Annotated in this window: 202 protein-coding genes and 2 pseudogenes (2 of these 204 running past the window's edge); 89 read left to right on the top strand and 115 right to left on the bottom strand. The window is 33.8% G+C overall.

Translation table 11 applies throughout. The features are described 5' to 3' along the window. From J7574_RS15450 to J7574_RS15435, 4 genes are all read left to right on the top strand, one after another. Window positions 1–940: the 3' portion of a glycosyltransferase family 4 protein gene (locus J7574_RS15450; protein WP_290970304.1), read on the top strand. Its footprint begins 347 nt before the window's first position; the window shows 940 of its 1,287 coding nt (coding positions 348–1,287); its start codon lies off the left edge, out of view; it ends in the stop codon at window positions 938–940. Between the two features lie 36 nt (window positions 941–976). Then, window positions 977–2,446, top strand: coding sequence for an oligosaccharide flippase family protein (locus J7574_RS15445; RefSeq protein ID WP_290970302.1), 1,470 nt, complete (start codon window positions 977–979; stop codon window positions 2,444–2,446). Window positions 2,447–2,542: 96 nt separating this feature from the next. Then, the gene (locus J7574_RS15440) at window positions 2,543–4,159 is read left to right on the top strand and encodes a mechanosensitive ion channel family protein (protein ID WP_290970299.1); all 1,617 of its coding nucleotides are present in this window, start codon (window positions 2,543–2,545) and stop codon (window positions 4,157–4,159) included. Window positions 4,160–4,424: 265 nt separating this feature from the next. Then, a complete protein-coding gene (locus tag J7574_RS15435) occupies window positions 4,425–4,724 on the top strand; it encodes a hypothetical protein (protein WP_290970296.1) in 300 nt (99 codons plus the stop codon). Window positions 4,725–4,806: 82 nt separating this feature from the next. Here J7574_RS15435 and uvrA read toward each other — a convergent pair whose 3' ends face one another. Continuing rightward, window positions 4,807–7,602, bottom strand: coding sequence for an excinuclease ABC subunit UvrA (uvrA, locus tag J7574_RS15430; RefSeq protein WP_290970293.1), 2,796 nt, complete (start codon window positions 7,600–7,602; stop codon window positions 4,807–4,809). 527 nt (window positions 7,603–8,129) lie between these two features. On the opposite strand from uvrA, the gene J7574_RS15425 reads away from it, so the two are divergent. The 3 genes from J7574_RS15425 to J7574_RS15415 all read left to right on the top strand — a co-directional run bounded on the left by J7574_RS15425 (window position 8,130) and on the right by J7574_RS15415 (window position 10,517). Beyond that, the gene (locus J7574_RS15425; protein WP_111378620.1) at window positions 8,130–8,714 is read left to right on the top strand and encodes a sigma-70 family RNA polymerase sigma factor; all 585 of its coding nucleotides are present in this window, start codon (window positions 8,130–8,132) and stop codon (window positions 8,712–8,714) included. 50 nt (window positions 8,715–8,764) lie between these two features. Beyond that, complete coding sequence (locus J7574_RS15420) at window positions 8,765–8,908, top strand: hypothetical protein (RefSeq protein WP_290970286.1); 144 nt, start codon at window positions 8,765–8,767, stop codon at window positions 8,906–8,908. 544 nt (window positions 8,909–9,452) lie between these two features. Then, window positions 9,453–10,517 (top strand): tetratricopeptide repeat protein, encoded by a 1,065-nt coding sequence (locus J7574_RS15415; protein ID WP_290970284.1) that lies wholly within the window; start codon window positions 9,453–9,455, stop codon window positions 10,515–10,517. A gap of 126 nt (window positions 10,518–10,643) precedes the next feature. On the opposite strand, the gene nth is transcribed toward J7574_RS15415, so the two are convergent. Continuing rightward, a complete protein-coding gene (gene nth / locus J7574_RS15410; RefSeq protein WP_290970281.1) occupies window positions 10,644–11,306 on the bottom strand; it encodes an endonuclease III in 663 nt (220 codons plus the stop codon). A gap of 299 nt (window positions 11,307–11,605) precedes the next feature. Here nth and bcp point away from each other — a divergent pair, with 299 nt between their 5' ends. Beyond that, window positions 11,606–12,058 carry a thioredoxin-dependent thiol peroxidase gene (bcp, locus tag J7574_RS15405; protein ID WP_290970278.1) on the top strand — a complete coding sequence of 151 codons (453 nt, stop codon included), beginning with the start codon at window positions 11,606–11,608 and terminating at the stop codon, window positions 12,056–12,058. Between the two features lie 285 nt (window positions 12,059–12,343). On the opposite strand, the gene J7574_RS15400 is transcribed toward bcp, so the two are convergent. Then, on the bottom strand, window positions 12,344–13,804 hold the full coding sequence (locus tag J7574_RS15400; RefSeq protein ID WP_290970275.1) for a TonB-dependent receptor: 1,461 nt from the start codon (window positions 13,802–13,804) through the stop codon (window positions 12,344–12,346). A gap of 90 nt (window positions 13,805–13,894) precedes the next feature. Here J7574_RS15400 and J7574_RS15395 point away from each other — a divergent pair, with 90 nt between their 5' ends. The 3 genes from J7574_RS15395 to J7574_RS15385 are packed head-to-tail and all read left to right on the top strand — an operon-like array spanning window position 13,895 to window position 15,644. After that, on the top strand, window positions 13,895–14,659 hold the full coding sequence (locus tag J7574_RS15395) for an MBL fold metallo-hydrolase (protein ID WP_290970272.1): 765 nt from the start codon (window positions 13,895–13,897) through the stop codon (window positions 14,657–14,659). 11 nt (window positions 14,660–14,670) lie between these two features. Then, window positions 14,671–15,174, top strand: a complete 504-nt coding sequence (locus J7574_RS15390; RefSeq protein WP_290970269.1) for a hypothetical protein — start codon at window positions 14,671–14,673, stop codon at window positions 15,172–15,174. Between the two features lie 44 nt (window positions 15,175–15,218). Beyond that, window positions 15,219–15,644 (top strand): hypothetical protein, encoded by a 426-nt coding sequence (locus J7574_RS15385; protein WP_290970267.1) that lies wholly within the window; start codon window positions 15,219–15,221, stop codon window positions 15,642–15,644. A gap of 126 nt (window positions 15,645–15,770) precedes the next feature. Here the strand turns inward: J7574_RS15385 and J7574_RS15380 are convergent, their stop codons facing one another. From J7574_RS15380 to J7574_RS15360, 5 genes are all read right to left on the bottom strand, one after another. Continuing rightward, window positions 15,771–16,340, bottom strand: a complete 570-nt coding sequence (locus J7574_RS15380; RefSeq protein ID WP_290970264.1) for a cysteine hydrolase family protein — start codon at window positions 16,338–16,340, stop codon at window positions 15,771–15,773. Window positions 16,341–16,379: 39 nt separating this feature from the next. After that, entirely contained in the window at window positions 16,380–17,024 is a 645-nt protein-coding gene (locus tag J7574_RS15375; protein WP_290970261.1) for an alpha/beta fold hydrolase, read from the bottom strand. 88 nt (window positions 17,025–17,112) lie between these two features. Further along, the gene (locus tag J7574_RS15370; protein ID WP_207296994.1) at window positions 17,113–17,439 is read right to left on the bottom strand and encodes a hypothetical protein; all 327 of its coding nucleotides are present in this window, start codon (window positions 17,437–17,439) and stop codon (window positions 17,113–17,115) included. A gap of 5 nt (window positions 17,440–17,444) precedes the next feature. Beyond that, complete coding sequence (locus tag J7574_RS15365) at window positions 17,445–18,695, bottom strand: dihydroorotase family protein (RefSeq protein ID WP_290970256.1); 1,251 nt, start codon at window positions 18,693–18,695, stop codon at window positions 17,445–17,447. A gap of 157 nt (window positions 18,696–18,852) precedes the next feature. Beyond that, window positions 18,853–20,781, bottom strand: a complete 1,929-nt coding sequence (locus J7574_RS15360) for a BatA and WFA domain-containing protein (RefSeq protein WP_290970254.1) — start codon at window positions 20,779–20,781, stop codon at window positions 18,853–18,855. Window positions 20,782–21,056: 275 nt separating this feature from the next. Between J7574_RS15360 and J7574_RS15355 the strand changes: the two genes are divergently transcribed. Further along, window positions 21,057–22,169: a lactonase family protein gene (locus J7574_RS15355; protein WP_290970252.1), complete on the top strand. Its 1,113-nt coding sequence runs from the start codon at window positions 21,057–21,059 to the stop codon at window positions 22,167–22,169. A gap of 122 nt (window positions 22,170–22,291) precedes the next feature. On the opposite strand, the gene J7574_RS15350 is transcribed toward J7574_RS15355, so the two are convergent. The 4 genes and pseudogenes from J7574_RS15350 to J7574_RS15335 all read right to left on the bottom strand — a co-directional run. Beyond that, the gene (locus J7574_RS15350) at window positions 22,292–23,638 is read right to left on the bottom strand and encodes a DEAD/DEAH box helicase (protein ID WP_290970250.1); all 1,347 of its coding nucleotides are present in this window, start codon (window positions 23,636–23,638) and stop codon (window positions 22,292–22,294) included. A 102-nt stretch (window positions 23,639–23,740) separates the two neighbouring features. Further along, window positions 23,741–24,505, bottom strand: a complete 765-nt coding sequence (locus J7574_RS15345; RefSeq protein WP_290970249.1) for a TIGR02757 family protein — start codon at window positions 24,503–24,505, stop codon at window positions 23,741–23,743. A 110-nt stretch (window positions 24,506–24,615) separates the two neighbouring features. Next, window positions 24,616–25,071: pseudogene (locus J7574_RS15340) on the bottom strand (ABC transporter ATP-binding protein); the annotation flags it as partial. A 225-nt stretch (window positions 25,072–25,296) separates the two neighbouring features. Beyond that, window positions 25,297–25,503: pseudogene (locus J7574_RS15335) on the bottom strand (ATP-binding cassette domain-containing protein); the annotation flags it as partial. 259 nt (window positions 25,504–25,762) lie between these two features. Here J7574_RS15335 and J7574_RS15330 point away from each other — a divergent pair. Continuing rightward, the gene (locus tag J7574_RS15330) at window positions 25,763–26,047 is read left to right on the top strand and encodes a hypothetical protein (RefSeq protein WP_290970248.1); all 285 of its coding nucleotides are present in this window, start codon (window positions 25,763–25,765) and stop codon (window positions 26,045–26,047) included. Between the two features lie 26 nt (window positions 26,048–26,073). Here J7574_RS15330 and J7574_RS15325 read toward each other — a convergent pair whose 3' ends face one another. The 6 genes from J7574_RS15325 to J7574_RS15300 form a co-directional block, all read right to left on the bottom strand. Beyond that, on the bottom strand, window positions 26,074–26,376 hold the full coding sequence (locus J7574_RS15325) for a DUF6787 family protein (protein WP_290970246.1): 303 nt from the start codon (window positions 26,374–26,376) through the stop codon (window positions 26,074–26,076). A 30-nt stretch (window positions 26,377–26,406) separates the two neighbouring features. Then, window positions 26,407–26,841, bottom strand: a complete 435-nt coding sequence (locus J7574_RS15320; protein WP_290970242.1) for a DUF6146 family protein — start codon at window positions 26,839–26,841, stop codon at window positions 26,407–26,409. A 192-nt stretch (window positions 26,842–27,033) separates the two neighbouring features. After that, on the bottom strand, window positions 27,034–27,597 hold the full coding sequence (locus J7574_RS15315; RefSeq protein WP_290970240.1) for a DUF937 domain-containing protein: 564 nt from the start codon (window positions 27,595–27,597) through the stop codon (window positions 27,034–27,036). A gap of 103 nt (window positions 27,598–27,700) precedes the next feature. Next, the gene (locus J7574_RS15310) at window positions 27,701–28,651 is read right to left on the bottom strand and encodes a D-2-hydroxyacid dehydrogenase (RefSeq protein ID WP_260669435.1); all 951 of its coding nucleotides are present in this window, start codon (window positions 28,649–28,651) and stop codon (window positions 27,701–27,703) included. Window positions 28,652–28,756: 105 nt separating this feature from the next. Then, on the bottom strand, window positions 28,757–29,827 hold the full coding sequence (gene serC / locus J7574_RS15305) for a 3-phosphoserine/phosphohydroxythreonine transaminase (protein WP_290970233.1): 1,071 nt from the start codon (window positions 29,825–29,827) through the stop codon (window positions 28,757–28,759). A gap of 93 nt (window positions 29,828–29,920) precedes the next feature. After that, a complete protein-coding gene (locus J7574_RS15300) occupies window positions 29,921–30,994 on the bottom strand; it encodes an acyl-CoA reductase (protein ID WP_290970230.1) in 1,074 nt (357 codons plus the stop codon). 202 nt (window positions 30,995–31,196) lie between these two features. Here J7574_RS15300 and J7574_RS15295 point away from each other — a divergent pair, with 202 nt between their 5' ends. Together J7574_RS15295 and J7574_RS15290 are read left to right on the top strand one after the other, a co-directional pair. Continuing rightward, a complete protein-coding gene (locus J7574_RS15295) occupies window positions 31,197–31,547 on the top strand; it encodes a 4Fe-4S dicluster domain-containing protein (protein WP_008462559.1) in 351 nt (116 codons plus the stop codon). 167 nt (window positions 31,548–31,714) lie between these two features. Then, a complete protein-coding gene (locus J7574_RS15290) occupies window positions 31,715–32,878 on the top strand; it encodes a hypothetical protein (RefSeq protein ID WP_290970224.1) in 1,164 nt (387 codons plus the stop codon). 102 nt (window positions 32,879–32,980) lie between these two features. Here J7574_RS15290 and J7574_RS15285 read toward each other — a convergent pair whose 3' ends face one another. Continuing rightward, a complete protein-coding gene (locus tag J7574_RS15285) occupies window positions 32,981–35,647 on the bottom strand; it encodes a TonB-dependent receptor (RefSeq protein WP_290970222.1) in 2,667 nt (888 codons plus the stop codon). A gap of 287 nt (window positions 35,648–35,934) precedes the next feature. Between J7574_RS15285 and ychF the strand changes: the two genes are divergently transcribed. The 9 genes from ychF (at window position 35,935) to J7574_RS15240 (ending at window position 48,009) form a co-directional block, all read left to right on the top strand. Beyond that, a complete protein-coding gene (gene ychF / locus J7574_RS15280; protein ID WP_290970220.1) occupies window positions 35,935–37,029 on the top strand; it encodes a redox-regulated ATPase YchF in 1,095 nt (364 codons plus the stop codon). A gap of 312 nt (window positions 37,030–37,341) precedes the next feature. Continuing rightward, complete coding sequence (locus J7574_RS15275) at window positions 37,342–38,019, top strand: TIGR02117 family protein (RefSeq protein ID WP_290970219.1); 678 nt, start codon at window positions 37,342–37,344, stop codon at window positions 38,017–38,019. Between the two features lie 346 nt (window positions 38,020–38,365). Further along, window positions 38,366–39,280 carry a YihY/virulence factor BrkB family protein gene (locus J7574_RS15270; protein WP_290970217.1) on the top strand — a complete coding sequence of 305 codons (915 nt, stop codon included), beginning with the start codon at window positions 38,366–38,368 and terminating at the stop codon, window positions 39,278–39,280. A gap of 105 nt (window positions 39,281–39,385) precedes the next feature. Further along, window positions 39,386–39,910, top strand: a complete 525-nt coding sequence (locus J7574_RS15265; RefSeq protein ID WP_290970216.1) for an NADPH-dependent FMN reductase — start codon at window positions 39,386–39,388, stop codon at window positions 39,908–39,910. Window positions 39,911–39,914: 4 nt separating this feature from the next. Then, entirely contained in the window at window positions 39,915–40,892 is a 978-nt protein-coding gene (locus J7574_RS15260) for a transglutaminase domain-containing protein (protein ID WP_290970214.1), read from the top strand. Between the two features lie 76 nt (window positions 40,893–40,968). Beyond that, window positions 40,969–42,144 carry a nicotinate phosphoribosyltransferase gene (gene pncB / locus J7574_RS15255; RefSeq protein WP_290970211.1) on the top strand — a complete coding sequence of 392 codons (1,176 nt, stop codon included), beginning with the start codon at window positions 40,969–40,971 and terminating at the stop codon, window positions 42,142–42,144. 163 nt (window positions 42,145–42,307) lie between these two features. Further along, complete coding sequence (locus J7574_RS15250; RefSeq protein ID WP_290970208.1) at window positions 42,308–44,176, top strand: DNA topoisomerase IV subunit B; 1,869 nt, start codon at window positions 42,308–42,310, stop codon at window positions 44,174–44,176. Between the two features lie 22 nt (window positions 44,177–44,198). Then, complete coding sequence (locus J7574_RS15245; protein ID WP_290970205.1) at window positions 44,199–45,266, top strand: PDDEXK nuclease domain-containing protein; 1,068 nt, start codon at window positions 44,199–44,201, stop codon at window positions 45,264–45,266. Between the two features lie 22 nt (window positions 45,267–45,288). Then, window positions 45,289–48,009 (top strand): DNA gyrase/topoisomerase IV subunit A, encoded by a 2,721-nt coding sequence (locus J7574_RS15240; protein ID WP_290970202.1) that lies wholly within the window; start codon window positions 45,289–45,291, stop codon window positions 48,007–48,009. 63 nt (window positions 48,010–48,072) lie between these two features. On the opposite strand, the gene J7574_RS15235 is transcribed toward J7574_RS15240, so the two are convergent. The 11 genes from J7574_RS15235 to murQ all read right to left on the bottom strand — a co-directional run bounded on the left by J7574_RS15235 (window position 48,073) and on the right by murQ (window position 57,936). Continuing rightward, window positions 48,073–49,857, bottom strand: coding sequence for a cytochrome c peroxidase (locus J7574_RS15235; protein ID WP_290970199.1), 1,785 nt, complete (start codon window positions 49,855–49,857; stop codon window positions 48,073–48,075). 70 nt (window positions 49,858–49,927) lie between these two features. Further along, the gene (locus J7574_RS15230) at window positions 49,928–51,406 is read right to left on the bottom strand and encodes a hypothetical protein (protein ID WP_290970196.1); all 1,479 of its coding nucleotides are present in this window, start codon (window positions 51,404–51,406) and stop codon (window positions 49,928–49,930) included. Between the two features lie 158 nt (window positions 51,407–51,564). Continuing rightward, entirely contained in the window at window positions 51,565–52,197 is a 633-nt protein-coding gene (locus J7574_RS15225; protein ID WP_290970193.1) for a PolC-type DNA polymerase III, read from the bottom strand. Next, a complete protein-coding gene (locus J7574_RS15220; protein WP_290970190.1) occupies window positions 52,197–54,119 on the bottom strand; it encodes a DUF294 nucleotidyltransferase-like domain-containing protein in 1,923 nt (640 codons plus the stop codon). The genes J7574_RS15225 and J7574_RS15220 overlap by 1 nt, the downstream gene beginning before the upstream one ends. 230 nt (window positions 54,120–54,349) lie before the next feature. After that, complete coding sequence (locus J7574_RS15215) at window positions 54,350–54,721, bottom strand: DNA topoisomerase IV (protein WP_290970186.1); 372 nt, start codon at window positions 54,719–54,721, stop codon at window positions 54,350–54,352. A gap of 282 nt (window positions 54,722–55,003) precedes the next feature. Next, the gene (locus J7574_RS15210) at window positions 55,004–55,579 is read right to left on the bottom strand and encodes a DUF1572 family protein (RefSeq protein ID WP_290970183.1); all 576 of its coding nucleotides are present in this window, start codon (window positions 55,577–55,579) and stop codon (window positions 55,004–55,006) included. Between the two features lie 130 nt (window positions 55,580–55,709). Then, window positions 55,710–56,282 carry a pentapeptide repeat-containing protein gene (locus J7574_RS15205; protein ID WP_250835504.1) on the bottom strand — a complete coding sequence of 191 codons (573 nt, stop codon included), beginning with the start codon at window positions 56,280–56,282 and terminating at the stop codon, window positions 55,710–55,712. After that, a complete protein-coding gene (locus J7574_RS15200) occupies window positions 56,270–56,584 on the bottom strand; it encodes a type II toxin-antitoxin system RelE/ParE family toxin (protein ID WP_290970174.1) in 315 nt (104 codons plus the stop codon). Before J7574_RS15200 ends, J7574_RS15205 begins: the two co-directional genes overlap by 13 nt. Beyond that, window positions 56,569–56,799 carry a hypothetical protein gene (locus J7574_RS15195; RefSeq protein WP_290970171.1) on the bottom strand — a complete coding sequence of 77 codons (231 nt, stop codon included), beginning with the start codon at window positions 56,797–56,799 and terminating at the stop codon, window positions 56,569–56,571. Before J7574_RS15195 ends, J7574_RS15200 begins: the two co-directional genes overlap by 16 nt. A gap of 27 nt (window positions 56,800–56,826) precedes the next feature. After that, window positions 56,827–57,048: a DUF6095 family protein gene (locus J7574_RS15190; protein WP_290971155.1), complete on the bottom strand. Its 222-nt coding sequence runs from the start codon at window positions 57,046–57,048 to the stop codon at window positions 56,827–56,829. Between the two features lie 75 nt (window positions 57,049–57,123). Then, on the bottom strand, window positions 57,124–57,936 hold the full coding sequence (gene murQ, locus J7574_RS15185; RefSeq protein WP_290970168.1) for an N-acetylmuramic acid 6-phosphate etherase: 813 nt from the start codon (window positions 57,934–57,936) through the stop codon (window positions 57,124–57,126). 168 nt (window positions 57,937–58,104) lie between these two features. On the opposite strand from murQ, the gene J7574_RS15180 reads away from it, so the two are divergent. The 3 genes from J7574_RS15180 to J7574_RS15170 all read left to right on the top strand — a co-directional run bounded on the left by J7574_RS15180 (window position 58,105) and on the right by J7574_RS15170 (window position 62,992). Next, window positions 58,105–59,244, top strand: a complete 1,140-nt coding sequence (locus J7574_RS15180) for an AraC family transcriptional regulator (RefSeq protein ID WP_290970165.1) — start codon at window positions 58,105–58,107, stop codon at window positions 59,242–59,244. Window positions 59,245–59,410: 166 nt separating this feature from the next. After that, the gene (locus J7574_RS15175; RefSeq protein WP_290970162.1) at window positions 59,411–60,460 is read left to right on the top strand and encodes an AraC family transcriptional regulator; all 1,050 of its coding nucleotides are present in this window, start codon (window positions 59,411–59,413) and stop codon (window positions 60,458–60,460) included. A gap of 153 nt (window positions 60,461–60,613) precedes the next feature. After that, entirely contained in the window at window positions 60,614–62,992 is a 2,379-nt protein-coding gene (locus J7574_RS15170) for a TonB-dependent receptor (protein ID WP_290970160.1), read from the top strand. A gap of 72 nt (window positions 62,993–63,064) precedes the next feature. On the opposite strand, the gene J7574_RS15165 is transcribed toward J7574_RS15170, so the two are convergent. Together J7574_RS15165 and J7574_RS15160 are read right to left on the bottom strand one after the other, a co-directional pair. Further along, window positions 63,065–63,733, bottom strand: coding sequence for a ZIP family metal transporter (locus tag J7574_RS15165; protein WP_290970158.1), 669 nt, complete (start codon window positions 63,731–63,733; stop codon window positions 63,065–63,067). Window positions 63,734–63,823: 90 nt separating this feature from the next. Then, a complete protein-coding gene (locus J7574_RS15160) occupies window positions 63,824–64,588 on the bottom strand; it encodes a bifunctional 2-polyprenyl-6-hydroxyphenol methylase/3-demethylubiquinol 3-O-methyltransferase UbiG (RefSeq protein WP_290970155.1) in 765 nt (254 codons plus the stop codon). 136 nt (window positions 64,589–64,724) lie between these two features. Here J7574_RS15160 and J7574_RS15155 point away from each other — a divergent pair, with 136 nt between their 5' ends. The 3 genes from J7574_RS15155 (at window position 64,725) to J7574_RS15145 (ending at window position 67,167) form a co-directional block, all read left to right on the top strand. Next, the gene (locus tag J7574_RS15155) at window positions 64,725–65,882 is read left to right on the top strand and encodes a THUMP domain-containing protein (protein WP_290970152.1); all 1,158 of its coding nucleotides are present in this window, start codon (window positions 64,725–64,727) and stop codon (window positions 65,880–65,882) included. Window positions 65,883–66,223: 341 nt separating this feature from the next. Beyond that, a complete protein-coding gene (locus J7574_RS15150) occupies window positions 66,224–66,460 on the top strand; it encodes a hypothetical protein (protein WP_290970149.1) in 237 nt (78 codons plus the stop codon). Between the two features lie 14 nt (window positions 66,461–66,474). Then, entirely contained in the window at window positions 66,475–67,167 is a 693-nt protein-coding gene (locus tag J7574_RS15145; protein ID WP_290970147.1) for an aspartate/glutamate racemase family protein, read from the top strand. Between the two features lie 52 nt (window positions 67,168–67,219). Here the strand turns inward: J7574_RS15145 and J7574_RS15140 are convergent, their stop codons facing one another. From J7574_RS15140 to rlmD, 4 genes are read right to left on the bottom strand one after another with little or no spacing between them, the layout of a single operon-like run. Then, a complete protein-coding gene (locus J7574_RS15140; protein WP_290970144.1) occupies window positions 67,220–68,158 on the bottom strand; it encodes a hypothetical protein in 939 nt (312 codons plus the stop codon). Between the two features lie 12 nt (window positions 68,159–68,170). Continuing rightward, window positions 68,171–69,004 (bottom strand): DUF6048 family protein, encoded by an 834-nt coding sequence (locus J7574_RS15135; RefSeq protein WP_290970142.1) that lies wholly within the window; start codon window positions 69,002–69,004, stop codon window positions 68,171–68,173. Further along, entirely contained in the window at window positions 68,976–69,512 is a 537-nt protein-coding gene (locus tag J7574_RS15130; RefSeq protein WP_290970139.1) for a DUF6452 family protein, read from the bottom strand. The genes J7574_RS15135 and J7574_RS15130 overlap by 29 nt, the downstream gene beginning before the upstream one ends. 7 nt (window positions 69,513–69,519) lie before the next feature. Then, window positions 69,520–70,932: a 23S rRNA (uracil(1939)-C(5))-methyltransferase RlmD gene (gene rlmD / locus J7574_RS15125; protein ID WP_290970137.1), complete on the bottom strand. Its 1,413-nt coding sequence runs from the start codon at window positions 70,930–70,932 to the stop codon at window positions 69,520–69,522. A 154-nt stretch (window positions 70,933–71,086) separates the two neighbouring features. On the opposite strand from rlmD, the gene J7574_RS15120 reads away from it, so the two are divergent. Next, a complete protein-coding gene (locus J7574_RS15120) occupies window positions 71,087–72,136 on the top strand; it encodes a sensor histidine kinase KdpD (RefSeq protein WP_290970134.1) in 1,050 nt (349 codons plus the stop codon). Window positions 72,137–72,181: 45 nt separating this feature from the next. Here the strand turns inward: J7574_RS15120 and J7574_RS15115 are convergent, their stop codons facing one another. From J7574_RS15115 to J7574_RS15100, 4 genes are all read right to left on the bottom strand, one after another. Beyond that, window positions 72,182–72,580 (bottom strand): hypothetical protein, encoded by a 399-nt coding sequence (locus J7574_RS15115; RefSeq protein ID WP_290970131.1) that lies wholly within the window; start codon window positions 72,578–72,580, stop codon window positions 72,182–72,184. A gap of 156 nt (window positions 72,581–72,736) precedes the next feature. Further along, a complete protein-coding gene (locus J7574_RS15110) occupies window positions 72,737–73,723 on the bottom strand; it encodes an aldo/keto reductase (RefSeq protein WP_290970125.1) in 987 nt (328 codons plus the stop codon). 89 nt (window positions 73,724–73,812) lie between these two features. Then, window positions 73,813–74,700 carry a cysteine synthase CysM gene (gene cysM / locus J7574_RS15105; RefSeq protein WP_290970123.1) on the bottom strand — a complete coding sequence of 296 codons (888 nt, stop codon included), beginning with the start codon at window positions 74,698–74,700 and terminating at the stop codon, window positions 73,813–73,815. A gap of 1 nt (window position 74,701) precedes the next feature. Further along, window positions 74,702–75,493 (bottom strand): serine O-acetyltransferase, encoded by a 792-nt coding sequence (locus J7574_RS15100; protein WP_290971152.1) that lies wholly within the window; start codon window positions 75,491–75,493, stop codon window positions 74,702–74,704. 190 nt (window positions 75,494–75,683) lie between these two features. On the opposite strand from J7574_RS15100, the gene J7574_RS15095 reads away from it, so the two are divergent. Then, complete coding sequence (locus J7574_RS15095; protein WP_290970121.1) at window positions 75,684–76,385, top strand: DUF1003 domain-containing protein; 702 nt, start codon at window positions 75,684–75,686, stop codon at window positions 76,383–76,385. Window positions 76,386–76,501: 116 nt separating this feature from the next. Here J7574_RS15095 and J7574_RS15090 read toward each other — a convergent pair whose 3' ends face one another. After that, on the bottom strand, window positions 76,502–76,768 hold the full coding sequence (locus J7574_RS15090) for a DUF2752 domain-containing protein (protein ID WP_290971149.1): 267 nt from the start codon (window positions 76,766–76,768) through the stop codon (window positions 76,502–76,504). 126 nt (window positions 76,769–76,894) lie between these two features. Between J7574_RS15090 and J7574_RS15085 the strand changes: the two genes are divergently transcribed. Together J7574_RS15085 and J7574_RS15080 are read left to right on the top strand one after the other, a co-directional pair. Then, window positions 76,895–77,068, top strand: coding sequence for a hypothetical protein (locus J7574_RS15085; protein ID WP_290970118.1), 174 nt, complete (start codon window positions 76,895–76,897; stop codon window positions 77,066–77,068). 1 nt (window position 77,069) lies between these two features. Further along, window positions 77,070–77,621 (top strand): Smr/MutS family protein, encoded by a 552-nt coding sequence (locus J7574_RS15080; protein WP_290970114.1) that lies wholly within the window; start codon window positions 77,070–77,072, stop codon window positions 77,619–77,621. A 150-nt stretch (window positions 77,622–77,771) separates the two neighbouring features. On the opposite strand, the gene J7574_RS15075 is transcribed toward J7574_RS15080, so the two are convergent. After that, complete coding sequence (locus J7574_RS15075; protein WP_290970112.1) at window positions 77,772–78,770, bottom strand: hypothetical protein; 999 nt, start codon at window positions 78,768–78,770, stop codon at window positions 77,772–77,774. Window positions 78,771–78,857: 87 nt separating this feature from the next. Between J7574_RS15075 and J7574_RS15070 the strand changes: the two genes are divergently transcribed. After that, complete coding sequence (locus J7574_RS15070; RefSeq protein WP_290970108.1) at window positions 78,858–79,982, top strand: cysteine desulfurase family protein; 1,125 nt, start codon at window positions 78,858–78,860, stop codon at window positions 79,980–79,982. A 64-nt stretch (window positions 79,983–80,046) separates the two neighbouring features. Here J7574_RS15070 and J7574_RS15065 read toward each other — a convergent pair whose 3' ends face one another. Beyond that, the gene (locus tag J7574_RS15065) at window positions 80,047–80,616 is read right to left on the bottom strand and encodes an L-threonylcarbamoyladenylate synthase (RefSeq protein WP_290970105.1); all 570 of its coding nucleotides are present in this window, start codon (window positions 80,614–80,616) and stop codon (window positions 80,047–80,049) included. A gap of 154 nt (window positions 80,617–80,770) precedes the next feature. On the opposite strand from J7574_RS15065, the gene J7574_RS15060 reads away from it, so the two are divergent. Continuing rightward, window positions 80,771–81,982, top strand: a complete 1,212-nt coding sequence (locus tag J7574_RS15060) for a glycosyltransferase (protein WP_290970102.1) — start codon at window positions 80,771–80,773, stop codon at window positions 81,980–81,982. A 6-nt stretch (window positions 81,983–81,988) separates the two neighbouring features. Here the strand turns inward: J7574_RS15060 and J7574_RS15055 are convergent, their stop codons facing one another. Then, window positions 81,989–82,942, bottom strand: coding sequence for a hypothetical protein (locus J7574_RS15055; RefSeq protein ID WP_290970099.1), 954 nt, complete (start codon window positions 82,940–82,942; stop codon window positions 81,989–81,991). A 168-nt stretch (window positions 82,943–83,110) separates the two neighbouring features. Here J7574_RS15055 and J7574_RS15050 point away from each other — a divergent pair, with 168 nt between their 5' ends. Further along, on the top strand, window positions 83,111–83,983 hold the full coding sequence (locus J7574_RS15050; RefSeq protein WP_290970096.1) for a hypothetical protein: 873 nt from the start codon (window positions 83,111–83,113) through the stop codon (window positions 83,981–83,983). Between the two features lie 2 nt (window positions 83,984–83,985). Here the strand turns inward: J7574_RS15050 and J7574_RS15045 are convergent, their stop codons facing one another. Further along, window positions 83,986–85,056 carry a glycosyltransferase family 1 protein gene (locus J7574_RS15045; RefSeq protein WP_290970093.1) on the bottom strand — a complete coding sequence of 357 codons (1,071 nt, stop codon included), beginning with the start codon at window positions 85,054–85,056 and terminating at the stop codon, window positions 83,986–83,988. Window positions 85,057–85,710: 654 nt separating this feature from the next. On the opposite strand from J7574_RS15045, the gene J7574_RS15040 reads away from it, so the two are divergent. Beyond that, window positions 85,711–86,478 carry a Kdo domain containing protein gene (locus tag J7574_RS15040; protein ID WP_290970090.1) on the top strand — a complete coding sequence of 256 codons (768 nt, stop codon included), beginning with the start codon at window positions 85,711–85,713 and terminating at the stop codon, window positions 86,476–86,478. A gap of 35 nt (window positions 86,479–86,513) precedes the next feature. Here J7574_RS15040 and J7574_RS15035 read toward each other — a convergent pair whose 3' ends face one another. Further along, window positions 86,514–87,581: a glycosyltransferase family 9 protein gene (locus J7574_RS15035; protein WP_290970088.1), complete on the bottom strand. Its 1,068-nt coding sequence runs from the start codon at window positions 87,579–87,581 to the stop codon at window positions 86,514–86,516. A gap of 61 nt (window positions 87,582–87,642) precedes the next feature. Then, entirely contained in the window at window positions 87,643–88,392 is a 750-nt protein-coding gene (locus tag J7574_RS15030) for a glycosyltransferase (protein ID WP_290970084.1), read from the bottom strand. A 61-nt stretch (window positions 88,393–88,453) separates the two neighbouring features. On the opposite strand from J7574_RS15030, the gene J7574_RS15025 reads away from it, so the two are divergent. Further along, a complete protein-coding gene (locus tag J7574_RS15025; protein ID WP_290970081.1) occupies window positions 88,454–89,179 on the top strand; it encodes a polysaccharide deacetylase family protein in 726 nt (241 codons plus the stop codon). Here J7574_RS15025 and J7574_RS15020 read toward each other — a convergent pair. Both J7574_RS15020 and J7574_RS15015 read right to left on the bottom strand, forming a co-directional pair. Continuing rightward, window positions 89,171–89,920, bottom strand: coding sequence for a glycosyltransferase family 2 protein (locus tag J7574_RS15020; protein WP_290970078.1), 750 nt, complete (start codon window positions 89,918–89,920; stop codon window positions 89,171–89,173). The genes J7574_RS15025 and J7574_RS15020 overlap by 9 nt on opposite strands. A gap of 164 nt (window positions 89,921–90,084) precedes the next feature. Then, a complete protein-coding gene (locus J7574_RS15015) occupies window positions 90,085–90,900 on the bottom strand; it encodes a 2,3,4,5-tetrahydropyridine-2,6-dicarboxylate N-succinyltransferase (RefSeq protein ID WP_290970076.1) in 816 nt (271 codons plus the stop codon). A 258-nt stretch (window positions 90,901–91,158) separates the two neighbouring features. Between J7574_RS15015 and J7574_RS15010 the strand changes: the two genes are divergently transcribed. The 5 genes from J7574_RS15010 to J7574_RS14990 all read left to right on the top strand — a co-directional run bounded on the left by J7574_RS15010 (window position 91,159) and on the right by J7574_RS14990 (window position 94,509). Continuing rightward, entirely contained in the window at window positions 91,159–91,791 is a 633-nt protein-coding gene (locus tag J7574_RS15010; RefSeq protein WP_008462642.1) for a PAS domain-containing protein, read from the top strand. Window positions 91,792–91,927: 136 nt separating this feature from the next. Beyond that, a complete protein-coding gene (locus tag J7574_RS15005) occupies window positions 91,928–92,161 on the top strand; it encodes a hypothetical protein (protein ID WP_290970070.1) in 234 nt (77 codons plus the stop codon). Then, on the top strand, window positions 92,151–92,432 hold the full coding sequence (locus J7574_RS15000; protein ID WP_290970066.1) for a type II toxin-antitoxin system RelE/ParE family toxin: 282 nt from the start codon (window positions 92,151–92,153) through the stop codon (window positions 92,430–92,432). The genes J7574_RS15005 and J7574_RS15000 overlap by 11 nt, the downstream gene beginning before the upstream one ends. 43 nt (window positions 92,433–92,475) lie before the next feature. Further along, entirely contained in the window at window positions 92,476–92,889 is a 414-nt protein-coding gene (gene ruvX / locus J7574_RS14995) for a Holliday junction resolvase RuvX (RefSeq protein WP_290970064.1), read from the top strand. 126 nt (window positions 92,890–93,015) lie between these two features. Beyond that, window positions 93,016–94,509 (top strand): malate:quinone oxidoreductase, encoded by a 1,494-nt coding sequence (locus J7574_RS14990; protein WP_290970061.1) that lies wholly within the window; start codon window positions 93,016–93,018, stop codon window positions 94,507–94,509. Window positions 94,510–94,543: 34 nt separating this feature from the next. Here J7574_RS14990 and J7574_RS14985 read toward each other — a convergent pair whose 3' ends face one another. Further along, on the bottom strand, window positions 94,544–96,766 hold the full coding sequence (locus J7574_RS14985; RefSeq protein ID WP_290970058.1) for an FUSC family membrane protein: 2,223 nt from the start codon (window positions 96,764–96,766) through the stop codon (window positions 94,544–94,546). Window positions 96,767–96,966: 200 nt separating this feature from the next. On the opposite strand from J7574_RS14985, the gene def reads away from it, so the two are divergent. The 3 genes from def to mazG all read left to right on the top strand — a co-directional run bounded on the left by def (window position 96,967) and on the right by mazG (window position 98,973). Beyond that, the gene (gene def / locus J7574_RS14980) at window positions 96,967–97,557 is read left to right on the top strand and encodes a peptide deformylase (RefSeq protein ID WP_008462650.1); all 591 of its coding nucleotides are present in this window, start codon (window positions 96,967–96,969) and stop codon (window positions 97,555–97,557) included. Between the two features lie 60 nt (window positions 97,558–97,617). Continuing rightward, window positions 97,618–98,103, top strand: coding sequence for a DUF5606 domain-containing protein (locus J7574_RS14975; RefSeq protein ID WP_290970055.1), 486 nt, complete (start codon window positions 97,618–97,620; stop codon window positions 98,101–98,103). A gap of 99 nt (window positions 98,104–98,202) precedes the next feature. After that, complete coding sequence (gene mazG / locus J7574_RS14970; RefSeq protein ID WP_290970053.1) at window positions 98,203–98,973, top strand: nucleoside triphosphate pyrophosphohydrolase; 771 nt, start codon at window positions 98,203–98,205, stop codon at window positions 98,971–98,973. On the opposite strand, the gene J7574_RS14965 is transcribed toward mazG, so the two are convergent. Beyond that, window positions 98,970–99,653 carry a Crp/Fnr family transcriptional regulator gene (locus tag J7574_RS14965; RefSeq protein WP_290970051.1) on the bottom strand — a complete coding sequence of 228 codons (684 nt, stop codon included), beginning with the start codon at window positions 99,651–99,653 and terminating at the stop codon, window positions 98,970–98,972. The genes mazG and J7574_RS14965 overlap by 4 nt on opposite strands. A gap of 202 nt (window positions 99,654–99,855) precedes the next feature. Between J7574_RS14965 and J7574_RS14960 the strand changes: the two genes are divergently transcribed. From J7574_RS14960 to J7574_RS14925, 8 genes are all read left to right on the top strand, one after another. Continuing rightward, window positions 99,856–102,249 (top strand): heavy metal translocating P-type ATPase metal-binding domain-containing protein, encoded by a 2,394-nt coding sequence (locus tag J7574_RS14960; protein WP_290970049.1) that lies wholly within the window; start codon window positions 99,856–99,858, stop codon window positions 102,247–102,249. Window positions 102,250–102,358: 109 nt separating this feature from the next. Continuing rightward, window positions 102,359–102,550: a cbb3-type cytochrome oxidase assembly protein CcoS gene (ccoS, locus tag J7574_RS14955; RefSeq protein ID WP_008462657.1), complete on the top strand. Its 192-nt coding sequence runs from the start codon at window positions 102,359–102,361 to the stop codon at window positions 102,548–102,550. A gap of 2 nt (window positions 102,551–102,552) precedes the next feature. Beyond that, window positions 102,553–104,739: a cytochrome-c oxidase, cbb3-type subunit I gene (gene ccoN, locus J7574_RS14950; protein WP_290970046.1), complete on the top strand. Its 2,187-nt coding sequence runs from the start codon at window positions 102,553–102,555 to the stop codon at window positions 104,737–104,739. A gap of 7 nt (window positions 104,740–104,746) precedes the next feature. Next, window positions 104,747–104,941: a CcoQ/FixQ family Cbb3-type cytochrome c oxidase assembly chaperone gene (locus J7574_RS14945; RefSeq protein ID WP_290970044.1), complete on the top strand. Its 195-nt coding sequence runs from the start codon at window positions 104,747–104,749 to the stop codon at window positions 104,939–104,941. Window positions 104,942–104,943: 2 nt separating this feature from the next. After that, complete coding sequence (locus J7574_RS14940) at window positions 104,944–105,882, top strand: cbb3-type cytochrome c oxidase N-terminal domain-containing protein (protein WP_290970042.1); 939 nt, start codon at window positions 104,944–104,946, stop codon at window positions 105,880–105,882. A gap of 10 nt (window positions 105,883–105,892) precedes the next feature. After that, complete coding sequence (ccoG, locus tag J7574_RS14935; protein ID WP_290970040.1) at window positions 105,893–107,311, top strand: cytochrome c oxidase accessory protein CcoG; 1,419 nt, start codon at window positions 105,893–105,895, stop codon at window positions 107,309–107,311. A 12-nt stretch (window positions 107,312–107,323) separates the two neighbouring features. Beyond that, a complete protein-coding gene (locus J7574_RS14930) occupies window positions 107,324–107,773 on the top strand; it encodes a FixH family protein (protein WP_290970038.1) in 450 nt (149 codons plus the stop codon). Window positions 107,774–107,780: 7 nt separating this feature from the next. Next, window positions 107,781–108,482, top strand: coding sequence for a sulfite exporter TauE/SafE family protein (locus J7574_RS14925; protein ID WP_290970035.1), 702 nt, complete (start codon window positions 107,781–107,783; stop codon window positions 108,480–108,482). Between the two features lie 20 nt (window positions 108,483–108,502). Here the strand turns inward: J7574_RS14925 and hemN are convergent, their stop codons facing one another. The 5 genes from hemN to J7574_RS14900 all read right to left on the bottom strand — a co-directional run bounded on the left by hemN (window position 108,503) and on the right by J7574_RS14900 (window position 113,185). Next, window positions 108,503–109,867, bottom strand: coding sequence for an oxygen-independent coproporphyrinogen III oxidase (gene hemN / locus J7574_RS14920; protein WP_290970033.1), 1,365 nt, complete (start codon window positions 109,865–109,867; stop codon window positions 108,503–108,505). Between the two features lie 119 nt (window positions 109,868–109,986). Further along, on the bottom strand, window positions 109,987–110,463 hold the full coding sequence (locus tag J7574_RS14915; RefSeq protein ID WP_290970031.1) for a hypothetical protein: 477 nt from the start codon (window positions 110,461–110,463) through the stop codon (window positions 109,987–109,989). A gap of 104 nt (window positions 110,464–110,567) precedes the next feature. Continuing rightward, a complete protein-coding gene (locus J7574_RS14910; protein WP_290970029.1) occupies window positions 110,568–110,915 on the bottom strand; it encodes a hypothetical protein in 348 nt (115 codons plus the stop codon). Between the two features lie 96 nt (window positions 110,916–111,011). After that, a complete protein-coding gene (locus J7574_RS14905) occupies window positions 111,012–111,434 on the bottom strand; it encodes a DoxX family protein (RefSeq protein WP_290970027.1) in 423 nt (140 codons plus the stop codon). Window positions 111,435–111,556: 122 nt separating this feature from the next. Beyond that, entirely contained in the window at window positions 111,557–113,185 is a 1,629-nt protein-coding gene (locus J7574_RS14900) for an acyl-CoA carboxylase subunit beta (protein WP_290970025.1), read from the bottom strand. Window positions 113,186–113,348: 163 nt separating this feature from the next. Between J7574_RS14900 and J7574_RS14895 the strand changes: the two genes are divergently transcribed. From J7574_RS14895 to J7574_RS14885, 3 genes are all read left to right on the top strand, one after another. Further along, entirely contained in the window at window positions 113,349–113,939 is a 591-nt protein-coding gene (locus J7574_RS14895) for a TetR/AcrR family transcriptional regulator (protein ID WP_290970023.1), read from the top strand. A gap of 69 nt (window positions 113,940–114,008) precedes the next feature. Then, window positions 114,009–114,467, top strand: a complete 459-nt coding sequence (locus tag J7574_RS14890; protein ID WP_290970021.1) for a hypothetical protein — start codon at window positions 114,009–114,011, stop codon at window positions 114,465–114,467. Between the two features lie 2 nt (window positions 114,468–114,469). After that, window positions 114,470–114,778 carry a DUF3817 domain-containing protein gene (locus J7574_RS14885; RefSeq protein WP_290970019.1) on the top strand — a complete coding sequence of 103 codons (309 nt, stop codon included), beginning with the start codon at window positions 114,470–114,472 and terminating at the stop codon, window positions 114,776–114,778. Between the two features lie 145 nt (window positions 114,779–114,923). On the opposite strand, the gene msrB is transcribed toward J7574_RS14885, so the two are convergent. Together msrB and prfB are read right to left on the bottom strand one after the other, a co-directional pair. Continuing rightward, window positions 114,924–115,370: a peptide-methionine (R)-S-oxide reductase MsrB gene (msrB, locus tag J7574_RS14880; protein WP_290970016.1), complete on the bottom strand. Its 447-nt coding sequence runs from the start codon at window positions 115,368–115,370 to the stop codon at window positions 114,924–114,926. 92 nt (window positions 115,371–115,462) lie between these two features. Next, a protein-coding gene (gene prfB, locus J7574_RS14875) for a peptide chain release factor 2 (protein ID WP_290970013.1) occupies window positions 115,463–116,561 on the bottom strand; the annotation gives its coding sequence in 2 pieces (ribosomal slippage) (window positions 115,463–116,497 and window positions 116,499–116,561; 1,098 coding nt in all). Between the two features lie 151 nt (window positions 116,562–116,712). On the opposite strand from prfB, the gene J7574_RS14870 reads away from it, so the two are divergent. Continuing rightward, window positions 116,713–117,732 (top strand): low specificity L-threonine aldolase, encoded by a 1,020-nt coding sequence (locus tag J7574_RS14870; protein ID WP_290970010.1) that lies wholly within the window; start codon window positions 116,713–116,715, stop codon window positions 117,730–117,732. A gap of 81 nt (window positions 117,733–117,813) precedes the next feature. Here J7574_RS14870 and J7574_RS14865 read toward each other — a convergent pair whose 3' ends face one another. Further along, the gene (locus J7574_RS14865; protein ID WP_290970008.1) at window positions 117,814–118,134 is read right to left on the bottom strand and encodes a YbaB/EbfC family nucleoid-associated protein; all 321 of its coding nucleotides are present in this window, start codon (window positions 118,132–118,134) and stop codon (window positions 117,814–117,816) included. A 69-nt stretch (window positions 118,135–118,203) separates the two neighbouring features. Here J7574_RS14865 and J7574_RS14860 point away from each other — a divergent pair, with 69 nt between their 5' ends. The 3 genes from J7574_RS14860 to J7574_RS14850 all read left to right on the top strand — a co-directional run bounded on the left by J7574_RS14860 (window position 118,204) and on the right by J7574_RS14850 (window position 122,691). Next, window positions 118,204–120,342: a S9 family peptidase gene (locus tag J7574_RS14860; protein ID WP_290970005.1), complete on the top strand. Its 2,139-nt coding sequence runs from the start codon at window positions 118,204–118,206 to the stop codon at window positions 120,340–120,342. A gap of 71 nt (window positions 120,343–120,413) precedes the next feature. Further along, window positions 120,414–121,454, top strand: a complete 1,041-nt coding sequence (locus tag J7574_RS14855) for a PLP-dependent cysteine synthase family protein (protein ID WP_008462690.1) — start codon at window positions 120,414–120,416, stop codon at window positions 121,452–121,454. Window positions 121,455–121,803: 349 nt separating this feature from the next. Beyond that, the gene (locus J7574_RS14850) at window positions 121,804–122,691 is read left to right on the top strand and encodes a LamG domain-containing protein (RefSeq protein ID WP_290970001.1); all 888 of its coding nucleotides are present in this window, start codon (window positions 121,804–121,806) and stop codon (window positions 122,689–122,691) included. A 101-nt stretch (window positions 122,692–122,792) separates the two neighbouring features. Here the strand turns inward: J7574_RS14850 and J7574_RS14845 are convergent, their stop codons facing one another. Further along, window positions 122,793–123,812, bottom strand: a complete 1,020-nt coding sequence (locus tag J7574_RS14845; RefSeq protein ID WP_290969999.1) for a DUF481 domain-containing protein — start codon at window positions 123,810–123,812, stop codon at window positions 122,793–122,795. Between the two features lie 355 nt (window positions 123,813–124,167). On the opposite strand from J7574_RS14845, the gene J7574_RS14840 reads away from it, so the two are divergent. Beyond that, window positions 124,168–125,061: a LamG domain-containing protein gene (locus J7574_RS14840; RefSeq protein WP_290969997.1), complete on the top strand. Its 894-nt coding sequence runs from the start codon at window positions 124,168–124,170 to the stop codon at window positions 125,059–125,061. Window positions 125,062–125,268: 207 nt separating this feature from the next. Here the strand turns inward: J7574_RS14840 and J7574_RS14835 are convergent, their stop codons facing one another. The 13 genes from J7574_RS14835 to gcvT all read right to left on the bottom strand — a co-directional run bounded on the left by J7574_RS14835 (window position 125,269) and on the right by gcvT (window position 156,391). Beyond that, on the bottom strand, window positions 125,269–125,655 hold the full coding sequence (locus tag J7574_RS14835) for a hypothetical protein (RefSeq protein ID WP_290969995.1): 387 nt from the start codon (window positions 125,653–125,655) through the stop codon (window positions 125,269–125,271). 1 nt (window position 125,656) lies between these two features. After that, window positions 125,657–131,971, bottom strand: coding sequence for a fibronectin type III domain-containing protein (locus J7574_RS14830; protein ID WP_290969992.1), 6,315 nt, complete (start codon window positions 131,969–131,971; stop codon window positions 125,657–125,659). Window positions 131,972–132,013: 42 nt separating this feature from the next. After that, complete coding sequence (locus J7574_RS14825; protein ID WP_290969989.1) at window positions 132,014–134,458, bottom strand: hypothetical protein; 2,445 nt, start codon at window positions 134,456–134,458, stop codon at window positions 132,014–132,016. Between the two features lie 92 nt (window positions 134,459–134,550). Further along, window positions 134,551–140,907 carry a T9SS type A sorting domain-containing protein gene (locus tag J7574_RS14820; protein ID WP_290969986.1) on the bottom strand — a complete coding sequence of 2,119 codons (6,357 nt, stop codon included), beginning with the start codon at window positions 140,905–140,907 and terminating at the stop codon, window positions 134,551–134,553. Then, window positions 140,904–142,154 (bottom strand): hypothetical protein, encoded by a 1,251-nt coding sequence (locus tag J7574_RS14815; protein WP_290969985.1) that lies wholly within the window; start codon window positions 142,152–142,154, stop codon window positions 140,904–140,906. Before J7574_RS14815 ends, J7574_RS14820 begins: the two co-directional genes overlap by 4 nt. Window position 142,155: 1 nt before the next feature. Beyond that, the gene (locus J7574_RS14810) at window positions 142,156–143,322 is read right to left on the bottom strand and encodes a hypothetical protein (protein WP_290969982.1); all 1,167 of its coding nucleotides are present in this window, start codon (window positions 143,320–143,322) and stop codon (window positions 142,156–142,158) included. A gap of 4 nt (window positions 143,323–143,326) precedes the next feature. After that, window positions 143,327–144,625, bottom strand: coding sequence for a SprB repeat-containing protein (locus J7574_RS14805; protein WP_290969980.1), 1,299 nt, complete (start codon window positions 144,623–144,625; stop codon window positions 143,327–143,329). Between the two features lie 4 nt (window positions 144,626–144,629). Continuing rightward, window positions 144,630–146,705, bottom strand: a complete 2,076-nt coding sequence (locus J7574_RS14800; RefSeq protein ID WP_290969977.1) for a hypothetical protein — start codon at window positions 146,703–146,705, stop codon at window positions 144,630–144,632. A 2-nt stretch (window positions 146,706–146,707) separates the two neighbouring features. Further along, window positions 146,708–151,411, bottom strand: coding sequence for a hypothetical protein (locus tag J7574_RS14795; RefSeq protein WP_290969974.1), 4,704 nt, complete (start codon window positions 151,409–151,411; stop codon window positions 146,708–146,710). Between the two features lie 281 nt (window positions 151,412–151,692). Further along, window positions 151,693–151,899 carry a hypothetical protein gene (locus J7574_RS14790; protein WP_290969971.1) on the bottom strand — a complete coding sequence of 69 codons (207 nt, stop codon included), beginning with the start codon at window positions 151,897–151,899 and terminating at the stop codon, window positions 151,693–151,695. Between the two features lie 280 nt (window positions 151,900–152,179). After that, window positions 152,180–152,893: a YebC/PmpR family DNA-binding transcriptional regulator gene (locus J7574_RS14785; RefSeq protein WP_012024626.1), complete on the bottom strand. Its 714-nt coding sequence runs from the start codon at window positions 152,891–152,893 to the stop codon at window positions 152,180–152,182. A gap of 181 nt (window positions 152,894–153,074) precedes the next feature. Next, on the bottom strand, window positions 153,075–155,111 hold the full coding sequence (locus tag J7574_RS14780) for a S41 family peptidase (RefSeq protein ID WP_290969952.1): 2,037 nt from the start codon (window positions 155,109–155,111) through the stop codon (window positions 153,075–153,077). Between the two features lie 197 nt (window positions 155,112–155,308). Continuing rightward, complete coding sequence (gene gcvT / locus J7574_RS14775) at window positions 155,309–156,391, bottom strand: glycine cleavage system aminomethyltransferase GcvT (protein ID WP_290969949.1); 1,083 nt, start codon at window positions 156,389–156,391, stop codon at window positions 155,309–155,311. A 332-nt stretch (window positions 156,392–156,723) separates the two neighbouring features. Here gcvT and J7574_RS14770 point away from each other — a divergent pair, with 332 nt between their 5' ends. The 3 genes from J7574_RS14770 to J7574_RS14760 all read left to right on the top strand — a co-directional run bounded on the left by J7574_RS14770 (window position 156,724) and on the right by J7574_RS14760 (window position 158,922). Beyond that, window positions 156,724–157,572: an NAD(P)H-hydrate dehydratase gene (locus J7574_RS14770; protein ID WP_290969947.1), complete on the top strand. Its 849-nt coding sequence runs from the start codon at window positions 156,724–156,726 to the stop codon at window positions 157,570–157,572. 194 nt (window positions 157,573–157,766) lie between these two features. Continuing rightward, a complete protein-coding gene (locus tag J7574_RS14765; RefSeq protein ID WP_290969944.1) occupies window positions 157,767–158,549 on the top strand; it encodes a HipA family kinase in 783 nt (260 codons plus the stop codon). Next, window positions 158,539–158,922, top strand: a complete 384-nt coding sequence (locus J7574_RS14760; RefSeq protein WP_290969941.1) for a DUF3037 domain-containing protein — start codon at window positions 158,539–158,541, stop codon at window positions 158,920–158,922. Before J7574_RS14765 ends, J7574_RS14760 begins: the two co-directional genes overlap by 11 nt. A gap of 238 nt (window positions 158,923–159,160) precedes the next feature. On the opposite strand, the gene J7574_RS14755 is transcribed toward J7574_RS14760, so the two are convergent. Next, window positions 159,161–160,276: a pectate lyase gene (locus J7574_RS14755; RefSeq protein ID WP_290969938.1), complete on the bottom strand. Its 1,116-nt coding sequence runs from the start codon at window positions 160,274–160,276 to the stop codon at window positions 159,161–159,163. Window positions 160,277–160,521: 245 nt separating this feature from the next. Between J7574_RS14755 and J7574_RS14750 the strand changes: the two genes are divergently transcribed. Beyond that, entirely contained in the window at window positions 160,522–161,097 is a 576-nt protein-coding gene (locus J7574_RS14750) for a Crp/Fnr family transcriptional regulator (protein ID WP_290969936.1), read from the top strand. Window positions 161,098–161,332: 235 nt separating this feature from the next. Here J7574_RS14750 and J7574_RS14745 read toward each other — a convergent pair whose 3' ends face one another. After that, window positions 161,333–161,881, bottom strand: coding sequence for a HutD family protein (locus tag J7574_RS14745; protein WP_290969933.1), 549 nt, complete (start codon window positions 161,879–161,881; stop codon window positions 161,333–161,335). A gap of 195 nt (window positions 161,882–162,076) precedes the next feature. After that, a complete protein-coding gene (locus tag J7574_RS14740; RefSeq protein ID WP_290969930.1) occupies window positions 162,077–162,583 on the bottom strand; it encodes a GNAT family N-acetyltransferase in 507 nt (168 codons plus the stop codon). Between the two features lie 266 nt (window positions 162,584–162,849). Here J7574_RS14740 and J7574_RS14735 point away from each other — a divergent pair, with 266 nt between their 5' ends. Both J7574_RS14735 and J7574_RS14730 read left to right on the top strand, forming a co-directional pair. Next, the gene (locus J7574_RS14735) at window positions 162,850–163,620 is read left to right on the top strand and encodes a hypothetical protein (RefSeq protein ID WP_290969928.1); all 771 of its coding nucleotides are present in this window, start codon (window positions 162,850–162,852) and stop codon (window positions 163,618–163,620) included. 226 nt (window positions 163,621–163,846) lie between these two features. Further along, entirely contained in the window at window positions 163,847–164,239 is a 393-nt protein-coding gene (locus tag J7574_RS14730; RefSeq protein ID WP_290969926.1) for a helix-turn-helix transcriptional regulator, read from the top strand. Between the two features lie 70 nt (window positions 164,240–164,309). Here J7574_RS14730 and J7574_RS14725 read toward each other — a convergent pair whose 3' ends face one another. The 5 genes from J7574_RS14725 to thrA all read right to left on the bottom strand — a co-directional run bounded on the left by J7574_RS14725 (window position 164,310) and on the right by thrA (window position 172,179). Next, the gene (locus J7574_RS14725) at window positions 164,310–165,896 is read right to left on the bottom strand and encodes a hypothetical protein (protein WP_290969923.1); all 1,587 of its coding nucleotides are present in this window, start codon (window positions 165,894–165,896) and stop codon (window positions 164,310–164,312) included. Between the two features lie 44 nt (window positions 165,897–165,940). Beyond that, window positions 165,941–166,999, bottom strand: a complete 1,059-nt coding sequence (locus J7574_RS14720; RefSeq protein WP_290969920.1) for a serine protease — start codon at window positions 166,997–166,999, stop codon at window positions 165,941–165,943. A 249-nt stretch (window positions 167,000–167,248) separates the two neighbouring features. Next, the gene (gene thrC / locus J7574_RS14715) at window positions 167,249–168,538 is read right to left on the bottom strand and encodes a threonine synthase (protein WP_290969917.1); all 1,290 of its coding nucleotides are present in this window, start codon (window positions 168,536–168,538) and stop codon (window positions 167,249–167,251) included. A 107-nt stretch (window positions 168,539–168,645) separates the two neighbouring features. Next, complete coding sequence (locus J7574_RS14710) at window positions 168,646–169,566, bottom strand: homoserine kinase (protein WP_290969914.1); 921 nt, start codon at window positions 169,564–169,566, stop codon at window positions 168,646–168,648. A 165-nt stretch (window positions 169,567–169,731) separates the two neighbouring features. After that, a complete protein-coding gene (thrA, locus tag J7574_RS14705) occupies window positions 169,732–172,179 on the bottom strand; it encodes a bifunctional aspartate kinase/homoserine dehydrogenase I (protein WP_290969911.1) in 2,448 nt (815 codons plus the stop codon). Window positions 172,180–172,747: 568 nt separating this feature from the next. On the opposite strand from thrA, the gene hutH reads away from it, so the two are divergent. The 5 genes from hutH (at window position 172,748) to J7574_RS14680 (ending at window position 178,882) form a co-directional block, all read left to right on the top strand. Further along, window positions 172,748–174,262, top strand: coding sequence for a histidine ammonia-lyase (hutH, locus tag J7574_RS14700; protein WP_290969909.1), 1,515 nt, complete (start codon window positions 172,748–172,750; stop codon window positions 174,260–174,262). Between the two features lie 49 nt (window positions 174,263–174,311). After that, entirely contained in the window at window positions 174,312–174,956 is a 645-nt protein-coding gene (locus J7574_RS14695) for a DUF47 domain-containing protein (RefSeq protein WP_290969906.1), read from the top strand. Between the two features lie 25 nt (window positions 174,957–174,981). Further along, window positions 174,982–176,313, top strand: a complete 1,332-nt coding sequence (locus J7574_RS14690) for an inorganic phosphate transporter (RefSeq protein WP_290969903.1) — start codon at window positions 174,982–174,984, stop codon at window positions 176,311–176,313. 175 nt (window positions 176,314–176,488) lie between these two features. After that, entirely contained in the window at window positions 176,489–177,484 is a 996-nt protein-coding gene (locus J7574_RS14685; protein WP_290969900.1) for a WG repeat-containing protein, read from the top strand. A gap of 39 nt (window positions 177,485–177,523) precedes the next feature. Further along, window positions 177,524–178,882 carry an SMI1/KNR4 family protein gene (locus tag J7574_RS14680; protein ID WP_290969897.1) on the top strand — a complete coding sequence of 453 codons (1,359 nt, stop codon included), beginning with the start codon at window positions 177,524–177,526 and terminating at the stop codon, window positions 178,880–178,882. Here J7574_RS14680 and J7574_RS14675 read toward each other — a convergent pair. From J7574_RS14675 to J7574_RS14665, 3 genes are all read right to left on the bottom strand, one after another. Further along, entirely contained in the window at window positions 178,879–179,397 is a 519-nt protein-coding gene (locus J7574_RS14675) for a DUF421 domain-containing protein (RefSeq protein ID WP_290969894.1), read from the bottom strand. The genes J7574_RS14680 and J7574_RS14675 overlap by 4 nt on opposite strands. Before the next feature lie 101 nt (window positions 179,398–179,498). Continuing rightward, window positions 179,499–180,866: a 30S ribosomal protein S6--L-glutamate ligase gene (gene rimK / locus J7574_RS14670; RefSeq protein ID WP_290969891.1), complete on the bottom strand. Its 1,368-nt coding sequence runs from the start codon at window positions 180,864–180,866 to the stop codon at window positions 179,499–179,501. Window positions 180,867–181,006: 140 nt separating this feature from the next. Then, window positions 181,007–183,553 (bottom strand): ATP-dependent Clp protease ATP-binding subunit, encoded by a 2,547-nt coding sequence (locus tag J7574_RS14665; RefSeq protein WP_111378475.1) that lies wholly within the window; start codon window positions 183,551–183,553, stop codon window positions 181,007–181,009. A 257-nt stretch (window positions 183,554–183,810) separates the two neighbouring features. On the opposite strand from J7574_RS14665, the gene gyrA reads away from it, so the two are divergent. Both gyrA and J7574_RS14655 read left to right on the top strand, forming a co-directional pair. Then, on the top strand, window positions 183,811–186,450 hold the full coding sequence (gene gyrA, locus J7574_RS14660) for a DNA gyrase subunit A (RefSeq protein WP_290969884.1): 2,640 nt from the start codon (window positions 183,811–183,813) through the stop codon (window positions 186,448–186,450). 36 nt (window positions 186,451–186,486) lie between these two features. Beyond that, window positions 186,487–187,755 (top strand): tetratricopeptide repeat protein, encoded by a 1,269-nt coding sequence (locus J7574_RS14655; RefSeq protein WP_290969881.1) that lies wholly within the window; start codon window positions 186,487–186,489, stop codon window positions 187,753–187,755. Between the two features lie 63 nt (window positions 187,756–187,818). Here the strand turns inward: J7574_RS14655 and J7574_RS14650 are convergent, their stop codons facing one another. The 4 genes from J7574_RS14650 to J7574_RS14635 form a co-directional block, all read right to left on the bottom strand. Further along, window positions 187,819–188,235 (bottom strand): OsmC family protein, encoded by a 417-nt coding sequence (locus tag J7574_RS14650; protein ID WP_290969878.1) that lies wholly within the window; start codon window positions 188,233–188,235, stop codon window positions 187,819–187,821. A gap of 264 nt (window positions 188,236–188,499) precedes the next feature. Then, window positions 188,500–190,479, bottom strand: coding sequence for a DUF349 domain-containing protein (locus J7574_RS14645; RefSeq protein WP_290969875.1), 1,980 nt, complete (start codon window positions 190,477–190,479; stop codon window positions 188,500–188,502). A gap of 252 nt (window positions 190,480–190,731) precedes the next feature. Beyond that, a complete protein-coding gene (locus J7574_RS14640; RefSeq protein WP_290969872.1) occupies window positions 190,732–191,484 on the bottom strand; it encodes a lipid A phosphoethanolamine transferase in 753 nt (250 codons plus the stop codon). Window positions 191,485–191,682: 198 nt separating this feature from the next. Then, window positions 191,683–192,306 (bottom strand): isochorismatase family protein, encoded by a 624-nt coding sequence (locus J7574_RS14635; RefSeq protein WP_290969869.1) that lies wholly within the window; start codon window positions 192,304–192,306, stop codon window positions 191,683–191,685. A 196-nt stretch (window positions 192,307–192,502) separates the two neighbouring features. On the opposite strand from J7574_RS14635, the gene J7574_RS14630 reads away from it, so the two are divergent. Then, entirely contained in the window at window positions 192,503–192,916 is a 414-nt protein-coding gene (locus tag J7574_RS14630) for a helix-turn-helix domain-containing protein (RefSeq protein WP_290969867.1), read from the top strand. A 30-nt stretch (window positions 192,917–192,946) separates the two neighbouring features. Here J7574_RS14630 and J7574_RS14625 read toward each other — a convergent pair whose 3' ends face one another. The 4 genes from J7574_RS14625 to J7574_RS14610 all read right to left on the bottom strand — a co-directional run bounded on the left by J7574_RS14625 (window position 192,947) and on the right by J7574_RS14610 (window position 198,404). Continuing rightward, on the bottom strand, window positions 192,947–193,699 hold the full coding sequence (locus J7574_RS14625; protein ID WP_248726289.1) for a shikimate dehydrogenase: 753 nt from the start codon (window positions 193,697–193,699) through the stop codon (window positions 192,947–192,949). Between the two features lie 2 nt (window positions 193,700–193,701). Beyond that, the gene (locus J7574_RS14620; protein WP_290969861.1) at window positions 193,702–195,096 is read right to left on the bottom strand and encodes a tetratricopeptide repeat protein; all 1,395 of its coding nucleotides are present in this window, start codon (window positions 195,094–195,096) and stop codon (window positions 193,702–193,704) included. Window positions 195,097–195,371: 275 nt separating this feature from the next. Next, a complete protein-coding gene (locus tag J7574_RS14615) occupies window positions 195,372–196,565 on the bottom strand; it encodes an aspartate aminotransferase family protein (RefSeq protein ID WP_290969858.1) in 1,194 nt (397 codons plus the stop codon). Between the two features lie 132 nt (window positions 196,566–196,697). Continuing rightward, window positions 196,698–198,404 (bottom strand): OstA-like protein, encoded by a 1,707-nt coding sequence (locus J7574_RS14610; protein WP_290969854.1) that lies wholly within the window; start codon window positions 198,402–198,404, stop codon window positions 196,698–196,700. Window positions 198,405–198,690: 286 nt separating this feature from the next. Here J7574_RS14610 and J7574_RS14605 point away from each other — a divergent pair, with 286 nt between their 5' ends. Next, entirely contained in the window at window positions 198,691–200,562 is a 1,872-nt protein-coding gene (locus J7574_RS14605) for an alpha-amylase family glycosyl hydrolase (protein WP_290969852.1), read from the top strand. 152 nt (window positions 200,563–200,714) lie between these two features. Here J7574_RS14605 and J7574_RS14600 read toward each other — a convergent pair whose 3' ends face one another. From J7574_RS14600 to rsfS, 8 genes are all read right to left on the bottom strand, one after another. Further along, window positions 200,715–201,773 (bottom strand): glycosidase, encoded by a 1,059-nt coding sequence (locus J7574_RS14600; RefSeq protein ID WP_290969850.1) that lies wholly within the window; start codon window positions 201,771–201,773, stop codon window positions 200,715–200,717. A gap of 65 nt (window positions 201,774–201,838) precedes the next feature. After that, window positions 201,839–202,618 (bottom strand): superoxide dismutase, encoded by a 780-nt coding sequence (locus J7574_RS14595; RefSeq protein ID WP_290969848.1) that lies wholly within the window; start codon window positions 202,616–202,618, stop codon window positions 201,839–201,841. Window positions 202,619–202,625: 7 nt separating this feature from the next. Beyond that, window positions 202,626–202,895 carry an acyl-CoA-binding protein gene (locus tag J7574_RS14590; protein WP_290969846.1) on the bottom strand — a complete coding sequence of 90 codons (270 nt, stop codon included), beginning with the start codon at window positions 202,893–202,895 and terminating at the stop codon, window positions 202,626–202,628. Beyond that, window positions 202,896–203,549 carry a phosphatidylserine decarboxylase family protein gene (locus J7574_RS14585; protein WP_290969844.1) on the bottom strand — a complete coding sequence of 218 codons (654 nt, stop codon included), beginning with the start codon at window positions 203,547–203,549 and terminating at the stop codon, window positions 202,896–202,898. Continuing rightward, complete coding sequence (locus J7574_RS14580) at window positions 203,539–204,429, bottom strand: phosphatidate cytidylyltransferase (protein WP_290969841.1); 891 nt, start codon at window positions 204,427–204,429, stop codon at window positions 203,539–203,541. Before J7574_RS14580 ends, J7574_RS14585 begins: the two co-directional genes overlap by 11 nt. A 1-nt stretch (window position 204,430) precedes the next feature. Continuing rightward, on the bottom strand, window positions 204,431–205,036 hold the full coding sequence (locus J7574_RS14575; RefSeq protein ID WP_290969837.1) for a lactate utilization protein B/C: 606 nt from the start codon (window positions 205,034–205,036) through the stop codon (window positions 204,431–204,433). 116 nt (window positions 205,037–205,152) lie between these two features. After that, the gene (gene ftsH / locus J7574_RS14570; RefSeq protein WP_290969835.1) at window positions 205,153–207,078 is read right to left on the bottom strand and encodes an ATP-dependent zinc metalloprotease FtsH; all 1,926 of its coding nucleotides are present in this window, start codon (window positions 207,076–207,078) and stop codon (window positions 205,153–205,155) included. Between the two features lie 15 nt (window positions 207,079–207,093). Continuing rightward, window positions 207,094–207,465, bottom strand: a complete 372-nt coding sequence (rsfS, locus tag J7574_RS14565) for a ribosome silencing factor (RefSeq protein WP_290969833.1) — start codon at window positions 207,463–207,465, stop codon at window positions 207,094–207,096. Between the two features lie 92 nt (window positions 207,466–207,557). Here rsfS and J7574_RS14560 point away from each other — a divergent pair, with 92 nt between their 5' ends. Next, window positions 207,558–208,286, top strand: a complete 729-nt coding sequence (locus J7574_RS14560) for a biotin--[acetyl-CoA-carboxylase] ligase (protein WP_290969830.1) — start codon at window positions 207,558–207,560, stop codon at window positions 208,284–208,286. Between the two features lie 187 nt (window positions 208,287–208,473). Here J7574_RS14560 and J7574_RS14555 read toward each other — a convergent pair whose 3' ends face one another. Both J7574_RS14555 and pyrE read right to left on the bottom strand, forming a co-directional pair. Continuing rightward, entirely contained in the window at window positions 208,474–208,866 is a 393-nt protein-coding gene (locus tag J7574_RS14555) for an SRPBCC family protein (protein ID WP_290969827.1), read from the bottom strand. A gap of 186 nt (window positions 208,867–209,052) precedes the next feature. Then, on the bottom strand, window positions 209,053–209,700 hold the full coding sequence (gene pyrE, locus J7574_RS14550) for an orotate phosphoribosyltransferase (RefSeq protein ID WP_290969824.1): 648 nt from the start codon (window positions 209,698–209,700) through the stop codon (window positions 209,053–209,055). Window positions 209,701–209,707: 7 nt separating this feature from the next. Between pyrE and J7574_RS14545 the strand changes: the two genes are divergently transcribed. Continuing rightward, window positions 209,708–210,358, top strand: a complete 651-nt coding sequence (locus J7574_RS14545; RefSeq protein ID WP_290969821.1) for an NUDIX domain-containing protein — start codon at window positions 209,708–209,710, stop codon at window positions 210,356–210,358. Window positions 210,359–210,604: 246 nt separating this feature from the next. On the opposite strand, the gene J7574_RS14540 is transcribed toward J7574_RS14545, so the two are convergent. Both J7574_RS14540 and J7574_RS14535 read right to left on the bottom strand, forming a co-directional pair. Beyond that, entirely contained in the window at window positions 210,605–210,835 is a 231-nt protein-coding gene (locus tag J7574_RS14540; RefSeq protein ID WP_290969817.1) for a DUF4287 domain-containing protein, read from the bottom strand. Window positions 210,836–211,366: 531 nt separating this feature from the next. Continuing rightward, a complete protein-coding gene (locus tag J7574_RS14535; protein ID WP_290969814.1) occupies window positions 211,367–211,861 on the bottom strand; it encodes a hypothetical protein in 495 nt (164 codons plus the stop codon). Window positions 211,862–212,248: 387 nt separating this feature from the next. Here J7574_RS14535 and J7574_RS14530 point away from each other — a divergent pair, with 387 nt between their 5' ends. The 4 genes from J7574_RS14530 (at window position 212,249) to J7574_RS14515 (ending at window position 215,172) form a co-directional block, all read left to right on the top strand. Continuing rightward, window positions 212,249–213,652, top strand: coding sequence for a hypothetical protein (locus J7574_RS14530; RefSeq protein ID WP_290969811.1), 1,404 nt, complete (start codon window positions 212,249–212,251; stop codon window positions 213,650–213,652). An 18-nt stretch (window positions 213,653–213,670) separates the two neighbouring features. Further along, window positions 213,671–214,069: a hypothetical protein gene (locus J7574_RS14525; RefSeq protein WP_290969808.1), complete on the top strand. Its 399-nt coding sequence runs from the start codon at window positions 213,671–213,673 to the stop codon at window positions 214,067–214,069. Window positions 214,070–214,326: 257 nt separating this feature from the next. Beyond that, the gene (locus J7574_RS14520; RefSeq protein ID WP_290969805.1) at window positions 214,327–214,749 is read left to right on the top strand and encodes a hypothetical protein; all 423 of its coding nucleotides are present in this window, start codon (window positions 214,327–214,329) and stop codon (window positions 214,747–214,749) included. A gap of 24 nt (window positions 214,750–214,773) precedes the next feature. Then, window positions 214,774–215,172: a hypothetical protein gene (locus J7574_RS14515; protein ID WP_290969802.1), complete on the top strand. Its 399-nt coding sequence runs from the start codon at window positions 214,774–214,776 to the stop codon at window positions 215,170–215,172. Between the two features lie 247 nt (window positions 215,173–215,419). Here the strand turns inward: J7574_RS14515 and J7574_RS14510 are convergent, their stop codons facing one another. Beyond that, window positions 215,420–217,147 (bottom strand): M14 family metallopeptidase, encoded by a 1,728-nt coding sequence (locus J7574_RS14510; RefSeq protein WP_290969798.1) that lies wholly within the window; start codon window positions 217,145–217,147, stop codon window positions 215,420–215,422. A gap of 307 nt (window positions 217,148–217,454) precedes the next feature. On the opposite strand from J7574_RS14510, the gene J7574_RS14505 reads away from it, so the two are divergent. Then, complete coding sequence (locus J7574_RS14505) at window positions 217,455–218,816, top strand: DEAD/DEAH box helicase (protein WP_290969795.1); 1,362 nt, start codon at window positions 217,455–217,457, stop codon at window positions 218,814–218,816. A gap of 247 nt (window positions 218,817–219,063) precedes the next feature. Then, window positions 219,064–219,507, top strand: a complete 444-nt coding sequence (locus J7574_RS14500; RefSeq protein ID WP_198856177.1) for a hypothetical protein — start codon at window positions 219,064–219,066, stop codon at window positions 219,505–219,507. 325 nt (window positions 219,508–219,832) lie between these two features. On the opposite strand, the gene J7574_RS14495 is transcribed toward J7574_RS14500, so the two are convergent. The 4 genes from J7574_RS14495 to J7574_RS14480 all read right to left on the bottom strand — a co-directional run bounded on the left by J7574_RS14495 (window position 219,833) and on the right by J7574_RS14480 (window position 222,673). Next, window positions 219,833–220,411 carry an alkylphosphonate utilization protein gene (locus J7574_RS14495; protein WP_290969792.1) on the bottom strand — a complete coding sequence of 193 codons (579 nt, stop codon included), beginning with the start codon at window positions 220,409–220,411 and terminating at the stop codon, window positions 219,833–219,835. A 96-nt stretch (window positions 220,412–220,507) separates the two neighbouring features. Next, the gene (locus tag J7574_RS14490) at window positions 220,508–221,080 is read right to left on the bottom strand and encodes a hypothetical protein (protein WP_290969789.1); all 573 of its coding nucleotides are present in this window, start codon (window positions 221,078–221,080) and stop codon (window positions 220,508–220,510) included. Window positions 221,081–221,112: 32 nt separating this feature from the next. Further along, window positions 221,113–221,571: a pantetheine-phosphate adenylyltransferase gene (coaD, locus tag J7574_RS14485; RefSeq protein WP_008462795.1), complete on the bottom strand. Its 459-nt coding sequence runs from the start codon at window positions 221,569–221,571 to the stop codon at window positions 221,113–221,115. 130 nt (window positions 221,572–221,701) lie between these two features. Continuing rightward, window positions 221,702–222,673: a D-alanine--D-alanine ligase gene (locus tag J7574_RS14480; protein WP_290969781.1), complete on the bottom strand. Its 972-nt coding sequence runs from the start codon at window positions 222,671–222,673 to the stop codon at window positions 221,702–221,704. A gap of 488 nt (window positions 222,674–223,161) precedes the next feature. On the opposite strand from J7574_RS14480, the gene J7574_RS14475 reads away from it, so the two are divergent. Both J7574_RS14475 and J7574_RS14470 read left to right on the top strand, forming a co-directional pair. Beyond that, entirely contained in the window at window positions 223,162–223,782 is a 621-nt protein-coding gene (locus J7574_RS14475) for a PASTA domain-containing protein (RefSeq protein ID WP_290969778.1), read from the top strand. Then, on the top strand, window positions 223,772–224,815 hold the full coding sequence (locus J7574_RS14470; protein ID WP_290969775.1) for an RluA family pseudouridine synthase: 1,044 nt from the start codon (window positions 223,772–223,774) through the stop codon (window positions 224,813–224,815). Before J7574_RS14475 ends, J7574_RS14470 begins: the two co-directional genes overlap by 11 nt. 235 nt (window positions 224,816–225,050) lie before the next feature. Here the strand turns inward: J7574_RS14470 and J7574_RS14465 are convergent, their stop codons facing one another. The 6 genes from J7574_RS14465 to J7574_RS14440 form a co-directional block, all read right to left on the bottom strand. Beyond that, window positions 225,051–225,668 (bottom strand): hypothetical protein, encoded by a 618-nt coding sequence (locus J7574_RS14465; RefSeq protein WP_290969772.1) that lies wholly within the window; start codon window positions 225,666–225,668, stop codon window positions 225,051–225,053. A 151-nt stretch (window positions 225,669–225,819) separates the two neighbouring features. Beyond that, window positions 225,820–227,061 (bottom strand): ATP-binding cassette domain-containing protein, encoded by a 1,242-nt coding sequence (locus tag J7574_RS14460; RefSeq protein ID WP_290969769.1) that lies wholly within the window; start codon window positions 227,059–227,061, stop codon window positions 225,820–225,822. A 16-nt stretch (window positions 227,062–227,077) separates the two neighbouring features. Continuing rightward, window positions 227,078–227,926: a sulfurtransferase gene (locus J7574_RS14455; RefSeq protein WP_290969766.1), complete on the bottom strand. Its 849-nt coding sequence runs from the start codon at window positions 227,924–227,926 to the stop codon at window positions 227,078–227,080. A 2-nt stretch (window positions 227,927–227,928) separates the two neighbouring features. Then, complete coding sequence (locus tag J7574_RS14450; RefSeq protein ID WP_290969764.1) at window positions 227,929–228,783, bottom strand: ThuA domain-containing protein; 855 nt, start codon at window positions 228,781–228,783, stop codon at window positions 227,929–227,931. A 14-nt stretch (window positions 228,784–228,797) separates the two neighbouring features. After that, window positions 228,798–229,187 (bottom strand): DUF1398 family protein, encoded by a 390-nt coding sequence (locus tag J7574_RS14445; protein WP_290969761.1) that lies wholly within the window; start codon window positions 229,185–229,187, stop codon window positions 228,798–228,800. Window positions 229,188–229,383: 196 nt separating this feature from the next. Then, a complete protein-coding gene (locus tag J7574_RS14440) occupies window positions 229,384–230,373 on the bottom strand; it encodes an alpha/beta hydrolase (protein WP_290969759.1) in 990 nt (329 codons plus the stop codon). Between the two features lie 282 nt (window positions 230,374–230,655). Here J7574_RS14440 and J7574_RS14435 point away from each other — a divergent pair, with 282 nt between their 5' ends. Next, a protein-coding gene (locus tag J7574_RS14435; protein ID WP_290969756.1) for a hypothetical protein crosses the window boundary here: on the top strand, window positions 230,656–230,686 show its beginning. The gene runs 662 nt beyond the window's last position; only the first 31 of its 693 coding nucleotides appear in the window; the start codon lies at window positions 230,656–230,658; its stop codon lies off the right edge, out of view.

The following is a 230,686-nucleotide window of genomic DNA, read 5'->3' as shown; positions in this document are numbered from 1 at the left end:
AGATGCGCGTGTTTTTTGGGTAAAACCATCTGTTTCTTATTTAGAAAAATACATTCAGGAAAATAATATCGATACGATTGTAACTTCTGGACCACCGCACAGTTTGCACTTAATTGGTTTAGAATTGCAGCAGAAACTAAAAGTAAAGTGGTTTGCCGATTTCCGTGATCCTTGGACGACAATCGGATATCATAAAGCGCTACGTTTGTCTTCTTATGCAGAAAAAAAACATAAGAATTTAGAATATAAAGTGCTTAATTCTGCAGATGAAATTATTGTAACCAGCAAAACTACTAAAGCCGAATTTGAAGCAATTACCAACAAACCGATTACGGTAATTACTAACGGTTACGATGTAGAAACGGTTGAAAAGCAAACTTTAGACCCCAAATTTACTTTAGCCCATATTGGTTCATTTTTATCAGACAGAAATCCGCCGTTTTTATGGCAAGTTTTGGTTGAATTGTTGCAAGAAGTGCCAGAATTTAAATCTCATCTAGAAATTAAATTGATTGGAGCAGTAAGTCAGGAAGTTTTAGATGCTATAAAAGAACATCAATTAAATGATTATTTGAATTTAGTGGGTTATGTTTCTCATAAAGAAGCAGTGGCACATCAGAGAAAATCTCAAGTTTTACTTTTAATAGAAATTAATTCTGAAGACACAAAGAGCATTATTCCTGGTAAATTGTTCGAATATATGGTTTCAAACCGTCCGATAATTGCGATTGGACCTCAAGGTTCTGACTTTGCCGATATTGTGACGCAGACCAATACAGGAGTATTTTTTGATTATTCTGAAAAAGCGAAATTAAAAAGTGTAATTTTGGACTTTTTTAATCAGTTTTTGGAAGGGAAACTGCAATCGCACGGAATTGGTTTACAGCAATATTCAAGAAAAAACCTAACCAAACAATTGGCACAGCTGATTAAAGGATAATCATTTAAAAATTAAAATAGAATCTAAACTCAAGAAATGGGTATTGTCTTAAATCAGTCTTTTAAAAACACTATAATTACATACATTGGTTTTGGTATCGGAGCCATTAATACACTTTATTTATATCCAATCTTTCTTGGAGCAACTTTTTATGGGTTGACCAATTACATAACTTCCAGTGCAAATGTAATAATGCCATTGTTTGCTATTGGAATGCAAAATACATTAGTAAAATTCTATTCCCAATATAAAACCGACGAAGAAAAATCTAGGTTTTTATCTTTTACGGTTTTGTTTCCCATTCTATTGATAATTCCTCTTTTGTTAATTGGACTTTGTTTTTATGATGAGATTTTGTTCTTTTTATCTAAAAAGAATGCAATTGTAAAAAGTTATGTATGGTTAATACCATTTATAGCTTTAACGATGGCTTATTTCGAGATTTTTTATGCTTGGGCACGTGTTCATATGCATTCTGTTTTCGGCAATTTTATTAAAGAAATTGGTCTAAGATTGTTTTCGCTATTTTTATTAATTGCTGTTTATTTTAATGTGCTTACTGTTGAAGGATTTGTGTATGCAACTGCAGGGCTATATTTTTTGGCATTTTTGGTAACCATGTTTTATGCATTTAGTGTTCAAAAGCCTACATTTCAGTTTAAAAAACCTGAAAACACAAAAGACATATTAGTATATACATTTTATATTATTTTGTCAGGAAGTGTAGCTAATTTGCTTTTAGACGGAGATAAAATGATATTGAATCAATATATGATTATTGATAACATCGCATTTTATTCGGTTGCAACTTATATCGCCTTAGTAATTTCGGTTCCGAGTCGTGCAATGCATCAAATTGTGTATCCGATTACGGCCAAATTAATGCATGAAAATAAGCATGACGAGTTAAATCAATTGTATAAAAAGACTTCTATTAATCTGCAAGTAGTAGGCGGATTTGTAATGCTTTGTATTTTTGTTAATATTAATCAGCTGTACGAATTGGTTCCTAAAGAATACAGTGGCGGAATTGCTGTAGTATTTATGATTGGTCTTTCTAAATATTTTGATTTGATTTTAGGAAATAACAATGCCATTATTTTCAATACAAAATATTATAAAATGGTTTTATATTTAGGGTTAATGCTAGTTGTTTTAACGGTAATTCTAAATATGATTTTTATTCCAAAGTTTGGAATTTTCGGTTCTGCATTTGCTACATTATTGTCTATTACTTTATATAGTTTGGCCAAGCTTCAGTTTGTGGTAAAAAAACTTCATCTCTATCCATTTACCAAGCAGACTGTTCATTCTATAATTTTAACTTTCGCTCTATTTTTGGTGTTTTACTTCTGGGAATTTCCATTTTTCCAATTAATAAGCATTACTCTAAAATCGATTTTGGTTACTATTTCATACGTTTATTTAAATTACAAGTTTAAAATATCTCCAGATATCAATAATGTTATTGATTCTGTTTTCAAGAAATTAGGTTTTAAAATTTGATCTGATTTTTCTGTAAAAAAGAAAGTAATTTAAAAATTGTAGCTTTTTTGTTTTTATATTTGTTAGAAAGGATAACTAATTTATTTCTAATAGAATATGAGAATAAAAGTACTTAGGTTATTAGCTTTCTTTTTTGTTTTGTTTTCTTTTTCAGTATTTGCCCAGACTCATAATCTGAAAAAATCTGAAAAAGAGATTTCAACAGTAAAACTAAAGGGTTATCCTGTAAAACCTTTCAAAGACACACTGTTTTTTGTCTACAATCATGTTGGTTCTTTTTCTGCAAAAGAAAGAGCAGATTACATCACCAATAAAATTAAAAGGCTTTATAATGAATCTTTTTTCGAAAAAGATTCTATTAAAGTTGTTCCTTCAGATGTTTCTGCAGATATTGTTTACCAAAGCGATTTGGTTATCATGTCTGTTTTTGATGCTGATGCAAAAGCCGAAAACAGTACAATTACCGAGATCGCCAATCGAAATCTAGCTAAGATTAAAAGCGCGATAATCTATCAGAATGAAAATTATTCGCAATTACCCAAACGAATAGGCTATACGACTCTATTAGTCCTTATAATTGGTCTGATTCTTTTTGTAGTTGGTAAGCTTTTTAATTTAATCAGAAAGTATATTCTTAAGAACAAAGCCAGATACTTCAAAGGAGTAAATTACAATACCATCAAAATACTATCTCCCGAAAAACAGCTCGTCTTGTTTCTTCGCTTTTTTGGTTTCATAAAAATAGTGACGCTTATTTTAATCGTTTATTTATCGCTTCCTGTTTTATTTAGCATATTTCCGGCTACAAAGGATTATACCACAATGCTGTTAAGATGGATATTGACTCCAGCAAAATCAGCTCTAATGGGATTTGTTGGTTTTCTGCCAAGCCTGTTTACCATTATTGTTATTGTAATTATTTTTAAATATTCGATCAAAGTAATTAAGTTTTTCTTTGATGAAATAAAATCGGAAAACATTAAAATTGACGGATTTTATAGCGATTGGGCATTGCCTACATTCAACGTTATAAGACTTTTAATGTATGCCTTTATGCTGGTTATCATTTTTCCGTATCTGCCGGGTTCAGATTCGCCGATTTTTAAAGGTGTTTCCGTGTTTGTGGGTGTTTTATTTTCGCTAGGTTCTTCCAATGCTATTGCAAATATGGTGGCGGGTTTGGTGATTACCTATATGCGTCCGTTTAAAATTGGCGATTTTATAAAAATTGGCGATGTAAGCGGAGAAGTAATCGAAAAAACAGCATTGGTTACCCGAATTAGAACGCCAAAATTTGAAGATATTACGATTCCAAATGCGACAGTCTTGTCGAGCACTTCAACCAATTATTCGGCAAATACTAAACAGTCTACTTCAGGATTGCTCATTCATACTACAGTTTCGATTGGTTACGATGTGCCTTGGAAAGACATTCACGCAGCCTTGATTAATGCAGCCTTGAAAACTGAAATGACAGAAAAAGAACCCGCGCCATTTGTGCTGCAAACAAGTTTAGATGATTTTTATGTTTCGTACCAAATAAACGTTTACACCAAAGAACCTACCAAACAGCCAAGGATTTATTCGTCACTGCATCAAAATATTCAAGATTCTTTTAATGAAGCCGGAATAGAAATTATGTCTCCGCACTACAGCGCATTAAGAGACGGAAATGCGACCGCAATTCCGCCAGAATACCTCAAAAAAGAATAGCTGCAATATAATTTTAACCGTTTTAAAAATGTTAGCTAATTGCAAACTAAGTATTAAAATAAGAATTTTAACACATGAATATTTTGTAATTAATCGAATTAAAATTAACTTTAACATGAAAACTTATCAGCAGTTTATTGAAAACGCAGTTTTTTTTCTAACAAAAACAATAGATGTAGGTATTTTTTTATTTTTTATAGTTTTATATTTTTGTACGAAATTATAAATGAAAGTGTAATTAGAATTAATTTGTAGAGTAACAATTATGAAAGACAATCATCTGAGCCATGAACAAAGCATGCAGGTATTTTCTAATATGATCTCAAACAAAGTTCATAAAGGATTTACGCTGGAAGAGAGAAATGATAAGTTGCTTTTTGCAGTTTTATCTAAAGGAGGAAAAGTGGTTAACCACAGTTTAAATTTCATGATTTTTTGTTTAACTCTAGGGTTATGGTCATTTGCTTGGCTGTATCTTACCTTTGAGGCTTCAAAGCAGAAAAAGATTTTAGTAGCTATTGACGAAGACGGTGTTCCTTTTGAGGAAAGATGTCTAGTAGCTTAACATTAAAAAGAGAAATAAATAAAGCCATAAATACAAACTAATCAATTGTATTTATGGCTTTGTTATTTAAAAACAAGTAAGATTACAATTTATCTTTCAAATACACTCCTGTTACAGATTCTTTTACTTTTACAATGTCTTCAGGAGTTCCAGAAGCTAATAAATGTCCTCCATTTTCTCCGCCTTCAGGACCTAAATCAAGGATCCAGTCAGCGCATTTTATAAGGTCAAGATTATGTTCGATCACAATTATCGAATGTCCTTTTTCTATTAATGCATCAAAAGAAGCTAAAAGTTTTTTAATATCATGAAAATGAAGACCAGTTGTAGGTTCGTCGAAAACAAATAGCGCTTTGTCTTTTGTAGCACCCTTTACCAGAAAAGAAGCTAATTTAATACGCTGAGCTTCTCCGCCAGAAAGAGTAGAAGACGATTGTCCTAATTGCACATATCCTAAACCAACATCTTGTAAAGGCTGCAATTTCTGAGTGATTTTAGACTGTTTATTTTTTTCGAAAAAAGCAATCGCATCATCAATGGTCATAGTCAGAATGTCATTGATATTTTGATTGTCAAAAGTGACTTCTAAAATTTCTTTTTTAAAGCGTTTTCCGCCGCAAGTCTCGCAAGGTAAAGAAACATCAGCCATAAAGACCATTTCGACATTTATCGAGCCTTCTCCTTTGCAAGTTTCGCATCGACCTCCGTCAACATTAAAAGAGAAATGTTTGGCCTGATAACCTCTTATTTTGGATAGTTTTTCTTTGGCGTACAAATCACGAATATCATCATATGCTTTGATGTAGGTAACAGGATTCGATCTCGAGCTTCTTCCAATCGGATTTTGGTCTACGTATTCAATATGTTTAATCTGCGAAAATGATCCGGAAATTTCAGTAAACTGTCCTGCTTTTTCCGCCGCGCTTTCTAGTTTTTTCTGAACAGCCGGAAACAAAATCTTCTTAATCAAAGTACTTTTTCCGCTTCCAGAAACGCCCGTTACCACTGTTAAAACATCTAAAGGGAAAGTAACATTGATATTTTTTAAGTTGTTCTCGCGTGCGCCAATAATGTCAATATGATTTTTAAATTTTCGTCTTCTCTTTGGAACAGAAATTTCTAAATCACCATTTAAATATTTTGCCGTTAAAGAATCTGATTTTAGAATTTCATCATAAGTTCCCTGTGCAACTAGTTTACCTCCAAAAGTTCCAGCTTCGGGACCAATGTCGATAATCATATCTGCTGCTTTCATAATGTCTTCATCATGCTCCACGACAATTACCGTGTTGCCCAAATCACGAAGAGAAAGCAGCACTTTGATTAGTCTTTCAGAATCTTTCGGATGCAGACCAATACTTGGCTCGTCCAAAATATACATCGATCCTACCAAACTGCTTCCTAAAGAAGTTGCCAAGTTAATACGTTGTGATTCTCCTCCAGAAAGAGTAGCAGAATTTCTGTTTAAAGTAAGATAGTCCAAACCAACTTCGCTTAAGAAAGATAAACGATTGTTGATTTCAATCATTAAGCGTTTCGCAATCTGCTGTTCGTATTGGTTTAATTCAATGTTTTTAAAGAAAGTAACCAAATGCTTAATTGGCAAATCAACAAGATCGGAAACTGTTTTTCCGTTGATTTTTACGTAAGAAGCTTCTTCACGCAAGCGTTTGCCTTTACAAGCATGACATTTTGTTTTGCCACGGTATCGAGAAAGCATTACACGGTTTTGAATCTTATAATTCTTTTCTTCTAATTCTCTAAAAAAATCATTCAGCCCTTGAAAATACTGATTTCCAGTCCAAATCAGGTCTTTTTGTTCTTCAGTTAATTGAAAATAAGGTTTATGAATTGGGAAATCAAATTTGTAAGCATGTTTTACCAATTCGTCTTTGTACCAGCTCATGCTGTCGCCGCGCCACGGGTAAATAGCACTTTCATAAACTGATAATGACGTATTGGGCACAACCAAATCGGCATCAATGCCAATTATATTTCCGTAGCCTTCACAAACAGGACAAGCGCCATACGGATTATTAAAGCTAAATAAATGCACATTTGGCTCTAGAAAAGTTATGCCATCAAGCTCAAAATTATTAGAATAAGAAAACCTCTTCTCGGCATTTAATTCTTGCAGATAGCAAATTCCTTTTCCTTCAAAAAAAGCAGTTTGTACAGCATCTGCCAAACGATTGTAAAATTCTTCTTCCTCTTTTACAACGATACGATCTATGATGAGCAAAATATCTTTGTTGTCAAATTGATGTAAATCTGAAGCAGAAAATTCGTCTAAACGAACCATTTCATTATCAACCAAAATACGTGCAAAACCTTGCTGCAGAAGCACTTTTAGTTTGTCTTCAAGTAGTCGCCCTTCTTCCAAATGTATTGGAGCCAGAAGCAGCCATCTGCTTTCAAGAGGAAGACTCTTTACGTCAGAAATAACATCTGTAACGGTATTTTTTTTCACTTCCTGTCCAGAAATAGGAGAGTAGGTGCGCCCGATTCTGGCATAGAGCAGCTTCATATAATCATAAATCTCTGTCGAAGTTCCGACAGTCGAACGGGCATTGGTTGTATTTACTTTTTGCTCAATAGCAATGGCAGGTGCAATACCTTTAATATATTCTACCTTAGGTTTGTCTAAACGGCCCAAAAACTGACGTGCATAAGAAGATAAGCTTTCTACATAACGTCTTTGTCCTTCGGCATATAAAGTATCAAAAGCTAAACTCGATTTTCCTGATCCTGAAAGACCTGTAATAACAACCAGTTTATTTCTCGGAATAACCACATCTACATTTTTCAAGTTATGTACCTGTGCTCCTTTTATTATAATATTTGATTTTGGATCTATTTTAGAAAGGTCAATTTGCATAAAAAAGTCAATTTTTACAAAAGTAATCAATTTTGAATTGGATTTAGTTAAGGAAATAGTTCCAAATTTTAACTATTTTACTCCTGAAAATTGCTTTTTTGGACTTCATTTCAAGCTCCAAATCTCTATTTTTAAGATTAAAAATGACGTGAAAGATATTGGCTCACGAAAAAATATTGAATTATGACGGTTTTATTTCAGGAAAAATTGTAATTTAAAATCAGATTTCAGATCAAAGTTAAACAGTATCTTGTTAATTGTAAGGTATTTATGTTTAAATTTTAACATATTTAAGAGGGAGTGATTTTACGGAATTTTAGCTCTTTGTACGTAAATTTTATGTTTATTGTACATTAATAAAAGTTTTATTAGTAATAATTAATGATTTTATTTGCTTTTTAAAACTAAAATTTGTTAAATTTGGTCACAATATTAACATAACCCATAAAAAAGAAACGCCTATATAAAAAAACTACTTTTTAGAAAATACTCCAAATTTTAAAAATAAAACTAAAAAAGTAGTTATTATGGCTGATCTGCATACTCCAGACGCTCTATTAGTAAAAAATTATGTTGACGGTAGTGAAGCTGCACTTGCAACATTAATAAAAAGGCACGAGTCTAAGATATATGGATTTATATATTCTAAGATCGCTGATAGAGATATTTCAAATGATATTTTTCAAGACACATTTATTAAAGTAATTAAAACTTTAAAAAGCAATTCTTATAACGAAGAAGGTAAATTTTTGCCTTGGGTAATGCGTATTTCTCATAACTTAATTGTAGATCATTTTCGCAAGACAAAGAAAATGCCGATGTACAGAGAAACAGAAGAGTTTTCTATTTTCTCTATCATGTCAGACGATGCGTTGACAATTGAAGGCAAAATGATTGTAGATCAAGTAGAACTCGATTTAAAAAAGTTAATAGAAGAGCTTCCAGAAGATCAAAAAGAAGTATTGGTAATGCGTATGTATCAAGATATGAGTTTCAAAGAAATCTCAGAAGTTACAGGCGTTAGTATCAATACAGCATTAGGAAGAATGCGTTATGCGCTAATGAATTTGAGAAAAATAATAGATAAACATCAAATTATTTTAACCAACTAATACTATTTTGGTAATAAGCCCGTTATATTAGTATAAAACATTCTGATAGTATGGGGAAAATTTACTCAAAAAAAGCATTAGCTTCTAAAAATCTTAAACCTAAAAAAGAAGTTGTTTCTTTTTTATTGAATTATTCAAAAGCCTTGACAGTAGTTAAGATTGACGATAAAAGTTTTGAGATTATAGCTAACTAAACAGCCCACTGCTCCTGTCGGATGTTTATTGAAACAAACCAAATGGTCGTTTTGGTTTAAGAGCTCACTGTTTGTATATTTTTATATATAGATAGTGAGCTTTTTTTTGCTTATATTTTTTAGAAAGAAAAACTATAAGGTTTTTACAGCATTTTTTCCTTCTTTTGTTAAAATTTAATATTTTGACGGATAATTGTATGTTTGTTTGGTTTTTAATTCTATTTTAGTTAAAAAACTATTTTTAATATGTTAAAAATGCTTTTGTGAAGTGTTATTCGTATGAAATAGTAGTCAGAGTTGAGAATTATAAAATAATATATTAAGAATTAAATGTTTAACCCCAAAACAGATTGTTTATGAAGAAAAACTACCCTGCTTTATTTTGTTAAGTTTGATGCCCATTTGATTTTTGAGAAACTATTTGGACCAGCAATAGTTGATCATAGAAATGGTAATAAAGAAAATTTTAAACCAGTTTAATTATCTTTTTACTGTACTCAAAGCAAACTAAGAAATCATTTAATCACCAAAACTTAACCGCAAAATGAAAGAGAATATTAAAGTGTTGGCATGCTTATTATTGGTAAGCATTGGCGCATTTGCCCAAAAAGAAAAAATTAAGGAAGCGCAGTCTTTATTTGATAAAGGAAACAGCCAGGAAGCTTTGGCAATTTTAACTAAAACAGAATACCTAATTCTAAATGCGTCTGATGAAGACAAGTCAGATTACTACTTCTTAAAAGGAAACGTTTTAAAAGACTTGGCTGTCAAAAACATAGATGCGGCCAATAATTTTACATTGGCGTCTCAAGCTTATCAAGATGTCTTTTTATACGAAAACGAATCGGGAAAATTTAAGTGGACAGTTAAAGCGAATATGGCTTTAAAAGACATGAAAGCCAGTCTTGTAAATGGTGCAATGACCGATTTTAAAGCCGGTAATTATAAAGAAAGTGCCGAAAAAAGTTATAAAGTATATCTGTTTGACAAAAAAGATACCTTAAACTTATTCAATGCTGCGGCATCATCTATAAATGCCAAAGATTACAATTCTGCCGTAACCTACTACGAGCTTTTGAAAAAGATTAACTATTCAGGAAAAGGGGTTTTGTATTATGCTACAAATAAGAAAACCAAAGAAGAAGATGTTTTTATTTCTCCAAAAGCAAGAGAATCGGCTATACAGCAAGGTTTTTACGAAAAGCCAAGAACAGAATCTGTGCCTTCAAAAAAGATAGATGTAAACAGCAATTTGGCGTATGCTTATCTTGAAAAAAAGGATTATGCAAAAGCAGAATCTGTTTATAATTATGTTTTAGAATTAGATCCGAATTATGTGGATGCTTATATTAATTTGGCTTATTTGAAATTGCAAATGAAGAAAGACTTAGCCGAAGAAATAGCATCATTAGGAACTAGTGCTGCCGAGATGCAGAAGTATGATAAACTTAATGCCAGAAAAGATGATATAGTAAGAAGCGCGATTCCGTATTTGAAAAAAGTGCTTACTATTGAACCGAAAAATCCAGATGCAACCAAAACATTATTAGGTGTTTATAGATCGCTTGACATGACGGCAGAGTATAATGCCTTAAAAGCAGGAATGTAAATGAATTAGACAATTAGATAATTAGACAATTAGATAATTAGAAAATTAGAAAATTTCTAGATTTTAAACACATTATCTAATTTTCTAATTGGCACATAAAGCACAAAGATTTTTGATCTTTGTGCTTTATTTTTTTACCAACGATTTTTCCATCTCTTCAATAAGTGATTTTTTACCAATCGTTCGTGTGATAATATCTTTTTCGAGACTCCATCCTCTAGCAGGCGAATATTCTCGACCATACCAAATAATTTGTAAGTGCAAATCGTTCCATAATTCTCTTGGGAATAATCTTTTAGCATCTTTTTCAGTCTGCGCCACATTTTTTCCGTTAGATAAATTCCATCTGTGCATCAGGCGGTGAATATGCGTGTCTACAGGAAAGGCAGGAACACCAAAAGCCTGTGACATTACCACACTTGCTGTTTTGTGCCCAACAGCAGGCAAAGCTTCAAGTGCTTCAAAACTTTGCGGAACTTCTCCGTTATGTTTTTCGATTAAAATTTCAGATAAACCGTGAATTCCTTTCGATTTCATTGGAGACAAACCGCACGGACGTATAATTTCCTTAATTTCTTCTATCGACATTTTAACCATATCGTAAGGGTTGTCAGCCTTTGCAAATAAAAGCGGGGTAATCTGGTTCACACGAACATCGGTGCATTGTGCAGACAATAAAACAGCAATTAGAAGCGTATAAGGGTCTTTATGATCTAAGGGAACAGGTATAGTAGGGTAAAGTTCTTTTAAGGTGTCGATAACAAATTGTACGCGAGCTTCTTTATTCATTTTCGTAGTTTTAAAGCTGTAAAAATAGTATAAATTTAATGATGCGCCTAATCCAGCTTTCCGTTTCAACTCCTCATTATGCTAGTTACATTTTTAAGTATTTAAAAGAGCTTCCTTCGGTCGCTTTTTAAATACAAAAAATGTTAACTATCATAATTCCGGGGTTTTCACTGCAATCTGGGGCGAAAAGAAGTTATGGGATTTAAGTTATGAATTATGAGTTATGAGTTATCTTTGTTGAGATCAATAATCGAAAGTAATAATCTAAAATCTAAAATCAACAATTTAAAATAAAAGATATGACAACATTAAAAGCAGGAGATAAAGCGCCAAATTTTTCAGGAATAGACCAAGACGGAAAAACACATAAACTGGCAGATTACGCTGGAAAAAAAATAGTGGTTTTCTTTTATCCAAAGGCAAGCACGCCAGGTTGTACAGCCGAAGCTTGTGATCTTAGAGATAATTTTCACCGTTTTCAAGCCAATAATTATGAGCTTCTTGGAGTAAGTGCCGACAGTCAAAAAGCGCAAGTAAAATTTAAAGAAAAATACGAATTGCCTTTTCCTTTATTGGCAGATGAAGACAAATCGGTGATCACTGCGTTTGGAGTTTGGGGACCAAAGAAATTCATGGGTAGAGAATACGATGGAATTCACAGAACTACTTTTGTTATCGACGAAAAAGGAATTATAGAAGAAGTAATCGAAAACGTAAAAACTAAAGAGCACGCTTCGCAGATATTGAAATAGTTTTTTTTGCTTTTTTGTTTCATGTTTCATGTTTCATGTTGTTTTACTTGATGTTTAGTTTTACCGCAAAGCACGCTAGGATTTTGTTCTTGTTTGTGCTGAAACGCGCAAAGTTCGCAAAGCTTTGCGAACTTTGCATTTTTTAAAGTTTGGCTCAAAAAAAAAACTTAGCGTGCTTTGCGTTAAAAAATATCCGCTCCAACAATAACTTGAAACCTGAAACGTGAAACTTGAAACAAGAAAAAACCTGAAACAAAAAAAAGTCCCTTTTTCTGGGACTTTTTATTATTTATTTTGTTCTAATTCTGTCTGTGGATGATATCCAAAGAGATGATGTTCTTTTATGATTTCTGCAATACCAGACGGAAGCATTGGTTCCCATCCTTTTTGGCCTTGGTTGATCATTTTTAAGACTTCTCTAGAGAAAACATCCAGGATTTTCGGATCATAGTCTTCAATATCAACCACTTTTCCATTGAATTTGAAGAATTTGTATAATTCTTTCATTCTCGGGTGAACTTTCAAGTTGTTAGAATTCATTAACGAACCATCATCGTCAAGCATTGGGTACAAGAAAACTTTCATATCTCGGTAGAATAATTTTCCGAAAGCTTCCAAAATTCCTCCGCTTAAGTGGCGATAGTATTTCTCGTCAAAAATATCAACTAGGTTATTTACACCCATTGCCAATCCCATACGAGCTTTGGTATAATTAGCAAAGTATTCTACGACTTTATAATATTCTTGGAAGTTAGAAATCATAACTGTTTGGCCAAGAGAACCAAGCAATTCGGCTCTGTCCATAAAGTCACGTTCGTCAATTTCACCATCTGAACGTAAATTCGAAAGCGTGATTTCAAAAATAACAAGCGTATTGTCTTTTTCAACTTTATTTTCTTTGAGAAACATTTCTAATGACTTCTCATACATATCCATATTTACCTTAGTAACAGGACGGAAGCTTCCTCTTAAAGCTAGAAGATTCTTTTTGTATAAAATAGCGGCTGGAAGAATGTTTTTTCCTTCAGGGTTAAACATTACCGCATCTGTCATTCCGTTTTTAACCAATTGCAAACTCATCAAACGATTGTCTACATCAGCAAAACGTGGTCCAGAAAAGTTAATGGTGTCGATCTCTAATTGATCTTTGTCTAAGTGATCGTATAAATAACGAAGTAATCGTTTTGGGTCGTTGTATTTGTAAAAAGCACCGTAAATTAAGTTAACTCCTAAAATACCAAGTGTTTCTTGTTGTAATCTTGCATCGGTTTCTTTAAAACGAATGTGTAAGATAATTTCGTTGTAAGCTTCGTCTGGTTCAATTTGGTAACGAATTCCAACCCAACCGTGACCTTTAAATTGTTTGGCAAAATCTATTGTAGCAACCGTATTGGCGTAACTGAAAAAAAGTTTTGTAGGGTGTTTTTCACGGCTTAAACGCTCTTCGATGATTTGCCCTTCATGAGTAAGCATTTTTTTTAGTCGCTCTTCGGTAACATATCTTCCGTCAGTTTCGGTTCCATAAATGGCATCACTAAAATCTTTATCATAGGCAGACATCGCTTTTGCAATAGTTCCCGACGAACCTCCCGATCTGAAAAAGTGTCTAACTGTCTCTTGTCCAGCGCCAATCTCAGCAAATGTCCCGTAAATATTTTCGTTTAAATTAATGCGTAAAGCTTTGTCTTTTATAGAAGGAATCTGTTCGATGACCTTGTCACCTTTGAGTTTTATTTCTGTACCCATTTTGTTTTAAATAGATTTGTTACAAAGTTAGTAAATTAGGCTTCTAATGAAAGAGAAATAATCCTATTTTTGTAAAAAAATTAAGTTCAATTGAAGGTTTATTTTTTAGGTACAGGTACTTCTCAGGGCATTCCAATTATCGGAATCGATCATCCAGTTTGCAAAAGCACTGATGCTAAGGATAAAAGACTTCGTGTGTCCATTTGGATAACATGGGAGGAGCATTCTTATGTAGTAGATTGTGGTCCCGATTTCAGACAGCAAATGCTTTCTTGCGGATGCCGAAAACTGGATGCCATTCTCTTTACGCACGAACATGCAGATCATACCGCTGGATTAGACGATATACGTCCGTTTAATTTTAGACAGGGCGAAATTCCGATTTACGGGCATAAACGTGTTTTGGACAATTTAAGACGCCGTTTTGACTATGTTTTTGAAACAGTAAATAAATATCCAGGCGCTCCAAGCGTAAAAACAATTGAAGTGCAAAACAATGCGCCTTTTGCCGTAGGAGATAAAATGGCAATTCCAATAAATGTTATGCATGGCGACCTTCAGGTTTTTGGATATCGAATTGATGATTTTGCCTATTTAACCGATGTGAAAACAATCGAACAAGTTGAAGTTGAAAAACTGAAAGGATTAAAAGTTTTGGTTGTAAATGCTTTGCGCGTTGAACCTCATAATACACACTTTAATCTGCAAGAAGCACTCGATTTTATTAATCTAGTTAAACCAGAAAAAGCGTATTTAACGCACATTAGTCATGTTTTAGGTTTTCACGAAGAAGTGCAGAAAACACTTCCTGAAAATGTTTTCTTGGCTTACGACAATTTAGAAATTACAATTTAATTATACCCACAATGAAAAAATCATTAATGCTTTATCTTTTTATTCTTGCCATTTTGATGAATGTCTTTACTTATGCGTTTTACAGCGGCGAAGTAAAATTTGCAGAACAGAGATATGAAAAAACAACTAAGAAGTTAAGAGACAGCATAAACATCGTGAAAACTAAATTAGCTGATGCTGATTATTTTTCTTTAGAACATAACGAAAATGCTCAGAATTACTTTGATAACAGTGCTTCTGGAGGAAAAGTGATTTTGTATGAAAAACTGATTCCAGTTGTAACAGAAAAGTTATTAGATTTCAATTCTAATCCAAAAGGGAATCCTTATACAGGACAGGATATGATTGACGGAAAGAAATTCATCATCAACAAAGTGAAAATTTTAAACCATAGATGGATCATTGCAGATTATAGTAATGGAGAATTGTGGGGAGAAGTCTTGTTAAAATATTTTGTAGATAACGACGATAATATTACATTTGAAGTAAATCAAACTTGGTTATATCAAAAATAGGATTTTATAATCCTATTTTTTTTTGACTTTAAATAAATAGGATTATGAAAAAGATGTTTTTGTTTTTGATTATGGCAAGTGCCATTTCTTGTGCTAAGAAAGTTTCGCAGGAAAATGTAAACACAACTCCAAAAGAGCCGAAAAAAGAAACCATTGTAGGCGGCGATTCTGATTCTCACGGATGTAAAGCTTCGGCTGGCTATACTTGGTCAACGCTTAAAAAAGAATGCGTACGAATTTTTGAAGGAACAAAACTATCGCATTCCGACGATGGAAAAAAGTATACAACTGTATCTTACGTAATTTTTGACGGAAATAAAGCAGAGCTTTTCTTAGATACCCAAAAAGAATCCATTATTTTAGAAAGAAAATCTGAAGATGAACCTTGGGTTAACGGCGATTGGCAGTTAATTCCATGGAGAGGATATGTACTTAAGAAAGGAAAAGATATTCTTTATACGGGACAGTAATTTTTAATGTTCAGTGTTCAGAATATTAGTGCTCAGTTTGGGCTGTAAATGATAAACGTGAAACTTTGATAAAGCTCTAAGTTTGCATACAAAACTGAATACTAAAATTCTAAATACTGAATACTACTAAATAATCTCTTTAATAAACGCAGTATTTACTACTTGAGCAAACTCTTCGTTTAAACTTGCTAGAGCAGTTTGATGTATGATTTCGGCTGAGAAATCTTCTCCGTTTAGACCTTTTTTGTTGAAAGTTGCCGTTGCATCAGAAACAAGGTAAACATTGTAACCAAAATTTCCAGCCATTCTCGTTGTAGTAGAAACACAGTGATCTGTAGTTAAACCTACAATTACAAGATTGGCGATCTTAGCATTGTCAATTAACTCTTTCAAGTTCGTTCCAATAAAAGCGCTGTTGACATTCTTTTTGATAATGATTTCGCTTTCAAGAGGTTTTATAACATCCTGAAATTCATTTCCCGGATTTGTTTCGCTTAAAATCGAATTTGGATTTGAAGAACAATGCTGTATATGAAAAATAGGCAGTTTTTTAGCTCTCCAGATTTCTAAAAGTTCGCCTGCTTTTTGTTCGGCGTCAATATTATTTCGATCTCCGCCCCAGTAAGCAACGTCATGAAAACCTTTTTGGATATCAATTAAAATTAATGCTGGGTTATCAAGTTTTGAAATACTCATTTTATTACAAAGGATTTAGTTAAAAACTGCGACTGAATACTAGCCAATCAGCCAATTCTTAAAATCAAAGAAATTCTGAGGTGTAACTCCATGTCCAACAGGATATTCTTTGTAAACCGCAGGGATGTTTAATTTTTCTAAAATTGCTGGAGTCTTTCTTGCCCATTCAATTGGAATTACTTGATCTACAGTTCCGTGGGAAGCGAATATTTTAAGGTTTTTGAAATCGTTATTTTCAAATCCTTCTTTGATAATTTCTTCGTTGAAATAACCGCTCATGGCAACTACTCGCTGAATTTTTTCTGGATAAGAAAGTGCTGTTGCGTAGCTTAAAATCGATCCTTGACTGAATCCGATTAAAGTGACATTATTAGCATCGATAGGATAATTTGCTACTAATTCATCAATAAAAGAAGCGATTTTGTCTCTTGACGTTTTAGCTTGCTCGTTATCTGAAAATTTATTTTGATCGGCATCAAAGTTGATGGCGTACCAAGCGTAAGCACCATATTGCAAATCGTAAGGTGCTCTTGCAGAAATGATATAATAGTTGTCTGGAAGTTCAGAAGCAAAAGAGAATAAATCGGCTTCGTTGCTGCCGTATCCGTGCAATAAAAGCAATAACGGATTTTTATCTAAAATTACTTTTGGTTCTCTTATTTTATATTCTAAAGATAGATTCATTTTAATTGTTGATTGTGAGTTTTTTTTTAGTTTCACGTTTCAAGTTCCAAGTTTGGAATTTGGAATTTAAAAATTGAGATTTAAGAGATTAACCAATCTTTTTAAACCATTTTTGAAACAATTCCCCAACCAAAGGAATTGGTCTCATTTGTCCTTGAATGGCATTAAAAATACCAAAAGTCCATAGAATTGAAATACAAATCCACATTGGGAAGGTGATGAAAAAACTATCGAAATTACTGATGATGGCTCCAAAGGAGATAAAAGTTAAAGACAAACCTAAGGCTTGACGGATATGAAAAGAAGCAAAACTGTTTTTATTTTCAGAGTTCATGCTCATGGCGATCAAAACACCAATGATTAAAATGTAACTTGTAATTGCAATTGATTTTCCTTCTTCGACTGAATTGTTCATTTGTATTATTTTGTAACTAGTTGATTTTGATTTAGAATTCCATACACAGAACCTTTAATTTCAGTTCCTAAGAAAGCAGAATTTTTAGATTTTGAAAGAATGTTTTCTTTTGTAAAAGTTGATTTTCCTTCAGTTGTAAACAAAGTGATATTTGCTTTGGCTCCTTCTTGAATTGTATTGTTTTCTAAGCCGAATATAGTTCTTGCGGCCGTTAATTTTGCTACAATAGTTTCCACAGGTAAAACCGTTAATAAAGCTCCAAAAGCACTTTCTAAACCGATAGTTCCATTTTTAGCCGTATCAAATTCCATTTTTTTGAATTCAATATCAATCGGGTTGTGATCTGAAGTAATCAAGTCGATAGTTCCATCAGCGATTCCGTTTAATAAAGCTTGTCTATCAACTTCTGTTCTTAATGGCGGCGTCACTTTAAAACGAGTGTCAAAGCCATCAAGTTTTTCATCGGTTAAAACCAAATGATGTACAGATGCACTACAAGTTAACTTTAGTCCTTTTGCTTTCGCTTCTCTAATTAATTCAACCGATTTTGCCGTAGAAATAGTCGGAATGTGAAGTTTTCCGCCTGTATATTCTAGTAAAAACAAGTTTCTTGAAATTTGAAGTTCTTCGGCTAGATTTGGGATTCCTTTTAAACCTAACCTTGTAGAAACAATTCCTTCGTTTGCAACGCCATTTCCTTTAATGTTCGGGTCTTGTGAATAAGCAATTACCAATCCGTCGAAATCTTGTACATATTGTAAAGCGATTTTCAAGATATTAGCATTGTCGATGCTTTTGTTGTAATCTCCAAAAGCAATGGCTCCAGCATTTTTCATATCAAAAAGTTCGGCCATATCTTTTCCTTCGCTCGCTTTTGTTAAAGCGCCGATTGGGAAAATTTCTGTGGCAAAGCCATTTGCTTTATTTTTTACAAAATTAACCTGAGACTGATTGTCAATAATTGGCAACGAATTGGGTTGTAAAGCAATTGCTGTAAATCCGCTTTTTGCTGCAACATTCAAACCGTTTGCTATCGTTTCTCTATCTTCGTAACCAGGCTCTCCAAGAGAAACGCTGCTGTCAAACCATCCTTGAGAAACATGAAGATCATCAAATCGTACCACTTCTGCATCGTCGTTTGGAAGAGAGACCCCAATTTTTTCTATTACACCATCTGCAATTAAAAGATCAACGGTCTGATTGTGAAACGGACTTTTTGAGTCGATAATTTTGGCGCTTTTGATGATTAGTTTCATATTTAAGATATTTATTTTATCAAACATTAAATGTTTTTTATTTTCTACCATTAAGAAATTAAGTTCATAAAGCGAGGAACTTAATTCTCTGGACATTTAAAATAAGATCATAAAGAAAAAAACTTAATAATCTTAATGCCTTAACGGTGAAAAAAAATCATTTTACAAATTTTATAATCGCCATTTCTAATACTAAAAATAACAGTGCAAAGATAACAAACCATTTCCAAATTTGGCTGTCGGTTCGTTCTGTTTGTAAGGTATTAAAAATGGTCGAAATGGTGTCGGCAGTTTTGAAATCAGAAACTACATTGGTATTTACCTGACTCAAGTCGCTTTCGGTTCTTTTGTAATTAAAACTGATATTTTCAACCCATTCTTTTTTGTCAAAAATGCTGTAATTTCCAGCAGTTTCAGGGAAATCGTTGAAGGTTAATTTGACTTTATTATTTAAAATCTGCTGAATCGGAATAAAAGAATCGTCTGTTCCTTTTACTTCCAAAATTGCATCTTTAGTCAATAAAACATCCGCAAAATAAGGCTGATTGTTTCCAATTGTTAGCGCATTTACACCCGTTTTTTGATTGTTTTGAGCAATTTTATAAAACAACGGAACAATCAAAGGTGATTGCTGGAAGTTGGAATTGGCACTATTAATTGGAGCTGTAAAAACTGTTATTCCTGAAATTGGATTTTGGACAGAAGTTACAAAAGCAATCTGATCTTCAAAAGAAAGTACAGCCGGATACGGACTCGAAACGGCAAAAGAACTGTTTACTTTCGGATATTGGAAATTCGTGATTTTGTTTTCAAAAACTCCTGAAAACAAAGGATGGTCGAAATTAATTTTAGTGATTAATTTACTGTTGGTTTCTAAATTCCCGAATTGGATTTTCCCAAAATTGCCCAATAAAGCATTTAAACTTGAAAGAGATGTTTTCTCAGAAGGAATAACAACTAAATTTCCTCCTTTGGCAACAAAAGCTTTTAAGGTAGTCTGTAAGGCTTGTGGAATATCAGTTAATTCGTTTAGAATAATCGTATTTTGTTTTTCTAAACTGTTGTAATCTAGAGCACTAATCGAATAGTTGTTGTAATTGAATTCGCCAGAAGTATAAATTCTGGATAAGAAATTGCTTTTTTCAGGTTCGCCAATGCTGATAACGTTTGTTTTTTTGTTTTTAGAAATGCTAAAAAACAATTTGTTGTCATAAGTCAAACCGTTATCTTCAATGGCCACATAACCATGAAAAGCTTCTTTCGGAATCGTGAAGTTGATTTTCTTTTTCTTCGAATCAAAATTGACGATTGTTTTGGCAATCAGTTTGTTTTGATTGTAAAGTGCCGTTGAAACTGGTTTGAAATCTTCGCCATAAGCCGATAAATTAATACCGATTTCGTAGAAGTTTTCTAAAGTCTGATTGATATAAACGCTGTCAATCGAAACATTGTTTTTTTGTTCTGCTTCTGGAACTATGAAGTATGGTTTTTCTTCAAAATCTAGAGTTTTAACGGCAGATTCTTTTAAACCAACGGCATCTGTAATAATGACAATATCTTTTTTGTGAGCCGATTTGTGAGCTTTAATTTTGGCTGTAATGGCAGAAAGATCAAAAGAAGAGGGACTATATTTTAAGTTTTGTAAGGCGCTTTTAGACGATTTAATATCAGTATTCCAAAAATTTTCAGTGTTCGTCAAAAGTGAAAATGGAGTGTTTTCTGGAGTGTTTTCAAGCAATTCTTGCACGGCTCTTTTTAATAATTCGCCCTTTTTACCTTTTGCCTGCATACTAAATGAATTGTCCAGCACAATATACATTTCGTTTGATGCGTTTTTGCTATCAGCAGCTTCAAAAAAAGGTTGTGCAAACGCGATAATAGCGCAAGTGAGCAATAGCAAACGTGTAGCCAATAAAAGACGTTTTTTGATTTTAGAACTCTTACGAGTCTGGATAGCAAGTTCTTTTAAGAATCGAACATTGGTGAAATAAGAAGTTTTAAATCGTCTTAATTGAAATAAGTGAACCAAAATTGGAACGATCAATAAAAACAGAAAATATAGAATTTCGGGATGTTTAAAGTGCATTCTGGCTTCGATTTACTTCACTACGTTTTGTTTTTCGCGAAGATGCAGGTCAAAAATACGAATTAAAAATATATTAAACCATATAAGTTCATTTTATGGAAAGTCAAAAGTCAAAAGTCGAAAGTCGAAAGTGAGAATTTTGGAATTTGGAATTTTAGATTTGGAGTTTGAAACTTAAATGGTGAAAAAGAATGTAACTTTTGTAATTTCTTGTAACAAAGCGACTGTTACAAATTAATATATTGCTTATTTTAGCTAATTCTAAAAAACAAATTATGAGGAAAATATATCTAGTCTTGTTTTCAGCTTTATCGGTAACAGCTGTAAAAGCACAGAATAAATTCAATTTATTAGTTGGAACTTACACCAATACTTGCCAAAGCAATGGTATTTATGTGTATGAATTTGATGCTTCTACAGGCGATTATAAACTAAAGAATTCTTCTGAGAGTATTGTAAGTCCAAGTTACCTATCTGTTTCTGCAGATAATAAGTTTATTTATGCGGTAAACGAAAACGGAACACAAAGTACTGTAAGTTCTTTTTCATACGATTCACAATCGGGAAAAATCAATCTTTTGAATAAAAATGATGCTTTAGGAGCAGATCCGTGCCATTTAATCAATGATGACAAAAATGTAATTGCAGCCAATTATTCTGGTGGAAGCATCGCGGTTTTTAAGAAAAATCCTGATGGAAGTATTACAGAAGTGCAACAGTTGATTCAACACGAAGGGAAAGGGCCAAATGCGGCGCGTCAGGAAAAAGCGCATGTGCATATGGTTGTTTTTTCTCCAGATAAAAAGTTTGTGCTTTCGAATGATTTAGGTTTAGATAAAGTGTTTATTTATAAATACAATCCAACATCTAAAAATGAAATTCTGACTTTAAAAGGAAGTGTTGATGTAAAACCAGGAAGCGGACCAAGACATTTAACTTTTAGCAAAGACGGAAAATTTGTGTATTTGGTGCAAGAATTAGACGGAACTTTAACGACTTTGAGCTGGGATAAAACAGGAAGTTTAAAAGTAGTAGCAGAAACAAGTATTCTTGCGAAAGATTTCAAAGGAGGAACAGGAGCAGCAGCAATCAAACTTTCGCCTGACGGAAACTTTTTATACCTTACCGATCGTGTAGATGCCAATGCCATTTCAGTATATAAAATCCTTAAAACCGGAGCTTTGGAACTAGTGGAACAGCAAAGCACATTAGGAAAAGGCCCAAGAGATTTTGCTATTGACCCAACAGGAAACTACGTTTTAGTAGGCCATCAATATACTAACGATATAGTTATTTTTAAAAGAGATACCGCAACAGGAAAATTAACAGATACAGGAAGAAGAATACAGTTGTGTTCGCCAGTGGGGTTGGTTTTTACGAAAATTTAATTTTTTAGAGATACAAAGTAACAAAGTGACAAAGGCTCAAAGTGACAGTTTAGAACTGTGCTTTGAGCCTTTTTTATACTTTGTCACTTTGTCGCTTTGAACCTTTGTGACTTACAAAATAGTTATTTTTTCTTCTTCTTCTCATTTCTCGTCTTCAACATATTTCTGTTGACAGAACCATGAGTTTTCTTTTTTGTTTTTGATGGGCCACCAAGATTGACTTTTTGGTTCTTTTTTGATTTTTCGTGAAAAGCGCCATCACCTTCTAGTTTTGGTTTTTTCAGTAAAAACTTTCTTGGCAACTTGTCTTTTTCAGCTTCGATTAGCTTTTCAGAGATTTCAACTTCTTCAGGGAAATCAGCAATTTCAAGCTCTTGGTCCATTAAAAGTTCGGTTGCAATTTTGAATTCTTCTTCTCTTGGAGTCACAAAACTAATTGCGGTTCCTGTTGCATCGGCACGACCAGTACGACCAATTCTGTGCATGTACAATTCTGGTTCTTCTGGAAGTTCGAAGTTGATTACATGAGTAATATTCGAAATATCCAAACCTCTCGCCATAACGTCGGTTGTGATTAAACCGCGAAGATTTCCTTCTTGGAATTCAGCCATTGTACTCAAACGGTAATTCTGAGATTTGTTCGAGTGAATTACACCAAATTGTCCATCAAAAAGCTCATCGATGCGATTGAAAAGCATATCTGAAATCTTTTTGTTGTTTACGAAAACCAAAATACGACTCATGGTTTCGTCGTTTTCGAGTAAATGCTTTAAAAGGTTTACCTTGGTATTAAAATTCGGAACGTTATAAGTAAGCTGTGTAATTTTTTCTAATGGAGTTCCTGATGGAGCTAATGTAATTTCTTCTGGAAAATCGAAATAATCATTTAATAAATCGTCAACTTCATCTGTCATCGTTGCAGAGAACAAAATGTTTTGACGTTTGGTTTTCATCATGGCAAAAAGAGAAGTCAGCTGCGGTCTGAAACCTAAATTCAGCATTTCGTCAAACTCGTCGATTACTAGTTTTTGAGTTTCGTCAAAACGAACAACTGCATCAAGCGCTAAATCCATTGTACGACCTGGAGTTCCAACTAAAATGTCGACACCTTCGTAAACGGCTTTCTTTTGAGTATTGATGTTTACACCTCCGTAAATCCCAAGCGTTTTAACCGACATATATTTCGTCAGCTTTTCTACTTCTTCCACAACCTGAACCACTAATTCACGAGTTGGAACCAGGATTACAATTTTTGGCGTATTGGTATGAGTAAATTTATAAAGCTTTAAAAGAGGCAGTAAGTAAGCAAATGTTTTACCGGTTCCGGTTTGTGCAATTCCCATCATATCACGTCCAGACATGATTACAGAAAAAGATTTTTCTTGAATAGGAGTAGGCGTAACAAATCCTAATTCGTCAACTGCTTTTTGTAATGATTTTGGAAGATTAAATTTTTCGAAAGTGCTCATTTGCTTTAAATTTTGTGCAAATGTACGTTAAATTCATGGTTTGTTTATCAAATTCTTAAAATCATCTGATAATTTATTAATCTAACTATTTAATTTTCAATATTAAAACCCTTCAAAAACACCCAATCCGAACAAAGCAAAATCATATTTTACAGGATCTTGAGCATCCATTTTTCTTAATTTGGTGTCTAATTCCAGTAAAGCTTTGGCATCATTTTGCTTTCGCGAAAGAATTCCGAGTTTGCGCGCTACATTTCCAGAATGAACGTCTAGCGGACAAGATAAAACAGAAGGAGAAATGCTTTTCCAGATTCCTAAATCTACTCCTTTTGCATCTTCGCGCACCATCCAACGTAGGTACATGTTGATTCTTTTTGCTGCGGAATTGTTTAACGGATCTGAAATATGTTTCTGTGTTCTCGCTAAATGATCTGTTTCAAAGAATATCTTTTTGAATTCGCTAATGCTTTTTTGTAAACTGTCTTTTTCTTGATTTTTAGCAAAAACAGCTTCCAGTCCGTTGTGGTTTTTATAAATGTTATTCAAGCCTTTTATGAAACCAGCAAAATCATGTCCGTTGAAAGTTCTGTGCACAAAAGTTTCCAGTCTTGCCAAATCTTCATCTGAATGTGACATCACGAAATCGTAAGGCGTGTTGCCCATTAATTCCATCATTTTATGCGAATTTTTGATAATCATTTTACGGTTTCCCCAAGCAATAGATGCGCTTAAGAAACCTGCGATTTCGATATCTTCTTTTTGGGTAAAGAGATGCGGAATCTGCACAGGGTCACTTTCTATAAAATCCTGGTTGTTATATTGAATGACTTTTTCGTCTAGAAATTCTTTGAGTTCTTTTTGGTTCATTTGAAATGAAATCTTCTTATGTATTGGAGTGCCCTAGCCCTGATGGGAGGGAAAATCCTTTTATGCCGGGGTTCGGCATAAAAGATTGGAAGGACAGCAGGAAATAGCTCCTAATAATCCGAATTACTAATCTGTCCGTCGACCATCACTAATTTTCTATCGGCCATGTTGGCCAATTCTTCGTTGTGTGTTACAATGACAAAAGTTTGTCCGAACTCGTCTCGAAGCTGGAAAAATAATTGATGCAGGTTTTCGGCAGAATGTGTGTCTAAGTTTCCAGAAGGTTCGTCGGCAAAAATGACATCTGGTTTATTGATTAAAGCTCTCGCAACTGCCACACGCTGCTGTTCTCCGCCCGAAAGTTCGCTTGGTTTATGATTAATTCTGTGCGAAAGGCCGAGATAACTTAAAAGTTTTTTGGCTTCTTCTTCGGTTTCAGCTGTTTTTTTACCTGCGATATGGGCTGGGATACAAACGTTTTCTAGCGCTGTAAACTCAGGCAAAAGCTGATGAAACTGAAAAATGAATCCTAAGTTTAAATTCCTAAAATCGGATAAAACTTTGTCTTGTTTGCTTTTCCTTTTGAAATAGCGGTTGTAGTAAAAAAGTAATAGAATAGTAGGTGTAAGTATTACTGCCCAAGTGCCATAACCAAAAATATCGTTTTCTATTTTACTTCTAAAAAATAACACAAAAACAGCCAATAAAACGAAATAAAGCGCTCCTAGCCAAGTAATGATTTTGAATGCTTTTTCTTGGTTGGAGTTGTCGTTTTTGATGTTTTGCAACTCCAAAACGTTCTTTCCATTAATAGTTAAAGACGAATCTGGATTGTGATCGGGTTTGTCTAAAGTTCCTAAAATTTGAAGTAAAGTTGTTTTTCCAGCGCCCGAAGCGCCAACGATAGAAACAATTTCTCCTTTTTTAATATGTAAATCGACTCCCTTTAAAACTTCAAGTTTGTCGTAGAATTTATGTATGTTTTTTGCGTGTATCATGTAATGAAACTGTTTTTACAAAGAAACGAAGATTATAATCAATATCAAATTACAAAACTCAATATCAATATCAAAAGTCAATTGTGAAATTCCAAAATAGAAATTCCAAATTCCAAAAAAAGTGGAGCGATTTTTAAAATCTAAAATCTAAAATCGGTACGTAAATTGATATGGGAATCATGGAAATTAAATTTAGAAAAGAAATAATGGAGTTTCAGGAATAATTTTTAATTTCGATTAACTTAAAAATGAATGTGTTATGCAAGATTTAGAAATTGTAGAAGATAATAGAATGTCAAAACTGCTTATTGGGTTGGTTTTGGACGGAATTGGTATGATTTCGTTTTCGATTCCGTTTTTAGGTGAGTTTTCAGATGTAGTTTGGGCACCTATTGCTGCTATAATTATGGCCAGAATGTATAAGGGAAGAGTAGGGAAGGTTGCAGGTGTTTTAACTTTTCTAGAAGAAATATTGCCTTTTACAGATGTGATTCCGTCTTTTACTTTGACTTGGATTTATACTTATTTTTTTCAGAAAAAGTAAAAAGAGCTGTAAAATATAGAAGCAAATTAGTTCTTAAATAAAAAACCAAGTCCCATATTTTTAAGCATTTTCTTTTCGAAGTTCCAAAAGAATTTAAACTGTCCAAAAACAGTTCCGATAGCAACCAATAATACTTGATAGATAGGGAAGATAATGATAAGGCGTATGAGCGTAAACCAGCCTCCAAAATCTTCTTTTGTAATTCCTAGCCAAACGCAAAAAGGTTTAGACAGCCACGCAGATGCCGATCCAGTAATGGCAAAAACGATAATGATAATTATGGCTTGTAAATTGGAGTTGATTCCCCAACGTTTTTTTAATCTGTCCATGCTATTTGTAATGATTACAAATATAGCATATTATCTTGACGGAACATAACCCCAAAGCTTTTGTTTGTAAGTATTTTGAAAATAAATCATGTAATTGTAAATTAAGTAATTTACTTCGTAGCCGTAATGAATATCTGGGCGGTAGTCAATAGACATTTCGTACAAATTCGGATTGTAGCGTTGCGGCTGTAAGACACGATTATTCCATTCGGTTACATACAGATTGTTTTTGTTTTCAAGATATTGCAAAGAGTGATAGTTTCGCGGATAGGCGCGAGAGGCAAGCCAGTTTGAAAATCCGTTATCGATAATAATGACTTCGTATTCTAAAGAATCATTTGCAATTCTGACAGTATCACTTCCTTTTTTGTTTGTAGCAACATCAGTGCTCGCAATATTCTTAGAAGCTGTAGAACACGCAATAATGGTAAATAAAACAATTAATATGGAAATGCCTTTTTTCATGTCTTAAATTTACGAATATTTGATGAAAAGAGGATGGGGTTTAACATCCTTCTAAGATTCTAAGCTTCTGAGATGCTAAGTTTCTAAGGTTTTGAATTTCTTGTATAAAAAAAAGTGGTTTGCATAGCAAACCACTTTAGAATATGTGTATAAAAAAACTTAGCATCTCAGAAGCTTAGTATCTTAGTATCTTTATTTGCTCCCAAACAACTTCCCGATGAATCCTGCGATTCCTCCTTTGCTTTTTGTAACTACTAGTACGTCTGCAACGTCAACTTTTCCGTCGTTGTTTTGGTCTAGGCCAAATTGCATTCCGTATTTAGAAATGGTATCCATTATTCCAGAAGCTTGTCCGCTGTTTCCTGAGATTGAATTTATAATGTCTGAGATTTGAAAACTGCTGTCGTTTGGATCTTTTGCTTTATTCACTAAAGAACCTAAAATCTGAGGAATCAAGTTGGAAGCAACTCCGCTTGAATCTGCACTGCTCAATCCGAATTTCTCTCCAAGACTTCCCGTTAATTGCTGTTGAATTTGCTGTACAACAGGATTTGAGCTATCGATAGGAGTGGTGCCATTAAATAATCCGGCAATTTGATCGGTTCCGCCTTCAGAAACAATCTTTTTTAATCCCTCAAAAATAGAATTGCTTGTTTCGCTTATTACGGCTTCATTATGTTCGTTTGGGACAGCGCTATTGTTTACCACAGCATCGCCTCCGTATTGCTGTACTAATTGGGTTAATTGTTCAAACATGATATTTAGGGTTTAAAATTACACGTCAAAATTAATAAAAAAGAAAGGGATTTACTACAAATAAGTAGTAAATCCCTTTAAAGATAATCTATTTTTTAATTACTTAGCTTAACAAAGTAATAATTTGTGATGCTAATTCAGTACCAATTCTGTCTTGTGCTTCTCCTGTAGCAGCTCCGATATGTGGAGTTAAAGAGATTTTTGAGTGCATTAAGATTGCCATTTCTGGTTTTGGCTCGCTTTCAAAAACGTCTAAACCAGCAAAAGCAACTTTTCCTGAATCCAAAGCTTTTACTAACGCTACTTCATCAATAACGCCACCACGCGCACAGTTTACGATTCCAACTCCGTCTTTCATGATTTCAAGTTCTTTTTCTCCAATAATGTAACCATCTTGAGCAGGAACGTGTAATGTGATGAAATCAGCTTCTTTAAATAAAGATTCTAAAGATTGAGAAACGATTGTAGTTGTGATTGACTGTCCGTCGAAAAATTCAACTTTTACATCAACTTGAGGGATAAAGCTATCAGCAGCGATAACTTTCATTCCAAGACCAAGAGCCATTTTTGCAGTAGCTTGTCCGATACGACCAATACCAACAATACCTAAAGTTTTTCCTCTTAATTCAGTTCCGTTAGCGTAAGCTTTTTTCAAACCGTCAAAGTTTGAATCTCCTTCAAGAGGCATATTTCTGTTAGAGTCATGTAAAAAACGTACACCAGAGAATAAGTGTCCGAATACTAATTCAGCAACAGATTCTGAAGATGAAGCTGGAGTATTAATTACATGAATCCCTTTGCTTTTTGCGTAATCTACATCAATATTATCCATACCAACACCACCACGACCGATGATTTTGATTCCAGGACAAGCATCGATAATATCTTTACGAACTTTAGTTGCACTACGAACTAAAATTACGTCAATATTGTTGTCATTTATATAGTTAGCTACTTGTTCTTGAGCTACTTTTGTCGTGATAACTTCAAAACCACCTTTTTCTAAGGCTAGAATTCCGCTTTTAGAAATTCCGTCATTTGCTAATACTTTCATTGTATTTATTTTGTTTTATTTGGTTAATCGTTAAATCGTTTATTTATTTAATCGATCACCAACTATTTGATTTTTCTTTTTTTGTAAACTGTGAGAGGCTGAAAACTAAACTTTAGTTTCTAATGCTTTCATTACATCAACTAAAACCTGAACGCTTTCAATTGGCATAGCGTTGTAGATAGAAGCTCTGTAGCCACCAACAGAACGGTGTCCTGGCAATCCAGAAATGTTTGCAGCTTTCCATAAAGCGTCAAAAGTTTCTGTGTGCTCTGGGTTGTTCAATAAGAAAGTAACGTTCATATTAGAACGATCTTCTACTTTTGCAGCACCTTTGAACAATGGGTTTCTGTCGATTTCTGCGTAAAGTAATTCTGCTTTAGCATTGTTTAATTTTTCAACAGCAGCGATTCCGCCTTTTTCTTTAATCCATTGTAAAGTTAGAAGAGAAACATAAACAGCAAATACAGGTGGAGTATTGTACATACTTTCTCCTTTAATGTGTTTAGCGTAATCTAGCATGCTAGGAATAGTTCTTCCGTTTTTGCCTAAGATTTCTTCTTTTACCACTACTAAAGTAGTTCCAGCAGGTCCCATATTTTTTTGAGCTCCAGCATAGATTAAGTCAAATTTAGAGAAATCTAATTGACGTGAAAAAATATCAGAACTCATATCGCATACAACAGGAACATTTGTTGATGGGAATTCTTTCATTTGCGTTCCAAAGATGGTATTGTTACTTGTGCAGTGGAAATAATCAGCATCAGCTGGAATTTCGTAACCTTTTGGAACATAAGTATAATTGTCTTCTTTTGAAGAAGCTACGACAACAGTTTCACCGAAAAGTTTAGCCTCTTTAATCGCCGCAGTTGCCCACGTTCCCGAGTCTAAATAAGCTGCTTTTCCGTTTTCTTTCATTAAGTTGTAAGGAGCCATTAAGAATGCTGTACTGGCACCACCTTGTAAAAATAAAGCCTGATAACCTTTTCCTTGAAGACCTAATAATTCTAAAGCAAGGGAACGAGCTTCCTCCATAACTGCAACGAAATCTTTGCTTCGGTGCGAGATTTCAAGGATAGATAACCCTGAATCATTAAAATTTAAAATTGCTTTAGATGCCTTCTCAAAAACTTCCTGAGGTAAAATACTTGGTCCTGCGCTGTAGTTGTGTTTTTTCATGGTTGTTGTTAATAGTCGAAAATTTTAAAGATGCAAATTTCGGTAATCAGAGCCGAAAAAGCGTTAAAATATTCGAAATAATTAAACAATTTATTACTTTGTTGTTAACAAAAACGTTATAGTATCGACATTATCTGCGTAATCCCACAATTGAGGTTTTTGGGTTTCTCCAAACGCTGTACTATTTGTGGTTAAATTACTGCTAACAATGCACTGAATTTGATCTGTGTCTTCCTGAAGGCGTTTTTTAAGGTCTTCAAGGTTTTCGTAGTATTCATAAAAGACGCTCGAAATAGGTGAAGCGTAACTTGAATCTTCTTTTAAAGTCAAGAATCCGTTGTCTAATAATTTGAAATTACTCATTAAAAATACCGCTTTATTATAGTCATAATTATTAGCGTATTTTTCATAATGAATAACATCTTGGTATTTGAAGATAGCTTGAAAAAATGCCTCAAAAGAGTAGTCTTTCGGAATGAAAAGTTTAGAAACATTTCGGCATCCTAAACCAAAATATCTAAAAATATCTTCGCCAAGTGCCTCTAGTTCTTCACTGGTTTCTTTTCCGGTTAAAATCGCAGCCGAATTTCTGTTTTTACGAATAATAGAAGGCTTGTCTTTAAAATAATATTCAAAATAACGAGAAGTATTATTGCTTCCTGTTGCGATTACAGCATCGAAGTTTTCTAGTTTTCCTTCCACGAAAGTGATGCTTTCTTTCAAATTTTCATCAACAGCAATTAAATATTTAGCCAAAAACGGCAATAAATGCTGATCGTTTGAAGAAGTTTTTATTAAAGCTTTATTTCCTGTAATGATTACAGATAAAAAATCATGGAAACCGACTAATGGAATATTTCCAGCTAGAATTAAAGCGACAGTTTTTCCATTTTCGTCATCCTGAGCGAAGTCGAAGGAATAAGCCGAAAGCCATTTGTCTATATTTTCTGCCGTTAGCGCTTCGGCCCATGACTGTATGGAGAAATATACCTGTTCAGGAGTATACCATCCGTTATGAGATTGCGAAAGGCGAATTAGATTTTCGAAATCATCAAAAAAGATGTCATTATATAAAACGTCAGATTTTTGCGCAGAAGCGCTTTCAGAAAACTGACTTAAAAATTTTCCTAATTCAACAAAAACACTTTTTTTTGTTTCTAATGTCATAATGTTTGCTTATGAATTGTTTTGATTGTAATTTTGCACAAAAATAAGCATAATTAAGTCGAAAGACAAAAGTCGAAAGTCGAAAGTCGAAAGTCCAAAGCCGAAAAAGACTTTAATACTTTTGTTTTAATACTTTCAAATTTTATGACTTTAGACTTTATGACTTTAGACTTTATGACTTTTAACTTTAAGACTAAAAAAGATGGCAATAATTATAACTGACGAATGCATCAATTGCGGGGCTTGCGAACCAGAGTGCCCAAATACAGCAATATATGAAGGAGCAGATGATTGGAGATATAAAGACGGAACAAGTCTTTCTGGAAAAATTGTATTACCTGACGGAACTGAAGTTGACGCCGATGATGCGCAGACTCCAATCTCTGATGAAATCTACTATATAGTTCCAGGAAAATGTACAGAATGTAAAGGTTTTCATGATGAGCCGCAGTGTGCTGCTGTTTGTCCTGTTGACTGTTGTGTACCAGATGATAATCACGTTGAAGACGAAGAAACTTTATTGCAGAGACAAGCATTTTTGCATGCTGAATAATTTTTCTATCTGTTTAAAATATAATCCTGAGCCTTTTGGTTCAGGATTTTTTTTGCTTTGTTTTCAGGTATTTGCAAAGGGTACTTTATTGATAGCTAATGTTTTATTTTTAGCTGTTGCTTTATTGTTAAAAAAATAATACTTTAGTTGAAAAAATAACAATGCCTATGAAGAGATTGCTACTTTTATTTGTTGTTTTACTCAACTATGTAAGCGTTTTTGCACAAAGCGAAGAGTATTCTATTATTGTTAGGGATATAGAAACCTTAGAGCCAATACAAAACGCTACGGTTAAAATAATGAAAACCCAGCAGATTTTACTGAGCAATGAAGAAGGGAAAGTCACTTTTATGCTGACTGGGGGATCTAATGTGCAGGTTTCTGAAACTAATTATGAAGATGTGACTGTACGCTGGACTTCTTTAAATGGAGATCAAAAATTTGTTATTTATTTAAAGAGTAAAAACAATAAATTAGATGAAGTAGTTTTATCTAAGGAATCTCCCGAAAAAATACTGCAGAAATTAGTTAACAATTCTACTAAGAAGATTAGTGTTTCCCATAGACAGAAAGTATATGTGAGAGAGTTTTTTATGCTCGACAATCAGTATACGTATTATAATGATGGGTTGGTAAATTTTCAATTTGATAAAAATAATAATGCAACCACTTTATTAGTTGAGCAAAATCGCTCTTACGGATTATTAGAAGCAGATGTAAGCGCCGATTTAAAGGGCTATAATCTGAATAATATAATGGAGAATTACTCGAATTTTAAATATTTTGATCCATTATTAGATTCGAAGTCAAAAAAATCATATGATTTTACAATAAAAGGACATTCGAAAAACAAAGATTACTACATAATGACAGTTGTTCCGTTGGATAAAGCCAAAGAAGCAATTGATAATTTCGAAATCATTTATGATCCTTTGAAAAAGATTATTGTAGAATTTACGATTTCAACTACGCCTGCAACTCTTGATAAAGTGGAAGAAAAAACAAAAGAAGGCGAAAAAAACTTAACAAAATCTTTTGTAAAAGTAAATTACAGATGGGATGGAACCGATTATTATGTGTTGAGTTCTAATGAGGAAATTGGTTATGATGTGGTTTTAAAAGACAAAACCAAAAATGTTCAAGTAAGAAACAGTTTCGTTACAACGGGTTTCAACAAACAAAATTTCACGTATAATGAAAGTGATGTTTTCAAGGAAAAATCTCTGTTTAATAAGAAAAATAAAATCTTGACCAATTATTGGGATGTTTCAGGGTTTACAGCAACAGATGAGGAAAAAGCCATCATCACATCTTTAGAGTTTAAATTGTAATTAAATAAATAGAAGAAAAAATCCTGAGCATTATACTCAGGATTTTTTTGTTCTTATAATGTTTATCAGGCTGAGCGGAGTCGAAGCTCCTTATGATCATAATTAAAAATTAAATCCAAGTCTGGCATAGTAGTAAGCACCGCTAAATCCCATTTGTACGGCATCCCAATAACCTCCAGCTTCTGTGTTTCCTTGCTCATCTTGTTTTGTTGGATAGATATTAAACAAGTTGTTGCTTCCAATAGTCAGTTTTAAGCTTTTAGTAAATTGGTATCCAAGAGTTAAATCGGTTACCACTTTCGGATTGTAAACGTCATCTTCATCGGCATAATCAACCAAAACAACTCTACTGAAACGAGTAAAAGCTAATCCTGCATCAAACTTGTTCTTATTATAATTTAGGTTTAAACCAAATTTATTGTCTGGTGCAGAAGCTAATAAAAAGGCTTTTTCACGTTTTCCGAAGAAAGTAGCTTCATCTAGGTTGCCGTTTTTGACTTTGTTAATTTTCATGTCATTAACATTTCCAACCAAAGTTGCGCTAAGATGGCCAAAATCGAATCCTTTTTTCCAAGAGAGAACCACGTCAAGACCATGTGTGCTGGTATCAACGCCATTGGCAAAAAATTGTGCTTCAGAAACGCCAAGATTTAAAGAGCTTGCGTCAAAATATCCAGTAAGTACAATACGATCTTTTACTTGAATGTAATAACCGTCAATTGTCGCAGTAAAATCTCCATAAGTTGCAGTAAAACCTAGAGACGCATTTACTGCTTTTTCTTCATTTAATTTACTGATTCCAAAAGCTCTGGTAACTTCGCTGTCGTTTGGTGCCAGTAAAACTTCGGTTGCACCGCTTGCGTTAAAATTGGTAAAACGTAAATTGTAATAAATTTGAGCCAATGATGGAGCGCGGAAACCTGTACTTACCGAACCTCTCAAATTAAAGTGGTTGCCAAGTTTCAATCTTGAGGCTAATTTTCCATTTAAAGTGCTTCCAAAATCACTGTAATTTTCAAAACGCAAAGCTCCGCTAACCAACCAGGCTTTTGTAACGTCCAATTCCCCATCGGCATATAAAGAGAAGTTTGTGCGGCTTTTGTTTACTTCATTTGCTGGACTATAGCCAGGAAAACCTTGCGAACCTCCTGGTCTTGGTATTGTTGGTGAAGAGTTCGGATCTGTTGGGTCGTAATCTGGATTAGGAATTGTTGGCGGACTTTGAGTACTTGGATCCGTTATAGGTTTTCCGTTGGTATCGTAAGTAGCATAAGAGCCTTCTTCTCCTGCAAAAATCTCAAATTTTTCTACTCTAAATTCAGTTCCAAAAGCAATATTAAAACCTTCTAAAACACTATCATAGTTTTTAGAAATATCAAAATTAGTAGTGTTTTGAAGCAAACTATGTCCTCCAGCATCAAATTCATGAGGAGATTTTTCTTCCAATGATGCGTTAATTGTTCCTTTAATATCATATTGGAATTTATTTTTCCCAAAAGTGTTGCTTAAATCAAATTTCCATCCTCCAGAAGATTCTGTTTTGATTCCGGCAGCAATTGAGTTATCATTAATTTTTGAAGTAATTCTTGGCGTATAACCACCCGGATAAACCGATTCTACCACTCTTTCACCATCATTTCTAGTAAAGGCGTAAGCATCAGTGTCTCTAAAATTGCTTCCTCCAAAAGCATAAAACTCTGTTTTGTCTGCAATTGGAACAGAGAAATTAGCAAACAAATTGACACCATGCATGCTCGCATCTCCAAAACCTTTTCTGAAATCATAAGCGGGTCTAAGCGTTTTATTTTTGTTTAAAAACTCACCTGTAAAGTTTGCATAACCGCCTTTAGTTCCTAATGCTACTCCATAATTAGCCGCAACTCTTACAGAACCACCGTCAAAATCCTGATCTTTTCCGTACGAATTTCCGTTTCCATGTTGATCTAATCGGTATCCTTTTGTGTTTGGTGTTCCTGGAAGAAATTCGCCTTGTGCATGAGTATTAAAAACACCATAAGTTACAGAACCTGTTAATTCATCTACGTTGTCGTTTGTTATGATATTGATAACTCCAGCAATGGCATCAGAACCATATTGTGCCGAAGCACCGTCGCGCAAAATCTCAATTCTTTTAATAGAAGCGGCTGGAATTGCATTCAAATCTGTTCCTGTATTCCCGCGCCCTCTTGTTCCAAATAAGTTAATTAGAGAAGATTGATGCCTTCTTTTTCCGTTAATCAAAACTAAGGTTTGGTCTGGTCCCATACCTCTCAAAGAAGCTGGATCTACGTGATCGGCACCATCCGAACCTGATTGTTTATTGGCATTAAAAGATGGTGCAACATATTGGAGTAGCTGATTGATTTCGATTTTACCGCTTTGTGTTGTCACGTCTTTTACACTAATAACGTCAATAGGAACGGCAGAATTTACAACGGTTCTTTTAGTGCTTCTAGATCCTGTAACCACAACATCATTTAAAACTTGTCCTTCGCTTTCGCCTAAGGTAATGTCTAATTTATTGCTAGAAACTGGTTTTTCTACTGTTGAAAATCCAACGTAACTAAAGATTAAAGTTGCGCCTTCTTTTACCTTTATTTTGTAGCTGCCTTCAAAATCTGTAGAAACGCCATTTGAAGTGCCTTTTTCTAAAATATTTACACCAGGAAGCGGTGCGCCAGATTTGTCTTTTACAATACCCGAGACCTCTTTCTGTGCAAAGAGAAACGCTGAATTCAGCAGAAATAGTAATAATGCAATCTTTTTCATAATGAGTGGTTTTTTTGGTTTGTTTTTGTTGACTAGTTTTATAAAAGTAATGTTTTTTAACAAAAAATTAATAAAATGTTTAAAAATTTCATTGGATATGTCTAAAATTATATTATTGAACATTTTTACTTCGCGCAAGAGCTATTAAATCTTATATTTGCAAAATTTTAAAGCCAAAAAATAGCATTTTGGCAGAAATCAAGAAAAACACGTAAATCATAAGGCATTAAATAACAGGGTTTAATGTTGAAGGCCTTAAGAGGTCAATAATAAATAGAAACAAACAGATGAAAGCAGGAATTGTAGGATTACCAAATGTTGGAAAATCAACATTATTTAATTGTTTATCTAATGCAAAAGCGCAAAGTGCCAACTTTCCTTTTTGTACAATCGAACCTAATATTGGTGTTGTAAACGTTCCAGATCCAAGAATCAACAAATTGGAAGAATTGGTAAAACCAGAGCGCGTTCAAATGGCAACTGTTGACATCGTAGATATTGCAGGTTTAGTAAAAGGAGCAAGTAAAGGTGAAGGTCTTGGAAACCAGTTTTTAGGAAACATTAGAGAGTGTAATGCTATCATTCACGTTTTGCGTTGTTTTGATAATGACAATATTGTACACGTTGACGGAAACGTAAACCCAATTCGTGATAAAGAAACCATCGATATCGAATTGCAGTTAAAAGATTTGGAAACAATCGAAAAACGTTTAGAAAAAGTAAAACGTGCTGCAAAAACAGGAAACAAAGAAGCTCAAACAGAAGAAGCTTTACTAAATAGAATTAGAGAAGCATTATTGCAAGCAAAATCGGCTAGAACTATCGTTCCTCAAAATAATGATGAAGAAGTTTTAATGGAAAGCTTCCAATTAATTACTGCAAAACCAGTTTTATACGTTTGTAACGTTGACGAGAGTTCAGCAGTAAATGGAAACAAATACGTAGACCAAGTTCGTGAATTAGTAAAAGACGAAGATGCTGAAGTTATTGTACTTTCAGTAGGAGCTGAGGCAGATATTACAGAATTGGAAAGCTACGAAGAGCGTCAGGTTTTCTTAGAAGATATGGGATTAGAAGAGCCAGGAGCATCAGTTTTAATTCGTGCAGCTTACAAATTATTAAAACAACAAACTTACTTTACAGCTGGTGTAAAAGAAGTTCGTGCTTGGACAATCAATATCGGAGCAACTGCACCACAAGCAGCTGGAGTTATCCATACAGACTTCGAAAAAGGGTTTATCCGTGCTGAGGTAATTTCTTATGACGATTACGTTCACTATGGTTCTGAAGCGAAAGCAAAAGAGGCAGGGAAATTCAGAGTTGAAGGAAAAGAATATATCGTAAAAGATGGTGATGTAATGCACTTCCGTTTTAACGTTTAATCTTTTTCTTGAGACAATAGAGTAAAGAAAAAAGATAATAGACTAAACTGCTGGAGGAATTCAGCAGTTTTTTTATTCATAAAATTGAAGATTGTAATTGTCAGGCTGAGCGAAGTCGAAGCCCCGCAAAGATTGGCTTCTCTTTGTATAGTTCCTTACTTGTCCTTCGACTTCGCTCAGGAAGACAAAAATGAGAAATTAGCTCAATCTGCAAAATCTGCGTGAAACAAATTTTCATCCTAGAAATTTTTTGGCTTAAAAATTGGTTACAGAAAAAATAACCAATTACTAATCTAAAATCAACCAATCAAAATGCTAAAAAAGGCTATCAAATTTTTGGGCTGGACACTTTTCGGAATCTTTGCTTTTCTGGCGCTTTACATTTCATCTGTTTTAATTATTTCCAAAATTACAGTCAATTCAGATATAGCAAAAGTCGAAGAACAAGACGCTATTCCAATTTATATTCTCTCAAACGGAGTTCACACTGATATTGTAGTTCCTGTTAGAAACGAAATCAAAGATTGGCGAAATGAAATTCAATTCAATCAAACCCAATCAAAAGATTCTTTAATGAATTACATTGCTTTTGGCTGGGGCGACAAAGGTTTTTATTTGGAGACGCCGGAATGGGCAGATTTAAAAGCAAGTACTGCTTTCAAGGCAGCTTTCGGAATCAGTTCTTCTGCTGTTCATGCTACATTTTTCAAACAATTACGAGAAGGAGAAGATTGTAAACGCATTTTGATTTCAAAAGAAAATTATCAAAAACTAGTAACGTATATTTCTGAGAGTTTCAGTAATCCGCTTCACCCACAATGGATTGAAGGCCATAGCTACGGGAAAAAAGATGCTTTTTATGAAGCCAAAGGAAGTTATAGCCTTTTCTACACTTGCAATACTTGGGCAAATAATGCTTTAAAAGCTGCCAACCAAAAAGCAAGTTTATGGACGGTTTATGATAAAGGGATTTTCTGCCATTATAAATAGGTAATGCATACAGGTGTAGTCCCTACGGGACAACTTTGAATTGTTATTTTCTATGGCTACCGATATTGAACTCCTAGCGGAGTATTGAATAAAAATCTCAATGAGATTCAATGTCGATAATTATTTTCTACCGATATTGAACTCCTAGCGGAGTATTGAATAAAAATCTCGATAGAGATTTAATATTGGTAGAAAAAAAATATAGACATTAAGTAATGTCCCGTAGGGACTATATTAATAGAATGGTAAAACGCAACATGGAAAAAATATAAGATTCCATGAAAATCCAAGAAGCAGTGAATTTTTATTAATGCTTAAATTTGAGTGAATATCAAAAAATCAGCAAATGAAAAAACACAATATATTTTCAAAAACTTGGTATTTATTAAAAACGACATTTTTAGAATTCAATGATGATAATGCTATAAAGCTTAGTGCGGCATTATCTTACTATACCATTTTTGCGTTGCCTCCTTTATTGATTATTATAATTACCATTTGTGGCTTCTTTTTTGGGGAAGAGGCAGTCACAGGTCAGTTATACGGTCAAATAAATAGGTTGGTTGGAAATAATGCTGCGGTGCAAATTCAGGAGGCAATCAAAAATGTTCAATTATCAGACAGCAGTGTATTTGTAACCGTTTTTGGGGTTGTAATGTTGCTGATTGGGGCTTCGGGAGTTTTTGCAGAAATTCAAAGTTCTATAAACTACATTTGGGGACTTCGGGCAAAACCCAATAAAGGCCTTCGAAAATTTATCCAAAACAGGATCATGTCTTTTTCTATGATCGTTTCTGTTGGGTTTTTAATGTTGGTCAGCTTAATGGTCAATGCTACTTTAGACGTATTAAATGCCCGCTTAAAATTGTACTTTCCAGACACTACCGTTTACTTTTTTTACATTGTAAACTTGCTGATTGTTTTTGCCAGCATTACATTGCTTTTCGCAATTATATTCCGAACTTTACCTGACGGAATTATTAGATGGAAAGATGCTTTTATAGGAGCTTCCTGCACCGCAATTCTATTTATGATAGGTAAATTTGCGATTGGGGTTTACTTAGGAAATTCGACAGTTGCCAGTGTTTATGGCGCAGCAGGTTCTATTATTATAATTTTGGTTTGGGTCTATTACTCGGCTATTATATTATATTTTGGGGCAGAATTTACTAAAGTTTATGCTAAAGCTTTTGGAGGAAGTATTTCGCCAAATGATTATTCTGTAGAAATTCAAAAAGAGATTTTTGAAATAGAATCTTAGAACAAAATAAACCAAATTAAAGCTGTCTTTTTTTAATTAAATAAAAACAGATTGTAATTTTATGGCTTAATTTTTGAAAGCATCAAACTTATAAATAGCACCAATATGAAAATAATCGCCTTTGGAGGAAGTAACAGTAAGCATTCAATCAACAAACGTTTAGCTACTTACGCATCTAGTTTATTCGAAAATGCCGATGTTGAGGTCTTAGATCTTAATGATTTTGCCATGCCGGTTTTTAGCGTCGATTTGGAGAAGGAAATTGGTCAGCACGAAGTGGCTCAAGCCTTTTTGAATAAATTGAAAGAGGCCGATATCTTAGTAGTTTCAATGGCAGAAAATAACGGAAATTATTCTGTTGCTTTCAAGAATGTTTTCGATTGGAGTTCTCGTATTGAAAAAGATGTTTTTCAGCACAAACCAATGTTATTATTGGCAACTTCACCAGGAGGAAGAGGCGGAGCATCAGTTTTAGGCATTGCTCAAAATCTTTTTCCTCGTTATGGAGCCGATATTAAAGGATCTTTTTCGCTTCCTGCTTTCAATTCAAACTTTGACTTGCAAGTAAACAAAATTTCAAATCCAGAATTAGACCAACAGTTAAAAGATATTATCAAATCAAGTTTTTAAATACATGCCACTAAAAAAGATAGCTTTTCTATTTCTTTTTTTGAACACTTTTTTTCTGAATTTTGCCTTTGCCCAGAAGATAAATGAAGTTGATAAAATTGTCGCAAAATATCCGAAAAGCTTTAATACCACCGAACAATTGGCCGAAAGAATCGAAAGAGATTTTGATTCTGATGCGGAGCGAGCACGAGCTATTTACAGCTGGATTGCTTTTAATATAAAATACGATTACAATGCATTTTTGAATCCACCGAAAGTGCAAGGATTCAGCTATTCTTCTGAAGCCGAAAAACATCGAAAAATAAAACAGCTAAATGATAATCTTATTCAAAAAGCTTTTAATTCGCAAAAAGCAGTTTGTGAAGGTTTTACGGCTTTGTACCAACATTTGTCAGAATTGGTTGGCTTAAAATGCGAAATTATTCGTGGCGACTCAAAAACAAATTTAAGAGATATTGGCCGAAAAACGACTTACTCCAATCACGCTTGGAACATTGTTTTGGTTGATAAAAGATGGCGCCTGGTAGACGTGACTTGGGGACAAGGATATTATGATACCAGAAAAGGCCGAATGGTCAACGATTTTAACCCTGTTTATTTTGATACAGATCCTGAGTATTTCTTTGCCAAACATTATCCAGATTCAGGAACTTTTCTTGGAAACAGAATTAGTAAAAGCGACTTCTTAAACGGACCTTTGATTTATAATAAGACTATCGAAAACGATTATAAAATAAAAACTCCAGATTCGGGAATAATTGAAGCGAAAAATGGAGATAAAATCACGGTTGAGATTAAAAATGTGTCTAAATCGAATCAGGTTTTTTACCTCAATAAAAGAAATCAGCCCGTTAAAATTCTTAATCCGAAAGAGAAGCGAGGAGGTTTAGAATTTCAGATTCTTGTTGATAAGAATATTGGAGATTATGTTACTATTTTTATAGATACAGAAAGTATTGTTTCTTTTAAAATTGTTTCGTAGTAGAATAAGAAAATCTACATTTTTGTCTTTTGCGAAATTGCCGTATCTTAGCAGGAAATGAAAGAAATTGAATGCTATGGAAACAACTTTTTTGAAATCAATTTTAGATAATGATTTCTACAAATTTACAATGCAGCATGCTGTAATAAAGCTTTTTCCAAAAGCAAAAGTCCGCTACGGATTTATAAATCGCGGAAAACATATTTTTCCCGATGGTTTTGCAGACTTATTTCGCCATTCGGTAGATGCAATGGCAGATCTTCGCTTAACAAAAGAAGAAAAAAATTATCTAGCGCATTATTGTCCTTATCTCGATCCAACTTATTTAGATTTTTTGCAAGGATATAGTTTTGATCCGTCTGAAGTGCAAATAAGTCAGGAAGGTTCAGAAATTTCGGTTACAGTCGAAGGGTTTTGGTACAGAACTATTTTGTGGGAAGTGCCGTTAATGTCTTTAATCTCAGAATTGTTTTATAAAGCCAGCCATTTAATTCGATTGAATGATGAAGCCATCAAAAAACTGACTCAGGAAAAAATTGAGAACTATAATAAACTAGGAGTTTCGGTTTTAGAATTTGGCACTAGACGTCGCCATTCTTATGACGTGCATGATTTGGTAAATAAAACCTTAAGCACTTATGGCGGACAGAGTTTTATTGGAACGAGCAATGTGCATTTTGCAATGGTCAATAATAAGCGTCCGTTAGGAACCCATGCACACGAATGGTTTATGTTTCATGCCGCGCAATATGGTTTTAAAATGGCTAATTCGATAAGTCTTGAACATTGGACGCAAGTTTACAGTGGAGATCTTGGAATTGCTTTAACGGATACTTACACAACCGATATATTTTTCAATCAATTTGATAAAAAATATTCAAAACTTTTTGATGGCGTTCGACATGATAGCGGTGATCCGATAGAATTTGCTCAAAAAGTAATTTCACATTACATCAAAATGGGAATTGATCCGAAATCTAAAGCCATTGTTTTTTCTGATTCCTTAAATTTCGAAAAGGTAAAAAGAATTGCCGATTTCTGTAATGACAAAATAAAAATGTCTTTTGGAATTGGAACCAATTTCACAAATGATGTCGGACTCCCGGCAATGAATATGGTTATAAAACTAACAGATACGAAACCCGATAATATACATTGGCAAGGAGTTGTGAAATTGTCTGACGAAAAAAACAAAAATACGGGAACTCCCGAAATGATTGCCTTGGCAAAAGAAGTGCTGGGAATCAAATAGTATTTTTTTGCTGAAAAAGCAGTTTTCCCATAATTTTAGTGTCCGTTTTATTTTAAAATCAATTTAAATAGATTTTTCACTGTTATTATTCATAACAAAAAAGAAATACGCTTTTATTTTTTCCCGATAAATGGTACATTAGCAAAAAATCCTAAATTCATTTATGCTAGAGCAAAATCAATACAACGAAGATAATATTCGTTCACTCGATTGGAAGGAACATATTCGTATGCGTCCGGGTATGTACATCGGGAAATTAGGGGACGGATCATCACCGGATGATGGTATTTATATTCTTTTAAAAGAGGTTTTAGACAACTGTATCGATGAGTTCGTTATGGGTGCCGGAAAAACTATCGAGGTAAGCATTAAAGACAAAACAGTTTCTGTTCGTGATTACGGACGTGGAATTCCGTTGGGTAAAGTGGTCGATGTAGTTTCGAAAATGAATACCGGAGGAAAGTACGATTCTAAAGCTTTCCAAAAATCGGTTGGATTGAACGGTGTCGGAACAAAAGCAGTAAATGCTTTATCTAATTATTTCCGTGTAGAATCAGTTCGTGATGACAAGCAAAAGGCTGCAGAATTTTCTGCTGGAAACCTGGTTCACGAAGAAGATGTTATCGATACAACAAAACGTAAAGGGACAAAAGTAATTTTTACGCCAGACGAAACGATCTTCAAAAACTATAAATTCCGTTTAGAATATGTAATTAAAATGGTCAAAAACTATTGTTATTTGAACAATGGTTTGACGATTATTTTCAACGGAGAAAAATACTATTCAGAAAATGGACTTCGTGATTTATTGGAAGAAACCATCAATGAAGAAGATTTAGAATATCCAATTATTCACTTAAAAGAGCATGATATCGAAGTTGCGCTTACGCATAGTAAAACGCAATATAGCGAAGAATATCACTCTTTCGTAAACGGTCAGAATACAACACAAGGAGGAACACACTTAGCGGCTTACCGTGAGGCGGTTGTAAAAACCATTCGTGAATTTTACAATAAAAATTTCGAAGCTTCAGACGTTCGTAAATCGATTGTAAGTGCGATTAGCATTAAAGTAATGGAACCTGTCTTTGAGTCTCAGACCAAAACCAAATTAGGTTCTACAGATATGGGTTCTGATGATGGAACTCCAGCTGTTTCTGTTCGTACTTTCGTTAATGATTTCATCAAAACGAAATTGGATAATTACTTGCATAAAAATCCAACAACTGCTGAGGCTTTATTGCGTAAAATTCTTCAAGCAGAACGTGAGCGTAAAGAATTATCTGGAATTAGAAAACTAGCAACAGATCGTGCAAAAAAAGCGAATCTTCACAATAAAAAATTAAGAGATTGCCGTGCGCACCTCCCAGATACTAAAAACCCAAGAAACTTAGAAAGTACGCTTTTTATTACCGAGGGAGATTCGGCTTCTGGATCAATCACGAAGTCGCGTGACGTTAACACACAAGCAGTTTTCAGTTTACGTGGTAAGCCTTTGAATTCATACGGAATGTCTAAAAAAATCGTGTATGAAAACGAAGAATTCAACTTGCTTCAAGCAGCATTGGATATCGAAGACGGATTAGAAAAACTGCGTTACAACAACATCGTAATCGCAACCGATGCCGATGTCGACGGAATGCACATTCGTTTGCTTTTAATTACGTTCTTTTTGCAGTTTTTCCCAGAATTAATCAAAGAAGGACATTTGTATATTTTGCAAACACCGCTTTTCAGGGTTCGTAACAAGAAAGAAACGATTTATTGTTACTCTGAAGAAGAAAGAAAAGACGCGATCGAAAAATTAAAACCAAAACCAGAAATCACTCGATTTAAAGGTTTAGGAGAGATTTCGCCAGATGAATTTAAAAATTTTATTGGAGACACGATCCGCCTTGATCCTGTTATGATGGATAAACATACTTCGATCGAGCAGTTGTTATCTTTCTATATGGGAAAAAACACGCCAGACCGTCAAGATTTTATTATCAAGAATTTGAAGGTTGAAATTGATGAGCTTGAGGAAGCTTAATAAGTTTTAAATAAAAAATATAGTGCCAGACGGTCTTCAAAATAAAGTCATTTTCCAGCAAGTTGCCGAGTTATTGCAAAATGCCCGACAACAAGTTTTGCGTACCATAAATTCAACAATGACAATTACTTATTTTGAAATTGGAAGAATAATCGTTGAGGAAGAACAAAATGGAAAAGATAGAGCAGAATATGGTAAAAGACTTTTAAAAGATCTTTCTCAACAATTGACAAAGGAGTTTGGAAAAGGCTTTTCCATCAGGAATTTAGAATTTATAAGAAAGTTTTATTTGACTTATTCAAATTCCGAGTCACTGACTCGTATTTTGGAGATTCAAAAAACGCAATCAGTGACTGCGGAATTCAAAGCTGAAAAAACGAAATCATTGATTTCGTTTTTCAAGTTAACTTGGACACATTATATTTTCTTAATGCGAATTGATGATGAAAAAGAAAGGCGTTTTTATGAAATAGAATCTGAGAAAAATAATTGGAGTGTACGTGAATTAAAACGCCAATACGACACAGCACTTTACACAAGATTAGCTTTTAGCCGAGATAAAGAAGGAGTTCTTGAACTTTCACAAAGAGGACAAATTATTGAAAAGCCAAAAGACATCATTAAAGATCCTTATATACTTGAATTTTTAGGATTACCCGAATTGAATCAATATTCGGAATCGCAATTAGAAGAAGAAATTATTAATAAACTTGAACATTTCTTATTAGAATTAGGGCATGGTTTTACTTTTGTTGGCAGACAGCAAAGAATCACTTTTGATGATAAACATTTTAGAATTGATTTAGTTTTTTACAACAGGATATTAAAATCTTTTGTCCTTATTGATTTAAAAATTGGAGAATTAAAGCATCAAGACCTAGGTCAAATGCAAATGTATGTCAACTATTATGACAGAGAAATGCGCTTGGAAGATGAAAACAAAACTATTGGAATTGTTCTTTGCCAAAACAAAAGCGAAGCTGTAGTTAAATATACTTTGCCTGAAAACAATGAACAGATTTTTGCTAGTAAATACAAAACCGTTTTACCAAGTGTTGAAGTTTTAAAAGAACTTCTTGAAAACAAATAAAATTATAATTAGATATAATTAAATGAAAGACGAAGAAGACGACAACTTGATTCCAAGCGACGACGAGAATAATCAGAATGAAAACCAGATTGATGACAATCAAAATGGAGATGACGATGAGATTATCGATGTAGATGCTAAGCATTTTGAAGGTGCGCATTTTTACGAAAATCAGGAAGAAGAAGGAGAAGACGTTATTACGAAAGTAACCGGAATGTACAAAGATTGGTTCTTGGATTACGCTTCGTACGTAATTCTGGAGCGTGCGGTTCCTGCTATCGAAGACGGATTCAAGCCTGTTCAGCGTCGTATTATGCACTCGTTAAAAGAGCTGGATGATGGTCGTTATAATAAAGTTGCCAATGTAGTAGGACACACTATGCAGTATCACCCACACGGAGATGCGAGTATTGGTGATGCAATGGTGCAAATTGGCCAAAAAGATTTATTGATTGACTGCCAAGGAAACTGGGGAAATATCTTAACTGGTGACGGTGCAGCTGCTCCCCGTTATATCGAGGCACGTTTATCTAAATTTGCTTTGGAGGTTTTGTATTCTCCAAAAATTACAGAATGGGGATTATCATATGATGGTAGAAAAGCCGAACCGATCAATCTTCCTGTAAAATTCCCATTGCTTTTAGCACAGGGAGCAGAAGGTATTGCGGTAGGTTTGTCCACTAAAGTTTTGCCTCATAACTTCAATGAATTAATCGATGCTTCGATTAAAATTCTGAAAGGAAAACCATTTACGCTTTATCCTGATTTTGTTACGCAAGGTATTGCCGATGTATCGAACTATAATGATGGAATGCGTGGCGGACGTGTGCGTGTACGTGCTAAAATTTCGCAGTTAGACAAAAATACATTGGTGATTACTCAGATTCCGTTTTCTACCAATACTTCGAGTTTGATTGATAGTATTTTGAAAGCCAATGAAAAAGGTAAAATCAAAATCAAGAAGATTGAAGACAATACTGCAGCTGATGTTGAGATTTTAATTCACCTTTTTCCAGGAGTTTCGCCAGATAAAACAATTGATGCTTTATTTGCCTTTACAGCCTGTGAAACTTCTATAGCCCCTTTAGGATGTGTTATTGAAGATAATAAACCATTGTTTATTGGGGTTTCTCAAATGTTGAAGATTTCGACAGAAAGAACGGTTGATTTGCTTAAGCAGGAACTAGAAATTCAATTAGAAGAATTAAAGAATAAGTGGCATTTCTCAACTTTGGAGAAAATCTTCATTCGAGAAGAAATGTACATTGACTTCAAATTATACGGAGACAGAGAATCATTATACAAATACTTGTATGATCGATTTGAGCCTTTCAAAAAATCTTTCGTTAGAGAGATCAACGATGATGATTTACAGCGTTTGACTCAAATTCCGATGATTCGTATCACTCGTTTCGATTCTGATAAAGCAGATGAATTAATCTCGAGACTAGAAGAGGAAATGAAAGAGGTAGAATACAACTTAGAGCATCTTACCGATTTTGCTATTGCGTATTTTACCAGATTAAAAGAAAAATACGGAAAAGGGCGTGAACGTAAAACTGAACTTCGTGTATTTGATAATGTTGAGGCTACAAAAGTTGTTTTAAGAAATACAAAACTATATGTAAACCGAGAAGAAGGTTTTGTAGGAACAAGTTTGAAGAAAGACGAGTACGTAGGTGATTGTTCTGATATTGATGATGTGATCGTATTTTTGCGTGATGGAACCATGATGATTACAAAAGTAGATGCCAAAACGTTTATAGGAAAAGATATCATACACGTTGCTGTTTTTGATAAGAATGATAAACGTACCATTTACAATATGATGTACCGTGATGGCAAATCGGGACCGTCTTATATAAAACGTTTTAATGTTACTGGTGTAACACGTGACAAAGCTTACGATTTAACAAATGGAACAAACGGTTCTCAAGTAGTTTATTTTTCACACAATCCAAATGGAGAGGCTGAGGTCGTGACTATTTTACTGCGTCAGGTAGGAACGATCAAAAAACTGAAATTCGATATTGATTTTGCCAAATTAGCAATTAAAGGACGTGGTTCTAAAGGAAACTTAGTTACTAAATATCCGATCAAGAAAATCGAATTAAAAGAAAAAGGAATTTCTACCTTACTGCCAAGAAAAGTTTGGTTTGATGATACTGTAAAACGTCTAAATGTTGACGGTAGAGGTGAGCTGTTGGGTGAATTTAAACCAACAGATAAAATATTAGTAATTAGCCAATCTGGTAAATTGAAGGTGATTATTCCAGAATTGTCGACTCACTTTGAAGAAGATATGATTGTTCTGGAGAAATGGAAGCCTAAAAAGCCAATTTCTGCCATTTATTATGATGGCGAAAAAGAACGTTATTTCTTGAAACGTTTCCTTGTAGAGAATGAAGGAAAAGAAGAAAGCTTTATTACAGATCATCCGAATTCGCAGTTAGAAATTGTATCCACGGATTATCGCCCTGTGGCACAATTGGTTTTTGCGAAAGTAAAAGGAGTTCAAAAAGACGATCTTCATATAGATGTTGAAGATTTTATAGCTGTAAAAGGTTTTAAAGCTTTAGGAAATCAATTGACTACTGATAAATTGAGACAAGTTAATTTGTTGGAACCGCTTCCTTATGAGGAGCCAGTTGAAGAAGTTCCTGAAAGGCCAGAAATTCCAGAAGACGATTCAGTCGAAACAGAATTAGACGACGACGGCCAAATAGGTTTAGTTTTAGAATAAAAATAAAAAACGCTAAGATTGATTTCTTAGCGTTTTTTGATTTACTGAAATTCTATTTTGGTTTTACTGGTATCTCTTATCTGTAAGTGTTTTCATAAAAGCCACAAGAGCCTTTTCTTCGTTTTTGGTGAGTTTTAATTCGTCAAAAGGGAGTGTTTGGTTTTCGACTTCGTAACCTAAACCTTGTCCGCCGCCTTTGTTGTAAAAAGTAACGACTTCTTCTAAAGTTTTAAAAACGCCGTTGTGCATATAAGGAGCTGTTACGGCTGCGTTTCTAACAGTTGGAGTTTTAAATGCGCCAATCAATTGTGGCATTTTGTTGTATAAATAGCGTCCTTGATCTGTGCTCAATTTCTTGCCAGAAACATCTTGTGGAGTCCCGATAACTTCATGTTCACTTTTAGAATAACTGGGAGGAACAGTTCCGTTAAATAGAGGTGTAAAATGACAGGTGGCACATTTTGCTTTTCCCATAAAAAGATTCATTCCTGTGATTTCCTCACTGTTTAGAGCATTTTTGTTTCCTCTCATGTATTCGTCAAATCTTGAATCGAAAGCGTTTAAAGAACGTACATAACTCGCAATCGCATTTTGAATTTGCCATGCTTCTGGTTTTGCCGTTTTTGGATATGCTTTTTTGAAAAGACTAATGTATGCTGCATTCAATAAAATCTTAGTATGAATATCATCCATTGAACCATGCATTTCATCTTTGTTCTGAATCACGTCTACACTTTGCTTTTCTAAATCCAATTGGCGCATATCCCAAAATTGAGCATTCTGTAAAGAAGCATACGTTAGAGTAGGAGTGTTTCTTGCCAGATTAGAACCTGTTAACGAAACATTTGTTTTTAAACCATCAGTAAATGCTTTTTCTGGATGATGGCAAGTTGCACAGCTTCTGTCATTATTTTTAGAAAGACTGGTATCATAAAATAGTTTTTCACCAAGTTTGGCTTTGTCAGCTGTAAAATTATAATCTTTAGAAAGCACGAAAGCATTTACATCAAAAGCGTCTTTATCAAATAAAGTTTCGATTTCTGGTTTTAGCGGACTAGTTTTCTTTACGTTTTTAATCTTTTCTTCTCTCTGAAAAGCTTTAAGCTTTTTAGAAATCGGATTCAAATATTCGGTTATAAAAAACGCTCTATCAAAAGCATTGAAATTGTTGTTTTCTTTGCAGTATTGCTCTGCTTTTGTTGTTAGTTTTTTTAAATCGGCTAATGCTTTATTATTGGAATTAATGCTTTTAAGGGGTTCAGAAATAGAAATTAAACTTTCTCCAGCTTCAGGAATGGATGATTGCAAAATCGGACTGTCAAAACCTGTAATTCCTAATGTAATGACTCTAAATACATTTTGCTCTAAGGCGTCCAAAACATAATCATCAGAAAAGGTAATGACTTCGAATGTGCCTTCTAATTGTTTTATATTAGACTTGAAGATATTTAATTCGCGTATTATATTTTCTTTATCCGCAACTTTATATTCTGGATAAATCATTTCTTCGATTACCTGAAAACCGTGAGGTTCAAAAGATCTGTTTTCTTCCAATTCCATTTCATCCAAAGCAGGACCATTCATAAAACGAGCGGTTTCAGGAATAAAATATTCAATCGCCCATTCGACTTTTTTGTAGAATAAGCGTGATTTTTTAAACTGTTCTACAAGTTCTTTTGGAGTAGCGTTGTTGTCTACAAGTTTTTGAAACTGTAGAATTTCATTATTTAGTTTATTTAAATCAACAAGAAGGTTTTGTTTGATGGTAGTTTTGGGAGTTTCATTTTTTTGGCACGAAAAGAACAAGCAAAGTGCTAAAAACAGCAATGAAAAATAGTTTAATTTCATAATAGTGTTTTAATAGAAACAACCCTTATCGTAAAATAAGGGTTGCTAATAGATATTTTGACTGAAATTATTATCTCTGAACGTTTCTGATAATTACAGTTTGTCCTCCTTCTTTGTTCGTATTGATTCCAGAACCGTCAGCATTTTTGAATGCATCGGTCTGCCAAGTATGAGAGTGAATATTTACTGTAAAAGTATCTGGAACTCCAATAATATCTGAAATGTCTTGCATCGCACCAAATTCCCAGCTTCCCAATCTCATCTCACCAGCTTGGTTGTACAAAGTATTCCATGCTGTATCAGTTCGTTTGTGGTTCATGTTTAGCCAAGGCTTATTTTGCTTTGTAGCAATATTATATTGCCAGATATACGAATCGTGTTTCGCATCAGCGTAGTAGCTGTCACCATCTTCTTGAATATAAACATAGTTTTCAGTTACACATAAGTTATCAGGATTGATGATTCCGGTTCCTGGAGTACTGTCGCCTTCAACAGCTAATTCAAGAGTTCCTTTCAACGGATTTGCAGCATCCAATTTCACTCTGTAAACTCTTCCCCACATTGTGTAACCATCAACAGGGGCATTATTGGTTGCTTGACCTGTAGCTGTAAAATAAACTTCTCTATTATTGCTTGCGCTTCCTTTTCTGTAATCTACGTCTTCAACTCTAGAAAAACGAACTGCTTTTAAATCGTTAACCGTTGTATTGATAACTGCACCAGTAAGATTTTTTGCATTTGGAATTTCAACAAATTCAACTGGATAACTGCTGTTTAATTTGATATCAGTTTCAACCTGATTTCCGTCAGTTCTTTTTAAAGCATATAATTTTCCGTTTGATAAATCACCAACCGTACTTACATACATAATTAATTGTCCAGCACTTACGTGAGATGTAGCGTAAGATTGATCTTCACCAATTAAAATAACTGTTTTTCCTGGATAAGCTTCTTTAGGAAGCGGAACAGCGTTTTCCATACTTGCTTTTCCTAAAGCTGGCAAGACTCTGTCTTTTCGAGCTTTATCAGAGGATAACCCCAATGGGTTGATTCCGTGAACCATACTTTCTTGTCCGCTTTCTCCAGCAGTTAAGAAAATTGGTCCAAACCCATGAATTTCTGGAGTTGCCAAAGTAGCAGAACACAAACGTGTTAAACCGCCAACGCCATCAACGATATATTCGCCTTTTACAGGTTTGAAAGTTTTGTCTAAATATACTCTAGATACAGATTGAAGAATTTCGTGGTTCGTAATCATGATATACCCATCACCATTTGGATCTTTCATTAAACCAGCACCATCTGGCTGAGCACCGTAAACAAACGAAGGCGAATTTGGAAGAACATCTGCGCTTGTAATTAAAGTACTGATTTTTAAGTTTTCAAAACCTGGTTGAGCATAGACAAAAGGAGGTACTTTTGACTGTGAAGTAAAATCGATACTTGCATTTACATCGTTTTTTGAATCTTTGTCATCATTTTGACAGCTTATTACAGAAAGTCCTGCAATGCCAAGCAAGGTAATTGATTTTAAAATGTTAGCTTTCATAATGTTTTTTGTGTTTTTTTTGATTGAAGCAAAGCTATCTTTCAAAAACAAAATACATGTTATGGCTATTTTTCTTTTTTGCTAACTTTTATCAGTCTTATATTACTAAAAGGTAAAGCACAACCGTTTAATGTAAATTTTAGATTTATAAAAAAATCTTAAAGTTTAAAAAGCTGGTTTAAACTGACTGCTTTTTTCTCTCTTAATTTCTTTACAATCTTAAGAAAGGCAATAGCGGTGATGTACGCATCGCCCAGTGCTGTATGACGATCTTTTTTTGAAATATCAAATTTGTCTGCCAGATCATCTAAGGTGTAATGGTCTTTTCGCTCAAACAAATGCGATTGAATTAAAGTCTTTTTGTACAAATAAGCAGTGTCTAAAGTTTTATTGGTTAAATGAGGAAGTCCGTTTCTTTCTAAAGCTTTATTGATCATCGTAACATCAAAAATAGTATGATGCGCAATGATGATCGAATCTCCCAAAAAATCCAGAAACTGCTGTAAAGCTTCCAATTCGCTTGGACGTTGAATTACAAATGCTTTCAGGATTCCGTGAATCTGAGCAGTCGATTTATCGTAATGATCTTGCTCCAGATATACTTCAAAACTGTCCTGAACTGAAATGATTCCGTTCTGAAGAACCAATGCACCAATGCATAAAATTCGGTCATTTTCGTAATCAAAACCAGTTGTTTCGGTATCTAAAACCACAAAACGAGTTTCTTCAATCGTGATGTTTTCATCAAACAGATTGTTTTCTTCCTTTTTCCAAAAATTGAGTAAACTCATTATACTAGATTTGAGATATTAAAACGTACTGAAATAAGTTCCTGAAGTTCTTTAATGGTTTTAAAAGTGCGTTTCAGTTTAATTTTTTCCATTTTGGTTAAAGATTCCAATTCGATAAACTGACCAGAATCATGGTGCAGCAAACCTTGTTTGGTTCTAAATTTCAGTAAAGCTTTAAACGAATACGAACACGATAAATACAATTCTCTATTGTTAGGTTCTAGTTCGGCTAATTTTTCAAAACGTTCAGCTGTATTGCTAATTCCTTTAACAGAATGCGACAAAATTAAAACACGGGCAGCATCTGTTAGAGGCATTAAAGCTCTTCTTTTAATATCAAAATTGTCTTTGTTGGCACCGTCTTGCTCTACCAAAAATTGTCTAAAGAATCCAGTAGGAGAAGGGCTTTGTAATGCACCGCTCACCAAATGCATATAAAAAATCGGATTTGCTTTTAAATCTTCAAAAATATAATCAGACAATTGATTTACTACTTCGCTATCTCCGTAAGTTAAGCTGTAATCAAAGAAAATAAACGACAATAAAACCTCATTTTTCCCCGGATTTGTAATCCAATGATGCACATGGCTTTTCCAATCATCCAAACTCATGCACCATTTTGGGTTCGAAGCCATCATTTCGGCAGGGCAATAGTCATAGCCAATTTCAAAAAGGCCTTTATTGACAAGTCCTGCAAATTTGTGAAAGTACACTTTAGTTTCATCTCTAAAAACCTCATTCACATTTTCATAAACAATCGCATTATCTTGATCGGTATGCAGCATTTGTTCTCCACGACCTTGACTTCCAAGTGCCAGCCAAGCAAATTTTACAGGTGGCGGACTGCTCATTTTTTCTAAGCAAATCTCAATAACACGATTAGTACAGGCTTCATTGAGTTCGGTAATGATTTTCGTAATCAAAGTCATCGGGATATTTTGGTCCAAATAGCCTTGCAACAATTGCATAATACGATTGCGAATTGGCTTTATCTCCTTAATTTTCTTAGTTCTTTTTAAGGCTTTTATCAAAACAGCAGGATTGTTTCCGAGTGCGACCATTACATCGTGTTTAGATAAGATTCCAACCGCTTTTGTATTTACCGTTCCATCTTTCGTCAAACACAAATGACTAATATTGCTTTTCATCATGGCCATTTGCGCCTCTGTAACCGTCATTTTTTTAGGATACGTAATAACAGGTTTTGTCATGATCGTTTCTGCAGTGGTGGTAATAGGAAAATCTCCTGTTACAATTTTATTTCGAAGATCTTTATCGGTCAAAATACCAATCGGAAGCATTTCATCTACAATTAAAATCGCACCAACTTTTTTCTTGTTCATGATTTTTGCAATCTCTTTTACCGTAGTTGACGGACTGCAGGTAACGATTTTCTTTGAGTATTTTATTGGTGCTAAATCAAAAGAATGGTTGCTAGAGTGCAGATTTTCATTCAGCTGATCATCATCGCCGTATAATTTATCTTTATGAATATCAGAATATGGATTTCGAGTATTTGATGCGTAACTTTCAATCAAGAAATTACCAACATTTCGATTCTCGAGTGCATAAGGCTTGAAAACGGCAATCGGAATTGCATACAAAATGCTTTCCTCATGAGCTACTGCTTCCATTATATAGTTTTCCTGTGCCAAAAGCGGACGAAGGCCAAAAATATCACCTTCATCGCACATATCTAAAACGGTATTTTTAGTGCTTTTTTTCAACGCCACCGCTCCTTTATGAACCACATAAAATGAATCATGTGTTTTGTCATTTTCAGCAAAAATTACAGCATCTTTTTCTTTGTAAATAATGGAAATCTGTTCAGAAAGCTTTTCTAAATCTCTCTGATGAAGAAAATTAAACGGCGGATAATTCTTTAAAAAATCGGCAACTCTTTGCGAAATGGTATTTTTCATGTGGTTAGATTAGATTCTAAAAATACTATTTAAAATAGAAATGTAAAAGAAACACCTTTGTTTTTTAGTTACAAAGGGACAAAGTAACAAAGTAACAAAGGGTTTTCAAAAAAGCGTTATCCGTAACGTTTGTCATCCCGAGGAACGAGGGATCTCCGCAAGTGACTCCGCATAGATTTTCTATAAAAAAAGCTCCAACAATGGAGTTTTTAAATATTTAAAATAGTGTTTTAATCAACTTTATAAACCGTTCCTCGCTGTTTTTCTTCAGAACCAACCAAGCCAAATTCAAAAGTGTAAGAATCTTTAGAAGTCGTTAAAATCTTCATGCTGATTGCTTTTTCTTCCGCCATATTTTTCGGGTGTTTTTTCTGCAATACATATTCGCAGTCGCTTACCCAGCGAATTGTAGCCGTATCAGTTTTTCCTTCATAGGTTTCAATTTCGATATCTTCTTTGCGCTCAAAGTAAGTCGTTTTTTTAACTCCGTTCACATCGGTTTCAAATTTGAATTTCCCAGTTTTAAAATCCTTGCAATTGTGTTCTGCGTTATAGCATGATACTAAGGCAAGTATCGGAAATAAGAGTAGTATTTTTTTCATTTTGAATAAGTTGTTTTTTTAAGAAGCTAATCCTGCTGTCTGCTATATCTTTTGTGGTGAACCCCACCACAAAAGGATGCCGCTTCCATCAGGGCTAGGACTTTGGTTTTCAGAAGTCCTTTTTTTAATTAAAAAATAAAAAGAAAATTACTAGAGTTATAAAAGTTAGAAAAAGTAAATTCCGTTTTTTGTTTTTAGAACTCTGCTCTTCGGTTAAATTTGTTCTACAGAATTTGATTAAGACCCACCAACAAGTTCCGCCAAAATTTGCATAATATTCTATCATTTCAATCTTTTTAATTCATCGTCGGTAAAGTTCTTGATTTCTTTTTCCTTAGCAAACTTTTCGGCATTATAATTTCCTGATTTATTTTTAGGAATCGACAAACTGTTCCATTCGCTGTTTTTCAGCTGTTTGGCATAAAAAACAATCTGTCCGACATGATAGGGATAATGTGCCAATTGACGATTTATAGCTTCTATAACCGTATGACCTTCATTTCTGATGTAAATAATCTCTGAAAGCTGATCTTGGTTTAAACTTTTAAGCGCATTTTCTAAGCAATTCCAGCCTTTATTCCACAGTTCAAGAACTTCCGCTTTAGATTGCAAATCATTTTCAAATTCAGCATCTCGGTTACGCCATTCTTTTTCACCATCGGTTGTTAGAAAATCAGTCCAACGCGAAAGCATATTTCCCGAAATGTGTTTTATAATCGTGGCAATACTGTTGGTGTCTTCATTAACTGCAACAAAAAGCTGATCTGGCTCAAGCTGATCTATAGCTTTTTCGCCAAGCATTTTATAATATAAAAATTGTTTTATAACGCTTTCTAAATAAGATTGATCGGCACTCATAGTTATAATTTTAAATTGCTGATATGCTTAAATATGTCTTTTAAAACAAAAATGGTATTTTTGCTGCTATAGATAGTATGCCTCTCTGAGCCATATAAAAAATTAAGAAACAGTAACTGGATTTTTAAAATCAAACGATTTTAATATCATATTTGTCTAATAGTCCAACAATTCCTTCAGTTGAAAATTGTGCTTTTTTCATCGGATTAAATTCAGGATCTATTTTGTAATTGTAAGCGGTTTTAAAATTGACTGAAGCCAATTGTGTTTCATTAAAAATAGCTCCGTCAAGATCACAATTGTCAAAAACAGAACTGGTTAAATTGGTTCCAATAAAAGTGACTTCGCGAACAGAAGAATTGATGAATTTTGTTTTCGGCATTTTTTTATTAGAAAACAAGGCATAATCTAGAACACATTCATCAAAATAAACTTGAAAAAGAAAATCATCACATTCATTAAATGCAATTCCTAGAAGTTTGCAGTTTTTAAATGTGACGTTTTTTAAGCTTGTTCCTGCCAAACTTGTCATGGAGAGATTACAGTCAATAAATTCACAATCCAAAAAAGTATTAGAATTGAAATTACTGTTTGAAAAATCGCAGTTTTTAAAAACGCAATCTTCAAACTCGCGATTGTTTATTTTCTTGTCGATATAAACAACTTTTTCAAATGTTTTCTGAATATGAATTAAAGCTTCCATGAATGTTTTTTGGGTTTTTGAGCATTATGTCGTACTCGAAGGATATATATTATTTCTTCTGTTATTTGATAAGAGATTCCATAATCATAAACATAATAAACTCTAAAACTGCCATCATTGTTAGTTTTTTGTTTGTCGAGTTTGTAAATTTCAGGGTTTGTTTTTAAAATCTCGGTACTGTCAAAAATTGTATTGACAACTTTGTCAGCGATTTTAAGTGATTTACTTTCAAAGAAAATGTAAAAATGAATGTCTTCTAATTGGTCTAAAGCATTTTTCGACCAGATTATTTTCTTCCCCATTTTTTTGCAATTTCTTTGGCTTGATCTTCAGTATAGAAATTACCTTTTTTAATGTTTTCTAAAGCATTTTCGATATCTAAATTATAAGCTGCGTCTGAATCAATAGCGGTATTATTGATAGATTGTAAAAGATGTTTTAGTTTTTCTACAAAAGAAGGATCTTTTACTTTATCAATTTCTTGATGTATCCAATTTATTTCTGCTTGTATATCCATGACAAAGAATTTTAGTAAAGATACAAATTAGTCATTAAATATACCTCTAACAATTGTTTTCAAACCAAGAAAACTTAGTAACATTGAGCTTAGGCAGGCTATAATTCCAATTGCTAGAACGAGATAATGCCAGTTGTTGCCTTGATTCTGAAAGGCATTATATATCAATGTTGGCCCAAGGAACATTAAAGGCAGAGCGCCTGTTAAATATTTAATTCCTTTTCCTAATAATTGTTTATTTGTTGCCATTTCTTTTTTTGTTTCAAGTTTTCTTTGTTCCAAGTTGTAGTTTGAAACCACATTTCACATTTTACAGAAAACTATTTACTTTTTATAATTATCGACAGCATTTCTTACGCTGCCATATTTTTTTAATAATTCAGAAGCTTCGTCGTATGAAACTAATATTTCATCCATAATCATTTTTACGCCGCGATCTACCAGCTTTACATTGCTTAACTGCATGTCGACCATTTTATTGCCTCTTACTTTGCCAAGCTGAATCATTGCGGCTGTCGAAATCATGTTTAAAACCAATTTCTGAGCAGTTCCAGCCTTCATTCTAGAACTTCCAGTTACAAACTCTGGTCCAACAACGACTTCAATTGGAAATTGTGCTGTCAATGCCAACGGACTTCCCGCATTACAAGTAATGCATCCTGTAACGATATTATTCTGGTTGCAGGTTTCTAATCCGCCAATAACGTACGGAGTAGTTCCCGAAGCAGCGATTCCGATTACAACATCATTTGAATCGATTTTATGGTTTTGGAGATCAATCCAAGCTTGTGTTGGGTTGTCTTCTGCGTTTTCTACTGCACGTCTTATCGCTGTATCGCCGCCTGCAATAATACCATTTACTAAATCAAACGGAACGCCAAAAGTGGGCGGACATTCTGAAGCATCTACAACACCAAGTCGTCCAGAAGTTCCTGCTCCAATATAAAACAATCTGCCGCCAAGCTTTAATTTTGCTACTATTTGCGGAATCAAAGCTTCGATTTGTGGCAAAGCTTTCTCGACTGCATAAGGCACAGTTTTGTCTTCTTTGTTTATATTGGATAACAATTCATGAACAGACATCTTCTCTAAATGTTCATATTTTGAGGCTTGTTCAGTGGTTTTCGTAAATGTCATTTTATCGTTATTTAGACTCGTCAAAATTAATATATTTTATCTCAATCTTGCAAAGTCTCAAAGATTTATAATTAAAATTTTTCTGCTATTTTTTCACTCTAAAGACGGTTTTAATTAAGCGTTGTTACAAAAACGAAAATATTATATTTGTTACATATTAAAAGATAAATGGATCAATTAGTTTTACTGGAAGGAATTGCCAGAATTTCTGTTTTCGTTTCTTTGCTGATGGCATTTTTTCTGCTGACGGTAAAAACTGAAAACAAACTGGCAAACCGCTTATTTGCTTTGTTTTTTATTTTTTCAGCTATAGATCTCAGCGGATTTTTTATGTATTTGTATACAGAAGATCACCGAAACTTAGAGATTTTTAGATCAACTTTTTGTTTGTTAGGAATGCCTTCTTTCTATCTGTATGTGTTGGCAGTTTGCTATTCTGATTTCAGATTAAAATGGAAACATACCGTACATCTGCTTCCTTTTATAGTTGTAAACGTGCTTTTTATTCCTAGAATTTATAAAAGTATTGAGGAAGGAAATTTTATCGGACCTCTTAATCAAATGTCTGAGATCTATTTTATACAGATTTTAATAGAGTTTCAATACGTTTTCTATATCATAAGTGTATTTCTAATTCTCAAAAAATATAAGGAAATCTATTTAGAAAACTATACCAATCCAAGTGTTTCGACTTATAAATGGCTTTTTCAAATGACCTGCGTATTTCTTATTGCACATTCAATCGTAGCTTTAAAAAATATATTGAGATACAGCGGTTTTAGAGAGATTTTTCTTTGGGCAAATGTATTGGTAGGAGTCATAGCTTTATTTATAACGTGCTGGTTTATAATGAAGGCTTTGAAATATCCAGAGCTTTTTAGAGGCGTAAATTCTAAATTAATATTAACTAAAGATATCCTTCCTGAAATTGACGAAATACCAGGAGCATCTGACGAGCAAAATAATTCCATTACTACTCAAATAACATCGCTAAGGCAATATATGAGTGAAAAAGAGCCTTTTCTTGATCCGTCATTAACAATACAGGAATTAAGTAATCAAATTAATATTCCGGTTCGTGATTTGTCTGTTTTGATTAATCATCATATGAACCAGCATTTCTTTGATTTTGTAAATGAATATCGCATTCAAAAGGCGATGCATATTTTAAGAGACCAGACCAAAAGTCAGCTTACGGTTCTAGAAATATTGTATGAAGTTGGTTTTAACTCAAAATCTTCTTTTAATACTTCATTTAAAAAGTATACAAATCTTACGCCTACAGCTTATCGAAACACTATAAATTGATTCTAACTTCTGATGAATTTATGTTTAAGAACTAAAACATTATATTTGTTAAATAATCAAAAAAGTAATGGATAAAGTCACTTTTTTAACTGGTATGGCCGGAATATCAGTTTTTGTTTCCTTATTGCTGGCCTTCTTTTTACTCACTGTGCAAACAAAAAATAAATTGGCAAATAGACTATTTGCTTGTTATTTGATATTTTTTGCCATTGATAATAGCGGTATTTTCATCGATGATGACTTCATTAGACACCATTTTAATTTCGAATTTTTTAGATGGACTATTTGTGCATTAGTACTGCCAACCTTCTATCTTTATGTCTTATCCGTTTGTTTTGCTGATTTTAGGTTGCGTTCAAAACATTTGTTGCATTTAATTCCGTTTGTTCTAACAAATGTAGTTTTCTTGGTTAGACTCTATCTTTTAAATGAAGCTGACAAAACACCGTTTTATGACCATCGTGACCAATCGCCAGAAATGTTTTATTTGTTTCTTGTTCTAGCTTTACAAACAGTCGTTTATAGTATCGGCGTCTTTTTGGTTTTGAAAAAGTACAGAGAAATATTTCAGGAAAATTATACGAATCCGAGAACTTCTATTTTTAAATGGTTGTTTCAAATCGCAATGGCACTTTTTGTTTTGTATTACCTATCGATAGCCAAAAATATATTGCGATATGCTGCTGTTGACTTCTTATGGATTTGGTCTAATACCATATTGCAGTTTTTGGTTTTGGCGATCACTTGTTGGTTTGTTTTAAAAGCGCTGAATTATCCTGAACTTTTTAGAGGCATCGATTCTAAATTGTTATTGGCAAAAGATATTCTTCCTAAAGAAAATAATGAAGGTATTGACGCAAAAGACAGCCAAAACGAAATAATTGCCAACCAGATTTCAGCATTGAAACACTATATGGCAGAAAAAGAACCTTTTCTTGATCCGTCGCTTACAATTCAGGAACTTTCTAATCAAATTGAAATTCCGGTTCGAGATTTATCTGTTTTGATTAATCATCATATGGATCAGCATTTTTTTGATTTTGTGAATGAATATCGCATTCAAAAAGCGATGGAAATTCTAAAAAATCCTTCCAAAAAAGATCTAACGGTTTTAGAAATCTTGTACGAAGTAGGATTTAATTCAAAATCGTCTTTTAATACTTCGTTCAAAAAATATACAAATTTAACACCAACGGCTTACCGAAACGCTTTATAATTAAGGTTTTGTAAAAAGTCGTACTTCATACCAAATAAAGTCGAACCAATTTCCTAAATAGAAATTGGTTCGACTTTATTTTGTCGGTCGCATACGCAGATTTTCTAAGGCAACTTTGCTTCAAATTAATCGAACAAGTTAAAATTAGAAATCATGAAAAAATTAAATCTCCTAATCTTTTTACTATTGCCTTTATTTTGTTTAGCACAATCAACATTAAAAGGAAAAGTAGCCAGTGGAACAAAATCTTTAGAATGGGCAGAAATTTCAATATTAAATAAAGAAGGAAAAATTATCGATGGAACTACAACTAAAGAAGACGGTTCTTTTGAAATAAATCTTAAAAACGGCTTTTATAAAATAGAAATCAATCTTTTAGGATTTACTACCTATGAAAAAGAAATTTCGCTAGAAAAAAATACCGATTTAGGAATTATTATTCTCAAAGAAAATGAAACCAAATTAGTTGAAGTTGTGGTTCAGTCTAAAAAGAAAACCATCGAACAGAAAACAGATCGCGTAGTTTATAACCTCGAAAACAATGTTACAACAACTGGCGGCGATGCTTTAAGTGCCATTAACACAGCGCCTGGAGTTGTAGTAAAAAATGATATAATTACCATTTTAGGAAAAGGAACTTCACGGGTGATGATAGACGGGCGTTTGATTGAATTGACGGGTGAGGAATTGAATAATTTCTTGAAATCAATTTCTGCAGCAGATATTAAGAATATTGAAATTATAAGTAATCCGCCAGCAAAATATGAAGCCGATGGGATTGGAGGATTGATAAATATTATTATGAAAAAAGGAGTTCGTGATTCGTGGAAAAATTCGACGACAGTTTCTTACGATCAGAATAAATACGGGATCTATACTTTGAGAGATAATTTTTTCTACAGTAAAAATAAGTTTAGATTTTCGGCAAGTGTAAATGGTAAAACGGGTTATAAAAATTCTACAGAGAATTTGGACATGTATTTTCCTGATGGACTTTCAACAATGAGAGCTGATACAAAAATTAAAAACGAGAATTTTTCAGGAAAATTGGCTCTAGATTACGATTTATCACCTCGCACCTCTATTGGTTTTCAGTTTATGAATGATAGAAATAATCCAGATTTTGGTTCAGATATAAGAATCGAAAAGTATAATACGCAAAACGAATTGCAACATGTAACATTAAATAAAAGTTTTACAGATAAAGGTTCTAAAAATCAGACTTATAATGCGCATTTTATTACAAAATTGGATTCGCTAAACCGAAAATTGTCTTTTGATGTAGATTATTTTGATTATAGTTCAAAATTCGATAGAAATTTTATTGCTAACGATTATAATCCAGATATGGAATTTATCGACCTTAATCAGGCAGGAAGAAATATTTCTAATCAAGATATTGATAATTGGAGTTTTAAGGCAGATATGGAGCACCCTTTTCAATCGTTTAATTTATCTTATGGAGCAAAAATGAGTTTTACCAATAGCATAAGCGATGTCGTTTTTTACAATACGGCTACAGGAACTCCAGAATTAGATCCTAGTCAATCAAATCGCTTTAAATACACTGAAAATAATCAGGCTGTTTATATTAACGGAGATAAAAAAATAAACGAAAAGTGGAATCTTCAAATGGGTTTACGACTTGAAAATACCCAGACTAACGGGCTTTCTGAAGCGATGAATCAGGAAAATGTAAATAATTATTTGAAGCTATTTCCAACATTTTATGCTTCGTACAAAAAAAACGAGAACAATACTTTTAGTCTCAATTATGGAAAAAGAATCAATAGACCGCGTTTTGACTTGCTGAATCCGTTTAGGGTTTACATAAATAGTAACAGTTATTCTGAAGGAAATCCGTTTTTGAAGCCTTCATTTAGTGATAATTTTGAATTGTCGCATTCTTATAAAGATGTTTTAAGAACAAGTGTTTTTGTAAATGCCATTACAAACGGATATGGAATTGTTTTTACCTCGAACCCAGAAACAAATACGCAAATTGTAACGCGTGAGAATTATTATAAAGGTCTGAATTATGGTGTTGGCGAAACTTATTCAGCAACTTTTACAGACTGGTGGCAAAGTGAAAATACATTGTACTTTTTAGGTTCAGAAACAAAGTTTATAAAAGATATTAATGCAACACCTTCAAACAGTTTGCAGATTGATTTCACGACAAATAATACATTTGTTTTAGGAAAAAACACCAAACTTCAAATTGATTTTAACTATAGTACGCCTTTTAAAAGTGGGTTATATGAAATAGGATACGTTTCGAGTTTTGATATTGGTTTTAAACAAGATTTGTTGAATAAAACGCTTCAGATTGCCTTTTTAGCCAATGACATTTTTAATACTTCTTATTTAAAAGAATTCACTTCGGTGGTTAATGGTGTGAAACAGGTTTATAGTCAAAATGAAAGTAATCGTTTTGTGCGTTTGTCTGTAATTTACAATTTCGGAAATAAAAAGATCAACGTTAAAGAACGCAATTTCGGAAATCAAGAGGAGAGAAAGAGAGCTAATTAATGAGCCAATGTGTCAATTAGATAATGAGATAATTTTCTAATTGACACATTTTCTAATTGTCTAATTAAAAAATTATAAAAAGAATGCCAATAAAATTCCGAGAACAATCATAGAAACTTTGGCAATATTAAATTTATGTCCTTCGCTGCTTTCAAAAATAATTGTTGATGAAATGTGAAATAAAATACCAATTACGATGGCTGTTATTTCGGTGTAATATTTACTTAAAAAGGGTAAATATTCTGAAGCGATTGTTCCAAGTGGCGTCATGATGGCAAAGGTTATCATGAAAGCAAAAATGGCTTTTTTGTTTAAATCGGCATTAATGAAAAATGTTGTAAGGATAACGGCAATTGGCAAATGATGAATGGCAATTCCGACTGCCAAACCATGATGATGGCTTACAGGAAAACCTTCTAAAAAAGCATGAATACACAAACTAATGAATAAAAGCCACGGAATTTGAGACAGTTTTGCATGTCCGTGAACATGTCCGTGTTCGGCGCCTTTTGAGAAAAATTCTAATACGATCTGGAATAAAATTCCAACCATTATAAAGATTCCGATATTGTGATTATGCGATTCGTAAACTTCAGGAAGAAGGTGCATTACGGTCAAAGACAATAAAAAAGAACCGCTAAATGCCAGCAGTAATTTTAAATTGGTTTTGTTTTCGGGTTTTATAAACAAAGCCGCGCTATATCCTAAAAGTACAGAAAATAAGGGTAATAAATAGTTCATTTATAGTTGTTTAACCGTTGATTCGTTTAATCGTTTAATTGTTTTTTTGATTGCCGATTAAACGGTTAAACAATTAAACGATTAACCAATTTACTTAAAAATCATGATTAATCTTTCGCTTTCGGTTTTGTGGAATTTTTTGAGTTTATAGTCTCCAAAAATATCGAGAAGGAAAATTCCAGCTTCGTCCATTAAATCCTGAAAGTCTTTCAAAGTTAGTGCTTTTACTTTTTCTGTAAAATGATATTTTCTGCCTTGGTCTTCAAAATCAATTTCTTTAAAAATATGTCCGTCTTCTACATATCTTTTAATGTGAAAATCTATTTCATCTACTGTTTTTGTTTCTTCGGGAACAAGGTTTTCTATAACGTTTGGAACGTTCATAAAATCGATAACAGCAAAACCGTATTCAGATAAGCTTTCTTTAATTGCTTTTAAAGTCGTTAGATTGTCATCGTCGCTTTCGAAATAGCCAAAACTGGTAAAAAGATTGAAAATAGCATCAAATTTTTCTTCAAAAGGCTCGCGCATGTCGTGCACTTTAAAATGAAGCGTTTCGTTACTGTTTTTGCTAGCTTCTGTAATGCTGTTTTCAGACAAATCTGCCCCTAAAACATCGTAGCCCAATTGATTTAAATAAATAGAATGACGGCCTTTTCCGCAGGCTAAATCCAATACCTTAGCCTTCTCAGGCAAGTTCAGATAATGCGTTAAGTTGTCCATGAAAACTTGAGCCTCACGATAATTACGATCCTTGTATAGAATGTGATAATATGGCGTGTCAAACCAGGAAGAATACCAGTTTTGATTTTCGTCTTCTTGATTTTGGATTGGTGCGTTTTGTTTTTTAGACATTTATTCTATTTCAATTAATTCAAAAGTCCGGCAAATTTAGTGTATTTTTGCCGAAAAATAACTATTTCGCTCCGATACGTATTTATACCAGTATAATAAAATGTTATAGCGATTGGCTTTTTTTAATTGAAAAGAAATGGAAGAAAATTTTAAAATGATTGCCAAATGTTTTTTTGGCTTTGAGGAAATATTAGAAAAAGAATTACGCACACTTGGGGCTCAAGATGTTGAAAAAGGCGTAAGAATGGTGAGCTTTAAAGGAGATAAAGGTTTTATGTACAAAGCCAATTTGTCTTTGCGTACTGCGCTGAAAGTCTTAAAACCAATTTATTCTTTTAGAGCCAATAACGAGCAGGCTTTGTACAAAGGTATTTCGGGTTTAAACTGGTCTAAATATTTAAATGCGAACCAGACTTTTGTAATAGATACCACTGTGCATTCTACTTATTTCAATCATTCTGAATTTGTTTCTCAGAAATGTAAAGATGCGATTGTAGATCAGTTTAGAGAGAGAACAGGACAACGCCCAAGTATCGATAAGCAATATCCAGATTTACGTATTAATATTCATATCGATAAAGATCAGGTTTCTGTAGCTTTGGATACTTCTGGAGCTTCGCTTCATCAGCGCGGTTATAGAACGGCTACGAATATTGCGCCAATTAATGAAGTTTTAGCAGCTGGAATTCTTTTATTATCTGGTTGGGACGGGCAAAGTCATTTTCTAGATCCTATGTGCGGTTCTGGAACTTTCTTGGCAGAAGCGGCTATGATTGCTTGCAATATTCCAGCAAACATCAATAGAAGAGAGTTTGCATTCGAAAAATGGAAAGATTGGGATAATGATCTATTTGATAAGATTGTGGACAGTTTAATGAAAAAGACAAGAGAGTTTCATTACACAATTAAAGGTTACGATAAAGCGCCAAGTGCGGTTAGCAAAGCCAAAGATAATATTAGAAATGCCAACCTTGATGATTACATAACCATTAGTGAAGGCAACTTTTTTGACACGGAAAAAGAAGTAGAAGGAAAGCTTCACATGGTTTTCAATCCGCCTTATGATGAGCGTTTAGATATTCACATGGAGCGATTCTATGCTAGTATAGGCGATACTTTAAAGAAAAACTATCCAGGAACAAATGCTTGGTTTATTACAGCAAATCTAGAAGCTTTAAAATTCGTCGGATTAAAACCTTCAAGAAAAATCAAACTTTTCAACGGAAGCCTTGAAGCACGTTTGGTTAAATATGAAATGTACGAAGGAAGCAAGAGAACGAAATTTCAAGTTTAAGATACTAAGTTGCTAAGATTCTAAGGTTCTAAGTTTTTAATTTTAGGACGAAAAAATAGCATCTTAGCAACCCAAAAAAATAATAATTTAAGCTTTTAAATATTCAAGATACTAAGAAAAAAACTTAGCATCTCAGAACCTTAGAATCTTAGCAACTCAAAAAAAATAATAATTTTTAAGTTTTTAAATATTCAAGTTGCTAAGGAAAAAACTTAGCATCTCAGAACCTTAGAATCTTAGCAACTCAAAAAAAATAATAATTTTTAAGCTTTTAAGTATTTTAGTTGTCAAGCAAAAGACTTAGCAACTTAGCATCTTAGAACCTTAGCAACTCAAAAAAAATGTCAAAACTACAACTACGAGCTTTTTTATACCAACTTGCTGCTTTTGCAGTCTTATTTCTTTTATTCCGTTTTTTAATTGCGGCTTACACAGGATTAACGGGAATCTGGATTCCGATGACGGCATTTGTGATTGGAACTATAGTTGGGCCTAAATTTCAAGCCGTAAGAACAAAAGACGGCGAAAAACTTTTTATGAAATGGCTTTTTATAAAAGGAATCAAAGAAATTCAATAATATAGAAATTATATATGAGGAAAATTGGACTTATTGGAGGAATCAGCTGGGTTTCTACATCAGATTATTACACTTTAATAAATAAAGGAATTAATGAAAAACTCGGCGGACTGAATTTCTCTGAGTGCCTGATTTACTCTTTTAATTATGCTGATATAAAAAAGAATAATGAAGCCAACGATTGGGATTCGACTTTTAATATGCTTCTAAAGGCAGCAGAAGTTTTACAATCGGGTGGAGTGGAAGCAATTTTTTTGTGCGCCAATACGATGCATTTAATTGCTGACAGATTGCAGAAGGCTATTAATGTTCCTCTTATTCATATTGCAGAAGAAACAGCGATTGAGATTCAAAAGAAAGAAATAAAAAAGGTAGGTCTATTGGGAACAAGATTCACAATGGAACAAGATTTCTTCAAAAATAAACTTGCAGAGAAAGGAATTGAAGCCATAATTCCCGAAAGCGAAGAAGTTAAAGATTTTGTTCAGTATACTATTTTTGAAGAGTTAGGAAGAGGAATCGCAAGCGAAGAAACAAAAAAACGTTATCTTGAAATTGCAAATGATTTAATCAAAAACGGAGCCGAAGGCATTATTTTAGGATGCACCGAAATTCCAATGTTAATAAAAGAAGGAGACTTAAGTGTTCCTATTTTTGATACCACTTTAATACACACAAAAGCAGCTGTAGATTTCCAGTTGTCTTAGTATCATAAAAACAAAAGAAAAGCCATGACTTTAATTAAGTTCATGGCTTTTTTTATTTTTTATATTCTTTAACCTTTACTGATTTACCGTTTTTGATTTGATATTCAATATAGGTAGTTTTATCGCTGTCTTCGTAAGAGAACTCTTCTCGTATTAAATAAAAATTATTGCCTGACCATTTGTAATAATCGCTGGATTCATTGCCTCGGCCGTCAGCTTGGATTTTTTCAAATTCCTTATTTTTTCGATCAAAAGTTAAATACTCCAGTTTTTCAAGTTTAGTATTTCTAACAAACTGATTTTTTGATTGATCGTAAATGTAATAAAGAAAACTACCGTCGTATTTTATTCGGTCAGGAAAATAAATGGGAATTTTGATGTCTAAAAGTCCATCAAAATTCAAATCTTCTAATTCGACTTCCCCAATATTGTTGTATAAAACTTTTTCGAAGCCAGATAGTGTTTGTACCCTTTCTTTTTTAGAATTGAATATATCAAGCTGGTTAATTAAATTATATTCTCTAAATTCATTATTAAAAGTCTCTGCCTGACCTTTGTACTGATTCAGTTTGTAGCTGTAATTTTTCGGATTAAAAGAGTGCAAGTCTTCAAGGCAAGTAAGTGCTACTGTTAGCTTTTTGTCCTTTTTGGCATTCTGCCAGTTACCATTTAATTCGCAATTGCTTTTAAAGTCTAATAAAAAACTGCCAGTTTTTGTTGGAGTATTTACATTTTTTCCTGGAATGTAAGTGGTTTCAACCAGATCCAATTTATTATTCTTAAAAGTTCCGTTTAGAATGATGTAGTTGCTTTTGCCGCTTTTTGCATAATAATAGTTTCCATAAACCGAATCATTTTCCTGTCTCAATTCGACAGTCATTTCAATAGGATATTTGTCAATTTTCCCCGAGAAATGCAAAATGGTTTTGACACTTGTTTTTTGGGCAAAAGCAAATTGGCTAATAATAAAAAGAATCAGTATGTTTTTCATCCGAATAAAGAATTACTTTTTAGGTTCCTCTTTTTTTATTTCAGATGCCATAGTTTTTTTCTTGTAAATCGGAATGAAATAAGAAACAGTATAGTTGAAACCAATTCCGAAACTACCATCATACGTTCTGTTGAAACCTGGAATATAAAGGTTTTCAAAATTGCTTGGTTCTTTGTTAGAAGCCAGAAGTTTAAGCTGAACCCCAAAGCCAACAAAAACGTTTTTAACAACTTGTGCCTTCAATCCTAATGCAACTTCGAGCCAAGTAGCTGTAAGTCCGCTGTATTTTTCATTGGTCGTTATTGCAGGCAACTCGCCCCAATACGGATTCGGATTATAGATTTTATAACTAAGCAATTCTTGGCTAAAAGTACTAAAACCACCACGTAATCCTATCGTAATAAGGTTCTCCATGTCAAGCCAGTTCTGATAAAAGTTATAATCAAAACCTGCTTTTATATATGTTCCATTGGCTGCCGAGGTTAAACGATCATCTTCGGTCGTTTTGTCCTCGTAACCTAATTCTGCCGCTAGGTAATATTTTTTTGTTAATCGCCAGTCTCCAACAAACTCTACTCCTTTATAATTTTTGTCGTAAAGTCCGCGTGTAAGCTTGTACAAATCTACACCCACACGAAATCCGTAGCGGTCTGTTTTTACCACACTGTCTTTTGGTGTTTCCTTAATTTCTGGTTTTGCTGTTTCTTTTTTTACAGCTTCAGTTTTTGGCTTTTTAGGCGCAATTGTATCTTTATTTTTAGAAATCTCAGGCACATCCTGAGCATAACCTAAAAACATTGAAAACAATAATGAAAGACTAGAAATAAACTTTAATGTGTGTCTCATTTTCAGATTTAATGTTAGGGTTTACTAAATCAACTTCGGTCATCCACAAAGTATCTCCATCTGGATCAGTTTGAACAAAAGGGAGAGTGCCTCTCATTTGGAAAATGGTTTTAAAACCACAAGCTCTAGAGACATAAACATTTTGTGTGGTATAGTTAAATTTAATCACATCTGTATTGATAGATGTAGTATTTAACGAATTATTGATAAACTTAAAAGTTGTTGTTTCGTCATTTACTTTTAACGGAATTGATACTGTGCTACCGCTCGTTACGTATCTTAACGGATCGTCTTCAGCCAGACTTTCATTAAAAACAATTCCATTTTCCATTGCGTCGCCAATAACTTTTAAATTGGTTACATTTTTAGTTTTTGTCGGATTCGAAATATCATAAAATGTAATAACCAATCTCGGCGTTGTTGGTGTATTGGCATCACAGATGTCATCTTTCTCGCAGCTAGATAAGCCGAAAGTAAAGAGCAGTAAAAGAGAAATTAGTTTTTTCATGTATTTTTTATCGAAGTTCTAAAAGTACAACATTTTCAACATGATGCGTCTGCGGAAACATATCTACAGGTCGCACACGAGTCACTTTGTATTTTTCATCCATTAAAGCCAAATCACGTGCTTGAGTCGCAGAATTGCAGCTTACATAAACCACTCTTTTTGGAGCAATTTTTAAGATTTGCTCTACTACATCTTTATGCATTCCGTCGCGAGGTGGATCTGTAATAATAACATCTGGTTTTCCGTGTTGTGCAATAAAAGCTTCATTAAAGACTACTTTCATGTCACCAACAAAAAACTCACAATTTGTAATATTATTGCGCTCTGAATTGGCTTTAGCATCAATAATAGCTTCTGGAACACTTTCTACTCCGATTACTTTTTTTGCTTTTTTAGAAACAAATTGAGCAATTGTTCCTGTTCCTGTATACAAGTCATAAACTACCTCATTTCCTGTAAGGCCAGCAAAATCACGAGTTATTTTATACAATTCGTAAGCTTGGTCAGAATTGGTCTGGTAAAAAGATTTTGCATTAATGCTAAACTTCAAACCTTCCATTTCTTCTAAAATGTAGTCTCTTCCTTTGTAAAGAACCACATCCTGATCGTAAATTGTATCATTTTGTTTTCCGTTAACCACATATTGCAATGAAGTAATTTGTGGAAACTTCTCATATAAATGGTCAAGAATTAATTCTCTATTTTCTTTATCGTCTTCAAAAAACTGAATTAAAACCATGATTTCGCCAGTAGAAACCGTACGAATCATTACAGTTCTTAATAATCCAGAATGTTCTCTCGGATTAAAAAAAGCTAAATTATGCTCGTTTGCAAAAGCTCTAATTTCGTTACGAATAGCATTTGAAGGATCTTCTTGTAAATGACATTTGTTGATGTCAAGAATTTTATCCCACATTTTCGGAATATGAAATCCTAAAGCATTTCTGTTTCCTAAATCTTCAGTACTGCCAATTTCTTTTTCTGTAAGCCATCTGCTGTTAGAAAAAGAAAATTCCATTTTATTTCTATAGAAAAACTGTTTCTCAGAACCTAAAATATCTTCAAATTCTGGAAGTTCAATTTTTCCTATTCTTTGCAAGTGATTTTTAACTTCATTTTGTTTGAATGCAAGCTGCTGGCTGTACTTCATATTTTGCCATTTGCAGCCTCCGCATACTCCAAAATGTTCGCAGATTGGCTCTACTCTGTATTCAGATAATTCGTGAAATTTTACAGCTTTACCTTCGTAGTATGCTTTTCTTTTTTTTAATGTCTGTACGTCTACCACATCTCCAGGCACCACATTCGGAATAAAGATAACTTTTCCGTCAGGTGCTTTGGCTACCGAAACTCCTTTTGCGCCAGCATCAAGAACTTGAATTTGATGAAAGACAACTTTGTCTGTATTTTTTCTTCCCATAGCGCAAAAATAAGTCTTTGAAAACTTTTACAAATTTAATTTTAGAAAAAATTTAGAAATTCTTCAAAATAGTAGTTTAATTGAGGATAAAAGTTAATTTTGTTTTAGTAATAAACCTAATAAAATTACATATGAACCTACATTGTATCTTTTTATGAAGTTATACCACAAACTCTCCCAAATCGGCTTTCTTAAAAAAAGTTACACTCTCAAATTTTTGTTTGTTGCTTTTATTGGCATTCATATTCCCTTAATCGGAATTCTGTTTTTTGTTTTATTTTTCAAACAGGATGTTTCGCCTATTTCGGTTCTTGTTTTTTCGTTAGTCATGACATTGGTGGCAACGGCTATAACGCTTTTGGTTTTAAACAAGCTTATAAAACCAATTGCTACAGCCTCAAAAGCACTAAATGATTACAGAACTTCAAGAAAATTGTCTGCTCTGCCAACAGAATATACAGACGAAGCAGGATTGCTTTTATGTAACATTCAGGAATCTATTAACGAAGCAGAGACTTTTATCAATGAAAAGCAGGATTTGGTTTATATGCTTTCGCATGATTTGAAAAACTTTGCTGGAAATCCGCAAGCTTTAGCAAGGTTAATTATAATTGAAAATCCATCAGAGTCAGTTAAAAATCTGGCAGAGCTGATTTGCGAATCGACTGATCTTCAATTTAGATATATTGAAAATTTTATCAAATTGCTAAAAGAACAGGACGAAATCGCCAAAATGAGCCATGAAGGAAAGACGATTCTGTTTTCTAATATTGTTCCTTTTATCAATGAACAAGTCGAGCAACATTTATTTGATAAGAATATAAAACTCGATTTGGTTTTGGAATGTGCAGATGCAAAACTGAAAATAGATGAAGGTCTTTTGGTCCAAGTTTTGGTTAATCTAATTAGCAACGCTATTAAGTTTTCTTATTTTAATAGCGAAATTAAAGTGCGTATCTTTTCAGAAAACTCAAAATTAATTGTCACGGTAAAAGACTACGGAATGGGCTTTGATAAAAGTCAGATTGAAGAATTATTTAAAAAATTCACCAAAATGAGCCGACTAGGGACCGCAAATGAAGGTTCTACCGGAATTGGACTGTATTTGTGCAAGGAGATTATTGAAAGAAATAATGGACGATTAACAGCATCGAGCGAAGGAAAAAATAGAGGTGCTGAGTTTAGAATTGAATTTGACCTATAAGATTTTTAAGGTTACTAATTTTTGTTAGTAACCTTCTTTTTTTTGCTATTTAGTAGTTGAATTATAGCTTATATAAGGTTTTCCATCTATACATTTTACGTCAGATGGAGAAGGAGTGGGCAGCATCATACAATCATAAAAAATTCCCCATTTCGCATCAAATTTTCCTTTAGCCGCAATATATTGATCAACCTTTTTTTGAAAGACAGCAACATCTATTTGCTTATTGTACAAAATATACCCAGAACAGCTGGAAGCGCCAAACTTCATAAATCCCCAGTCCTCTGGATCAGTACAAGGTTTTGAATTGATTTGAGAATATTGGACAATTTCGTTGTACATTTTTTCAAGTCTCGCAGATTCTTCTTCCTGTGTGCTTTCATCATTGCTGCAGGAAAAGCACATTAATGTAGTAGCAAATAATATAAAACTTAGTTTTTTCATGGTTAATGATTTGTGATTAGTTTTATAATTAGATGTGCTAATAAACAAATGGTTGCGTAAAATATGAGAGAAAATTTTTCTTAGTAGATGTGTGTTTTTAAAATGCTGAGATTATAAAAAATGCCACAGCATTTAAAAAAAAACTATAATATAATTTTACCAAAGCTGATGAACAGAAGGTTTGATAAGATCGTTGTAGATTTTGTTCATTGCAGCAATTTGCTCTGAAGTTAATTTTGGAGTATCATAAACAGATAAATTCGATAAAACATGCTCTGTTTTTGATGCTCCAGGAATAATGCAGCTTACTTCGTTAAAACTTAAAATCCATTGAAGTGCAATTGCGGCTAGATTTTTTGATTCTGGAAATAAAGCTTTTAATTGGTCAACGGCTTTTAAACCTAATTCGTAATCAATTCCAGAAAAAGTTTCGCCTTTATCAAAAGCTTCTCCATTACGATTAAAGTTTCGATGATCCTGAGGTTCGAAAGTTGTTTTTGAATCAAATTTACCCGTTAAAAGTCCACTTGCTAGCGGAACTCTTGCAATGATTCCGATATCTTTCTTTTTGGCTTCTGAGAAAAACAATTCAGAAGGTCGCTGACGAAACAAGTTGAAGATAATCTGAACCGTTGTTACATTAGAATATTCAATTGCTTTTAAAGCTTCTTCGACTTTTTCAACGCTTACGCCAAGATTTAGAATTTTTCCTTGGTCTTTTAATCGGTCAAAAAGTTCAAATATTTCAGGACGATAATAAACCTCAGTCGGCGGACAATGCAACTGAATCAAATCGAGCGTTTCCAATCCGGTTCTTGTTAGACTGTCTTCCACAAATTTTTGAAGTACTTTTGGCGTATATCCTTCATTAACATGCGGGTTGATCTGGCGGCCACATTTTGTAGCAACAAAAATACGCTCAGAACGAGAACGAACTACTCTTCCAACAGCAGTTTCGCTTAATCCATTTTCATAAACATCGGCAGTATCAATAAAATTTACGCCATTATCTATAGCAGTATTCAAAAGTTCGTCGGCCGTTTTATCATCAAATCCCGATCCCCATTTTCCGCCAACCTGCCAAGTGCCAAGCGAAATTTCAGATATATTAAAATTGGTTTTTCCTAGTTTTCTGTAGTTCATTTCTTTTTTAGTTACAAAGGTTCAGAGTAACAAAGTGACAAAGCTTTTTTAGGGAAGTGACTTTGTCCCTCTGTCACTTTGTTTCTTTTTTAGTCAAATAAATCCGAAGACAAATATCTGTCGCCTCTATCGCAGATAACGGCAACCACAACTCCAGATTCTAATTGTTCGGCAATTTTTAGGGCAACAGCAACAGAACCTCCGCTGCTCATTCCTGCAAAAACGCCTTCTTCCAGAGCGAGCCTTTTTGTCATGGCACGTGCTTCTTCTTCGCTCACATCAACAACTGTATCTACTTTAGAAGCATCAAAAATTTTAGGAAGATATTCCTGTGGCCATTTACGAATTCCTGGAATCTGAGATCCGTCACTTGGCTGTGCGCCAACAATCTGTACATTCGGATTCTTTTCTTTCAAATACGTCGAAGTTCCGATAATTGTACCGGTTGTTCCCATTGCTGATACGAAATGTGTTACAGTTCCGTCAGTATCATTCCATATTTCAGGTCCTGTTGTTTTATAGTGGGCTTTCCAATTGTCATCATTGGCGAATTGATTAAGCATTAAATACCCGCCTTGCGCTACTTTTTTATCGGCATAATCTCTAGAGCCAATAATTCCTTCGCTTGCAGACGTAAGAATGACAGTGGCACCATACGCACGCATGGTCTGAGTACGCTCTTTTGTAGAATCTTCTGGCAAAACCAATTCGATTTCGATGCCAAATAATTGGGCAATCATAGCAAGGGCAATTCCGGTGTTTCCGCTAGTTGCTTCAATTAATTTATCTCCTTTTTTGATGTCTCCTCTTTCCAATGCGGCAGCAATCATATTGTATGCCGCTCTGTCTTTTACACTTCCTCCTGGGTTGTTTCCTTCCAGTTTCAGTAAAAGTTTTACATTTTTATTTTTAACTAGATTGACAGTTTCCATTAGCGGAGTGTTGCCAATTAGGTTTAATAATTTATGTGAATTCATGTTATTTTTTTTCTTTTATTTTTACTTCAGTAGTAGTAGTGTTGGTTACAATAGAATTTTCTGGAATCGATTTTGTAATCCAAGCATTTCCTCCAACAATACTGTTTTTTCCAATTACAGTTTCTCCGCCAAGAATTGTTGCATTGGCATAAATGCACACATTTGCCTCAACGGTTGGATGTCTTTTAGCATTTTTCATTTCTTTGCTTACGCTTAAAGCACCAAGCGTAACACCCTGATAGATTTTTACATGTTTCTTGATCACACTAGTCTCGCCAATTACGATACCCGTTGCGTGATCAATAAAAAATGGCGATGCGATATCGGCTCCTGCATGTATGTCTGTACCTGTAATTCGGTGTGCATATTCGCTCATTAATCGCGAAAAAAGCAATAAATCGAGATGATACAATTCGTGGCTTAATCTGTAAATAGCAATGGCATAAAACCCAGGATAACCCAAATAGACTTCATCAATGCTATTTGAAGCAGGATCATTTTCAAGAATATATTCGGCGTCCTGATTTAATTTTTCTAAAACCCCTGGAAGTTTTTCCAAGAAGCGGTCCCAAATAGATTCGCATAAATTTTGAGGCTTTTTGCAGGCCAAAACAGCGATTTCTTTAAAACGAAACTCTAGTTCATCAATGCTTTCATCTAGCGCGGCATTTGAGTCAAAAAGAGTGTAAAAAAGCTTTTCTGTAAAGTCTTCTGTTTTGGTTTTAATGCCGTAATTTATGTTTGAGTGGCTCTTTAAAGCTCTTATATTTTGTATGATATTGTCTTTTGTCACAATGGTAAAAATGAATGAATAATTTTGGAACGTTAAAAGTAAGGCGTTTTTTGGAAATAAAATCACGATTTAACTAAAGAAATTTTCTTCATAAAATTAGATTTGTGATAAAAAATGAATTGCGAACGGTTCTTTTTTATGTAATTCTTAAGAAGTTAATTGTGTAAATTAGCTTTCAAAACGAATTAAAATGGAAAATAGTAAAACATTTAAAAGTGCAATCTCGGGGCTTTCTTTCGATGAAAAAGAAAAAATTTACGGCAGGGAAATACACGATCCTATTTTGGGATTAATTAAAAAAGAATATCCTGATTTTAGCACAGAAGACTGCATTGCTGTAAATGAATTAAATGTTTACCGTCAAAAATATATTTCAAATTATCTTTCTACTGAAATAGGAGCGCTTTCTGCAATGGAGAAAAATGTTATTTCTTCATTAAAAGAAGATAAATCGATTGTGAGTATTGTTGAAGATGAACAAGAAACTAGAACTTTAGGGCAAAAAGTAGCCGATAAAGTGGCAGATTTTGGAGGAAGCTGGACTTTTATTATCGCTTTCGTCATTTTTATTACAATTTGGATTTGCTCAAATGTTTATATTTTTCTAAACAAAGGTTTTGACCCGTATCCGTTTATTCTTTTAAATCTAATCCTTTCTTGTGTTGCTGCTTTGCAAGCGCCTGTGATTATGATGAGCCAAAACCGTCAGGAAGAAAAAGATCGCAATCGTGCAAAAAAGGATTATATGATTAATCTGAAATCGGAATTGGAGATTAGATTGATTCACGATAAAATCGATCATTTAATTATGCATCAGCAGCAAGAGTTAATCGAAATTCAGAAAGTTCAAATCGAAATGATGAATGATATTTTGAATCAGATTAAAAAATAAAGGTTGGTTAAAATTCCAATTTTTTTAAATCCCAAATTCCAAAAAAGAGCGGAGCGATTTTAAAAATCTAAAATCTAAAATCTAAAATCTAAAATCTAAAATCTAAAATCTAAAATCTAAAAATAAAAGTGTTTGAAATAATATCCGCCTAGCATAAAAATGAAATTTACTATGGCAACATTCCAAATCATTTTTTTATAATTTCTAGATTTATCTAAGAAATGAAATGCGATAAAAACGAATAGCAAAAGGCAGGTATAGATGGCGGGATACATTTTAAAAGCGCCTAAAAAATCGCCTTGAAAAAGTAAGAATAAAGATCGCTGAAATCCGCACCCTAAACAGTCATAGCCAAAGAAGGTTTTGAATAGGCAAGGAATCATATATTTCTCTAAACTCATGGCAGTTCTTTTTTGCAATTTTAGTGAAAAAATATGACAAACGTTTGGAGTAGTATAGAAGTACTACTTGAAAGTTTTATACTTTTGAAATTTTAAAATACAAAGCAGATGAAAACTTTTAAAATTATAATAATGATTCTTGCGATTTCGGTTGCATTATATGAGCAGGTTTCAGAAGAAAAAAACATCTATATCATGATTACTGCAATTGTGGTTTTTATGTTCGGGATGATGCAGCTAAGTGCCAAAACGCCAAGTAAAAATAACGATAAAGAAGAGTAGGATGCTTGCAAAAGGAGATAAGGTTTCTGTACTTGATGAAGCCATAAACGGAACTGTAGTTTCTGTTAAAAACAACGAAGTTTTGATTGAAACTGAGGACGGATTCATGATGACATTTTTAGTCAATGAATTGATTAAAATTCAAGAAACCAGTGATTTAATGAATTCTATTAAAAGAATTAATTTAGATGAAATTTCGAAAGAGAAAACAGAGCCTAAACCGCGAAGTTTTGTTAAAGAAAAGAAAGAAAAACGTGATATTGGCGTTCCGGAATTTGATTTGCACATTGAAAAATTGGTTCCGAACAAACGTGGAATGTCTAACTATGATATTTTGACCTTGCAGACTGAAACGGCAAAAAGACATATCGAATTTGCGATTAGAAACCGCATTCCGAAAATCGTTTTTATTCATGGTGTCGGCGAAGGAATCTTAAAAGCAGAACTCGATTTTTTACTTGGCCGTTACGACGGAATTGATTTTCAAGATGCCAATTATCAAAAATATGGTCTCGGTGCTACAGAAGTTTATATAAGACAAAACAATAAATAAAAGAAGCCTTTTTAAGATAAAACTCTTTAATATAAAGCATAAAAAAAACGTCTGTTTTTTGTCCTGATTTAATCTTAAAATCATTTCAAAAAACAGACGTTTTTTTGTAAGAATTATTTTTGTTGATTTCTATTTTGAAATCAGTGTTTTTTAGTTAGGATCAATTCGGTCAATTTTTCCAAGTACAAAATTGCTTCCAAGCTTAAAGGTACTGTTTCCTTTTTGTAAAGTTACATTTTTAAGCACGATTGTATGCGTGTAAACTTGACCCGCTGCAATAGTTGATACAGTAGTGGTAACAGCAATAATTCCGCTTTCATTTTCTTTACCAGGCTGTCCTGTCCAAGTCTCTTCAATTATAGGAGAAGCTGGCTGTACCTTAGCGCAAACATAGGCTGGAGTAATAGATCCCGTTTCGGCTTTTGCAGTTCTGTAAAACACTTTGTTCTGTGTCGCTGTTATTAAACTTGTGCGTGGCTGGTTACCAGGAGTTACTTGATTAACTAACAATGCTGGATCGATGTCATCAATTGATAAGTAGAATGAGTTGTTGTAGTTGTATACTCTATTGACTTCATCGCACTCGTAAGCAGAACCGTTCGGATTAATTTTGAAAGTTAAATTAGCAGGTGTTACTATAGTTTTGTATAATCCAAATTCAAACTCTGGCTGTACCTGAATTCCTGCAGGTTTTGACCAAGTTATATTTTTAAAAATGATACTATGCGTATATCCTGTTATTCTTGTACCATCGTCAGTTTTATTTGGTTCTTCATTTTGCGTTGTTGCAATTTCAATTGTACCATCTGTTCCAAGCCATTCTTCTGTCACTTTTGGAGTACTTGGCGGAATTGTACCGCAAATATTATCTTTTGAAACAGCGCCATCGTAAGCCCTGTAAACGACGCGGTGAGTGTTAGAGTCGATAGGGTAAGTATAGGTTCCAGGATCATTTATGATTGATCCTTCTGGCATTTGGAGTAAAAGTGCTTCTTGAGGTTTAAGTTTGTATAGTAAGGTATTTGTTGTGATATCGCAGGCTTGGCCTTCTGCAATATCAGCAAAATCTATTATATCTACAGTTAAATTCCCATCATCGCATCCATTCAAGAAAAGGGCAAATAATACAAGGGCAGCATATTTTTTCATCGTAAAATTTATTTGGGTCAAAAATAGTGAAAAAATTGCCAAATGATATTTAAGATTTGACAATTGATATTTCTTAACTTTGCAGCGATGAAAAAAGTATATCTAGATAATGCCTCAACAACAGCAATGCGTCCTGAAGTAATTCAGGAAATAACGAAAATAATGCTTGAGGATTACGGAAACCCATCGTCTACGCACAGTTTTGGGCGAAACGGTAAAACTATATTAGAACTTTCTAGAAAGAGTATTGCTAAGCATTTAAATTGCACTGCTCAGGAAATTATTTTTACTTCTGGCGGAACTGAAGCTGACAACTGGATTTTACGATCAGCTGTTGAAGATTTAAAAGTAGATAGAATTATTACTTCAAAAATTGAACATCATGCGGTTTTGCATACTGTTTGGGCGCTTCAAGAAGATTACAATATTCAGGTTGATTATGTTAACGTAAACGCAGATGGTAGTTTAGATTTAACACATTTATCAAATCTATTAGCCGAAGAAAAGAAGACTTTGGTCAGTTTGATGCATGTCAATAACGAAACAGGTACGATTTTAGATTTAGATCGCGTAAGCTTGATTTGTAAGCAATACAACGCTTTGTTTCATTCTGATACAGTTCAGTCTATCGGGAAAACCGAAATCGACCTGCAAAAGACTCCTATTGATTTTATTGTGGCTAGTGCACATAAGTTCCACGGGCCAAAGGGGATTGGATTTGCTTTTATTCGAAAAAACTCTGGTTTGCAACCCTTAATTTTTGGCGGAGAACAAGAAAAAGGCCTTCGTGCAGGAACCGAAGCGGTACATCAGATTGCGGGCATGGCGAAAGCTTTGTCTATTTCGTATGAAAAACTGGAAGAAGAAAGAACTTATATTTTAAGTTTGAAAAATTATCTGATCGAACAATTTGAAATTCATTTTCCAGATTTCAGAATTAATGGGAAAAAGGATGATTTCTATAATATCATCAATATTATTCTGCCATTTTCACCAGATAAAACTTCGATGCTTCTTTTTAGTTTAGATATGAAAGGAATTGCAGTTTCAAGAGGAAGTGCCTGCCAGTCTGGAAGCATAAAACCTTCGCACGTTTTAAATGAAATGCTTTCGGAGACTGATTTAAAATTGCCAAATCTCCGAATTTCATTTAGCCATTACAATACCAAAGAAGATATCGATTGGCTTATTGAGAGTTTGAAAACTGTCTAAGTTGCTAAGCTTTTTAAGTAACAAAGTTGCAAAGTAACAAAGAAAAGGAATTAATAATTCACCATTATTTACGTATTACTTTTACCTGCGAATCGTTAGTTAATTTGATTATTGTAGACGATTTTCCGTTTATTTTATCTTGGTTTAATTTTACCACATAATCAACGCCATTGATAATTTCTGGACTAATAGCTTTGAAGCTTAAAGGTGTTGGCTGTCCAGAAATATTGGCAGAAGTTGAAACCAAAGGTTTTTTCATTCTTTCCATCAATTTATAGCAGAAAGGTTCTTTTACCAATCGTACTCCGAGTGATTTATCTGCCGAAATAACATTCGGAGCTACATTTCTGGCATCGTCTAGAATTAGAGTGGTTGGTTTGTCTGATAAGTCCCAAATCTGCCAAGCAACTTCTGGGATGTTTTTAAAAACATTGTATAGCATTTTTTCACCATTCACTAAAACAATCATACTTTGTGTTTCTGCACGTTGTTTTAATTTGTAGATTTTAGCAACGGCATCTGGGTTTGTAGCATCGCATCCAATTCCCCAAACGGTATCTGTTGGGTAAAGTATAATGCCGCCTTCTTTTATAACTTCGTAAGCGTTGATGATTTCTTGGTTTATATTTTCCATTATCTAAAAAGTTTTCAATTGCAAAGATATTAACTCTGTATGTTTTTTGACTAGACCTTTACAAATAAATAAACGATAATAAAATTTGCTAAATACTGGTGCAAAATTTTTTAAATGAGTTACTTTGTGGATCAATATTCTAATGCATTGACAGATGTTTAAATCCTTAAAATTATACTTCAGATTAAAATCGCTAGCACGAAAACTGCAGAAACAAAATAAAGTAATTGATTTTGTTAATAATTTAAAGTACGATAAGTATGTTGTTATAGTTGATACTAAAATTCCTGAATATGATAAGGATTCTGGTTCAAGAAGATTAACTGAAATTATAAAACTTCTTTTGAAAAATAACACCGGTGTTTTTTTGCTGGGAGATTTTAAAGAATATCGTTTTATAACTGATTACGTTCAATATTTTAAAGATTTAGGAGCAGTTGTTTATGAACCAGCTGTTGATAAAAATGGAAGATTAATTACAAAGAATGAATTTATAAAACAAGTTCTTCCGTTTGCTAATTCCGCTTGGTTGCATAGGCCAGAAATCTTTGCGAAGTATTATCCGTTGATTAAAAAAAATAAGTCCGAAGTTAAAGTTTTTTTTGATATGGTTGACTTCCATTATTTAAGATTTAAAAGAGAATCTGAATTGACAGGAGATTTAGCTGTAATGAAAAAAGCAGATAAAATTTTAAAGCTAGAGCTTGAAAATTGTAAAAGAGCGGATAAAATTATTGTGATTTCAGATGTTGAAAAAGAAACCCTAAAAGAATTTTATAATGACGATTCTAAAGTGATAAGTATTGGTAATATTCATCAATACCTTAAAAATGAAAATCCTGTTTCTTTCGAAAAACGCAAAGATTTACTATTTATCGGAGGTTTTGATCATAAACCAAATGTTGATGCAGTTAATTATCTTTCTGAAGAAATTATGCCGTTGTTATGGAAATCAAATCCTGATATTTCGATTTCAATTATTGGAAGCAATCCGCCTGATTCGATTGTTAAATTGAATTCTGAAAAGTTTAGGATTTTGGGTTATGTAGAAGATGTTTCTTCATATTTTTTAAACTCAAAAATATTTGTTGCACCTCTTCGATACGGTGCTGGAATAAAAGGTAAAATAGGGCAGAGTTTAGAATTTGGATTACCGCTTGTTACTACTAATATTGGGGCAGAAGGTTTTGATTTCAAAGAAAACAGAGATGTTTTAATTGGAAATACAAGTGAGGAAATAGTTACTAACATAATCAATATTTCCCACAACAAAGAGCTATGGGAAAAAATCAATACGGATTCTGAAAAAGTTATTGAGCCATTTTCTGTTAAGTCAATCGAAAAGAAAATTCTAAGTTTAATTTAAATTGATTTATAATTTAAAAACCGTTTTAACCCAATTTTCGATAGTGTATTTGTAGTATATATCATCACTTAAAGGCTGATAAGGTGTTGCGAAAAAATCAGGATCTATATCTATAGTTTTATTTTCATCAAGTATTAGGATATTATTTGGATTGTAAAAATCGTATTGGCTGATAGTTTGGTTTGTAGTGATAATTTTTCTTTGCATTGCTAAAGCTTCAAATATTCTAAAACTCAATCCGTTGTGGCCATGTCTTATCAGGTCAAGAAAGATTTTGGAGTTCTCTAAATCATCCTGTAGATCTTTTGAAAAGAGTTTTTTACGCTGAAAAATGATATTGCTATTGATGTTTTTAGGAGCTTTTTTTCCAATAGCAATAAATTTAAATTTAATGCCTTTCGAAGATAAATAGTCTGCTAGATTATTTAAAAAATTAAAGCGTTCATCAATAGAGATGATTATAAATATATTTTCATTAATATTTGACGCAGTGAGCTCTTTTTTCTGGTTGTAAATGTAATTAGAGATAAAAGAAAAATTATATTTTTTTACATCAACAAGGTCAAATGAAAAGATTTCATCAAATATGCCATTTAATAAGTGGTCAATAGGAAATCTTTGACAGCTGTCATATATGTATGCAATATATTTGTTTGTATGCTGTTTTATTTTTAGATGTGTTTCTTTTGATAAACAATCTGGACGTATTGTTAAAATGATATCTTGAGGTCCTAAATTTTGAAGACGTTTAAGAACATCTTTTTCCATTTCGATAACCTTCTTGTTTTTCTTAAGGACTTTTTTGTTGAATAAATTTACTGCCCTATCAAAAATTGAAGTGTATTTGTATTTAAATTTGGAAATATCGATATGTTCAGCTTCAATATTTCTTTTTTGAAGTTCAAGAATAATATGATGGTCAAAACTAAAGAAATCAAAACTGATGAGGCTAATTTTCATGGCAAGAATGTTTTTAAGGATAATTTTTTGGTAAATGTTTAGTTTTAAAACCAGTAAGGATATTCAAATAAAATAAAGACACAGATAGATTTTTAATCATATTCTGCTCTATTTTTGACAAAAATAGATATTAAATAGTAACTTGCAACAAGTTTTATAATGACTTTAATGATAGGTAAAATACAAGTAGGTTATTTAGTTTCATACGACTATGAATTACTAAAAAATTCTTTGCCCACAACATATAATGATGCTGATGCAATTTTTTTAGCAATTGATAAAAATAGGAGAACATGGAATGGTGAATATTTTAATATTGACAATTCTTTTTTTGAATGGCTTGAGCTTTTTGATATTGATAAGAAAATTGTAATTTACGAAGATGATTTTTATGTTCCTGATTTTACAACAATGCAGTGTGAAATTAGAGAAAGGAAACTCCTTTCTGAAAAAATGGGATTAGGAAACTGGCTTATTCAAATTGATTGTGATGAATATTTTATTGATTTTAAAAGATTTGTTGCTGATCTTCGAAAATACGATTCTTACCTAAAAGAACCTTTAAAAAAAACAATACAAATTGCTGCTTTTTGGGTTATTCTTTATAAATACACTCCAAATGGAATTCTTTATGTAGATAAGCCTACTAAAGCAATATTTGCAACAAACAATCCTGAGTATATTCATGGAAGAAGAACTAAAGGGCAAGTTATTTACACAAATAATCTTGTTTTACATGAGTCTTTATCTAGAACTGAAGAAGAGCTTAGATTTAAGTTTGAAAATTGGGGACACAATAAAGAAACCAATAAAGATTTTTTAAACAAATGGATTCATGTAAATGAGGCTAATTTTAAAGAATTCAGAAACTTATACTACATAGAACCAGAAAGATGGAAAAAATTAGGTTTCTTTCCATCAAAGGATATTGTTGAAATTAAAAATATTATTCAAAAAGAGAAAAAATTAATGCTTTCTGAAGTGTTTCTTCATAAGAAAAACTTTGGACAATGGTTTAAGTTTTTATTTAAAAAATCTTGATATTAAGATAAAATTTTAGAATAAACATCAAAATAATCAGCAGCTGTTCTTTTCCAATCAAAGTCGGCTGCTCGTTTTTTTATAATTGCTTCTCTTTCGGTTTTGTTGGTTTCATAATCGTGAAGGCCTTCAAGTAAAACATCCGCCATGTATTCAGAGTCAAAATTATCCCAATAAATAGAGGCATCGCCACCAATTTCAGGAAGAGATGTTTTGTTTGATAAAAATGTAGGTTTGCCAAAACTCATTGCTTCAATTGGCGGAAGTCCGAAACCTTCTCTAATGGAAGGAAAAAGAAAGGCAGTACAATTTTTCATAAAAAACTGTTTACCTTCTTCGCTTACTTTTCCAGTCAAAAAAACGCGCTCTTTTAATCCGTTATCGGCAATTAACTGTTTTATTCTTTCGCCGTATTTTTTATCGCTATTTCCAGAAATAATTAAGTTGAAGTCTTTTACGTGCTTCATCATATTCACAATCGAATGGTAATTTTTTCTTTCAAGAAAATCTCCAATAGCGTAAAAAAATGGCCTGTCAACTGGAATATTTGTACTATATTTTGATGTGTCTAAAACTGTAGAAATCGGATTTCCGTTATGAATTACATATTCAGGAACATTTGGCACATTAAAATTTTTATGTGTCTCTAATTTTGCAAATTCTGAGATATAAGTTATGGCAGTTGATTTTTCTAGTTTAGCCCTAAACAATCTATTTAATCTATGATTAGGATCTGGAGAAATTTCATCGATAAAATGAACATCATGAATAGTTAATAGATATTTATTGCAATTAAAGGGTTCGACTTTTGTATTTTGATTTACAGAGTGCCATAAATCATGTTTCTTTCGAACTCTAAATATTGGATGCCTGGATAAACTATTGTATTTGTGGTATTTGAATTTATCTTTAAATTCTTCTTTCAACACATCAGGATCAGGGGTGTTTAAAGTTAATTCATAATCTTTAAAATCTAATGAAGATAAACCTTTAATCAATTCATAATTGAAAGTCCCTAAGCCAGCGGCTCTATTACTTATATTATGTGTTTCCAGAAAAATTTTAAACGACATTTTTTCTTTTTTTTACGAAAATACAATAATAATTTGAAGTCTTAGATCATATATATGTATTTTTGTAGTTTGTGAAAAATCATAAACGAATTTTTACAAAGTAGCTTATAAATATTTCCGAATTCAAAAACAAAACGTTATTGTAGGTCTGCTAATACTTGATTTCTCTGCTTATAAGAATGTTTTATATTTTTTAGGTTATAAAAAATCCCTTTTTTGATCTTTTTTGGTAGTATAAATTGAACGAACTTGAATTATTTTACTTTAAGAAAATCATACTTTAACTGCCTAAAATTCTGATTATCAAAAAATAATGCATGTAGTTTTTTTGAAAAATTAAGTGCTATCTAATACGTTTCTTTAAGATGGAGATTTTTTTTATTTAGATTAAACCTTTTTGTTTTTTTGGTGTCTAAAGAAACATATCACTGATTTCAATTTGTTTTATCTTGAAGTAATATAAATGTAAATTGCCCGTTTTTCATTTGAGAAATGCGTGTTTTTTAAGAAATTATGTGTTTTGGAAAGTTAAAAAGAAACAAAAACATTACGACAAATTAATGCATGATTACAATTTGGTTAATATGAAAAGGTCATATTAATTTGAAGTGTAGTATTCTATATGTATTTTTGTCTTTTATAAAAAAATCATAAATGAATTTTAGAGTAAATCCTATTTTTATCGACGCTATCTCATCTATTCTTACTATTACTAGAAATTTTACTGTTTCAGGAGTTATTTTTGGTAATGGACAACGTAATATAATTAAGTTGTTTGATCTTGATGGTAGAACGGTTAACATTAAATCATTTAAGATTCCTAATTTAATGAACAAAGTAGTTTATAAGTATTTCCGAAAATCAAAAGCGGAACGTTCTTATGAGTATGCTACAATTTTGCTAAGTAAAGGTATTGGAACTCCTGAGCCAATCGCATTTGTTGAGAATTTTAATGCATTGGGTTTAAAGGATAGTTATTATGTAAGTGAACATTTGGTGACAGAATTGACTTATAGAGAGTTAATACTAATTCCTGATTATCCAGATGGGGAGAATATTTTAAGACAATTTACCAGATTTTCTTTTGATCTTCATGAAAAAGGAATTGAGTTTCTGGATCATTCTCCAGGGAATACTTTGATTAAAAAGGTTTCACATGATAAATATGAATTCTTTTTAGTTGATTTAAACCGAATGCAATTTCATGAAAGCATGAATTTTGAACAAAGAATGCATAACTTAAGAAGATTAACGCCTCATAAAGAAATGATCGCAGTAATGAGTAATGAGTATGCTAAGTTATATACTGATAAAACAGAAGCTGAAATTTTTGAAAGAATGTGGCAGCTAACTTGTGATTTTCAAGAGAAATTTGCCAGAAAGCAAAGACTTAAAAAGAAATTAAAATTCTGGAAAAAATAATAAAACTTTGCCTTTGCTTTTATATAAATAGTGGATTATAAATGCTCGTTTAAAAAGAATGAGATTTGATCTTTGAACAAATCAGGAGTAAATTTAGTGTACAATTGAAGGGTGTTTGGTTTTATTTCTTTGTCTGCTAATTCGCTAAATAACTCTGGTTTGAAGTCATTCAAATGCACAGAAAGATTTTGTTTGCCATCTTCAAAAGTTGCCCAATCATTTTTGTCAACATGAGGTGAGAAAATAATAAACGAAGGCTTGTTAAGTGCTTTTGCCATATTTATTGCGCCTCCATCATTTCCGATAATAACGTCGCATAAGTCCATTATAGCAATAAATGAACTTAAAGTATCGGCTAATAAATCAAAATGTATTTTTTCTTTAGTTGCTGCTGAACAAAGATCATAGATTTTTTGAGCGTCTTCTATTTGGCTTGGAAAGTAATTGAACAAAATAGTAGCCTCACTGTTTTGGCCAATATATTCTACTACTTCGGCCATATTTTCTAAAGGGTATGTTTTTATCTTTTCACTTCCCAAAAGACTAATCATTACAATTTTCTTGTTTCTATCTACATGGTGCTTTTCAAATAAGGCTAAAGCTTTTTGATTTTCTTTAGGATCGACATATAATTTTGGATAAGGATTAATCGCATCATTGCCCAGTTTTAAAGGTTGCAACAACAAAAGTCGATTATCGATTGCTTGTCCGAATTTTGTTTTAGTTTCTTTTGATAATCTTGGAAGGTTGTGATTGTAAAATAGTGAAGAATACCATTTGTAGTAAGATATTTTTGTAGTCGCGCCCGAAAATAATGTGATTAGATTCGTTTCTAATTTACCATAAACATCAATTAATACATCATATTTTTTAGATCGGATTTCGAAAAAGAACTTAAATAATGACAAATAAGATTTGCGTACCTCATTTGGCAATAATATTATAGAGTCAATATTTGGATTGCCAATCAAAACATCTTTACAGTTAGGATAGCACATGAAATCTATAGTAGAGTCTGGGTATGCTTTTTTTATACTATTGCAAAGAATAGAACTTAGTAAAACATCTCCAATTCTTTTTTGCTGTATAATTAATATTTTCATCTTAAATTCAATTTGTATACTTGTAAACTTTCGTTTTTTTTGCTTTTTTAATTCGAATAAATCAATCCATATTACGGTACAATAGCCATAAAATTAAATAACGTTTTAAAATAGAAAAAGCACATATATAAGCTAAAATAAATCCTTCACGGCCATTTAGAAAACCTAACTTTAGAAAGAACTGACTGAAAAAAACGTAAAAGGGTTTTATAAAAAAATGATAAATATTTGGTTTCTTATTTTTCTTAAACAAAACTTGAGCTTCTTCTTTTCGAATCATATTTAGCCTGTTGCTAAAATCATCAAAGTTTTTATAAGCAAAAGAGGCTATTTTATTTTTGAAAATCTTTCGTCTTTTAAATAAACTTGTATCAACACTTTTGGAGTAAGAATGTCTTGTTTTGTCAAAAAGCAAAAGCTTCTTTCTGTTTAAAAAGACACCATATTTTATTGTTTTTCCAAAGAAAAATAAAGTTTGCCCAGAATAATAGCTTGAAGCGGTTTTTGGTTTAGAAATTCCAGAACTTATTTCATTTATAAGTTCCTGAGAAAGATGATCTGTGCAACTAACTAATAGAATCCAATTGTTTTTTGTGGACTCAATTGCTAATTTTATGCAATCATCTTGGAAGTTGTTATTTTGCTGAATGATTTTTGCTCCTAACTCCTGCGCAATTTCAACACTTTTATCTGTACTGTTATTGTTAATTAGGATGATTTCCTCGGCAAATGATAAATTCTCTAAATGTTTTTTTAAGTAGGTCTCATCATTATAACAAAGAGAGATTACGCTTATATTCTTGCCAGACACGATTCTATTTTTTTCCCAAAAATAATCTTAAAAAGTATAACTTTGCTAAAAATTATTTAAAATGTCGAAACTGCCAATTTTAATGTATCACAATATATGTGAATCTGATGCGGATTGTAATAAATTGACAGTTTCAATACAAAATTTAGAACGCCAATTTCAATATTTAAGCGATAATAATTTTAAAACATTTCATTTTTCTGATTTAGAAAAAATGAAAACAATTCCTAAAAAAAGCATCCTGTTAACCTTTGATGATGTTACAGAAAATCAATTAATTTATGCTTTGCCTTTATTGGAGAAGTTTAAATTAAAAGCTAGTTTTTTCATCCCTTTTCAATATATCGGAAAAACAGATTCGTGGAATGAAGGTAGTGGGGAATTGGCGCAAAAAATCATGACAATTGAACAATTAAAACAATTGCCGGCAGACATAATCGAACTTGGGTATCATTCTTATGCGCATAATAAATATCAGACATTAAATTCTTCACAGATTGCAGATGATTTCATGAAGTGTGAGTCTGAAATTGAAAAGCATAACCTCAAAGTATATCCTGCGCTTGCTTATCCTTATGGAAATTATCCTAAAGAAGTTGTCGCAAAAGCAAATTTTAAGCAACAACTTGTTGAAAATAAAATGAAATTTGGATTAAAAATAGGTAATCGACCTAATACTTTTCCGTTTAAAGATGATTATGAAGTTAAACGAATTGATATTAAAGGATTGGATAGTTTAATGGTTTTTAAACTAAAAATCAAATTTGGAAAATTAAAATTATTCTAATTTTTTTTCAATCAATACCATTTTGGCATACCTAGAAAAAACACCATATGCATCGATTGATGCTGCTGCTAATCCAGGAACTCCGTCCAAATAGACTCTTTTTATGAAATAAGTGTGGAAAAAACGATAAAATGGTTTAAAGAATAAAAGGCCAAGAGTTGCTTTTTTACCTTTTTCGGATGACATTTTTGCCTGAAACCAAGCATATTTGTCTTTTTTGCATATAAAATTAAACAACCCCTTGTAAGTAAGATGTATCATGTAGTTTTTTAGTACAGGAGGTTTTGATTTTAATACTAACTTTTCGTGAACTTCATTTACAAAACGAATGTTTTCATTTTTTATCAAACGAGTCACTTTATCCGTATAATGGAATAAAAAACGATCCATAAAAAAATGAGGAAACCAAATTCTGTACGCATCAGATTTATTTGATTTAATGCTTTCAAGGATTTCATTCTTAAGTTCTTCAGAAACTCTTTCATCAGCATCAAGAAAAAGGATCCAATCTCCACTTGCTTCTTTAACGGCATGATTTCTTTGATTGCTATAGTTGTCAAATTTTCTAAAAATAAGTTTTGCTTCCAGATTAGAAACAATTTCTACAGTTGAGTCTGTGCTATACGAATCTAAAACAATTATTTCATCAGCAAATGCAACAGATTTGATGGCATTAGCGATGTGTAATTCTTCATTATAAGTTAATATAATCACCGATAGTTTTTGATCTTCTTTAAGCATAAACTGTAGTATTAATCAAATTTTTTTCCTTTTTGTTTTGTAAGCAAATACCATGCTCCAAAAGTTTTACAATATTATGTTTTTTTTTGATGTGGTATAAAAAAAATCCAGATTCCAATGTTAAGAAATTGGAATCTGGATTTTTAATTATTTCTGTTTAAATATTATACTGCTACGTCGTATTCGCGAAGCGCATTATTTAAAGAAGTTTTTAAATCTGTAGATGGTTTACGAGTTCCAATAATTAATGCACAAGGAACTTGGTATTCTCCAGCTGCAAATTTCTTAGTATAGCTTCCAGGAATAACCACAGAACGTGCAGGCACATAACCTTTCATTTCAACTGGCTCATCACCTGTAACATCGATAATTTTTGTAGAGGCAGTCAAACATACGTTAGCTCCAAGAACTGCTTCTTTACCAACATGAACACCTTCAACAACAATACAGCGAGAACCAATAAAAGCACCATCTTCAATAATAACTGGAGCAGCTTGTAATGGCTCAAGTACACCTCCAATACCAACACCACCGCTTAAGTGTACGTTTTTACCAATTTGAGCACAGCTTCCTACAGTTGCCCAAGTGTCAACCATTGTTCCTTCGTCTACATAAGCACCAATGTTTACGTAACTTGGCATTAAGATTACACCGCTTGAAATGTAAGCGCCGTAACGAGCAACAGCATTTGGTACTACACGGATTCCTTTTTCAGCATAATTTCTTTTTAGCAACATTTTATCGTGGTATTCAAAAATACCATATTCCCATGTTTCCATTTTTTGAATTGGGAAATACATCACAACCGCTTTCTTAACCCATTCGTTTACCTGCCATTTGTCACCAACTGGTTCCGCAACACGTAATTTTCCTGCGTCTACCAATTCGATTACTTCTCTAATGGCTTCTGTAGTTGTTGTTTCTTGCAATAAAGCTCTGTTTTCCCAAGCTTGTTCAATTATAGTCTGTAAAGAATTCATACGTTTAATTTTTTGGCAAAGATAACGTATTTGTAGAAATGCAAAAAAGCAAAACAGCTTGAAAATGTTACAGATTTAACTTTTTGTTTCTTATTTGTAAAAGAAATGCTTCCTGTTGCTTTTTGGAAGTAAATAACCTCTAAAAGTTTTTTTTATGTCAAAATATGACAAAAGTCAGGCTTTCTCTTTTTTCTTCACTTTAATTTCGCAGTGTTGATCAACATTCCATTCCATAAATAATCATATAAGCAGTAAAATATGAATCAAGAAAATCACCTTCAAAACAGAGTAATCATTGACAAAGAAGTAAGCTGGGATAAAACTCAGGTTATTATGAGTAAAACAAACGCTTATGGCATTATAGAATATGCCAACGAAGTTTTTGTAGACGTTTGCGGTTACGAAGACTATGAGTTAATGGGCCAGCCTCATAATATTATACGTCACCCAGATATGCCAAAAGTTATTTTTAAAGTGCTTTGGGAAAATCTTAAAAACGGTAAAAACTTTCATGCCATTGTAAAAAATCTTGCCAAGTCTGGAAGATACTATTGGGTAATTACAGATTTTGAAATCGCCCGTGACGAAAACGACGTTATTGTAAATTATTTCGGAAGAAGACAAGCCGTACCGCAAGAAGTAATTGCGATGCATATTGAACCTTTATATAAAAAACTGCTGCAGATCGAAGCTGCAAGCGGAGTTGAGTTTAGCGAAAAGTACTTAATCGGTTTCTTAGAAGAGAAGAAAAGAACCTATGTTGAATATATTAAGGAGTTGATTTACGAACACGAAAAATCACAATCTAAGTTTGCTAATTACAGCGAAGAAGAAGATGCAGGAGAAGAGGAAGAGCATAGAGGTTTTTTCAGCAGATTGTTCGGAAGATAAATTGAGTTATTTTTTAGGTTTGAATATTTGGATAAAGTCCGCCTTGATTGTTTTCAGGGCGGATTTTTGTTTTAAGTTTAATTTAAAAAACATGAATTTAAAAAGGTTTATATTTGTACTGTAAAATGAAAGTATTATGGAAGCGATTAGATTAGAATTTCAACCGGAAATCAGAGAAAAAGTTCTTAAGTTATTAAGTGAATTTTCTCCTAGTGAATTGACAATTATTGAAGAAGGTTCTGATTTTGAAAATGATAAAAGAAAAGTACATGCAGCTTATGCTAAATTGAAAAGTGGTAATGAAAAGCTATATTCAGTAGATGAAGTAGATTCAATTTTAGACAATACATTTTCGGAATATGACAATTAAAATTTCGAATGAATTTTTGGAATTATTAAAAGAACAAGTTCATTATATTTATAAAGATAAACCTAGAGCAGCGCTAAAGTTTAGGAAAGATTTGCTTAGAAATATTAAAAAAGATTTAATACATCCTTTTCTCTTTAAAAAATCGATATATTTTGATAATGAGAATATTAGGGATTATGTTTTTAAAGGTTACGTTTCTGTTTATGAGGTTGATATCGATAAAAATATTGTTTTCGTTTTCAGTTTTATAAAATATAGAGACTCTTTTTAAGATTATAATTTTACTTTCTAACCTTGTATAAAAACTTCAAGCCATGCCAAGAATCCTTTCAATAGATTACGGACAAAAACGCACCGGAATTGCTGTTACAGACGAAATGCAAATTATTGCTTCGGGTTTAACAACGATTCCAACACATACTTTGATTGACTTTTTGAAAGACTATTTTTCTAAAGAAAAAGTCGAAGCGGTTTTGATTGGCGAACCAAAACAGATGAACGGTCTTCCATCTGAAAGTGCTTCTGTAATTAATGGTTTTGTAACTCATTTTTCGAACATCTTTCCAGACATGAAAGTGGTTCGAGTTGATGAGCGTTTTACATCAAAAATGGCGTTTCAAACGATGATCGACAGTGGGTTAAATAAAAAGCAGCGTCAGAACAAAGGATTAATAGACGAAATTTCTGCTACAATTCTGCTTCAAGATTATCTTTCCGCAAAAAAATAACGCTGTTCGTCGTATTTTTTATTTATAATTTAATGGTTTTTAGAAAATCCTAACTTTTATCATCCAAAAATTAGTTTTTTTTTGCAATTAAAAAAGTACCTTTGCACTTTAAATAAAAATACTGTTATGCCTGACGAAACCATACGTTCAAATAGTGATGTAGTACTCATTGGCGCTGGAATAATGAGTGCCACTCTCGGAGTAATTTTGAAAGAATTACAACCAGATTTAAAAATTGAAATTTATGAAAGATTGGATGTTGCCGCTGCTGAAAGCTCTGATGCTTGGAATAATGCTGGAACGGGACACTCCGCTTTTTGTGAATTAAATTATACTCCAGAAAAGGCAGACGGAAGCATAGATCCTAAAAAAGCAATAAGCATTGCAGAATCATTCGAGATTTCTCGCCAGTTCTGGTCTTACTTAGTCCAGCAAAACAAAGTGCCGTCTCCGGATAATTTTATTAAAAGCGTGCCTCATATGAGTTTTGTATGGGGAGATAAAAATGTAGATTATTTAAAAAAGAGATTTGAGGCGCTTCAAAGCAACCCAATTTTCTCTGATATGACTTTCAGTACCGATTTTGAGCAGCTTCAAAAATGGATGCCATTGGTAATGGAAGGAAGAAATGCTGATGAAAAATTAGCTGCAACACATATGGAAATTGGTACCGATGTTAATTTTGGTGCTTTAACAAGAAGTATGTTCAATTACTTAGAAAAACTAGACGGTGTTTCTTTGTTCTTTAATCACGAAGTTAAAAAACTAAGACAGCGCGAGGATAAATCTTGGAGAATTAAAATTAAAGATTTGTCTACAGGAAAAACTCGTAAAGCGTATACTAAATTTGTATTTATTGGTGCAGGAGGAGGTTCTCTGCCTTTGTTGGAAAAAGCCAATGTACCAGAAGGAAATGGTTATGGAGGTTTTCCAGTAAGCGGTCAATGGCTAAAATGTACAAATCCTGAAGTAATTGCTAAGCACCAAGCAAAAGTTTACGGGAAAGCTAGTGTTGGAGCTCCTCCAATGTCGGTTCCGCATATTGATACTCGTGTTATTGATGGCGAGAAAGCACTTCTTTTTGGTCCATTTGCAGGATTCTCGACTCGTTTCTTGAAAAATGGTTCTTATTTGGATTTGCCATTATCTATAAAGTCTAACAATCTTATTCCGATGTTGGCTGCAGGATATCACAATATTCCTTTAACGAAATATTTGATTGAGCAAGTTCGCCAGTCTCCAAAAGACAGAATGAAAGCGTTACGCGAATACCTTCCGACAGCACGTTCTAAAGACTGGAAATTAGAAAAAGCAGGTCAGCGTGTTCAAGTAATCAAAAAAGATGAAAAAGAAGGCGGAGTTCTAGAATTTGGTACAGAAGTAATCAATACGCATGATGGAACTTTAGCGGTTTTATTAGGTGCATCTCCAGGCGCTTCTACTGCCGTAGCAATTATGGTTGATTTAATTAGCAGATGTTTTACTCATCAAATTAAAACACCAGACTGGCAGGAAAAATTAAAAACAATGATTCCTTCTTATGGTCAGACGTTAAATGATAATCCAGAACTTTTAAAAGAACTGAGAAAACAAACAGCAGAAGTTTTAAAATTAAATTAAGCTTTTATTAGAATAAAAAACAAATCCAGATGAATTAATCTGGATTTGTTGCTTTTAAGTCGGTTGTGTTTTTTAGAATTTTTTCTGCTAGATTACTCATCCAAATCAATTGTTCAATCACCATTTGGGCTTCCTGCATTTTAGCTTGGCGTGTTTCTTTGTCCAAATCATCATCTTCAGCTAAGCGTGTAAAATGCTTTCGCTTTAATTCTTCAAACTGCAAAGTCACGTCTTCCTTTTCAAAAAATGTATCCTTTATAATCACTTCATTTCTTAAAACAGAAATAGAATGATCCAGATTGGCTAAAATAGTCTTGATAATATAATTAAAAGAATCCGATGCTGAAGTGGTTTGGTGCGATTGAATATATGTTGAAAGTGACGCTAAAGCAGATAATAAAGAGTGATTTAAAACTACCAATTTATTAACCAAAGGCATTGTTTTCTGTTTCGATTTAGGCTCCTGCATCATACGTTGAAAAGAAGTCATGAGGTTTCCTATTTCAACAAAGGCATTTTTTCGAGCCAAACGGTAAGAAGTTGGAACTTCTCCTTTTTTATTATAAAAATCGGCAATTTCTTTGAGGTAGTTTCGATTGGCGCGAATCGTATTTTCAATATGAATAGGCGTATTGATAAACTCCCAAGCAGGCCATAAAAACTGATTGGCAATAAAGGCCAAAATGGCTCCAGCAAGCGAATCTAAGATCCTGTATTGAATTACTTCGTTAATATCTGGCGTTAGAATTCCGTAAATAAACACCACATACATTGTAACAAATGTTGCACTTATCTTATAATTGATTTGGGTAAAAGAAATTCCTAAAAGCATGCATATGATAGAGAAAATACTCAGTGCGATATGATTCTGGATAACCGATACAATTCCGAAGGCTATAATTCCTCCCAAAACAGTTCCGAACATTCTATTGTAAGAACGTTCTTTAGTTAATCCATAACCAGGACGCATGATTACTACGATCGTCAGCAGAATCCAGTACACATTTTGAAAAGGAAGAACTTGTCCTAAAAAGAAACCAATCAAAATGGTAATGGTTAATCGTATCGAATGCCTAAAAATCGAAGAAGAATAGCTTAAATTCTCAATTAAAGTTCGAAGCGGATAATATTGTGGAGTTAAAAACTTTTCCAGCTCTTTGTCTTTATCTTTCAATTTGTAAGACTGCATGGCTAAAGAAAGCGCGCGCTGGATAGTTTTTATTTTTCCAACTTGATTTTTAGCATATTTCAGCATATTCGTCAGCATGAGAACGCCTTCTGCCGCTTCTTCTTTGCCGAGAGTTTTTTCGTAGTCAAAAATAGCAAATTCTAATGCATCCAGTTCGTTTTTCAAATCATGTTTATCTACATATGTGCTAATATGATTGACGTTTTTCGAAAGTTTTTTAAGAGTCGAAGCCAATTTGTAAGCAACATTCTGATACGTTCTTAAAACGTCAGGATGTTTGGCGAATTTTTCATGAAGTTTGCTATGGTCAAAAGAAGTGTATAGCGCCAATTCTTGAATTTCGACCAAAGTAATAAAAACCAAAAGCATTTTTCTGTTCTGGCTCGTAGTTCCAGAAGTATTCTGGTTTCCAATCAGCATTTTCCTTAAATCTTCATGAATAAGGTTTAATTCTACCTGTACCGCTAGCTGTTTTTCAATAATAGCTTTTCTATTGGCCTCCGGACTCCACAAATCACCTCTTAGTTTCAGGTATTTGGCAGTAAGTTTTATTCCTTCGGCAATTTGTAGTTCTACATATTTATACGGTTGTACAAAATGAAAGACAAGAGAAACTACTAAATATAGAATTCCTCCAATAAAAATAAAGCCTGAATATTCAAATGCTGCCCAACCTTCGTGCAAGTGCCCAAAAGACAGGGAAATCGATAACAAAGCAGAGAAAGATATTAAAGTTGCTCGCTGTCCGTAAACCGAAATCATGGAGCATAAAAACAGCAGAAAGCCTAAAAAAATGTAAAAAAGAAAAGGAAACGGATAAACGAGATTTACCAAAAGGTTAACTCCAGAAACAATAAAAGAAGCTGCGATTAACCCTTTTATTTTATGGCTAAGAGAACTCGGTATGTCGCTGGGATAAGTATAAAAAGCACCAAGCGCAATGGTGAAACCAATTTCAAAATGACCTAAAAAATTTAAAACTAAAACAGGAACAACAGAAGCAATAGTTACTTTAGAAGCATTGAGAAAGGAAGTACTGTTTGTAAATTTTGAAATCTTATCAATCATAAAGTCACGTTTACTAGCAAAGGTAAGAATTGTAAGAGTGATTTTGGCATAATTATGGATGAGATTTTTAAGAGCTTGTAAAAAATGCGATATAATAGATTATTAGAATCATTCTTGACTATTTTTTACTATTTTTGCCAGCTGAAATAGCAGAACTTTAATTCTGTTTTTCCAGCACATTAAAACATAAATAAAAACAAATGATTTTACCAATTGTAGGATACGGTGATCCTGTTTTAAGAAAAGTAGGGCAGGATATTACACCAGAATATCCAAATCTAAAAGAAACGATCGCAAATATGTACGAGACCATGTACAATGCGTATGGGGTTGGACTTGCAGCACCGCAGGTTGGACTACCAATTCGTTTGTTTGTTATCGATACAACGCCTTTTAGTGATGATGAGGATCTTCCTTCAGAGGAACAAAAAGATTTAAAAGGTTTCAAGAAGACTTTTATCAATGCTAAAATCGTTAAAGAAGAAGGAGAAGAGTGGGGATTTAATGAAGGTTGTTTAAGTATTCCTGATGTGCGTGAAGACGTTTACAGAAAACCAACGGTTACAATCGAATATTGTGAAGAAGATTTTGTTATGAAAACAGAAGTATTCGACGGATTAATCGCAAGAGTTATCCAACACGAATACGACCATATTGAAGGAATCTTATTTACCGATAAAATCTCATCTCTAAAAAAACGTTTAATCCAAAAGAAATTGAAAAATATTACTGAGGGAAAAACGTCTCAGGAATATAGAATGAAATTTTTTGCAGCTAAAAAAGCAAGATAAGTTTTCTGTATATTTAGAAACAAAAAATAAATAAAATTCTTAATACTAATTTTAATAAAAATGAATTTAACGAAAATTTTAGCCATTTCAGGAAAACCAGGTTTATACGAATTAAAAGTACAAACTCGTACAGGTTTTGTGGCGGAATCATTAATTGATGGGAAGAAGATTACTGTAAATCTAAAAAGCAATGTAAGTTTATTGTCTGAAATTTCGATTTATACTTATGAGGGTGAAAAACCGTTAACTGAAGTAATGCAGCAGATTGCCGTTAAAGAAAATAAAGGACAAGCTATCTCTCATAAAGAAGATAACGCTACTTTAGCAGCTTATTTCAAGCAAATTCTTCCAGATTACGATGAAGAAAGAGTTTATCCATCAGATATTAAAAAAGTATTAAACTGGTACAATACGCTTCAAGCAAAAGGTTTGGTTACAGATTTAGCTCCTGCTGCTGAAGAACCAAAAGAAGAAGCTCCAGTTGCTGAAGAAAAACCCAAAAAAGCTCCAGCGGCAAAAAAAGCAAAAGCTAAAAAAGAAGAATAGTAGTTTTTCTTTAATCATAAAATAATCCTGTTAAGATGTTTTCTTGGCAGGATTTTTTAATTTTACAGAATCGAGTTTAAATCAAAAGAAAACTTCAAGATGAGCAGAGAAAATCAGTTACAAGCATTCGAAAGATTATTAAATATCATGGATGAACTTCGTGAGCAATGTCCGTGGGATAAAAAACAAACCCTACAAACCTTAAGACATTTGACAATCGAAGAAACTTATGAGTTAGGAGATGCAATTTTGGACAATGATTTAAATGAAGTTAAAAAAGAATTGGGAGATTTACTGCTCCATATTGTTTTCTATGCTAAAATAGGCAGTGAAACCAATGATTTTGATATTGCTGATGTTTGTAATGAAATCTGTGAAAAACTGATTCACCGTCATCCTCATATTTATGGCGATGTGAAAGTTGAAAATGAAGAAGAAGTAAAACAGAATTGGGAAAAGCTGAAACTGAAAGAAGGTAAAAAATCGGTTCTAGAAGGAGTTCCAAGAAGTCTTCCGGCAATGGTGAAAGCAAGCCGAATTCAAGATAAAGTAAAAGGTGTTGGTTTTGACTGGGAAGAACCTTATCAGGTTTGGGATAAAGTACAAGAAGAGTTGCAAGAACTTCAAGATGAGGTAAAAACAGGAAATCAAGATAAAATTGAAGACGAGTTTGGAGACGTTTTGTTTTCTATGATTAACTATGCCAGATTCTTAAATGTAAACCCAGAAGATGCTTTAGAAAGAACCAATAAAAAATTCATTAAGCGTTTTCAGTATTTAGAAAGCAAAGCAAACGAATTAGGAAAACCATTAATGGATATGACACTTGCAGAAATGGATGTTTTTTGGAACGAAGCCAAAAAACTTTAGTTGTCAGCCAATTTTTTTAAAGCGCGAACGTCTTTAAGCATAATTTTTTTACCAACTAATTCTATTAATCCTAATTTATTAAAGTCAGATAATAGGCGGATGCAACTTTCTGTAGCTGTACCAATAATGCCGGCAAGCTCTTCTCTTGTTAGTTGCACCTGAAGGGTTTTGTCTGTGTCTTCGCCAAATTCGTCATGCAAATGAAGTAAAGTTTCTGCAAGTCGCTGTTTAACGGTTTTTTGAACTAAGGCAATTTTTTCGTTTTCAGATTCTTTTAAATCTTCGCATACAGACTGCATTAGGTTTAAAGAAAATTGATTGTTGGTATTAAAGAAATTGATGATTTCAGTTTTAGGAATAAAACAAACTTCCATGTCAGCAATAGCTTTTGCAGTCAAATTTGCCGGTTCGTTACTAATCATAGAGCGTTGTCCAAGAAGTTCGCCAGATTTTACCAATTTTACAATTTGATCCTTTCCGTTGGCACTTAATTTAGAAAGTTTGCCCACGCCGTCTTTTATACAAAAAACGCCATTGGTAACTTCACCTTCCTCAAAAATAGCTTCGCCTTTCTTGATCTTGTAAGAGGTTTTACTGCTGGCTAGTTTTATAACTTCTTCTTTGTTAAGGGCTTTTAATGAGCTTAGCTGGCGTACAATGCATTGATCACATTTATTCATGACAATATTTGTTTTGCTGCAAAAGTAAGGATATTTAAGCGTTTTGGGGGTTATTATATGGTAAAATTATAATAAATTAGGGTAAAACTTAATTAGGCTGTTTTATTTTATTAAATTAGAATTCAATTTCAATATTACATGACAATTATCATCTTAATAATTGTGCTTTAATTGGAAATTTGCGGCATATAAAAACAAGTTTATGAGGGAGCAAAGTTGTTTTCATTGTGGTTTGACTATTGAACAAAATGAAGAAATTGATTTTGATGATAAAAAGTTTTGTTGCACAGGCTGTAAAACAGTTTACGAAATTTTCAGCATCAACGACTTAACATCTTACTATGATTTTGAAAAGTCTCCAGGAGCCACGCCGCAAGACATCAAAGGAAAATATGATTTTCTGGAAAATGAATCCATACTTGCAAAAGTTTTAGAATTTCAGGAAGGAAATACCTCAATTGTTTCGCTAAGTATTCCTCATATCCATTGCAGTTCTTGCATCTGGATTTTGGAAAATCTAAATCGCCTTCAGCAGGGAATTAGCGTTTCTCAGGTTAATTTCCATGAAAAGAAAGTTAGAATCACCTTTAATTCTGACATCGTTTCTTTAAAAGAAATTGCTTACCTCTTAAGTTCAATAGGTTATGAACCTTATATCAGTTTAGAAAATTACGGAACAGCAAAAACAAAGGTTGACAGAAGCCTGACCTATAAATTGGGTGTCGCTTTTTTTTGTTTTGGAAACATTATGCTACTTTCATTTCCAGAATATTTCGAAATGAAAGAATTTTGGCTAGACAGTTACAAGCCATTTTTCAGATTGCTTATTTTTCTTTTAGCATTGCCAACTTTTTTATACTCAGCGAGTGGATATTATGTTTCTGCCTATCATAGTATTAGAACTCGAATGCTTAATATTGATATTCCGATTGCTTTAGGGATTATCGTGATGTTTATTCGCAGCACTTATGATATGTTGATGGATCACGGTCCAGGATTTTTTGACAGTTTGGCCAGTTTGATATTTTTTATGCTTCTTGGTAAAATGTTTCAAATCAAAACCTATAGTTTTTTAAGTTTCGAAAGAGATTTTAAATCCTATTTTCCGATTGCTGTTACGAAAATTAATAAGGACGCTTCTGAAGAAAATGTTGCAATTTACGATGTTTTAAAAGGAGATCGTTTACTGATTCGAAATCAAGAACTTATTCCTGTTGATGGAATTTTAATTAGCGAAAGCGCAGAGATCGATTATAGCTTCGTAACTGGTGAAGCAGTGCCAATTACTAAAAAATCTGGCGATAAGGTATTTGCTGGAGGAAAACAGATTGGAAAAGTGATTGAAATGGAAGTTTTGCATTCTGTTTCGCAGAGCTACTTAACCCAATTATGGAGTAATGAGATTTTTCAGAAAAAAGTAGATCAAAAACATAAAACGATAACAGATGCCATAAGCCGCTATTTTACACCAATTTTATTGCTGATCGCATTTGCTGGTTTTGGTTATTGGATTTTTATCGATGCTAATATTGCCTTTAATGTTTTTACAGCCGTATTGATTGTAGCTTGCCCTTGTGCACTGGCTCTAACGGCTCCGTTTACTTTTGGAAACATATTGCGAATTTTGGGTAAAAAGAAGTTTTACTTAAAAAATGCTATTGTAATCGAGCAGCTTGCCAAAGTTGATACGATTGTTTTTGATAAAACAGGAACGATTACAACAAATAAAAAATCGAACATTCTATATGAAGGAAATCCTTTGTTGGATTCTGATATCGTATTGATTAAGAATGTGCTGCGAGGATCAAATCATCCGTTGAGCCGAATGCTCTATGATTTTCTGCCAGAAACTAAACGTATTGCTATAGACGACTTTCAAGAAATTACGGGAAAAGGAATTCTGGTATCTGTTGATGGAAAAGAAGTTAAAATCGGTTCAGGGCAATTTGTAAATGATATAGTCGTAGATAGTTCGGAAATTGAAAAAACAGCTTTACATATTAAAGTAGGGGAGGTTTACCTTGGAAAGTATACTTTTCAAAACCAATATCGTGAAGGCTTAGAAAAGCTTTTTACGAATTTGAGTAAAGAGTATCAAATTAAAGTGCTTTCTGGTGATAATGATGGCGAAAGAGTAAATTTAGAAGCCATTCTGCCAAAAGGTACCGAGTTGATATTCAATCAAAAACCGGAACAAAAACTAGAATACATAAAGAAACTTCAAGAGAAAGGGCAAAATGTAATGATGGTTGGCGATGGACTCAATGATGCTGGAGCTTTGGCTCAAAGTAATGTTGGTATTTCAATCTCAGAAAATGTAAATGTCTTTTCTCCTGCATGCGACGCCATCCTAGATGCATCAGAGTTTTCAAATCTCAACTACTTTTTAAACCTTTCCCACAAAGCAATTTGGATAATTAAAATGAGCTTCGGATTGTCATTGCTTTATAACGTTGTCGGACTCGCATTTGCAGTGACCGGAAACCTGCTTCCGTTAGTGGCTGCAATCATTATGCCACTGAGCACAATTACTATTGTAAGCTTTGTAACGCTGATGTCTAACTATTTCAGCAACAGAAATTTAGAACGATTATAAGTAAAAGTATAAGATATTTTTTATAAATTTAACATGTCTTTTTGTTTATGATAATTATCATATTTTATGCGCCTTTAACGAATTAATTTTGTTAATATAAATTTAAGGTATGAGTGTTATTTATCTATTAATTTCAGTAAGTATTTTTGTGGCAATCTGTTTCTTTATTGCCTTTATCGTAGCTGTCAAATCTGGACAGTACGATGATGATTATACCCCTTCTGTCAGAATTCTTTTTGACGACGAAACAAAAATTAATTCCCAAAATAATAATTCACCAATCGAAGAAAAACAAGTATAATTATGGAAATGGAACAGTTTTATTACGACAACAAAATTGTAAAAAAATTCATTTACGCCACAATACTTTTTGGAGTTGTGGGTATGTTAGTGGGGCTTACCTTGGCGGTAATGTACCTTTTTCCCAACATAACAGATGGGATTTCGTGGCTTAGTTACGGCCGTTTGAGACCGTTACACACCAATGCGGTTATTTTTGCTTTTGTAGGGAACGCCTTTTTTGCCGGGATGTACTACTCGCTGCAAAGACTGCTAAAAGCCAGAATGTTTAGCGATTTTTTAAGTAATCTTCATTTCTGGGGGTGGCAGCTAATTATTGTAGCAGCCGCAATTACACTTCCTTTAGGTTATACTTCTTCTAAAGAATATGCAGAGTTAGAGTGGCCAATTGACATTGCAATTGCTTTAATTTGGGTGGTTATGGGTATTAATATGATTGGTACCATGTTACGCCGTAGAGAGCGTCACCTATATGTGGCAATCTGGTTTTACTTGGCAACATTTGTAACAGTAGCGGTGCTGCATATCTTTAATAATATCGAAATTCCAGTTTCGGGCTTAAAAAGTTATTCTGTTTATGCTGGTGTTCAAGATGCACTTGTACAATGGTGGTACGGGCATAATGCGGTGGCATTCTTCTTGACAACTCCTTTTTTGGGATTAATGTACTACTTCGTTCCAAAGATTGCAAACAGACCTGTTTACTCTTATAGATTATCTATTATACACTTTTGGTCTTTAATCTTTATCTATATCTGGGCAGGACCGCACCACTTATTGTATTCTGCTTTACCAAACTGGGCTCAGAATCTTGGGGTTGCATTCTCAGTAATGTTAATTGCGCCATCTTGGGGAGGTATGATCAATGGTCTTCTTACATTGAGAGGAGCTTGGGATAAAGTTCGTGAAGAACCGGTTTTAAAATTCTTCGTAGTAGCAATTACAGGTTACGGTATGGCAACATTTGAAGGTCCTATGTTATCTTTAAAAAATGTAAATGCTATTGCGCACTACACAGACTGGATCGTAGCACACGTACACGTAGGGGCTTTAGCTTGGAACGGTTTTATGTCATTTGGTATTATCTATTGGTTGATTCCAAGAATGACAAAATCAGAGTTGTTCTCTAAGAAATTGGCAAACTTCCATTTCTGGATTGGTACTTTAGGTATTATCGTATATACAATTCCTTTATATGTGGCAGGTTTCCAACAAGCTTCTATGTGGAAACAATTTAATCCAGACGGAACTTTAACGTATGGAAACTTCCTTGAAACGGTTACTGCTATTATGCCAATGTATTGGATGAGAGCTATCGGAGGTACATTGTACTTAGTGGGAATGCTGACATTGGTTTACAATATTATAATGACGGTTAAAGCGGGTAATACAATTGAAGATGAATTGGCTCAAGCTCCAGCTCTGCAAACCATAAAAAGCGGTAGATTAAGTGGAGAGAAATTTCACTCATGGTTAGAAAGAAAACCAATTCAGTTAACCATTTTAGCAACTATCGCAATTTTAATTGGAGGTATTATTCAGATCGTACCAACAATCATGGTAAAATCAAATATTCCAACTATTTCAAGTGTAAAACCATATACACCGTTAGAACTTGAAGGACGTGATTTATATATTAGAGAAGGTTGTGTTGGATGTCACTCCCAGTCAGTTCGCCCATTTAGAAGTGAGGTAGAGCGTTACGGAGTTCAGTCAAAAGCAGGTGAGTTTGTTTACGACCATCCATTCTTATGGGGATCAAAACGAACAGGACCAGACTTATTAAGAGTAGGTGGTAAGTATAATGACAATTGGCATTTTAACCACATGTGGAATCCGCAAAGTACATCTGCAGGATCAATTATGCCAGGTTACAAATGGCTGTTTGACAATAAACCAATGGATATTTCATTGACACAGAAAAAAATGCAAGCAATGATTTCATTAGGCGTGCCTTATTCTCCTGAAGATGTTGCAAACGCAGGTAAAACTTTAAGAGAACAGGCGGTTAAGATAGAGAAAAGCTTAGAGAGCGATCCTGATTTCGTGAAGAGTTATGAAGACAGCCGTAAAAAAGCTGCGGCAAAAGGTGAGAAATTCACTCCGATGAACGAAAGAGAAATTGTTGCTTTGATTGCATATATTCAAAGACTTGGTACTGATATTAAAGTAAAAGAAACTTCAAAATAACAGCATTATGTTCGAACAAATAAAACACAATATGGAAACAATATCGGGTATAGAAATTTACCCGATTATTTCCCTCTTAATTTTCTTCTTATTCTTTGTGGGATTAGGTATTTGGGTATTCTCTTATAGAAAAGAAAAAATTCAAGAAATGAGTAGTATACCTTTAGATGAAGGACTTATTATAACTTCAAAAGATAGATAAAAATGAAAAAGTTTTTCCCAGCATATGTTAGAGTACCATTGATTTTCTTCATCGTATTTGCTTTGATGGAATATTTTATAGACTCAGGCCATAAGCCAGCTTTTGTAAAATTCCCTATGGTTTCGCTCTTTTTATTTGTCTTTCTATTTATTCTGGTTGCCATCGAGATTACGCTTAGTGCTGTAAATCGAGTAATGTATCAGTTATTGACACCAGAAGAAAAAGCTCAAAAAGAACTTGAAGAAAGTTTAAGTCTAAAAGAAAGCGCTTGGTTTAAAAACCTAATGCATAAATTGACCAAAACAGAGCCAATTGAAAAAGAAGGCGATTTGTTGATGGATCATGATTATGACGGAATTAAAGAATTGGATAATAACTTACCGCCATGGTGGGTGTATTTATTCTATATCTGTATCATTTTCGGAGTAATCTATGTTGTTCGATATGATGTTTTAGGTGCTGATGATCAAGAAATGGAGTTGAAGAAAGAAATGGCTCAGGCAAAAATTGATGTAGAAGAATACATGAAAACTGCTCCAGATTTAATGGATGAAAAAACAGTTGTATTGCTTACAGATGAAGCAAGTTTAGCCGCAGGAAAAGAAATCTTTACAACAAACTGTGCGGCTTGTCACCGAGCAGATGCGGGAGGTCAGATCGGGCCAAACCTTACAGATGATAGATGGATTTTAGGAGGAGGAATTAAAAACCTGTTCCACACCATTACAAATGGAGGCCGAGACGGTAAGGGGATGATTGCCTGGAAAGGAACCCTTAAACCAAAAGAAATACAAAAAGTGGCAAGTTATATTCTGTCTTTACAAGGAAGTAACCCTAAAGATCCAAAAGAGCCAGAAGGAGAAGTTTGGGTAGACGATAGTGCTCCTAAAACCGATGCTGCCGCAGCAACCACAAAAGATACCACAGAAGTTAAAAAATAATTAGAATATCATGTCAAATTTACCAGACGAAGCTTTTAGAAATACCATTGGAACAATAGATGAAGGTGGTAAACGAAAATTTATATTTCCTAAAAAACCGTCTGGTAAATTTTATGATTATAGGAAAATTGTTAGCTATGTTTTGCTAGCAATTTTATTTATAAATCCGTTTATTAAAGTAAATGGGAACCAATTTATGATGTTCAATATTATGGAACGTCGTTTTAATATCTTTGGATTCCCTTTTTGGCCTCAGGATTTTTATCTCTTCGTAATTTCAATGCTTGTCGGCGTTGTATTTGTCATTTTATTTACGGTTGTTTTCGGAAGAATTTTTTGTGGCTGGATCTGTCCGCAGACTATTTTCCTCGAAATGGTTTTCCGCCGTATCGAATATGCGATTGATGGAGACCGCGGTTCTCAGAGTCGTTTAGCAAAACAAGAATGGAATGCGGAGAAAATTAGAAAACGAGTCTTAAAATGGACAATTTTCTTTTTAATCTCTTTTCTTATTGCCAATGTCTTTTTGGCTTATTTGGTGGGAAGCGACGCTTTGTTTTTGATGATTGAGCAAGGTCCAATTGCACAGGCTAGTAATTTTATCGCACTACTTATCTTTACAGGTGTTTTCTATTTTGTTTTTGTATGGTTTCGCGAGCAGGTTTGCATTATTGCTTGTCCGTACGGAAGATTGCAAGGTGTTCTTTTAGATAATAAATCGATTAACGTAGCGTACGATTTTGTTCGTGGTGAAAAAGAAGAAGGTCGAGCAAAATTCAATAAAAAAGAAGATAGAGCATTAACGGGAAAAGGAGATTGTATCGATTGTCTTCAATGCGTTCACGTTTGCCCTATGGGAATCGATATTCGAAACGGAACGCAACTGGAATGTACAAACTGTACTGCTTGTATTGACGAATGCGATCATATTATGGAATCGGTAGGATTGCCAAAAGGACTGATCCGTTATGCTTCTGAAGATGAAATTGCAAAAAAAGAGCCTTTCAAGTTTACAGCTAGAATGAAAGGTTATACAGCAGTTCTCTTTATTTTATTGAGTATTTTTGTGGGAATGCTATTTTTAAGAACTGATGTTCAGGCTGTTGTTTTACGTCTGCCTGGTCAGTTGTTCCAGCATAATGGAGAAAAAATCAGTAATGTTTATACGTATAAAATTGTAAACAAAACCATGAAAGATTATAACGATATACATTTCGAATTGATTGATCAGAAAGGAGAAATTAAAAACGTTGGAAAGAGACATTTTAAAATTGCTAAAGAAGGAATTTCTCAGGGAACCTTGTTTATCGAGATTGATGAGGTTTTATTGGAAAGTGATAAAACAAAAGTAAAAATAGGAGTTTACAATGGTTCTCAACTTTTAGAAACAACAACTACAAATTTCTTAGGACCACGAAGTTTTAATTAAAATAGAATTATCATGAAAATTAATTGGGGAACTGGAATAGTCATTGCATTCGCATTGTTTATGACATTTATTTTATATTTTGTTTTTGAAGTGCAATCAAATTCTAAATACGATAATGATTTGGTTGTAGAAGAATATTACAAACACGACACGCACTTTCAGGAAGAAATGGCGAGAATTCAAAACGCACACGATTTGCAGCATAAACCATCAATTAAATATACTCCAGAAGGCGTGGCGGTGATTTTTCCGGCAGGATTTGAAAGTGACAAAGTGAAAGGAAATATTCAATTGTACAGACCTTCAAACAAAAAATTTGATTTTAATACTCAAATCGCTTTAACCAATTCAGAAATCATTATTCCGCAGAAAAAATTATTAAAAGGACGTTGGGATGTGAATATGGAATGGCAATATGAAGGCAAAAAATACCTCACTAAAGAAGTTATTTACGTAAACTAAAAACACGATGTTATTCTCTGCTTTCTTTTTAGGTTTAATCAGTAGTCTGCACTGTGTTGGAATGTGTGGGCCAATTGCCATGATGCTTCCCGTAGACAGGCAAAACGAAGCCAAAAAGGCAACACAGATTATTACCTATCATTTCGGCCGATTAACAGCTTACGCTACAATCGGACTGATTTTCGGATTGTTAGGAAGAGGTTTTTTCTTGGCAGGATTACAGCAGAAAATGTCAATTATTATTGGTGTAATCATGATTATTGTGGTTTTAATTCCCGAAAAGAAATTTGCCCAATACAATTTTTCTAAACCTGTTTATAGAATTATTTCAAAAATTAAAACCAACCTTGGAAGCCAGTTTAAGAATAAAAGCTATAAATCTCTTTTTACAATTGGCCTTTTAAATGGTTTTTTGCCTTGCGGAATGGTGTATGTTGCCCTATTTGGAGCAATTGCAATGCAGAGTGCTAGTTATGGTATTCTTTACATGCTTTTATTCGGAATCGGAACAATTCCGTTAATGACCGTTGTGGTTTATGTCAATACTTTGTTGAGGTTGCCATTTCGAAATAAAATTCAAAAAGCAATTCCGTATGTAGCGGTTATAATTGGAATTTTATTTATCCTTAGAGGATTGGGATTAGGAATTCCTTATATTTCTCCTTCAAACATGAGCTTGTTTGTGCAGCAGACTCCAAACTGCCACTAAGAAAATATATTTAAAAGATTCTATACAGTCATCGAGAACAGATTTGTTTCCGGTGACTTTCTTTTTAGATGCAAATCAAAAGCCATGCAGATGTTACGAACAAAAGGTCTTCCTTCTTCCGTAATTTTTATTCTATTGTTTTCTATAACAATTAATTGATCGTTTTCAATTTCTTTTAATGCGATTAAAACTTCAGGAAGTTCAGCAAAATTAAGAGATTCTGCAGTCCAAGAAGTTTCCAGTTCGCAGGTTAAATTCAGAATGTGTTTTCTAATGATTAGATCTTCATTGCTTAAAATATGGCCTTTTACAACAGGAAGCTGGGCAGATTCTAGTATTTCATAATATTCGTCAAGGCTTTTGCTATTTTGTGCAAAACTGTACCAGCTGTCACTTATAGAAGAAACGCCAAGACCAATCATAACTTCTGTTTTAGAAGCGCTATAACCCATGAAGTTTCTATGCAGTTTTCCGTTATGAGCTGCTTTGTATAAACTGTCATCAGTTAAGGCAAAATGATCCATACCAATTTCATGATAACCGTTTTGAATAAGGAGCTTTTTGCCTATTTCGTATAGTTTTCTTTTTTCAGCATCTTTTGGAAGGTTCTCTTCATTAAAACCGCGCTGTCCATTTCCTTTGATCCAAGGCACGTGTGCATAGCTGTAAAATGCTAATCTGTCTGGTTTTAAAGAATTGGTTTTTTCAACCGTGTCAACTACATCTTCGATGGTTTGAAAAGGAAGACCAAAAATAATATCGTGCCCAATGGAAGTATAGCCAATTTCTTTTGCCCAAAAAGTTACTTTAGCAACATTATGAAATGGCTGAATTCTATTAATCGCTTTTTGAACTGTAGCGGAGTAATCTTGAACCCCAAAACTCACTCGGCGAAAGCCTAAATCGTATAATTTTTTAAGCTGTTCATAGGTAGTGTTGTTTGGATGTCCTTCAAAACTAAATTCGTGATTTTCTGCTTTTACAGCATGATCAAAAATTCCGTTTATAAGGTTTTCCAAGTTTTCTTTAGAAAAGAATGTTGGAGTTCCTCCGCCTAAATGTATTTCTTTAATTATTGGTTTTTCTGGCAATAAATCACAATACATGGCCCATTCTTTCAGAACTGCTCGAATATATTTTTCTTCGACCGAATGATTTTTGGTAATGCGTTTGTTGCATCCGCAGAAAGTGCACATGCTTTCGCAAAAAGGGAGATGGATATATAAACTGATTCCGTTTTTTGAATTGCTTTCAGAGAATGATTTTCTTAAAGTAGTAATCCATTTTTCTGCTGTAAAGTCAGCTTCATTCCAATATGGAACTGTCGGATAACTGGTATATCTTGGACCTGGGACATTGTATTTTTGAGTCAAAGAAATTTTCATAACGACGGATTTAGTTTACATCAAAATTAAAGCTTCATCTTAAGACAGAAAATGACAAATATCATGTGCCCTACAAAAAAAAGAGGCTCAATTTTGAGCCTCTTTAGTGAATTAAATAACTAACGTGATATAGAATCTTGGATGATTTTAAGCCATTTTTTCGCAAACTGATGATCTTGATAGACGCTAATCTGTTTGATGCGGTCATCATCAAAATCATAGAATGGAATTATTATTTTCTTAGAGGTTTCTTTTTCTTGAAATTCAAAATCAATTTTAACAATAGTGTCTGAGCCAGCATCTGTTGTTGGAATTAATTTGCATGAAGCAATTGTATTTAAATCGACATATATTGATTCCTGCTGATTGGGATTGAAGTTCATTACGATGAACTTTTTGTTTTTTTGATCAATTGTCAGCGTTTTATTATTGATCGATTCTGTCAAATCAAAATCTTCTGGATGATTAGGATTGAAGCGCTTTTTGATGTTTAAAATTCTTGATTTACTTGCTGCCGATGAACGTGCAGAAAAATAGATTGGGATAGCAACAATAATTAAAATCACAATACCCATTATTGTGGTTGTAGTTTCCATGATATTTTAATGAAATAAATAAATGATATGCGAAACAGTTTTCCATTTAGAAAACGGTTTAAATTGATGAAGAATAGATCTTCAGAACGAAATCAATTACTTATTTACCAGAAAAAATGGAAAGCGTAGAGTATGACCAAAACCTTTTTACTTTGAGTCGTAAAGATTTTAGTATACGATGTGATAGAGGTAACAGTTTGATGCTGTGGAATTAGCGGTAAAAGTGTATCAAAACATTTAATTATTCCGGTAGGATTTGTTTTGATGTTTGCCGCAAATTGATAGCTTCCCTGAGGCTGTATAAACGCAGACGAATCAGGAATGTCTTTACAGAAGTTGGTATCCGATTTTTCCGTTTCAATTACGTGTACAGGGGTTTGGTCTGCTTGATAAGCAAACAACCCTGCAAGCAAAAGCGTAATGAAAATAACGGTTTTACGAATCCAATTCATGTCGGCGAATTTAAGTCATAAAACCCAATTAAAGAAATTTTATAGAATTAATTAACAGTCAAAAAAAAGTCCTCAATAAAATGAGGACTTAAGAGGTTATTGTTGCATTTTAAAATAGTAATCTGCTGAGTGTTTACCGCTTCCATAAAACAGGAAGAATATGCAGACCAATAAAACGATTAAAGCTAAAGCTAGACTTTCTGAGTGCATTTTTCCCATAAAGTTAAAAATAACGGCCCCAAATAAAATTGGCAATTGAGCAGCGATCGCCCATCTGGTTAACAGTCCGAAAATAATCATTATACCACCAATCATGTGGGCAGGAGCAATGTAATGCAGCATAAACATGCCGCCGCCATACTTATCGATAGGCGAAATCAAATCATGCAGGTATTGAACATTGGTGACAAACGAGACACCTTTCATAAATAAAAATCCACCCAAAACAATACGTACTAAATCAACAGGTAAATAAGTGTGCGAATTCGCCCATTTATTCAAAATTTTTACATTTTCCATGATGTTGTGTGATTAAAAATTATGTACTAAGTTACTAATTTTTAATCAGATATTTATTTATAACGCCTTGAAAATAAGTTTTTTACTTTTTATTTAACGTCTTGCTGCCAATTCTTAAATCGTTATACCTGAATGACTCCTAAATTAAATGGTTTTTGAATAGGAGCGTGGTTCGCCGCTTCGATTCCCATCGAAATCCAATTGCGGGTTTCTAGCGGATCGATGATCGCATCTGTCCAAAGTCTTGAAGCTGCATAATAAGGAGAAGTCTGTTCGTCGTAACGCGCCTTTATTTTGTCGAATAGCTCTGTTTCTTTGGCCTCATCAACTTTTTCTCCTTTCGCTTTAAGCGAAGAAGCTTCAATTTGGGCTAATACTTTTGCGGCTTGAGTTCCGCCCATTACAGCAAGTTCTGCACTTGGCCAAGCAAATATTAATCGAGGATCATAAGCTTTCCCGCACATAGCATAATTTCCTGCTCCGTATGAATTTCCCACAATAACTGTAAATTTAGGAACCACAGAATTGCTTACGGCATTTACCATTTTGGCACCGTCTTTAATGATTCCGCCATGTTCAGATTTTGACCCCACCATAAAACCCGTAACATCTTGTAAAAATACCAATGGAATTTTTTTCTGGTTGCAGTTGGCAATAAAACGTGTAGCTTTATCGGCACTGTCAGAATATATTACACCACCAAACTGCATTTCACCTTTTTTGGTTTTAACCACTTTCCTTTGATTAGCAACAATCCCAACAGCCCAGCCATCAATTCTAGCATAACCCGTAATAAGAGATTGTCCGTAGCCTTCTTTATAAGCCTCAAATTCTGAATTATCGACCAAACGCTTGATGATTTCCATCATGTCGTATTGTTCAGTTCTGGCTTTCGGAAGAATTCCGTAAATTTCATTTTGGTCCAAAGCTGGTTTTTCAGCTTTGATTCTGCTGTAACCTGCTTTATCAAAATCGCCAATCTTGTCTACAATGTTTTTGATTTTATCTAGTGCATCTTTATCGTCTTTAGCTTTATAGTCTGTAACGCCCGAAATTTCACAGTGCGTTGTTGCTCCGCCTAAAGTTTCATTATCAATAGTTTCTCCAATTGCTGCTTTTACCAAATAGCTTCCAGCGAGAAAAATACTCCCTGTTTTATCTACGATTAAAGCTTCATCGCTCATAATTGGAAGATAAGCGCCACCAGCAACGCAACTTCCCATAACGGCGGCAATTTGAGTAATTCCCATGCTGCTCATTTGCGCATTGTTTCTAAAAATGCGTCCGAAATGTTCTTTATCTGGAAAAATTTCATCTTGCATTGGCAGATAAACTCCTGCGCTGTCTACCAGATAAATAATTGGAAGTCGGTTTTCCATTGCAATTTCTTGCGCACGAAGATTTTTCTTTCCAGTAATAGGAAACCAAGCTCCTGCTTTTACCGTGGCATCATTGGCAACGACAATGCATTGCTTGCCTCTGATGTAGCCAATTTTAACCACAACACCACCTGAAGGACAGCCGCCGTGTTCTGGATACATTCCTTCGCCAGCAAAACCGCCGATTTCAATACTTTTTGAATTTTCATCCAATAAATAAGCAATTCTTTCACGAGCTGTCATTTTGCCTTCGGCATGCAGTTTTTCGATTCTTTTTTCGCCTCCGCCCAATTTAACTTTGGCAAATTTCTGTTTTAATTCTGAAAGGAGTAATTTATTGTGATCTTCGTTTTTATTGAAGTTTAAATCCATGATAAAGTATTGATTTTATAAAATAGTGTTGGCTAATTTACAAAATCAATTGAAATAAAACGAAAGTAGTTTTGATTGGAATAAAGTTCAGAAGTCGAATTGCTAAAATGTCTAATTGAAATAATTTTCTTTTATTTGTTCTTCATACTAATTAGTATTTTTTATGTCAAAAGCAGCCAATACTCGACTTACAATTCTTCAGAAAGCGTTTGAATTGATTTATACAAAAGGATATCAAACCACCAGTATTGACGAAATTATAGCTACTACTAAAGTAACTAAAGGAGCATTTTATTACCATTTTAAAACCAAAGATGAAATGGGAGTTGCTATTATTGAAGAAATTCTGAAGCCTACAATGATGGAGCATTTTGTAAAACCAACTGAAAAATCTCAAAATCCGATTGAAGATTTTTATAATATGATTTCGTATTTATTGTTAGAAGATCCTTTTCTGCAACTAGAATATGGATGTCCAGTTGGAAATCTGACTCAGGAAATGACGCCATGGAATACTAAATTTAGTGATGCTCTGGCAGATTTGGTTAATTTATGGAAAGAAACAATTATAAAAGCAGTTGAAAAAGGAAAAGAGGAAGGCTTGATTCGACAGGATGTTGTAGGGGAACAAGTCGCATTTTTTATCTTATCGGGCTATTGGGGCATAAGGAATTTTGGAAAATTGCAAAATGACAAATCTGTTTATGATGTTTATTTACAGGAATTTAAAAAGTATTTGAACGATCTGAAATAAAAATAAAACGAAAAACATACCAATTAGTATGTTTTTTAGATACATTTGCATTGTCAAAATCAAAAAACAATGCAGCAATCTATTTTAATTTGCCACTCCTTTATGAGGTGGTTTGTATTGGCGAGCTTAATCTATTCGATTTACATTGCTTACAAAGGATATTCTTATAAGCTTCCTTTTACTGGGAAAGCTAATCTCATCCGACACTGGACGGCAACTATTGCACATATTCAGCTTCTTTTTGGGATATTGGTTTATGTTCAAAGTCCGATTGTGAAATATTTCTGGAGAAATTTTAAAGAAGGATTTCAGAATAAAGACACCGTTTTCTTCGGGCTAATTCATATTGTTTTAATGTTGGTAGCAGTTGTTTTTATTACAATTGGTTCTGCTTTAGCAAAAAGAAAGCTTTCTGATGAGCAAAAATTTAAAACTATGTTAGTTTGGTTTTCAATTGCTTTGATTATCATTTTTATAGCCATTCCGTGGCCATTTTCACCTCTTTCCAACCGACCTTATTTAAGATAATTATGAAAAATTTACTTCAGTCCAGCATAGGACGTTTACGAATTATTGGCTTTTTAGAAGGAACATCACTTTTGATTTTGTTTTTTATAGCAATGCCTCTTAAGTATATTTTTGAAATACCATTTTTAACACGGCCAGTTGGAACTATTCATGGCGCGTTATTCTTACTTTTTATTTTCAATACTTTGAGTGTTGGGGTAGAGCAAAAGTGGAAATTTAAAGATACCACTTGGAAAGTGCTGTTGGCTTGTGTAATTCCGTTTGGCACTTTTTACATTGACTCTAAAATTTTAAGTAAAATCAGTAATTGACAATTATGGTTTTAGAATTGGAATGTAAAGAGGTATCATCGAAAAAGTAACTTTCCAATAGAAGCAATTGGCTTTGAATGCGAAGCTTTATAAAAAACAAAAACCAGAAGAATGAACTTCTGGTTTTTTTTAGTATAATTTGAAACTATTCTTTTACTTTAGTCAAGGAAAGGGCGTTAATGCAATAACGCAAACCGCTTGGCGGAGGACCATCAGGAAAAATATGTCCTAAATGAGAATCGCAAACATTACAAGTTACTTCAACACGAATCATTCCGTGAGATCTGTCGGCATGATAGCCAACGGCATTTTCTTTTACAGGTTGGGTAAAAGATGGCCATCCCGTTCCAGATTCGAACTTTTCGCTTGCATCAAACAATAAAGTGCCACAGCATTTACATTCGTAAATTCCCGGCTCAAATAAACTGCACATTTCTGAGCTAAAAGATCTTTCAGTTCCTTTTAAACGTGTTACCTGAAATTCTTCTGGAGTTAGAAGCTGTTTCCATTCTTCCTCCGTTTTCTCCACTCTTTTGTCGGGAGTTGGATTTCCTTTATTTGTAAAATGAATTACATCTGCCCATTTTATCATAACTGTTTGTTTTTTTGTTTCAAGTTTCAGGTTTCAAGTTTCAAGTTACTGCGACTGCAAACTGCACTGAACACTATTAATCTGAATACTGATTATTCTTCCTCTTTTTGTCCCATCATCATCAGATAGGCTTTAAGGAAAGGATCGATATTTCCGTTCATTACGCCGTCAACATCGCTGGTTTCGTAACCTGTACGAACGTCTTTTACCAATTTGTAAGGTTGCATTACATAATTACGAATCTGCGAACCCCATTCGATTTTCATTTTTCCAGCTTCGATGTCGGCACGTTGCGCTTGCTGTTTCTTTAACTCAATTTCGTATAACTGAGAACGAAGCATTTGCATAGCACGCTGTCTGTTATCTTGCTGAGAACGAGTTTCAGAACATTGAATCTGAATTCCAGTAGGCTTGTGAACCAATTGTACTTTAGTTTCCACTTTATTTACGTTCTGTCCACCAGCACCACTCGAACGAGAAGTTGTAATTTCGATATCGGCAGGGTTAATGTCGATTTCGATACTATCATCAACTAATGGATAAACGTAAACTGATACGAAAGAAGTATGGCGTTTTGCATTACTGTCAAATGGTGAAATACGAACCAAACGGTGAACACCATTTTCTCCCTTTAAATATCCGAAAGAATAATCTCCTTCGAACTCTAAAGTTACGGTTTTAATTCCAGCAACATCGCCTTCTTGAAAGTTAAGTTCTTTGATTTTGTAACCATAACTTTCTCCCCACATCATATACATACGCATAAGCATTCCTGCCCAATCACAGCTTTCCGTTCCTCCAGCTCCAGCAGTAATCTGAACTACGGCGCTTAAACTGTCGCCTTCATCAGAAAGCATATTTTTGAATTCGATGTTTTCAATATGTGCTTGCGCGGCATTGTATTGTTCATCCAATTCATCTACAGAAAGTTCGCCTTCTTTGTAAAAATCATAAGCGAGCTGTAATTCTTCTGTGAGTGATACTGCTTTGTCATAATCTTCAATCCATTTTTTCTTGTTTCGAAGATTTTTTACGAGAATTTCTGCCTCTTTTGGATTGTTCCAAAAATCAGGTGCAAAAGTTTTTTCTTCTTCGTTTGCAATTTCGATTAGCTTGGCATCAACGTCAAAGATACCTCCTCAACGCACCAAGGCGCTCCACAATACCTTTTACTTGTTCGGCTGTTGTCATAAATTAATTACTAGGTTTTATATGTTTTTTAGAATTATTACGTTAATTTGGTCTATAGAAACGAGCGAGTTAAATTTTACCAAAACTTGCTGAGAATAACTATAAGTAATACGTAATTTTGCATACAAAAATAAGATATAGTTTTTAGAATATGGAAATAAATTTAATCAGCGATACCATAACAAAGCCTACTTATGAGATGCTTCAGTATATGTTTAACGCTCATGTCGGCGATGATGTATACAAACAGGACCCAACGGTGATTGAATTAGAAAACAGAACAGCAGAGTTTTTTGGTATGGAAGCTGGTCTTTTTTTTCCGTCTGGAACTATGGCAAACCAGACTGCAATTAAACTGCATACGCAGCCTGGAGAGCAATTAATTGCTGATAAATACGCCCACGTTTACCATTATGAAGGAGGAGGAGTTTCTTTTAATAGTGGGGTTTCTTGCTGTTTATTAGATGGAAATCGTGGTATGATAACGGCTGCACAAGTAAAAGCGGCGATAAATGATCCTGAATTTTACCATAGTCCGCTTACAAGTTTGGTTTGTGTAGAAAATACCACAAACAAAGGGGGCGGAGCATGTTATGAATTAGAAGATTTAAAAGAAATAAAAAAAGTCTGCGATGCTCATAATTTGAAGTTCCATTTAGATGGCGCTAGAATATGGAATGCATTAGTGGCTAAAAGACAGAATCCTAGAGAATTTGGAGCTATTTTCGATACTATTTCGGTTTGTTTGTCTAAAGGATTAGGTGCTCCAATTGGTTCTGTACTGCTTGGAAGTAAAGCTGATATTCACAGAGCGTTGAGAATCAGAAAGATATTGGGTGGGGGAATGCGTCAAGTTGGATATTTAGCTGCGGCGGGATTGTATGCTTTGGCTCATAATATCGAAAGACTGGCAGAAGATCACCGAAGAGCAAAAGAAATTGCCAAAATCTTAAGCACAAAACCGTGGATTGCATCTATCGAACCTGTGGAAACCAATATATTGATTTTTTCGCTTGCAGAAGGTTACAGCGATCAATTGCTAATCGAGAAATTAAAACAGAAAAATATATTAATAAGCTCTTTAGGGCATAATAAACTTCGCATTGTAACGCATTTAGACTATAAAGAAGTAATGCATACTTATGTGCTGGAGACGCTTTCGAAATTCTAAAGATTTGTTTCAGGTTTAATTTGTTTCAAGTTTCAGGTTCGTTAGATAACTTGAAACCTGAAACTTAAAACTTGAAACTTTTTATTTAAATAAGTTGTCCATTCCAGGAATAGAAGGCATATCCATTCTTGCTACAGCATCTAATTCTCTTTCGTTTACATTTGTAGCCTTTTCGATTGCTTTATTTAACGTTACAATTAAGTAATCTTCTAATTGTTCTTTGTCTTCTAATAAAGAATCATCTACAGAAACTGATTTTATTTTTCGGCTCGCTGTAATTGTAACTTTTAATAATCCGTCAGCGCTTTGTTCATCAATCAAAACAGTATCTAAACGCTTTTTTGTATCTTCAATTTTTTGTTGGGTTTCTTTAAGTTTACCCATCATTCCCATTAAATCCATTTTTGTTGATTTTTTAAATTATTTCAGACAAAATTAGTATATTGCTATGTGAATTCAATAGAATATTTTATGAAAAAATTAATTTTGTTCTGTTGGGTTTGTGCTATTTTTGCATCTTCATATTTAAAAATTAATGCTCAATCAATGCAAAATGATATATCGGCCCCAAAGGCTAAAATAATACCAAAAACATTAAAAAAACATAAAGAAACTAGGATAGACAACTATTTCTGGCTTAATGACAGAGAAAATCCAGAGGTAATTGATTACCTAAATCAGGAGAATGCTTATTACGAAAGCATGACTTCTCATACCCAAAAATTAAAAGATAGTCTGTTTGAAGAAATGAAAGGAAGAATAAAAGAAGATGATTCTTCGGTTCCGTATTTCTATAATGGATATTTTTATATCACTCGTTTCGAAACAGGTCAGGATTATCCCATTTTTGCTAGAAAAAAAGGAAGCCTTTCTGCAGATGAAGAAATTCTTTTTAACTGTAACGAAATGGCAAAAGGACATGCTTATTTCAAATTAGGAGGTTTAAGCATTAGTCCGGACAATAAATTTGCGAGTTTCGGAGTGGATATTGTGGGAAGAAGAATTTACACTATCCAGATTAAAAACTTAGAAACAGGAGAAATCTTGGCAGATAAAATCGAAAATGTTACTGGAGCTTCTGTTTGGGCAAACGATAACAGCACTATTTTTTATGTAAGACAAGATCAGGTAACCTTAAGAGCAGATAAAGTTTTTAGACATAAATTAAATACAGCATCTGAAAATGATGTTTTGGTTTTTGATGAGGTCGATGATACTTTTAATGTATCAATCAGCAAAGAAAAATCAAAAAAGTATATTGTTATTGGTTCTGGAAGTACTTTGACAACCGAATATAGAATTTTGAATTCTAATAATCCAGATGGAGAATTTACTATTTTTCAGCCACGTGTTCGCGGATTAGAATACAGTATTTCTCACTACGAAGATTCATTTTATATCTTGACAAATAAAGATAAGGCGACTAATTTCAAATTAATGAAAACGCCTGAAAATAAAACTGGAAAGAAAAACTGGGTAGATCTTATTCCGCATAGAGAAGATGTTCTTTTGGAAGATATCGAGATTTTTAGAAACTATCTAGTGGTAGAAGAACGCTCAAACGGATTAAATCATATTAGAATCATGCCTTGGAATGCTGCTGAAGAAGATTATTATCTTCCTTTTGGCAGTGAAACGTACAATGCATATACAACAACAAATGTTGATTTTGATACCGATATTTTGCGTTATAGCTATCAATCATTGGCGACGCCGTCTTCTGTAATTGATTTTAATATGAAGACTAAAACCAAAGAGATCTTAAAAGAGCAAGAGGTTTTGGGCGGCAAATTTGATAAGAACAATTATGTAGAAGAACGAGTTTGGGCAACAGCAAGAGATGGGGTAAAAGTACCTATTTCTATGGTTTATCGAAAAGGATTGGAGAAAAATGGCAAAAATCCGTTGTTATTATATGCGTATGGTTCGTACGGAATTACAATGGATACTTATTTTTCTTCTACCAGATTATCGCTCTTAGACCGCGGATTTGTTTACGCGATTGCTCATATTAGAGGAGGTGAGGACTTAGGAAGACAATGGTATGAGGACGGAAAACTGTTAAAAAAGAAAAATACCTTTACAGATTTCATCGATTGCTCTAAATTTGTAATAGACCAAAAGTATACTTCTCCTGAGCATCTTTATGCTGAAGGAGGATCTGCTGGCGGACTTTTAATGGGAGTAATCGTAAATGAAGCTCCTGAATTGTATAATGGCGTCATCGCTCAGGTGCCTTTTGTAGACGTAATTACCACGATGCTGGATGACAGTATTCCGCTTACAACTGGAGAGTATGACGAATGGGGTAACCCAAATAATAAAACGTATTACGATTATATGTTGTCGTATTCACCTTATGATAACGTAAAAGCGCAGGAATATCCAAATATGTATGTGTCTACGGGTCTGCATGATTCGCAGGTACAATATTGGGAGCCAGCCAAGTGGGTTGCAAAATTGCGAGATTTGAAAACAAATGACAAGCTTTTGTTTTTAGATACCAACATGGATGCAGGTCATGGCGGGGCTTCGGGACGTTTTGAGGCTTTAAAAGACTTAGCAAAAGAATTTAGTTTTTTATTAGATTTAGAAAAAATTAAAAGCTAATTAGAAATTTTTTGTTAAATTTGCAACCTATCAAGGTTAATTTAAAAAGGCCTTTGATTAACTATTTTTTTATGAAAGAAGAAATAACTGCTTATAATAATGTTTTAGAGTTAATAGGAAACACCCCCCTTATTAAGCTAAATAAAATTACCGAAGAGTTAGAAGGAAATTTCTACGCAAAGGTAGAAGCTTTCAATCCAGGTCATTCCTCAAAAGATAGAATAGCATTATATATTATTGAAGAAGCTGAGAGAAAGGGAATTCTGTCTCCGGGAGATACCATTATCGAAACTACGTCTGGTAATACAGGATTTAGTTTAGCAATGGTAAGCATTATTAAAGGTTACAATTGTATTTTGGCGGTAAGCTCAAAATCATCTAAAGATAAAATTGACATGTTGAGAAGTTTGGGCGCCAAAGTGTATGTCTGTCCGGCTCACGTTTCTGCAGATGATGAAAGATCTTACTATAATGTAGCAAAACGTTTGCACGAAGAGACAAAAGGATCAGTCTACATTAATCAATATTTCAATCAATTAAATATTGATGCTCACTACAACACTACAGGTCCAGAGATTTGGGAACAAACAAAAGGACAAATTACGCACTTAGTTGCTTGCAGCGGAACAGGAGGAACAATTTCTGGAACGGCAAAATTCTTAAAAGAAAAAAATCCAAATATTAGAATCCTCGGAGTTGATGCTTTTGGATCTGTATTGAAAAAATACCACGAAACAAAAGAATTTGACAGCAAAGAAATTTACCCTTATCGTATAGAAGGTCTTGGTAAAAACTTAATTCCGTCAGCTACAGATTTTGATATTATTGATAAATTCATGAAAGTAACCGACGAAGAAAGTGCTCACTCTGCAAGAGAGATTACTAGAAAAGAAGGTTTGTTTGTGGGATATACTTCTGGAGCAGTAATGCAAGCCATTAAACAATATGCTGAAGAGGGAGAATTTACAAAAGACAGTAATATTATTGCGATCTTCCCAGATCATGGTTCTCGTTACATGAGTAAAGTATTCAGCGATGACTGGATGAACGAGCAAGGTTTCTTTGATAGTGTTAACGAAGAAGAAGCTCAAAAAATTGAATTCGTAAAGTAATATCTGCTTTTCAAAATATATAAACTCCATTCGTTTTTCGAATGGAGTTTTTTTTTTTGCCGAATTTTTCTAAGTAAAAGTGTGTTTTGGGTAAAAGTTAAGTTTTGTTCTTTTGTTAGATATACCGTGTTTATACGTAGGAATTTATGAATTTAAATATTTTTAATTCAAGGATTTTGTGAAATTAGTAAATTTTATAAAATGCTCTTTTTACCGATGAAATGTATAAAAAACGTTGTTTTAACGATTTTTTAGGTAATTTGTCGGAATTATTTCAGCTCAATATACTAATAATATAGTTTAGTGGTATTAAAATGATATAGTTCTTTAATCCCTAAAATCTACTATTATGAAAAAAATACTACTGACAGTCTTGTTTGTAAGTTTTTTGAATGTAAAGGCACAAACACCGATTCAGGAATTTAACTTTAATGGTACTTTAAATAATACTGCAAATACTACTTCATTTATTGGAGCCAATAATTTTGTCGTAGACAGAGCAGGAGCAATAAAAGGAGCTCAACGATTAAGTAATAAAGCGCTAGAAGCTGTAATAGATAATTTGCCTCAAGGAAAAAGCTCAAGAACAATTAGTATTTGGGTGAAATTTAATGATGTTTCACAAGCAAATTATATTTGGGGCTACGGAAATGCGGTTAATGCACAATATTGTGGTTTATTGCAGCAAGCAACCACTTCTGCCAACTCTGATTTGAGTTTGGCTGCTTGGGGCGCTTCTAATGATGTTATTGTCTCTACGCCACTCGAAAAGAATACTTGGTACAATTATACTATTACCTATCAAGGTGCCACTTCAAAGTTGTACCGCGATGGTAAATTATTGAAATATCTAGAAGGAATGACACGATCTACAACTGGAAACATTTTTAGATTGGGTGAAATAAACACGGTGGTTGGAATTAATGCTGATATCGACGATTTAAAAATTTATGATGTGGCATTGTCTCCAGATCAAGTCAAAGAATTGTACGACCGCGAAAAGGCGTCTAATTTATTGGTTATGGATCCTTTAGAGGCTAAACCTGAAAAAGTAAAACCATCAAACGAAACAATAATTGCTTCGGGCGATGTTAATGGAACGATAAAAACAGTAGAAGTTTATTCGCAAGGTCAAAAAATAATGGGAAGAAATGCAGCCAATATTGGCGATCTTCCTGAAGGGACTTATTTACTAAAAATTACCAGTACTCCGTCAAAAAAAATTACCTCAAAATAAATGGTTTTTTAATTTGTTAAATGTTAGTTAGTTTTTTTATTGCGTAAGCAATTGAGTTTTTGGAATAGTAAGAAAAGCTTTCTGAGTTCAGGAAGCTTTTTTTAGTTTAATTTCCACCCAAAAGTGGTTTGGAATACATAATCGTCTTTTGATGCTCCTTCTTTTGGCTTATTATCATAATTGTAAACAAAAGAAAGTTTGATGAAAAAATCAAGTGGCAAATCGTATTTGGTGTCTACAGAAAAATCAGTACGAACCCTTTTGCTTTCTGTTAAACTCGGAAAAACCGTCACTTTCGATTGAATGCTAAAATCTCCAATATCATATAAATTTAAGTCACTGCCCAAAAACAGCTCCAAACTTTTGTTGGTTTCGGTACTTCCCGTGAAACGTTCGTTGTTGAAAGACAATCCAGAAGCGATTCCCCAGTATTTTTTATTGCTGTGTATAAGATATTTTCCGTAACCTGCTTTTGAAACTACACGCAGATCAATGTCTTGTTCGGTATTTTTTAAAGTTACAATCGATAATGGGATGAAATAATCTTTCGGAAGCAAATGCACATAACTTAAGTCGGTATCTATCCTGCGTATGGGGTCGCTATCATCTTGTATGGATTGAAGTTGTTTGTATGCAGCCGTTCCGTACCATTTTTTTGCAGTGTAGCCTAAATTTACGTTTATGGTTAGTTGCTGTAAACTTTGTGCTTTCGTTAATTTGATTCCCACATCAAAGCTAGCATCAATTCTGTCCCAGAAGCTTTCGTCAACGGGCTTTATGCGAACAATATCGGTAAGATCAATGATACTTTTGGTTTGTGTCTCAATATTAGTAATTTCGCATTTATTAGGAGTCTTGATTTTGGTAATTTTTCCGTTTAATAAATTGCCATAAGAAAGATTAATAATATGAACTCTTTCAGAACCGATGTTTTTAACGTGTTTCCATTCCACTTTAAAATCTTCTTTGCTGTAATCGGTTTCTATCTGTAAAATTCCCTTATTCATTGTTTTTATTTCTCCAACAATGATATCATTGTTTTTCAATACGATTGTATCAGAAATTTGCGCACTGATTTTTAAGAAAAATAAAAGAAAAAATGAAAGTAAAGTTTTCTTCATGTCACGGTTTATTTCTTTGATTTCCAGCTTGTAGTATTAAAGTTAGAAATAAAAATGCAATGTCGTATAGAATCGTATAAAATACTGTTTTGATTTGATGCGACTTGAGAAGCATGCTTTATTGAGGTAAAGCTATTTTGGAAGAGAATGCTGTTTGAACTGAAAAAATGTTTTTGTGAGAATTATGTATTTGGATGTAGGAATTGTTTGGAGATGCTGAATTTTAATTATAGTTTTAACAAAATTTCTAAAAATATTAAATGAAATTTTAGAATTGTAAAGTATACAATATTTAAAATTTGTAATCTATTGCTATTTGCCTTAAAACGAAACTATTCTGATAAAAGCTACCACTATGAAAAAAATAATACTCACTTTAATGTTTGTAAATTTTTTAACAGCCAATGCACAAAATCCGGTGCAGGAATTTAATTTCAATGGTAATTTAAGCAGCGCCGATAATAGTATTTCATTTGTTGGGACTCCACTTTATGGAAATGATAGAATGGGGGCGCCAAGAGGAGCTTTAAAACTAGTTAATAAATCTTTGCAGGCTGTTGTTGGTGAACTTCCTCAGGATAATAAACCCAAAACCATATCGGTTTGGGTAAAATTTAATGCTGTCAATATTCCCAATTATATTTTAGGTTACGGCGCGGCAGTAAACGGACAGTATTTTGGATTAGTGCAACAGCCAATATCTGGAAGTAATGCAGATTTAAGTTTAGTAGGTTGGGGAGATGCTAACAATGTTGTCGTTTCTGTTCCGCTTGCAAAGGATACTTGGTATATGTATAGTGTTACTTATGATGGCAATGTTTCAAAAATTTACCGTAACGGCGAATTATTAAAATCCGCAGGAGGGATTCAACGTTCGGCAAAAGGTTACATCTTGAATCTTGGAAAATTAAATACCTCAACCAGTATCAATGCCGATATTGACGATTTAAGACTATACAGCGTTGCAATGACAGACGAACAGGTTTTGGAAGCGTACAACAGTTCTAAAGCTGCTCCAGCAAGTAATCAAGCAACTGGATCAGCATCAGTTTCTAATTCAGCAACAAGATCTGTTGGAGCACCAGCAAAAACTTCGGCTTCATCTTCAGAAAGTAATAAAAACAACGGTAAAGTAATTGAGGTCTTTTCTCAAGGTAAACAAATAATGAGCGCCAATGCTTCTAATATTAGCGATTTACCTGAAGGGACTTATTTGATTAAGGTGATTAATACGAATGCGAAGAAGTAAAAGTTCTCTTGTTTTAATCAAAAAGCCTTCTGGAATTTTTCAGAAGGCTTTTTTGTTTTTTTAGCTTATTATGATGATTACTATGAAATAGAATTATTAGTAATATTATACTTATCTTATGATTTTTGAGGTTTACATTTTATTTTACTAATATTATAAATTTTGGTGTGAATATTTTTTATCTAAAATTTGTTCTTTTAGAAGAGATTATTTTTTTGGTTTGTATTCATCACCATTTGTTCCGTCAGGCCAAACTCCGAATCTTGATTTAAATTCTTCAGAAGTGTCTGGTCTACTCATGTTACCAAAAAAAAGATCAGGATCATTTTCTAACTTCTTAAGAAATTCTCTTTTTTTCTCTTCATCAATGTTTTTTTTCTCTTCGCTCATTTGTGACTTTAATTCTTCGGATTCTAAATCTTGTATCTCTATTCTTTTATCCATAATCTTACGGATATCCTCAAAAGATAATATGTCAAATATTTTGTGCCATTCTTCGGATTGAGGAATTTCATTTGCCATTTCTGCTAGAATTTCAATTGTTTCCCCATCGAGAATATTGGGAAGATCTTTAGCGGTAATTTTTTTTTTCATGTTAGAGTTCGATTAAGTCTAAGTAATATGCTTTATAACCACTAATTTTTATGTGTTCTCCCTGAGCATTTTTTATTGGAATAGGCTCAGACATTTGTCTAAACGATCCTGGATTCATTAAAACCTCGTATTGAACTTGTATATTAGATGGCTCATCAGCATGTCTGCTATTTCCTAAATTTATTCCCCAATCTGATAAATCATCTATATAAACTCCTTTTTTTGTATTTATTCTTTGAATAACTGCTATTTTTTCTGCAGAATCATTACCCGCATGTTTTGCAGTTAGCTCAATAAAGCCTTCTGCTACTTCTTTTTTCAATGATGAAGAAACAAAGCTCAGATAATCAATTGTTTTTCCTGTTCCACCAACAAATTTAGAATTAAATTCATCAACTGAAAAAGTTTTACCACTAAAAACTTCGCCTTTATATAATCTTTTTGGAACCTTACGGAATTCATCTAGGCATTGCATAATATTATCAAACCCTTTTTGACCAAATTCACCTAAAAAATGTTGCTTCTCATATCGTAAAGGAACATTAATAAAGTCACCTTTTACAGTAAATGCCTGAACATAGGCTAGCTGTAGATCATTCGCATTTCCTGTTGGCAGTAATTTTTCTTTAGAACTTAGATCTTCTATAGTTTTTATTGAGGCTTTAAGATCAGGTGTTAATTTCCAATATGTAAACCAACCATTATATTTACCATAAAAATCATCAGTTGTTTTAAGAGCATTTTCAAAAGTAGTTATTTTTTTAGCATTTACTAAATCGCGATAACCTCTAGTCATTTCGGCAAAATCATACCTATCCATTTTCTCAATATATTCTAATACTTCTGATTGAGCTTTTATTATAGTATTTTGAAAATAAGTGATGTTTAGTTGCTTTGTAAGAATATCATCTCCAATATATTCACTGTTATTTAAATACCTTCTCGTTCTTGAATCTCCTAAATTTTTTCTGATGTTTGGATATTTAGCTAGTACATTTTCGACTAAAATGGCTTCTCCTAGCAGTTTCGGAGCTGCATAAAACTTACCTTTGTTTTTTAAATTTTCTATGATATTTAATGTGCCATTTATGGTTTGCCCTGTTTTATCTACATATGATATATTATCGAATGTGCCTACAATTTTATAATCTGGTACATTTGTTACTTCATCAGGGAACCAATTTATTTTTGAAAGATTAACTGAATTTTTTGAAATTGTAACTTCTGCAACTGCAGGACTAGCTGTTATACCATTATTTAATAAAATAGTTCCATTATCAACTGTTATATCTATAATTGAAGAAAGACTTTGATCAATGTTCTGACATTTTATTCGAGCTTCCACAACCAGATCATACATTTTTTTAGCAACTCTTATTTCATCAGGGTTGAGAGTTCCTCCATTCACCGTAGTGGTTATTGTTTCTACTAAATTATCAAGCGCGTTTAAATGTGCTAGTCTTTCTGTTTCATTTAAATTTTGAAAATCTGTAACCAAATTTTTAATACGGCTTCGCATTAATTGTACGGTTTCAATATATTTTCCTTCTTTAACCGCAAATTGAAAAACTCCTCGTGTTAAATTTGTTAGTCCGGAAACAGCTTTTGGTAAATTATAGATTGCATAAACAGCATCCCAAATGGCATTATATTTCGGACTTATAGCACCTGGATTATTATAATTAGTTGCTGTTATAAGCACATCTGCAGAAACCATTGTTAATTCAAGTGTTAATAATGATCCGCCACTTGTAAATGGAGCCAAAGCTATAGCAACTCCATCAGCTACTAATCTAAGTAATATTGCATCGTTATGGTCTTCTACAGCATTAATCATCCAGTAAGCATAAATCGCTGGAACAGCTAAAAGTCCTTTTTTGAATTCTCTACCATCTACTGTAAAGTCTTTTGGAATTTCTAATACAACATATTCATACGGTGCTAGATCAAAAAGATGTTGTACTGGATTTTTCGGATCCTTCGAATTTATTACTTGATAGCTACAATTAAACAGAATTCGACTTGGGTTACTCAATGATTTAGTAGAAAGTAAATGATATTCTAGTACAGCACCATTATTTGAAACCACGTTAAATATTCCTTGATCATAGAACATGAAATACGGCTCTTTTCTAACTTCTGTTAAAGGAGGAATTGTATTGTATTTGTTAGTAACTTCTAATGCTAACTTATTTGCATAACCATTTGGAATTTTATTGTAAACTAATGTTTTGTAGAAAATATCTTGAACGAAAAATTTTCTCTCTTTTCCATCCAATACTTTATAAACGCTCCATAATAAACTATAATTATTTTTTTGTAATTCTTCAGTTATTCCATAACGATCATTTACATGAATGAAGAGATTTAAAAGAATTTCCTCAGATTTATCAAACATTGAATTATTGTTGAGTGCTAAATCAATAAGATTCTTTCTTGTTTCATTAGATATGCTTTTCCAGAAAACAGGAATCATTTTAAATTTATCACTTACGGTCTGGTTTGTTACGTATTCATAATAATAGCTTTCGTCAAAACCAGTAACAGATTCAGGTACAAGATTTTTAATGAAATTGTAAGCAGCTGAATCATCTTTAGGAATTAATCTATCAAGATCAAGATTATTGATAGAAAACATTGCCATTAATCCTTGGTAGAAAGAAGTGTAATTTTCATTATCATAAGGATTGATAGAATGATCATGTAATTTTTTGTTTAAACTGATAAGAATCTCATGATTGTTAGCAGATAATAAATTGTAGAAATCAGGTACATTTTTTGAATCTACTGCAACCATCACTCTCAAAATAGCAATTTCCTGATCATTTTTAATTTCAGAAGATAAACTTAATTGTTTAAAGGCTTTCTTTAAATTTTCCCAGCTTACTTTTCTTAAAGCAGAAATACAAACTTGCTGGTTTACAATTAAATCAACTAATTCTGGGTTTGAAAAACTTGATTTTGCAAATAGCGTATTAAGTTTTTTCAGATCGACTTCAATAATATTAGGCTGACATTTATTTTTGTCATGATTAATTAAATCTACTAATGAATTAACGACATTACATGAAGGATCAGCAGAATATAGTGCAACAGTTGTAAATTTGTTATCTTTTTGAAGATATTTTTTAACTTGCTCAATTACATTTGCAGTAGTAGCATTATCAGGTTTCTTCCAAGCATAAATTGTTTTTTTGCTATAAGAACATTGATCATTCAAAATTTTAATGACTGCATCTCCATTACTCTTTAAGGTAATAGGATATGGCATTTTATCACCAATATTTCTAACGCGTGTATAGTCATTATCTCTATATGATAATTCGTACACTACTTCATTACCTGATACTTTTCCTATAAAAGTTGCAAGCAATTTTTTAGTTTCAGTTTGATGCAAATTAAAACCAGTAATTAAAAAAGGAGTCTTTTCAGAGAGTTGAGCTACTAATATATTTCCGCTTGCAGCTTCGTTTTCGGTTACTTTAAAAATATTTCCAAGTAAATCAAGCTCATTAGCTTGACGATCAGCCCCAGAAGAACTCTTCTGGAACCCATAAAATTTCCATCCACCGCTATGAATAATATCCCAGTCGTTGTGAGATAAAACAGTACCATTTCCATAATCCATTAAAAGATTAGTCTTGCCAGACTCTTCTTTACTTGAGAATGGATGTTTCAGACCGAAAATACCGTGTCCTAATTCGTGTGCGGCAGTTTTTAAGTTTCCACTATTAAATACGAAGGCGTATTGTCCTCCAAGTGGCATGAAACCATCATAACCATCTTGGCCAGATTTTCCAGTGTATAAAACATAATAGGTCTTTTCGTTGTATTTAAAATCTGCATTGGATTCAATCTGACTTATTATATCTATTTGTCTATCGGTGTAAACATTTAATAGATCGCTGTTGCCACATTCAATTTCAGATGGCAAAGTATTAATTTTTACATTTTGATTTGTTACAGTGAAGCTTATACCAGCCTTATTGTAAACTTCATTAAGGAATTTTTCTGCATCGGCAACACTTGGAGTGGTTGCTCCGTTAACACTTAAAAGCGTAACGCTTATTGCTGATTTTTTGGTTAAATGCCAAACGTTTAGTTTTCCAGCAATATCATATTTGCCTTCAACCGTTTTGGTAGTATCTTGAGCAGATTTAACTGGAGTTCCTTTTACTGTGGCAATAATACCGTCTTTTCCAAAATTCAAAGTCTTCTTAAGGGCAATTTTAGCGGTATTATCAGAAGTCCATTCTGCATCAACTTTTCCTCCCGCAATGGTTTTGAAAACAATATCTGAGTTTTTCTTGCCTTTCGAGAATTCGGCCTTAGCTATAACATAATCATCTCCATTTAAGTCTGAAACGGCTTTGTAATTTACTTTGTAAATTTTTCCGTCTCCAGTCGGGATTACCTCATAACTGCTTTTAAGTTTTGCAGATCCGTTTTCTGGCTGTGGATCAAAGGCATATTTACTGTCTTTGCTATCTTCAAAAGTTATTCTGACATCTGGAGATGAAATTTGTGCCACTTCTCCGCCAGAAGACATTCCATTTGTATTTGAAGCTGTAGCTTTTCCGCCAGGAGCAGGAGAACCAATGGTTGGCGCTGCGCTTCCGTTTGCTGGAATTGTAACTGTAGTTCCATTTTTATCTGTGTAAACTTGATCGTATGCAGATTTAGGAAGTGTTGTAACAGCTCCATTTTCGCCCGTAATAGTTGTACTTCCATCAGGATTTAAAGTTGCCGATTTTACAACGTAATCTAGTTTTCCTTCAATAGGTTTCCCATCACTTCCTAGAATATCTGTCAGGATTTGATCTCCATCAGCCATTCCTTTCCAATTTGGATCATAACTTGCAATAATTTCCCCAGAAATCAATTTGAAGTCAGTGTTTATACCAATATTGTTGAAAGTAATTCTAATACGAGAGTATTTTCCAATATCTGGTCCGCCTGCTGCATTAGCTGCATCTATAAGTGCGCGAAATTTTTCTAAGAAAGGTAATGTCACATAACCGTCTCCTGTAAATGTACCATTGCTTCCTGTTGCATGTAAAACAACAATAGGGAAATCACCTGCTTTTACAACATCATTGGCAAAAAGCTCTGGCAACGGATTTTTATTAGCTAAATCAGCTGGATCAGGTTTAATTCCGCATCCCACAAATGCAATTTCGTCTTTTGCCATTGTGGAAAATTCGTGAATTGTACTATGGGTATATTTTCCAACTTCGCAAGAAGCACCAACTGTATATTCGTATGTGGTATTTGGTTTTAAATTGCTAATAGTAGCAAATTCCCTTGGCGTAACTATTTTATACCAATCTGAATTGGCGTTTTTCTCACGGTAATTTACTTGATAATCAAAGTTGTCAATATCTCCGCTCCAAGTAATTTTGGCTTGATCTTGACTTATATCAGTTGTTGTGATAGCAAGCGGTGCTGTACAATAGGTTTCGTAATCGAAAGAGAAGATTTCGCTGTATCCGTTATTTTTAAAAACACCAACTTCTTCAGCTCCTTGAAGCGCTTTTGCTTTTATTCTCCAAGCATATCTTTTGCCAGGAAGTAATTGCGGTTCTGAAACGCTATATTGTAAGGTAGTCGCTCGTGTTGTGGTAGTATAAAGGGGAGGAGAGTATAAAAATGCATTTTGAACTGGGGTATATTTGTCCCAGATTTCTACTAACGAAAATTCATATTCAACATTGCTTACATTAATTTGACGAGGCGTCCAGCTGAAAATAATGTTCTGAATGTTCTGCTGCATTATTGAAGCATTATTCAGAGGAAGATTTAGAAACGGTGGATCATTTTGGAAAATAATGGTCGTTACGCTGGTTTTCTTTGAAAGCTTTTTGTTGGTCGCAAAGTCATAAACCTCAACAGAAAAATTATAAATACCTTCTGGAAGTGCCTGTGCATATTGGTTTGGATTAATTCCAAGAAGGTTTTGATATTCAAAGTAAGGTGCTAAATCCACATTAGTCAACTGAAGGGGCACACCGCCTTCTAGATATAGATCTCGTGCTCCAACTACAAAATCGTTTGTGGTTAAAGAAATCGATTGTCCTTGGAAATAACATTTTAATCGAATCTTACGATTAGAAATCGTTAAATCGTTTAAAGATATCTGCACCTTGATTGGACTGTTTATGGTAGTCGCATCAGCATAATTGCTTAAATAAATAGGTGATGGCTGCGAAATTTGTGTGCTTATCGTTACTGGATAAGTTTGCGCTATACCAGAAACCATTGCAGAAAGCCAAAACCCAAGGGTTAGAAATAGTTGACAGTGTAGTTTTTTTAGCATTTGGGTGTGTTTATAACTATTATACTTTAAAATCTTTTTCTCTTAATGTTTTAATTCGATAGTATCATTTACTGCTTTTTCCATTGCCAATTGATGATAAAACGGAATCATTTTTTCTTCTAATTGCGCGCTAATTTCGTCAGTAGGTTTTTTATCATGATTTAAATCAAAAAACGTGTTGACTTCTTGTTTGCTGAAAGCTGCCATTGATTCGTTATTCTGAAGTTCATTTTTTGGCAGTTTGGCAAGCGTTGTAAATTCCCTCATCATCCATCTATGGTTAATAAGCTGTTTTTCGCTTTGTTTGCTTCTTTCTACCAATTTTAGATATTTATTGTAAGCGACTTTGTCTTTTGCTTCTTCGCTACTAATACCATGCATTTTGTCTGTATTAACACGGCCAATTGCTGTGACGTAAACTTTTTCGATATTTTCATCTTTGGCTGAAATTTCACGATTTAGTTTTTGTACGATATCAAAAAGTACAGAGTTGTATTGTGAAACAATTTCTTTATCTGAATTATATTGATCAAGATAATCGAGTGTTTTTTCTTTAAATTGTTTATCATCCAATTCCATTCGGGCAACATTCAAAAGCTTGTTTAGCTTTTCGTTTTCTTCTTCTGGCACTGGTTTTAAGTTATTTTGAAGCTGTTCTAGATTAGCAATGATTTCTGCTTTTGTTCCTTCTAATGTTACATCTTTCGAAGAGATTTTTAGCGTGCTTTCTGGAGCTTCTTTTACTGCAACAGTTTTTTCTTCTACACGTTTTGGACGAAGTTTGATTTTGTCAAATGAATAGGTGTAGGATAAAGTAGCTGTCAAATCATTATTGCGAACGGTTTGCGAACTACTGAAAAGTGTAATACAGTTTAAACCGAAATTGTGCTTTTGCAAATAAATATAGGAACCGTTTAAACGGATATTAATAATGTCATTGACTTTATCGCCATTATTGAAACTAGTATTATAACTGGTAGAAAAGGAAGTGTTTAGTTTTTTGTCATAAAATAGTTTTGTCGCGCCAATTGTTGGTCCTAAAATTAAATTATCACTAGTATCTAATTTCCCTATTGTACTGTTGAATGAAGCTGTTAAGTTTAAATCTTTCTGCGGATATCCGATAATGTACGAAAGTCCTGTGTTATAATACGTACTTGCTCCGCCTGCAATTGTTTTCCCTTCTTGCTGATTTACGGCGTCTTGCATGCTGAAAGTCGCATTGAAGGCTTGTTTCTGTCTTTTATCATTTTTCAAAAGATAGTTAACAGTAAGCGCTGCATTCTGACTGACTTGTCTGTAATTTAAAGTATCTAAATATTCATACTGAGAGGTCTGATTGATGTAATCAAACTGATTTCGGCTATTGGTAAATGATTGAAAATTAGAATAGTTTACATTGAAATTTAATTTCTGGTTGGCTCTAAAATCTGCGCTGATAGAAGAGACTAATCTTTTCATCTGACTTTGTTTCTGTTTATCCAAATTGTCTTTTTGCAAACCTAAATTCAGGTTTAAGCTTAATTTGTCTTTGTATAAAGTTTGAGAAGCATTTACAGTAATATTTTCTAAGTCATTATTAAAATAATAACCACCCAATGTTCTGTAATTTGGATCGATGCGTTCGTACCCCAGACCTAAAGTTCCTTTTCCGGCAGGATAAACCAATTGTCCTTTAATTGCTTTATAGCTTGTTGTAGTTGGGTTGGAATTTACAAATAATGAAGCAACATTTTTTGCTTTTGCATTTCCTTCGGCTCTTGTATCTTCTGTTATGGCACTGTTTGCAAATTCAGTTAAAACCTGTAATTTTTTAAATAATTTAAAAGAGGTTTCAAAACTGATTGCAGCATTTTCTTTTGGAGAAACACCTAATTCATAAGGAACTGGAATAGACAGCGAATTAATCTCATCTTTTGCTCTAAAAAAGGTAAGTCCAAGATTTACTTTTTCTAAGGAATATTGTGTTTTAAAACCGTAACCAAATCTTTTATAGGTTGGAACCAATTCGCTATTGAGAGCATCATATTCGCTACTTTTAACCAAACGCCCATACATGGCACTGATTTTAAATTTACCTTGCGGAGTTAGATCGACACCTAAACCTGTAAATTGGTGTCCTGCTAAAGTGTATGGAGAAAAAGTCATGCTTACATCTCCAATATGTCCAGTAATCCATTTATAAGATGGATGTATGCTCAAACGATTCATTAGAACTGGCCTGTTGTAACCAAAACGTTGATTGGTATAGGAAAATGAAAAAGGGATATTATATAAACCTGCGACATTCACATTGATATTTCCGTTTAAGAAATAGGTAAAAGGCTCTCTGGCTGCGTTTCCTGTATAGAACACTCCATTGGCCGAAGCGCCACCGGAGACATTTATTAATTTGGCCTTTCCTAATTCTTCAACATTGAAATTCTGTGCAAATCCTAAGGATGTGAACAATAGTATGCTAAAAAATGATATTCTTTTTAAATTCATTATAATATATTCAGGGCATGGAATAGGGAAGGACTAACCTTATATTTCGCACTATTTTATTAAAATTGACTTGTCGCTCAAATGATTGAGGATTATTGTATAATCAGTTTTCTCAGCTTTGTTCCCTGCTGCGATTCAAACAATACAAAATAGATCCCTGATGGAAGTCCGTTTAAACTAAAATTGAACGAATAATTATCCTGTCCATTTCCACTTTTAGAATCAATAACCACATTGTTGTTTAGGTTATAGACTTTTACAGTTGCTGGCATTACTTTATCTAATGTTGCATTTACAGTAAATATTCCATTGGAAGGATTTGGATAAACCTTTATATCAAATTTTTTCTGTAAATCTGTTTCATCAGGATCAACGTATTCCCCTTTGGTAACTAAAACGGTTTTAGTCTGGTAAGCGGTACATCTTCCTTTTTCGGTATTAATTGTAATATCGTATTCACCAGGTTTTGTAAAACTCATTTCGGCATAATCTCCATTATTAGTTGTTACAACTGCTTCTGGCGGTAATTTCCATTCGATTTTATCTGCTTTTGGATTGCTAACATCTACGATGATAAATTTTTCATTAACAAATACTTGAGATGACATAATAAACTCAGCACTGATATCAGATTCTTGACTCGAAATATTAATTGTATCTGTTGCTTGACAGCCTAATTTATTTGTTACAACAAGTGTATAATTGGCAGGTTCTGAAACTGTAATAATAGGGTTTGTACTTTTGAAGCCTTTGTCAGATGTCCATGCGTAAGTAGCCTTATCATCATCGATAGCACCATTAATTGTAAGGCTTTGTTTGTAGCAAAGAGTAACATCTTCGCCTAAATAAATAACGTCTTTTGGAGGATCTATAATGGTATAGCTTCTTGAAATTTTACAGCCTCTATAATCTGTTATTTCAATTGAATAAGTACCTGCAGTTGCATTGTTCAATGTATTTGTTTTCTCGCCAGTATTCCATAGATAAGTATATGGAGCTGTACCTGCAATTGGCGTTAAAACAATTTTTGCATCAGAGCCTAGATAACATGTTGGCATTTTGATAGTTTCTGAAGCATCAAGATGAGGTGGTGCAACAAAGGAAATAGATTTAGTAATCGTACATCCATTAAAGTCTGTAACCGTTACAGAATATGTTCCTGGTGCAGCATTTTTTAGAACTTCTGTAGTTGCGCCAGTATTCCATAAGTATGTATACGGTTTTGTTCCACCAATAGCAGTAGGAGTAATAGTCCAATCATTTCCATCTCCGCAAAGTGTGTAATCTGCAGAAAGTGAATTGCTCAATTTTTGAGGTTCGCCAATTATAAACGATTCACTTTTTGAAACGTTGTTTTTTGTATCGGTTACTTCAACATAGTAGGTTCCTATTCCAAGATTTCCTAAGGAGACATTTGTTCCAAGAATGCCTGTATCTGGAACCGAGTACCATTTGTATGTATAGCCAGCAATTCCTCCCATCACATTTGCTCTAAGGCTTGCATTTTTATCTCCATTACACAAAACTTTATTAGTAGATGCAATAGTAGCAACTAACAAATCAGGCTGTGTAATTTCGTATAGTTCAGATGTAATTGTACATCCTTGAGCATCAGTTGCAATGGCGTAATATTTACCCGCAGGAAGATTTGTTGCAGTTGCAGCAGTTCCGTTAACCTGACTATTTGCACTTGTAAACCATTTATAGCTGTAAGGTTGAGTTCCGCCCTGAACCACGATATTAATACTTCCGTTAGAAAGTCCAAAACCTGTTGTAGGTGTAATTGTATTTTGACTTATTAGTAGCTGTTTTGGTTCTGTAATTTCAACATTTACTATTGAAGTATAATTACAGCCTTTACTGTCTTGCACTTGTATGTCGTAAGTATTCGCTTTTAAATTTGGAATTACAGCTGTAAGATTATTAAAAGCTATCCAATTGCCATAACTTGAATTTTGAGGTTTATAACGGTATTGAAAATTATTGCTTCCGCCAGACGCTTTTAATGTAATAGTACCATCGCTGAATCCTAAACAGTTTACATTTTTTTGTGTATAAGTAACCACAATCGGATCTGGCTGTGTAATTAAAATCGATTTGCTAGTAACTTCTACTTTGTTAAAGTCTTTTACAACAGCATAATAAGTTCCAATTTCCAGATTGCTCAATAAAGCATTTGATTCGTTCGGAATTTTAATACCATTTTTATACCAAGAAATAGTTCTAATTCCGAAACCTCCTTTTACAAGCGCTGTTAATGAGCCATTTTTACCATTATTACAAGTAATCTCTGCCGATTGGCTGATGCTGATTTCTAATACATTATTGTTAAAATCAAATTCTGTAGATTTTGTACATCCAGTGGCATCTGTTGCTGAAACAGTAAAAATGCTTGAAGCTAAATTGGTAAAATCAACTTGTTTCAAGTTTGAGTTTGTTACATCTTTAATGATATTTCCATTACTATCTTTACATACATATCTGTAAGGCGCAATTCCGCCTACGATTTCTATATGTAATGCACCATCATTATTGCCCGCAGTTGGAATAGTTGGTACTATTTTATCCAAATCAAATCCGAAATCTAATGGCTGGTCTATTACGATGTTGTTTAAAGTCCCAACGCAGAGATTTCCATCATAAACGGTTACAGAATAAGTTCCTTTTCTTAAATTGTATTGATTTTTGGTTGTACTTCCATTACTCCATAAATAAGTATATACGGGAGCTCCAGCAATGATGTCAGGTGTTCCTCCAGTTACGTTAATTTCTGCCACTCCATCATATCCATCATAACAAGTTACATCTTGTTTATTTGCTGTGGTTACTATGATTTGTGTTGGCTGTGTAATTTCGAATAGGCTGGAAGTAGTTTTATTATTGTTTGAATCAATAACTGTTACATAATATTTGCCTCTAGGAATATTTCCTGTTGTTGCTTCGATACTTAAAGCTGTATTAATTAAAGTACCATCTTCTTTAAACCATTTGTAAGTATAGAATCCCTGTGCATCAGGCACACCAGTTCCAACAACTGCTTTAGCTTTTAAAATACCAACTCCTTCGAAACAATCAATTGTTTTTGCAATCGAAATGTTTACTTTAAGTTCTAAAGGTTCTTTAATACTAAATGGTTGCTCTAATGTACAGTTTTTACTATCAGTTACTACTAATTTGTATGATCCGGCTAATTGATTGTCTAAAATTGGATTAGTTTGACCAGCAATTTCTATGTTGTTTTTAAACCATTTATAAGAATAATTGGGAGTTCCACCAGAAATTTGAACAGAAATTTTTCCGTTGCTTAAGCCAAATCCCGAAGCATCTACAACATTTTGACTTGCAATCGCTAATGCATTTGCAGGTTCTGTAATTTCAATTGTTTTACTGATAGTACAGTTTACAGCATTTTTGTCTGAGACCGTTACTGTATAATTTCCAGCAGGAAGATTATTAATACTTGTTTTTCCATTATTAACTGCAGAGTTATAATTCCACACAATATTGTAATCGGAAGAACCTCCGGTTATCGTTAAATTGATTGTACCATCACTTCCATTTTTACAAGAAACCTCTGTTTTTGTATTGGTAATCGCTAATGGATTTGGTTGTGTAACCGTATATTCATTTGTTCCGTATAGTATGTTATTGTTTTGGTCTGTTACTGAAACAATATATTTTCCAGCTCCAAGGTTAGAAACTTTATTTGTTGTTGATAAGACTACAGTTGGAGCTAAAGCATTGTACCATTTATAAATATAAGCAGGTACACCACCACTAATTGTTGCAGTTAATTCTGCCGTTGTGTCTCCAAAACATTTTACTTGTGTATTTGGTGTCATTGTGATAGCTGTAATGTCTAGCTTGTCTGGTTGCACCAATGTATACTCTTTAGTAATGGTACAATTATTCTGATCTGTAACAGTAAGTACGTAAGTTCCAATTGCCAGCTGATCTAATATTTTTGCGGTTCCAATAACCGGAGTGCTTCCTTTTACTCTCCAAGCATAAGTATAATTTGTTACTCCTCCAGTAACATTAACTTCAATGACGCCATTTTTGGTTTCAAAACCTGTTAAATCTTTCACTTGAACATCAGTTATAGCTAGTGGTGCAGCAGGCTGATTTATCTTAATGTTGTTTAATACTGTTGTACATCCGTTTTTATCTGTAATTAGTAAGCTATAAGTTGCTGATGTAAGCCCTGTTAAATCTTCTGTTGTTGCGTAAGCTATATTATCTTTTTTCCATGCAAATGTATAAGGTAGAGTTCCTCCTGCAGGTGTTATATCAATTGCTCCAGTATTGTTGCCGTAACATAAAACAGGTGTGGTCGAAGTTAGTGCAACAGACAATACGTTAGGTTGCACAAGATCAAGTTCATTGCTTTCTTTTGTTGCACCAACATTATCAGTCACAACTAGCTTGTATTTTCCAAAACCTAAATTAGGCAGAACATTAGTGTTTCCTGCAACTAAAGATCCATTTTTATACCATTTGTAAATGTAATTGGCAACACCTCCGTTAACAGTAGCTGTTATTTCACCGTTAGTATTTCCATTACATAAAATAGATTTAGTTTCATTTATAGAAACAGTTAATTCTGGATTTTCAGTAATTGTGTATGTTTGTGTGGCAGTACATGATTTGCTATCTGTTACTTCTAAAGTATATTTACCAGCTTTAAGAGCAGAGATATTTTTTGTAGTTTGTAAAAAGGTATTTTCTTTATCATACGTCCATTTATAAATGTAATTTCCATTGTTAGGAGTGCCGCCAGTTATAGAATTAAGTGTAATAGACCCCGTGCTTTGTCCATAAATTGCAACATGTGTAATTGAAGGTGCAGGAATAGTAATAGGAGTAGGCTGTCCAAGAACAATTCCGTTTATAGTAAACGGACAATTGTAAGCATCGTTTACAGTTACCGAATAAGTTCCTGCAGTTAAAGTAGTTTGATCTTTTGCCGTGCTTCCATTACTCCATAAATAGGTGTAGCCACTTCCTACTGTTCCTCCAGAAACATTAAGTATAATAGTACCATTATTTCCTCCAAAACAACTTGGATCCGTTTTATTATGAGTTACATTTAGAGGGGCGGCTGGTTGTGTAAGGGTATAATCGATATAAGCTGAAGGAGTTTGTCCCTCATTAACTCTTACTCTATAAGTTCCGAAAGGGATATTGCTTATTGTTGCAGTTGTCGTGCCTTGAGCAGTTTCGGTAGTACCGTTCATTGTGTACCATTTGTAAGTATATCCAGAACCTAAACCTCCAAAGGCTTTTGCAGTTATACTACCTGTTGATTCGCCAAAACATTTAATATCTGTATGAGCATCAATTGCTACAGCTAAAGCATTAAGTACCATATCTGCACTTGTAACAGAGCAGTTATTAGCATCTGTTATAACAACATGATATGTGCCATTATCAAGACCAATAGCTTCTCCGTCTTGATCAGGGTCGGGATTAATTGGTGAATTTCCTTTGTACCAAGCATAGGTATATCCTGGGGTACCACCCATTCCAGAAACTTTTATTTTTCCATCAAAAGCCGTTGGAGTTGAGGGCTGGGTTTGGGTTACGGAAGGATTGACTGATATTGAAGTTCCAGGCTCAGTAATTTGAATAGAACCAGTGATCGAACAATTTGAAACGTTTGCATCAGTAACAGTATACTCATAAGTCCCAGCCGTTAAATTTGTTCTGATTGCTCCTATTGGGCCATTTGTCCATTGTACATTATAAACTCCAGTTCCTCCGCCGAGCATTAAACTTACCATACCATTATTTTCTCCTCTACAACTAACATGTGTTAAATATGGTGTTGCAGTTAATTTTGCATTTTGATCTAAGAAGATATCTGCTGAAATTGTTGTATTGGCAGGACTAGCATTGTCTGTTACTATAACTCTATAAGTGCCAGTATCTAAACCTCCAGCAATGTTGCCTGATTTTCCAAATACAGTATTGTAAACACCTCCTTCTTTTTTTTCCCATACGTAGGTATAACCTAGATTAACTGTACCTCCTGAAACTGATGCGACTAGACTTCCGGTGCCACCAAAGCAGGCTATTTTATTACCAGAAACACTAGCTTCTAATTTTTGAGGTTGTCCTATAGTAAAAGTTTTTGGAAGAGAGCAGTTTTTAGAGTCGGTTACTGTTACGATATAAGTACCTGCATAAAGCTTATTGAAGTCAGTAGGAGTAAATGGAGCTCCATCCTTTGTCCATACTTGTGTGTAGCTGGCATTATTTAATAAAGTTCCTCCAGTTATAGCAAAATTTTCAATTCTTCCGTTATTCTCTCCAAAACCTGAAGCTGGTTTTTCTGTACCGTCAATAACAATAGCGGCAGGATTATTAATAACAACTTTCTTAATTCCTGTTTGAGAATAAAGTAGAAATGATGTTAATAATAAAGAAAAGAGTATAATTTTTTTCATATTTTTTGATCGTTTGCGTTTATATCTATGCAATTTTTAGAATCTCTAACTGTTATATAGTGATTACCAGCAGGGAGTGTAATGTCATTTGTAGTAGATGAAAATTCTACTTCTGTACCGTCGTCAATTGAAAAGAAATAAGGGCTAGTTCCATTAGAAGCACTTATTTTTATTATACCAGATTGATTATTGCATGCTGGTTGAGTTGTTGTTATTTGATAGCTAAATTGACTTGGAGGATCTACTTTAAAAGTTTTGTTCATAGCCTGACTTAAACTTGCACCATTTCCTGTAGTTAATCTTGTTTGATAAGTTAAAATGTAGGATTCTATTCCTAGTCCCGTCCATCTATAGCTTTTAGGGCTACCCGTCATCATAGATTTGGTTATAATTTTATTACTTAAACCAGAGCCATCAGTATGTTTCAGAGTCATTTCATATTGTTCGTTATCTAGAAGTCCTCGATCAAAGTTTAGTGTTACTTGACCATCAGATTTATAGACACAAGATGTCAGATTATTTGAAGAAACTGATTCTAAAATAGGAGGACATGGATTTACATAATATGATATAATGTTTGAGTAAACTTCTTCTCCAGTAATGGTAGTGTCAGAATCAATGAGAACACGAAAATCAATGTTACCTATATAAGTTGAAGAAACATAAGTTGATCTATTAAATTGAAATGTTTGATTAAATGTTGTGCTAATATTAGTTGATTGAAAATTACCTCCTTCAATTCGATATTCCCATATAAAATGCTGCGTTCCCGTACAGCCAGTAGCTTGCAAGCTTACTTTATCACAGAAAGAATTATCAGCAGTCGGTTGTATTAACACTTGATTGGTTATTATACTAAATTCTGGAACAATTTCAGCAGATGAGCGACCGCCAGAATAACCAACGGCACTATAGCAGTTTGTATTAAAGTTGTAAGCTGCTAATCCTGAGTTCCAATCTTCGCCACAAGGCCCGCTGCAATGTTCGGAATCTGGTCTGTATGCATCAAAATAATATGTAGTAGGTTTTTGATCAAAAATTAAATATGAACCAACTGCTTTTGTAGGATTGAGTAAACTTCCATCTGCTTTTTTTATCCAATATTGATAAAAAAATTCGCCGTGTGGGAAATATGATGTACTATAACCGCCAACTATTTCCGCATTTGTAGTCATAATGTAGGTCTGCGCACAAAGATTGCCCACAGAAAAGAAAATAATAAAAAAAGTATAGTAGAGTTTCTTCATATTATTGATTAGCACTTAAATCGATACAAGAATTTGTATCTCTTACTTTAATTGAATGTTCACCAGATGAAACATTTATTTCTCCTGTTGATGATGTAAATTGAACTTCAGGATTCGAATCTATTTTATAAAAATAGGTTCCTGTTCCTCCAGTTGCGGTTATAATTATTTTTCCTTGGTCATTATTACATTGTGGTTGCAAATCGGTTACTTGAAATTTTAAAGCTTCTGGGATAGAAATCGTAAACGTAGGATCAGGCGATGGATTTGTGCTAGTTTCCTGAGTTCCGATAAAAGTTTGATATTTAAAAGAATAATTGCCTGCCGGGACATTTGTAAAACTTAGTTTTCGATTTGTGGCATCAATCGAATAATCAGAAAGGCCAACAGTTATATTTCCGGGTTGTTTAAAAAAAGTAAAAAGAAACTTCTCATTGGCTACTAAATCTCTATCATAAGTTAAAACTAACTGGCCATCATTCTTATCAACACAAGTTGTAGCTTTTGTGTCTGGAAGTCCAATTAAACTTGGAGGACATGGAATAATATCATAAATAATTTCGTCAGTAAAACTCGTGCCGTAACCTGTTCTAATTTGGAGTTTCTTTTTTCCATCAGAACCTCCTAATGTTGCCATATTAAAAGAGATTGATCTTTGAGCTTGATAATTACTAGGAAAATTAGTCCACGTTCCACTATCATAACGATATTGCCAGTTCCAGCCTCTTGTTAATGTTATCATATCGTTTTTGCAATAGTTTGTATTTACCGGTTGCGGTAAATAAATCCCCATCATTTCAGCATCGCCTATACATCCTCCAAAATAACCACTATCAAACGTTTCTTTGTCGTAACCAATAGTTTTATTTAAGGTACAATCGCTTCCATCTTTATTTCCTGCTGTACGACTACTGCAAACAATACTTATTGGATTATCGGTTACATAAAAGAATGTGTATTCGACAACTACATTAGCTGTTGTATTGCTGCCTTCTGATACAGAATTAGAGCCTACAGTTATACTTAAGTTTCCTGCATGACTACCATTCCAGCCCTGAAAAGGATCTAATGTTGTTCGTACAAGCATTCCATATTTGGTAGCTTGGGCATTTGAAAATTGTATTAGTCCAAAAAAGAGAAATAATACAGCACGTAATTTTGTTTTCATCTTTTTAGTCGTTTGCGTTTTTATCTATGCAGTCATTTGCATCGGTAACTTTGATGAAATAATTTTTTTCATCTAAATTTCGAATATAATATTTACCATTGCTAAGCTCTGGAGTAACCTCTGTATTGTTTTTGTAAAAATGAAAAGGAGAAGTTCCGCTTGTAATCGTAACTTCTATAAATCCATCATTGTTTCCAACGCAACTTGGATTTTGTTGATTACTGATAGTGAAAGATAATTTTTGAGGATTTGTGTATTGAAAAGGAGCACTAGTACTTTGTAAAGAACCAGTATTGTTGCCACCTTTTCTTCCTTGATATTTTACACTATAAAATTCTCCAAGTTCTAGTTTCCCGGGATTTAGAAAAGTGTATTTATATTTATTTGTTCCAGGATCTAAAACCAAAGAAGTTATATTATAATTTTGAAAATGAATAGTGCCTTTAAGTGGATTTGCATTCACAACATAGATAGTACTGAAGTCTTCATTGTTAGCAAAATTTCGATCAAAAAAAACATCAATTTTTTCAATATTGTCATCGTTACATTTAGGCGGAGTGTATACTACATTTTCTGCAACCGGAGCACATGGGGTATAGTTTATTGCCAAAGGATCAGTAAAAGGACGATTTTGGCCATAGCCTAACCTAAACAACACCTGTTTGTTGAAGTAGTTTGTATGGTTTGCTCCAATTAATTCTTGCATACTTATGTTAAGAATTTCTTTTTCATTAACTTGTTTTCCGTTTATACTAAGAGGAATATCGATCCAAGTAATAGCATTATCTAAACTATATTGCCAATGATAAGCCTCGGCAGGGAAACCAGAAGGATAACCTCCTAAACTAAGTTGTTCACCAGCGCATAATTCACTTGGAGTGGTACTTGCATTATTTATCGTTACATTAGGTTTAAAACCATCAATAGCAAATCTTTCGTCAATACAACTAAACAAAGTAGCAGTTCCATTTTTTATAAATGTAACAGCAGAAATTGTTTTCGATTGATCTCCGCTACAGCTAGAAACACCAGTCTTGGATATACAGGTAGATTTTATTGTTAATCCAAAAGTTTGAAATTTTGGAACATTAAAATATTCTTCATACTCTGTATATTCAACGAAATGCGTTTTACTGTTAACCTGCTCTTTGTAAATTCTACCATCTCCAAAAATCTGCCATCCGTATGCACCATCCCAACAGTACTTTTGGGTCGGTACACTATAGGAAAGATAGAAAAAGTAGGTTTGTCCAAATCCCTTAAATGTACATGCAAAAAATAGTAGAATGATTAACTTTTTCATTTAATTAAAATTTCACTGTGTAAAAATCCATTTTAGACATTCTACCATCTTTAAACAATGCTCTTATTCCGTATTTATAGGTTGTATTAATTGTAAGTGTTGGATCAGATAATTTTCTGGTTTCTGGTTTTACCATTTGAATTAACTGAAGCGGTTCTGCATTTGTTGCTTTATAAATTTCAAAACTTTCTACGCCAGTCTCATCATAGCTCCAAGACAAGTCAATACTTTTTGTAGTTGTATTTGCTTGCGCAAAGAATCCTTTTACAGCTGGTTTTACAGTATAATTGGGTACGAAGAATGCAACTTCTGGAGAAGGTTTAGAAACTAGTCCGCTTTCATCTTTTGCATATATAGCATATCTGTAAGTAGAACCTTCTTTAGCTTTTTTATCCTGATAAGCTTCAGATTTATCTGTGCCATTCCATATTAATTCCCATTTTTCCTGATTATTTTCTTTACGATAAAGCTGATGCGATTTAACGTCTTCGCTCTGGCTATTTGCCCATTCTAAAAATACCGCGCCATCTTTTATCTCATATTTTGTAAATACCGGTGAAGCAGGAGGAATAATATCTGGTTTTTTTACGATCAGAGTTTCTGAAAAAGGAGACATATTATAGCGATAATCCACAGCTATAATTCTATAGTAAACTTTACTGTTTAAACTTTTTAGAATCACCTTGTCTTCAAAAGTGTTATTTTCATGGGGACTTACTGTCAGCTGGCTGAACTCTTCTTCTGCTGTATTTCCTTTGTAAATACGATATCCTAAAAGATCTTTTTCTTTATTAGGTGTCCAAGATAATTTTACGACACCTAAACTATCAATAGTAGCTTTTAAGCCAATAGGTTTTGCAGGAGGAATAGAATCGACAGGCTGAACCAGCATAGGAAAAGAAGTTCTGCTGTTTCCGTTTTTCCCAATCGCGGTAACAGTAAAATAATTTGTTGCAAGAAGTTTATTATAGGTAACAGAACGATCTTTTGCAGGAATATTTTTAATTACTTTAGTGTATTTGTCATCATCGTAGTCAGAACGATTAAGTTCAAAACCAGAAATTTCATTATTTCCTTCTTCTGGGAATTCCCAAGTTAATGTAACGGTAGAATCGTCTTTGAAATCTTTTACCGTTAAATGTGGAACATATTTCAATAAAGCCTTTCCTTTTCCAGAAACAACGTCAGAATAAGGTCCTAATTCGCCAAAAGGAGATATACCTTGAATACGGTAATTATAGGAAGTATTGTTAGCAATAGAATCTACATAAAAAATTCGGTTGTTGTTTGCATTTTCCTGACTTAAACTAGTATATGGTTTTTCTGTAATTCTTTTGTAATTAATTTTATCAATAGAACGTTCTACATAATAACTGCCATAAACATGTGCAAGAATTTTAAAATTCCAGCTTAACATCGTACTATTATCTGTAAAATGCGCCGTAAGATCCATTGGTTTTGGTAAAGGCTCATATTCTTTTAAACTAACAAAAACTCCTCCATAAACAATGCTCAATTCTTTTTCAGGAACATTTGACGAAATACGATAGGCATATTTTTCATTTTGTTTGACATTTTTGTCTTCAATACCTAAACCCGCTTTTTTTGCAATTTCAAAATCTTTGTCAGCTGTATATAATGCAAATGTGAAACGCTGTTCTGCTTCTTCAGAAAGATTTACAATAGATTCTAAATTATCAGCTCCAGTTACACTAAAGCTTTCTCCAAAAATTGCTTGAGCAATAATGGCGGCATTATCATTTTCATCAATTAATTTTTCCCATGTCTCTACGGGTTCTGGTTTAAAAGCTTCAGCTAAGACTACACGTTCTGGTTTTGCAAGTGTTTTATTGTCTCTTGTAACGGTGAATCTTTCAATTAAGTAACCGTAAGTGTTTAATTTTTTCCAAGCCAAGGAAGTATTAACTGCCCAACGCAATAAGATACGATCTTTTTGAACCCTTGCAATTACTTGGATTTCGTTCTTTTTTTCTATGTCATTTTTTTCCTTAGAATTGTTTTGGGCAATTCCAGAAAAAGTGAAAATTAAAGAAAGGATAAAGAAAAATTTGAACTTCATTATTAAATTGATTTATTGAATGTGAATACAGAACTGCTTCCTAATTGACCTCCCGGAAGAGTGTAATTCAGTTTTATGTTATAGGTTCCTTGTTTGATATAAGGGAATTTTCCGTTAATAATATAATCATACTTCGTAACCATTTGCTGGTTTAGAGTATTTAAATACTTATTAACCACTTTATATCTTAAATTGACAAAATCGGTTTTATAGTAATATGGTAGATTATAACGATATGGTAGATATTCCTTCAACATATAGCTTGTTGGATTATTAATTAAATAATCTTGATACCATGCTAGAGTTTCTACTCCTTTTGTTGGCGGAACACCAAGAACTGTTGAGCTTCTGTCAAACTGTAAATCGTTTTCTAAAGGATATCCTTGGTATACTAAAGGGAAAATTTCGTTTTTATAATAATTATCATCTAGAATCGCTTCGGTGTTAATTAAGGGAACGTACATTGTTTTAGCATTTCCTATAATTTCAATTTCATCAAAAGGTTCGGTTGAGCTATTTAAAGACTGTAAAGCATGCACATCAGAGTAAATAATCTCTACTAAAGTTTGTTTAGGCTTTTTGGCCGCCATTTTTTCAGAGAAGCTGTTATACTGACTTGTATTGAAATTATATTGCAATAATTCAACACCTTCACCACCAGTTACAACCTCTGCCAATTTACTGTCCTTTATCTCAACATTTGCATTTTCACCCAAATCTTGCTTAGTATAGCTCTCTTTTAAATTGCTATTGGCATCACTTTTTGTTTCAAGTGTCATTAAAGAAATGCTATAAGTCTTAGACGTTTGTAACGCTGGTAGATCTATGCTTACTTTTCTCAGCGTGCTATTATAAGTTATAGCCCCTGTACTTGAAGCTGTTCCCGTTTTATAGAATGCTTTTTGAGATTGTCCTTGTTTTAATTCAAACAAATAAGGCTGTCCTTGTTTTAGCACTACATATGCCTGTTTAGATTCGTTTTGATAAACATATTTCTGGTCTATTACAGGATAACAATACGCAATATTGGTTACAGGAATATTGTTTGGTGCAAGTCCTGTAGTGAAATTTCTAACCTCAGTTTCAGTAGCAATTTGCCCGTCATCATAAACTGTTTTCCATGCTCCGTTAGTAAGTTCCTGGAAACTTACTTTTACTGTACTTACTAGACTTGAATTAGGTGGAAATACATCAAAAGGAGTAAAGCTTAATAAATCTTTAGTTTGATTCCATGTTATTTCTCCTGGAATAACAACACCATCTTTTTTAACGGTGTATTCTTCTAGTTTAAGTTTATATGTTTTTACGCCAGAATCTTCTTCTAATGTGAAGCTTTTTTCTACTGGAAAATTAAATCCAACTTGCGGAACAGCAAATACACTGACATCTTTTGTGCCTTCAGCGGGAGTAATGTCTGCAATTGTTTTTAATCCGCCTAAAGGAGAATCATTAATAAACTCGCATTGTTTACCAAATTCCAATTTAAATCTAAAACTTCCCTTAATGGCACCTCCGAGTAAGTTGAAATAACCTCCAAGATACCCTCTAATCCAGACGGGATTAGGAAGTTTAGCTTGTAAAAGAACTGCACCGCCACCTTTTATAATGGATATTTTCTTTTTAATCATAAACAATTTAATCTTGATTCCCAGTTCTCCCTGCAAATAAGCGTAAGATTGTCCGTTAGCATACCAGCCATTAAGACCAATTTGTCCAGAACCTTTACATTGTGCTTCGCCATAATCTTTTACCATAATGTCAAATCCAAATCCACATTGAAAATTGGCATAAAAGATTAGAAAAGTTAAATCGCCTGTTTTTAAGCTAAAATCAGATCCAAAAGCAAAACCTTTACCAGAAGCTACACTGTTTTCATCGCGCATATAATCAAGTGATTGCGCACTGACTCCAAGAATTTGTGCAACGATATCGGGTGGAGGAGGGCTTCCCGGAATGTCGTCTCCAATCATAAAATAACCTCCAGCTTCTACTTCAAAAGAACCAATAGCTAGTTTTATTCCTAAACGATCTGTTGGTGTACCCATTCTGATGTACCATTTGTCTGGTGCAAAATGCAGTACTGCCCATCCAGCTCTGTTACCAGACGCGCGACCCTTAATAAAACCTCCTGGAGTATCTATATATAAGTCAAAAGTTCCATGTAAAGTTTTAGATCTAAAATCATATTCGATGGCTGCAAATGCATTGATTCCCATACGTGCCTTAACATCTGTAGGGTACAACTGCTCAGCCGCTTTAGAAAGATTTGAAGTTTTTAGCGCCTCTAATGCAATTGATGACATTAAAGATTCATTTTCAGTTACGGTTTTTAAAGCTTGGGTTAATTCAGACGCACCAGGTATTTCGAAAGTTTGCATTACGTGTCCTTCGCCATAGATACTGATTCGGTTTATGCCTCCATGCGTATTAAATGCGATTTCGAATCCTGCACCACCCCAAAAAGCATCTGCAGTAGCAGTTCCGGCAAATTTAATCATGGCTTTGACACCAAGTCCTGAATCGATATCTGGAACATAGTTAGAACCAGAAGCGACAAAACTGTTGCTAAATCCGTCTTTTTTCATTTTATAGTATGCACCACCACCAAATCCTTTAAAGGTAATAGCTCCCGCAGGAATATTAAGATTGTCAACCATTGCGTCAACATACCAATATCTAAAGCTTTTTGAACCAAAGATAGCATTAGCTTCAACAGAAATTCCTCCTGTAAAATCGGCACCAAGCATTCCTTTAAATCCATTTCCGTAAATAGGATCATTATCTAATATGGTAATGCTTCCTTTAAATTTGACGCCGCCAAGATCGGCTGCGACTTTGATTTCTTCAAATTTAAGACGGTCGAATTTCCATTTTTGGATTCCTTCTTCAGGAGAAAATTTTCCAATAACGTAGAATTTTGTCTGGCCATTAAATTGATCCTTCATCAAATTAATAGCTAGATCGACTTTTAGACTTGCTGATTCTGTGTCAGCAATTAAAGCAATTTCATTAATCGTTACAGGGAAATTACTAACCTTAGCATCATCTTCCTTAACATTTTTGTACCCAAAATAGTCAGCAGTGATGATTGGGTTAACAGTTTGAAGGGTTAGATTTTGGAATATAATACCTTTGAAAACAGCCGTTTCTTTTTCTACTGGCCCAGTTTCTCCTTCCGCTTTTTCCTTGTTTTTTACCCCAGCGACCGCTTCAGATGCAGTTACTGGTTTATTATTGCTTGCTTTAAGTGAAAGAGTTCCATATAAAACCGCTTTAGGTAAAAATTTGCCCTCTTTTACTTTTAGCTCTACATAAGAGTTTTTTTCTAAGTTAGCTTTACCCTTAAATACCTGAAAGCAAATATCATTGGTTACTTCAGCCTTTAACAGATATTCATTATCGATGACATTAAAAAGAGCAGTATATCCAAGTTCGCCTCTTGCGTCTGATGTGCATTGCCCTGAAGAAACAGGTAAAACGATTGCTCCTCCAAATCCCGCAGAAACAAGAGAATTGGCTCTAAAGCCTAATTCAATATGATCAACCGAAAATTGCCATCCCGAAGCATCTCCATCTCCAATACTTAAAATATTATCTCCACTAAAAACGCCAGAAACTCCCATTCTGTCAATTAACAGGTTGGTAGCTTGGAATGTAATTCGCTCGTTGGTGCCCTTCTTTTTGAATTGTGATGGTAAGACTAGTTTCAAAGATTGAACATAAAACCCTCTCCAAAGCTTTTCGTTTCCAGGAACTAAATAATCTTTTTCATAATCTTTTGGCCATACAACATTGGTTGAGTTTCGCAAGTCACTCATATCAATGACTGCTTTGTTCAACTCAAAGCAATAGCCAGGATGTTTGGTTAATTGAAAAGCGGGTAAACTAATATCAATTAGGATATCATTCCAATTGCCTACAACAGCATTAAATTTTGCCGTTACACGACTATCACCAGCAATAGGTTTATAAGTCGCATCAACAGGTTCAAGCATGGCTCTTGAGAATAAAACCTCTGCATCAATGCCTAATTCTTTAAAGCCGTTACAATCTATAGTAACGTACGTCTTATTTGTAACCACTCCAGTGGCCATTTCCATACCGCCTTTTAAAACTAAAAGTGTTTTATCACCAAACATTTGAATGGGCACATCGCCTAGTAAAACTAAATTGGTGTCACCGACTAAACCTCCCTTATGAGAAAGTTTGATATTATTAGCTCCAAAGAACAGTTCTTTTCTGTTTCCTTGCGAATCTGTTTGGGGAAGTACAATTTTTACAAAAGCTGTCAGCTCAGTATATTGAGGAGTAAATTTTGCATTGCTAATCCCTAAAGAATATTGAATGCCGCCAATCGTCTTTTTAATGCCTAGTGGCAGCATTGCTAGATTTTTAGGCTCTAAATAATCGGTAAGATTATCATTTTTTTCGATTTCATTAAAAACCTCTTTCGCTTTTTCAAGATATTGATTGGTTGGATCACCAATTGGATAATTTTTTTCTATAAAAGAGCTGGTAAATTCGCTTTCAGTAGTGCTTGTAAAGTTGTTTTTTACAATTTGCTGCGGTAGAATTAACTGTTTAGGATGGTTATTCTTAACATTTGAAATAGTATCAATATTAGAATATGAAAAACAGTTTATACTAAATAAAAATAAAACTATACTTAATACAAAAGAAGGAAACTTTGAAGTAATTTTTTTCAATTTATAGTAGGTTTGGTTATGTGTTTTGAGATGGGAGCTGTAATGAAAGAATACCCTTTTAAGTTAAAAAACTTGGGAGATTCCAATCTTAAATAGCAGTGTGTTAGGAAGGTAAAGTTATTTTCATAGATTGGATTTAGTTTAAAACGTAATAGACTATTAAAATTTTGCCAAAAATAGACATTTGGTTAAATAAATCCTTACGGGTTTCCACATTTCGTTAAAAAAATAACCTTATAGAATAAAAAAAGCCTTCTGAAACTCAGAAGGCTAATAAGTTATTATCTCTTTTTTTGTTGACCTGGAGCATATGCTTTGGCACTTTGATCCCCATTCATTTTTTTTGCTTGTCCTGGTGGTATTTTTTTACCAGAATGATGGTGATTGTGGTTATGTACATTTGTAGTAGTGCAGCTAATTACACTTAAGACTAAGAACAAAAGAACTAGTGCTACTACAGCAATTCTTGTGATTTTTGATGTTTGCATTTTTAGTTTTAATTAATATTTGAGGTGTTGCAAATATAATCGAAATGTTATTTTTTGAAGTGTTTAAACTTAGTTTAAAATGAATTCAAATAATTTCATTCTTCTACTCTTAATTGCAACAAAATCTAATTTTATATAAGATAATAAGATACACTTTATTGCGTCTCTGCTAGTAGCAATAAACTAATTTTACCTTTATTTTATAAAACTTCAAAAAGTCCTTAAAACAAAAAAGCTCCAGAAAAATCCAGAGCTTTTTAAAATATATTTTATAGAAAGACTATTCTTCTTTCATTGTATGATAAACGTTCATTACGTCATCATCTTCTTCGATTTTTTCGATTAGTTTTTCAACGTCAGCGATTTGAGCTTCAGTTAATTCTTTTGTGATTTGCGGAATACGCTCAAAACCAGAAGATAAAATTTCAAGACCTCTGTTTTCTAGTTCTTTCTGTAAAGCACCAAAGCTTCCAAAAGGAGCGTAGATTAAGATTCCGTCTTCGTCTTCAAAAACTTCCTCAGCACCAAAATCAATTAATTCTAATTCTAATTCCTCAGCATCGATACCGTCTTTTGCGATTCTGAAGTTGCAAGTATGGTCAAACATAAACTCAACAGAACCTTGAGTTCCCATTGTTCCGTTGCATTTGTTGAAATAACTGCGAATATTAGCAACAGTTCTGTTATTGTTATCAGAAGCCGTTTCAATTAAGATTGCAATTCCGTGAGGAGCGTATCCTTCAAACAAAATTTCTTTATAGTTGGCAGTGTCTTTATTACTTGCATTTTTAATAGCGCGCTCCACATTGTCCTTAGGCATGTTTGCCGCTTTTGCATTTTGTATAACAGCTCTTAATCTAGAATTGGCGTCAGGATTTGGTCCGCCTTCTTTAACAGCCATTACGATATCTTTACCAATTCTGGTAAATGTTTTGGCCATTGCTGACCAACGTTTCATTTTTCTTCCTTTTCTAAATTCGAACGCTCTTCCCATTTCTAATTTTTAGTTTTGTGATGCAAAAATACGGTTTTCCTAATTTTTACAAAAACAAAATAATTCTTTTTTTAAGGATGATTTTTGAGTTTCAAGTTTCAGGTTTCAAGTTGATTTGCCATAGCAAAAGTTTCAAGTTTAGCACAACCTGAAACTTGAAACTTGAAACTTGAAACAAACCTCACTTAGCGCCTCCGTTAAATTCGTTAATGATATTTACAGCTTCGTTGAGGTACGGATTTGTTTTAAGATTATCCATCTGATATTGGTTAATCGTTTTATCATTCGGATAAGCGCCTAAAAGAAACTGATTAACACTAGAATTATATACATCAAGCGGATTATTTTCGTCATTAAAAGTATTAATCTCTTTCCAAAGCGCATTTAATGTTTTTTTCTGAGTGAAAACAGCGTCTAATGTCAACGGAATTTCTGCTTTTGGAGCATTTACAAGCTGATCTATTTTAAGATTGATCCTTTTAATATTATTGAAAAAATAATTGTCTGACAACCTCTGCGAGCTGTTTTTAGCGATTTTGTCAATTAAATTACGCTTCACATAGGTTTTGTACTTTAAGAAAGGTTCTATACTGTCGTTTTTAATTGCAGTCGGAAAATCGCTTTCTTTTTGGTAGATATCTTCATAAAATTCTGGAAGAACAACATCTGGTTTTACTCCAACATATTGATGGCTTTTACCTGTAATTCGGTAAAATTTATTGATTGTAATTTTCAAGAAATCTGTATTCTTTTCTTCGTCAAGCGGAAGAATAGTCTGCATAGTAGCTTTTCCAAGCGTAGTGCTTCCTAGTAAAAGCGCTCGGTTATAATCTTGCATGATAGAAGAAAAAAATTCACTTGCCGAAGCGGTATTGCTGTTTACCAATACCACAATTGGCCCTCTGTAAATTACACCTTTAAAAGGATCATTAATTACAGATGCTTCTTTTTTGTTGTCGATTACAATCGAAAGCGGACCATAATCTACAAACATTCCGGCCAGTTTTATAGCCTCTTCCATAGAACCTCCGCCATTGTCAATAAGGTCAATAACAAGTCCTTTTATGCTGTCTCTTTGCAGTTTTATCACTTCTCGAGCTACATCATCTGCACAGCCTTTTCTGCTAGTACCGTCAAGATCGGCATAAAAACTCGGAATTTTTATATATCCAATTTTACTGTCTTTGCCAATGATGAAGCTGAAAACCGAATTTTCTTCATCTTTCATCATTTGTTTTTCAATATAAACATCAAAACTTTTGCCCGAATTGCGTTTTAAAGTAAGTGTAATATGTTTATTGTTTTCAGATAATATCATAGACGATATCGACTCTAATGATGCGCAAGAAACCTGAAGTGTTTCTTTCTGATTGGAAATCGAAATAATCTGATCGCCTTTTTTTATTTGTCCCGTTTGATAAGCGGGGCCGTTTGGATCGACTTCGTCAATAATGATTTCGTTTTTTTCGTTCAAATTAACCGTCATTCCAAGCGATAAATGCTCTTTTGATAAAGAAGCAACAAAACTTGTTTTAGAATCATCGCTAAAATAAGCCGTATGAGGATCAAAATAGGTACAGAAGAAATTATAAAATTTTTCTTCCTGCTTGGTATTAGATTCTATTAGCGTATTAAAACGGCAGATTTCACTGGTAAGAATTTTATTTTTAGAAGCCTGTTCAATCGTATTAAAATTAGTTTTTAAAGAATCCAGATTTTCGCTTAGTTCCGCAATATCGTCTAAGATCTGGTAGCGAAGCTTTTTCATCCAGACCTTCTCCATATCTTCTTTCTTTAAATAAAAGGCAAAAGATTTTTTATAAAAACGAATGGTATCTTTTTTAGTATAATCGATTGGAATGGTCTGAATTTTTTCTAAAACTTTTTTGGTTCGCAAAAGACCATTTACATATTTGGCTTTTATATCGGTAAGAAAGCTGCAGTCCTTTTTTAGGATCAGATCATCAAGATTATAGCGATATTTCTGAGCCATTTCGTCATATTCGGTCTTAAAAAAGATATTGCGAGAAGGATCCAGTTCGTTAATGAGATTGTCAAAAACGAATACAGAAAGGCTGTCATCAACAGGTTTTGGTCTTAAGTGCTCAGCTTGAATAAGCGCATTTATTTTGTTTAGTATTTCACAAGTTTCTGCGCTGTTCTGACCAATGGATATAGTTGATGTCAGCAAAAAAAGGAGTAGTGAAATCTTTTTCATAAATGGAAATTCATGGTTTATGATTAAAGTTACACTAATTTTTTTACAAATTGTAGTATTTTTTTCAAAAAATCGACAACAAAAAGTATTTAACCGTTAAACGAACAAACCGCAAATAAATTAACGATTACAGATTTTTCTAGAAACAAAAAATGCGTTACCAACGTAACGCATTTTCTGCTATATTTCAATAAAAATTATTTCTTGTAAAAAGGTAATTTTACCACTTTAGCAGGAACATCATTTTTTCTAATTCTAATAAAAATATCGCTGTCAACCGCACTGTTTGCTACAGTAACATATCCTAAACCAATTCCTTTATTCATAGAAGGCGACATCGTTCCAGAAGTTACAATTCCGATTACCGCTCCAGAACCATCAACAATTTCGTAATCATGTCTTGGCACCGCACGCTCCTGCATTTCAAAAGCAATTAATTTTCTAGTAACACCAGCTTCTTTTTGCTTTTTAAGCGCTTCAGAATTGGTAAAATCTTTTGTGAATTTAGTAATCCATCCCAAACCAGCTTCAAGAGGAGAAGTAGTGTCGTTAATATCATTTCCGTAAAGGCAAAATCCCATTTCTAAACGTAAAGTATCACGAGCGGCAAGACCAATTGGTTTAATTCCGAAAGAAGCTCCTGCTTCAAAAACTTTGTTCCAAATTTGCTCTACCTCATCATTTTTGCAATAAATTTCAAAACCGCCAGAACCCGTATATCCTGTAGCCGAAATAATTACATTCTCGATTCCAGCAAAATCACCCACTTCAAAATGGTAATACGTAATCGCAGACAAATCAACAGAAGTTAAAGACTGCATTGCTTCAACCGCTTTTGGACCTTGAATCGCTAAAAGAGAATAATCATCAGAAAGATTTCTCATTTCAACACCCAAATCATTGTGAGACGTAATCCAGTTCCAGTCTTTTTCAATATTAGAAGCATTTACAACAAGCAAATACTGCTCTTCTTTCATTTTATAAACAATCAAATCGTCCACAATTCCGCCTTCATTGTTTGGCAAGCAAGAATATTGCGCTCTTCCAATGGTTAAAGTCGATGCATCGTTTGAAGTCACTTTCTGAATCAAAGCCAAAGCATTTGGACCCGTTAACAAAAATTCGCCCATATGCGAAACGTCAAAAACTCCCACGCCGTTACGAACTGTTTCGTGTTCAGCATTAACCCCTTCATAAGTAATAGGCATATTATAACCAGCAAAAGGAAGCATTTTCGCTCCTAAACCTTCATGTATGTGCGTAAGCGCAGTATTTTTCATTGTGTTGTTTTATAAAATTGTTTTGCAAATCTATTCAAAAAATATCAAATTTGAATGTCTTAAATTATAAATTTCGCAATAATTAGGAGCTATTTCCTGCTATCCGCTATATCTTTTGCTTTTTAAAGAAAAAAGCAAAAGGATACCGCTTCTATCAGGGCTAGGGGCGACGTTTTCAAAAGAAGATTCAGGATTTCAATTTTTTATGTAATTTTAGAATAAGAAAATCACGTTTTTCAAGTTGAGCTATGTTTACTTAAACAAGTGAAACGCCTTTATATGCAAAGAAAAGCTATGATTCTATGTGTTTAAAATTTAAAACACCAGCAAAAATGAAATCACCGTATTTAATCAATAAAGAAGAAATTCAGAAATTATACAAACCCGTAAATCCTCAAACCCACAAAGGAACACAAGGTCACGCGGTGATTATTGCTGGAAGCTACGGAAAAATAGGAGCAGGCGTTTTAGCTTCAAAATCCTGCCTAAAATCAGGTTGCGGACTCGTAACGACTTTTATACCCAAATGCGGTTATCAAATCCTTCAAATTTCCATTCCCGAAGTAATGACCGTAACCGATGAAAACACTAATTTCATAACCAATATACATTTACCCTTGATTCCTCAAGCTGTCGGAATTGGCCCAGGAATAGGAAAGGAGCTTGGCACGCAAAAAGCTTTATTTGAATTTTTACGAGTAAATAAAGCGCCTTTAGTTCTCGATGCCGATGTTTTAAACATCATTTCAGAAAATTTATCTTGGCTAGAATTAGTTCCCGAAGACACGATTCTAACACCGCATCCCAAAGAACTCGAACGTTTAATCGGAAAATGGAATTCAGAAGCTGAGAAATTTCAGAAAACAATCGCCTTTTCAGAAAAATACAAAGTGATTGTTGTCATGAAAGGCGCGCCGACATACATTATAAACAGAACCTCAGTTTACGAAAACACAAGCGGAAACGCCGCACTTGCAACCGCAGGAAGTGGCGACGTCTTAACCGGAATCCTCACCAGTCTTTTAGCTCAAGGCTACGAACCCAAATATGCATCAAAAATGGGAGTTTATCTGCATGGCTTAACAGCAGATCTAGCTCTCCCAAAAACAGGTTACGAATCTTTTACAGCTTCAACGATTATTAAATATCTTGGAAAAGCTTTTTTGAGCTTAAAGGTTTAACCGCAAAGAGCGCAAAGGTTTACGCAAAGAACGCAAGGATTGTTTTACATGATAAAGAATTTGCTCGCAAAGACGCGAAGTCGCAAAGAATATAAAAACTTTGCGACTTCGCGCCTTTGCGAGATTAAAAAAAACTCTGCGAACCTTGCGTAAACCTTTGCGCTCTTTGCGGTTAAAATCATTAAGTTTGTAATATGAAAAACAACTTCGATCTCAGGACGGTAAACGTTACCCGTTATATAACTCCACTACGCGAAGGCGGTTCCTTACCAGCCTTAGCAGAAGCCGATGATGATTTTAAATACGTTTTAAAATTTAGAGGCGCCGGACATGGCGTAAAAGCCCTAATCGCCGAATTGGTTGGCGGACAAATTGCAAAAGCCCTAAAATTGCAACTGCCAGAATTAGTATTTGCAAACCTTGACGAAGCTTTCGGAAGAACAGAAGGCGATGAAGAAATACAAGATTTGCTGCAAGGAAGCCAAGGATTAAACTTGGCGCTTCACTTTTTATCTGGAGCCATAACTTTCGATCCTGTGGTAACAACTGTTGATGCTAAATTAGCTTCACAAATTGTTTGGCTAGATGCTTATATTACGAATGTTGACCGAACTTTCAGAAACACCAATATGCTAATTTGGCATAAAGAACTTTGGCTGATCGATCACGGAGCGTGTTTGTATTTTCACCATTCTTGGCATAACTGGGAACAGCATGCTAAAAGTCCGTTTGCGTTGATAAAAGACCATGTTTTATTGCCTCAAGCTTCAATGTTGAAAGAAGTCGATGCTGAATTTAAAGCAATTCTAACGCCAGAAATTTTAGAAGAAATTGTCCATACAATTCCACTAGACTGGTTGCAATGGGAAGATGCAGACGAAACTCCAGAAGGATTGCGAAACGTATATTTGCAGTTTTTAAAAACAAGATTAGCCAATTCAGAAATTTTTGTAAACCAGGCTCAAAATGCAAGATAATCACTTATACGAATATGCTGTGATTCGTGTTGTGCCAAGGGTAGAGCGCGAAGAATTCCTGAATATCGGGATCATTTTGTTTTGCAAAAAAGCCAAATTTATAAAGGTTCTTTTTCACTTAAATAAAGAAAGAATACAAGCCCTTTCTGCCGATTTCGACATCGAACAATTAGAATGCAACTTAACTTCATTAGAAAAAATAGCAAAAGGTGCCAAAGACGGCGGACCAATTGCCGAATTTGATATTCCAGAACGATTCAGATGGTTAACAGCCATTAGAAGCTCGGCTATTCAAACTTCAAGACCTCATCCGGGTTTATGTGAAGATTTGGAGAAAACAATTCAGCGTTTGTTTGAAGAACTCGTTTTGTGATTGTTTTTTAACCATATAAGTTATATAAGATAATTTAAGTGGTTGGCTTAAAAAAAACTCTTTGTGAAATTCTCTGTGAATCTCTGTGAAATTGTTTTAAGCCATATAAGTAATATAAGAATTTTAAGTTTTCTGCTTAATTGAACTTATATTACTTATATGGTTCAAAACTTTGCGTCTCTGCGGCTTTGCGAGATTAATAAAATTAGTGCCTTAGCGTCTTAGTGGCAAAAAAAAACTAGAAAGAACCGCAAACATTCCCTCCCAAAGTAGGACCAGCATTAGCAGAAATATCAGCTTTAACAGCCGTTTTATCCAGTTTTAAGATAGAATAAGGAGGGGTAAAAGCAGTTCCGTTTCCTGCTTGAGTTCCTGTTACACTTGTGAAGACATTATCTGTAGCTGTAACGGCAGTAAAACCCGTCATTAAATCGATCGGATTTTTCACACCTTCAAAAACATTGCTTTCCACGCGAATATCAGCTTCAAAACCTGCTGCAATACATTTGTTGCTTACGGTGCTGTTGAAGAAACTGTTTACAATGTGCACTTTTCCGAAACGGACTCTAGGCATTCTTTCTTTACATCCTTGAGCCCACCAGCATCTGGCAAAAGTAATTCTCAATTTTCCGCGATCGGCTGTTGCACCATCGCTAGAACCAATTAAGTTAGAGAAACGGTGATCGTCAGTTCCGCCAGAACCACCCGCTTTTGGAGGTTTTAGATAATGGAATTTAGTATACGTAACCGAAATATAATCAGATTGATTTTTAATGTCGAAATTTCCGTCTACACCATCTCTAAATTCGCAGTGATCGATCCAAACGTTTTGGCAATTGTCTAAAATGGCATTATCCCAACCATCAGTGTCATAAGCGCCTGGACCTTCAAAAATTAAGTTTCTAATGATGATGTTTTTGCATCTTTTGATGTTGATTATTCCAGAACCATCTTTACTCTGATCTGTTGAAACCAATTTTGCACCGCTAGCGCCATAAATCGTTTTACCAGTCTGATCTTGAAATGATAATCTTGCCGTAACCGTAATTGTTCCTGAAACTTTAACCACTTTTACAGAAGTGTTTTCGATAGCCGATTTTAGCTGAGCGTAGGTAGTAACCGTGGTTTCGGCAGAAGAACCTCCGCCTGTTGTACCTCCGTTTTGCGAAGCCCATCCTGGCACCTCAGCGCAATTTCCGATTTTAGCTGTCGGATTAGTTGCAGCATCAGTCACTGCTTCGTTTGTTGGTTGAATACTTGCTTCTGTGTTTGAAGCGATCTCTTCAGAATTACATGCCGTAAATCCGAAAATCAATGCTGCTGCGAACATTGAAAGTGTTGATTTTAAGTTCATAATTAAGTTTGGTTATTTAAAAAAGTTTAACAACGCAAAACTCAAAATTATTTGTGCGAAAAAAGTTGAACAAGTTCAAACTTTAATAAAAAAATCTGCTAAAAGTATTTTTTTAACACTTCTAAATTTACAAAAATGCATTTTATGTGTACTTTTACGTAATCGATTACATTATATAAGCCCCTAATTAATAATGAGTTGAAAAAACAAATTTATTCCTCACAAAAAACCACAAAAACCACAAGATGTACAACCTACTAAGAGCAAACATTGAGCGAAAGATTCCGCTCACAGATGAAGAATGGGATATTATTGTCTCCAAAGCAGAACTCATTAAACTGAAGAAGAATCAGTTCTTGCAAATCCAGAATTCGAATAGCTGTTATGAAGGATTTATTTTGAAAGGTTCTTTCAAAACCTACATTCTAAACGAAAACGGAACGGAAACCGTTATTTTCTTCTCCTTTGAAAATGAATGGATTTGCGATCTCGAAAGTTTTTACCATCAAAAACCAACCACCTACAACATCAAAGCCATTGAAGATAGCGAAATCGTGGTGATCAGTAAAATGCAAAAAGCGTATTTGTTTGCTGTAATCCCAAAACTCATTAAGTTTCATGTTCTCATGATCGAGCGCGCCAACGTTGCCATTCAGCAAAGACTTTTGGATGTTCTACATAAAACCTCCAAACAGCGTTATCTTGATTTTAAAGAGCGCTATCCGCAAAAAGTGAGTGCGATAAACAACAAGAATTTGTCATCGTATTTGGGCGTTTCGCATGAGTTTCTTTCGAAGATTAAAAAGGAGATGAGATGCTAAGATCCTGAGATGCTAAGGTTCTAAGTTTTTATTTCACGCAGATTGAAAAGAGATTAAAGCTGATTTTACAGATTCTTTTTGTTTTTCTCAATAGAATTAGATTATGCAGATTAGATTAAATAATAATCTGCGTAATCTGCTTAAATCTTTTAAAATCTGCGTGAAACAAAAAAACTTAGCGAATCTCTGTGAAATTCTCCGCGAATCTCTGCGGAATAATTTTTTGTTTTTTCAATTAAAAATCCAACATTCCAAAGAGACATTCATTAGAGAATTGAAGTACTACATTTTCCTTTTCTACATTTTCAACGACTACTAAATCGTAAGGATTTAGATTATATGGTTTCTCATTGATTTTAATAACTGTTGCATGCAAAGAAAATAACAGTATTATTTGAGCATTACAATTCTCGTTGCTATTTGTTATTTTCAGTTTATGATGGCTTATTTTTTCAGAAACCATCCAGTTAAAATCGGAGCCTTTTGTATACGAAATCACTTCATCAGCAGAGTTGAATTGCATGATTTCATGTTTCTCGTATCTCTTTTTCTCTTTATTTACTTCAATATCCAAACCGTTATCAAGCATAACCAGATAACGATGATAACCTTTAAAGTTTGTAAAAAGCGAAGGAACTTCTTCTATAGTAGCACTGCTTATCCTAAATATGAAATCTCTATCGGCATAGTTTGCTGATTTAGGATATATCACATATTCATATGTTAATCCGCCACTCCAAACAGAAGCTTTACTATCTTTTTTAGGAAAAACGTGTACGTTCATTTTTTGTTGTTTTATTATGAAATCAAATTGTTGTTTTTGTTTTACGCAGTTTTTATCTCAATCTTGTCATCCCGAGGAACGAGGGATCTCCGCAAGTAGCTCCGCAGAGTATATTGCAAATCTTTGTAGAGCTACTTGCGGAGATTTCTCCTTTCGTCGAAATGACAAAACTATATGGTTACTTTGTCAAAAAACTTAGATACTTTTCTCCAAATAAATAAACTCCAAAGGCACTTCAGAAACCGTAACATGAATACCGCTCTCAGGAAAAGCCTCGCGTTTACCAGTGTCTGCATAACCATGACGTTTGTACCATGCAATAAGTTCTTCGCGAACCGAAATAACCGTCATAATAATACTCGATAAGCCAAGAGACTGAGCATGGTTTTCGGCTGCTGCCAAAAGCTTTTTCCCGATTCCGCTGTTTTGAAGTTCTGGCGAAACCGTCAACATTCCTAAATACAATTGATGTCCTTTTTCTACCAATAAAACCGAACCGATAATGGTATTGTTTTCTGTAAATTTCAGGATCGTATTTTTTGAATCCAGAAAGATTTCGGTCATTTCCTGTTCATCCGTTCTTTTTCCTTCTAGTAAATGCGCTTCGGTTGTCCAGCCTTTTTTAGAGGTTTCGCCTCTGTAAGCCGAGTTAATTAAAACGGTTAATGCCGGAATATCTTCGAGTAATGCTTTTGTAATCATGTTGTTTGTTGTGAAATGTAAAATGTAAAATGTAAAATGTAAACTGTAAACTGTAAACTGTAAACTGTAAGATGTAAACTGTAATGACAAAGTTATAGCAGAAAATAGCTTTAGCCTAATCTTTTGCGTTTTTTGGCTAAAGCCGAATGGATGCTGTAAAAACAAAACCTCCAGCTAAAGCTGAAGGCAATTGAAATTAAAATTTCTGTAAGTAAATATTTTAAATAAAATTATTGACATTTGTAATGAATTGAAAAATAGATACTATGGCAAGAATACATTTATTCGAATTTGAAGATCAGCAATGGCTTCCAGAATTTATTAGAAACTATATAACTGATTTTCTGCAATTTCTTTCGAATAAAACTGCCATGTACAAAGGCATAGTTCCTGTAATCGAAAAAGGATTAAAAGAAAGCCAAACCAATCAAATTATTGATCTCGCATCGGGTGGAGGAGGCGGATTAATTTGGCTTAATGCCGAATTACGAAAAAACAATCCCGATTTAAAAATTTTGCTGACGGATTATTTCCCAAATATTCCCGCATTTGAGCATACACAAAAAGAAGCCGACAATTTTGATTTTGTAAAAACTTCAGTCGATGCGAGAAACGTTCCAGAAAACTTAAAAGGACTTCGAACGCAGTTTTTATCTTTTCATCATTTTAAACCGAAAGATGCGCAGCAGATTCTACAAAATGCTATTGACACCAATAGTTCTATTGCGATTTTTGAAGGGCAGGAAAGAAGTTTTCAGAGTATTATGGCTATGATCTTTTCGCCAATAAGTGTTTTATTGACAACGCCTTTTATAAGACCATTTCATATTGGCAGAATTATATTTACGTATCTTATTCCGATCGTGCCGATTTTGATTTTGTGGGATGGCGTGGTTTCATCTTTAAGAACGTATTCTGTTGAAGAAATGAATGCTTTGGTTTCTAAATTAAACAATAAAGAAAACTTTAATTGGGAAATAAAGAAAGTAAAATCTGGACCCACAAAGATTTTGTATTTGTTGGGGACTAAGAAGTAAAACTGCATAAATTGGAACGCGGATTAAGCGGATTTGCTTTCGCAATCCCGATAGCTATCGGGATCGGATTTACGCGGATTATTTAAAAAAAAATCAGTGTAAATCCGCGTCTTCGTGATAACGAATCCGTTTAATCCGCGTTCAATTGAAAAGCGTATCTTACAAAAACAACTTTGTTTTTTACAGCTATCTATTTTTGTTTAAGAATTTTAAATATCTTTGAATTATGAGTACAGCAATAAAACCAAGACATATCGGCAGAAATATAAGCCGTATCAGAGAGCTTAAAGATATGAAACAGGAAGCGCTTGCACAGGCTTTGGGATTAAGTCAGCAGGCAGTTTCGAATATTGAAAACAGCGAAACTGTAGACGAGCAAAGACTAATTGAAATTGCAAAAGCTCTTGATATTTCTGTTGAAGCCATTAAAAACTTTTCGGAAGAAGCTGTTTTAAATATTATTGGAAATACTTACCACGATAATGGTATTGTGAATGCTGGTCTTAATTATGGTTGTACTTTTAATCCTTTAGATAAAGTAGTTGAACTTTACGAACGTTTGGTACAAGCTGAAAAAGATAAAGTGGAGTATTTGGAAAAGTTGTTGAATGGGAAATAATTTTTTAAAACATATATAAACAAAAAAAGAGGCCTTATTAAGGCCTCTTTTTTTGTTTTAAATCCTTGCTCTAGCGATGGGTTTGCAGGATTGTGTCTGTAAGTTTATGTCTTATTCTTTGATATGTAGGTACAATACCTAATTTCATAAAAAAATCATCAGTGAAACTTATACACGAATTAAATGCCCAAAGAGCACATCCTAAAGAAAGACATTTGTCAGGAAAAAAAGGATTATCAATCCCAGTATAAGGATTTAGGGGGAATTTTCCCTTCAGTTGTTGCTCTAATTTTTGCTTTTTAATTGTTGAAGTTTCGGCAATATCTTTAGTAATAACAGATTCGGGTTCATAGTGAACTAAAGCATTTCTTAGTTTTATAAGAACTGTTATATTTTGAATTAAAGAAGTTCCTAAATCGAATTCTTTTTTATTTGATAATGCTAAAGCTATTTGATATTTTTCAAGTACTGGATAACTAGCTGTTCGTGGAATTCCTCTACTCCACATTTTAGAAAGAACTTTTATTGTTGACTTAGGTAAATCTTTAACAATACCATTCGGATTTTCTGAAGCATCCATAAAAAGCTCGTTAATATTTGCTTCAAGAAATGAGGCACAAGATAAGATAGTTGAAACTACCAATGATCTATGGTCAATTAAATCGTCATCATTATTTTCATTTGAAATAGTCTTTTCAAATTCAATTAATTTTTTACAAAGATACCCAGCGGAAAGGATATGTTGTATTGAAAAATAGGAGCGTACCTGAACTTTTGTGGTAGCCTCAACACCTTCCCATTGATCTGGTCTTTGTAATGTTATTTGATTTATAAAATGATGCCTAACGTTTGTTTGAGTAGTAATTCCAAACCATGAAGATTGATGGAAATCTCCTTCGATATGAGCTAAAGTTTCATATTCATATGGAAAGATTTTTTCAATGGTTTTTCCTAAATATTTAAAAGCTAAATTCTGAGGGATATTATATTCTAGATTACTAGAAATAAAGTCAGTATCCCAATGTTCTCCGCCATCAATCACACATATTGTCAAAAAAGTTGGGTAAAAAGTTCCGTCAGCAACTTGTATAATTGCTTTTACATACTCAAATCCTTCACCGATTATTTCTCTATCTGGATTTCCTAATTTTTGAATTGCTTTGAAAGCATCGTTTTTTCTTTTAAATCCTCCAATAATTTTTGGTGGATTTTTATCCATTTCAGCTTGGGCTAGTTCATGTTCAGCTAATCTTTCTGCTTTATCCTTTTCGTAAATTTTGTCGTAAATTTTATCTCTGCAATTTTTACATAAACTGTTTAGATTTTGAAAATCTTCTTTTTCTAAATCATATGTTGATAGCAATCGAACAATTTTCGTTTCCTTGCAACTGTCACAAACCCCAATATTTTTTACTATAAAATTTGAAGCCCAATCTAACATTTGTTTTTCTATTGGTTCATCAATATCAACTAAATCTTGAAAAGTAGAATTTGAGGTGTTTTCAACGCTAGCCCCTATTTCGTTTTCTAGTATGTCAACTCTAAAATTACCATGAAATTTAGTATTAGTAACTTGGTAGACTTTACTGTTAGTAAATTTTATTGAATTAGTCTTGTTTCCACTTTCGTCCCATTCGAATTTAAGTTTTTGTTTCATGTTGATCAATATATTTTAAGGAAAAGGATTTTGGCAAAAAGTTTTTATATTAATCTAAATGAATTATTTGAATTGATACTGAATTTCATCTTCTTATGAACATCTCCATTATTATCAATAGACTCCAATATCTCAAAGATTAGATCGCTTGTAAGGCCAGTTCCAAAACGTAGTTCATCTTGTAAATCATTATTTATAATATCTCTTGCTGATTCAATTATAACTCCGACAACACTCCCATATTCATTAATAATTGGACTTCCGCTACTTCCTCCTTTAACATTTGCGTTCACATAAATCTGTTCATATTTATGGAAGTATGTTTTAGCCATAGCAGTAACTTCTCCTGTTGATGAAACTAGAATAGCATCTGTGGTTCCAGGAACTGGTGGATAACCAGAAACTAGGATTTTATCTAATAAGTATGGAGTTTCAAGGACGAAAAATTTGTTGCTTAAAGCCATTTTATCGGAAAACTCTAAGATAGCAATATCCACATTGTCATCGATGTGAGAATAAATATTTTCAGGATAAGAGTATCCGTCAGAAAAACCTAAAAATATTTTCGTTCTAATTTCAGAATTTTTAGGTAAGCAGTGTTTAGCAGTAATAAAATATTGTTTTGTGTGTTTGTGTAAAATTGCGAAACCAGTACCGACGTCGATCTTTCCAGTCTTGTCTTCAGCAACTTCTATGATTCTGATTGCTTCACTATAATAATCAACTACTTCGGCAAAGCCGTAAATTAAGAAGTCGTACGCGTTGTAGTGCATTTTTTCTGCATCGTAACTATTGCCTTGAAACTGCTGATATATTCCTGTTTTGTTTCCCCATGTGGAAAGAAGCCCTTCTGCTACTAGCTTATGAGCAATTTTTAAAGCTGTATTATGATAAAGGCCGATATATTTTGGATCATACAGGAACTTTCTTGGAACTTTTTCCCCCATATAATCAAACAGTGAGAGAAACTCCAATTGAACAGATTGTCCTGGTTTAAGATTCTTTCCTTTAAGAGCTCGATTGAGTGGCTCGTCAGTGAAATATTTTAATAGTTCAGATGGTGATAAATTTGGTAGGATGTATTTTATTTCTTTTTTATACATATGTTTTTACAATTTCTGCCAACTTATTATATGCAAGATAAACCTTTTCATGTAAACCTAAATCTGTTAAATAAGCAAAAGTTTGTTTCGTTTTCGTACTTTCAAATATATGTTTTTTATTACTAGATTTTTAAACTTGACATAGAATAATTATAAATTAAAGGATACTCAAGCAAAGGATTGACTCAAAAAAAAAAACGACTGAAAATTAATCCCCAGCCGTTTAGTATATGATGATAAATAAATTATTTAACCCAAAAAAGCCTTCAATTCCTCATAAGTACCAATCTTCACACTAACTTTCTCCTCATTAATAACACTTTCAATTTGTGTTGGAATTGGAAGCGTAATTCCTAAAGCAGGTTCAACCACATCTAAGAATTTAATTGGGTGAGCGGTTTCTAAGAAAATACCAATGGCGTTCGGGTATTTTTCAAGCTCTTTTTTCAAACCTAAATAACCAACCGCGCCGTGAGGTTCTGCGATGTAACCGTTGGTGTTGTAAATTTGTTTCATGGCTTTTAGCGTTTCTTCGTCGGTGTAGCTGTACGAAGAGAAATCTTTTTCAAAAGCCTTTAAATCATTATTGTATAATTCCTGAATTCTAATAAAGTTACTTGGGTTTCCAACGTCCATTGCGTTAGAAATTGTCGCTTTAGAAGGTTTCGGGTCGTATTTTCCGTTTTCTAAGAATCTTGGCACCGTGTCGTTTACGTTTGTCGAAGCAACGAAATGCTCAATTGGCAAACCTAATTTTTTTGCCATAATTCCGGCACAGATATTCCCGAAGTTCCCGCTTGGGCAAGAGAAAACCAATGGTTTGTTTTGGCTCTTCAAAGCTTTGTAGGCAAAGAAGAAATAAAACATCTGTGGCAACCAACGCGCAATATTAATAGAATTCGCCGAAGTCAGGTTTTTATGTGCTAAAGTTTCATCTAAAAACGCTTTTTTCACCATGTCTTGACAATCATCAAAAACACCATCAACTTCAAGCGCTTTAATATTCTGTCCTAAAGTCGTTAATTGTTTTTCCTGAATGTCGCTCACTTTTCCTGACGGATATAAAATGACAACATCAACACCGTCAACGCCTAAAAATCCGCTTGCAACAGCGCCTCCCGTATCTCCAGAAGTGGCTACTAAAACCGTGTTTTTAGCGTCTTTTTTGTCTTTATTGAAATAACCCAAACAACGCGACATAAATCGGGCTCCAACGTCTTTAAACGCCATTGTTGGTCCGTGGAACAACTCTAACGAATAGATTCCGTTTTCTACTTTCACTACAGGGAAATCAAAAACTAAAGTTTCAGCGATGATTTCTTTTAGTTTTTCTGCAGGTATTTCGTCGCCAACGAATTGTTTAATCGCTTCATAAGCAATTTCTTCATGGCTTAAACTTTCGATTTTATCAAAAAATGAAGGATCAAGAGGCGTAATGCTTTCCGGGAAATATAATCCTTTATCACTCGCTAATCCTTGTATTACAGCTTCCTGAAAAGAAACTTTTGGGGCATTATGGTTTAAACTGTAGTATTTCATTGGTTGTTTTTATTTTTAAACCATATAAGTCATATAAGTTCATTTAATAAATTAAGTTCAACTAATTACATGAACTTATATGACTTATATGGTTAGTAATATTGCTTTTAAAGAATTCTTACGCCATCTGGGTTTATTTTCGAGACGTGAATCTCATACGGTAAATTCATTTTTTCGTAGACAGCGCTCATGGCTTTGGCGATTTGGTCTGCGGTTTCTTTTCCTCGGCTTAAAGCAAAAATAGACGGACCAGAACCTGAAATTCCAGAACCTAAAGCGCCGTTTTCGTAAGCTGTTTGTTTGATTTGGTCGAAACCTGGAATCAAAACACTTCGTAAAGGTTCTACGATTTCGTCATGAAGCGATCTTCCAATCAACTCGTAATCTTTGGTGTAAAGACCTGCTACAAGTCCGCCTACATTTCCCCATTGCATGATGGCGCTTTTTAGAGAAACGTTTTGTTTTAAAACAGAACGAGCGTCAGACGTTTTTAACTCAATCTGCGGATGAACCACTGTTGCGTACAATTCTTCCGGACTGTCGATTCTGATAATATCCAACGGAGCATAACTTCTTACCAAAGTAAATCCGCCAAGAAGGGCAGGAGCAACGTTGTCGGCATGCGCGTTTCCGCTGGCTAATTTTTCGCCTTGCATCGCAAACTGAACCAAATCTTTACGAGAGTAAGGTCTTCCCAATAATTCGTTGATTCCGAAAACCGCTCCGGCAGAACTCGCCGCACTGCTTCCGATTCCGCTTCCCGCTTTTATGTTTTTATAAATTTCAATTTCAAATCCGAAATCTAGTTCGTCCAAAGTCGCTAACATCGCTAAAGCCGCCACACCCGAAACGTTTTTCTCGGTTTCAAGAGGTAAATCGGCACCTACGATTTTAGTAATTCGAACTCCTTTTTGATCTGATTTTCGAACAATCATTTCATCACCCGCATTGTCTAAGCAAAGTCCCAAAACGTCAAATCCGCATGAGAGATTGGCGATAGTTGCTGGGCAAAATAGTTTTATTTCCATTCTTTTAAAGGTTCTGAGGTTCTAAGATGCTAAGGTTCTAAGGTTTTTGCTTTGCAAACTTTTACCACATGGTTTTTTATAAGTTCTGAGGTTCTGAGTTGCTTAGGTTCTAAGGTATCTAATAAAAAAACTTAGAACCTTAGCGTCTTAGCATCTTAGCACCTTTTACACGTTCCCGATGCGAATTACATCTGCAAAAATTCCTGAAGCCGTCACAGCTGCACCAGCTCCAGCTCCTTTGATCAATAAAGGCTGATCTACGTAACGATCGGTGTAGAAAAGCACGATATTATCTTTTCCTTCTAGATTATAGAAAGGATGATCTTTTGGAATGAACTGAAGTCCTACGCTTGCTTTTCCGTTTTCGAATTGCGCTACATATTTTAGTCTAGAATCTTTGGCTAAAGCTTCTTTGTAAATGTTCTCAAAATGTGAAGCATGTTTGATTAACGAAGCAAAGAAATCATCGTTGTTTGTTGTTGCCAGACATTCTGCAGGCAAGAACGATTCGTTTGCAATGGCGTCAATATCCATTTCGTAACCGCTTTCGCGAATTAGGATCAGGATTTTACGAGCCACGTCGATTCCGCTTAAGTCTATTTTCGGATCTGGTTCTGTGAAACCTTGAACTCCAGCTTCTTTTACCACATCGTGGAAAGAATTATTATCATCAAAATTGTTGAAAATAAAGTTCAAACTTCCAGATAAAACCGCTTGAATTTTGTGCACTTTATCTCCAGAAGCAATCAGATTTTTTACGGTGTCTATAATTGGCAATCCCGCACCAACATTCGTTTCAAACAAGAAAGGAGCATTGTATTGACGAGATAGATTTTTTAATTTTTTATAATTGTCGTAAGCAGAAGAACAAGCAATTTTGTTACAAGTTACCACGGCAATACTTTCTTTTAAGAACTTTTCGTAAGCTTCAGAAACTGTTGCATTTGCTGTAATATCTACGAAAATGCTATTACGTAAATTCAGTTCTTCAGCACGTTTGATGAATCCGTCGATGCTTGCTGGTTCACCTTCGCTTAAAGCGGCATCCCAATTTTTTAAAGAAATTCCGTCTTCATCAAATACCATTTTTCTAGAATTTGATAAAGCAATAACGCGAACATTAATTTTTAAAACGTCTTTTAAGAATTTCTTCTGGTTATGAATCTGTTCGATGAATTTCTCACCTACATTTCCAACTCCCATTACAAATAGGTTCAGCTGTTTTGTGTTTTCTTCAAAGAAGTTTTCGTGCAAAGTATTCAAGGCTTTTTTAACGTCTCTTTCGTTAATTACAGTCGAAATATTTCTTTCAGAAGCACCTTGCGCAATCGCACGAATGTTTACGTTGTTTTTTCCTAAAGTACTGAACATTCTTCCGCTTAAACCTTGGTGATTTTTCATGTTTTCACCCACCAAAGCAATAATGCAAAGGTCTTTTTCTACGTAACAAGGATCGATTTTGTTCTGCGAAATTTCGATTTCAAAAGCTCTGTTAATTGCAGCTTCGGCATTATCAGCATCAGAATTCAGGATTCCGATACAGATTGAATGCTCAGAAGAAGCTTGAGTAATAAAAATTACGTTGATTTTTTCTTGAGACAATACTTCAAACAAACGTCTAGAAGAACCCGCAACTCCAATCATTCCTGGACCTTCAAGAGTTAAAAGCGAAATATGATCGATATGGCTAATTCCTTTTACAACGGTATCTTTTGATGAAACCTGATTAGAAATTAGAGTTCCTTCAGCTTCTGGCTCAAAAGTATTTTTGATTAAAATAGGAATGTTTTTTCTTAAAACAGGCTGAATTGTTGGCGGATACAAAACTTTTGCTCCAAAGTGCGACAATTCCATTGCTTCCTGATAGGAGATATTGGCAATTGGCTGCGCTTGTTTTACAATTTTTGGGTTAGCAGTAAACATTCCGTTTACGTCAGTCCAGATTTCCAATTGTTCCGCATCGATTGCTCCAGCGATAATTGCTGCAGTATAATCAGATCCGCCACGACCTAAAGTCGAAGTGATTCCGTCTAAAGTTTGTGCGATGAAGCCAGGCAGAATATTGATTTTTGCATTGTTTTGCGCGAAGTAATCCTTAATCAACTGATTTGAAACTTCGAAATTTACAACCGCTTTTCCGAAAGTATTATCTGTTTTAATTAATTCGCGGCTGTCTTTGTAAACGGCATCTTTGCTAATTTGCTGATAAGCTTGAGCGATGATAAATGAAGAAAGCAATTCTCCGAAACTTAAAATAGTGTCGGCAGTTCTTGGAGACAATTCGCCCAAAAGGAAACAGCCGTCCAGTAAGGTTTCTAAATGATTGATGATTCTTTTTACGTGGCTTAAAAGACTGCTTTGCTCGCTTACGGGAATCAGTTCTTTTAAAGTGTCAAGGTGTTTTTTCTCGATTTCAGCAACCACTTCTCTAAAGCTTTCGTCGTTTGCTGCTGCTTTTGCTGCTGCAGATTGCAATAAATCAGTTACTTTGCTAAGAGCTGAAACTACAACAACCAGTTGGTCTTCTTTTGCTTTTTGGTTAACAATTTCGAGAACGAGTTTTATATTTTGAGCATTGGCTACCGAAGTTCCGCCAAATTTTAATACTTTCATTTTATGTGATATTTTTTTCTTTTGCAACTATTTTTTATGTGTCCATTACCTTTCTTCTTTCAAGAAAAAAGTATAGATAACCCAGGTTTATATGTAAAAATGTATACCCCTAAGGGGTAGTAGTTGTTGTAGTAGAAATAATGGTAGCAGCAATTGCAACTCCTGTTTGAGTTGTAATAATTGTAGATTGATATTTTATACTGTTACTTTTCATTTTTGATTTTTCAAAAGTACAGCTTTTTATATGAGTTAAAAACTCAAAAAGCTTTTTTACGAATATTTTAATAATTCAAATCTCTATAATTTAATATTGAGTATTTGTTAAAATAGAAAGTGTTAAATTGATGTTTTGATATATTTCGGAAGATGCTTTTTGGTGATTTCGTACATGCAAGCGATTGAATTTTAACTCAAAAAGACATTGAAAATAGACGAAAACGAGATATTCTGATTTAAAAAGATATGTAAAGGAGTTAAAAGACTTTTATTGAAATTTTAATTATTGTGATAATTTTTTGCTTTTTAATATTGATTTGTTGAATTTTGGCGTTTAAAATTTGAAATCATCATGAGAGAGATCCATTATATAAGTTCGGAAACGATTACTTTAGAAACATTACAAGAAATTTTAGGTCAAAATAAAATTCTAGAATTGTCTGAAGAGGCTAAAGTAAATGTACAGAAATGCCGTGATTATTTAGATAAGAAAATGGCATCGCACACAGCGCCGATTTACGGAATCAATACAGGTTTCGGATCTTTGTATAGTGTGAAAATCTCTAACGAAAATTTATCTAAGCTTCAAGAAAACTTAGTGAAATCTCACGCTTGCGGAACAGGAGAAGAAGTTCCTGCCGAAATTGTGAAAATGATGCTTTTGCTAAAGATTCAATCTTTAAGTTATGGGCATTCTGGAATTCAATTAATAACATTAGAGCGTTTGGTTGATTTCTATAATAATGATATTCTTCCTGTAATATATACTCAGGGTTCACTTGGAGCTTCTGGAGATTTAGCTCCTTTGGCGCATTTGTCTTTGCCATTAATTGGAGAAGGAGTAGTTCTTTTTGAAGGAAAGAAAGTGGCTTCTGCTGAGGTTTTAAAGCATTTTAATTGGGAACCGATCGTTTTACAGTCAAAAGAAGGTTTGGCTCTGTTAAACGGAACTCAGTTTATGAGTGCTTATGGAGCGCATATTTTAATTAAAGCGTATAAATATTCGTATCTGGCTGATTTAATCGGAACCATTTCTCTAGAAGGTTTTGATGGAAGAATCGAACCTTTTAATGAATTGATACATTATATACGTCCGCACAAAGGACAAATTGTAACCGCTCAACGAATTACTGAATTCTTAGACGGAAGCGAAATTATCGCGCAAGAAAAGAAACACGTTCAAGATCCATATTCTTTCCGTTGTATGCCTCAGGTTCATGGCGCTTCAAAAGATGCGATCGATTATGTTCGAAAAGTATTCAAAACAGAAATCAATTCGGTTACTGATAATCCTAATATCTTCATTGAAGCCGATCAGATTATTTCGGGAGGAAATTTCCACGGACAGCCTTTAGCTTTAGCTTTAGATTTTATGGCAATTGCATTGGCAGAGTTAGGAAGCATTTCTGAAAGAAGAACTTATCAGTTAATTTCTGGATTACGAAATCTTCCTGCGTTTTTGGTTGATAATCCAGGATTAAATTCAGGGTTTATGATTCCGCAATATACAGCGGCGAGTATTGCCAGCCAGAACAAACAATTGGCAACCCCAGCAAGTATTGATAGCATTGTTTCTAGCAATGGTCAAGAAGATCACGTAAGTATGGGAGCAAACGGCGCTACAAAAGCCTTACGAATTTTAGACAATTTGGAGCGTATTTTAGCAATCGAATTATTAAATGCTTCGCAGGCAATTGCATACAGAGAGCCTCTAAAATCAAGCGATTTTATTGAAATGTTCTTAAATAGCTATAGAGAAGTGGTGCCTTTGGTAAAAGAAGATAGAATCTTACATAATGACATAGAAAACACGGTTTTATTCCTTTCGAGTTTTCAAATTGAAAACGATTTGTTAACAATGGCTTAACACTGAAACGTGTTATTGAAGGTAATTTTGCACTATCAAAAATAAAACAATGTCAATAAACAGTATTTTCCAATTTTTAGTACCGAAAGACAAAAAATTCTTTCCACTTTTTGAAGAGGCTTCAAGCAATTTAATTGAATTAGCTTCTAACTTACACGAAGCTGTAAACCTTCCATTAAAAGAAAGAGAAATCCTTTTTCAAAAAATTGACGAATTAGAGCAAAAAGGCGAAGACATTACACGTCAGACCAATTTGGAATTGAGCAGAAACTTTATTACTCCTTTTGATAGAGAGGATATCCATACCTTAATTACTTCTATTGATAACGTTGCAGATTACCTTCATGGTGCTGCAAGCCGTATGAGATTGTATCAGGTTGATAAGATTACAAAGTCGATCAGAAAGATGACAGAAATCAACCTTGAAGCTTGCCAAAATATTGATAGCGCTGTAAAAGAGTTGAGAAACTTAAAGAATTTTAAAATCATTAAAGATGCTTGTACCAGAATTAACAAACTGGAAAACAAATCTGATAATGTATATAACAAAGCAGTTTTTGAAATTTTTGAAAACGAAACAGATGCTAAAAATATCATTAAGTATAAAGAGGTATTATCTGTTTTAGAATCAGCAACAGATAAATGTAAGAGTGTTGCTAATATACTAGAATCTATTTCTGTAAAACATTCTTAATTTTTCAATCTGAAGTTATATTTTTATGACAATACTTATATTAATTATAGTATTAGCTTTAATTTTTGATTACATCAATGGTTTTCATGATGCGGCAAATGCTATTGCGACTGTTGTTGCGACAAAGGTTTTAACACCTTTTCAGGCGGTAGTCTGGGCAGCATTTTTTAACTTTTTGGCCTATTGGGTTTTCGGATTTGGTGTTGCAGATACTGTTGCTAAAACAGCGCACACGATGGAGATTAACCTGGTGGTAATTTTGGCCGGAGTTATAGCTGCAATCTGTTGGAACTTGTTGACTTGGTGGTTAGGAATTCCTTCAAGTTCTTCACATACGCTTATTGGAGGTTTTGCAGGAGCTGCTGTAGCACATGCTATCGCGGTTCATGGTTTCTCTGGTTATGTTGGAGAAGATGGCGCAACACACTATTGGTACGAAATTGTAAGCTGGTATAAGGCCGGAAAAGACGGTGCAATGCCTTCGGGAGTTCTCATTATCATTGCCTTTATCGTTTTAGCGCCGTTATTAGGAGCATTGGCTTCTTATTTAATTTCGATTTGGCTTTTAAATGCTTCTCGTAAAACAATTGGGCCTAAAATCTTTACTGCGGCTTTAATGATTGCTACCATTGTATTTGTATACTACCAAATGGTGCCTTACGATAAAATTGAAAAACCAAGATTTGATTCTCATTTCTGGAGCGTTGCTTTTGAAGCTCACAATATTAAATGGTTTTTAGTTGCTTTTATCATTTTAACAGTAAGTGCATTTTGTTTAATATTCAGCAGTTTAAATCTTCATCAAGCAGATGCTGCTTTAAAGAAAATGCAATTATTATCTTCTGCGGCCTTTAGTTTAGGTCACGGAGGTAACGATTCTCAAAAAGTAATGGGTATTATTGCTGCGGCTGTAGCGGTATATATTAATACAAATCCAGGAGTTCACATGGATAATTGGTTAAATGTTGTTCTGCCAAATGAAGATTTAGGTGTGAAGGGGATTATGCCAAGCTGGATTCCGTTAGCTTGTTATTCAGCAATTGCTGCAGGAACTTTAAGCGGTGGATGGAAAATTGTGAAAACTATGGGATCTAAAATTACTAAAGTAAGTTCGTTTGAAGGTGTTGCGGCTGAAACTGCAGGTGCTTTAACGCTTTATTTTACTGAACATTTAAAAATTCCAGTAAGTACAACGCACACGATTACAGGTTCTATTATTGGAGTTGGATTAACAAAACGTGTATCTGCCGTAAGATGGGGAGTTACTGTAAGTTTAATTTGGGCATGGATCTTAACTATTCCAATTTCGGCTATATTGGCAGGTTTGGTTTACTTTATTTTAAGCGTGTTTATCTAAATGTAAAATGAATTTTGTAAAATGTGAAATGAAAAATTCATGTTTTATCGATATACAAAACCGATTTCAATTTGAAATCGGTTTTTTTTGTTTTAAAGCGAGAGAATAAAAACTTTTAATGGCTTTGAGTACAGCAGATTTTATCTATTTTTATCAGGAGATTAATATTGTAAATATGAAGAGAATAATTCTATTGTTTTTGGTGCTAGTTGTAAAAACTAGTTTTGCTCAAATGGATAATAAGCCTTTTAAATATGGTCTTGTCGATCAGACAGGTAAAGAGATTGTTCCTTGCAAATACGATGATATCGAAACATTTTTGAGTGGTTTTGCTGTAGTAAAATTAAAAGGTAAAAGCGGAGTGATTGATAAAACAGGGAAAGAAGTTGTTCGCTGTATTTACGATGAAGTAGCTAATAAACAGAATTGGATACTGGTGAACAATAAGAATGCGAAACCTCAATATCTGGTTAAGTCTGCCGATGTGTTGCTGACTAAAAAATATGAAGAAGTAAAAACAGTATCACCAGAAATAACGGCTGTAAAACTAAATAATAAATGGGGTTTTATTGATGTGGTGGGCGAAGAGATAACTCCAAAGTATGACGAAATAAATGATTTCTCAGATAGATTTGCTATTGTAAAATTAAATGGCAAATATGGTATTATTGACCAAATAGGAAAAGAGATTGTTGCTCCGGTTTACGATCGAGTCCAGAATTTTAAAGAGGGTTTGGCAACAGTAGAATTAAATGGTAAATATGGAGTTTTTAACGATGAAGGAAAAAATATAATTCCGATTAAATACCAAACGGATTTTTCTTTTAAAGAAAATATTTCTATTGTGAAATCGGATGGGAAATATGGCGCTTTGAACAACGATGGAAACGAAATTGTTCCAATAAAATATGATTTCATGGTTTGGAATGAGGATTTGATTCAAGTGAAATTAGACGATAAATACGGTTTAATCGATAAAGAAGGAAAGGAAATAACGGCTCCTAAATATGACGGAATTGAATCTTTTAAAGATGGAATTGCTGTAATAAAATCAAACGGGAAATATGGTTTTATAGATAAAAACGGAAGGGAAATTGTAGTTCCGAAATACGAAAATGCGGATGATTTTGTTGATGGAGTAGCAGTTGTGAAAGTTTTGGGAGGGAAGTAAATCCGAGTTGATGGCTTTTTATTAAATGAAAGGATTATAATGAATCAAGAGGTTTTAAATCAAATTGAAAGAATAAAAAAGAAACTGGTTATAGCAAAAGATACCGATACGGAGTTTGAAGTATTTGGAGCTTCCAGTCATAAATATATTGTTGGCGAAACCGTTAGCAATGCTGGCATTTTGCAATTTGAAAAAGATTATAATGTTTCTCTTCCAGAATCTTATAAGATGTTTTTAATGCATATTGGAAATGGCGGAATATCATATCAAAACTCTGCTGCTGGACCTTCGTATGGAATATTTCCTTTTGGTGAGCATATTCAGGAATTGATTTATATGAATCCAGAAAACTGTCTGGAGAAAAATTGTGTGATATATCCAAAGATGAGTGATGAATCTTCGAGCGAATTAACTCGTAAAATTGATGAGAATGAAGATCTTTCAGAGGAAGAATTTGATGAGGAATTAGGTAAAATGTTTGCGGGAATTTTGCCTATAGGAAGCCAAGGCTGTTCGTATTATTATGGACTTGTTTTAAATGGAGAATTTAAAGGAAGAGTGGTAGGTGTTGATTTAGACAGGCAAAAGCCTTACTTTGTTTTCGAATCCAATTTTTTGGACTGGTACGAGCGCTGGCTTGATGAAATTACAGCTGAAAGCCGAACTGAAGATCACGATTTGTTTAATTATACATTGGGCGGTTCGGTGTCGCATATTTTAAAAGTGTATGCCTCGACAGATGATGAGGAGATTAAATTGGAGTGTTTGTCTGGAATCTTGCGTAAGAAGAAAATAGATTTGGAAGCTTTGGCGTTTTTAGACAAAGAGTTTAAAACGAGCAATCTGGAAATTCAAAAAAGAATTCTTCAAGTGCTTGCCAAATTTGATTATAATCTGGCACGTCCTCATTTGATTGATTTTGTAAAAAGTGATTTATTGACCGTTTTTCAAACCGTATTTTGGTACGCAAAAGATAAAAGTGCTGATTGGCTAGATGTGATTAAAGAAAATGCAGTCAAAATTAATGATGATGAGACATTCCGTTTTACTACCTATTTGTTAAAAGAAACTGGTATTGATTATGGCGCTTTTTTAATTCCGTTTGCTTTGCATCAAAACGTTGAGATACGAGTGCAGGCTTATTATTCGCTTGGTCTTTTGAAGAATAAGACTGATTATCTGGATACTTTTATTTTAGGTTTAAATGATGAAGCCAATAGGGTTGTTCATATTACTTTACAAGCGTTAGAAGGCGTAAAAAACAAAAAACTTTTAAAGCATTATAAGAATATTGCGGAACGTTTTCCAGAGGAGCAAGATTACATTTTAGCAAATCTAAATCATAGGCTTAAAGCTTTTGGTTTAACCAATAAAACTATAAAAAAGGTGCAATATTAAAACTTTTGAAGGTTTTTACGATTATGTCTGCGTTTGTAATGTGTTTGTTTTAGTTTCTTGTCTTCTTCAGAAATAATGCTGATGGTTCCGTCAATTTCTAGCATAGCCAATTTTACATTTTTAAAAAATTCGATACCGTGTTCTCTCATGGCTTCTTTTAATTCTTCGTCAGAAATATCGAGTTTGCTTAAAGCTTTAAAATCTAGTTTTCCGTCGTGAATCAGAATTTGAGGTTTGTCTAAAAGCAGTTCGCCAAAAACTTTAGAATGATGCGTTAGTTTTTTAATGATGTAATTGATGACAAATAAAACTAAAGCAGCGATTAATCCGCCAGTTAAACTTGTGTCTGGACCAACCATCGCATTTTGAACCGAGTTGCTGATTAGTAAAATTAGAATTACATCGGCAGTATTCAATTGCGAAAGTTCTTTTTTGCCAAATATTCTTAAAGCAATCGTCATAAAGAAATAAACGGCAATGCTTCTTAAAACAATATCTAAATAAGGAAAAGTCATGTTTTTTATTTTAAAGTTAAATAAAAAAGCTTTGTCAAAGTTTTAAAACTTTGACAAAGCTGCTAAATTATTTATACGTGATTAAGTTTGAATGAACTTAATTACAATTTAAAATTCTTCTCAATTGCTCTGATCATTTCTCCAGCGACATCTTTGTTCGTTGCTCCTTCAATTCCTTCCAAACCAGGAGAAGAGTTTACTTCAAGCAATAAAGGTCCTTTTGAAGAACGAATAATATCTACGCCTGCCACTTTTAAGTCCATTGCTTTGGCGGCTTTTATGGCAATCTTTTTTTCTTCTGCTGTTACTTTGATAACAGAAGCTGTTCCTCCAAGGTGAATATTAGCTCTAAATTCGCCCGGCATAGCTTCACGCTGAATTGCGGCAACTACTTTTCCGTCAATTACAAAACAGCGAATGTCTTTTCCGTTGGCTTCTTTAATAAATTCCTGAACTAAAATATTAGCATTTAAACTTTTAAATGCATTAATAACACTTTCTGCTGCTTTTTTGGTTTCAGCCAGAACAACACCTTTTCCTTGTGTTCCTTCCAATAATTTTACAATTAATGGCGAACCGCCTACCATTTTAATTAAATTGTCTGTATCAAGCGGAGAATTAGCAAATCCTGTTGTTGGAATATCAATTCCGCTGTTTAAAAGCAATTGTAAAGAATAGAGTTTATCGCGAGATTGTGTAATGGCTGTTGCTGAATTTAAAACAAAAACCTTCAAAGCTTCGAACTGGCGTGTTAAGGCACATCCGTAAAAAGTAATGCTCGGACGGATTCTTGGAATAATGGCGTCAAATTCGTTTAAGATTTTTCCGCCTCTGTAATGAATCTCAGGTTTTTTGGCATCCAATTTCATGTAGCATTCCTTGATGTTTAGGAAATGCATTTCATGACCTCGCATTTCGCCGGCTTCCATGATTCTTTTATTGCTATATAATTCAGGGTTACTGGCTAAAAGACCAATTCGTAAACCTGTTTTTGCTTTTTCAGAATTTTGATATAATTCTTTTAAAGATTCTGCTGTCGGCTGTCCTAAAAGGTATTTTTGCTCAGGATCGACCAAAACCCTTCCGCTCATGGCTTCACGCCCTAAAAGCATTCTGAAACCCATAGAATCACGGTTGGTCAATGTCATTTCGATTGGCCATTTGGCATCGCCAATTTTTAAACTGGTTTGAATAACATAACGATGTTCTCTAAAACCGCTCGAACTTTTTACAATTCTCTTGTCTACCAGCGGTGCTTCACAGTGAATAATGGTTTTAATATTATTCTGAATTGGATTAATGTCGAATTTAACCCAATTGGCATCATTTTTTATAAAAGGAGCTATGTTTATTGCATGCATTGCCGAAGTTTTGGCACCAGAATCTACACGAGCTTTGATTGTAGGGATTCCAAGTTCTGGAAATGAGCACCATTCTTCGCTACCTAAAATGACTTTGTTTTGAAGCATATTTTGTTTTTTATTATAGAATTTGAATTCAAAAATAGCTATTTGCTTTTACTAAAGATAGTGATTTTTAATAAAAAAAATACCCGTTATGTTATGAAAACGTAACGGGCATGTTATATGTGTTATAATTTTTGACTAATTTATTGATTAGTCGGTTCTTCAGCTTTGTGTATTTCAACTGATAATTCTTGTGAATCATCTTTTAAATCCATCATGATTTCATCACCCGAGTGTATTTTTGAAGTGATGATTTCTTCGGCTAATAAATCTTCAACATATTTCTGAATGGCTCTTTTCAATGGTCTTGCTCCAAATTGTTTGTCGAAACCTTTTTCAGCTATAAACGCTTTTGCTTTATCAGTCAAGCTTAATTTGTAACCTAACTCTGCAATGCGAGAGTACAGTTTTTTCAATTCGATTTCGATAATCAAATCAATATCAGCTTTTTCTAATGCATTGAATACAATTACATCATCAATTCTGTTTAAGAATTCAGGAGCAAAAGTTTTCTTTAAAGCGTTCTCGATAATGCTTTTTGAGTTTTCATCAGCTTGAGCTGTTCTTGCAGCAGTTCCGAATCCAACACCTTGTCCAAAATCTTTCAATTGGCGAGCACCAACATTAGAGGTCATGATAATGATCGTGTTTTTAAAGTCAATTTTACGACCTAAACTATCAGTCAAATATCCGTCATCTAAAACTTGAAGCATCATATTGAATACATCTGGATGCGCTTTTTCGATCTCATCTAAAAGAACTACACAGTAAGGTTTTCTGCGAACTTTTTCAGTCAATTGACCACCTTCTTCGTATCCAACGTATCCTGGAGGCGCTCCAACTAAACGAGAGATCGCAAATTTCTCCATGTATTCGCTCATATCGATACGAACTAAAGCATCTTCAGAATCAAACAATTCTTTTGCTAATACTTTAGCCAATTGCGTTTTACCAACACCAGTCTGACCTAAGAAAATAAACGAACCAATTGGTTTGTTCGGATCTTTAAGTCCAGCTCTATTACGTTGGATAGAACGTGCAATTTTAAGAACTGCTTCATTTTGACCAATTACTTTATTCTGAATTAATTCAGGCAATTGAGCCAATTTGTTGCTTTCTGTTTGTGCAATTCTGTTAACAGGAATTCCAGTCATCATAGAAACCACATCAGCGACGTTATCTTCTGTAACTTCAATTCTGTTGTTTTTAGAATCTTCTTCCCATTGTTCTTGCGCTAAAGCAAGATCTTTTTCGATACGTTTTTCATCATCGCGAAGTTTGGCTGCTTCTTCATATTTTTGTTTTTTAACAACCATATTTTTCATTTCGCGCACTTCTTCTAACTGACGCTCTAAGTCCAAAATTTGTTTTGGAACATCAATATTGGTAATGTGCACGCGTGAACCAGCTTCGTCCATTGCATCGATTGCTTTGTCTGGTAAGAAACGCTCAGACATATATCTGTTTGTTAATTTAACACAGGCTTCGATAGCTTCTGGAGTATAGGTTACGTTATGGTGATCTTCGTATTTGTCTTTTACGTTGTTCAAGATTGCAATTGTTTCTTCAACAGAAGTTGGTTCTACAATTACTTTTTGGAAACGTCTTTCTAAAGCACCGTCTTTTTCAATATATTGTCTGTACTCATCTAGAGTAGTAGCACCAATACATTGAATTTCGCCTCTTGCTAAAGCAGGTTTGAACATGTTTGAAGCATCAAGCGAACCTGTTGCTCCTCCAGCACCTACAATAGTATGGATCTCATCAATAAAAAGAATAATATCGTCGTTTTTCTCCAGCTCGTTCATAACGGCCTTCATTCTTTCTTCAAACTGTCCTCTGTATTTTGTTCCGGCAACTAAGCTAGCCAAATCAAGAGTTACAACACGTTTATGGAAAAGAATACGAGATACTTTCTTTTGAATAATACGTAGAGCAAGTCCTTCTGCAATAGCAGACTTACCAACTCCAGGTTCTCCAATAAGAAGTGGATTGTTCTTTTTTCTACGGCTTAAAATTTGCGATACACGCTCAATTTCTTTTTCACGTCCTACAACAGGATCTAATTTCCCTTCTTCAGCCATTTCTGTTAAATCTCTCCCAAAATTATCTAAAACAGGAGTCTTAGATTTTTTGTTTGACTTATTGGCGGGATTATTAAAGCTGCTTTCTTTAAGACTGTCATCTTGTCCTGAATCGTCATTATACGATTCGTTTCTTGGCAAGTTTTCTAAGAATTCTTCTTCGTTTGGAGTCATATTTAAATACTGTTCTTTAGCTACGTCATAATCTATTTTTAGTTTATTCAATAGCTTGGTTGTTGGATCGTTTTCGTTTCTCAAGATACATAACAGCAAATGTGCCGTGCTTATCGATGAACTTTGAAATACTTTTGCTTCAAGAAAAGTGGTCTTCAGGGCTCTTTCGGCCTGTCGGGTAAGATGAAGGTTTTTCTTCTCTGCATTTACTTCAACGCTCAGGTTAGCAGGGCTAAGTACTTCTACTTTTCTGCGTAAATGATCTAAATCGACAGCTAGGTTATTAAGTATATGAATAGCTTTTCCGTTACCATCTCTCAAAATACCTAGCATAAGATGTTCTGTACCAATAAAGTCGTGGCCTAATCGAAGAGCCTCTTCCTTACTGTACGTAATAACATCTTTTACTCTTGGTGAAAAATTATCATCCATAATATATAATTGGTATTGTAAATTTAGTGAATTACTGTTTTAAAAACAAAAACCGTACCTTCAAGAACTACTGTCAGCTAATAGACGAAAAAAAAGACAATAAAAGAGTTAAAAAACGCTTAATTTATTAACTAAAACCAAAATTAAAGTTGTTAATAAATCGTTTAAATAAGTGTAAGGAAATAGCTGAAAAAATTTTAAAAAAACGTATCTTGGCACGCTTTGAAAACTAATATAATTATTTAATATAACAACTTATGTCTGAAGGAGAAAAGTTAATTCCTATTAACATAGAGGATGAAATGAAGTCAGCTTACATCGATTATTCGATGTCAGTAATTGTATCGAGAGCACTTCCTGATGTTAGAGATGGCTTGAAACCAGTGCATCGAAGAGTTCTTTACGGAATGTATGATTTAGGTGTAACATCAAGATCTGCCCACAAAAAGTCTGCGAGAATTGTAGGGGAGGTTCTGGGTAAGTATCACCCGCACGGTGATACCTCTGTTTATGATGCAATGGTACGTATGGCGCAGGAATGGAGTATGCGTTATTTATTAGTTGACGGACAAGGTAACTTTGGTTCTGTAGATGGAGACAGTCCTGCAGCAATGCGTTATACTGAGGCCAGAATGCGTAAAATCTCTGAAGAGATTATGGCCGATATCGAAAAAGAAACAGTTGATTTTCAATTGAACTTTGACGACACAATTTACGAGCCTAAAGTAATGCCAACAAGAGTTCCTACTTTATTGGTAAACGGAGCAACAGGTATTGCGGTTGGTATGGCGACTAATATGCCGCCTCATAACTTAACTGAGGTTATCAATGGTACTTTGGCGTATCTTGATAATAATGATATTGAAGTAGACGAATTAATGACTCATATCAAAGCTCCTGATTTTCCAACGGGAGGTATTATTTATGGATATGAAGGCGTTCGCGAAGCTTTTAAAACAGGTAGAGGACGTATCGTAATGCGTGCTAAAGTTGGTTTCGAAGAAGTTGACGGAAGAGAATGCATCATCGTTACTGAGATTCCGTACCAAGTGAACAAAGCCGAAATGATCAAGCGTACTGCTGATTTGGTTAACGAGAAAAAAATCGAAGGTATTGCCAATATTCGTGACGAGTCGGATAGAAGCGGTATGCGTATCGTTTATATCTTAAAACGTGATGCTACTCCAAACGTAGTTTTAAATACTTTATATAAATACACTCAATTACAATCTTCTTTCAGTGTAAATAACATTGCATTAGTAAAAGGACGTCCTCAATTGTTGAATCTGAAAGATATGATTCACTACTTTATTGAGCACCGTCATGATGTAGTAGTGAGAAGAACGCAATTTGAATTGCGTAAAGCAGAAGAAAGAGCGCATATTTTAGAAGGATTAATTATTGCTTCTGACAATATCGACGAAGTAATCGCGTTAATTAGAGGATCTAAAAATACAGACGAAGCAAGAGAAAAATTAATCGAAAGATTTAAATTGTCAGATATTCAAGCTCGTGCTATTGTTGAGATGCGTTTGCGTCAATTAACAGGTCTGGAACAAGATAAATTAAGAGCTGAGTTTGACGAATTAATGAAGTTAATCGAGCATTTGAAAGCTTTATTAGCAGACGTTAATTTGAGAATTGACTTAATTAAAGAAGAGCTTACAGAAATTCGTGATAAATACGGTGATGAAAGACGTTCTCAAATCGAATATTCTGGAGGTGATGTAAGTATTGAAGATTTAATTGCAGACGAAAATGTGGTAATTACGATTTCGCATGCAGGTTATATCAAGCGTACTAACTTATCTGAATACAAAACTCAAAATAGAGGTGGAGTAGGACAGAAGAGTGCCGGAACAAGAGATCAAGATTTCTTAGAGCACATGTTCGTGGCGACAAACCACCAATATATGATGTTCTTTACCCAAAAAGGGAAATGTTTCTGGATGCGTGTTTATGAAATTCCAGAAGGAAGTAAAACAGCAAAAGGTAGAGCAATTCAGAACTTGGTAAACATTGAAAGCGACGATAAAGTAAAAGCTTTCATTTGTACACAAGATTTAAAAGACAAAGATTATATCAATACACATAATCTTGTAATGGTAACCAAACAAGGTCAGGTGAAGAAAACTTCTTTAGAGAAATATTCTAAACCAAGAGCAAATGGAGTTGCAGCTATTACAATTAAAGAAGGTGATGAGTTAATTGGAGCTCAGTTAACAAATGGAGAAAGCCAAATCATCTTAGCCGTTAAATCTGGTAAATTGGTTCGTTTTGAAGAGACTAAAACACGTCCGATGGGAAGAACGGCTTCTGGAGTTCGTGGAATTACTTTAAAAGACGAAACGGATGAAGTTATTGGAATGGTTACGGTTGATAAAAATGATATTTCTACATCTCAAATCTTAGTTGTAACTGAAAATGGATACGGAAAACGTACAAAATTAGTTGACGACGATGGAGAAGATGTGTACAGAATTACAAACCGTGGAGGTAAAGGGGTTAAAACGCTTAATATCACGGAAAAAACAGGTAAATTGATCTCGATTAATGCAGTTACTGATGCAGACGATTTAATGATTATTAATAAATCTGGATTGACTATCAGAATGGCAATTGAGGATTTACGTGTTATGGGACGTGCCACTCAAGGTGTTAGATTGATTAACCTAAAAGGAAAAGATTCTATCGCTGCCGTAACAACTGTAATGAAAGATGATGCAGAAGAGGTGGAAGTAGATGAAGACGGTAACGTTATCGAATCTTCAATTGAGAGAGTTAAGCCAGACATGGAAGTTCTTGAAGATGACGGATCTGCAGAGGAAGAGGATGACTCTGATGATGAAGAAGTAGAAGATGAGGATGACGCAGAAGACGAAGAATCTGAAGAATAAGAAAAAAACAAAAATTAAATACAAACAAATATCATTATGAAAAGTAAATATGTAATACTTGCATCAGCGTTACTGATCTCTGTAGCTACGTTTGCTCAAAAAGATCAAATCAAAAACGCTGAAAAAGCATTAAAAGGCGGTGATGCACAAGGTGCTCTTGCACAATTGAAAGATGCAGAGAACTTAATTGCAAATGCTAAAGATACAGAACAAGCTCAATATTATTTTGTTCAAGGAAATGCTTTTCTTGACCTTGCAAACAAAAAAGTTGAAGAAAGTAAAAACTTGTTGGCAGCAGCAAACAGTTATAGCAAATTAATTGAGGTAGAGAAAACTTCTGGAAAACAAAAATATTCTACACAAGCTGCGGCATCAATTGCAAACATTAAAGGATCATTAATTAATTCTGCTATTGCTGATACGCAAGCAAATAAACATGCTGAAGGTGCAAAAAAATTGTACGAAGCATATGAATTAGACAAAAAAGATACAATCAATTTGTATTATGCAGCTTCTACAGCTGTAAATTCACAAGATTTTGATCTTGCTTTGCCAATGTATGAAGAGTTGAAAAAATTAAACTTTTCTGGAAAAGGAACTTTATATCTAGCGGTTAATAAAGCTAATGGTAATGAAGATAACTTTGCTAATGCTAAAGAAAGAGATTTAGCTATTAAATTAGGAACTCACGAAAAACCTAAAACAGAAGCTATTCCTTCTAAAAGAGGTGAAATTTACAAAAACTTAGCCTTAATCTTAGTTCAAAAAGGGCGTACAGAAGATGCTAAAAAAGCAATCGCTGATGCTAGAAAAGCAAATCCAGACGATTCTTCTCTTATCTTAACAGAAGCTAACCTGTACTTAGAGACTAAAGATTATGATATGTACAAAAAATTAGTTGGAGAGGCTTTACAAAAAGACCCAAACAATGCTGATTTAGTATTTAATCTAGGAGTACTTAGCGCTGGAGCTAAAAATAATGCTGATGCAGAAAAGTATTACTTAAAAGCAATTGAAATTAATCCTAATTATACAAATGCTTACTTAAATCTTGCGGCTTTAAAATTAGAGGCTGAAAAACCGATCATTGATGAGATGAACAAATTAGGTACTTCTGCTAAAGATATGAAACGTTACGATGTTTTAAAATCGCAAAGAGAAGCTGTTTTCAAAGGAGTAATTCCTTACCTTAAAAAAGCAAACGAATTAGATCCTAAAAACGAGGATGTTTCTAAAACATTAATAGGTGTTTATAGTGCACTTGAAATGACTGCAGAAGCTAAAGCTTTGAAAGCAAAAATGTAATTCCTGCTTTAAAAATAAAAAAAAACCATTCACTGCGGTGAATGGTTTTTTTTATGCCTTTATCTAGATTAATTCAGCAGATAAAGTAATTCTTGTATTTAATAGTTTTGAAATCGGACAGATTTCTTTTGCTTTTGCGGCTGTAGAAGCAAATTGTTCTGCAGAAATTGATGGAACTTTACCTTTTAAATCCAAATGAATTAAAGTTATCGATCCGTCTTCAAAAGTTACTGTCGCTTCTGTAGTTAAATCATCTGCCGTAAAACCTGCTTCGTTAAGCAAAAAGCTTAATTGCATCGTAAAACAGCCTGAATGTGCCGCAGCGACCAATTCCTCAGGATTTGTTCCAACACCATCAGCAAATCTTGTTTTAAAAGAAAGTTGTGCATTATCTAAAGTTGTACTTTGCGTGCTAATTGTTCCTTTTCCTTCCATACCGGTTCCTTTCCAGTTGGCGTGTGCTTTTCTTGTAAATTTCATCTTTTAGTTATTAAAATTAATATTTGGATTGTTATTAGGTTGATTGTCAAAAGATAGTCAACTATCAAATATACCTAAAAATATGCATTATAGCTTTATCTATTTGTTAGCTTTGATATTAAAAATCACAAAAAAAGATGGATCTTTTTAAATATTAAAAAAACAAAATTCCAAATTCCAAATCGAGCGTGTCAATTGGAATTTGGAATTTAAAATTTAGAGTTTAAAAAGAAATTGGAATTTAAAAAATTGGAATTTAAAAATTTATTCCTGTCCTAAGTTTCTTAGCTGTTTCAGTTTGTCTTTCCAAACTTCAAGGCTTTCTTTGTGAATTGCAATGTTTTTACGAACCTCCGTAACTATTGAATTCTCTTTTTTAGCGTTTTTAGTATTGGTAAAGAACTGAATGTTGTTTTCTAACTGGAAAATTTCATTTTGAACTTCCTCAATTTTACGCATAATAAAGATTTTTTCATTGTCTAATTTACGCGTATCATTACTGTCAGTTAGAGAATCAATGCGGTTTGCAAAACGCATCATTTCAGATTCTTTTTTGCTTAAACTTAGTTTTTCAAAAAGTGCATCTAGTATTTTGTTGAATTTCCCTTCAATATGTCTTCTCGAGAAAGGAACTTTTCCAAAGCCTTTCCAAGTTTCAATATGGGCTTTTATCGCATCTAAGTCTGTTTTGTGTTCTCCTGTCAGTTGGAAAGCTCTCAAAGTATCTAAATAAGCTTTTTTATTATCAAAAGCCGCCACTTCTTCACTGTTCTCTTCCGATTTGTGCTCTTTTAATTTATCAAAATAATGATTGCACGCATCTTTAAATTCTTTCCAGATTTTGTCTGAATATTTTTTAGGAACATGCCCAATCTGTTTCCATTCTTCCTGGATTTGTTTCATTACAGGAGTTGTGGCTTGAAAATCGGTGCTTTCTTGCAATTCTTTAGCTTTTGCAACAAGCGCCAGTTTTTTATTTAGATTATCGTTTTGGTCTTTTTTAATATCCTTATAGAAAGAATTTTTGAAAGCATTGAAATTTCTAACAGCCGTTTTAAATGCTGCCCAAGTTTCTTCGTTTACTTCAGCAGGGACTTTTCCAGCTGCGAAAAACTCGTTTCTTAAATCTTCTACTTTCTGAATCTGAACAAGCCATTGCGAATGAGAATTTACTTTTTCGCTTCCAAGTGCTTCAATTTTAGCAATAATCTCTTTTTTAGCTTCAAGATTTTTTTGCTCATTTGCTCTTTGGCTTTCAAATAAAAGTTCTCTCTTATCGTGTATTTTTTTTGTCAGTTCGCTAAATTGATTCCAGATGACATCACGGTGTTCTTTAGAAACAGGTCCGATTTCTTCTTTCCAGATTCTATGCAAATCCTGCAACTCACGGAAAGCTTTGCTTACATCGGCATCGTTTGCCAATTCTTCTACGCGCGCTATGATTTTTTGTTTTAATTCTAAGTTGTGTTTAAAATCTAAATCTCTAGCTTCACGGTCTAAATGAAGATAATCGTAGAAGTTTTCTACATGAAAATGGTAATTATTCCAAACGTGATTGTATTTGTCTTTTGGTATTGCTCCAGCATTTTTCCATCTTTCTCTTAATTCATTAAAATGCTTAAGAGTATCTTTGATGTTTTCTTGCGGATTGATTAATTCCTTTAATTCTTCAACAATAGCCAGACGGTTTTCTAAATTGCTTTTTAGATTGGTCTGCAAATGTTTAAAATGAGCATTTCTTTTCTCTCTAAAAATAGAATAGTATTCGTCGAATTTTGATTTTAAAGGCAGATGATATTCAAATTCTTCGTTAGGATCTGGATTAGAAGCTAAAAACTCTTCTTTTTTCTCCTCTATAAGATGGTGATATTGCAGTAAAAATGCTTTTTTGATTTCTTCAATATGATCTTTTACAGACATTACTGTGTCTATAGTAACCAATTTTTTAAGTTCTCCAACAAGAGCATCTAGGGTGAAAGTGTTGTAATCCTGCATAGGAATGTCGTGACGTTCCTTTAAAGTTTCGTCTTCACTTTCAGCAGCATTTGAATTGGTAATAACATCTAATGCTTCTTGATGAGCATTTTCGTGTTTTTCTAATTCAGTTTCCGTTTCCAAGGCCAAATCTTTGGTCTGAGTTTCAGAATCTGATATTTCAATTGCTTCATTTGTTACAGAATCATTTATTTCGATTCCAGATTTTCCGTCTGCTTCATGCAGGTTATCATTCTTTTCTTCTAACATCTTTAAAAATGTATAAGGTTTTTATTTTAAACAGTGCGAAAGATAGTAAAGGTGTTTCTAAATACAAAATAAATCCTTTGTTTATACGCTAATTTGCGATGAAATTCTTATTCATTAATTCAATTTAGCAGTATGATATATTAATTTTTGTCATTTTAATTGATAAGATTGAAATAATATTTTTTGCGATTTTTCAATGAAAAAAGAGAGAAATCATAAAAAAAGTATAGTTGTGCAGTAGTTAGTTTTAAATTAAAATAAAACCAACAAGCCAACTTCCATACCAAAATTATATGATTTTTCGCCGCCAAAAGCTACGCTGGGATGTACATAAACTAAATTTGTTGGGGTAATTTTTCGACCAAACTCCATAAAAGCATTGTTTTGAAAGCCATCTAAAACATAATTGTATCTAAAAGCTACATCTGTAGCAATCCAATTTTTTCCAAAAAACCATAACAAGTTGTTCTCAAAGAGAGTGACGCTAACATCGCTTCGGTTACTTGATCCGGCAAAACTTTGGGAATGTTCGAGAGTTGCAATCCATAAGAATTTTTTATGATTGAAGTATTTTGCAAAAATAGCGGCCGGAATTACAACCCATTTTCCAGTTCCGAAACTCGGATCTGAGGCAGAATTTGATATAACACGAGTTCTTAGGCCGATTCCATCATTTTTTTTGAAATAAGGAATAAAGCTTACTCCCGCACCAACATCACCAAGTCCAGTTTGATTGATGGAATTAGAGTTGGTTGAAATTAAAGGCAAATCAAATCTAAGATTCCAAGCTTTGTTGCCTATTGGCTGTAAAACACGCAAATTAATGGTGTTAAACGAGCCATTCTTGGTATCTAAATATTCATTGTATAATAAGATAGTCTGTAGAAAATAGTGATATCGGGGTTCGGCAAACGGACTATTGCTTCTGTCTATATCTTCGTCCTGGGCCGATGCAAGAACTGTAATTAGGAAAAAAATGCTAAAGTAGAATAATTTTTTTCTCATAATTCACTGTTAGTTAGTGGATTAAAAATACAAAAAATACATTTACATTTTGTTTTTTATTGGTTTTATTTATACAAGATATCTATGTCTTAGCATTAGTTTTTGAAATATATCGTTCAATTGAAACTTAGTAAAACAAAAAAATAGATCGAAAGATTGTAAAATCTAACGATCTATCATTATAGAATTATCTATAAATTATTTATAGCCTTTTTTAACCGCATCATTTAGTTGCCACACTGTATTTGCAAAATCCAAGCCTATTGCATTATAGATATCGTGCGCTTTTGGATCTGCATTATCATTTAATAATTCTACAGCAGCAGTCGCATAATCTGTCATCTGAATTCCTAAAGTAGTAAGTCTTTGAATTCCTGCTTCTCTTTTGCTTGGATAAAACGTTCCAGAGGCATCGAGTACTACTCTTGCATCGTAGCCTGCTTGCGTTGCAGAAATAGCAGGTAAAGAGGCGCAAACTTCTAACGAAATTCCTGCTACCAAAATTTGTTTGCGACCAGTAGCTTCTACAGCTTTTACAACTTCTGGAGAATCCCATGCATTAATACTTGTACGTTTAATGACGCGGACATTTGGTGCTGCTTCAAGTATTTCTGGCAGAACAGGTCCCCATAAACCATCCGAACCAACAGCAGTAATAACAATTGGAATCTTTAATATTTGGGCTACTTTAACAAGCGCGGCAGCATTTTTTCTTAAGTCGGCCGTGCTGATGTCTCTTACTCCTGAAAGTAGTCCAATCTGTTCATCTACTAATAATAAAACAGTATTATTTCTGTCAAGGATTGGTGAAAAAGTTTTCATTGATGTAGATGGTTTAGTTTTATCTTTTGTTTGTGAATTAACGCTAGTCATTGTAATCATTGATAGAACAAATAGACTGAGAATCTTTTTTTTCATGCTGTAATTAAATTAATTTGTATAACGGTACAAATGTAGGTAAAGTATTACGTATATTTGCACCAACTATACTGTAGTATAGCAGAAAACATTGGAAGTAATGAAGTATGAGAATTTAATTAATAGCGAAGATCAAATCCTGATGGATCGCGATGTGTGTTTTAAAAGTATATTAAATATGATGGACACACTTGATGTTGTTTCTGGCAAATGGAAAATACCAATAATAATGTCTCTTTCTTTTGGTCCAAAAAGATTTAGCTTGATATCAAAGGATTTAAAAAAGATATCAGATAGAGCACTGGCAAAAGAACTGAAGCTTCTTGAAGAAAACTTATTGATAGAGAGACAAGCCAATATTTCTAATCCGTTAGTTATCGAGTATGCAATTACAGAACATGGAATGTCTTTGAGTCAAATTTTAAACAGCCTTAAAAAATGGGGTCTGTTGCATCGAAAAGTATTGTCTGATGCAATAAATAAGCCCAAACAAAATCTGAATAGATTTTATTAAGGCTTATCTCTTGTAATATGAATTTTATTTTTATTTGTTCCAGATTTTCCAAGCTTTTTCAGCCTGAAAAATAAGCATATCGTGCCCATTTTTAATTACAGCTCCCATTTCTTTTGCTTTACGTAAGAAGGTGGTTTCAGCTGGATTATAGATTAGATCGTACGCAATGTGTTTTTCTGTAAAAAACTCATACGGTAAATTTGGGCAAGCTTCAATATTTGGGCTTGTTCCAACTGGTGTACAATTGATTATAATTTGAAAATTATCAAAAGTAGTAGCATTAATCAAATCATAGTCTATGATGTTTTCTTTTGCTTCTCTAGAAACAAAAGTATACGGAATATCCAATTCGTCTAAAGCAAAAGCAACGCCTTTAGAAGCGCCTCCTGTTCCTAGAATAAGCGCTTTTTTATGATGTGGCTCCAATAATGGCTTTAAAGACTTCTTAAATCCGTAATAATCGGTATTGTATCCTTTTAGTTTACCGCTTTTGGTAAATTTAATCGTATTGACAGCGCCAATGAGAGCAGCTTTTTTTGACAGTTTATCTAAGAAAGGAATAACTTGTTCTTTGTACGGAATAGTAACGTTTAGCCCCTTTAAATCAGGATTGTTTTTAATTAGCTCTGTGAAATAATTAATCTCAGAAATGTCAAAATTCTCGTAGCTGTTGCCAGCAAAAACTTCATTATTAAATTTCTCTGTAAAATAACCTTTTGAAAAAGAGTAGCTTATGTTGCGTCCTAATAATCCAAAACGTCTTCTTAATAAAATATCAACCATTCTTATTTGCGATGTTTTTCTATATAATTTTTAACCATTTTTTTTGCCCAAACAACAGGGAATAAATCTTCAATCAGGATATAATTATCAAAATTTAGACGCAAACCGTTGCTTAGGTGAAATTTAGCTTTTGTAGTGTCTTGAATCATAAAATACAATCCAGCCAAACGATATTCGATTTCATTCTCTTCAGGAAAATATTCTGAAGCTTGCAATAAAGTTTGAATAGCCGTTTCAAATTCTCCTAAAAACTGAAGAATATCAACCCAGTATAACCAAGTGTCTAATGCATAATCTCCAAATTCAACTGCTTTTCTAAAACCAAATTCGGCTTCTTCAAAGAAATTCATTTGTTTGTTGATTGTAGCATATCTTTTCCAATACAAACGATTCTGATTGTCAATCGCCAAAGCTTTATTCACAAAAAACAATGCTTTCTGATAGTTTTTCTGGCGAAGGTGAAAATCTGTAATTGCAATCCAGCCTTTGTCTAAAAGTGGATCTTCGTGTACAGTTTGATTATAGTATTGAATTGCTTTCGCTAAATTCCCTAGTTTTTCATAACATTTTCCAATTCGAAGAAGGGCATAAGAAGTCGCATCTTCCAATTCGATAGTTCTGTTATAGCTTTCAATGGCTTCATTGTATTTTTTTAAGCGCTCATAAGCTTTTGCTTTTTCCATAAAAGCGCCCAAAAATTCATCATCAATAAGCGTTGCGTAATCAAATGCTCGTATTGCAGCTTCATATTCTTTTACGCCATAATGAAGGCGTCCAAGCTGATGCCAAGCAATCTCACTGTAAGGATTTCGGTTAATGTATTCGTTTAAATAGACAATAGCTTCTTGATTTTGGTCTAAAAACTCAAAACAATACACTACGTTATAAAGAGCAGATTGATCTTCTAAGTCTTCTTCAAGACATTTGATGAAACTCTCTTTTGCCAGCTCGAGATTATCCATAAAAAGATATTCCATTCCGATCAAATTGTACACATCAGCATAGTCGTCAGTGTATTGAAGCGCGATTTTCAGCAGTTCGACTGCTTTTTCGTGCTGGTCTCTTTTTGAACAGATATTGGCTTTCTGGATATAGATTTCCTCGTTGTTAGGTTCAATTGCGTACAACTCATTCAAAAGCTTTTCAGCAATGTCGAGTTTATCATCATAAACCAGCATTTCTACTTGTACTAATTTTAAGCCTGTAGATTTTGGATGTTGGTCTAATGCAAGTTTTAAGGCCTTTTTTGCTAAATTAGCCTTACCTATGTCTAAATAATGAAGAATAATTTCTTCAAATTCTTCAGAATCAAAAAAGAGTACTTTGTTGGTTTTTAACATCGACTCAAATTTGGATAGGGATAGGTTATAATCTTCTTCTTCGTTGCTTAATTGCATACTTCGTATAATTTGAAATTAGCCTGTTATAAATTTAGGCAACCATATAATTGTTGTAAGGATAGGGAATTAATTGTTTTGAACAATTTAATTAACAATATATAGGTTTTTTTATTCTATTTTGGGAAGAAATCTCCTTTATTCTTAAGGGATTAGCTTCGGTTTTGTCATTTTTTCATTTCTATAGAGAAACTTTTTTCAAATAAAAAAAGAGCGATATTTTCTGCCATTTTTATTGAAACTGCATCAAAAAAAATTAAAAATAGTTTTAAACTTTAGTTGTTGTTCCTTTTCATTATTTCATCCATAACATCTAAAATTATTGCGCAGCCTTCTCTAATTTCGTCTTCAGAAATGGTCAAAGGAGGTGTAATTCGTATGGCACATCCTTCAAATAAAAGCCAGAATAAAATAAGTCCTCTATCTTGACAGGTTAAAATGACTTCGTTTGTAATGTCTGCCGATTCTGTCATGGCAGCAAGCATTAATCCTTTTCCTCTAACTTCTGTAATCAAAGGATGTACCAAAAGCGATCTGAAGAGTTTTTCCTTTTCTAAGGTTTCTGCTATCAAATTTGTTTCAGTTAATTCTTGCAAAGTAGCTAAACAAGCTGACGCAATGACAGGATGGCCTCCAAAAGTCGTAACATGTCCTAATTTTGGATTTTCTGTTAAAAGATCCATTTTTTCGGCAGAAGCAGTAAAAGCGCCAACAGGCATTCCGCCACCCATTCCTTTACCCATAACCACGATATCTGGAACAACATCGTAATTTTGGAAACCAAAAAGTTTTCCTGTTCTTCCAAAACCTGGCTGAATTTCATCAACAATCATTAATGCTCCAACCTCATCACAACGTTTACGGACTTTTTGCAGAAAATTGTTTTCTGGCTGAATAAAACCAGCGCCGCCTTGAATGGTTTCTAAAAGAATGGCAGCGGTTCGTGTGGTTATTTTTTGTAGATCTTCTTCGCTATTGAACGTGATAAAATCAACATCTGGAAGCAAAGGTCTAAAAGCTTGTTTGCGCTCTTCAAATCCCATAACGCTCATAGAACCCATTGTGTTTCCATGATAAGCATTGTGGCAAGAAATAAGCTGGCTGCGGCCTGTAACACGTTTTGCGAGCTTTAAAGAGCCTTCGATAGCTTCTGTGCCAGAATTTACCAAATAGGTTTTATTTAAAGATTCTGGAAGGAGGGAAGCCATTAATTTGCAGTATTGAACAGCAGGGCTCTGCGAATATTCTCCATAAACCATTACGTGCGAATATTTGTCCAATTGATCTTTTATTGCCTGATTCACTCTCGGATGCTGATGTCCTAAAGTACAAGCCGAAACTCCGGCAACAAAATCTAAATATTTTTTATCGTTTGTATCGTATATGTAAGAGCCAATGGCATGCGAAACTTCCATTCCGAGTGGGTAAGGAGAAGTTTGCGCTTGGTATTTTATAAAATCTGGATTCATTTCTTTTTTAAGGTGCTAAGATACTAAGATGCTAAGGTTCTAAGGTTTTCTAACTTTACGCTTAAGTTAAGTTTCTTGAATTAACTATTCTCAAAGAACTGTAAGCTGAGACCGCGACTGCGACTAAAAAAACTATTTACTTTTCGCCTTAGGCTCTGTTTTCGGTTCTGTCTTTGGTTCTGTTTTAACAGCAGGTTTTGGATTCTTTTTGTCGTAATTCAAAGTTTCCTTTCTGACTTTCATCGGAACGTTTTTGCCTTTTTCTTCCTCTTCTTTTCCTTCTTTTATGAGTTTGTCATTCAGTTCATTATCTTCTGCAGTAAAAATATCGTCTTTCGATTTTATCCTTTCATCGCCTCGCCAAACCATACCTCGCAGTTTACGGGCATTTACTGGGAGCTCGTCTTCTGGAAACAAATCTCCGTCAACATTATTATAAAGTGTAATTGATTCTATGGCATTATTTTCTAAAATCAAATTGATTTTACTGCTTACACTTTTATCAATTCCAACAAGCTCGTTTTGGTCATTTCTACTATAATAAATAACTTCGGTATTCTTCACAATGTCAACATCATGAAGTTTCCCGTCCCGAAATTTTCCAAACAAATTGAGTCCCTTGACTTGGTTAAAACCAGTTCCTAGTGTATCCCGCGAGATCAGAAATGTGTTGTTTAAAACTTTTAAAGAGTCGATTTTTCTTGTGTTATTGTCGCCAATCAAATGCATAACGTCTCCTGTAATCTGACTTTCGCCATTCCAAAGAATTGGGTTTCCGATAAGCTTAGTCAAAGCGATTTTAGAATCAGAATGAATAGAATCGCATTTGCCGCTCATATCCGTTTTATAAAAACGAACGTTGTTAAAAGCGCGCAGAATTCTTTCGCCTTCTTTTCCTGTTACCAGTAATTTTTTTCCGTGAATGTAAACCGAGTCATTTTCAACCAGATTGATAGCAACCGCTCTTTTGGTCACAAACATCGAATCTTTAAGTTTGTAAAGCTCTGCATAATGCCCTTTTACAATTCCTTTATTGATCGAATCGGTAATTTTTACATTTCGCGTTGCCGATGCAAATTCGATATTTCGATTATAATACAAACTATCGCCCTCTATAAGCCGATCGTCATATTTAATGTAGGATCTTCGCAGAAAATGTGCTAAGTTTTTCTTTGTATCATAAAAGCCTTTTTCGGTATAAATGTAATTGGCTTTACTTGTAATAGTTGAAGGACCAAGAAGATACGTATGTCCAGAATTACTGTAATAATCCAAATGATTTGATTTTATCACATATTTCGGATTCGTAATCGTAACTTCAGTCAAAAATTGGAATTTTTTTTCTTTTACATAATATCTTCCAGACTTGCTCACCAAAGTATTGTCTTTGTTTACGATTGTTCCTTTAGTATTGTAAAATGCTTCTTGAATATTTCTGTCAAAATTAATGGTGTCGGTTTGCAAAGTGGCATCAGGAGAAGTTAAAACGGCATTTCCTGTCGCAAAAGCTTTCTTTTCATTTCCACTATACTCAGCATACTTACTATTTAAAAATAAAGTATCTCCTTGTACTAATTGTACATTTCCGAATGCTTTCAGATAATTTTCTTTTTGAAAAAAGTAAGCTTTGTTGCAAGTCAATACTACACCATCATGATTTACTTTTACATTTCCGGTCAGTAAAAGCGCATCTGGCACGTTGACTTGATCCACATCAGAAAAGTCAGCATTCTCGATGACGATAGTTTTAGGAGTTTGTGCAGTTTTTTTGGCCTGCGCAGAAATAAATTGTACGCTAAGAAACAGACAACAAAATATGAAAAAGAGTGATTTCTTCAACTGATTAAATTTTTGTCAAATTTATAAAAAAGGTTAGAACCTGTGGCTGATATTAGGATTAATTTATAATAAGTCACCAATGGCTCTATTAATGAGTTCAGTGTTATTTATTTTTTCAACAAAACATGCAACTCTCACGTTGTAGTTGCGGTATTTTGAATTTAAACCAAGGTATTTTGGGAAAATGATGATTTAGATTTTAAAAAATGGCCTACATTTAGAAATTGGTTTTAATGCTTTTAGAAGATTAAAATAAAAAAACTAAAGAAGAATAGTTGAAAAATATATGATAAGTAAAAGAATAATAGCGGTCGGAATTACATTAACTGTACTATTTTCAGGCTGTAAAACAAAAGATTTAAAAATGAGTACAGCAAAGGAGCAAACCTCAACAGAAAAGAAAGTTGTAGTTTATCAAGTTTTTACGCGTCTTTTTGGAAATAAAAATACAACCAACAAACCGTGGGGAACTATTGAAGAAAATGGCGTTGGAAAGTTTAATGATTTTACAGACAAAGCGCTTCATGAAATAAAAGATTTAGGCATTACTTATATTTGGTACACAGGAGTTCCGCATCATGCTCTAGTGCGCGATTATACAGCGTACGGAATTTCTAATGATGATCCAGAAGTGGTAAAAGGCCGTGCTGGTTCTCCTTATGCAGTAAAAGACTATTATAACGTAAACCCAGATCTGGCTGTAGATCCTGCAAAGCGCTTAGAAGAATTTGAAGCTTTAATACAACGTACTCATAACGCAGGCTTAAAAGTAATCATTGATATTGTGCCAAATCATATCGCAAGAAAATACGAAGGAAAATCGAATCCTGAAGGCGTAAGAGATTTTGGTGCAGATGATGATGTTACGGTTGAATATAAAAGAGACAATAACTTCTATTACATTCCGAAAGAACATTTTGAAATTCCAGACGGAGATATTCCTTTAAATGGAGAGAAAAATCCATTAATTGATGGAAGATTTGACGAAAATCCAGCAAAATGGACGGGAAATGGTTCTAGGAAATTTAAGCCAGACCAAAATGACTGGTACGAAACAGTAAAAGTAAATTACGGAGTGCGTCCAGACGGAACTAAAGATTTTCCTGAACTTCCTGTTGGTTTTGACCAAAAATCGTATCAAGAGCATTTTGCTTTTTGGCAGGATAAAGACGTACCGAATTCTTGGAAAAAGTTTAAAGATATTGCACTGTATTGGACAGCAAAAGGAGTCGACGGATTCCGCTATGATATGGCAGAAATGGTTCCTTATGAATTCTGGAGCTATATGAACTCTTCTATTAAAATGAAAAATCCGAATGCCTTTTTGCTGGCAGAAGTTTACAATCCGAATGAGTATCGAAATTATATTCGTTTAGGAAAAATGGATTATTTGTATGATAAAGTAGAAACATATGATAAGCTGAAAGATGTTATTCGCGGAAAATCTTCGCCAGACGAATTAACAAAGATCCAAAACGGAATGGCAGATATTGAGCATCATATGCTTCATTTCTTAGACAATCACGACGAACAGCGTTTGGCAAGCCCAGAATTTGCAGGAACGCCAGAAAGAGGAAAGCCTTTGATGGTGGTTTCGGCAACAATAAGCACTTCGCCAACGATGATTTATTTCGGACAAGAAGTAGGAGAGGCAGGAAATGAAGATGCAGGTTTTGGAAAACGTTCGAGAACCTCAATTTTCGACTATATCGGAGTCCCAAATCATCAGCGTTGGATGAATAATGGCAAGTTTGATGGCGGACAGCTTTCCAATTCAGAAAAAGAACTTCGAGACTTTTACAAGCGATTATTAAATTTCACGATCAATAGCCCTGCTTTGATGGGAAGTTTTGAAGAAATTCAGTCAGCAAATAGACAGGATAATCCAGGTTATGACGAATTGATTTATTCGTATGTAAGATGGTCTGAAAAACAGAAATTGATTATTGTGGCTAATTTTTCTTCTGAAAAAGCAAGCGAGTTTAATTTGAAAGTGCCTTCTGATATTATTACAAAATGGAATTTAAAAGACGGTTCTTACGTTCTTATCGACAAATTGTATTCTGATAATAAAACTTATTTTACGGTCAAAAATGGAGAAGGAGTGGCAAGAGTCAAAATTAAACCTTCAGAATCGTTTATTTTTGAAGTGAAATAAAATTTTAACGCATAGAAACATAGCTTTGGATATACTTTAGAAAAGGCGTTTCACTAGTTTAAATGCACATAGTTTTCTATGTGTGGAAATTAGTTTCTTTTGAAATCTTTTTTTAGCCTAAAAATCTATGTTTCTATGTGTTTAGATATTCTTTAAACCTTTTCAAGCAATGAAAGAATTTCTCTAATCGAAAATTGAGCACCACAGACAAATTCGTCTGAAGCGCCGTAATAAACTGTTAATGTATCGCCATCTGGCTCAATAATATGGCCATTTGTAAATACCACATTTCCGAAAAAACCGCTTAGTTCATAATTCGTTTTAGGAAACATAATTGGGGTTTCGGTTCTCGAAATCACTTTTGTTGGATCTTCCAAATCTAATAAAAAAGCACCCAAACAATATTGATGAAATTCGTTGGCTCCATGATAAATCTCGAGCCATCCTAATTCTGTTTTTATCGGTGCGGCTCCAGCGCCAACTCTTTTGCTGTCCCAGCTATCTTTTCTGGTTTTGATAATGCATTTATGATTTCCCCAATGAATTCCATCTGGAGAAGAAGCAATCCAAATGTAATTTCCGCCAATATCTACACTGCTCGGTCGATGTAAAGCATAAAACAAACCATTTATTTTCTCTTCAAAAATGGCGCAGTCTTTATTATGAGGAGGAAATATCATTCCGTGTTTTTCAAAGTTCTTCCAATCGGTTGTGGTTCTTAAGCCAACGCCAACACCACTAGGAGAAACCGAAGTAAAAGTAAGGTAATATTTTCCTTCAATAAGAGAAACGCGGCAATCTTCTATTCCGAAAGTTTCCAATATTCCTTCGCCAACCAAATTGGGGTAATCTTCGGGTTCGTAAAACCGTTTCCCATCTTCACTGCACAATAATCGTATGTGCGATAAAGTGGTTAAATAATCGATTCCTTGATAATTGATTACGCGGGCGTCTGTTGCTATAAGTTCGGGATGATTTTTTAAAATTTCAATAATTTGAATGGTGCCTGCTTCGGTTAAAATGGGAAACGAAATGATGTTTTCCATTTGTTTTGGTCTTTCGGCAACACGTACTGCCAGCCAGATTTTGTTTTGAAACTGAAATACACCAGGATTTAAGAGACAGGTAATTTCGAGACCTTCTCTGCTTGGCGGTAAATCTGATGGCGATAATAAAGGGTTTTCTATAAAACGATTGGCAATGTCTTTCATGATCTTCGTTTAAGTACCTAAAAGGTATAAAAAAAAGCTGATACTTAATTGCATCAGCTTTTTTTCTATACTTTTTTAACCTTTTTAAGTGCCTCAACGTAATATTCGTTTACTTTTTCCCAATTAATATGGTTGTAAAAAGCATCGATGTAACTGCCTTTTCGGTTTTGATAATCTAAATAATAAGCATGTTCCCAAAGATCAATTCCCATAATCGGAGTTCCAGGAATCAAAGCATTTTTCATCAGCGGATTATCTTGGTTGTCAGTTGTGCTAATTTGCAATTTACCATATCTGTCCACAACCAGCCAAACCCATCCAGATCCAAACTGCTTTTCTGACTGTGCTTTAAATTGATTGGTTAGGTTATTAAAAGAACCAAATTCTTTATTAATAGAACCTGCAAGCGTATCTTTTGGAGTCTGCTCTTTTGGGGTTAAAATATTAAAATAAAGGGTATGATTGTAATAACCGCCCGCATTCTGACGAAGTTTAGCATTATTTAAATCTAACTTTTTCAAAATATCCTCAATAGGCATGTTTTCGTATTCTGTCGAAACGATTTCTTTGTTGAAATTGTTGGTGTACGATAAATAATGCTTAGAGTAATGCGTTTCTAATGTTAAGCTTCTAATGTCTGGAGCAAGGCCGTCATAATTAAATGGCAGTTTTGTCATTTCAAAAGAACCAGGATCGGCTTTAACATCATTTGGCGAACCAATAGTGATTTTCTCCTCTTTTGTTGGAAGCGGAACCTCAACTACTTCTGTCAGCTTATCTTCTTTACAAGAAAACAATAGTAAAAATGAAGCTAAAGTGCTGAAAAGAACAACGTTTTTCTTCATAATGTATTTATTTTGATGTTAATGAATTGATGATTTCGATATAATTTTCTTTAGCTTCATCAACAGACATGTGGCTAATCTGCATCCAAGCATTAGTTTTAAAAGCGTCTCTTAAATCAAAATTTTCAGATTGATTGTAAACTGCTGTTCCAAAAGTAGCTTGTTTGTAAAAAGCGTAAAGTCTTAACTGCACATCTTGCGGCAGCGAAGCCTGAGTCATTGTCATTGCAACTTCTACGGCTTTAGCAAAGCGAATATCTAAATCCTTATCAGCCATTTATGCTTTTGTAGCAATAATTGTTTTTCCGCCAATTGCTTTTTGATTTAACTCTACATTGATTGGCGTACCTAAAGGTAAAAATAAATCTACTCTTGAGCCAAATTTAATAAAACCAGCGTCAGTTCCTTGAACAACCTGCATCCCTTCTTTGGCATAATTTACAATTCTACGAGCCAAAGCGCCCGCGATTTGTCTGTATAAAATAGCACCGAAAGTCTCATTTTCGATTACTACAGTTGTTCTTTCGTTTTCTTCACTTGCTTTTGGATGCCAAGCAACAAGGAATTTTCCTGGATGGTATTTGCTAAATTTAATGATGCCATCCATTGCGTAACGCGTTACGTGCACATTGATTGGCGACATAAAAATAGAAACCTGTAAACGTTTGTCTTTAAAATATTCTCCTTCATAAACCTCTTCAATAACCACCACTTTTCCATCAACTGGAGCTAGGATGTGATCACTGTTTCTAACTGCAATTCTCTTCGGATTTCTGAAGAATTGTAAAATAATGATCAAAATTACAAGCGCTGCAATTTGAACAAGCATTCTAAGCCAATTGATATCAATAAATCTTTCAGCAATTAAAAGTACAGCTACAGTAAATACAGTACCGAATAAAATGGACGGGCCTCCTTCTTTATGAAACATAATATAAAATTTGATAAAATAAAAATATAATTGGTGCTACAAATATAACACTATCTAATCGATCTAAAATACCTCCATGACCAGGCATTATCGAACCGCTGTCTTTTATACCTGCAATTCGTTTAAATTTGGATTCTATTAAATCTCCAATAGTTCCGAATATGCTCACAATTAAGGCGATAACGGTCCAGATTAAAATCGATGTGTTGCTAAATTCAGGTTTGGGCTGAATGTACAGTTTAGAAATTAAGAAGCCGGCAAACGCAGCAAAAACAACACCGCCAATAAATCCTTCGATTGTTTTTTTAGGAGAAACACGTTCAAATAGTTTGTGCTTTCCCATTGATTTTCCAACTAAGTAAGCAAAAGTGTCATTGGTCCAGATTAAGATAAATAACCCCAAGATAATTTTTGGATTATAATCGTTTGTTCCAAAAGAAATTTTTACAATAAATACAAAAGGAAGCGTAATATATCCAAGTAGATATAAATATTTTGAAGAAGTGCTTACCTTTTGAACAGAATCGTAAAATAAAAATATGATACATTTTATAGAAACTACAATAGTTACGGCAAGTAGAATTAAATCCAGCTGTTTGATATTGGTTTCTAAAATAATATTGCTATTAAATGTATCGTTTAAGAATTTTGTCGTTTGTTTGTTGTAATGGCTTACGAGAATAATTACAGAATAAACTAGAGTTCCAAAGAGAATAGCAAATACTTTGTTTAAGTTTACTATATTGGAAAATTCATATATTGTGATAATCAGGAAAACACCAAAAAGGGTAATGAAGCTTTCTGTAGAAAACAATATCGAGGTTAATAATAAAGCGATATAAACAGCACCAGAAATGGCCCTCTTCAGTGTTTCATTCATCTTAAAGATCTTCTAAAAGCAGTAAATAAAGGTTTTTTGCAACACTTCCATATTGTGTAAAATCCTCGTCTTTCGCTTTTTCGAAATATTTTATTGTAGTGATATTAGTAGGAATGTCTCTTTCGTATTTGCGTTTTATAGCGCTCAATCCGTCGCTTTTCATTGGAAGAATTTGGCTTGTGGTTGCTATAATGACAATATTAGCAGGTAATTCGTTTGGTTTATTTTGTCTAATTTGTTTGGATGAAAATAAGATAGAACCTTCATCGGCTATAAGATTTTCACAACTTGCCAATAAGAACCTTGGTTTGGTTGGAGCAATATAAAATAATTTATTTTCTTCCAATAAGCTAAATAAGGCTGGCTCATAACATAAAACTTCATTTTCGAACCAATCGTTTTCTTCTAAAATATTTTCAAACTGCTCGGCAACTTCTTCCATGTTTTCGCAGTACAAAAACTTACCTCCATTTTTTTTGAAATTGAAAATAAATTGTTCGTCTAAAGATAAATGACTGTTCTGAGCAGAAGTACCTGCGTATTCGCTTTCGTTCTCTTCGTCAGAAGCGGCCTCACTGGAGCCAAATATTTTTTTGAAAAAATTCATTTTTTATATGAAATGCTTTACATGTTAATTGAAAACGTTCAAAGATAAAAAAATCTTAATTCAAAAGGGACTTTTGAATTAAGATTTTGAAAAATTATTACGTATTTCGTAATTACTTATGAAACTACTTCTTCTAAATTTTTGTCAAAAGTACGTTTTCCGAATATGTTTTCTAAATCATCTTTAAAGATAACTTCTTTTTCAATCAGAATATCAGCAAGTTGATTTAATTTGTCTTTATTCTCTTCTAAGATTTGAATTGCTCTCTGGTATTGGCCTTCAATTAACTCTGAAATTTCAGCATCAATGATTTTTGCTGTCTCATCAGAATATGGTTTAGAGAAGTTGTATTCGCTTTGTCCAGTTGAATCGTAGTAAGTAACGTTTCCGATTTTATCATTCAATCCGTAAATCGTTACCATAGCACGAGCCTGACGCGTTACTTTTTCTAAATCGCTTAAAGCACCTGTTGAAATTCTGTCAAAAGTTACTTTTTCTGCAGCTCTACCTCCCATAGTAGCACACATTTCGTCTAACATTTGGTCTGTTCTTACGATTTGTCTCTCTTCTGGCAAGTACCAAGCAGCACCTAAACTTTGTCCGCGAGGAACAATTGTAACTTTAATAAGCGGAGCAGCATGTTCTAACATCCAGCTTACAGTAGCGTGGCCAGCTTCGTGAATTGCAATTGCTCTTTTCTCTTCTGGCGTAATGATTTTGTTTTTCTTTTCAAGACCACCAATAATTCTATCAACAGCATCAAGGAAATCTTGTCTGTCAACGGCTGCTTTGTTGTTACGGGCAGCAATTAATGCCGCTTCGTTACAAACGTTTGCAATATCAGCACCAGAGAATCCTGGAGTTTGTTTTGCTAAGAAATCTAAATCAAGACCTTCAACTTTTTTGATAGGAGCTAAGTGTACTTTGAATATTTCTGCTCTTTCGCGAATATCTGGTAAGTCAACAAAAATTTGTCTGTCAAAACGTCCTGCACGCATTAAAGCTTTGTCTAGAACGTCAGCTCTGTTTGTTGCAGCCAAAACAATTACGTTAGAGTTTGTGCCAAAACCATCCATTTCTGTTAGTAATTGGTTCAATGTATTTTCTCTTTCGTCGTTTCCGCCAGACATATTGCTTTTTCCTCTCGCTCTACCAACAGCATCAATCTCATCGATGAAGATGATGGCAGGAGATTTTTCTTTTGCTTGTTTGAATAAATCACGTACACGAGAAGCACCAACTCCAACAAACATTTCTACGAAATCAGAACCTGATAAAGAGAAGAATGGTACTTGAGCTTCACCAGCAACAGCTTTTGCCAATAAAGTTTTACCAGTTCCCGGAGGGCCTACAAGTAAGGCTCCTTTTGGGATCTTACCTCCAAGGTTTGTGTATTTTTCAGGGTTTTTAAGGAACTCAACAATTTCTTGAATTTCTTCTTTTGCACCTTCTAAACCAGCAACATCTTTAAATGTAGTTTTGATATCTGTTTTTTCGTCAAAAAGTTTCGCTTTAGATTTTCCGATATTGAAAATCTGTCCGCCACCTCCAGCGCCTCCGCCAGACATTTTACGCATAATAAAGATCCATACACCAACAATAATGATGATAGGAAGCAAGCTGATTAAAATATCGCTCCAGTTGTTTTTTTGAAGGAAGTTGAAATCTTTCAATTTTCCTTCGCTAACTGCTTTTTCTAATTTAGTCTGAAAGATTTGATCGTTACCAATTTCCAACGTGTAATGTGGACCTTTGTTTGGTTGTTTGAAAATATCTTCAGCTACTTTTTTGTTTGCTGGGTCTTTAAGAGCCGCAGCATTTAAATATACCTCAGCTTCTGCTTTGTTGTAAACAATAACTTTTTCAATTTGGCCTTTTTCTAAAAGGGTATTGAATTTAGAAGATGTTAATTGGGCAGGTTCGCTTAAGCTTGATCCTCCTGTGGCAAAACTTATGAATAAAAAAACTAAAAGTATTGCGGTGTATATTAACCAAGGACTTATTTTAAATTTATTCGGATTTGGATTATTATCTTTAGCCATTTAATGAAAGTTTCTTTAGTATTTGTTCTCGATTGAAGTTATTTTGGCATCGCCCCAAAGGCTTTCGATGTTGTAATATTCGCGAATGTGTTTCTGGAAAACGTGTACTACAATATGTACATAGTCCATTAAAACCCATTCTGCATTATCTGTTCCTTCTACGTGCCAAGGTTTATCTTTTAAGTCTTTTGATACAACTTTTTGAATTGAGTTTACGATGGCGTTTACTTGGGTGTTTGAGCTACCGTTGCAAATAACAAAATAGTCGCATACAGCAGTATCTATTTCTCTTAAGTCAAGAATATCGATATCATTTCCTTTTACTTCCTCAATCCCTTTGATTATGTTCGCCAGTAGAACATCATTATTAACAGTCTTTTTCGCCATGAATTATTTTATATGAATTTGTAAAGTTACCAAATTTTGTGATTATTTTTGAACCTTAACAAAATATTAAATTAAGATATTTAAATTATTTAATGAAACTAATCAAACTCGATGCCATAGATTCTACAAATGACTTCCTAAAAGCATTGGCAAGTCAAGATGAAGTGGAGAATTTTACAACGGTAACCGCTGAAAATCAGACAAAAGGCAAGGGGCAAGTCGGTGGTGTATGGAAGACTCAAGCGGGTAAAAACTTAACAATGAGCGTTTTGGTTAAGGATTTTCTCTTTAGCAATGACGAAGTTTTCAATTTGAGCGTTTTGGTTTCTTTATCGGTTGCAGAGGTTTTAAAATCGTTAAATATTCCTGATATCTGTATTAAATGGCCAAACGACATTCTGTCATACAATAAGAAACTTGTTGGCATATTAATCGAAAATACCTTAAAAAGCGATGGCAGAATTGTGTCAGTTGCTGGAATCGGAATCAATGTCAACCAAACCGATTTTGACGAATTGCCCAATGCTTCTTCGTTGGCAGTAATTGCAGGAAAGGATTTTGATAAAGAAGAAATAGCAATCTTAATCGTCGAAAAACTAAAAGAAAAAATCAATTCTTGGAAAACCGATTCGCAGAATTTATGGAATGATTACTTTAATTTTCTATTTAAAAAAGGGGTTCCAACTGCATTTAGAGACAATGACAACAAAGATTTTATGGGAATCATTCAAGGTGTTTCTCCAATCGGAAAACTGCAGGTTTTATTGGAAGATGATTCTGTAGCGGAATTTGAGATTAAGGAAGTGAAAATGCTTTATTGAGTTACAAAGTGACAAAGTTACAAAGGGACAAAGGTTTCTTTCGTTGTGAATAAATCGAAATGACAAGAATGAGGTAAAAACTTTGCGAACTTTGCGTAATTCCTTGCGTTCTTTGCGGTTAAACAAAAAAAAATGCCCGACAATAATCAGGCATTTTAATTTATAATTCACAATTAATAATTAACCATTATAACTTGTGCATATTGTTTGCTAAAGTTTCAATAAACTTACCAATTGGACCTTTAACCATCATTGCCATCATAGCGTTGAATTCTCCTTCAAAGAACAGCTGAACAGCGCTTTCTGAATCAGAAATGGTGTCAATGTTTGAAGTTAGTGTAAACGGAAGTTTATCACTTGCAGCACCCAAAACGATTTTGTTTGGCGCTACTTTGTCTTTCATTTTTAATTTGATTTCCGGCATCCCTTTTAATCCAAAAATAAAAGCGTCTTCGCCAGTCACTTCAAATTTAGCGATATTGTCTGGCATTAATTTTTCGAAATTCTTTACGTCAGTCAGTTGATCAAATAGATCCTGAGCTGATTTCTGAACTGTAACTTTTGGACTTTCTAAGTTCATATTTTTTGTTTTTTATTTTTTTCTTAACCGCAAAGTGCGCAAAGTTTTTTTTAAATATACGAGATTTTACAAAAACGCAAAGATCACAAAGCTGGAACTTAAATAAATTCCAATTTTCTAAATCTCAAATTCCAAAATCTATTCATAAAGAAGAGAAATCTAAAATTTGCAATCAGAAATCTAAAATTAACCCTCTTGTCCCCAAGTAGATGGACTTGCGTTCCATTCTAGTAAAGTCGATTGCTGATCTTCGGTGATGTATTGTTTTTGAACTGCTAAACTAAGTAGGTTTTCGTAGTTGCTTAAAGTGAATAAATCAATATTAGCTTCTTTGAAATTTTCTTCTGCAACACCAAAACCGTAAGTGAAGATCGCTGCCATACCTTTAATATTAGCACCTTCGCTTCGTAAAGCTTCTACAGCCATCAAACTGCTTTTTCCTGTGCTAATTAAGTCTTCGACAACCACAACATTTTGACCTTTTTGTAAAAAACCTTCCACTTGGTTTTGTCTACCGTGTTTTTTGGGCTCCGGACGCACATATACAAAAGGAAGACCTAAACTTTCGGCAACCAAAATTCCAACTCCGATCGCACCAGTAGCAACACCAGCAATCACATCAGGCTTTCCAAATTGTTTTTCGATGTTCTTAGCAAACTCATCACGAACATAGTTTCTGATGCTCGGAAATGAAAGAATTAACCTATTATCGCAATAAATAGGAGATTTCCAACCAGAAGCCCATGTAAAAGGATTTTCGGGATTCAATTTAATTGCATTTATTTGCAAAAGCAATTCGGCTGTTTTTTCGGCAGTATCTTTATTAAAAATCATAGTACAAATGTATAAAGTTTTTGTAAACGACAAACCACTTTTTTTGACAAATGAAATCTCGAAAGAAACAGATTTCCAATTGTTCTTGTTGGAGAGTATTGATATCGAACAGCTTATTATAAAAATTTTTCAAAATAAAATTCAAAAAGCGATTCTATATCATCCTGACGAAAGTGAAATGATGAAAACCCTAAAAGCCAAAATTCCGGTAAATAAAGCGGGCGGAGGCTTTGTCTACAATAAAAAAGGCGAAGTCTTGTTTATCTTTAGAAACGGAAAATGGGATCTGCCAAAAGGCGGAATCGAAAAAGGGGAAGACATCGAGGCGACGGCAATGCGTGAGGTAGAGGAGGAGACAGGAGTAAACCAGCTTCGTATTACGAATAAACTTCAAAAAACCTATCATATCTTTAAACGTAACGGAAAATACAAACTCAAAATCACGCATTGGTTCGAAATGCAGTCTGATTTTGAAGGAACACCACACGGGCAACTAGAAGAAGGAATAGAAAAAGTAGCTTGGTTAAACCCAGAACAAATCAAAGAAGCACTAAAAAATTCATACGAAAACATTAAATTGTTGTTTGAGGAAGAAAATAAAACAATAGAAAAAATGGAAGCTCCAATTGCCTATCGCTCGGGTCCAGATTCTAAATAACAGATATTCAAAGTTTTAAACTGGAATTTGATATTTAAAATTTCGAGTTTGGAATTTGGGATTTGGAAATTGAAATTTTATTCATTTGGACGTGCCACCAATAAAAAAAAGACCCAATGAACTTTGCGTTCATTGGGTCTTTTTTTTATTGCTGTCGGGCTTTCGCCTCCGCCGCGGCGGATTGGCTCTATCCCTCACGCGGGCACTCGTCTTTAAAAGTTCATTTTGTTTTTAGTGAGAACTTTTTTATTCGCTATCCTCATTTTTAATGCCTTTAAGTAATGCATAAATAGCCATTGCATGTCCTTGACCTAAAGCGAAATCAGTTTTTAGCCAGTTTACAATGTCTCCAGCTTTTACTTCCGGTTTTAATTCTCCGTTTGCAGTAAAACCTTTTTGTTCAGCTAAAGTTCTAAACTCAGCTGGACCATTTCCCGTTTTTTCTTTGATTGTTTTTAGGTATCCCTGAAATGACATAAAATAAAAGTTAGAAGTTAAGTAAAACGAAAATACAAATTAAAAGGAGGATTAGTATTCGGTTTTTTAATTTGTTTAGTTCAGCTTAAATTAAAACAACCCTAGTAATCATAGGGTTATTTATTTTTGTAGATATAATTTACTTGACCTTTTTATAAATTTTGTACAGCAAGTAAAATATTGCTATCGCAAAAAGTAAACAAAAAAATTGCCAAGCCATCAACGTATAATCATAATCTTTTATGCCTACATCCATATTTTCTAAAATTTTGTATTTCTATGTTTAAAAAAATAATCATAAAGTAAATACGAAAATTTTAAATTTCACTACGGAATCCCGTAATTTTTGTGTTTATATTTTTTTTCTTTACTTTTTAATTTATTAGTGCTCTTTCGCTAGCGAGCGTCTCGCTCGTGCTTTTTTACGTAATTGATTTAGATTGCGTTCACGAGCGGGACGCTCGCGTTAGCGGGGGTGGGTATTTGCAGAAGAAAATAAAGTCACAGTAGATTAAATATTTATCTACTTTTTTATTTAAATTGATTTAAAGTTTCATCAATCAAATGTTCGATTTCCAGAAAGTTATTGGCAATTTTTAGAATTTCATCCTGAAAATTGGTTGAATCCATTTTTAAAAAACCTTCCATTAGCGTTAGCGGACCGTGATTTGTGCTCACATTTGGCCAATTGTGCTCAAATTCTTTGAAGCTATGTCTGAAACTTTCAGCAAATTTTCTGCTTTGAATCGAATATCCTTTTAAGTTTCTCAGTTTCAGCGCATGAATATTGTACATAATTTGCTGTTTTTTCAAAGTTGCATCATTCACCCAAATAGAAAAAAAGATTCGTGAATTTGCTGTTAAAGCAGCTTCAGGATTGCTCGACCATGATTTTTTATACAATTTTAGAAAAACAGAATCTACGTAAATTCCAACTGAAATTTCAATATTTCGTTCACTAAAAATATTTTTATTGAGCTGATTTGCAATTTTTTGAAAATTTTCCAGATAGAAATTAGCATCCATTTTATGTTAATAGGTGTTTAAAAAAAATCAAATTGTAAAACTGAATCAAATATAGATTTTAATTGTTTCGTTTTCGAAATTATGATTGCTTTTTCTTTAATAATCCGTCGGGCTTTCGCCTCCAAGATGGCAGATTACTTCTATCTCTCACGCGAGCTACACTTTGCGGTTAGTTGTTTCAAGTTTCAAGTTTTTTGCTGGCATGAGCGTCACGCTAGTGCCCTTTTAGTTTGATTTAGATTACGTTCACGAGCGTGATGCTCGCGCTAGCGTGAGGTTTTGTTGGGCTTTTTAATTTAAGGCACTCATAATTTTATTTTTTATAAGTTTTTTCTTTGTTTTTAATCATATTAGTATATTTTTGTACGAAAAATAAACTATAATGATATGGTTAAATGTGCAAAAATATTTGAAGGCTTATTTTTGGTAGGCTATCTATTATTAATGGCTGGCTGCGCTACAGAAGAAATCGTACAGAAAAATGCTACTGGTTCTCCATTGGAGACTAAAGTTTGGTTTGATAATCACCAAAAGGATTACAGCGCAACGGTTTTAAATTATATTGAAGATTTGCAATGGCAAAATGCAATCGTTTCGACTGGAGAAATAGGAGAGGTTGTAGAAGTGCCATTTACCCTTACAGAGAGTTTAAGTGCCAGCACTAAAGAAGCTAACCAGTATAATGACCACCATCGACTAATGTTTGTGAAAGATGAACAAAACGGGTATAAACTTTTTTATGTTCAGATATTTGCAAATGATGAAGATTATAATGTTCAAGATAAAAATTACAATTACTATAATATCAAAGATAATTTTGATGGTAATATTTACGTTCAAGAATTAGCCACTAATATTGGAAGTAAAATTAAATTTAAAGACGGTGAAAAAATCGAGCATTCAAATACTGGAAAAATGCAAGAATATGCTTGTGTGTATTATGGCTGGTGGGGTTCAGACGGGAGTTTTACTCCTATTTATGAAGTAGGATGCTATGGAGGCGGTGGAGGAAATGGAGTGCCTAGCGGCGGCGGCGAAAATCCAGGGCCAGGTTATGGTGGAGGAACATCGAGTTCTAATACTCCTAGTTGTCCTGCAGGATACAGGTATAAACTTGGCGAGTGTGTTTTTGTAGATAAAATAACTAATCTGTTGACAGGAAAAGCAAAATGTCTTAATGATTTATTAACTCAAAATGGGAATGATTTTGTTAAAAATCTATTTTCAAAGTTTGAAGGAACGTCAAAATTTGATATTTCAATTTCGTCTAAAGATGTTGTTATGGGTACAAAAAATGGTGTGGAAAGTGAAATTAATGGAAAGACGTTAAAGCCAAAAGGTAAATTGATAGAAATAGAAATTAGCACCTCTAGAGTAAATGCAAGAGCTCCAATTGAAGTTGCGAGAATTATTTTGCACGAATATATACACGCCGATATTTATAGAAAACTTGGCACAGTACTTGCGACGAATGTAGAGAATTTAGATTTTAAAGAAACATTCGAAAAGTACGAAGGAGAACATCACAGTGTAATGGCTAAATTGTATGTTGACAGTATCAAGGAATCTTTGAAACAATTTCATCAGCTTTTTCCTGGTGATATTAAAGCTTATACTGATTATTATAATGAAGCACCAAGTGATGCGTTTTACGAGGCTCTTGCATGGGGAGGATTGAGAGATAGTAATGTAAAAGCTTGGAATGAATTATCAGCTGAAAAAAAAGCATCTATAGAGGCTCTTGCTAGCAGAGTGGAGCAATTCTCCAAAACAAACCCTTGCAATAATTAATAATGAAAAATAAACGATATGAAAATTGTTATACTTGTTATTTTGTCTTTATTTCCAAGGTTTATAAAAGCTCAAGAAAAAGTAAAAGACACACTATTCTTTTCTTATGATAGTAATTATATTACTACTTTCAATAAAATTCCAAATCACTACTATATAGAAGATGGACACGACATTAATATTGGAAGTTTTTACTTTACTGAAGTTCAAAAAATAAAGAATTATAAGACTAAAAAAAGAGAAATTGGTCTTAAAGAATTTATTAGGTCATCTAAATTCTATAACGAAAACAGAAGATTAAAATTAAGAGATTATGAACTTTCGGATTACCTTGAAAATTATGTTATTTTTTTAGTCAAAACTGAAGATGGCAAAAAAAGTTATATACAAGTTGAAGCAAGTTTTGAAATTGAATAATTTTAAAAACAAGACTGCAATAAAATGCTCTAAAATATGAAGCCGTGTAATTTTATACGGCTTTTGTTTTATGTCGTCTTGATTGAGATTGCACTCACATTAGTAGCAGGATGTCGTGGATTGGAACAATTAACTCCAGAAAAAAAGCGTCTATAAATTCAATATTTAATAATATAGTTTGTCAATTGTCTAAAAACCGTGACTTGTCAATAAAAAACAACTTTTATAATAATTTATTGCTATTAAAAAATGTAAGTATGAAAAGGAAGTTTAAAAATATTATTTTAAAAACAAAGATTAGTCTTTTTTTGGTGGCTATAATTTCAATAAATCTTCAAGCTCAAAAAAAAGCAAAAGATACACTTTTTTTTAAGGTAGATAATTTATATCTTTTTGAAGATAAAAACAATTCTAAAACATTTCTAATTAAGGATAGCAACAGAGATGAAGAAATTTGCTTTGAAGAAACTACAGTTATACACAACTTGAAACCTATGCAGGTTTTGGATTTAAAATATTTTATAAGGAATTCAAAATTTTATAATCGTTATGGTAAGAATGAATTGTCCAATTATAGCTTAACAAATTTTTTGCATGAGTATGAGATTTTTTTGGTGAGAGAATGTGAAAAAACAACTGATTTTATTAGTGTTAATATTTTATTGAGAAGTATTGATTGAAACAACCGAATAATAAATTAGGATATGAAAATTGCTATACTTGTTATTTTGTCATTGTTTCCTAGGTTTGCAGAAGCTCAGGAAAAAGTAAAAGACACACTTTTTTTTTATTATGATCGTAATTATATTACTGTAGATCCTGAAACTCCAAATTATTACTATATAAAAGATGGGAGTGGTATTCATATTGGTGGTTTTTACTTTACTGAAATTAAAAAACTAAAAGTTTGTAATATTAAATCAAAAGAAATTAATCTTAAAGAATATATAAGGAGTTCTAAATTTTACGATGAAAACAGAAGGCTTAAATTAGATGATTATAGACTTTGGGAATACCTTAAAGATTACGTCATTTTTTTAGTCAAAACTGAAAATGGTAAAAAAAGTTATTTACAAGTAAAATCGAGTTTTGAAATTGAATAATTTTAAAAATAAGACTGCGATAAAATGATATAAAATATGAAGCCGTGTAATTTTATACGGCTTTTGTTTTATGTCATCTTGAATGAGATTGCAAATCTGCGCTATCGTTGCGCTAACTTTGTCAAAGTTTGAAACTTTGACAAAGTTCTAAACGTACAGCTTTGCGATCTCAGCGTTTTGCTAAACACAATCAAAAGCAAAAAAACTTAGCTCCCGATAGCTATCGGGATTGCGTTATAAAAAAAATCTACAAAACACGATAAACAGGATACTGCATATGTGCTTTTTCATAATAAACAGAATGCTTGTAAATCCAGTCCAATTGGGCTTCGGCGCTTTTTGCGAATTCGCGGTCATTTTGTTTTTTGGTTTCTAGTTCTGCTTTTAGAGTTGGATTGTCTTTTAAAAGCTGAGCGGCAGTATCTTCAAAAATATATTGAGAGTAATGTTCTTTTTGCTGTAAAATAGCGTCGAAGAAATTCCAATTAAAAAACGAATCAACTCCTTCTGGTTCAAAAGCTTCTAGAAGATATTTTACACCTTTTTGGTTTGTTGGAACGTAATAATCTCCTTTAGCAAAATTCATTTTAACTTTTGTAGAAGTTACGGTTGTGTTTCGGTGCGGGTAATGACCTTCATACGCAAACGAAGACGTTTTAAACTCGGCAATTTTATAACTTTCCACCTCAACAACGGTATCGTTTTTAAATTGTCTGAAAGATATGTTATTGTTTTTCAAAAGGTCAATAATATTCCAATAACCTCTTGGAACAATATAAGCTGTCGGAATCACAATTTCTTTAGCCGATTTGAATTCTTTGATATACGGAATATCTTTTTTGTACGGTTTGCTTCGGTCGTAATATAAACGATCTCCTGTTGTGGCTTCGCTTTTTTTGTAACCTGCTTCATAACCTAAAAAGGTAAATTTGGTTGCTTTCGTACTGTCCATTTCCCATTTTAAAGTATAGGATTTTTTAGGCTGATATTGCTCTAAATTCTTTACACGAAGTTCTTTGATTTTCTGATAATTGGCATCGGTGAAATCCATAGTTGTTTTCATGTATTCGTAGGTCATTTTTACACGTTCTGCGTATTTTTTCAGCATGTGCGTTTCAACCACAAAACCAATCGTATTAAACAAAGAAGTATAACCAGTTGTATATCGCGGACTATCAACAAACTGTCCGAAACCTTTGTCTGGAGTGTCTTTAAACGAATCTACATAAGGCGTTGTTTCGATTTTCTTTTTCTGAAGATCTTTTACCAAAGCGGGCATCATTTCATCATTCATAAAATTGCCTAAAACCATTCCGAGTTTGTTGTGCTGCGTCATGATATACGTCAGTTTGTATTGGTAATCAGAACCGTTACTCACATGATTGTCGATAAAAACATCAGCGTTTATTTTCTGAAAAATCTCTACAAAACTTTTTGTATTTCGAGTATCGGATTTCATTAAATCACGATTCAAATCGTAGTTTCTGGCGTTTCCTCTAAAACCGTAAACTTCTGGTCCGTCTTGATTGGCGCGAGTTGTCGAATTTCGGTTTAAAGCTCCGCCGATATTATAAACTGGAATTGCCACCAAAACAGTATTTTTTGGCGCTTTCATTTTCCCTGTTGCCAAATCTCTGTAGAATTGCATGGTCGCATCGATTCCGTCAGGTTCTCCAGCGTGTATTCCGTTATTGACAAACAAGACGGCTTTGGTCTTCTGGATTTTATCAAAATCAAATTCTTTGTCGGGATTAAACGTAATCATGTGTAGGGGTTCGCCAGAATCGGTCAGTCCCATTTCTTTTATTTGGATAGTCGGAAAATCAGCAGCGAGCATTTTAAAATAAGCAATAGTTTCCTGATAAGATGCGGATTGATTTCCGTTTCCTTTTTCAAAAAAGGTATCGTATTTTTTATTGTTTTGAGCAGAAATAGAGATTGTGAAAAGTGAAATGAGAATGGTGAAAAGTTTCATGGTTCTGGTTTTAACTAAGAACCAAATATAGTTTTTTTTGTTTCATGTTTCATGTTTCATGTTTGATATGCTTTGCGTGTAGTTTTTTACCGCAAAGACACTAAGGTTTCGCAAAGTTCGCAAGGTTTTTTTGCAATGGCGCTAAGGTTACGCAAAGTTTTATATACAAAGCTTTGCGTTCTTTGCGTTTGCTCAACTCAAACAAAAGCAAAAAAAACTTTGCGTGCTTTGCGGTTAAATCACAAGCATGATAACTTGAAACCTGAAACAAGAAAAACCTGAAACAAATTTTCCCTACTTTTGCAGCATGAAAAAACACCATTCCAACGATATACTTTCGAATTTAGGAATTAAGAGCCTGAACGAAATGCAGGAAATGGCACATGATGCTATTTTAAACGAAAACAATACTTTACTACTTTCTCCAACAGGATCTGGAAAAACATTGGCTTTCCTGCTTCCGATATTGGAATTGTTGCAGCCTGAAGTATTGTCTGTTCAGTGTTTGATTTTGGTTCCGTCACGCGAACTTGGTCTTCAAATTGAACAGGTTTGGAAAAAAATGGGAACGCAATACAAAGTCAATATTTGTTATGGCGGACATTCAATTGAAACAGAAATCAAAAATTTAAGCAATCCGCCAGCGGTGTTAATTGGAACGCCTGGAAGAATTGCCGATCATATCGAAAGAGAAACTTTTAGAACCGATAAAATTCAGACTTTAGTTTTAGACGAGTTTGACAAATCGCTTCAATTAGGTTTTCATGAACAAATGTCTTTTATCATTGGAAGATTATCAAGAGTAAACAAACGCGTTTTGGTTTCTGCCACTTCAGATATTGAAATTCCGAAATATACGCGAGTTGTAAATCCAGTTGTTTTGGATTTTATTCCAGAAGAAGAAGAGAAGACGAATCTTTCGATGAAAATGGTGATTTCGCCAGCGAAAGATAAATTACAGAGTTTATTCAATTTGATTTGCTCTTTAAAATCAGAATCGGCGATTATTTTCTGTAATCATCGCGATGCTGCAGAACGTATTAGCGACACTTTAAAAGAAAAAGGAATCTATTCGGTATATTATCACGGCGGAATGGATCAGGAAGAGCGCGAACGTGCTTTAATTCAGTTTAGAAACGGAAGCGTTACGTATTTGGTTACGACAGATTTGGCTGCTAGAGGTTTGGATATTCCAGAAATGAAACATGTTATTCATTATCATTTGCCTTTAAAAGAAGACGAATTCACGCATAGAAATGGACGTACAGCGCGTATGCAAGCAACAGGAACGGCGTATGTAATCATTCACGAAAGTGAAAAAGAATTGGATTATATAGATTATGAAATGGACATTTTAGATGTGGAAGGAAAAGTTTCGCTTCCGCAACCGCCAAAATTTCAAACCATATACATCAGTGGCGGAAAAAAGACAAAACTCAATAAATTTGATATTGTCGGTTTCTTTTCTCAAAAAGGAAAGCTAGAAAAAGACGATTTAGGATTAATCGAAGTAAAAGATTTTGTTTCGTTTGCAGCAGTAAAATACAATAAAGTAAAAGATTTGCTGAAAAACATTAAAGATGAGAAAATGAAGGGTAAGAAGTTTAAAATAGAAGTTGCCCGCAATGTCATCAAGAAAGAAGAAGACGAGAAGAGAGGGAAGTATTGATTGGTGATTTTAGATTTTAGATTTCTGATTTTAGATTTATAAAAATCGCTGCGCTCTTTTTTGGAATTTGGAATTTCACGAGTTTGGAATTTTAATTTTTTTGGCGTTTATTTATTTGTATTTCAGTGCTTTAAAATTGTATCACTAAGTTTTACAATTTTATGTTAAAAAAATAACGAATTGATAGGTGTTTTTTCAATATTTCTATGTTTTTTTGTGTTCGTAAAATTGTAACCCCAAATACTATATGAAAAAGATTATTACTCTTGCCGCATTGTTTTTTACTTTTATTTCGTTTGCACAGGTTAAGGTTCTAGAAACGGTTCCTGTAGAAAAATTAGGAAAAGTAAATAACAATTACATTCAGAAAATTGGTGACGAATACACTGTGTATTACACTATCGTTCAAAGTGATGATGATTCGACTTTGAGAAAATTCTCGTTCAAAAACATTGATAATGCTTATAATTCTTTATACAACATTATCATGGGCGGATTTACAGCTTCTCCGTTGTACGATATCAAATTAGAGTTACCTAACAACTACATTTGGTTGCACTACACAGGAAATGTTGTTCCAGACAAAGCTACAGTACAATTTATGGTTTCTGGTAAAGAAAGAGACGCAGCAACAAACAATGTTTCTGAGCCTTTCGTAAAAGATCAAATCAGTAAATTGTTTCAAAAATAGTTTCTTTAAGGTTCAAAGGAACAAAGTAACAAAGGGACAAAGTGACAAAGGGACAAAGTTTTAACCTTTGTCTCTAATATATCAAGAAAAGCCGTTCTAATCGAACGGCTTTTTTTGTTTCAAGTTTCAGGTTTCAAGTTTGATATACTTTGTGTATAGTTTAGGCGGGATCTGATAGTTATCGGGAGTTGATTTTTTTATTTATGAAGCTTTTAAAAGCGCAAAGTTCGCAAAGCTTTATCAATAAAACTTTGCGAACTTTTGAGTTTGAATTAAAAAGTATTCTAAGAAACCTTTGTCCCTTTGTTCCTTTGAACCTCAAAAATTATATTTTCTTCACATACTGCGTGATAATTACAATCTGCTGTCCATCGACTTTTCCTTCAATATATTCAGCGTTTTCGTGGTCTAAACGGATGTTTCTCACGGCTGTTCCTTGTTTGGCAACCATGCTTGATCCTTTTACTTTAAGATCTTTGATTAAAACTACAGAATCTCCGTGTTGTAGCACTACACCGTTACTGTCGCGGTGAACTAATTTGTTTTCGTCATCTTCGCCTTCTCCTGTTGCTTTTGCCCATTCTAGCGTATCGTCATCAAGATACATCATATCTAATAATTCTTGTGGCCATCCTGCGGCGCGCAAACGGCTTAACATTCTCCAAGCGACAACTTGTACTGGAATATTTTCGTTCCACATACTGTCGTTAAGGCATCTCCAGTGATTTAAATCTATATTATCAGGATTTTCAATTTGGTCTACACAAGTATTGCAGGCAAATACAGCTTCGTCAAGACCGCCTTTTCTAGTTGGAAGGACTTGATAAACTTTTAAATTTTCTTCATTTCCGCAAAGTTCGCATTTAGATCCGCTACGTTTGCTTAATTCTCTCTCGATGCTCATTATTTATTGTTTGTTTTTTTAAAATGCGAAATTACTTATAATTGATAAGCATTGCAAATTTTATGTTTTGTCCTTATCTTAATTGCTAAGTAGTTTTTAAAAACAATCGCGTTCATAATCTTTGATAAATTCTACAAGTATTTTTTCATCTTTAATTTTGATCTCGTCATTTTTAATTTTTTCATAAGAGACTTTACAATCTTCAATTGCTGGTAACATGGCATCTTTTGTAATTAGTCTGCTAAGACCCATTGCAGGCATTTTGTAGTAATTTTTATCGTTTACTTTTTTTATGATGTATAATCTAATAATGTGGCTATGAGATATTTTGTCTAATATCTTATAAAGTTTTATTTTGTTTGAATAGAGAATTTGAGCAAACAATGATTCATCAACACTTTCAAAAGGAACTACTTCTTTTTCTAGTCTAATTTTAAAACTTTTTAAATCTTTTGGTAAATAAGTTTTAGTGACTCCATCTTCTATAACTGAAATTTTATCTTGTAAATAAATTAATCGGTTAACATTGAAAGATGAAGCATCAAGTTTTATTTCAACACTCAAAGTGTCGTTTTTCGTTGTTACTATTTGACCAAAATATTTTTGACTGAAAGAAGTGTTACAGAAAGTTAGTAGAAAAAAAAAGATGATTGTTTTAGGTAATGTCATTAATTTGTGAGATTTAGATTTTGGTTAGTTCTTTATTTCTTAACTCTAACAGCATCAGGAACCAGCATTTCGTATTCACCTCCATGACGCAATACGTCACGTACAATGCTCGAACTGATAAAAGAAGTACTTGCAGCTGTCAGCAAGAAAACGGTTTCTATTTTGGAAAGTTTTCTATTGGTATGTGCAATGGCTTTTTCGAATTCGAAATCGGCTGGATTGCGTAAACCTCTTAAAATGAAATTGGCTTTTTCTTTTTTTGCCAAATCGATAGTTAATCCTTCATAAGTGATGACCGTGACTTTTGGTTCGTCTTTGAAAGTTTCTTCGATAAAGCGTTTTCTTTCTTCTAATGAAAACATGTATTTTTTTTCGGCATTGACACCAATGGCAATTACAATTTCGTCAAATAAAGGAATTCCTCTTTTGATAATATCTTCGTGTCCAAGTGTGATTGGGTCAAATGATCCAGGGAATATGGCTTTTCGCATTTTTTTTTAGGTTCTAAGGTTCTGAGATTCTAAGGGGCTAAGTTTTTAGAAGACTGGGCTTCGACTTCGCTTAGCTTGAAAAAAATGAGGTGCTAAAACTTAGAGTCTTAGCACCTCAGTATCTTAGCATCTATCTTAAAGCTAGTTCAATTGCATTTGTAAATAAATCTTCTAGAGAAATTCCGGCTGCTTTTGCTTGTTGCGGAATCAAACTCTCTGTTGTTAAACCTGGAATGGTGTTCATTTCCAACATGTGTGGTTCGTCGTTTACAATGATGAATTCGCTTCTTGAGAAACCTTTCATTTTTAAAACTTCGTAAGCGCGTTTTGCTGTTTCGCCCACTTTTCTGGTCATTTCGTCAGAGATTCTTGCTGGCGTTATTTCTTGCGATTTTCCTTCATATTTTGCTTCGTAATCGAAGAAATCATTGTCTGATACAATTTCTGTAATTGGCAACACTTTGATTTCGCCTTTGTAGTTAATTACCCCAACAGAAACTTCGGTTCCGTCAAGGAAACTTTCAATAATGATTTCGTTGTCTTCTTTGTAAGCTACTTCAATCGCAATTGGAAGTTCGGCTTCTGTTTTTACTTTTGAGATTCCGAAACTTGAACCTGCTTTGTTTGGTTTTACGAAACAAGGAAGTCCGACTTTTTTAACGATTTCGGCTGTATTGATTTCGTCTCCTTTGTTTAAATAATATGAAACTGCTGTTTTGATTCCGTATGGTTTTAAAACAGACAGTAAATCTCTTTTGTTGAATGTTAGAGCGGCTTGGTAATAATCGCAAGAAGATTGCGGTAGACCGATTAATTCAAAATAAGCTTGCATTAATCCGTCTTCTCCTGGAGTTCCGTGAATAGCGTTGAAAACACAGTCAAATGTGATTTTTTCGCCATTTACCGTTACTGAAAAATCATTTCTATCGATTGGGAATTCGGCGTCGTTTTGGTCAACATAAACCCATTTTTCTTTGAAAATGTGAATGCGGAATCCGTTGTATTTTGTTTTGTCAAGATATTGATAAACGACATTTCCGCTGATTAAAGAAATCTTGTATTCGCTAGAATAGCCGCCCATGATAATGGCAATGTTTTTCATTGTATATTTTTATTTTTTAAATTGTTTCAAGTTTAATGTTTCAAGTTTTTCTGCCACGAATTCACGAATTTCTTTATCTTTTGCCACTGATTGCACAGATTAAAAAGATTTTCTCTCAATATTGTCATTTCGACGAAGGAGAAATCTTCGCAAGTAGCTCTACAAAGATTGTCTTATTTAAATGCAAATCCTTCGACTTCGCTCAGGAAGACAAACTATATGGTTATAATCTTCTCGAGAATAAAATTGCACTAATTTCTATTAAATAACGTTGTTATGAAACCGAGTGCCCTAGCCCTGATGTGAGCGGCATCCTTTTTTCTGCTTCTTTAGCAGGGAAAAGATACAGCGGACAGCAGGAAACAGCTCCTGAAAAATAAAAAATCAGATTTTGAAATTCCAAATTCCAAGAGTTCTTTGTTTTAAACAAAATTATCATTTTTTTTGAAACGAAATACTTTATCTTTGTCGCTATTAAAAATAAATTTATGAGTTTACGTCAGTATTTAACAAGCCGAGTTTTTTTCTTGCAATTGCTTGCGGCCGCTGCCATTATCGCGGTTATTGGTTATTTATTTATGCATTGGTTAACTTTTACAACAGATCATGGACACGAAATTGCGGTTCCGAATTTGTCTAAATTGACTGAAGAGCAAGTAGAACAAAAATTGGACGAACTAGATTTAGATTACGTTCTTTTGGACAGTGTTGATTACAGAAGTGAATACCCAAAATATAGTGTTGTTGAGCAAGATCCGCTGCCGGGAACGATGGTAAAAGTGGGTAGAAAAATTTATATCAAGATTAATGCCTCTGGTTTTTCTTCTGTGAAAATTCCAGATTTAATCGAGAAAACGTATCGTGAAGCTGTGCCAACGTTGAAGGCATTAGGTCTTGAGCCAGGAACGATTACGTATATTCCGAACCTTGGAAAAGATATGGTTTTGGAAATGCGTTACAAAGGAAGAAACTTAAAAGTAGGAGACAGAGTGCTTAAAGCTTCTAAAATTGATTTGGTTTTAGGAGACGGAAAAGCAAGTTATGTAGATGAAAGTCAGGCAACAGATAGTACTGCGGTGCCTGCAGAAACCCCAGCTGATGAACAATAATATTGAAGAAAATTTAGATCTGGAAGACGAATTATTTGAGCACTACAGATTTGAAGTCCCAAAAGGTCAAGCGTTTTTGCGTATTGACAAATATTTAATGTATTTGATTCCGAATGCCACGAGAAATAAAATTCAGAATGCGGCTACGAACGGAAACATTTTCGTGAATGATATTCCAGTAAAATCAAATTACAAAGTAAAACCTTTTGATGTGATAACGGTTATGTTGTCGCATCCTCCATTTGAAAATAGGGTAGATCCTGAAGATATTCCGTTGGATATCGTTTATGAAGATGATGCACTTTTGCTTATCAATAAACCGCCGGGATTGGTAGTACACCCAGGCCATGGCAATTATACTGGGACTTTGGTAAATGCTTTGGCGTTTCATTTTGAAAATCTGCCAATGAATAGCAGTGAACGCCCAGGTTTGGTTCACCGAATTGATAAAGATACTTCTGGACTTTTGGTTGTGGCTAAAACAGAAGCTGCAATGACGCATTTGGCCAAACAATTTGAAGCTAAAACAACGGAACGTGAGTATATTGCTCTAGTTTGGGGAAATGTTGTGGCAGACAGCGGTACAATTGAAGGAAATCTTGCCAGACATTTGAAAGATCGTATGCAAATGGCTGTTTTTGATGATCCAGAAATTGGGAAACCTGCCATTACACACTATAAAGTTTTGGAGCGTTTTGGTTATGTAACTTTGGTTTCTTGTAAACTGGAAACGGGAAGAACACACCAGATTCGTGCGCATATGAAACACATCGGACATCCGTTATTTAATGACGAGCGTTACGGCGGACATTTGATTTTGAAAGGAACGACTTTTACCAAATACAAACAGTTTATAGAAAATTGTTTTAAAGCTTTGCCACGTCAGGCGCTGCATGCTAAAACGCTTGGATTTGTTCATCCAACTACTGGCGAAATGATGCGTTTTGATACCGAACTTCCTCAAGATTTTAAGGATTGTATCGAGAAATGGCAGAATTATGTGAAGTCGCATAATGTTGAAGACGAGTTGTAATTAGATAATTAGGGAATTTGTCAATTAGATAATTTCCTTTCTTTACATAAAAATAAAAAAAGCTCCAAAATGGAGCTTTTTTTATTTACCTTAATTTATTCGATCCGATATTCTGTAGAGGCGCACTGCAGTGCGTCTAACGTATTGTGGATATTCGTTGCGGAGACGCACTGCAGTGCGCCTCTACAGATATACGTTGTGTTATAATTTTCTAATTGACACATTCTCAAATTAACTAATTTGAAACAGATTTAATTTTTAGTTCGGTTATTTTGACTTCTCCGTTAGTTATGAATCCTAATTTTCCCTTTTGGTTTAGATTGCTTTTTTCAAGGGAGCATTCTAAAGTTGTTTTGTTGTCTACAGAAAAGTACAATTGACTGTTTAAAACTTTAATTTTTACCGCATACCATTTGTTGTTTTCTAATTCCATTGGTTTTTTAAACAAGGTTTTTCCGCCTCGTTTGCCGTACGAATCGTCTTTTTTATCATAAACGCCGTCACCAATTACTATGTTTTTATCAATTTGATATAAGTAAGTTCTAATGTATTTTCCCTTATCCAGATTGAGCATGATTTCAAATAAAGATTCTTTGGTCATGTTGACTTTCAAATCGATTTCATAATTCTCTGGAAGCTGTTTTTTAGAAACTAAAACGCCCCAAGGCGAAAGAGAACCATTTCCGGTAAGAGTATCATTTTTTAGAATCCATTCTTTAGAATTGATTGTCCAATCTGATTTTAGTTCTTTTGAATGGCTTAAGGTATATTCTTTTTTTGTTGTTGAAATCGTGCTAGAACACGAAATCATTATTAATTGTAGAATAAGAAATATGGCAAATTTTGTTTTCATTTAATTTAATTCCGAATGATATTTTAATTTTATTGTTGAACCCCTGTGCGGATATTCGTTGCGAAGACGAACTGCAGTGCGCCTCTACAGATATGCTTTGTGTTATGATTGGCAATTATCTAATTTTCTAATTGCCAAATTGCCAAATTTTCTAATTCAACTCTGAATGATATTTTATTTTTCCGATTGATCCTGTTTCTGATGGCAAAAGTTCGAAAACAGAAGTAGGAGCAAGGCCTTGTTCAATTCGATGTGAAACGTAAATAATGCTTACGTTTGTTTCTTGTTTGATGGTATTGATTAATTGAATCACTAAATCTACATTTTCATCGTCTAAACCTTCAACGGGTTCGTCTAGAATTAATAATGGTGGATGTTTTAAAACAGCACGAACAATTAAGGCCACACGCTGCTGTCCGATGGAAAGATCAATGAAACGCTTTTTTCTTAAATGCGTCATTTCAATCACTTCCAACCACTGATTTACAATTTGCTTTTGATGCGTTGTTGGTTCTGTATACAATCCGATAGAATCAAAGAATCCTGATAAAATCATTTGTTCTAGCGTGTGACCTTTTTGAAATAAATCGGTCATAGAAGTGGTGAAGATCCCGATTTGTTTTTTGATTTCCCAAACACTTTCTCCTGTTCCTTTTTTCCTTCCAAATAAAAATAAATTTTGTCCAAAACCTTTTGGATTGTCTCCTGTAATTAAGGATAAAATGGTGCTTTTTCCAGAACCATTCGGACCAATTAATTGCCAGAATTCGCCTTGTTTTACTGTCCACGAAATCTTGTTTAGGATTTTGCGTTCTTCATAGCTTACAGAAACTTCGTCGAGTTTTATTAGTTCATTATTTTCAAAAGAATGTGTTTCTGTAGCTTTCGGAATTGTTGCAGTATTTAGCGTTTTAAAATGATTTTCGGTTTTTACAAAAGGATGCAATTCGAACGTATTGTCTTTTATTAAGGCTTTATTTGGAACGAAATCTAAGATATCGACAGTTCGATTCAATAACTGAATAATTGCAATAGAATCGGTTAATTTCTGTAAAGATTCGGCCAAAACAACTCGAGAAGCTTGATCTAAATGATCGAACGGATTATCAAAAATGATAAAATCGGGTTTTTGGTCAATGCAGTAACGCAAGAACTCTTTTTTGCGTTCGCCAGAAGAAAAAGTTCGCAATTGTCTATTTGAAGTTGTTGAAGCTTCAACGCTATCGTATTGAAACTCTTTTTCGATGAATTTCTCGATCGCAATGTCAGAGAAAAGAATTCCTTTTTGGTTATTAAAAACGGCTAAATCTCCTTTTGCTTCGCCTGCAAGTAAAGCGTCTATAAAAGCTTTTTTATTTACTTGATTTGACAAAAGTATATCCCAGTGTTGCATTGTGTTATTTTAAATATTATTGATTCTCTTTTAACGCCATTTCGCGGTCGTTTCTAGACCATTCGCTCCAAGATCCGACATATAATTTCGGAATTGGAAGTCCGGCGTAGTCCATTGCTAGCAAGGTGTGGCAAGCTGTAACACCCGAACCGCAATGTACAATTGTATTTTCTGATTTTTTGTCTCCAATTACGGCTTTGTATTTAGCTGCCAATTCATCGGTTGATTTAAACAATCCGTTTTTGTCTAAATTTTCAGTTAGCGGAACATTGACAGCGCCAGGAATATGTCCGGCAATTAAATCCAGAGGTTCTGTTAACCCATCATAGCGATTTTTATCACGAACATCGATTACGATATTCTGGTCGTTTTTACGAGCTTTTTCGACTTCTTCTATATCTGCTAAAGCTAATTTCCATTCTTGCAAAGGGTACACTGTTTTTTCAAAAGTCTCAATTCCAGAATTTGTTGGAAAACTAGCTTGAATAGCCGCTTGATAACCGCCGTTTAAAACCTGAATTTTTTCATGTCCAATGGCGCGCATCATCCACCAGAATCTGGCTGCAAAGTTGGAGCCATTTTTATCATCATAAACCACAACATGATCTGCAGGTGAAATTCCTAAAACAGAAAGTGTTTCTGCAAATTCTTCAGGAGAAGGCAAAGGATGTCTTCCTCCATTTGCAGGGTTTTCGGGAATATTGGCCAAATCACGATTTAAATCAACAAACCGAGCACCTTTTAAATGTTCTTTTTGATAGTTTTCAAAAGTATTTGCGCCAGCTCGGGCATCGACTAAAATGATTTTTGAAGCGCTTAATTCAAGCAATTCTTGCGCAGTGATTAGTGGAGAAATTGTAGCCATTTTTATTTTTTCTTTGAGTTTCCAAGCCAAAGCAAGGTGTTTAATATTAACTGACTTTGTGTTTTGTTTTCAAAAGTGTATGATAGGGTTTTGTTTGTGCCGCCTTCATAGTCGATATCATTGTGTCCCATGTTTACGTATAGCATTTTGTATTTTTTATTGGTCCAAACGACAGGATAATAACCGCTATGCCAGATTTCGTGCGCTTTTGGACCAGTTCCTAAAGGAAAGCTAGATTCGTCAATAGCCAGTAAAATTTCAATGTCTGGATTTTTGGTTAAATCGTTCGACCATCTGTACCATTCGTTTGGAGCAGAAGAAAAGGTTTTGGGTAAATTTTTGGTTACAGGATGCGAATTTTCAACTCGTAAAACTGCCGAAGTTGGGCGCCAAGTATTGCTTCCGTATTCGCCAGAACCTAAGAATGTATTATGGTACCAGTTCCAATCTTGCGGATAAGTTGAATTGTTTAAGGCAAATGCCGAGAAATGAAAGCCGATAAAACCTCCACCGTTTTCCATGTATTTCTGGAAAGCTTCGCGCTGTTCTTTTTTCTCAGGTCGTGTGTCTAAAAACAAAACAATCTGATATTTTGCCAAAAACTTAGCGTTTAAATTATCCCAATTGCTGGTTGAATCGTACTGAAAATGATTCTTTTCTGCCAGTTTTGGAAAGTATTTATTCGCTTCATGCACAAAACTGATATGCGCCTGATCGTTTTTGGCGGTATAAAAAGCAATGACTTTAAATTTTGGATTTTCTTTTTTCTGTGAAAAGCCAGAGAAAGAAAAAACTAAAAGGAAAACTAAAAGGCTTCTTTTTAAAATGGTTTGGTCGTTTTGGTTGAAAATAGTCATAAATTTTAAAGTGATTAAACAGGAATTTTTTCGATTAAAATTTCGTGTTCCGATTTATCAAAATAAGTGCAAGTCATTTCAACAATATCAACACGCCATTTTGCAATTCCGGCTTGTGCGCAATGATTGCAGAATGTCATATAATCGGTTTCTCCATGCTGATGTTTTACCAAGTTTTCGATAAAAAGTTCTTTATTTGGAAAATCAGCCACTTTAATTTCTGGATATTTTTCTTCAGCCGCGGCAGTGTAATTGTTTAAGCCGTAGTAAACTGTGCTTCCGTCATGTACAAAAGTGTCGTAGCCTTTTACGCCTAAAATGATAAGATCTTGAATATAATTTGGAAAATCAGCACCTGATTTTACTTTTGCATGAGCTTCTTTTATTTGTTCTATTGTAAACATAATTTTAGTTTTTAGATTGTTAAAAAATTTTCACCACGAATTCACGAATTTTTATTAAAAAAATCACCTTAAAAATAATTCGTGAATTGCTTCGCTTTCGCTCGAGCCAAGAATTATTTTTTAATCCATATAGGAATAAAAATTTGTGAATTGCTTCGCCTGTTTGCTATCGCACGAGTCGTGGCGAAAAAAAATATCATTTCAAAAATACGATTAATGATTTTATAAACGAATCAAAAGATTCGATATGTGGCAAATGTCCAGTGTTGGGAATTTCTACCAGTTTTGCATTCGGAATTGCTTTTTGTGTTTTCTTGCCCAACTCAGCGTAATTTCCCATTGTTTTTCTCACTTCTTCCGAAACCAATGGTTTTCCTAAAGCCGTTCTATCTCTTGTTCCGATAATCAATAAAGTTGGGCATTTGATATTTTTAAATTCATACAAAACAGGTTGTGTAAAAATCATATCGTACAAGAGAGCAGAATTCCAGGCAACTCGGTCATAATCTGGTGCGGTTGTCCAGCCTGCGCCAAGTTCGGCCCATTTTTGATAATCGGCATTCCATTTTCCGTCATAATAATTGGACATTTGGTATTGCTTGATACTTTCGTAATTCTGTTTCAATTCCGATTCGTACCACCAGTCAACAGGTTTGTAGGGAACGACTAATTTCCAATCTTCCAAACCAATCGGATTTTCTAAAACTAATTTTTCTGTTGTTTCTGGATACATCAATGCAAAGCGAGTTGCAAGCATTCCGCCCATAGAATGCCCTAAAACAGTAGTTTTTTGAATGCCTAAATGATCTAAAAGTTTTTTGGTGTTTTGGGCTAATTGCTGAAAAGTGTATTGAAAGTTGTCTGGCTTTGTCGATTTTCCGAATCCAATTTGATCTGGAACAATTACACGATAGCCTTCTTTTACCAAAGCTTTAATGGTTGTTTCCCAATACGCGCCATTGAAATTTTTTCCGTGCAGTAAAACAATATTTTTCTGATTGTAGTTTTCAGGAATAATATCCATATAACTCATTTTTAGGTTTTGGCGCTGGTTGCTTAGTTCGATAAAATGAACAGGAAAGGGATATTCGTAATTACTTAAATTAATATCTAGTGCTTTCATATTTCCTTGCTGGCCAATACTTAATAAAGGAATTAGTATAAATAATAGTTTCAAGATTTTCATTTTGGAGGCTTTTATTTTTATGATTTATAAAGTTAAACCGAACCATTTTTAAAACAAAGCTTAAAATCTTAAAGTTATCAGAAAAAAAGCTTTCAAAAAGGTTTCGCAGTTTTTAGTGTTAATAATCGATCATTTTTTGAGTTTTTATCGATTAAATGGTGCTGATTATGAAAATAATGTGTTTTAACGAGTAATATGGCACTTCAAAGAACTTCTGTTATTAGTAGGAAAAATAGATGTAAATTAGTACTAGAAATGTTGTAAGCCTTAAATAATAGTATTATGAAAACAACGATACTTTTGCTCCTGCTCA

The organism is Flavobacterium sp. (assembly GCF_017744675.1).
Taxonomy (GTDB): Bacteria; Bacteroidota; Bacteroidia; order Flavobacteriales; family Flavobacteriaceae; genus Flavobacterium.
Note: the sequence above shows the minus strand (reverse complement) of the source record. Positions and strands in the feature narration are given on the sequence as shown.

What these genes read in the sequence shown, in the direction of transcription:
- J7574_RS15445 (WP_290970302.1), top strand. Translation starts at nt 977, where the DNA reads ATGGGTATTGTCTTAAATCAGTCTTTTAAAAACACTATAATTACATAC.
- J7574_RS15440 (WP_290970299.1), top strand. Translation starts at nt 2,543, where the DNA reads ATGAGAATAAAAGTACTTAGGTTATTAGCTTTCTTTTTTGTTTTGTTT.
- J7574_RS15435 (WP_290970296.1), top strand. Translation starts at nt 4,425, where the DNA reads ATGAAAGACAATCATCTGAGCCATGAACAAAGCATGCAGGTATTTTCT.
- uvrA (WP_290970293.1), bottom strand. Translation starts at nt 7,602, where the DNA reads ATGCAAATTGACCTTTCTAAAATAGATCCAAAATCAAATATTATAATA.
- J7574_RS15425 (WP_111378620.1), top strand. Translation starts at nt 8,130, where the DNA reads ATGGCTGATCTGCATACTCCAGACGCTCTATTAGTAAAAAATTATGTT.
- J7574_RS15420 (WP_290970286.1), top strand. Translation starts at nt 8,765, where the DNA reads ATGGGGAAAATTTACTCAAAAAAAGCATTAGCTTCTAAAAATCTTAAA.
- J7574_RS15415 (WP_290970284.1), top strand. Translation starts at nt 9,453, where the DNA reads ATGAAAGAGAATATTAAAGTGTTGGCATGCTTATTATTGGTAAGCATT.
- nth (WP_290970281.1), bottom strand. Translation starts at nt 11,306, where the DNA reads ATGAATAAAGAAGCTCGCGTACAATTTGTTATCGACACCTTAAAAGAA.
- bcp (WP_290970278.1), top strand. Translation starts at nt 11,606, where the DNA reads ATGACAACATTAAAAGCAGGAGATAAAGCGCCAAATTTTTCAGGAATA.
- J7574_RS15400 (WP_290970275.1), bottom strand. Translation starts at nt 13,804, where the DNA reads ATGGGTACAGAAATAAAACTCAAAGGTGACAAGGTCATCGAACAGATT.
- J7574_RS15390 (WP_290970269.1), top strand. Translation starts at nt 14,671, where the DNA reads ATGAAAAAATCATTAATGCTTTATCTTTTTATTCTTGCCATTTTGATG.
- J7574_RS15385 (WP_290970267.1), top strand. Translation starts at nt 15,219, where the DNA reads ATGAAAAAGATGTTTTTGTTTTTGATTATGGCAAGTGCCATTTCTTGT.
- J7574_RS15380 (WP_290970264.1), bottom strand. Translation starts at nt 16,340, where the DNA reads ATGAGTATTTCAAAACTTGATAACCCAGCATTAATTTTAATTGATATC.
- J7574_RS15375 (WP_290970261.1), bottom strand. Translation starts at nt 17,024, where the DNA reads ATGAATCTATCTTTAGAATATAAAATAAGAGAACCAAAAGTAATTTTA.
- J7574_RS15370 (WP_207296994.1), bottom strand. Translation starts at nt 17,439, where the DNA reads ATGAACAATTCAGTCGAAGAAGGAAAATCAATTGCAATTACAAGTTAC.
- J7574_RS15365 (WP_290970256.1), bottom strand. Translation starts at nt 18,695, where the DNA reads ATGAAACTAATCATCAAAAGCGCCAAAATTATCGACTCAAAAAGTCCG.
- J7574_RS15360 (WP_290970254.1), bottom strand. Translation starts at nt 20,781, where the DNA reads ATGCACTTTAAACATCCCGAAATTCTATATTTTCTGTTTTTATTGATC.
- J7574_RS15355 (WP_290970252.1), top strand. Translation starts at nt 21,057, where the DNA reads ATGAGGAAAATATATCTAGTCTTGTTTTCAGCTTTATCGGTAACAGCT.
- J7574_RS15350 (WP_290970250.1), bottom strand. Translation starts at nt 23,638, where the DNA reads ATGAGCACTTTCGAAAAATTTAATCTTCCAAAATCATTACAAAAAGCA.
- J7574_RS15345 (WP_290970249.1), bottom strand. Translation starts at nt 24,505, where the DNA reads ATGAACCAAAAAGAACTCAAAGAATTTCTAGACGAAAAAGTCATTCAA.
- J7574_RS15330 (WP_290970248.1), top strand. Translation starts at nt 25,763, where the DNA reads ATGCAAGATTTAGAAATTGTAGAAGATAATAGAATGTCAAAACTGCTT.
- J7574_RS15325 (WP_290970246.1), bottom strand. Translation starts at nt 26,376, where the DNA reads ATGGACAGATTAAAAAAACGTTGGGGAATCAACTCCAATTTACAAGCC.
- J7574_RS15320 (WP_290970242.1), bottom strand. Translation starts at nt 26,841, where the DNA reads ATGAAAAAAGGCATTTCCATATTAATTGTTTTATTTACCATTATTGCG.
- J7574_RS15315 (WP_290970240.1), bottom strand. Translation starts at nt 27,597, where the DNA reads ATGTTTGAACAATTAACCCAATTAGTACAGCAATACGGAGGCGATGCT.
- J7574_RS15310 (WP_260669435.1), bottom strand. Translation starts at nt 28,651, where the DNA reads ATGAAAGTATTAGCAAATGACGGAATTTCTAAAAGCGGAATTCTAGCC.
- serC (WP_290970233.1), bottom strand. Translation starts at nt 29,827, where the DNA reads ATGAAAAAACACAACTACAGCGCAGGACCAAGTATTTTACCTCAGGAA.
- J7574_RS15300 (WP_290970230.1), bottom strand. Translation starts at nt 30,994, where the DNA reads ATGACATTAGAAACAAAAAAAAGTGTTTTTGTTGAATTAGGAAAATTT.
- J7574_RS15295 (WP_008462559.1), top strand. Translation starts at nt 31,197, where the DNA reads ATGGCAATAATTATAACTGACGAATGCATCAATTGCGGGGCTTGCGAA.
- J7574_RS15290 (WP_290970224.1), top strand. Translation starts at nt 31,715, where the DNA reads ATGAAGAGATTGCTACTTTTATTTGTTGTTTTACTCAACTATGTAAGC.
- J7574_RS15285 (WP_290970222.1), bottom strand. Translation starts at nt 35,647, where the DNA reads ATGAAAAAGATTGCATTATTACTATTTCTGCTGAATTCAGCGTTTCTC.
- ychF (WP_290970220.1), top strand. Translation starts at nt 35,935, where the DNA reads ATGAAAGCAGGAATTGTAGGATTACCAAATGTTGGAAAATCAACATTA.
- J7574_RS15275 (WP_290970219.1), top strand. Translation starts at nt 37,342, where the DNA reads ATGCTAAAAAAGGCTATCAAATTTTTGGGCTGGACACTTTTCGGAATC.
- J7574_RS15270 (WP_290970217.1), top strand. Translation starts at nt 38,366, where the DNA reads ATGAAAAAACACAATATATTTTCAAAAACTTGGTATTTATTAAAAACG.
- J7574_RS15265 (WP_290970216.1), top strand. Translation starts at nt 39,386, where the DNA reads ATGAAAATAATCGCCTTTGGAGGAAGTAACAGTAAGCATTCAATCAAC.
- J7574_RS15260 (WP_290970214.1), top strand. Translation starts at nt 39,915, where the DNA reads ATGCCACTAAAAAAGATAGCTTTTCTATTTCTTTTTTTGAACACTTTT.
- pncB (WP_290970211.1), top strand. Translation starts at nt 40,969, where the DNA reads ATGGAAACAACTTTTTTGAAATCAATTTTAGATAATGATTTCTACAAA.
- J7574_RS15250 (WP_290970208.1), top strand. Translation starts at nt 42,308, where the DNA reads ATGCTAGAGCAAAATCAATACAACGAAGATAATATTCGTTCACTCGAT.
- J7574_RS15240 (WP_290970202.1), top strand. Translation starts at nt 45,289, where the DNA reads ATGAAAGACGAAGAAGACGACAACTTGATTCCAAGCGACGACGAGAAT.
- J7574_RS15235 (WP_290970199.1), bottom strand. Translation starts at nt 49,857, where the DNA reads ATGAAATTAAACTATTTTTCATTGCTGTTTTTAGCACTTTGCTTGTTC.
- J7574_RS15230 (WP_290970196.1), bottom strand. Translation starts at nt 51,406, where the DNA reads ATGAAAGCTAACATTTTAAAATCAATTACCTTGCTTGGCATTGCAGGA.
- J7574_RS15225 (WP_290970193.1), bottom strand. Translation starts at nt 52,197, where the DNA reads ATGAGTTTACTCAATTTTTGGAAAAAGGAAGAAAACAATCTGTTTGAT.
- J7574_RS15220 (WP_290970190.1), bottom strand. Translation starts at nt 54,119, where the DNA reads ATGAAAAATACCATTTCGCAAAGAGTTGCCGATTTTTTAAAGAATTAT.
- J7574_RS15215 (WP_290970186.1), bottom strand. Translation starts at nt 54,721, where the DNA reads ATGAAAAAAATACTACTCTTATTTCCGATACTTGCCTTAGTATCATGC.
- J7574_RS15210 (WP_290970183.1), bottom strand. Translation starts at nt 55,579, where the DNA reads ATGAGTGCCGATCAATCTTATTTAGAAAGCGTTATAAAACAATTTTTA.
- J7574_RS15205 (WP_250835504.1), bottom strand. Translation starts at nt 56,282, where the DNA reads ATGGAAGCTTTAATTCATATTCAGAAAACATTTGAAAAAGTTGTTTAT.
- J7574_RS15200 (WP_290970174.1), bottom strand. Translation starts at nt 56,584, where the DNA reads ATGGGGAAGAAAATAATCTGGTCGAAAAATGCTTTAGACCAATTAGAA.
- J7574_RS15195 (WP_290970171.1), bottom strand. Translation starts at nt 56,799, where the DNA reads ATGGATATACAAGCAGAAATAAATTGGATACATCAAGAAATTGATAAA.
- J7574_RS15190 (WP_290971155.1), bottom strand. Translation starts at nt 57,048, where the DNA reads ATGGCAACAAATAAACAATTATTAGGAAAAGGAATTAAATATTTAACA.
- murQ (WP_290970168.1), bottom strand. Translation starts at nt 57,936, where the DNA reads ATGACATTTACGAAAACCACTGAACAAGCCTCAAAATATGAACATTTA.
- J7574_RS15180 (WP_290970165.1), top strand. Translation starts at nt 58,105, where the DNA reads ATGGATCAATTAGTTTTACTGGAAGGAATTGCCAGAATTTCTGTTTTC.
- J7574_RS15170 (WP_290970160.1), top strand. Translation starts at nt 60,614, where the DNA reads ATGAAAAAATTAAATCTCCTAATCTTTTTACTATTGCCTTTATTTTGT.
- J7574_RS15165 (WP_290970158.1), bottom strand. Translation starts at nt 63,733, where the DNA reads ATGAACTATTTATTACCCTTATTTTCTGTACTTTTAGGATATAGCGCG.
- J7574_RS15160 (WP_290970155.1), bottom strand. Translation starts at nt 64,588, where the DNA reads ATGTCTAAAAAACAAAACGCACCAATCCAAAATCAAGAAGACGAAAAT.
- J7574_RS15155 (WP_290970152.1), top strand. Translation starts at nt 64,725, where the DNA reads ATGGAAGAAAATTTTAAAATGATTGCCAAATGTTTTTTTGGCTTTGAG.
- J7574_RS15150 (WP_290970149.1), top strand. Translation starts at nt 66,224, where the DNA reads ATGTCAAAACTACAACTACGAGCTTTTTTATACCAACTTGCTGCTTTT.
- J7574_RS15145 (WP_290970147.1), top strand. Translation starts at nt 66,475, where the DNA reads ATGAGGAAAATTGGACTTATTGGAGGAATCAGCTGGGTTTCTACATCA.
- J7574_RS15140 (WP_290970144.1), bottom strand. Translation starts at nt 68,158, where the DNA reads ATGAAAAACATACTGATTCTTTTTATTATTAGCCAATTTGCTTTTGCC.
- J7574_RS15135 (WP_290970142.1), bottom strand. Translation starts at nt 69,004, where the DNA reads ATGAGACACACATTAAAGTTTATTTCTAGTCTTTCATTATTGTTTTCA.
- J7574_RS15130 (WP_290970139.1), bottom strand. Translation starts at nt 69,512, where the DNA reads ATGAAAAAACTAATTTCTCTTTTACTGCTCTTTACTTTCGGCTTATCT.
- rlmD (WP_290970137.1), bottom strand. Translation starts at nt 70,932, where the DNA reads ATGGGAAGAAAAAATACAGACAAAGTTGTCTTTCATCAAATTCAAGTT.
- J7574_RS15120 (WP_290970134.1), top strand. Translation starts at nt 71,087, where the DNA reads ATGAAGTTATACCACAAACTCTCCCAAATCGGCTTTCTTAAAAAAAGT.
- J7574_RS15115 (WP_290970131.1), bottom strand. Translation starts at nt 72,580, where the DNA reads ATGAAAAAACTAAGTTTTATATTATTTGCTACTACATTAATGTGCTTT.
- J7574_RS15110 (WP_290970125.1), bottom strand. Translation starts at nt 73,723, where the DNA reads ATGAACTACAGAAAACTAGGAAAAACCAATTTTAATATATCTGAAATT.
- cysM (WP_290970123.1), bottom strand. Translation starts at nt 74,700, where the DNA reads ATGAATTCACATAAATTATTAAACCTAATTGGCAACACTCCGCTAATG.
- J7574_RS15095 (WP_290970121.1), top strand. Translation starts at nt 75,684, where the DNA reads ATGGAAAATAGTAAAACATTTAAAAGTGCAATCTCGGGGCTTTCTTTC.
- J7574_RS15090 (WP_290971149.1), bottom strand. Translation starts at nt 76,768, where the DNA reads ATGATTCCTTGCCTATTCAAAACCTTCTTTGGCTATGACTGTTTAGGG.
- J7574_RS15085 (WP_290970118.1), top strand. Translation starts at nt 76,895, where the DNA reads ATGAAAACTTTTAAAATTATAATAATGATTCTTGCGATTTCGGTTGCA.
- J7574_RS15080 (WP_290970114.1), top strand. Translation starts at nt 77,070, where the DNA reads ATGCTTGCAAAAGGAGATAAGGTTTCTGTACTTGATGAAGCCATAAAC.
- J7574_RS15075 (WP_290970112.1), bottom strand. Translation starts at nt 78,770, where the DNA reads ATGAAAAAATATGCTGCCCTTGTATTATTTGCCCTTTTCTTGAATGGA.
- J7574_RS15070 (WP_290970108.1), top strand. Translation starts at nt 78,858, where the DNA reads ATGAAAAAAGTATATCTAGATAATGCCTCAACAACAGCAATGCGTCCT.
- J7574_RS15065 (WP_290970105.1), bottom strand. Translation starts at nt 80,616, where the DNA reads ATGGAAAATATAAACCAAGAAATCATCAACGCTTACGAAGTTATAAAA.
- J7574_RS15060 (WP_290970102.1), top strand. Translation starts at nt 80,771, where the DNA reads ATGTTTAAATCCTTAAAATTATACTTCAGATTAAAATCGCTAGCACGA.
- J7574_RS15055 (WP_290970099.1), bottom strand. Translation starts at nt 82,942, where the DNA reads ATGAAAATTAGCCTCATCAGTTTTGATTTCTTTAGTTTTGACCATCAT.
- J7574_RS15050 (WP_290970096.1), top strand. Translation starts at nt 83,111, where the DNA reads ATGATAGGTAAAATACAAGTAGGTTATTTAGTTTCATACGACTATGAA.
- J7574_RS15045 (WP_290970093.1), bottom strand. Translation starts at nt 85,056, where the DNA reads ATGTCGTTTAAAATTTTTCTGGAAACACATAATATAAGTAATAGAGCC.
- J7574_RS15040 (WP_290970090.1), top strand. Translation starts at nt 85,711, where the DNA reads ATGAATTTTAGAGTAAATCCTATTTTTATCGACGCTATCTCATCTATT.
- J7574_RS15035 (WP_290970088.1), bottom strand. Translation starts at nt 87,581, where the DNA reads ATGAAAATATTAATTATACAGCAAAAAAGAATTGGAGATGTTTTACTA.
- J7574_RS15025 (WP_290970081.1), top strand. Translation starts at nt 88,454, where the DNA reads ATGTCGAAACTGCCAATTTTAATGTATCACAATATATGTGAATCTGAT.
- J7574_RS15020 (WP_290970078.1), bottom strand. Translation starts at nt 89,920, where the DNA reads ATGCTTAAAGAAGATCAAAAACTATCGGTGATTATATTAACTTATAAT.
- J7574_RS15015 (WP_290970076.1), bottom strand. Translation starts at nt 90,900, where the DNA reads ATGAATTCTTTACAGACTATAATTGAACAAGCTTGGGAAAACAGAGCT.
- J7574_RS15010 (WP_008462642.1), top strand. Translation starts at nt 91,159, where the DNA reads ATGAATCAAGAAAATCACCTTCAAAACAGAGTAATCATTGACAAAGAA.
- J7574_RS15005 (WP_290970070.1), top strand. Translation starts at nt 91,928, where the DNA reads ATGGAAGCGATTAGATTAGAATTTCAACCGGAAATCAGAGAAAAAGTT.
- J7574_RS15000 (WP_290970066.1), top strand. Translation starts at nt 92,151, where the DNA reads ATGACAATTAAAATTTCGAATGAATTTTTGGAATTATTAAAAGAACAA.
- ruvX (WP_290970064.1), top strand. Translation starts at nt 92,476, where the DNA reads ATGCCAAGAATCCTTTCAATAGATTACGGACAAAAACGCACCGGAATT.
- J7574_RS14990 (WP_290970061.1), top strand. Translation starts at nt 93,016, where the DNA reads ATGCCTGACGAAACCATACGTTCAAATAGTGATGTAGTACTCATTGGC.
- J7574_RS14985 (WP_290970058.1), bottom strand. Translation starts at nt 96,766, where the DNA reads ATGATTGATAAGATTTCAAAATTTACAAACAGTACTTCCTTTCTCAAT.
- def (WP_008462650.1), top strand. Translation starts at nt 96,967, where the DNA reads ATGATTTTACCAATTGTAGGATACGGTGATCCTGTTTTAAGAAAAGTA.
- J7574_RS14975 (WP_290970055.1), top strand. Translation starts at nt 97,618, where the DNA reads ATGAATTTAACGAAAATTTTAGCCATTTCAGGAAAACCAGGTTTATAC.
- mazG (WP_290970053.1), top strand. Translation starts at nt 98,203, where the DNA reads ATGAGCAGAGAAAATCAGTTACAAGCATTCGAAAGATTATTAAATATC.
- J7574_RS14965 (WP_290970051.1), bottom strand. Translation starts at nt 99,653, where the DNA reads ATGAATAAATGTGATCAATGCATTGTACGCCAGCTAAGCTCATTAAAA.
- J7574_RS14960 (WP_290970049.1), top strand. Translation starts at nt 99,856, where the DNA reads ATGAGGGAGCAAAGTTGTTTTCATTGTGGTTTGACTATTGAACAAAAT.
- ccoS (WP_008462657.1), top strand. Translation starts at nt 102,359, where the DNA reads ATGAGTGTTATTTATCTATTAATTTCAGTAAGTATTTTTGTGGCAATC.
- ccoN (WP_290970046.1), top strand. Translation starts at nt 102,553, where the DNA reads ATGGAAATGGAACAGTTTTATTACGACAACAAAATTGTAAAAAAATTC.
- J7574_RS14945 (WP_290970044.1), top strand. Translation starts at nt 104,747, where the DNA reads ATGTTCGAACAAATAAAACACAATATGGAAACAATATCGGGTATAGAA.
- J7574_RS14940 (WP_290970042.1), top strand. Translation starts at nt 104,944, where the DNA reads ATGAAAAAGTTTTTCCCAGCATATGTTAGAGTACCATTGATTTTCTTC.
- ccoG (WP_290970040.1), top strand. Translation starts at nt 105,893, where the DNA reads ATGTCAAATTTACCAGACGAAGCTTTTAGAAATACCATTGGAACAATA.
- J7574_RS14930 (WP_290970038.1), top strand. Translation starts at nt 107,324, where the DNA reads ATGAAAATTAATTGGGGAACTGGAATAGTCATTGCATTCGCATTGTTT.
- J7574_RS14925 (WP_290970035.1), top strand. Translation starts at nt 107,781, where the DNA reads ATGTTATTCTCTGCTTTCTTTTTAGGTTTAATCAGTAGTCTGCACTGT.
- hemN (WP_290970033.1), bottom strand. Translation starts at nt 109,867, where the DNA reads ATGAAAATTTCTTTGACTCAAAAATACAATGTCCCAGGTCCAAGATAT.
- J7574_RS14915 (WP_290970031.1), bottom strand. Translation starts at nt 110,463, where the DNA reads ATGGAAACTACAACCACAATAATGGGTATTGTGATTTTAATTATTGTT.
- J7574_RS14910 (WP_290970029.1), bottom strand. Translation starts at nt 110,915, where the DNA reads ATGAATTGGATTCGTAAAACCGTTATTTTCATTACGCTTTTGCTTGCA.
- J7574_RS14905 (WP_290970027.1), bottom strand. Translation starts at nt 111,434, where the DNA reads ATGGAAAATGTAAAAATTTTGAATAAATGGGCGAATTCGCACACTTAT.
- J7574_RS14900 (WP_290970025.1), bottom strand. Translation starts at nt 113,185, where the DNA reads ATGGATTTAAACTTCAATAAAAACGAAGATCACAATAAATTACTCCTT.
- J7574_RS14895 (WP_290970023.1), top strand. Translation starts at nt 113,349, where the DNA reads ATGTCAAAAGCAGCCAATACTCGACTTACAATTCTTCAGAAAGCGTTT.
- J7574_RS14890 (WP_290970021.1), top strand. Translation starts at nt 114,009, where the DNA reads ATGCAGCAATCTATTTTAATTTGCCACTCCTTTATGAGGTGGTTTGTA.
- J7574_RS14885 (WP_290970019.1), top strand. Translation starts at nt 114,470, where the DNA reads ATGAAAAATTTACTTCAGTCCAGCATAGGACGTTTACGAATTATTGGC.
- msrB (WP_290970016.1), bottom strand. Translation starts at nt 115,370, where the DNA reads ATGATAAAATGGGCAGATGTAATTCATTTTACAAATAAAGGAAATCCA.
- J7574_RS14870 (WP_290970010.1), top strand. Translation starts at nt 116,713, where the DNA reads ATGGAAATAAATTTAATCAGCGATACCATAACAAAGCCTACTTATGAG.
- J7574_RS14865 (WP_290970008.1), bottom strand. Translation starts at nt 118,134, where the DNA reads ATGGATTTAATGGGAATGATGGGTAAACTTAAAGAAACCCAACAAAAA.
- J7574_RS14860 (WP_290970005.1), top strand. Translation starts at nt 118,204, where the DNA reads ATGAAAAAATTAATTTTGTTCTGTTGGGTTTGTGCTATTTTTGCATCT.
- J7574_RS14855 (WP_008462690.1), top strand. Translation starts at nt 120,414, where the DNA reads ATGAAAGAAGAAATAACTGCTTATAATAATGTTTTAGAGTTAATAGGA.
- J7574_RS14850 (WP_290970001.1), top strand. Translation starts at nt 121,804, where the DNA reads ATGAAAAAAATACTACTGACAGTCTTGTTTGTAAGTTTTTTGAATGTA.
- J7574_RS14845 (WP_290969999.1), bottom strand. Translation starts at nt 123,812, where the DNA reads ATGAAGAAAACTTTACTTTCATTTTTTCTTTTATTTTTCTTAAAAATC.
- J7574_RS14840 (WP_290969997.1), top strand. Translation starts at nt 124,168, where the DNA reads ATGAAAAAAATAATACTCACTTTAATGTTTGTAAATTTTTTAACAGCC.
- J7574_RS14835 (WP_290969995.1), bottom strand. Translation starts at nt 125,655, where the DNA reads ATGAAAAAAAAAATTACCGCTAAAGATCTTCCCAATATTCTCGATGGG.
- J7574_RS14830 (WP_290969992.1), bottom strand. Translation starts at nt 131,971, where the DNA reads ATGCTAAAAAAACTACACTGTCAACTATTTCTAACCCTTGGGTTTTGG.
- J7574_RS14825 (WP_290969989.1), bottom strand. Translation starts at nt 134,458, where the DNA reads ATGAATTTAAAAAGAATATCATTTTTTAGCATACTATTGTTCACATCC.
- J7574_RS14820 (WP_290969986.1), bottom strand. Translation starts at nt 140,907, where the DNA reads ATGAAAAAAATTATACTCTTTTCTTTATTATTAACATCATTTCTACTT.
- J7574_RS14815 (WP_290969985.1), bottom strand. Translation starts at nt 142,154, where the DNA reads ATGAAGAAACTCTACTATACTTTTTTTATTATTTTCTTTTCTGTGGGC.
- J7574_RS14810 (WP_290969982.1), bottom strand. Translation starts at nt 143,322, where the DNA reads ATGAAAACAAAATTACGTGCTGTATTATTTCTCTTTTTTGGACTAATA.
- J7574_RS14805 (WP_290969980.1), bottom strand. Translation starts at nt 144,625, where the DNA reads ATGAAAAAGTTAATCATTCTACTATTTTTTGCATGTACATTTAAGGGA.
- J7574_RS14800 (WP_290969977.1), bottom strand. Translation starts at nt 146,705, where the DNA reads ATGAAGTTCAAATTTTTCTTTATCCTTTCTTTAATTTTCACTTTTTCT.
- J7574_RS14790 (WP_290969971.1), bottom strand. Translation starts at nt 151,899, where the DNA reads ATGCAAACATCAAAAATCACAAGAATTGCTGTAGTAGCACTAGTTCTT.
- J7574_RS14785 (WP_012024626.1), bottom strand. Translation starts at nt 152,893, where the DNA reads ATGGGAAGAGCGTTCGAATTTAGAAAAGGAAGAAAAATGAAACGTTGG.
- J7574_RS14780 (WP_290969952.1), bottom strand. Translation starts at nt 155,111, where the DNA reads ATGAAAAAGATTTCACTACTCCTTTTTTTGCTGACATCAACTATATCC.
- gcvT (WP_290969949.1), bottom strand. Translation starts at nt 156,391, where the DNA reads ATGAAAAATACTGCGCTTACGCACATACATGAAGGTTTAGGAGCGAAA.
- J7574_RS14770 (WP_290969947.1), top strand. Translation starts at nt 156,724, where the DNA reads ATGAAATCACCGTATTTAATCAATAAAGAAGAAATTCAGAAATTATAC.
- J7574_RS14765 (WP_290969944.1), top strand. Translation starts at nt 157,767, where the DNA reads ATGAAAAACAACTTCGATCTCAGGACGGTAAACGTTACCCGTTATATA.
- J7574_RS14760 (WP_290969941.1), top strand. Translation starts at nt 158,539, where the DNA reads ATGCAAGATAATCACTTATACGAATATGCTGTGATTCGTGTTGTGCCA.
- J7574_RS14755 (WP_290969938.1), bottom strand. Translation starts at nt 160,276, where the DNA reads ATGAACTTAAAATCAACACTTTCAATGTTCGCAGCAGCATTGATTTTC.
- J7574_RS14750 (WP_290969936.1), top strand. Translation starts at nt 160,522, where the DNA reads ATGTACAACCTACTAAGAGCAAACATTGAGCGAAAGATTCCGCTCACA.
- J7574_RS14745 (WP_290969933.1), bottom strand. Translation starts at nt 161,881, where the DNA reads ATGAACGTACACGTTTTTCCTAAAAAAGATAGTAAAGCTTCTGTTTGG.
- J7574_RS14740 (WP_290969930.1), bottom strand. Translation starts at nt 162,583, where the DNA reads ATGATTACAAAAGCATTACTCGAAGATATTCCGGCATTAACCGTTTTA.
- J7574_RS14735 (WP_290969928.1), top strand. Translation starts at nt 162,850, where the DNA reads ATGGCAAGAATACATTTATTCGAATTTGAAGATCAGCAATGGCTTCCA.
- J7574_RS14730 (WP_290969926.1), top strand. Translation starts at nt 163,847, where the DNA reads ATGAGTACAGCAATAAAACCAAGACATATCGGCAGAAATATAAGCCGT.
- J7574_RS14725 (WP_290969923.1), bottom strand. Translation starts at nt 165,896, where the DNA reads ATGAAACAAAAACTTAAATTCGAATGGGACGAAAGTGGAAACAAGACT.
- J7574_RS14720 (WP_290969920.1), bottom strand. Translation starts at nt 166,999, where the DNA reads ATGTATAAAAAAGAAATAAAATACATCCTACCAAATTTATCACCATCT.
- thrC (WP_290969917.1), bottom strand. Translation starts at nt 168,538, where the DNA reads ATGAAATACTACAGTTTAAACCATAATGCCCCAAAAGTTTCTTTTCAG.
- J7574_RS14710 (WP_290969914.1), bottom strand. Translation starts at nt 169,566, where the DNA reads ATGGAAATAAAACTATTTTGCCCAGCAACTATCGCCAATCTCTCATGC.
- thrA (WP_290969911.1), bottom strand. Translation starts at nt 172,179, where the DNA reads ATGAAAGTATTAAAATTTGGCGGAACTTCGGTAGCCAATGCTCAAAAT.
- hutH (WP_290969909.1), top strand. Translation starts at nt 172,748, where the DNA reads ATGAGAGAGATCCATTATATAAGTTCGGAAACGATTACTTTAGAAACA.
- J7574_RS14695 (WP_290969906.1), top strand. Translation starts at nt 174,312, where the DNA reads ATGTCAATAAACAGTATTTTCCAATTTTTAGTACCGAAAGACAAAAAA.
- J7574_RS14690 (WP_290969903.1), top strand. Translation starts at nt 174,982, where the DNA reads ATGACAATACTTATATTAATTATAGTATTAGCTTTAATTTTTGATTAC.
- J7574_RS14685 (WP_290969900.1), top strand. Translation starts at nt 176,489, where the DNA reads ATGAAGAGAATAATTCTATTGTTTTTGGTGCTAGTTGTAAAAACTAGT.
- J7574_RS14680 (WP_290969897.1), top strand. Translation starts at nt 177,524, where the DNA reads ATGAATCAAGAGGTTTTAAATCAAATTGAAAGAATAAAAAAGAAACTG.
- J7574_RS14675 (WP_290969894.1), bottom strand. Translation starts at nt 179,397, where the DNA reads ATGACTTTTCCTTATTTAGATATTGTTTTAAGAAGCATTGCCGTTTAT.
- rimK (WP_290969891.1), bottom strand. Translation starts at nt 180,866, where the DNA reads ATGCTTCAAAACAAAGTCATTTTAGGTAGCGAAGAATGGTGCTCATTT.
- J7574_RS14665 (WP_111378475.1), bottom strand. Translation starts at nt 183,553, where the DNA reads ATGGATGATAATTTTTCACCAAGAGTAAAAGATGTTATTACGTACAGT.
- gyrA (WP_290969884.1), top strand. Translation starts at nt 183,811, where the DNA reads ATGTCTGAAGGAGAAAAGTTAATTCCTATTAACATAGAGGATGAAATG.
- J7574_RS14655 (WP_290969881.1), top strand. Translation starts at nt 186,487, where the DNA reads ATGAAAAGTAAATATGTAATACTTGCATCAGCGTTACTGATCTCTGTA.
- J7574_RS14650 (WP_290969878.1), bottom strand. Translation starts at nt 188,235, where the DNA reads ATGAAATTTACAAGAAAAGCACACGCCAACTGGAAAGGAACCGGTATG.
- J7574_RS14645 (WP_290969875.1), bottom strand. Translation starts at nt 190,479, where the DNA reads ATGTTAGAAGAAAAGAATGATAACCTGCATGAAGCAGACGGAAAATCT.
- J7574_RS14640 (WP_290969872.1), bottom strand. Translation starts at nt 191,484, where the DNA reads ATGAGAAAAAAATTATTCTACTTTAGCATTTTTTTCCTAATTACAGTT.
- J7574_RS14635 (WP_290969869.1), bottom strand. Translation starts at nt 192,306, where the DNA reads ATGAAAACTTTTTCACCAATCCTTGACAGAAATAATACTGTTTTATTA.
- J7574_RS14630 (WP_290969867.1), top strand. Translation starts at nt 192,503, where the DNA reads ATGAAGTATGAGAATTTAATTAATAGCGAAGATCAAATCCTGATGGAT.
- J7574_RS14625 (WP_248726289.1), bottom strand. Translation starts at nt 193,699, where the DNA reads ATGGTTGATATTTTATTAAGAAGACGTTTTGGATTATTAGGACGCAAC.
- J7574_RS14620 (WP_290969861.1), bottom strand. Translation starts at nt 195,096, where the DNA reads ATGCAATTAAGCAACGAAGAAGAAGATTATAACCTATCCCTATCCAAA.
- J7574_RS14615 (WP_290969858.1), bottom strand. Translation starts at nt 196,565, where the DNA reads ATGAATCCAGATTTTATAAAATACCAAGCGCAAACTTCTCCTTACCCA.
- J7574_RS14605 (WP_290969852.1), top strand. Translation starts at nt 198,691, where the DNA reads ATGATAAGTAAAAGAATAATAGCGGTCGGAATTACATTAACTGTACTA.
- J7574_RS14600 (WP_290969850.1), bottom strand. Translation starts at nt 201,773, where the DNA reads ATGAAAGACATTGCCAATCGTTTTATAGAAAACCCTTTATTATCGCCA.
- J7574_RS14595 (WP_290969848.1), bottom strand. Translation starts at nt 202,618, where the DNA reads ATGAAGAAAAACGTTGTTCTTTTCAGCACTTTAGCTTCATTTTTACTA.
- J7574_RS14590 (WP_290969846.1), bottom strand. Translation starts at nt 202,895, where the DNA reads ATGGCTGATAAGGATTTAGATATTCGCTTTGCTAAAGCCGTAGAAGTT.
- J7574_RS14585 (WP_290969844.1), bottom strand. Translation starts at nt 203,549, where the DNA reads ATGTTTCATAAAGAAGGAGGCCCGTCCATTTTATTCGGTACTGTATTT.
- J7574_RS14580 (WP_290969841.1), bottom strand. Translation starts at nt 204,429, where the DNA reads ATGAATGAAACACTGAAGAGGGCCATTTCTGGTGCTGTTTATATCGCT.
- J7574_RS14575 (WP_290969837.1), bottom strand. Translation starts at nt 205,036, where the DNA reads ATGAATTTTTTCAAAAAAATATTTGGCTCCAGTGAGGCCGCTTCTGAC.
- ftsH (WP_290969835.1), bottom strand. Translation starts at nt 207,078, where the DNA reads ATGGCTAAAGATAATAATCCAAATCCGAATAAATTTAAAATAAGTCCT.
- rsfS (WP_290969833.1), bottom strand. Translation starts at nt 207,465, where the DNA reads ATGGCGAAAAAGACTGTTAATAATGATGTTCTACTGGCGAACATAATC.
- J7574_RS14560 (WP_290969830.1), top strand. Translation starts at nt 207,558, where the DNA reads ATGAAACTAATCAAACTCGATGCCATAGATTCTACAAATGACTTCCTA.
- J7574_RS14555 (WP_290969827.1), bottom strand. Translation starts at nt 208,866, where the DNA reads ATGAACTTAGAAAGTCCAAAAGTTACAGTTCAGAAATCAGCTCAGGAT.
- pyrE (WP_290969824.1), bottom strand. Translation starts at nt 209,700, where the DNA reads ATGATTTTTAATAAAGATACTGCCGAAAAAACAGCCGAATTGCTTTTG.
- J7574_RS14545 (WP_290969821.1), top strand. Translation starts at nt 209,708, where the DNA reads ATGTATAAAGTTTTTGTAAACGACAAACCACTTTTTTTGACAAATGAA.
- J7574_RS14540 (WP_290969817.1), bottom strand. Translation starts at nt 210,835, where the DNA reads ATGTCATTTCAGGGATACCTAAAAACAATCAAAGAAAAAACGGGAAAT.
- J7574_RS14535 (WP_290969814.1), bottom strand. Translation starts at nt 211,861, where the DNA reads ATGGATGCTAATTTCTATCTGGAAAATTTTCAAAAAATTGCAAATCAG.
- J7574_RS14530 (WP_290969811.1), top strand. Translation starts at nt 212,249, where the DNA reads ATGGTTAAATGTGCAAAAATATTTGAAGGCTTATTTTTGGTAGGCTAT.
- J7574_RS14525 (WP_290969808.1), top strand. Translation starts at nt 213,671, where the DNA reads ATGAAAATTGTTATACTTGTTATTTTGTCTTTATTTCCAAGGTTTATA.
- J7574_RS14520 (WP_290969805.1), top strand. Translation starts at nt 214,327, where the DNA reads ATGAAAAGGAAGTTTAAAAATATTATTTTAAAAACAAAGATTAGTCTT.
- J7574_RS14515 (WP_290969802.1), top strand. Translation starts at nt 214,774, where the DNA reads ATGAAAATTGCTATACTTGTTATTTTGTCATTGTTTCCTAGGTTTGCA.
- J7574_RS14510 (WP_290969798.1), bottom strand. Translation starts at nt 217,147, where the DNA reads ATGAAACTTTTCACCATTCTCATTTCACTTTTCACAATCTCTATTTCT.
- J7574_RS14505 (WP_290969795.1), top strand. Translation starts at nt 217,455, where the DNA reads ATGAAAAAACACCATTCCAACGATATACTTTCGAATTTAGGAATTAAG.
- J7574_RS14500 (WP_198856177.1), top strand. Translation starts at nt 219,064, where the DNA reads ATGAAAAAGATTATTACTCTTGCCGCATTGTTTTTTACTTTTATTTCG.
- J7574_RS14495 (WP_290969792.1), bottom strand. Translation starts at nt 220,411, where the DNA reads ATGAGCATCGAGAGAGAATTAAGCAAACGTAGCGGATCTAAATGCGAA.
- J7574_RS14490 (WP_290969789.1), bottom strand. Translation starts at nt 221,080, where the DNA reads ATGACATTACCTAAAACAATCATCTTTTTTTTTCTACTAACTTTCTGT.
- coaD (WP_008462795.1), bottom strand. Translation starts at nt 221,571, where the DNA reads ATGCGAAAAGCCATATTCCCTGGATCATTTGACCCAATCACACTTGGA.
- J7574_RS14480 (WP_290969781.1), bottom strand. Translation starts at nt 222,673, where the DNA reads ATGAAAAACATTGCCATTATCATGGGCGGCTATTCTAGCGAATACAAG.
- J7574_RS14475 (WP_290969778.1), top strand. Translation starts at nt 223,162, where the DNA reads ATGAGTTTACGTCAGTATTTAACAAGCCGAGTTTTTTTCTTGCAATTG.
- J7574_RS14470 (WP_290969775.1), top strand. Translation starts at nt 223,772, where the DNA reads ATGAACAATAATATTGAAGAAAATTTAGATCTGGAAGACGAATTATTT.
- J7574_RS14465 (WP_290969772.1), bottom strand. Translation starts at nt 225,668, where the DNA reads ATGAAAACAAAATTTGCCATATTTCTTATTCTACAATTAATAATGATT.
- J7574_RS14460 (WP_290969769.1), bottom strand. Translation starts at nt 227,061, where the DNA reads ATGCAACACTGGGATATACTTTTGTCAAATCAAGTAAATAAAAAAGCT.
- J7574_RS14455 (WP_290969766.1), bottom strand. Translation starts at nt 227,926, where the DNA reads ATGGCTACAATTTCTCCACTAATCACTGCGCAAGAATTGCTTGAATTA.
- J7574_RS14450 (WP_290969764.1), bottom strand. Translation starts at nt 228,783, where the DNA reads ATGACTATTTTCAACCAAAACGACCAAACCATTTTAAAAAGAAGCCTT.
- J7574_RS14445 (WP_290969761.1), bottom strand. Translation starts at nt 229,187, where the DNA reads ATGTTTACAATAGAACAAATAAAAGAAGCTCATGCAAAAGTAAAATCA.
- J7574_RS14440 (WP_290969759.1), bottom strand. Translation starts at nt 230,373, where the DNA reads ATGAAAATCTTGAAACTATTATTTATACTAATTCCTTTATTAAGTATT.